Origin of the sequence: Leeuwenhoekiella sp. CH_XMU1409-2 (assembly GCF_037029365.1) — a bacterium.
Classification (GTDB): domain Bacteria; phylum Bacteroidota; class Bacteroidia; order Flavobacteriales; family Flavobacteriaceae; genus Leeuwenhoekiella; species Leeuwenhoekiella blandensis.
In genome coordinates this window covers 57,672-288,357 of sequence record NZ_JAYMEI010000002.1, presented here as the reverse complement: position 1 = coordinate 288,357, position 230,686 = coordinate 57,672, and the positions used below count along the sequence as shown (strand labels likewise).

At 39.0% G+C, this 230,686-nt stretch carries 209 protein-coding genes, 1 tRNA gene, 1 pseudogene and 2 riboswitches (2 of these 213 only partly in view); of the genes and pseudogenes, 76 read left to right on the top strand and 135 right to left on the bottom strand.

The features are described 5' to 3' along the window. A protein-coding gene (locus WA338_RS03035) for a sugar porter family MFS transporter (protein ID WP_009778973.1) crosses the window boundary here: on the top strand, positions 1-276 show its 3' portion. Its footprint begins 1,062 nt before the window's first position; the window shows 276 of its 1,338 coding nt (coding positions 1,063-1,338); the start codon falls outside the window, past its left edge; the stop codon is at positions 274-276. After that, entirely contained in the window at positions 276-1,169 is an 894-nt protein-coding gene (locus WA338_RS03030; protein ID WP_009778972.1) for a carbohydrate kinase family protein, read from the top strand. The genes WA338_RS03035 and WA338_RS03030 overlap by 1 nt, the downstream gene beginning before the upstream one ends. A gap of 51 nt (positions 1,170-1,220) precedes the next feature. Here the strand turns inward: WA338_RS03030 and WA338_RS03025 are convergent, their stop codons facing one another. Next, positions 1,221-2,645 carry a pyridoxal phosphate-dependent decarboxylase family protein gene (locus tag WA338_RS03025; RefSeq protein ID WP_009778971.1) on the bottom strand — a complete coding sequence of 475 codons (1,425 nt, stop codon included), beginning with the start codon at positions 2,643-2,645 and terminating at the stop codon, positions 1,221-1,223. A gap of 172 nt (positions 2,646-2,817) precedes the next feature. Between WA338_RS03025 and WA338_RS03020 the strand changes: the two genes are divergently transcribed. Then, complete coding sequence (locus tag WA338_RS03020) at positions 2,818-4,584, top strand: TrkH family potassium uptake protein (protein ID WP_230199234.1); 1,767 nt, start codon at positions 2,818-2,820, stop codon at positions 4,582-4,584. A 12-nt stretch (positions 4,585-4,596) separates the two neighbouring features. Then, complete coding sequence (locus tag WA338_RS03015) at positions 4,597-5,280, top strand: potassium channel family protein (protein ID WP_009778969.1); 684 nt, start codon at positions 4,597-4,599, stop codon at positions 5,278-5,280. Here WA338_RS03015 and WA338_RS03010 read toward each other — a convergent pair. The 4 genes from WA338_RS03010 to WA338_RS02995 form a co-directional block, all read right to left on the bottom strand. Further along, on the bottom strand, positions 5,277-6,056 hold the full coding sequence (locus tag WA338_RS03010) for a hypothetical protein (RefSeq protein ID WP_273016814.1): 780 nt from the start codon (positions 6,054-6,056) through the stop codon (positions 5,277-5,279). The genes WA338_RS03015 and WA338_RS03010 overlap by 4 nt on opposite strands. A gap of 19 nt (positions 6,057-6,075) precedes the next feature. Beyond that, positions 6,076-6,807: an MIP/aquaporin family protein gene (locus WA338_RS03005; RefSeq protein WP_272984510.1), complete on the bottom strand. Its 732-nt coding sequence runs from the start codon at positions 6,805-6,807 to the stop codon at positions 6,076-6,078. Between the two features lie 5 nt (positions 6,808-6,812). Then, on the bottom strand, positions 6,813-8,306 hold the full coding sequence (gene glpK, locus WA338_RS03000; RefSeq protein ID WP_072985066.1) for a glycerol kinase GlpK: 1,494 nt from the start codon (positions 8,304-8,306) through the stop codon (positions 6,813-6,815). A gap of 64 nt (positions 8,307-8,370) precedes the next feature. Continuing rightward, positions 8,371-9,963 carry a glycerol-3-phosphate dehydrogenase/oxidase gene (locus tag WA338_RS02995; protein ID WP_272984511.1) on the bottom strand — a complete coding sequence of 531 codons (1,593 nt, stop codon included), beginning with the start codon at positions 9,961-9,963 and terminating at the stop codon, positions 8,371-8,373. Positions 9,964-10,162: 199 nt separating this feature from the next. On the opposite strand from WA338_RS02995, the gene WA338_RS02990 reads away from it, so the two are divergent. After that, the gene (locus tag WA338_RS02990; protein WP_072985093.1) at positions 10,163-10,915 is read left to right on the top strand and encodes a DeoR/GlpR family DNA-binding transcription regulator; all 753 of its coding nucleotides are present in this window, start codon (positions 10,163-10,165) and stop codon (positions 10,913-10,915) included. 1 nt (position 10,916) lies between these two features. Here the strand turns inward: WA338_RS02990 and WA338_RS02985 are convergent, their stop codons facing one another. From WA338_RS02985 to WA338_RS02910, 16 genes are all read right to left on the bottom strand, one after another. After that, the gene (locus WA338_RS02985) at positions 10,917-11,972 is read right to left on the bottom strand and encodes a sialidase family protein (protein WP_273016815.1); all 1,056 of its coding nucleotides are present in this window, start codon (positions 11,970-11,972) and stop codon (positions 10,917-10,919) included. Positions 11,973-11,975: 3 nt separating this feature from the next. After that, complete coding sequence (locus tag WA338_RS02980; protein WP_273016816.1) at positions 11,976-12,611, bottom strand: copper homeostasis protein CutC; 636 nt, start codon at positions 12,609-12,611, stop codon at positions 11,976-11,978. A gap of 11 nt (positions 12,612-12,622) precedes the next feature. Further along, a complete protein-coding gene (locus tag WA338_RS02975; protein WP_273016817.1) occupies positions 12,623-14,485 on the bottom strand; it encodes a glycoside hydrolase family 35 protein in 1,863 nt (620 codons plus the stop codon). 5 nt (positions 14,486-14,490) lie between these two features. Further along, positions 14,491-15,942, bottom strand: a complete 1,452-nt coding sequence (locus WA338_RS02970; RefSeq protein ID WP_272984515.1) for an alpha-L-fucosidase — start codon at positions 15,940-15,942, stop codon at positions 14,491-14,493. Between the two features lie 9 nt (positions 15,943-15,951). Next, positions 15,952-17,403, bottom strand: a complete 1,452-nt coding sequence (locus tag WA338_RS02965; RefSeq protein ID WP_272984516.1) for an alpha-L-fucosidase — start codon at positions 17,401-17,403, stop codon at positions 15,952-15,954. Between the two features lie 7 nt (positions 17,404-17,410). After that, positions 17,411-19,768: a glycoside hydrolase family 3 N-terminal domain-containing protein gene (locus WA338_RS02960; RefSeq protein WP_273005663.1), complete on the bottom strand. Its 2,358-nt coding sequence runs from the start codon at positions 19,766-19,768 to the stop codon at positions 17,411-17,413. A 257-nt stretch (positions 19,769-20,025) separates the two neighbouring features. Continuing rightward, a complete protein-coding gene (locus WA338_RS02955; RefSeq protein ID WP_272984518.1) occupies positions 20,026-22,263 on the bottom strand; it encodes a hypothetical protein in 2,238 nt (745 codons plus the stop codon). Positions 22,264-22,388: 125 nt separating this feature from the next. Beyond that, positions 22,389-24,209: a sodium:solute symporter family protein gene (locus WA338_RS02950; protein ID WP_273016819.1), complete on the bottom strand. Its 1,821-nt coding sequence runs from the start codon at positions 24,207-24,209 to the stop codon at positions 22,389-22,391. Positions 24,210-24,243: 34 nt separating this feature from the next. Then, positions 24,244-26,175: a glucosamine-6-phosphate deaminase gene (gene nagB, locus WA338_RS02945; RefSeq protein ID WP_273016820.1), complete on the bottom strand. Its 1,932-nt coding sequence runs from the start codon at positions 26,173-26,175 to the stop codon at positions 24,244-24,246. A 232-nt stretch (positions 26,176-26,407) separates the two neighbouring features. Continuing rightward, entirely contained in the window at positions 26,408-28,639 is a 2,232-nt protein-coding gene (locus WA338_RS02940; RefSeq protein ID WP_273016821.1) for a GH92 family glycosyl hydrolase, read from the bottom strand. Positions 28,640-28,655: 16 nt separating this feature from the next. Then, a complete protein-coding gene (locus WA338_RS02935; RefSeq protein ID WP_009778954.1) occupies positions 28,656-30,977 on the bottom strand; it encodes a glycoside hydrolase family 20 protein in 2,322 nt (773 codons plus the stop codon). Between the two features lie 268 nt (positions 30,978-31,245). After that, positions 31,246-32,367 (bottom strand): hypothetical protein, encoded by a 1,122-nt coding sequence (locus WA338_RS02930; protein ID WP_009778953.1) that lies wholly within the window; start codon positions 32,365-32,367, stop codon positions 31,246-31,248. Positions 32,368-32,375: 8 nt separating this feature from the next. After that, complete coding sequence (locus tag WA338_RS02925) at positions 32,376-33,434, bottom strand: carbohydrate-binding family 9-like protein (protein ID WP_009778952.1); 1,059 nt, start codon at positions 33,432-33,434, stop codon at positions 32,376-32,378. Between the two features lies 1 nt (position 33,435). Next, positions 33,436-34,407 carry a glycoside hydrolase family 130 protein gene (locus WA338_RS02920; protein ID WP_009778951.1) on the bottom strand — a complete coding sequence of 324 codons (972 nt, stop codon included), beginning with the start codon at positions 34,405-34,407 and terminating at the stop codon, positions 33,436-33,438. A gap of 46 nt (positions 34,408-34,453) precedes the next feature. Further along, on the bottom strand, positions 34,454-36,328 hold the full coding sequence (locus WA338_RS02915; protein WP_272984523.1) for a sodium:solute symporter family protein: 1,875 nt from the start codon (positions 36,326-36,328) through the stop codon (positions 34,454-34,456). 1 nt (position 36,329) lies between these two features. Then, the gene (locus WA338_RS02910; RefSeq protein ID WP_272984524.1) at positions 36,330-38,585 is read right to left on the bottom strand and encodes a GH92 family glycosyl hydrolase; all 2,256 of its coding nucleotides are present in this window, start codon (positions 38,583-38,585) and stop codon (positions 36,330-36,332) included. A 141-nt stretch (positions 38,586-38,726) separates the two neighbouring features. On the opposite strand from WA338_RS02910, the gene WA338_RS02905 reads away from it, so the two are divergent. The 4 genes from WA338_RS02905 (at position 38,727) to WA338_RS02890 (ending at position 42,713) form a co-directional block, all read left to right on the top strand. Continuing rightward, positions 38,727-39,812: a sensor histidine kinase gene (locus WA338_RS02905; protein ID WP_009778948.1), complete on the top strand. Its 1,086-nt coding sequence runs from the start codon at positions 38,727-38,729 to the stop codon at positions 39,810-39,812. Beyond that, positions 39,809-40,516: a LytR/AlgR family response regulator transcription factor gene (locus WA338_RS02900; protein WP_009778947.1), complete on the top strand. Its 708-nt coding sequence runs from the start codon at positions 39,809-39,811 to the stop codon at positions 40,514-40,516. Before WA338_RS02905 ends, WA338_RS02900 begins: the two co-directional genes overlap by 4 nt. 110 nt (positions 40,517-40,626) lie before the next feature. Then, the gene (locus WA338_RS02895) at positions 40,627-41,808 is read left to right on the top strand and encodes a hypothetical protein (RefSeq protein WP_009778946.1); all 1,182 of its coding nucleotides are present in this window, start codon (positions 40,627-40,629) and stop codon (positions 41,806-41,808) included. 17 nt (positions 41,809-41,825) lie between these two features. Beyond that, on the top strand, positions 41,826-42,713 hold the full coding sequence (locus tag WA338_RS02890; RefSeq protein WP_009778945.1) for a dienelactone hydrolase family protein: 888 nt from the start codon (positions 41,826-41,828) through the stop codon (positions 42,711-42,713). 267 nt (positions 42,714-42,980) lie between these two features. On the opposite strand, the gene WA338_RS02885 is transcribed toward WA338_RS02890, so the two are convergent. Genes WA338_RS02885 through WA338_RS02875 form a run of 3 tightly spaced genes read right to left on the bottom strand, consistent with a single transcriptional unit; the run spans position 42,981 to position 47,306 of the window. Beyond that, a complete protein-coding gene (locus tag WA338_RS02885) occupies positions 42,981-46,013 on the bottom strand; it encodes a CHAT domain-containing protein (RefSeq protein ID WP_009778944.1) in 3,033 nt (1,010 codons plus the stop codon). 22 nt (positions 46,014-46,035) lie between these two features. Beyond that, positions 46,036-46,764, bottom strand: coding sequence for a tetratricopeptide repeat protein (locus tag WA338_RS02880; protein WP_009778943.1), 729 nt, complete (start codon positions 46,762-46,764; stop codon positions 46,036-46,038). Positions 46,765-46,766: 2 nt separating this feature from the next. Continuing rightward, on the bottom strand, positions 46,767-47,306 hold the full coding sequence (locus tag WA338_RS02875; protein ID WP_009778942.1) for an RNA polymerase sigma factor: 540 nt from the start codon (positions 47,304-47,306) through the stop codon (positions 46,767-46,769). 116 nt (positions 47,307-47,422) lie between these two features. On the opposite strand from WA338_RS02875, the gene WA338_RS02870 reads away from it, so the two are divergent. The 7 genes and pseudogenes from WA338_RS02870 to WA338_RS02840 all read left to right on the top strand — a co-directional run bounded on the left by WA338_RS02870 (position 47,423) and on the right by WA338_RS02840 (position 53,282). Next, positions 47,423-48,730, top strand: a complete 1,308-nt coding sequence (locus tag WA338_RS02870) for an OmpA family protein (RefSeq protein ID WP_009778941.1) — start codon at positions 47,423-47,425, stop codon at positions 48,728-48,730. 10 nt (positions 48,731-48,740) lie between these two features. Then, positions 48,741-50,033: a hypothetical protein gene (locus tag WA338_RS02865; RefSeq protein WP_154648894.1), complete on the top strand. Its 1,293-nt coding sequence runs from the start codon at positions 48,741-48,743 to the stop codon at positions 50,031-50,033. A gap of 10 nt (positions 50,034-50,043) precedes the next feature. Beyond that, positions 50,044-50,694 (top strand): hypothetical protein, encoded by a 651-nt coding sequence (locus WA338_RS02860; protein WP_009778939.1) that lies wholly within the window; start codon positions 50,044-50,046, stop codon positions 50,692-50,694. 56 nt (positions 50,695-50,750) lie between these two features. Beyond that, entirely contained in the window at positions 50,751-51,296 is a 546-nt protein-coding gene (locus WA338_RS02855; protein WP_009778938.1) for a hypothetical protein, read from the top strand. 18 nt (positions 51,297-51,314) lie between these two features. After that, positions 51,315-51,770 (top strand): DUF6252 family protein, encoded by a 456-nt coding sequence (locus WA338_RS02850; protein WP_009778937.1) that lies wholly within the window; start codon positions 51,315-51,317, stop codon positions 51,768-51,770. A 133-nt stretch (positions 51,771-51,903) separates the two neighbouring features. Continuing rightward, positions 51,904-52,155 (top strand): annotated as a pseudogene (locus tag WA338_RS02845) (dienelactone hydrolase family protein); the annotation flags it as partial. A gap of 104 nt (positions 52,156-52,259) precedes the next feature. Further along, complete coding sequence (locus WA338_RS02840; RefSeq protein ID WP_272984525.1) at positions 52,260-53,282, top strand: aldo/keto reductase; 1,023 nt, start codon at positions 52,260-52,262, stop codon at positions 53,280-53,282. A 60-nt stretch (positions 53,283-53,342) separates the two neighbouring features. On the opposite strand, the gene WA338_RS02835 is transcribed toward WA338_RS02840, so the two are convergent. Together WA338_RS02835 and WA338_RS02830 are read right to left on the bottom strand one after the other, a co-directional pair. Then, positions 53,343-56,375 carry a carboxypeptidase-like regulatory domain-containing protein gene (locus WA338_RS02835; protein ID WP_272984526.1) on the bottom strand — a complete coding sequence of 1,011 codons (3,033 nt, stop codon included), beginning with the start codon at positions 56,373-56,375 and terminating at the stop codon, positions 53,343-53,345. Between the two features lie 94 nt (positions 56,376-56,469). After that, positions 56,470-57,543: a Fic family protein gene (locus tag WA338_RS02830; protein WP_009778933.1), complete on the bottom strand. Its 1,074-nt coding sequence runs from the start codon at positions 57,541-57,543 to the stop codon at positions 56,470-56,472. 578 nt (positions 57,544-58,121) lie between these two features. Here WA338_RS02830 and WA338_RS02825 point away from each other — a divergent pair. Next, positions 58,122-59,336, top strand: a complete 1,215-nt coding sequence (locus WA338_RS02825; RefSeq protein ID WP_009778932.1) for a site-specific integrase — start codon at positions 58,122-58,124, stop codon at positions 59,334-59,336. Between the two features lie 35 nt (positions 59,337-59,371). Here WA338_RS02825 and WA338_RS02820 read toward each other — a convergent pair whose 3' ends face one another. From WA338_RS02820 to WA338_RS02690, 27 genes are all read right to left on the bottom strand, one after another. Continuing rightward, on the bottom strand, positions 59,372-60,157 hold the full coding sequence (locus WA338_RS02820; RefSeq protein ID WP_009778931.1) for a zinc-dependent peptidase: 786 nt from the start codon (positions 60,155-60,157) through the stop codon (positions 59,372-59,374). A 14-nt stretch (positions 60,158-60,171) separates the two neighbouring features. Next, positions 60,172-60,384, bottom strand: a complete 213-nt coding sequence (locus WA338_RS02815) for a heavy-metal-associated domain-containing protein (protein WP_009778930.1) — start codon at positions 60,382-60,384, stop codon at positions 60,172-60,174. Between the two features lie 20 nt (positions 60,385-60,404). Further along, entirely contained in the window at positions 60,405-62,663 is a 2,259-nt protein-coding gene (locus WA338_RS02810) for a heavy metal translocating P-type ATPase (RefSeq protein WP_009778929.1), read from the bottom strand. Positions 62,664-62,928: 265 nt separating this feature from the next. Beyond that, positions 62,929-63,492, bottom strand: a complete 564-nt coding sequence (locus tag WA338_RS02805; RefSeq protein ID WP_009778927.1) for a DUF305 domain-containing protein — start codon at positions 63,490-63,492, stop codon at positions 62,929-62,931. A 428-nt stretch (positions 63,493-63,920) separates the two neighbouring features. Further along, the gene (locus WA338_RS02800; RefSeq protein ID WP_273016824.1) at positions 63,921-64,802 is read right to left on the bottom strand and encodes a DUF4249 family protein; all 882 of its coding nucleotides are present in this window, start codon (positions 64,800-64,802) and stop codon (positions 63,921-63,923) included. A 2-nt stretch (positions 64,803-64,804) separates the two neighbouring features. After that, entirely contained in the window at positions 64,805-67,207 is a 2,403-nt protein-coding gene (locus WA338_RS02795; RefSeq protein ID WP_273016826.1) for a TonB-dependent receptor, read from the bottom strand. A gap of 366 nt (positions 67,208-67,573) precedes the next feature. Further along, positions 67,574-68,569 carry a glycosyltransferase family 9 protein gene (locus WA338_RS02790; RefSeq protein WP_273016827.1) on the bottom strand — a complete coding sequence of 332 codons (996 nt, stop codon included), beginning with the start codon at positions 68,567-68,569 and terminating at the stop codon, positions 67,574-67,576. A gap of 122 nt (positions 68,570-68,691) precedes the next feature. Then, positions 68,692-69,738 (bottom strand): helix-turn-helix domain-containing protein, encoded by a 1,047-nt coding sequence (locus WA338_RS02785; protein ID WP_273016828.1) that lies wholly within the window; start codon positions 69,736-69,738, stop codon positions 68,692-68,694. A 137-nt stretch (positions 69,739-69,875) separates the two neighbouring features. Then, positions 69,876-70,379, bottom strand: coding sequence for a type 1 periplasmic binding fold superfamily protein (locus WA338_RS02780; RefSeq protein WP_336091953.1), 504 nt, complete (start codon positions 70,377-70,379; stop codon positions 69,876-69,878). Positions 70,380-70,449: 70 nt separating this feature from the next. Continuing rightward, positions 70,450-72,849 carry a TonB-dependent receptor gene (locus WA338_RS02775; RefSeq protein WP_273016830.1) on the bottom strand — a complete coding sequence of 800 codons (2,400 nt, stop codon included), beginning with the start codon at positions 72,847-72,849 and terminating at the stop codon, positions 70,450-70,452. A 39-nt stretch (positions 72,850-72,888) separates the two neighbouring features. Then, a complete protein-coding gene (locus WA338_RS02770; RefSeq protein ID WP_273016831.1) occupies positions 72,889-73,218 on the bottom strand; it encodes a hypothetical protein in 330 nt (109 codons plus the stop codon). A gap of 91 nt (positions 73,219-73,309) precedes the next feature. Then, positions 73,310-73,876: a helix-turn-helix domain-containing protein gene (locus tag WA338_RS02765; RefSeq protein WP_273016832.1), complete on the bottom strand. Its 567-nt coding sequence runs from the start codon at positions 73,874-73,876 to the stop codon at positions 73,310-73,312. Between the two features lie 4 nt (positions 73,877-73,880). Then, a complete protein-coding gene (locus WA338_RS02760; protein ID WP_009778920.1) occupies positions 73,881-74,075 on the bottom strand; it encodes a hypothetical protein in 195 nt (64 codons plus the stop codon). 54 nt (positions 74,076-74,129) lie between these two features. After that, positions 74,130-75,932 carry an efflux RND transporter periplasmic adaptor subunit gene (locus WA338_RS02755; protein ID WP_009778919.1) on the bottom strand — a complete coding sequence of 601 codons (1,803 nt, stop codon included), beginning with the start codon at positions 75,930-75,932 and terminating at the stop codon, positions 74,130-74,132. 4 nt (positions 75,933-75,936) lie between these two features. Further along, entirely contained in the window at positions 75,937-76,647 is a 711-nt protein-coding gene (locus tag WA338_RS02750) for a PepSY domain-containing protein (protein ID WP_009778918.1), read from the bottom strand. A 6-nt stretch (positions 76,648-76,653) separates the two neighbouring features. After that, positions 76,654-77,136: a YybH family protein gene (locus WA338_RS02745; protein WP_273016833.1), complete on the bottom strand. Its 483-nt coding sequence runs from the start codon at positions 77,134-77,136 to the stop codon at positions 76,654-76,656. A 17-nt stretch (positions 77,137-77,153) separates the two neighbouring features. Continuing rightward, positions 77,154-77,705 (bottom strand): potassium channel family protein, encoded by a 552-nt coding sequence (locus WA338_RS02740; RefSeq protein ID WP_273016834.1) that lies wholly within the window; start codon positions 77,703-77,705, stop codon positions 77,154-77,156. A gap of 550 nt (positions 77,706-78,255) precedes the next feature. Beyond that, entirely contained in the window at positions 78,256-78,801 is a 546-nt protein-coding gene (locus WA338_RS02735) for a DUF3347 domain-containing protein (RefSeq protein ID WP_273016835.1), read from the bottom strand. A gap of 18 nt (positions 78,802-78,819) precedes the next feature. Beyond that, a complete protein-coding gene (locus tag WA338_RS02730) occupies positions 78,820-79,272 on the bottom strand; it encodes a heme-binding domain-containing protein (protein WP_009778913.1) in 453 nt (150 codons plus the stop codon). Next, positions 79,273-79,902 carry a DUF3347 domain-containing protein gene (locus WA338_RS02725; protein ID WP_009778912.1) on the bottom strand — a complete coding sequence of 210 codons (630 nt, stop codon included), beginning with the start codon at positions 79,900-79,902 and terminating at the stop codon, positions 79,273-79,275. A gap of 38 nt (positions 79,903-79,940) precedes the next feature. After that, positions 79,941-80,327 (bottom strand): DUF302 domain-containing protein, encoded by a 387-nt coding sequence (locus WA338_RS02720; protein ID WP_009778911.1) that lies wholly within the window; start codon positions 80,325-80,327, stop codon positions 79,941-79,943. 49 nt (positions 80,328-80,376) lie between these two features. Beyond that, the gene (locus WA338_RS02715; protein WP_009778910.1) at positions 80,377-81,672 is read right to left on the bottom strand and encodes an APC family permease; all 1,296 of its coding nucleotides are present in this window, start codon (positions 81,670-81,672) and stop codon (positions 80,377-80,379) included. Positions 81,673-81,674: 2 nt separating this feature from the next. Further along, positions 81,675-84,080: a multicopper oxidase domain-containing protein gene (locus WA338_RS02710; protein ID WP_273016836.1), complete on the bottom strand. Its 2,406-nt coding sequence runs from the start codon at positions 84,078-84,080 to the stop codon at positions 81,675-81,677. A gap of 83 nt (positions 84,081-84,163) precedes the next feature. After that, positions 84,164-85,381, bottom strand: a complete 1,218-nt coding sequence (locus WA338_RS02705) for a TolC family protein (protein WP_273016837.1) — start codon at positions 85,379-85,381, stop codon at positions 84,164-84,166. After that, entirely contained in the window at positions 85,378-89,118 is a 3,741-nt protein-coding gene (locus tag WA338_RS02700) for an efflux RND transporter permease subunit (protein ID WP_273016838.1), read from the bottom strand. The genes WA338_RS02705 and WA338_RS02700 overlap by 4 nt, the downstream gene beginning before the upstream one ends. A 103-nt stretch (positions 89,119-89,221) precedes the next feature. Further along, the gene (locus tag WA338_RS02695; protein ID WP_040532540.1) at positions 89,222-89,638 is read right to left on the bottom strand and encodes an HYC_CC_PP family protein; all 417 of its coding nucleotides are present in this window, start codon (positions 89,636-89,638) and stop codon (positions 89,222-89,224) included. Between the two features lie 78 nt (positions 89,639-89,716). Further along, the gene (locus tag WA338_RS02690) at positions 89,717-90,151 is read right to left on the bottom strand and encodes a hypothetical protein (protein ID WP_009778905.1); all 435 of its coding nucleotides are present in this window, start codon (positions 90,149-90,151) and stop codon (positions 89,717-89,719) included. Positions 90,152-90,349: 198 nt separating this feature from the next. On the opposite strand from WA338_RS02690, the gene WA338_RS02685 reads away from it, so the two are divergent. The 34 genes from WA338_RS02685 to WA338_RS02520 all read left to right on the top strand — a co-directional run bounded on the left by WA338_RS02685 (position 90,350) and on the right by WA338_RS02520 (position 119,234). Beyond that, complete coding sequence (locus tag WA338_RS02685; RefSeq protein ID WP_040532538.1) at positions 90,350-90,772, top strand: HYC_CC_PP family protein; 423 nt, start codon at positions 90,350-90,352, stop codon at positions 90,770-90,772. Positions 90,773-90,949: 177 nt separating this feature from the next. After that, the gene (locus tag WA338_RS02680) at positions 90,950-91,531 is read left to right on the top strand and encodes a helix-turn-helix domain-containing protein (protein ID WP_009778903.1); all 582 of its coding nucleotides are present in this window, start codon (positions 90,950-90,952) and stop codon (positions 91,529-91,531) included. A gap of 71 nt (positions 91,532-91,602) precedes the next feature. Next, positions 91,603-92,205 carry a WG repeat-containing protein gene (locus tag WA338_RS02675; protein WP_009778902.1) on the top strand — a complete coding sequence of 201 codons (603 nt, stop codon included), beginning with the start codon at positions 91,603-91,605 and terminating at the stop codon, positions 92,203-92,205. 51 nt (positions 92,206-92,256) lie between these two features. Continuing rightward, positions 92,257-92,526: a hypothetical protein gene (locus WA338_RS02670; protein ID WP_009778901.1), complete on the top strand. Its 270-nt coding sequence runs from the start codon at positions 92,257-92,259 to the stop codon at positions 92,524-92,526. A gap of 11 nt (positions 92,527-92,537) precedes the next feature. Beyond that, on the top strand, positions 92,538-92,756 hold the full coding sequence (locus WA338_RS02665; RefSeq protein WP_009778900.1) for a heavy-metal-associated domain-containing protein: 219 nt from the start codon (positions 92,538-92,540) through the stop codon (positions 92,754-92,756). A 19-nt stretch (positions 92,757-92,775) separates the two neighbouring features. Continuing rightward, complete coding sequence (locus WA338_RS02660; RefSeq protein WP_009778899.1) at positions 92,776-92,994, top strand: SHOCT domain-containing protein; 219 nt, start codon at positions 92,776-92,778, stop codon at positions 92,992-92,994. Between the two features lie 17 nt (positions 92,995-93,011). Further along, positions 93,012-93,290 (top strand): DUF5676 family membrane protein, encoded by a 279-nt coding sequence (locus tag WA338_RS02655; protein WP_009778898.1) that lies wholly within the window; start codon positions 93,012-93,014, stop codon positions 93,288-93,290. 16 nt (positions 93,291-93,306) lie between these two features. Further along, positions 93,307-94,014 carry a lycopene cyclase domain-containing protein gene (locus WA338_RS02650; protein ID WP_009778897.1) on the top strand — a complete coding sequence of 236 codons (708 nt, stop codon included), beginning with the start codon at positions 93,307-93,309 and terminating at the stop codon, positions 94,012-94,014. A gap of 16 nt (positions 94,015-94,030) precedes the next feature. Continuing rightward, positions 94,031-94,546, top strand: a complete 516-nt coding sequence (locus WA338_RS02645; RefSeq protein ID WP_009778896.1) for a hypothetical protein — start codon at positions 94,031-94,033, stop codon at positions 94,544-94,546. Between the two features lie 29 nt (positions 94,547-94,575). Continuing rightward, a complete protein-coding gene (locus WA338_RS02640) occupies positions 94,576-95,037 on the top strand; it encodes a universal stress protein (RefSeq protein WP_083645375.1) in 462 nt (153 codons plus the stop codon). Beyond that, positions 95,034-96,389 carry an NAD(P)/FAD-dependent oxidoreductase gene (locus WA338_RS02635; RefSeq protein WP_273016839.1) on the top strand — a complete coding sequence of 452 codons (1,356 nt, stop codon included), beginning with the start codon at positions 95,034-95,036 and terminating at the stop codon, positions 96,387-96,389. Before WA338_RS02640 ends, WA338_RS02635 begins: the two co-directional genes overlap by 4 nt. Before the next feature lie 7 nt (positions 96,390-96,396). Beyond that, entirely contained in the window at positions 96,397-97,752 is a 1,356-nt protein-coding gene (locus WA338_RS02630) for an APC family permease (RefSeq protein ID WP_009778893.1), read from the top strand. 19 nt (positions 97,753-97,771) lie between these two features. Continuing rightward, complete coding sequence (locus tag WA338_RS02625) at positions 97,772-98,785, top strand: type II glyceraldehyde-3-phosphate dehydrogenase (protein ID WP_009778892.1); 1,014 nt, start codon at positions 97,772-97,774, stop codon at positions 98,783-98,785. A gap of 11 nt (positions 98,786-98,796) precedes the next feature. Continuing rightward, complete coding sequence (locus WA338_RS02620; protein WP_009778891.1) at positions 98,797-99,858, top strand: class I fructose-bisphosphate aldolase; 1,062 nt, start codon at positions 98,797-98,799, stop codon at positions 99,856-99,858. Positions 99,859-99,870: 12 nt separating this feature from the next. Continuing rightward, positions 99,871-101,229 (top strand): dicarboxylate/amino acid:cation symporter, encoded by a 1,359-nt coding sequence (locus WA338_RS02615; RefSeq protein WP_009778890.1) that lies wholly within the window; start codon positions 99,871-99,873, stop codon positions 101,227-101,229. After that, on the top strand, positions 101,226-102,146 hold the full coding sequence (locus WA338_RS02610; RefSeq protein ID WP_273016840.1) for an alpha/beta fold hydrolase: 921 nt from the start codon (positions 101,226-101,228) through the stop codon (positions 102,144-102,146). Before WA338_RS02615 ends, WA338_RS02610 begins: the two co-directional genes overlap by 4 nt. After that, positions 102,133-103,107, top strand: a complete 975-nt coding sequence (locus tag WA338_RS02605) for an ATP-dependent 6-phosphofructokinase (protein ID WP_009778888.1) — start codon at positions 102,133-102,135, stop codon at positions 103,105-103,107. Before WA338_RS02610 ends, WA338_RS02605 begins: the two co-directional genes overlap by 14 nt. A gap of 3 nt (positions 103,108-103,110) precedes the next feature. Beyond that, positions 103,111-104,379 (top strand): MgtC/SapB family protein, encoded by a 1,269-nt coding sequence (locus WA338_RS02600; protein ID WP_273016841.1) that lies wholly within the window; start codon positions 103,111-103,113, stop codon positions 104,377-104,379. A gap of 10 nt (positions 104,380-104,389) precedes the next feature. Next, positions 104,390-105,379 (top strand): 2-hydroxyacid dehydrogenase, encoded by a 990-nt coding sequence (locus WA338_RS02595; RefSeq protein ID WP_273016842.1) that lies wholly within the window; start codon positions 104,390-104,392, stop codon positions 105,377-105,379. A 42-nt stretch (positions 105,380-105,421) separates the two neighbouring features. Beyond that, the gene (locus WA338_RS02590) at positions 105,422-106,195 is read left to right on the top strand and encodes an SDR family oxidoreductase (RefSeq protein ID WP_009778885.1); all 774 of its coding nucleotides are present in this window, start codon (positions 105,422-105,424) and stop codon (positions 106,193-106,195) included. Between the two features lie 22 nt (positions 106,196-106,217). After that, complete coding sequence (locus WA338_RS02585) at positions 106,218-107,054, top strand: universal stress protein (RefSeq protein WP_203295430.1); 837 nt, start codon at positions 106,218-106,220, stop codon at positions 107,052-107,054. Beyond that, positions 107,051-107,893: an ATP cone domain-containing protein gene (locus tag WA338_RS02580; protein ID WP_009778883.1), complete on the top strand. Its 843-nt coding sequence runs from the start codon at positions 107,051-107,053 to the stop codon at positions 107,891-107,893. The genes WA338_RS02585 and WA338_RS02580 overlap by 4 nt, the downstream gene beginning before the upstream one ends. 38 nt (positions 107,894-107,931) lie before the next feature. Further along, a complete protein-coding gene (locus WA338_RS02575) occupies positions 107,932-108,186 on the top strand; it encodes a hypothetical protein (RefSeq protein WP_009778882.1) in 255 nt (84 codons plus the stop codon). Between the two features lie 14 nt (positions 108,187-108,200). Continuing rightward, a complete protein-coding gene (locus WA338_RS02570) occupies positions 108,201-109,577 on the top strand; it encodes an MBL fold metallo-hydrolase RNA specificity domain-containing protein (RefSeq protein ID WP_009778881.1) in 1,377 nt (458 codons plus the stop codon). A 28-nt stretch (positions 109,578-109,605) separates the two neighbouring features. Next, a complete protein-coding gene (locus WA338_RS02565) occupies positions 109,606-111,108 on the top strand; it encodes a thymidine phosphorylase family protein (protein WP_009778880.1) in 1,503 nt (500 codons plus the stop codon). A gap of 6 nt (positions 111,109-111,114) precedes the next feature. After that, positions 111,115-112,008: a ribose-phosphate pyrophosphokinase gene (locus tag WA338_RS02560; protein ID WP_009778879.1), complete on the top strand. Its 894-nt coding sequence runs from the start codon at positions 111,115-111,117 to the stop codon at positions 112,006-112,008. A 44-nt stretch (positions 112,009-112,052) separates the two neighbouring features. Further along, positions 112,053-112,649, top strand: coding sequence for a hypothetical protein (locus tag WA338_RS02555; RefSeq protein WP_230199229.1), 597 nt, complete (start codon positions 112,053-112,055; stop codon positions 112,647-112,649). A 6-nt stretch (positions 112,650-112,655) separates the two neighbouring features. After that, a complete protein-coding gene (locus WA338_RS02550; protein ID WP_009778877.1) occupies positions 112,656-112,949 on the top strand; it encodes a hypothetical protein in 294 nt (97 codons plus the stop codon). Positions 112,950-112,967: 18 nt separating this feature from the next. After that, positions 112,968-115,070 carry a copper-translocating P-type ATPase gene (locus tag WA338_RS02545; RefSeq protein ID WP_286992762.1) on the top strand — a complete coding sequence of 701 codons (2,103 nt, stop codon included), beginning with the start codon at positions 112,968-112,970 and terminating at the stop codon, positions 115,068-115,070. Further along, positions 115,071-116,288 (top strand): MFS transporter, encoded by a 1,218-nt coding sequence (locus tag WA338_RS02540; protein ID WP_286992760.1) that lies wholly within the window; start codon positions 115,071-115,073, stop codon positions 116,286-116,288. It abuts the gene before it with no gap. Positions 116,289-116,350: 62 nt separating this feature from the next. After that, positions 116,351-117,202 (top strand): RteC domain-containing protein, encoded by an 852-nt coding sequence (locus WA338_RS02535; RefSeq protein ID WP_286911181.1) that lies wholly within the window; start codon positions 116,351-116,353, stop codon positions 117,200-117,202. A gap of 345 nt (positions 117,203-117,547) precedes the next feature. Further along, the gene (locus WA338_RS02530) at positions 117,548-117,832 is read left to right on the top strand and encodes a helix-turn-helix domain-containing protein (RefSeq protein ID WP_286911180.1); all 285 of its coding nucleotides are present in this window, start codon (positions 117,548-117,550) and stop codon (positions 117,830-117,832) included. 3 nt (positions 117,833-117,835) lie between these two features. Beyond that, on the top strand, positions 117,836-118,588 hold the full coding sequence (locus tag WA338_RS02525) for a hypothetical protein (RefSeq protein WP_286992759.1): 753 nt from the start codon (positions 117,836-117,838) through the stop codon (positions 118,586-118,588). Then, complete coding sequence (locus WA338_RS02520; protein WP_008610942.1) at positions 118,572-119,234, top strand: ATPase; 663 nt, start codon at positions 118,572-118,574, stop codon at positions 119,232-119,234. The genes WA338_RS02525 and WA338_RS02520 overlap by 17 nt, the downstream gene beginning before the upstream one ends. A 17-nt stretch (positions 119,235-119,251) precedes the next feature. On the opposite strand, the gene WA338_RS02515 is transcribed toward WA338_RS02520, so the two are convergent. The 5 genes from WA338_RS02515 to WA338_RS02495 form a co-directional block, all read right to left on the bottom strand. Continuing rightward, complete coding sequence (locus WA338_RS02515) at positions 119,252-119,461, bottom strand: GDCCVxC domain-containing (seleno)protein (protein WP_073099369.1); 210 nt, start codon at positions 119,459-119,461, stop codon at positions 119,252-119,254. 9 nt (positions 119,462-119,470) lie between these two features. Continuing rightward, on the bottom strand, positions 119,471-120,817 hold the full coding sequence (locus WA338_RS02510; RefSeq protein WP_073099370.1) for a dihydrolipoyl dehydrogenase family protein: 1,347 nt from the start codon (positions 120,815-120,817) through the stop codon (positions 119,471-119,473). Next, complete coding sequence (merTP, locus tag WA338_RS02505) at positions 120,818-121,441, bottom strand: mercuric transport protein MerTP (protein ID WP_073099371.1); 624 nt, start codon at positions 121,439-121,441, stop codon at positions 120,818-120,820. A gap of 12 nt (positions 121,442-121,453) precedes the next feature. Continuing rightward, on the bottom strand, positions 121,454-121,825 hold the full coding sequence (locus tag WA338_RS02500; protein WP_073099372.1) for an ArsR/SmtB family transcription factor: 372 nt from the start codon (positions 121,823-121,825) through the stop codon (positions 121,454-121,456). A 211-nt stretch (positions 121,826-122,036) separates the two neighbouring features. After that, positions 122,037-122,678 carry an N-acetylmuramoyl-L-alanine amidase family protein gene (locus tag WA338_RS02495; RefSeq protein ID WP_008610938.1) on the bottom strand — a complete coding sequence of 214 codons (642 nt, stop codon included), beginning with the start codon at positions 122,676-122,678 and terminating at the stop codon, positions 122,037-122,039. A 189-nt stretch (positions 122,679-122,867) separates the two neighbouring features. Between WA338_RS02495 and WA338_RS02490 the strand changes: the two genes are divergently transcribed. The 9 genes from WA338_RS02490 to WA338_RS02450 are packed head-to-tail and all read left to right on the top strand — an operon-like array spanning position 122,868 to position 130,025. Further along, positions 122,868-123,155, top strand: a complete 288-nt coding sequence (locus WA338_RS02490) for a hypothetical protein (RefSeq protein ID WP_008610937.1) — start codon at positions 122,868-122,870, stop codon at positions 123,153-123,155. Between the two features lie 2 nt (positions 123,156-123,157). Further along, on the top strand, positions 123,158-123,442 hold the full coding sequence (locus WA338_RS02485; protein WP_286991156.1) for a hypothetical protein: 285 nt from the start codon (positions 123,158-123,160) through the stop codon (positions 123,440-123,442). Beyond that, positions 123,429-125,831 (top strand): TraG family conjugative transposon ATPase, encoded by a 2,403-nt coding sequence (locus WA338_RS02480; RefSeq protein WP_336091910.1) that lies wholly within the window; start codon positions 123,429-123,431, stop codon positions 125,829-125,831. Before WA338_RS02485 ends, WA338_RS02480 begins: the two co-directional genes overlap by 14 nt. Before the next feature lie 4 nt (positions 125,832-125,835). Next, a complete protein-coding gene (locus tag WA338_RS02475; RefSeq protein ID WP_336091907.1) occupies positions 125,836-126,417 on the top strand; it encodes a conjugal transfer protein in 582 nt (193 codons plus the stop codon). 2 nt (positions 126,418-126,419) lie between these two features. Next, positions 126,420-127,262 (top strand): hypothetical protein, encoded by an 843-nt coding sequence (locus WA338_RS02470; protein ID WP_117157983.1) that lies wholly within the window; start codon positions 126,420-126,422, stop codon positions 127,260-127,262. A 20-nt stretch (positions 127,263-127,282) separates the two neighbouring features. Further along, positions 127,283-127,897, top strand: a complete 615-nt coding sequence (locus tag WA338_RS02465; RefSeq protein ID WP_286991159.1) for a conjugal transfer protein TraK — start codon at positions 127,283-127,285, stop codon at positions 127,895-127,897. Beyond that, a complete protein-coding gene (traM, locus tag WA338_RS02460) occupies positions 127,887-128,816 on the top strand; it encodes a conjugative transposon protein TraM (RefSeq protein ID WP_286991160.1) in 930 nt (309 codons plus the stop codon). Before WA338_RS02465 ends, traM begins: the two co-directional genes overlap by 11 nt. Then, the gene (locus WA338_RS02455; protein ID WP_286991161.1) at positions 128,813-129,646 is read left to right on the top strand and encodes a DUF4138 domain-containing protein; all 834 of its coding nucleotides are present in this window, start codon (positions 128,813-128,815) and stop codon (positions 129,644-129,646) included. Before traM ends, WA338_RS02455 begins: the two co-directional genes overlap by 4 nt. 7 nt (positions 129,647-129,653) lie before the next feature. Beyond that, positions 129,654-130,025: a hypothetical protein gene (locus WA338_RS02450; RefSeq protein ID WP_286991162.1), complete on the top strand. Its 372-nt coding sequence runs from the start codon at positions 129,654-129,656 to the stop codon at positions 130,023-130,025. 24 nt (positions 130,026-130,049) lie between these two features. Here WA338_RS02450 and WA338_RS02445 read toward each other — a convergent pair whose 3' ends face one another. From WA338_RS02445 to WA338_RS02245, 41 genes are all read right to left on the bottom strand, one after another. Beyond that, positions 130,050-130,319 carry a response regulator transcription factor gene (locus WA338_RS02445; protein WP_286815208.1) on the bottom strand — a complete coding sequence of 90 codons (270 nt, stop codon included), beginning with the start codon at positions 130,317-130,319 and terminating at the stop codon, positions 130,050-130,052. A 40-nt stretch (positions 130,320-130,359) separates the two neighbouring features. Beyond that, entirely contained in the window at positions 130,360-131,847 is a 1,488-nt protein-coding gene (locus tag WA338_RS02440; protein ID WP_286815209.1) for a hypothetical protein, read from the bottom strand. Between the two features lie 118 nt (positions 131,848-131,965). Further along, entirely contained in the window at positions 131,966-133,546 is a 1,581-nt protein-coding gene (locus tag WA338_RS02435) for a type IV secretory system conjugative DNA transfer family protein (protein WP_286991163.1), read from the bottom strand. Positions 133,547-133,551: 5 nt separating this feature from the next. Beyond that, entirely contained in the window at positions 133,552-134,583 is a 1,032-nt protein-coding gene (gene mobB, locus WA338_RS02430) for a MobB family relaxase (protein ID WP_336091892.1), read from the bottom strand. Positions 134,584-134,594: 11 nt separating this feature from the next. Further along, complete coding sequence (locus WA338_RS02425; protein ID WP_336091890.1) at positions 134,595-134,975, bottom strand: BfmA/BtgA family mobilization protein; 381 nt, start codon at positions 134,973-134,975, stop codon at positions 134,595-134,597. A 441-nt stretch (positions 134,976-135,416) separates the two neighbouring features. Further along, positions 135,417-135,614 carry a hypothetical protein gene (locus WA338_RS02420; protein ID WP_203295422.1) on the bottom strand — a complete coding sequence of 66 codons (198 nt, stop codon included), beginning with the start codon at positions 135,612-135,614 and terminating at the stop codon, positions 135,417-135,419. 11 nt (positions 135,615-135,625) lie between these two features. Continuing rightward, positions 135,626-136,075, bottom strand: coding sequence for a JAB domain-containing protein (locus WA338_RS02415; RefSeq protein ID WP_336091887.1), 450 nt, complete (start codon positions 136,073-136,075; stop codon positions 135,626-135,628). Positions 136,076-136,152: 77 nt separating this feature from the next. Continuing rightward, positions 136,153-136,497 carry a single-stranded DNA-binding protein gene (locus WA338_RS02410; RefSeq protein ID WP_092205827.1) on the bottom strand — a complete coding sequence of 115 codons (345 nt, stop codon included), beginning with the start codon at positions 136,495-136,497 and terminating at the stop codon, positions 136,153-136,155. Between the two features lie 740 nt (positions 136,498-137,237). Beyond that, entirely contained in the window at positions 137,238-138,431 is a 1,194-nt protein-coding gene (locus tag WA338_RS02405) for a nuclease-related domain-containing protein (RefSeq protein WP_273419834.1), read from the bottom strand. Further along, a complete protein-coding gene (locus WA338_RS02400; protein WP_273419832.1) occupies positions 138,431-139,387 on the bottom strand; it encodes a hypothetical protein in 957 nt (318 codons plus the stop codon). The genes WA338_RS02405 and WA338_RS02400 overlap by 1 nt, the downstream gene beginning before the upstream one ends. 172 nt (positions 139,388-139,559) lie before the next feature. Beyond that, positions 139,560-139,982 carry a hypothetical protein gene (locus WA338_RS02395; protein WP_273419830.1) on the bottom strand — a complete coding sequence of 141 codons (423 nt, stop codon included), beginning with the start codon at positions 139,980-139,982 and terminating at the stop codon, positions 139,560-139,562. A 49-nt stretch (positions 139,983-140,031) separates the two neighbouring features. Then, positions 140,032-141,135: a nucleotidyl transferase AbiEii/AbiGii toxin family protein gene (locus WA338_RS02390; RefSeq protein WP_286991137.1), complete on the bottom strand. Its 1,104-nt coding sequence runs from the start codon at positions 141,133-141,135 to the stop codon at positions 140,032-140,034. Next, positions 141,128-141,895 carry a DUF6577 family protein gene (locus WA338_RS02385; RefSeq protein ID WP_286991138.1) on the bottom strand — a complete coding sequence of 256 codons (768 nt, stop codon included), beginning with the start codon at positions 141,893-141,895 and terminating at the stop codon, positions 141,128-141,130. Before WA338_RS02385 ends, WA338_RS02390 begins: the two co-directional genes overlap by 8 nt. A 152-nt stretch (positions 141,896-142,047) precedes the next feature. Beyond that, complete coding sequence (locus WA338_RS02380; RefSeq protein ID WP_203295413.1) at positions 142,048-142,671, bottom strand: hypothetical protein; 624 nt, start codon at positions 142,669-142,671, stop codon at positions 142,048-142,050. A 138-nt stretch (positions 142,672-142,809) separates the two neighbouring features. Continuing rightward, positions 142,810-143,220, bottom strand: a complete 411-nt coding sequence (locus WA338_RS02375; RefSeq protein ID WP_203295412.1) for a protein NO VEIN domain-containing protein — start codon at positions 143,218-143,220, stop codon at positions 142,810-142,812. A gap of 308 nt (positions 143,221-143,528) precedes the next feature. Beyond that, entirely contained in the window at positions 143,529-146,612 is a 3,084-nt protein-coding gene (locus WA338_RS02370) for an efflux RND transporter permease subunit (protein ID WP_286991139.1), read from the bottom strand. A 12-nt stretch (positions 146,613-146,624) separates the two neighbouring features. After that, positions 146,625-148,127, bottom strand: a complete 1,503-nt coding sequence (locus WA338_RS02365; RefSeq protein ID WP_336091877.1) for an efflux RND transporter periplasmic adaptor subunit — start codon at positions 148,125-148,127, stop codon at positions 146,625-146,627. Between the two features lie 20 nt (positions 148,128-148,147). Then, positions 148,148-148,438: a hypothetical protein gene (locus tag WA338_RS02360; protein ID WP_286991141.1), complete on the bottom strand. Its 291-nt coding sequence runs from the start codon at positions 148,436-148,438 to the stop codon at positions 148,148-148,150. A gap of 18 nt (positions 148,439-148,456) precedes the next feature. Next, the gene (locus WA338_RS02355) at positions 148,457-149,641 is read right to left on the bottom strand and encodes a TolC family protein (RefSeq protein WP_286991142.1); all 1,185 of its coding nucleotides are present in this window, start codon (positions 149,639-149,641) and stop codon (positions 148,457-148,459) included. Between the two features lie 71 nt (positions 149,642-149,712). Further along, positions 149,713-150,153 carry a hypothetical protein gene (locus WA338_RS02350; protein WP_286991143.1) on the bottom strand — a complete coding sequence of 147 codons (441 nt, stop codon included), beginning with the start codon at positions 150,151-150,153 and terminating at the stop codon, positions 149,713-149,715. 77 nt (positions 150,154-150,230) lie between these two features. Next, positions 150,231-152,162, bottom strand: a complete 1,932-nt coding sequence (locus tag WA338_RS02345; RefSeq protein ID WP_336091872.1) for a heavy metal translocating P-type ATPase — start codon at positions 152,160-152,162, stop codon at positions 150,231-150,233. 12 nt (positions 152,163-152,174) lie between these two features. After that, entirely contained in the window at positions 152,175-153,173 is a 999-nt protein-coding gene (locus WA338_RS02340) for a sodium:calcium antiporter (protein ID WP_009778867.1), read from the bottom strand. A gap of 2 nt (positions 153,174-153,175) precedes the next feature. Beyond that, positions 153,176-153,892 carry a lipoprotein signal peptidase gene (locus WA338_RS02335; RefSeq protein ID WP_336091869.1) on the bottom strand — a complete coding sequence of 239 codons (717 nt, stop codon included), beginning with the start codon at positions 153,890-153,892 and terminating at the stop codon, positions 153,176-153,178. A 9-nt stretch (positions 153,893-153,901) separates the two neighbouring features. After that, positions 153,902-154,702: a cation transporter gene (locus WA338_RS02330; RefSeq protein ID WP_121665194.1), complete on the bottom strand. Its 801-nt coding sequence runs from the start codon at positions 154,700-154,702 to the stop codon at positions 153,902-153,904. 1 nt (position 154,703) lies between these two features. After that, on the bottom strand, positions 154,704-156,053 hold the full coding sequence (gene nhaA / locus WA338_RS02325) for a Na+/H+ antiporter NhaA (protein WP_336091864.1): 1,350 nt from the start codon (positions 156,051-156,053) through the stop codon (positions 154,704-154,706). 97 nt (positions 156,054-156,150) lie between these two features. Next, positions 156,151-157,554, bottom strand: coding sequence for a dihydrolipoyl dehydrogenase (lpdA, locus tag WA338_RS02320; RefSeq protein WP_121665192.1), 1,404 nt, complete (start codon positions 157,552-157,554; stop codon positions 156,151-156,153). A gap of 90 nt (positions 157,555-157,644) precedes the next feature. Next, a complete protein-coding gene (locus WA338_RS02315) occupies positions 157,645-158,073 on the bottom strand; it encodes a Fur family transcriptional regulator (protein ID WP_009778862.1) in 429 nt (142 codons plus the stop codon). Between the two features lie 38 nt (positions 158,074-158,111). Beyond that, complete coding sequence (locus WA338_RS02310) at positions 158,112-160,664, bottom strand: heavy metal translocating P-type ATPase (protein ID WP_336091859.1); 2,553 nt, start codon at positions 160,662-160,664, stop codon at positions 158,112-158,114. Position 160,665: 1 nt separating this feature from the next. Next, on the bottom strand, positions 160,666-161,097 hold the full coding sequence (locus WA338_RS02305) for an MgtC/SapB family protein (RefSeq protein ID WP_228249894.1): 432 nt from the start codon (positions 161,095-161,097) through the stop codon (positions 160,666-160,668). A gap of 15 nt (positions 161,098-161,112) precedes the next feature. Beyond that, positions 161,113-162,003 (bottom strand): bestrophin family protein, encoded by an 891-nt coding sequence (locus WA338_RS02300; RefSeq protein WP_009778860.1) that lies wholly within the window; start codon positions 162,001-162,003, stop codon positions 161,113-161,115. Positions 162,004-162,060: 57 nt separating this feature from the next. Beyond that, positions 162,061-162,315 (bottom strand): zinc ribbon domain-containing protein, encoded by a 255-nt coding sequence (locus WA338_RS02295; RefSeq protein WP_008613749.1) that lies wholly within the window; start codon positions 162,313-162,315, stop codon positions 162,061-162,063. Between the two features lie 5 nt (positions 162,316-162,320). Beyond that, positions 162,321-163,082, bottom strand: a complete 762-nt coding sequence (locus WA338_RS02290; protein ID WP_008613751.1) for an AlbA family DNA-binding domain-containing protein — start codon at positions 163,080-163,082, stop codon at positions 162,321-162,323. Between the two features lie 140 nt (positions 163,083-163,222). Then, entirely contained in the window at positions 163,223-163,582 is a 360-nt protein-coding gene (locus WA338_RS02285; RefSeq protein WP_008613752.1) for an STAS/SEC14 domain-containing protein, read from the bottom strand. A 26-nt stretch (positions 163,583-163,608) separates the two neighbouring features. Further along, complete coding sequence (locus WA338_RS02280; RefSeq protein WP_008613756.1) at positions 163,609-164,031, bottom strand: Fur family transcriptional regulator; 423 nt, start codon at positions 164,029-164,031, stop codon at positions 163,609-163,611. 15 nt (positions 164,032-164,046) lie between these two features. Then, complete coding sequence (locus WA338_RS02275) at positions 164,047-164,385, bottom strand: P-II family nitrogen regulator (RefSeq protein WP_008613762.1); 339 nt, start codon at positions 164,383-164,385, stop codon at positions 164,047-164,049. 96 nt (positions 164,386-164,481) lie between these two features. After that, positions 164,482-165,732 carry an efflux RND transporter periplasmic adaptor subunit gene (locus WA338_RS02270; protein ID WP_008613764.1) on the bottom strand — a complete coding sequence of 417 codons (1,251 nt, stop codon included), beginning with the start codon at positions 165,730-165,732 and terminating at the stop codon, positions 164,482-164,484. Positions 165,733-165,754: 22 nt separating this feature from the next. Continuing rightward, positions 165,755-170,188: a CusA/CzcA family heavy metal efflux RND transporter gene (locus WA338_RS02265; RefSeq protein ID WP_336091839.1), complete on the bottom strand. Its 4,434-nt coding sequence runs from the start codon at positions 170,186-170,188 to the stop codon at positions 165,755-165,757. Positions 170,189-170,326: 138 nt separating this feature from the next. Next, positions 170,327-170,752, bottom strand: a complete 426-nt coding sequence (locus WA338_RS02260) for a DUF6660 family protein (protein ID WP_009778853.1) — start codon at positions 170,750-170,752, stop codon at positions 170,327-170,329. Further along, positions 170,730-171,566: a DUF932 domain-containing protein gene (locus WA338_RS02255; RefSeq protein WP_114492889.1), complete on the bottom strand. Its 837-nt coding sequence runs from the start codon at positions 171,564-171,566 to the stop codon at positions 170,730-170,732. The genes WA338_RS02260 and WA338_RS02255 overlap by 23 nt, the downstream gene beginning before the upstream one ends. 261 nt (positions 171,567-171,827) lie before the next feature. After that, a complete protein-coding gene (locus WA338_RS02250; protein WP_273005164.1) occupies positions 171,828-173,615 on the bottom strand; it encodes a ParB/RepB/Spo0J family partition protein in 1,788 nt (595 codons plus the stop codon). A gap of 393 nt (positions 173,616-174,008) precedes the next feature. Next, positions 174,009-174,090, bottom strand: a tRNA-Leu gene (locus tag WA338_RS02245). 321 nt (positions 174,091-174,411) lie between these two features. Between WA338_RS02245 and WA338_RS02240 the strand changes: the two genes are divergently transcribed. Beyond that, positions 174,412-175,806, top strand: a complete 1,395-nt coding sequence (locus tag WA338_RS02240; protein ID WP_272985417.1) for a dipeptidase — start codon at positions 174,412-174,414, stop codon at positions 175,804-175,806. Positions 175,807-175,895: 89 nt separating this feature from the next. On the opposite strand, the gene WA338_RS02235 is transcribed toward WA338_RS02240, so the two are convergent. Next, on the bottom strand, positions 175,896-176,672 hold the full coding sequence (locus WA338_RS02235) for a DUF1206 domain-containing protein (protein WP_230199228.1): 777 nt from the start codon (positions 176,670-176,672) through the stop codon (positions 175,896-175,898). A gap of 86 nt (positions 176,673-176,758) precedes the next feature. Continuing rightward, complete coding sequence (locus tag WA338_RS02230) at positions 176,759-177,340, bottom strand: PhnA domain-containing protein (RefSeq protein ID WP_009778847.1); 582 nt, start codon at positions 177,338-177,340, stop codon at positions 176,759-176,761. 123 nt (positions 177,341-177,463) lie between these two features. Between WA338_RS02230 and WA338_RS02225 the strand changes: the two genes are divergently transcribed. The 4 genes from WA338_RS02225 (at position 177,464) to WA338_RS02210 (ending at position 183,020) form a co-directional block, all read left to right on the top strand. Continuing rightward, positions 177,464-178,708, top strand: a complete 1,245-nt coding sequence (locus WA338_RS02225) for a DoxX family protein (protein ID WP_009778846.1) — start codon at positions 177,464-177,466, stop codon at positions 178,706-178,708. Between the two features lie 183 nt (positions 178,709-178,891). Beyond that, the gene (locus WA338_RS02220; protein ID WP_009778845.1) at positions 178,892-179,260 is read left to right on the top strand and encodes a BlaI/MecI/CopY family transcriptional regulator; all 369 of its coding nucleotides are present in this window, start codon (positions 178,892-178,894) and stop codon (positions 179,258-179,260) included. After that, positions 179,260-181,710 (top strand): M56 family metallopeptidase, encoded by a 2,451-nt coding sequence (locus WA338_RS02215; RefSeq protein WP_009778844.1) that lies wholly within the window; start codon positions 179,260-179,262, stop codon positions 181,708-181,710. Before WA338_RS02220 ends, WA338_RS02215 begins: the two co-directional genes overlap by 1 nt. Positions 181,711-181,919: 209 nt before the next feature. Further along, complete coding sequence (locus tag WA338_RS02210; protein WP_009778843.1) at positions 181,920-183,020, top strand: DUF4407 domain-containing protein; 1,101 nt, start codon at positions 181,920-181,922, stop codon at positions 183,018-183,020. Positions 183,021-183,131: 111 nt separating this feature from the next. Here WA338_RS02210 and WA338_RS02205 read toward each other — a convergent pair whose 3' ends face one another. The 6 genes from WA338_RS02205 to WA338_RS02180 all read right to left on the bottom strand — a co-directional run bounded on the left by WA338_RS02205 (position 183,132) and on the right by WA338_RS02180 (position 192,396). Continuing rightward, the gene (locus WA338_RS02205; RefSeq protein ID WP_272985422.1) at positions 183,132-184,382 is read right to left on the bottom strand and encodes an NAD(P)/FAD-dependent oxidoreductase; all 1,251 of its coding nucleotides are present in this window, start codon (positions 184,380-184,382) and stop codon (positions 183,132-183,134) included. A gap of 2 nt (positions 184,383-184,384) precedes the next feature. Beyond that, positions 184,385-186,661, bottom strand: coding sequence for a S9 family peptidase (locus WA338_RS02200; protein WP_272985424.1), 2,277 nt, complete (start codon positions 186,659-186,661; stop codon positions 184,385-184,387). A gap of 102 nt (positions 186,662-186,763) precedes the next feature. Next, positions 186,764-187,771 carry a 4-hydroxyproline epimerase gene (locus tag WA338_RS02195; RefSeq protein WP_272985426.1) on the bottom strand — a complete coding sequence of 336 codons (1,008 nt, stop codon included), beginning with the start codon at positions 187,769-187,771 and terminating at the stop codon, positions 186,764-186,766. Between the two features lie 24 nt (positions 187,772-187,795). Beyond that, positions 187,796-189,520 carry a DUF885 domain-containing protein gene (locus WA338_RS02190; protein WP_272985428.1) on the bottom strand — a complete coding sequence of 575 codons (1,725 nt, stop codon included), beginning with the start codon at positions 189,518-189,520 and terminating at the stop codon, positions 187,796-187,798. An 83-nt stretch (positions 189,521-189,603) separates the two neighbouring features. After that, positions 189,604-191,181: an aldehyde dehydrogenase (NADP(+)) gene (locus WA338_RS02185; RefSeq protein ID WP_272985429.1), complete on the bottom strand. Its 1,578-nt coding sequence runs from the start codon at positions 191,179-191,181 to the stop codon at positions 189,604-189,606. 279 nt (positions 191,182-191,460) lie between these two features. After that, positions 191,461-192,396, bottom strand: coding sequence for a dihydrodipicolinate synthase family protein (locus WA338_RS02180; protein WP_009778837.1), 936 nt, complete (start codon positions 192,394-192,396; stop codon positions 191,461-191,463). Between the two features lie 133 nt (positions 192,397-192,529). Between WA338_RS02180 and WA338_RS02175 the strand changes: the two genes are divergently transcribed. After that, positions 192,530-193,381, top strand: coding sequence for a helix-turn-helix transcriptional regulator (locus tag WA338_RS02175; RefSeq protein ID WP_009778836.1), 852 nt, complete (start codon positions 192,530-192,532; stop codon positions 193,379-193,381). A 51-nt stretch (positions 193,382-193,432) separates the two neighbouring features. Beyond that, entirely contained in the window at positions 193,433-193,600 is a 168-nt protein-coding gene (locus WA338_RS02170) for a hypothetical protein (protein WP_009778835.1), read from the top strand. Here the strand turns inward: WA338_RS02170 and WA338_RS02165 are convergent. From WA338_RS02165 to ruvC, 11 genes are all read right to left on the bottom strand, one after another. Beyond that, positions 193,597-194,382, bottom strand: coding sequence for an SDR family oxidoreductase (locus WA338_RS02165; RefSeq protein WP_272985432.1), 786 nt, complete (start codon positions 194,380-194,382; stop codon positions 193,597-193,599). The two genes, WA338_RS02170 and WA338_RS02165, sit on opposite strands and share 4 nt — an antisense overlap. Positions 194,383-194,460: 78 nt before the next feature. Continuing rightward, positions 194,461-194,778, bottom strand: a complete 318-nt coding sequence (locus tag WA338_RS02160) for a cupin domain-containing protein (RefSeq protein ID WP_009778833.1) — start codon at positions 194,776-194,778, stop codon at positions 194,461-194,463. A gap of 39 nt (positions 194,779-194,817) precedes the next feature. Then, positions 194,818-195,819 (bottom strand): metal-dependent hydrolase, encoded by a 1,002-nt coding sequence (locus tag WA338_RS02155; protein ID WP_009778832.1) that lies wholly within the window; start codon positions 195,817-195,819, stop codon positions 194,818-194,820. Then, entirely contained in the window at positions 195,820-197,595 is a 1,776-nt protein-coding gene (locus WA338_RS02150) for a MutS-related protein (RefSeq protein WP_272985433.1), read from the bottom strand. It abuts the gene before it with no gap. Positions 197,596-197,639: 44 nt separating this feature from the next. Next, positions 197,640-198,011: an MmcQ/YjbR family DNA-binding protein gene (locus WA338_RS02145; protein ID WP_272985435.1), complete on the bottom strand. Its 372-nt coding sequence runs from the start codon at positions 198,009-198,011 to the stop codon at positions 197,640-197,642. 1 nt (position 198,012) lies between these two features. After that, the gene (locus WA338_RS02140; protein WP_272985436.1) at positions 198,013-198,633 is read right to left on the bottom strand and encodes a GNAT family N-acetyltransferase; all 621 of its coding nucleotides are present in this window, start codon (positions 198,631-198,633) and stop codon (positions 198,013-198,015) included. After that, a complete protein-coding gene (locus tag WA338_RS02135) occupies positions 198,614-199,243 on the bottom strand; it encodes a DUF4230 domain-containing protein (protein ID WP_009778827.1) in 630 nt (209 codons plus the stop codon). The genes WA338_RS02140 and WA338_RS02135 overlap by 20 nt, the downstream gene beginning before the upstream one ends. A gap of 15 nt (positions 199,244-199,258) precedes the next feature. Further along, a complete protein-coding gene (locus tag WA338_RS02130) occupies positions 199,259-199,609 on the bottom strand; it encodes a DUF4260 domain-containing protein (RefSeq protein ID WP_009778826.1) in 351 nt (116 codons plus the stop codon). Positions 199,610-199,611: 2 nt separating this feature from the next. Continuing rightward, positions 199,612-200,361, bottom strand: coding sequence for a cyclase family protein (locus WA338_RS02125; RefSeq protein ID WP_272985438.1), 750 nt, complete (start codon positions 200,359-200,361; stop codon positions 199,612-199,614). Positions 200,362-200,423: 62 nt separating this feature from the next. Continuing rightward, entirely contained in the window at positions 200,424-201,554 is a 1,131-nt protein-coding gene (hemW, locus tag WA338_RS02120) for a radical SAM family heme chaperone HemW (RefSeq protein WP_040532527.1), read from the bottom strand. A 12-nt stretch (positions 201,555-201,566) separates the two neighbouring features. Further along, positions 201,567-202,121 carry a crossover junction endodeoxyribonuclease RuvC gene (gene ruvC, locus WA338_RS02115; RefSeq protein ID WP_009778823.1) on the bottom strand — a complete coding sequence of 185 codons (555 nt, stop codon included), beginning with the start codon at positions 202,119-202,121 and terminating at the stop codon, positions 201,567-201,569. A gap of 52 nt (positions 202,122-202,173) precedes the next feature. Here ruvC and WA338_RS02110 point away from each other — a divergent pair, with 52 nt between their 5' ends. Beyond that, positions 202,174-203,277 (top strand): glycosyltransferase family 2 protein, encoded by a 1,104-nt coding sequence (locus tag WA338_RS02110; RefSeq protein ID WP_336091816.1) that lies wholly within the window; start codon positions 202,174-202,176, stop codon positions 203,275-203,277. On the opposite strand, the gene WA338_RS02105 is transcribed toward WA338_RS02110, so the two are convergent. The 3 genes from WA338_RS02105 to WA338_RS02095 all read right to left on the bottom strand — a co-directional run bounded on the left by WA338_RS02105 (position 203,278) and on the right by WA338_RS02095 (position 205,689). Next, positions 203,278-203,757 (bottom strand): hypothetical protein, encoded by a 480-nt coding sequence (locus tag WA338_RS02105; protein WP_009778821.1) that lies wholly within the window; start codon positions 203,755-203,757, stop codon positions 203,278-203,280. Positions 203,758-203,822: 65 nt separating this feature from the next. Beyond that, complete coding sequence (locus WA338_RS02100) at positions 203,823-204,929, bottom strand: acyloxyacyl hydrolase (RefSeq protein ID WP_040532525.1); 1,107 nt, start codon at positions 204,927-204,929, stop codon at positions 203,823-203,825. Positions 204,930-204,936: 7 nt separating this feature from the next. Then, complete coding sequence (locus tag WA338_RS02095) at positions 204,937-205,689, bottom strand: head GIN domain-containing protein (RefSeq protein ID WP_272985445.1); 753 nt, start codon at positions 205,687-205,689, stop codon at positions 204,937-204,939. A 138-nt stretch (positions 205,690-205,827) separates the two neighbouring features. Between WA338_RS02095 and WA338_RS02090 the strand changes: the two genes are divergently transcribed. Then, positions 205,828-207,456: an ArnT family glycosyltransferase gene (locus tag WA338_RS02090; protein ID WP_040532523.1), complete on the top strand. Its 1,629-nt coding sequence runs from the start codon at positions 205,828-205,830 to the stop codon at positions 207,454-207,456. On the opposite strand, the gene WA338_RS02085 is transcribed toward WA338_RS02090, so the two are convergent. The 4 genes from WA338_RS02085 to WA338_RS02070 form a co-directional block, all read right to left on the bottom strand. Further along, complete coding sequence (locus WA338_RS02085) at positions 207,453-208,544, bottom strand: acyloxyacyl hydrolase (protein WP_009778817.1); 1,092 nt, start codon at positions 208,542-208,544, stop codon at positions 207,453-207,455. The genes WA338_RS02090 and WA338_RS02085 overlap by 4 nt on opposite strands. A 48-nt stretch (positions 208,545-208,592) precedes the next feature. Continuing rightward, complete coding sequence (gene metF / locus WA338_RS02080; protein WP_009778816.1) at positions 208,593-209,546, bottom strand: methylenetetrahydrofolate reductase [NAD(P)H]; 954 nt, start codon at positions 209,544-209,546, stop codon at positions 208,593-208,595. Between the two features lie 67 nt (positions 209,547-209,613). Next, positions 209,614-212,346 carry a methionine synthase gene (gene metH, locus WA338_RS02075; protein ID WP_009778815.1) on the bottom strand — a complete coding sequence of 911 codons (2,733 nt, stop codon included), beginning with the start codon at positions 212,344-212,346 and terminating at the stop codon, positions 209,614-209,616. 10 nt (positions 212,347-212,356) lie between these two features. Beyond that, positions 212,357-213,379, bottom strand: coding sequence for a homocysteine S-methyltransferase family protein (locus WA338_RS02070; protein WP_050759312.1), 1,023 nt, complete (start codon positions 213,377-213,379; stop codon positions 212,357-212,359). 107 nt (positions 213,380-213,486) lie between these two features. Then, positions 213,487-213,590: riboswitch (SAM riboswitch) on the bottom strand. Positions 213,591-213,833: 243 nt separating this feature from the next. On the opposite strand from WA338_RS02070, the gene WA338_RS02065 reads away from it, so the two are divergent. From WA338_RS02065 to WA338_RS02055, 3 genes are read left to right on the top strand one after another with little or no spacing between them, the layout of a single operon-like run. Next, entirely contained in the window at positions 213,834-214,421 is a 588-nt protein-coding gene (locus WA338_RS02065) for a carboxymuconolactone decarboxylase family protein (RefSeq protein WP_009778813.1), read from the top strand. 11 nt (positions 214,422-214,432) lie between these two features. Further along, positions 214,433-215,284 (top strand): histidine kinase dimerization/phospho-acceptor domain-containing protein, encoded by an 852-nt coding sequence (locus WA338_RS02060; RefSeq protein ID WP_336091804.1) that lies wholly within the window; start codon positions 214,433-214,435, stop codon positions 215,282-215,284. Beyond that, positions 215,281-215,664 (top strand): response regulator, encoded by a 384-nt coding sequence (locus WA338_RS02055; RefSeq protein WP_336091802.1) that lies wholly within the window; start codon positions 215,281-215,283, stop codon positions 215,662-215,664. The genes WA338_RS02060 and WA338_RS02055 overlap by 4 nt, the downstream gene beginning before the upstream one ends. On the opposite strand, the gene WA338_RS02050 is transcribed toward WA338_RS02055, so the two are convergent. The 9 genes from WA338_RS02050 to thrA form a co-directional block, all read right to left on the bottom strand. Beyond that, on the bottom strand, positions 215,661-216,713 hold the full coding sequence (locus WA338_RS02050; protein ID WP_336091799.1) for an NAD(P)/FAD-dependent oxidoreductase: 1,053 nt from the start codon (positions 216,711-216,713) through the stop codon (positions 215,661-215,663). The two genes, WA338_RS02055 and WA338_RS02050, sit on opposite strands and share 4 nt — an antisense overlap. Before the next feature lie 43 nt (positions 216,714-216,756). After that, positions 216,757-217,341, bottom strand: a complete 585-nt coding sequence (locus WA338_RS02045) for a precorrin-2 dehydrogenase/sirohydrochlorin ferrochelatase family protein (protein WP_336091797.1) — start codon at positions 217,339-217,341, stop codon at positions 216,757-216,759. Position 217,342: 1 nt separating this feature from the next. Beyond that, entirely contained in the window at positions 217,343-218,104 is a 762-nt protein-coding gene (gene cobA / locus WA338_RS02040) for a uroporphyrinogen-III C-methyltransferase (protein WP_009778808.1), read from the bottom strand. Further along, on the bottom strand, positions 218,094-220,190 hold the full coding sequence (locus tag WA338_RS02035; protein ID WP_336091794.1) for a nitrite/sulfite reductase: 2,097 nt from the start codon (positions 220,188-220,190) through the stop codon (positions 218,094-218,096). Before WA338_RS02035 ends, cobA begins: the two co-directional genes overlap by 11 nt. A 68-nt stretch (positions 220,191-220,258) precedes the next feature. Beyond that, entirely contained in the window at positions 220,259-220,888 is a 630-nt protein-coding gene (locus WA338_RS02030; RefSeq protein ID WP_336091792.1) for a phosphoadenosine phosphosulfate reductase domain-containing protein, read from the bottom strand. A 135-nt stretch (positions 220,889-221,023) separates the two neighbouring features. Further along, positions 221,024-221,437 carry an RrF2 family transcriptional regulator gene (locus tag WA338_RS02025; RefSeq protein ID WP_336091790.1) on the bottom strand — a complete coding sequence of 138 codons (414 nt, stop codon included), beginning with the start codon at positions 221,435-221,437 and terminating at the stop codon, positions 221,024-221,026. A gap of 29 nt (positions 221,438-221,466) precedes the next feature. Continuing rightward, positions 221,467-222,633, bottom strand: a complete 1,167-nt coding sequence (locus WA338_RS02020) for a trans-sulfuration enzyme family protein (protein WP_336091788.1) — start codon at positions 222,631-222,633, stop codon at positions 221,467-221,469. A gap of 184 nt (positions 222,634-222,817) precedes the next feature. Then, complete coding sequence (locus WA338_RS02015; protein ID WP_009778803.1) at positions 222,818-223,240, bottom strand: OsmC family protein; 423 nt, start codon at positions 223,238-223,240, stop codon at positions 222,818-222,820. 16 nt (positions 223,241-223,256) lie between these two features. Further along, positions 223,257-226,640 carry a bifunctional aspartate kinase/homoserine dehydrogenase I gene (gene thrA, locus WA338_RS02010; RefSeq protein ID WP_336091787.1) on the bottom strand — a complete coding sequence of 1,128 codons (3,384 nt, stop codon included), beginning with the start codon at positions 226,638-226,640 and terminating at the stop codon, positions 223,257-223,259. Between the two features lie 72 nt (positions 226,641-226,712). Next, positions 226,713-226,817: riboswitch (SAM riboswitch) on the bottom strand. A 308-nt stretch (positions 226,818-227,125) separates the two neighbouring features. Here thrA and metK point away from each other — a divergent pair. Continuing rightward, positions 227,126-228,379, top strand: coding sequence for a methionine adenosyltransferase (gene metK, locus WA338_RS02005; RefSeq protein WP_009778801.1), 1,254 nt, complete (start codon positions 227,126-227,128; stop codon positions 228,377-228,379). Between the two features lie 29 nt (positions 228,380-228,408). On the opposite strand, the gene WA338_RS02000 is transcribed toward metK, so the two are convergent. After that, positions 228,409-229,044 (bottom strand): TMEM175 family protein, encoded by a 636-nt coding sequence (locus WA338_RS02000; RefSeq protein WP_083777973.1) that lies wholly within the window; start codon positions 229,042-229,044, stop codon positions 228,409-228,411. Positions 229,045-229,140: 96 nt separating this feature from the next. Between WA338_RS02000 and WA338_RS01995 the strand changes: the two genes are divergently transcribed. From WA338_RS01995 to WA338_RS01985, 3 genes are all read left to right on the top strand, one after another. Continuing rightward, entirely contained in the window at positions 229,141-230,067 is a 927-nt protein-coding gene (locus WA338_RS01995; protein WP_009778799.1) for a 2-hydroxyacid dehydrogenase, read from the top strand. Positions 230,068-230,186: 119 nt separating this feature from the next. Then, a complete protein-coding gene (locus tag WA338_RS01990) occupies positions 230,187-230,429 on the top strand; it encodes a hypothetical protein (protein WP_009778798.1) in 243 nt (80 codons plus the stop codon). 181 nt (positions 230,430-230,610) lie between these two features. Then, a protein-coding gene (locus WA338_RS01985) for a DUF3857 domain-containing protein (protein ID WP_009778797.1) crosses the window boundary here: on the top strand, positions 230,611-230,686 show its start. It continues 2,507 nt past the right edge of the window; 76 of the gene's 2,583 nt are visible here — the first part of the coding sequence; the start codon lies at positions 230,611-230,613; the stop codon falls past the right edge of the window.

The following is a 230,686-nucleotide window of genomic DNA, read 5'->3' as shown; positions in this document are numbered from 1 at the left end:
GTAATTTGGGTATTTATTTCTGAAGTTTTCCCTAATAAAGTACGTGCTTACGGGCAATCTTGGGGAACGGGAACGCATTGGGTTTTTGCCGCTTTGATCACGCTTTTAACTCCGGTTTTCCTAGATGGGGAAAACGGAATTTTCAAAGACAATCCGTGGCCAATTTTTGCCTTTTTTGCGTTTATGATGTTTTTACAATTATTGTTTACCAAATTTATGATGCCTGAAACCAAAGGAATTTCCTTGGAAGAACTAGAAGAAAAAATATTGGGATAATGAAAGAGTATTTAAACGCAATTTGTTTCGGTGAAATTTTATGGGATGTTTTTCCTGACGGAAAAGCTTTAGGCGGCGCTCCGCTCAATTTGTGCTTGCGTATGAAAAGTCTGGGCGTCACGATGCAAATGATCAGTAAATTGGGACAAGATGCTTTAGCTGAAGAAACCCGTGAAGCCATCAAAACTTTTGAACTCGATCAAAATCTCATTCAGGAAGATCATAAACTAGAAACCGGCCAAGTAGAAGTCGCTCTCGATGCTTCAGGCAGTGCTTCTTACACTATAAAAAAACCGGTTGCCTGGGATACTATTAGGCTTACCGAAAAAAATAGTAAAGCCGTTAAAAATGCCGATCTATTTATTTTTGGTTCTTTAGCAGCTCGTAGTAAAGAATCTAGCGAAACGCTTAACAGCCTGCTTCAGCTGGCTAACTATGCTATTTTTGATGTGAATTTGCGCGCGCCACACTATGAGATGGAAACGCTCATCGAGTTTATGAAGCAAGCACAAATGATCAAAATGAATGACGAGGAGCTTGAAGAAGTTGCTCAGTTTTTAGACATCTCAAATCTTAGTATTGAAGCGCAACTTTCAGCTATAAGTAAACTTACCAATACCGATATTATTTGTATTACTCTAGGCGCTGATGGTGCTCTACTTTATAAAAATGGAGCTATCGCCAAAAATAGCGGTTACAGCACCCAAGTTGTGGATACCGTGGGTGCCGGGGATTCATTTTTAGCCGGACTCATCTACCAACTTTTTAAAGTTGAAAACACACCCGAAAAATCTTTAGCATTTGCTTGTGCGCTTGGTGCTCTCGTAGCCGGAACCAAGGGTGCTAATGCTCCGGTTCCTATAGAAAAAATAGAGGCTAAAATGGAAGAATAGTCCATTTTAGCCTTTAGTATATAAAGAATTAAAACCTCGATTACCGAGTACTTATTCTGCCATGCTCTCGCACAATGCGATGGTTTCTTCTACATCTGCCAGCGTCGTACGCGGATTGATCAAACACATACGTAAAACGGTCTGCCCGTTAAGAATAGTGGTAACCAGCATCGCCTCTCGAGAATTGACAACACCTTCAGAGATTTTGGTGTTAAGCGCATCAAGCTCCTGCTCAGATAGGTTTTGATCAATAGGATTGTATCTAAAATTGATCACTGCCAGAGTAGCCGGAGAAACCACTTCCCATTTTTTACTTTTCCGTAGAATGCTCTCTACCTTTTCACACAGATCAAAGTTGTATTGCACCGCTTCTCTAAAGGCCTTTAGGCCAAAGGTTTTGATACTCATGTAAAATTTAAGCGCTCTAAATCGACGCGTCAATTGGATTCCGTGGTCGTAAAAATTGATCTCAGAACTATTACCTTCTACATCTTTAAGATACTCAGGAACTTCGGTAAACGTTCCGCTTAGCCACTTGTGATTGCGCACAAGCAAGCATCCCATTTCATAAGGCTGATAAAACCATTTGTGCGGATCTACCGTTAGCGAGTCGGCCTTCTCAACACCTTTCAACAATTGCTTTCCATTCTTAGCCAGAATTGCTGCGCCACCATACGCCCCATCAATATGAAACCATAAATCTTCGGCCTTTGCAATCGCGGCCAGTTCGGTCAATTGATCTACAGTTCCCGTATTTGTTGTACCCGCTGAAGCCAGTAAACAAAACGGTTTCCAACCGGCGAGACGGTCTTTATTAATCGCATTTTTCAGCTTATTGATCGCGAACTTAAATTCAATATCGGTTGGGATTAAGCGTATTTGTTCCTTTCTGAAACCCATCACGCGAATCGCCTTGATGTTTGAAGAATGCGCCTGATCTGAAAGGTAAATCACTGCTTTAGAAAAATCATCACCACACTTAATATTGCGTGCCGTGATCAATGCAGTAAGATTTGCCATCGAGCCACCGCTGGTGAAAATTCCGCCACCGCGTTTTTTAGGAAAACCATATAAACTCAGCAACCAGTTTATGGTGATAATCTCGAGCTCTGCTGCTGCCGGCGAAGCTGCCCAACCTCCAGAAAACACATTAAATCCTGTAGCCAAAGCATCTGCCATCGCACTCACATAATTGCTAGGCCCGGGAACAAAAGAATAAAACTTAGGATGACTCATGATGTTTGTAAAAGGCATCACTTTTTCCATTACAGTATCAAACACCTCGTCTGCCGAAGTTGGCGCTTCTGGAGCGTGCTCTCGCAATAAAGAATCCATTTCTTCTCGGCTCGCTTGTGCTACCGGTTTCTTTTTATGCTGGTTAAGATGATGCTCTACAATAGCATCTACCACTTTATAACCGTAATCACGCATTTGTTCTTCAGACAATTCTAAACGCGCTGTATCCTTTGCTTCCATCGCTATTCAATTTTTCGCAAAAATACGGCTTTAAATTCAGCTAAAAACCCTTGAAGCCTTATCCTTTTCAGCCGAAAATAAGTCGGCCCAACTTTGGGTTTATTTTAAGACCTAAAAATGAGGAGTATGTCGTAATACCGTAAATTTGCCCCGTAATTTTAATAGAAAAGCTTTGAGAGAGACATTAGCTAACGTGTTTAAGCTACAGACGCTGTTTCGCACTGTTTTTATATTAAGTCTGCTGGGTGTTTTTGCTTTCATTCTCGACTTTGGTTATGAACAATCAAAACACATTCAAACCTTTTTAAATGCCTACTACCTTTTTATTCTTTTTATAGGAATAGCTACCACACTGGTACGTTACTTCACACAATCAAAACGACTAAGCACCCAGGTCATCCTATTTGACGCCTTGAGTATTCTGGTCATTTTGTACATTATTGGCATTCATTTTTTGGGTACCGAAGCACACAACCACCTGAGTTTTTTATACAATGACAAATGGGTGAAAGCCGCGATTTTACTCACATTCATACGAGAGTTTGCAGAGCAACGTATCGATTATAAAAAAAGTCATCTCAACCCGGCACAGCTTTTTATCGCCAGTTTTATCGCGATCGTTTTATTAGGCACTTTTTTACTGATGTTGCCCAAAGCAACTTACGAGGGAATTTCATTTCTAGATGCGTTGTTCACCTCAACAAGCGCCGTCTGCGTAACGGGACTTATCGTTGTAGATACCGGAAGTTATTTCACTCCTCTAGGACAAAATATTATTGTTTTTCTCATTCAACTAGGCGGATTGGGGATCTTGACTTTTGCGAGCTATTTCAGCTATTTTTTTAAAGGAATGTCCTCTTTTGAGAATCAAGTTGTCTTGAGCGATATGAATAATTCTAATAAGATCGGCGAAGTGTTTTCTACGTTAAAGCGTATTCTAGTCATTACCTTTTCTATCGAAGCGGTAGGTGCCGTATTGATATTCATCAGTCTTAAAGCCGAAAACTTCCAAGACCTTACAGACCGCATCTTTTTCTCGGTGTTTCATGCTGTTTCTGCATTTTGTAACGCTGGTTTTTCTACCTTATCTAACGGGATCTACGACATCAACTTTAGATATAATTATTTTTTACAGCTCACGCTCATAGCACTGTTTGTATTTGGCGGATTGGGATTCCCAATAGTGATCAATGTTTTAAAATATTTAAAATATAAGATCATAAATCCGATCAAATATCGCAACCGCGGAATCATCTACAAACCCTGGGTTTTAAGTTTGAGCAGTCGCATCACCTTGATCACAACCTCTGCGTTAGCGCTCTTAGGAACTGCCGTATTTTATGCTAACGAATATCAAAATACACTGGCAGAACATAACGAATTTGGAAAATTGGTTACCGCGCTTTTTGGAGCAACAACACCCAGAACTGCCGGTTTCAACACCTTAGATATGAACCAGCTGCATTTTTCTACCCTGATGATGATTTTCTTGTTAATGTGGGTTGGTGCCTCGCCGGCTTCAACAGGAGGTGGAATCAAAACCAGTACGTTTGCCATTGCCACTTTAAACTTTTTAAGTCTCGCTAAAGGAAAAGAACGTATTGAAGTTTATCGACGAGAGATCGCAGATATTTCGGTAAGAAGAGCCTTTGCCATTATCTCGCTATCGCTAGTGGTTATTGGTTTTGCGGTGATCGCTATCGCAGCATTTGACCCTGACAAAACCTTGCTGAGCATCGCTTTTGAATGCTTTTCAGCATACAGTACAGTAGGACTTAGTTTAGGAATTACCGCTAATCTTTCTGCAGGAAGTAAAGGTGTTTTAATCGTAGTTATGTTTATAGGGAGAGTAAGTATGCTTACCATTCTGATCGCACTTTTCAGAAAAATGAAATACAAAGCTTACCGCTATCCTACCGAAGAAATTTTGATCAACTAAAAGCTTTAGATTATGAAATATATCATTGTGGGGCTAGGAAGTTTTGGAGCTTCTTTAGCCGAAAAACTTACCGGACAAGGAAACGAAGTTATTGGCATTGATATTAAAATGAATCGCGTAGATGCTTTAAAAGAAAAGATCACGCACACCATTTGCCTTGATGCGACAGATGAATCTACCGTTTCTGGTTTACCGCTTAAAGACACCGATATGGTCATTGTTGCCATTGGGGAAAACCAAGGAACCAATGTGATGGTTACCGCACTTTTTAAAAACCTGAAGGTGAAAAAACTCATCAGTCGTGCAGTAAATCCTTTGCACGAAAATGTGTTAAGCGCCATTGGTGTAGATGAGATCGTGCATCCTGAACAAGAAAGTGCAGAGCGTCTGGCAAAAAAATTATGTATGCGCGGCGTAGTAGACTCTTTTGAGTTGAATGATTATTTCAGTATTGTAGAGGTAAAATTGCCTAAGCATTATGAAAATAAAACTGTTGAAGAGGTACAGTTTAGAGAACGCTACAATCTTCTTGTTCTAACTACACTGAAGAATGCGCGTGTAGACAGCGAAATAGGAAAGACCAAAACGATTATTGATGTTCAAAGTGTCGCCACCCCCCAATTACTTTTAGAGCATGGCGACATCTTAGTACTTTATGGTGCCAATAAAGACATTAGAAAATTTATTAATTCTTAGAATAAGGTTATAGCAACTTCGATCGCACCATACTCTTGCTCGGGATTCCACATGGCGGTTGCAGCCATTGGAATCGTGAATTTCTTAAGCACAGGAACTTCTTTAGCATAAATAATCCCTAAATTGGTAACATTAGGTTTATCCCCGTAAAAATGCGCTTCATTCTCAAAAGAAAAGGCTCCTCCTACAAATGCGCTTAGTGACCAGTCTTTTTTCTGAATCAAACCGTAGCTTACCTCAACATAGTTTGAAAAGGCATTCTTCAACTCACCATTATCAGCAAGATACGTATCTCGCCCTTGCACGATGGTACTCCAGGAAAGCTTTAAAGGAATCGGCTTAAATGCATAACCTAAGGTCACATCGATAAAATGAGATGTTGTGCTTCGGTCATAATCAAAGATTCCGGCGTCAGGAAAATCACTGTAATTGTTGATATCCCAAACACTAAGTGAAAAACCATTGGTGCTGTAGGAAGCATAATAATCAAATTCGGTGTAATATCCTGTGACACCCGCACCGCCCCAAAGTCCGGCTTTAAACTTGCCGTCGCGTGAGCTATAGTTAAGATCTACATCCAGAACCGGAGCATCGGTCACGCGTAAACCCTTCCATAAGTGCATATTTTTTGCCTTCAGATTGAACGAAAAAGGCTTGTATTCGGTTGCTGTAGAATCAGTAATTTCAAGATCAGAAGAGCGTAAGTCTTCCTGTGCCTGTAGCTGCTGAAGCGCAAGAATGCACACCAGCGCTAAGGCCGTTTTCAATAATTTCATAAAATGATTTAGATATAAATTAGTTTAAGGCTAAAAAGAGTAAAGCTGCCAGCACGGCTCCGATAATTGGACCTACTATGGGAATCCAAGCGTAGCTCCAGCCGCTATCGATCTTTCCTTTTATAGGAAGAATAGCGTGCACGATACGCGGTCCTAAATCCCTAGCGGGATTGATTGCATAACCAGTGGTTCCTCCTAAAGAAAGACCAATTGCCCATACCACAAATGCCACCGGAATTGCACCTATAGAACCTAAACCTACGGCAGTACCTGAACCATCTTGAATTTCGGCACCGGCGAAATAAAATACACAGATGACTAAAACGAACGTTCCTAAGATCTCACTTATAATATTTCTAAAGTTATTGGGAATTGCCGGATCTGTGCAAAAAACAGCGCGTTTAAGTCCGCCGTCTTCGGTAGCATCAAAATGGTCTTTGTACATCACATACACCAAGGACGAACCAATCATCGCCCCAATAAATTCTGCTGCGAGATACGTAGGTACATCTGCCCACGGAAACAATCCACCGGCTGCCAGACCAATGGTCACCGCTGGGTTTAAATGCGCCCCACTATATGGGCCGGCAACAACAACACCTACAAAAACTGCAAGTCCCCAAGCGGTGGTGATGGTCATCCAACCACCACCATTTCCCTTGGTTTTGTTTAAAATATCATTAGCTACAATCCCTCCTCCTAAAAGGATCAATAAAGCCGTTCCTAAAACTTCTGCTATAAATGGTGTCATAATTCTTATAATTTAGTCCAGTGTTCTAATGCTTTTACTGCGCGGTACCAACCCTTGATTCCTGCTTCTACATCTTCTTTTGGTTTCACCGGTTCAAAGCGTTTATCTTCTTGCCACATCTCTTGAATCTCTTCTTTACTTTCCCAAAATCCTACAGCAAGACCTGCAAGATAGGCAGCTCCCAGAGCAGTAGTTTCGGTGATTTTAGGACGCACTGTTACTGAATCTAATACATCTGCTTGAAATTGCATCAAGGTTTCATTTACTGAAGCGCCACCATCAACACGCAATTCTTTAATATCAATTCCTGAATCAGCTTCCATAGATTTTAGAATATCCATCGTTTGATAAGCGATTGCTTCTATCGAAGCACGTGCGATATGCGCATCGGTGGTTCCGCGGGTTACGCCAAAAATAGTTCCCTTTGCTTTTTGATTCCAATACGGTGCACCAAGACCGGCAAATGCTGGAATAAAATAAACGCCATCTGTAGATTCTACAGATTCCGCCAGCGGTTCTACATCTTCAGATTTATTGATAATTCCTAAACCGTCACGCAACCATTGTACTACGGCACCACCAATAAAAATGCTTCCTTCAAGTGCATATTCGGTTTTACCGTTAATTCTCCAGGCAACCGTGGTCAATAAATTATTTTTAGAAAGAATAGGTTTGTCTCCAATGTTCATCAACATAAAGCAACCCGTTCCGTAGGTATTTTTAACCATTCCCTTTTTGGTACACATCTGCCCAAACAATGCTGCCATCTGATCTCCCGCGATTCCGGCAATAGGAATTTTAGATGCAAAAATGGTGGTTTTGGTATGCCCATATACTTCACTAGAATCTTTAACTTCCGGAAGCATACTTTTTGGAACATCAAAAAGCTCAAGAAGTTCCTCGTCCCATTCCATCGTATTGATGTTAAAAAGCAAGGTTCTACACGCATTAGTAACATCGGTCACGTGCAATTCACCTTTAGTGAATTTCCAGATCAACCACGTATCTATGGTTCCTAAGATCAAATCCCCGGCTTCGGCTTTTTCGCGTGCACCTTCTACATTATCGAGTATCCATTTTACTTTGGTTCCGGCGAAGTACGAGTCGATCACCAATCCGGTTTTCTCCTGAATCATTTCGGCCTTGCCATTTTCTTTCAGTTCTTCGCAATAATCTGCTGTACGCTTGTCTTGCCAAACGATCGCGTTATATACCGGTTCGCCGGTGTTTTTATCCCAAACAACAACTGTTTCCCGCTGATTGGTAATCCCGATCCCTGCTATATTTTTTCCGTTTAAACCTTTAGAAACGGTTGCCTCGGCAGCGACACCCGCTTGTGTGGACCATATTTCCTGAGGATCGTGCTCTACCCAACCCGGTTTAGGGAAGTATTGTTTAAATTCTTTCTGAGCTATCGACACAATTCCACCTTTCTTGTCGAAAACGATTGCGCGCGAACTTGTTGTTCCCTGATCCAGGGATAATATAAACTGGTCCATGTTGTATAATATAGGTTTAAAGATTAAGGCACTGCGACGTTAAAGCCGTAGTGCCCGATTTTATTTATGCGGTAACCGTATTGCCTTCAATGCAATAGTGGTTAGCCAATTTTGTAAATTCTTCTATCTGGTTAAGTTTCCAGGCTTCATCACGATTCAGCTCAGCTGCGATCAATTGCGCTACCTCAGCAGTCATTTCACGGGCAGCAGCCGCATCTAAAAACAAAGCTCTCACGCGTCTAGCCAACACATCTTCAACTGTACGCGCCATTTCATAACGCACGGCCCAGATCACTTCCGCTTTCAAAAACGGAAGACGCTCGTGTAATTTTTCACCCAATTCCGGTTGTTGTTTTATAAGGCTGGCAATCCCTTTTTGATCGCTTCCGTAAATGTACATATGATTACTACGGTCTTCAGTAGGTTGTGCTCCGTGAATTGCCAAATGCGCTGTTTCACAGGCTTTCTTCGGAAGCTTTTTAAGCGAAATCGCTTTATTTATCGTGTCTTGTGCCATTCTACGGTAGGTGGTCCACTTTCCGCCGGTAATGGTGATCAAACCGGTTTCTGAAACGATCACTTTATGACTACGCGAAATTTCTTTCGTTTTTTCTGAATCGTCTTTAGGCGCAGCAAGCGGACGCAAACCGGCAAAAATGCTTCGCACATCAGCGCGCGTCACTTTCTTATTCAAATAATTATTGAAGGTTTGCAGGATAAATTCAATTTCCTGCTCCTGTGCCTGAGGTTCCAAACTATGATCATCCAGATTGGTATCTGTAGTACCCACTAACACTTTATCATGCCAAGGCACAGCAAACAACACACGACCGTCACTGGTTTTAGGGACCATAATCGCATCGTCTCCAGGCAAAAATGATTTATCAAAAACTAAATGCACCCCCTGACTTGGCACTACCGATTTTTTAGCTTCGGCGTTTTCCATACGCAGAATCTCATCTGTAAATACTCCGGTTGCATTGATCACTACATCACTTGAAAACGTATAATGTGCATCGGTTTCGGTATCTTTCGCTTCGACACCTATAATTTTGCCGGTATCGTTTTGCAAAAGATCAGTGACTTTAAAATGGTTGAGTAAAGTAGCTCCGTTTTCAATTGCGGTTTGTGCGATATTCGTCGCCAAACGCGAATCATCAAACTGCCCATCTTTATATACGACTCCACCATAAAGTCCTTTTTGTCTTAGGGTTGAAAGACGCTCTGTGGTTTTGGTTTTGTTGATATGCTTCGATTTTCCTAAACTCAGTTTTCCGGCAAGAAAATCATAAGCTTTTAACCCGATGGTATAATAAATTCCTTCCCACCATCTGTAGTTTGGAATGATGAAGTTTTGGTTCTTCACCAAATGCGGTGCGTTTTGAGCCAATAATCCGCGCTCGTATAAGGCTTCTTTAACCAGGTCAATATCTCCTTGTGCAAGATAGCGCACGCCACCGTGCACTAATTTTGTACTTCGGCTAGAAGTTCCCTTTGCATAATCTACCTGCTCTAGCAACAAGGTTTTATAACCTCGAGTAGCACTATCTAAAGCTACTCCAAGTCCTGTTGCTCCTCCTCCAATCACAATCACGTCCCATTTTTTGGTTTGTGAAAGTTGTCCTGTCAAATGCTCACGCGCAAATATATTCGCCATCGTTTGGTTTCTTAATATTTCTTTATGTCGCCAAATATATATAAAATGACACTAAAACGATTTCATTTGAAAGTTAAAGTTTCGTTTAAATTATTAAAATAAACAGTAACGATTAAAAACGAAACCAAAAGAAAGCATTTTTAAAAACACTTTAAGACCTTATATTTGTAGTGCTTTTTAGCACTCAAACCTTATAATAATGGAACGTCATCAGGAAATTTTAGATCTTTTAAAAAAAGAGAAACATGTTAAAGTTGCGACCCTTTGTGAGCGACTCGATGTCTCAGCCGTAACCATAAGAAAAGATTTGAAACTTCTGGAAGATAAAGGCTTGCTCTTTAGAACGCACGGTGGTGCCTCTTTAGAAAATCCTTATATGAACGAGCGCGACGTAAGCGAAAAAGCTTCAATATCTGCCGAAGAAAAATCGCTCATAGCAGAAGCGGCTGCTCAACGCATTCAGGAAAACGATTCTATCATTATCGCAAGCGGAACCACCGTACAACAGCTGGCGAAAGCGATTAAACCCATTGGCAAACTCAATGTAATTACTTCCTCACTTCTCGTTGCGATTGAGTTGATGAAACATCGCGATATTGATATTATTCAATTGGGCGGAAACATTCGCCATCGTTCCGGTTCGGTTACGGGGCATTACGCAGAGCATATTTTGCAACACATCTCTTCTCATCAATTTTTTATGGGAGTTGATGGGATTGATCTCGATTTTGGCTGTACTACCACTAATATTGAAGAGGCGATCTTGAATAAAAAAATGATGGAAGCCGCGCAGAAAACAATCATTCTGGCAGATTCTTCAAAATTTGGAAAACGCAGTTTAGCTAAGATCTGCGAACTTGATGAAATTAGCGAAATCATTACGGACAAGGACCTATCTGCCGCAGATGCAGAACGTATTCGCGAGATGGGAATTAAACTAACCTTGGTCTAGATTACTCCAGCTTAAGTTGCAGGTATTTTATTTTTGACCGGTTATGCGTGTATGTAATATGCACCAAACCTTCTGAATCTTGGATGATCGCAGGATAGCTAAATTCGCCTTCAGCCTCATTTTCTAACTGCAACACATCTTCCCAATGCGAACCGTCTGTACTATACGCCAGATTGAGTTTATTGCGCCCGTCTGACCAATCAGCACCGGCTTCGGTAGGATTGTAAACCAAAAGAAAATTTCCGCTCTTAAGCGTAACCGCATCTATCCCACTATTGGGATTAAGCATTGTTCCCTTGGTAGCTTCAGACCAGGTTTTACCTTGATCTGAACTTTCACTTTCTAAAATATAATTCTGATCGCTGCGTAATAAAGCTTTCAGATTTCCATTTTTAAGCTGAATCAAGGTAGGCTGAATGACTTTAACCGTATCTGCTGAAGGAATCCCAACCCGCTCCCAAGTATAGCCGTTATCGCTTGATAATTCAATATGCGATGTCCAAACTGCACCATCTTCTGACTCTACGCTAGACGGACTTACAATACTTCCGTTTGCAAGCTGGATGGGCTTATTCTCGATAGGACCTAAAATTCCTTCGGGTAATTGCTCTGCTGCTGACCACGAAGCGCCGTTATCTTCAGAAGTTTTGAATTTTCCCCACCAGGTAGATGGCGATGGACCTTCTTTGTAATACAGCATCAATGTATTTTCGGCATTTTTGAAAAGCACGGGATTCCACGTGGGATAACTCAGCGTATCGTTTTCTACCTTACCGTCAGCTATTTTTTGCGGTGTTGACCAAACGGCATCTGTAAGTTTACTTTGATAGATACTTACATCAGGATGCCGCTCGTATTCCCCACCAAACCAAGCTGCGATAATACTTCCGTCCTGGGCCTCAACCAAGGTTGAAGCGTGACACTGCGGAAAAGGTGCTTCCTCATAAATAAACCCTTCTTGTACGATACTTAATTTAGGCGTTTCGCTCGTTTGACACGCAGTAAACACACCTAAAACTAAAACGACTACTTGTGCTTTGATCTTTTCTAATTGCATTGGTTAGGCTAATTCTCCAACGATCAATCGTCCGTGATACGCTTCTGCTTCCACGAGATGATGAAGTTCGGTTAAATTGAATTGAGTGATTTTTCCGGCAGGCATAATCTGAAGTTTATTTCCCGCCATTGTTATTAGTCGGTTTAAATTTTCCGCTCCATCAAACGCATTAGATTTCCCTCCTGAAGTGAGCACAGTATCTACACCTTCAACCTGCAAAAGCTCTTTTAAAGCTGCGTCAATATCTGGTGTTGCATCAATGGCTTTATGAATTACCACTTTTAAAGGCTTTGCTGCTTTTGTAAGCATTTTAACAGCCTCAATATTGAGTTTCTTAGACTCGTTTAAAACACCAAAAACTACACCCTCAGCGCCTTCTTTCTTACAAAATGCTATGCAGGCTTTCATATGCTCAAGCTCTTCTTCACTATAATTAAAGTCGCCATTGCGCGGCCTGATCATCACGCGTACCGGGATCTTAACCGCCTTGATCACTTCAGAAATTAGATCTGGAGCCGGCGTTAAACCGTCAAAAGCTAGGTAAGCGCAAAGCTCCAAGCGGTCTGCTCCTTTTTCTTCGGCTTTAATGGCCTGAGCTAGGCTTTCTACGCAAGCTTCTTTGATATATTTTTTTGACATAGGGGCTTTGTTTAATTTTTTAGATCCTCAAGAATCGGTGTTTTTTGTGCGGAAATAGAAGTCGCTGCAACATCATTCAGTTGCTCAAAAATGGTAATGGTATTGTCCTTTTTCTTCAACCAACACCCCGGAACATACAGCGTTTGCTGTGGACCCACTTTCCAATAACGCCCTAAATTATGTCCGTTTACAAAAACGATTCCTTTACCCATTTCGCTCATATTAAGAAAGGTATCTCCTTGCTTTTTCAAATCGAAATTTCCTGAACACACAACAGGTCTTCCTGTTTTTACTTCCGTTGAATTTATAACTTCCGGCACTTCCGCAAAAGGCGCTTTATACATCTCCCAACCACCTGTGATCTCATAATCATTGATGCTCACGGGAGCGATAATTCCTTTAAAGTTATTCACGATCTCTGCACCGTAATTAATGCGCCCCATATTCTCTACCAAGATCTCTAAACTCCCATTAAATGGAATTTTAATCGGCATTTCATACGAGTTGAAGACGCGGTTGAGTTCGCCTACTTTCTTACCATTTACATAAACGGTTGCAAAATCGCGTAACCCGGGCACTTTAAGCGTTCCGGTGATAGGTTGCGTAAAGCGTTTTTTATACAACACATAACCATAACCTTGCTCGAGTTGCTCAAACGTAAGCGGACTATCACTCGTCACCGGTTTTTGCTTTTTGATATACGTAAGCGCATCCATTGTTTTTGTCAATTGAATCTGCGGAATTTCAATAACAGGAATTTGTTCCGGCACCTCCGGGATCTCATACGGCGCATATTTTTGCATCAATGCACGAATACTGTCATATTTAGGAGTTGCCCAACCTGCTTCAGAAATAGGCGCATCATAATCGTAGCTGGTAATATCCGGTTGAATATCGTGCTCATCATTATAATTGGCTCCTGAGGTAAAACCGAAATTGGTCCCGCCGTGCGCCATATAAAAATTGAAATTCACACCGTTTTTAAGATACACTTCAGTTTGTTTTGCAATATCTGAAGCGCTAATTTTTACAAAAGGCTCTGCCCAATGATCTAACCAACCCGGATAAAACTCGGCAACCATATACGGCCCTTCGTTGTTATTGAATTTATTGACCACCTTTTTCAGGTTATCGATATTTCCTTCTCCATTAGCTGTGGGTAATACGCCTTCAAGACTTCCGCCTTCAAAAAGCCACGCGCCATCAGAAGTGAAAAATGGTGCCTGAAAACCGGCATCTTTCAGCATTTTGAAAATAGCTTCTTTGTATGCTTTATGATCTTCAAGCGAGATATCTTCCCGCTGAGCCACATACGAACCAAATTCATTCTCTACCTGCGTCATAATGATATTTCCACCATTATTAACCTGCAAAGGCGCAACTTGTTTAGCGAGTTCGTTGATGTATTCTTTACAAGCTGCTAAAAATTGTGCATTGTTCTCACGCACTTTAAGCCCCGGAATGTTTTGTAAAAACCAAGGATAGCCACCAAATTCCCACTCACCGCACGCATACGGTCCCGGGCGTAAAATGATGAACATCTCTTCTTCCTGTGCGATTTTAATGAACTCGGCTACGTTGCGGTTTCCGGTTTTAAAATCCCAAACTCCGGGAGCCGGATTGTGGTAATTCCAGAATACGTAGGTGGCAATGGTATTCAAACCCATCGCTTTCATCATCTGAATGCGATGACGCCAATATTCCTTTGGAATACGCTCGTAATGCATCTCGCCGGAGTAAATAGGCGTTGGCTTTCCATTATATACAAAAGAGCCATTTTCTATTTTGAATGGGGCATCATCCTGAGCTTGAGCAAAGCCAAAACTCAGCATAATAAGGACTAAAGCGAAAAAGTTTGTTCGTACAACTTGCATAGAATCTAGTACACTGCGATGTTAGAAATCAATGGGCAAGCTAATGCTTCGGTGATCTCGATTTTAAGTTTTGAGGTTTCCACTCCATTTAATTTCAGGATGCGCTTATGCCCGATCGTTGTTTGGTTTTGCACTTCTTTCCAAGCACCATCTTCCCAAACCGAAACTGTAAATGCAGCCACGCGCTGACCGAGTTTGATATACTCCTGAAGTGAAATATAATTCAGTGTTTGCGGCGCATCCCAACTCAGTTCGATGCTTCCGGTAGTCACACCGTCATTTGTTGCCCAATAGGTTTCTGCATCGCCATCAAGCACTTTATCTGCGGCATAAATAGGCTTATCACCACGCACCGGAGTTGCGGTAGCAGTAGCCTTCTCAGCTAAGTTTTCAGCAAAAACGCTGTCTAATATTTTTCTGAATCCACGAAGTGACGCCACATCATTCTCGTGAAATAAACCGCGACGATCTGGAGGAATATTCAATAATAAGGTTGAACCGCGACCTACAGAAGTCAGGTACAATTCAAATAAATTTTCTGGAGAGCGCACCAGTGAATCTTCTGAAGCGTGATAAAACCAACCCGGACGAATCGACGTATTCACCTCTGCCGGAATCCAGCTTTTTCCATTTTTGGTTCCGCTTTGCAAGAGCTCTTCAATTCCTGCTTTACCGGCATAAAGCGTATCTGTTGTAATGGTATTCCAATGGGTTTCTCCGCCAATTCCACGTTCATTTCCTACCCAACGCAAATCTGGCCCTGCATCACTAAAAAACAAAACCTGCGGCTGCATCGAATCGACCATTTTTAACGTTGTTGGCCAATCGTAGTAATTTTGACGATCGATCTTGCGCTCTTCATTGGCGCCGCCATAGTAGCCGTCACCTCCGTTAGCACCATCAAACCACATTTCAAAAACAGGTCCGTAACCCGTGAATAATTCTTTAAGTTGATTGCGGTAATACGTGATATATGATTCCTCACCATAATCGGCACGATTACGATCCCAGGGCGAAAGATAAACTCCAAATTGCAAACCGTGTGCTTTGGCTGCTTCTGAAACTTCTTTTACTAAATCTCCTTTTCCATCCTTATACGGACTCGAAGCTATATCGTGCTCTGTATATGCTGAAGGCCACAAGGCAAAACCGTCGTGGTGTTTTGCTGTTAGGATAGTTCCGCTGAAGCCGGTTTCTTCCAGCACAGACATCCACTGATCGGTATCCAATTCAGACGGATTAAAAAGCGCTGGAGATTCATCTCCATAACCCCATTCTTTATCGGTAAAGGTGTTTATGGTAAAATGAATGAACGCATTCATTTCCATATCATACCACGCGAGCTGCTCTTCTGAAGGCACTGCACCATAAGGCTCAGGAACACCATCATTTGAAGACTCACAGGCTACAAGACCACACAATAAAAAACTTAATAAAGGAATATAAAATCTATTCATACAAAGCGTTTATTCTGATTTATAAGAAAATGCAAGCGCTGCTTTTGCGGCATCTCTTACCGAAGCAGGAAGCTTAACGGTCACCACATTATCTTTAATCGTATAGTTTAGTTTTTTCCCGGTACTTACCAGTTTAAGGCTGCTTCCTTTTTTAGGAAGATTCCCTTCCCAGCTCACCGTATTAGGCACCGCTTCACCTTCGGTCAATAAGGTGATTGCAAAGGTATTTTTATCATTTGCAGTAAAATACGTTGCCTCACTGTGATAATGATCGATCGCGTAGGTACCGTAAATTGCCTCCCCGTTTGTATCTAACCAGTTTCCTATTTCAGTAAGAATAGGTAGCGCATCAGGAGGCAATAAACCATCTGGCTGTGGCCCAACTCCTAAAAGCATGTTTCCGCCTTTGGCAACAACTTCAACTAAACTGTGAATCACTTTTGCCGAAGTTTTAAAGTTATCATTAGGCACATAACCCCAGTTATTTCCTAAAGTCATATTGGTTTCCCAAGGATGATCTAGTTTGGTTTCCGGGATCGAACGCTCAGGAGTTTGATAGTTCTCGTAAGGCCCATGAACGGTACGGTCTGCAAAGATGATTCCCGGCTGTGCTTCCCTTGCCATTTTTGCGATACGCGGCATATCGATCTCCTGACTGAATTCTGGAATTGGAGCTCCCCAGGCACGCACTTCATCGGTCACGGTCTCACGCGGGCGTACCCAGCCACCATCTAACCATAAAATGTCTATTGACCCATAATCGTGCATCAGCTCACTGATCTGATTGAACGTGAAATCCTGAAAGCTTTTCCATTTTTCAGGATATTTTCTGATGTCATAATTCACATTACGGTCTGGTGTTGCATATTTATCCCACCAGAAATCTTGCGAATGCCAGTCCGGTTTAGAAAAATAAGCCCCGATCATAAAATCTTTCTTTCTAAATGCCTCAAATACATATTTGGCAACATTGGCTTTTGGATGGTTTTTGAAAGGTCCGTTGGTGATTTTATAATCGGTTTGCTGGGTATCAAACATATTGAAACCGTCGTGATGCTTGGTGGTAAAAACCACATATTTCATTCCGGCGTCGGCAGCAGCATCAGCCCATTGATCCGGATCAAAATTCACGGGATTGAAAACTGAACTCAAATTCCAATACCATTTTTTATAGTCGTTGTATGAGATTCCTTCAGGACGCTCCAGCCAAGGCTCAGAGCAAATTTGCCAGCTCTCGATAATACCGGGAACTGCATATACTCCCCAATGAATGAGCATACCAAACTTTTGATCGCCCCAAGTAGCAAGTTTCTCTTTAACCTGAGGATCTGTTGGTGCTTGATATATTTTTGATTGTTCGTGCAGATTGCCACCTTGTGCAAATAAGCCGTTGCTGCCGGATAGGGATCCCAGCAGCACAGCTAAAACATAAAAAAACTTAGAGTATGAAAGGCGTTGCATAAAAACTTTAGTTGTTTGTTAATCTTATGGATTCTAACAGTTCAAAACTGTCTTTAAGTCTAATATCTTGAGAAGAAGCTCCTAGTTGAACTTCAAATTCACCGGCTTCGGCTACGTGATTCATTTCGGCATCAAAAAGTGCTAATTCTACTGGCGTCAACGTGAACGTCACTGTTTTGCTTTCGCCTTTGGCCAAATGGATGCGTTCAAAACCGCGTAATTGTTTTACTGAAGTCACCACGCTGCTTACCACATCACGCACGTACAATTGAACGACTTCATCCCCATCACGATCTCCGGTATTGGTAACTTCAACCGAAACTTCAATGGTCGTGCTTGCAGCATTTCCGCTTTGCGTAATCTTTAAATCAGCATAGTCAAAAGTAGTATAACTCAAGCCGTGACCAAAAGCATACAAGGGTGCCGAAGTTTCTTCTACATAGTCACGACGCTTGGGCCACCAGTGATTATAATACACCGGTGATTGTCCTACCGATTTTGGTATCGAAACCGGTAAACGACCCGCCGGATTATAATCACCAAATAAAACATCTGCCAGCGCGTGACCTCCCTGCGAACCGGGATACCACGTGTCTATAATTGCAGGAATGTGTTTGGCAGGCCAATTGATCAACAATGGTCTGCCAGTAATCAACACTAATATTGTTGGGGTTCCTGTCGCTTCCACAGCCTGTAAAAGCTCCAATTGTTTTCCCATAAGGTCTAAGGTAGAACGGTCGTAGCCTTCACCACTTTCCATATCACTTAGCACCTCATTTTCTTTTGAAGACACGGTTGCCGCACCGGTTTCCAGATATTCGGTTTTGAAATCCCGTGCACTGGAACCTCCTAAAACCACAATAGCAACTTCGGCATTTTTTGCCGCAGCTACCGCTGCCGGAATATCGGTTTGTGTGGTATCGCGAATGGCTGTCCCTTTTACATAAGTGATCTCAGCCTTTGGCATTTTGGCACGAATTCCCTCAAGAGGCGTCACAATAAATTCTGGCTCTTGAGGCGCAGTATAATCTCCCAATTGATTGTATTGAGTATCTGCATTGGGCCCGATCACTGCAATTTTTTTAAGGTCTTTAGATAGTGGAAGCAATCCATTCTCATTTTTGAGTAAGGTTACCCCTTCTAGCGCCATTTCTTTTGCGATCGCTATATGTGCAGTACTGCGCACCTCTTTTTTGGGTGTCTTTTCTTCTACGTATGGATTTTCAAAAAGTCCCATTTTAAACTTTAAACGCAATACGTTTTTCACCGCTTCGTCCAAACGTGCTTCAGAAACCTTTCCACTTTTAAAAGCATGGAGCAATTCATCATCAAAGCCATTTCCGCCTAAATCTGCATCCACACCGGCGTTCATCGCCAAGGCTGCAGCGTCTTCAAAAGTTGCCGCTGCATGATGATCACCTTTGATTCCTTCAATACTTGCCAAGTCTGAAACTACAAAACCGTCAAAGCCCCATTGCTCCCGCAATAAACCGGTAAGCAAAGCTTTGTTTGAAGTACTCGGAATTCCATCAACCGAACTATATGCCGTCATTACAGAAAGTGCTCCCGCATCGATCGCCTTTTTGAACGGATACATATAATCTTGCATGAGTTCGCGTTGCCCAATATGCACCGCACCGCCGTTGTGACCGCCTTCAGAAACTCCGTAAGCTGCAAAATGCTTTAAAGTTGAAATTACATTTTCGGGATTATCTATTCCTTCTCCCTGGAAGCCTTCTATAACGCCCAATCCCATTTCAGAAATTAAATAAGGATCTTCACCAAAGGTCTCTTCAACCCGAGACCAACGCGGTTCACGCGCTAAATCTAATATAGGCCCGTAACCAATGTGCGCACCTTGAGCGCGTAATTCTTTTGCAACTGCCGCTCCCATTTTTTTATTCAATTGCGGATTAAAGGTACTCGCCTGAGCGATCGCCGAAGGAAACTCTGTTGTCCCAATTGCCATATGCCCGTGCATCGCTTCTTCTGCCAGAAATAAAGGAATTCCTAACCTGCTTTCTTCAACAGCTACTTTTTGAATGGCATTGGTCGCCTTTGCTGCTAGTTCTGGATTTAGACCGTTTAATAAGGTTTTTTGCGTCCAAGGATCGGCACGCATCACGCCCCAAAGGGCGCCAATTTTCTGTTCTTCGATCGCCGTTTTTAGCGCTTCGCTTGCTTCAACCGAATTACCGGTTTTGGTATACATTTTCCACCCTAAAAGGGTGGTAAGCTGACCTACTTTTTCTTCTACAGTCATGCGCTCTAGCAGATCTGTAACCCTGGCTTCTATAGGCGCTCTAGAACTTTTGTAAACAGCATTAGCAGGAACTTGCTCCTGTGCCGAAAGTTGCACTGCCATGAAAACAAGCACGAACACAGCAGTTGTCAACTTTCTCAAATAAATATAACACATATGACCTTTTAGCTTTTTTCTGAAGGTATTGTCAAAATCTCAACAATAAGATAAAAATACTTACAATACGCTCTTTAAAACTATAAGAACATCAATTCGTTTTGAAAATTAATCGCTGAATAACCGTTGCGCGTAGCTTAGCGACGCTAAATATTAAGATTTTCTTAAATGTTTTAGATGTGCGAAGTACTGAATTATGAGTTTCATTTAGCATATTTGAATTTATGGTACTCTATCAAATGTTGCCAATTTTGAGAGTCTAGAATTTTCACCAATATGCCCTCAATATGCCCATATTCTAGATAACGCTTCTTAAAAACCTCCCTAGAAAACTCATAAAATATTTCAACATCATTGTAAGATAAAATATTCTCACAATTCTCATGAATAAACTGCTTAACTGAATCCTTTAGAACTCGCTCTATTGTTTTCTTTCGGAGATTATCGATCTGATTTTGAGACAAACTCAAGTAAGATTCTATGGAAAAACATTTAAAAAATTGGTTAACTTCAATAAAGTCTCCTTCATATTCCGACCTATTCAACAATGCCTTATATATTGAATCCGCGTTACTCCTAACGGTATCACTAACTACTTCAAATTCCCGGTATTTAATCATAAAACCACAATAAACTTCTAATGGCACTTCATTATAACCAACCAATACAAGTGATTCAATTTGATTTGAAAATAGTTCTGCTATTTCTCTAATCTCGAAATAGTAAATTAATGTTTCAAAATATTTTATTAGCTCTATATTATTTTTAAATAAATGAAGCCGACTTTCATTTAAAAAAAGTTTTTTAAGCTCACTCAAATTAAAAATTTCTAACAAGTCCCTTTTGTGATGATTAAACCTTATCCAAATAATGGCACCATCATCAAAACAAGAAACAGACCCTTTAATTAACTCTAGATTATTTCTAATTTCTTTAATTAAAAAATCCCCAACGGAAGGATTAATAAATTCAATAAAACTCTCATTGTCCATCGACCTGTTTCGATTAATCGTAATAAATGTACCATCTAATATAGTAGTACACTCCTTGAACTCATTATTTTGCTTAAGGAAATTATTATGTAGTACTTCAAAATCTAAGCGTCGATTAAATGAATTTTTAAATTTCATATGCTCACAACCTCCCCCAAAAAGAAATAAATGATTTAAGTATATGCGGCTTTTATAATCTATTTGATGATTATAAGCAAAGTCCCATATTTCAGAGGGATCGTTCAAACTAGAAATTACAAACTCTTTATAATCATTCTCGTTTAATTCATAGTTAAGTCTATCTGTCACATGTTCGATTAGCCTTGGGGAAAAATTCTTATGCCCTATAATTTTTTTTCTAAATTCTTTTTCGAAAAAGCTCTTTTTAAATGAGTTTCTCTGCAAATGATTATCAAGAATCTTACCCTTCTCATAATAATTGAGTGCAGATGCATCAACTTCAAATTTAGAAATACTATGGAATGCTCTTTTAAGTTTATCAGATCGATAACTAGCCGTATTAATAATATTAGTCCTTGAAGTCATAATAAGAGCTTTATCACTCTTATTTGATATTCTCCTTAACAATTTATTAAGCCTACCTTCATTCCTCAAAGAGTCAGATAAAACGAAGGAGTTTGCACCAAGGAAGTCATCATAATAAAAAACATAAGGACACTCATCGGAATCAATTAACCTTTCTATTTCAGAGTCTAATGTTAAAATTTCAATAAACGTATAACCCTTCTCAATGAAGTAAAAGGATAATATTTTAGCTAGTGTAGTTTTACCCACTCCGGGTAGTCCTTTTATAATTAAAACATTAGATTTTTCGATTATCGATAATGCCTTACTAAAACTTTTAGTTTGTACAAAATATTTAATTTGGCTTTTAATTTCCTCAACCGTAAAATTACTTCTTGTAAGAGTAGCATTGTTGAGCAATCGTTCTAGAGTAACAGAATTAGAAAAGTAAAGTTTTACGAATTTCTTTTCAATTCTAGAATATTTAGATAATAAACGATTTAGATCCTCTCTTCCATAAATATCATTTAAAGAGATAATAAATGGACTGAAATATTCAATAAGTTTCTTTTTATTAGCTAAAGACATCGGAACAGATGTCATGAAAATGTATTTTGAAGGGTTTAGCTTCTTTACTTTTGACAATTCGTTTATCCCTTTTACCTTTCTCTTTAGACTGTAAAATAAATCAGAAAATTTCCCCCTTGAAAGTTTAACTTGTCCAACTACACTAGTTTCTCCATCTTCAAAATACAAATCAACACCTTCATCTTTGCCTCTCTTAAAATTGCTAAATGAGAGTATATGCTCATAATCTAAGCCGTGATTCGATTTAATATGAATTTTGTTTTCCTCATTCAACAATTCCCTACAAAGAATTTCAAACTCATAATCATCAAAATTTTCAAAATTGTAATCAACCATCTCATTACACTTACATTTAAAATTAAAATAATGATTGGATTTAATACTTAAAATAGTCAATTTCTTAAACAAAAAAAGGGCGCTTGCAAAAGCGCCCTTTTCACCAGAAACAATTTAAAAAAAACTCAAAAAACTCTCGTTTTTATGCGCTGCCATAACTTCACCAGGGCTATGGTTGCAATCAGCGTGAGTAACGTTAGGATGCTGGCTTGAGTGTAATACCCATAAATCCAGTATCCGGTGCTAAATAACGCACCATATATTGTAATACAGCCCACGAGTGTTGCTAAGATTCCCGCGGGAACAGACCATTTTTGATTAGACTCCATTAAAGCCTGACCTTCTGCACGTGCGCGCACAATGATCTTTTCCCAACCCGGACCTCCAGGCTGCGTTTGTTTATAAAAATTAAATAAGGTTTTATCTTTTTCAGGCTTGGTTAAATAGGTTACCGAAATCCAAACTATTGAAGTAAGCAAAACGACCACCGGATAGGTTGACCAATTAGGTAACAATCCATCTACCTCTGCAGTACCAAAAAGAACAACACCCAATGAGGTAAAATTGAATAGAATCGAAATGATCCCGGAAGAGAACATCGCAGAGATCTCACTCCATGCATTAATGCGCCACCAGAACCAGCGTAAGATAAATATCAACCCGGTACCTGCCCCAAACATCAAAATAATATTGAACAGTTGATAGGCATTCGTAAGCAGTAACGCAACTCCAGAACTGATTACCATCAATAAAACCGTAGAAATTCGTCCTACGTTCACCATTTCTTTTTGAGAAGCTCCAGGCTTAACGTAGCGTGCATAAAAGTCATTTACCACATACGAAGAACCCCAGTTTAAATGCGTTGATATCGTAGACATATATGCCGCAATTAATGAAGCCATCACAAGACCTAATAATCCGCTGGGCAACTTGGTCAACATCGCCGAATAGGCTAAATCATCTCCTAACTTACTTTCTACAATATTCGGGAACGCTTCGTGAATACTTGCGATATCTGGATACACAACTATTGAAGCCAAGGCTACTAAAATCCACGGCCAAGGACGTAATGCATAATGCAATGCGTTAAAGAAAAAAGTTGCTCCAATGGCGTGGTTCTCATCTTTAGCAGCAAGCATACGCTGCGCAATATAACCACCACCTCCGGGTTCTGCCCCGGGATACCAGGCACTCCACCATTGTACCGCAAGCGGAATGATCAATAAAGTGATCAAGATGGTAGAATCGTCAAGATCAGGAAGGATATTGATTTTATTGATCACTGCTTCGTTAGCCATTAAACCTTCCATCCCACCAACTTCTGGCAGATTCACACAGTAATATGCTGCACCAATACCGCCGGCCATTGCCGCAAAAAAGAGAATAAAATCGGTATAAACCACCCCTTTAAATCCTCCAATCGTACTGAAGATTACTGTGACCAACCCGGCGTAACCTATAGTTTCTAACGGAGTCAAACCAAGCATGATTTGACCTATTTTAATCGCAGCCAAAGTCACAGCGCTCATCGCCATGATATTGAAGATCACACCCAAATACACCGCACGAAAACCACGTAAAAATTTAGCAGGTTTTCCGCCGTAGCGTAATTCATAAAATTCAATATCGGTATTCACTTCAGACTTACGCCACAGTTTTGCATATACAAAAACAGTAAGCAAACCGGTGATCAAAAATGCCCACCAAACCCAGTTACCACTCACTCCTTGATTACGCACAATATCGGTAACCAAATTAGGCGTATCGGTAGAAAAGGTGGTCGCCACCATTGAAATCCCCAATAACCACCACGGCATGTTTCGGCCTGAGAGAAAATATTCTGAGGAGCTTTTACCTGATTTTTTTGCAACCAAAAGCCCAACAATAAGGGTTGTTGCAAAAAAGCCAATGATAATGGCATAATCAAGTGTTTCTAAAGCTACCATAAATGAATATTCGTTTAATTTTTATTGTCTCAACTTAAAAGTGATAACGCATAAAAGCTTCCATCGCAGCATATTCTGCAAGTCCTAAAGCTCTGTACTTACCAGCAGTCTCTTTATTCCGATCTTCGGCACGCACCCAAAACTCACGCAAGTCTTCTCCTTGAAACATCACACCGTCTTTTTGTGACTGGTGATAAAAGATCGCCTGACGCTTTTTAAGCACCTGATCTGGACTCATAGGCACTGCCATCTCGATCTCGTGCATTTCAAACTCGTGCCAAGCTCCGCGGTACAACCACACCCAGCAATCATTCATATACGATTCGCTCTTGAGCTGCTTAAGTGATTCAAAAATAATATTTAAACACACTTTATGCGTCCCGTGCGGATCTGCAAGATCACCAGCCGCATAAATTTGATGCGGTTTTACTGTTGCGATTAGGTCATTCACAATGTCAACATCATCCTGAGACATTGGATTCTTTTTAATCCCTCCTGTTTCATAGAATGGAAGGTCTAAAAAGTGTACTTGCTCGTCAGGAACTCCCTCAAAACGGGTCGCTCCTAAAGACTCACAACGTCTTATAATTCCTTTTAACTGACGCACTTCAACCGGATCGATCTCATTGCGTTGTTTATTCTTTATTTGTTCAGCAATCGCTGCAAATTTCTCTCTGTCACCGTTACCAATTTGCGCAGCAACCTCAGCAAACTTCAAAGCCTCGTGGTCTGAAACCGCAATATTTCCTGAAGTCTGATAGGCGATATGCACATCGTGGCCCTGCTCTACCAGACGATCAAAAGTACCTCCCATAGAGATCACATCATCATCAGGGTGTGGACTAAAAATAATCACACGTTTTTTTGCAGGCTCGGCACGTTCTGGTCTATTAGTATCATCTGCTCCCGGCTTACCTCCCGGCCATCCCGTGATGGTATGCTGAAGCTTATTAAACATTTCAATATTAAGATTATATGCAGAACCTTGAAGCGCCAGAAGGTCTGACATCCCGTTGTCGTTATAATCTTTATCGGTAAGGCTTAAAATCGTTTTATTTACTTTTTGGCATAGCCAAAACACTGCTTTCGCAGTAAGTTCTTTGGTCCAATCACAAGTACCCACTAACCACGGTGTTTTCACTCGGGTTAATTCTGAAGCAGCTGCATCATCAAGTACAAATGTGGTATTCTCGTGCTCCTGTAAATAGGTTGCCGGTACATGCGAAGAGATTTCACCTTCAATGGTTTCCTTTAAGATTTCAGCTTTATTTTGCCCCCATCCTAAAAGCACAATACGCTTAGCACCAAGCACGGTATTGATCCCCATTGTGATCGCCTTCTTAGGCACATTAGACAAACCTCTAAACGCTCCCGAAGCATCAGCACGCGTCAAGTAATCTAACGTAATCATTCGGGTACCACTGTTAAAGTGCGACCCCGGTTCGTTAAAACCAATATGACCGGTTCGCCCGATTCCCAATAACTGAAAATCTAAACCTCCGGCTGCTTTTATTTTTTCTTCGTAAGCGATACAGAACGACTTGATCTCTTCTTGAGCAATCGTCCCGTCTGGAATATTCACCTGCTCTGCAGGAATATCCACGTGATTGAATAAATGCTCGTGCATAAAGTAGTGATAACTCTGCACGTCTGATTTATCCATCGGCCAGTATTCATCAAGATTAAAGGTAATCACATTTTTAAAGCTCAAGCCTTCTTCCTGATGCATACGCACAAGTTCTGCATATACATTGATAGGCGAAGAACCGGTTGCAAGACCTAAAACGCATTTTTCACCAGCAGCTTCTTTGCTTCTGATTAAAGCTGCGATTTCCTGAGCTACGATTATTGAAGCATCTGTAGCATTTTGAAAACTGATGTTGTGTATTTTTTCAAAACGCGTTTCTTCAAACTTCCCCGCGGGTTCATATTTGATCAATGCCGAATCTTTAACCTGTAAATCCATATCTACTGAATGAGTTTTGCTGACTTTTAAAAAATGCTTAGAAAACTATTATTCTTTATTATTCTCACATCATCACGTTACAATATCTAGCTTTCTAAGGTTGAAATTCCCAATTTTCTTAACTATTTCAAAAAAGATTCGATAGACAACTGCTGTAAGAAGCTAAATAACATCTTTTCTAAAACGCAATCGGCAATCAAAGGTTAATAAAATGAGAACAATGCGCCTTCACTTATTCAAAAACTACGTTAGTTGCCTTAACCCAATCCTTATGAGCGATCACCGGCTTTCTATAGGTTTTACCATCTATGGAGTACAAACTTGACCTATTTGATGGATCTTTTGACGCATTTTGAATCGTCAATGTTTTGTTATCATAAAACTCGGGATTCAAGTGAATCGTGATCTTTTTAAACTGCGGTGCCGAAAGCGTATACGTAGCATCTCCCGGAGTCATCGGGTAAAAGCCCATCATCGCATAAATAAGCCAAGCACTCATCGTTCCTGTATCTTCATTCCCCGGAAGCCCTGCAGGTTTATTTGTAAAATACGTGTCAATTAAAGACGCTACTTTTTCTCGGGTCTTATAACTCTTCCCTGGCAAATAGTTATACAAAAACGGATAAGCAATATCTGGCTCATTAGCCATATCAAACTGATCTTCTGCAAAAAGCGCATCGAGCTTAGCTTCAAACTTTTTGGCCCCACCCATCAACTTGATCATTCCTTTAATATCGTGTGGCTGCATAAATAAATACTGCCACGCATTACCTTCTATAAAGCCAGGATTCTCGGTAAAATTAGCACCAGCAAGGGGATCAAAGGGTTCGTACCAACTCCCATCTGCCATTTTAGGTTGTAAAAAGCCTGATTCTTTATTGAATAGTTTTTTATAAGAAAGCGCGCGTTTCATAAAACGCTTAGCATCTTCCTTTTTTCCTAATTCTTCTGCAAGCAATGCAATGTTATAGTCGGCAATATTGTATTCTTGAGTTGTAGACACAGGCCCAGAAATACCAGAATCAACACTCACATACCCTTTATCAATATATTCGGCTATGCCAGGCCGCAACGGATTCTCATCACGGGCATCAGCGCTTTTTAGCATCGCGGCGTATGCTTTTTCAATATCAAAATCGGTAATTCCTCTTAAATAAGTATCTGCTAAAACTACTGCTGCAGGGTCACCAACCATAGTAAAGGTTTCGGTTGCATTAAGCTCCCACTTGGGCAGCCAATCATTTTGGTCATAGATCTCAAGCATAGAATTTACCATATCTAACTGCTCCTGCGGATACAACAAACTCATCAACTGGTGGTAATTGCGATAAGTGTCCCAAAGCGAAAATACCGTATACCGCGTACCATCTGTTTTTTTAGTCGCCCGGGTTTTCATTGCGGGATACTCACCGTTTCTGTCATTTAAAATACTGGGCGCGATCTGCGTGTGATACAATCCGGTATAGAAAATGGTTTTATCATCTTCATCGTCACCTTCTACCTCTACTACACTCAATTTATCATTCCACGCTTTTTTGGTTTGCTCATACACCTCGTCAAAAGATGCATCGCCCACTTCTTTATCAAGATTCTCACGTGCGTTTGCTATGCTCACATAAGAAACGCCGATTTTCATCACGACCTGCGTAGGCTTTTCAAAATCATACTGCACATAAGCGCCAATACTATCTCCCACCACTTCACGCATAAATTGCTCTTTGAGACGCGTCTTTCCGTTATAACCCATCCACTGCGCTTCTACACCTTCATAGGTTGCCGGTTTATCCCAAATACCAAAATTTTGTGGTGCTTCAGAAATGCGCGCAACAAAATATACCGGATAGGCACTTTCAGCATTATTATAACAAAACGAACCTACCATACGGTAGCCTTCAATCTCTGTAGGTGAATTGAACTTAAGCATCGCACCGTGTTCGTTAGTAAGACCAAGGCCTAAATTCAATAAAAGATTGGCCTTTCCGGCAGGAAAACTATACCTGCTCACACCCACGCGCGTGCTTGCGGTGAGTTCGGTTTTGACATCATATTTATCTAAGTCAACCGAATAATATCCCGGTTTTGCTTCTTCGTTTTTATAGGTCGTACCATACTCTAAATGCGCTGTTTTGAGTTCGCCTGTAGTGGGCATACTCAAAATCACGCCTAGATCAGGACAGCCCACACCACTCATATTAAGGTGACTGAAACCGGTTAAAAAGGTATTCTCGTTCACATAAGGGTTAGACAACCAGCGGCTGTCTTTTTCCAGTACATTTTGAGGCCCAGCAACGTTAAATGGCGAAACACTCGCCATCCCGCGCGGAGCGATCGCTCCCGGATGGGTAGCTCCAAAATTAGAAGTACCTATAAATGGGTTAACATATTGGGTGTAATCCTTTTGCTGCGCAGTTGCCACAAAACCGAAGCATAATGCGACGAACAAAGCAACTTTTAAATAATTCATGCTCTTATATTTTCTCTTAATTCACTAAAATCTCATCTACAAACAACCACGCGCCGCCTCCTTTTGGAGTTTTAGACAAAGGCTGAATACTTACGCGAATGTACTGTGCCTGCTGCGCTTCAAAATCCAGTTTAAAATTCTCAATCTTTGCGCCCGGATTGGGTTGATAATCTCGTGTGGTTTGCGCTACTTGCTGAAAGTTTGCCCGATCTTGAGACACTTCAACTTTCACTTCCTCTGGAAAATAAATCCCGGTTCCCTGCTCTTCTAAAGTTCCTACAACCACTTGCTGCACGTATTTCAATTCCTGTAAATCGATCGTAACCACAGCCGGATTATTGATCCATCCCTGCCAGCGACCGTCTTCAAAATATTTGCTTCCGCGCAGCACATCAACTAAAGCTGTTGCCCCAGTTGAAGCATAATTCGCATTGTAGTCAAATTTATACGTTACCGGCTTTGCAACGGCTTGATGAAAGTCAAAAAACTTATTCATCGCATCGCCCATTTGCTTTCCGTTTTCAAAAACAGCAGCTTTTACGAGCGTGGTGCTATCAATTGTAATTGGCACTTCATAAACTGAAGATCCTGAAGTTAATTCAGCATCATCTAATGCGTAATGAATTTCAGTTTCCGGAAATTCTGATTGTAAAGCCACCGTTATCTTACCGGTTTCTAAATCAATTTCAGACTCCGGTTGAATAGCAAACGCACTTTTTGCATAATTGATATCCATCACGTCAAAACGTTGCATCATTTTACGCACACGCTGCGCGTAGTTTTGCCAATCTTGTTTTTCTTCTGGACTCCAAAGTACTTCTGCAGCCGCTGTTAACCTTGGAAATAACATGTATTCTGAATGCGCTTCGGTAGGAATATATTCTGACCACAAATTGGCCTGCCCTCCTAAAACGTGTTTCTTTTGTTCTACGCTCATCGAGTCGACCACCGGACTAAACGCATACACTTTTTCTAGCGGAAGAAACGCATTAAAGGCTACCGGCTCATAGTCTGGACTGCCTTGATAATAATCAAAATACATATGGCTCACCGGTGTCATAATCACATCGTGACCGGCTTTGGTCGCTTCCCAACCTCCTTCAAAACCACGCCAACTCATCACCGTTGCTTTTTGTGGCAAACCACCTTCGAGAATCTCATCCCAACCGATCAAGGTTCTATTGTGAGCGCTTAGAAATTTCTCAATGCGCTTCATAAAATAACTTTGCAATTCGCCGGTATTCGCAAGACCTTCTTCGCGCATGCGCTTTTGGCAATGTGGGCAGGTTTCCCAGTCGGTTTTTGTTGCTTCATCTCCGCCTGCGTGAATGTATTCTCCCGGAAAAAGTTCCATTACTTCGGTTAACACATCTTCAAGAAATTCAAAAGTAGATTCTTTACCTGCGCAATAAATATCGGTTATGGGCCACACACCTCCCGAAGGCACTGCGATAGGTTCTTCTTTACACGACAACCAAGGGTACGCCGCGATCGCGCTCATCACGTGCGCGGGCATCTCGATTTCAGGAATCACTCGAATTCCTTTTTCTTTTGCGTAGGCTACGATCTCTTTAATGTCTTCCTGCGTGTAAAAACCACCAAAAGTTGCTTCGTCATCCGGATCATTTGGAGTGCGGGCATTCCAGTGTTTGTTTTCCTGGTCTACGCGGAAACCTCCAACTTCTGTAAGTTTAGGATACTTCTTAATTTCTATGCGCCAGCCCTGATCGTCTACCAAGTGAAAATGAAAGGTATTGAGCTTTAGAAAAGCCATACGATCCAGATGTTTTTTGATGTATTCTTTACCGAAAAAATGACGAGAGACATCTAAATGGCTTCCGCGATACGGGTATTGCGGTGCGTCATCAATTGAAACATTAGGAATGTATAATGCTAGATCTGAAACCTCTGAAGTACTTTCAATCTCTTTTGGAAGCAGTTGTCTGATGGTTTCTAAACCGTAAACGAAACCTAGTTTAGAGTTGGCTCCTAAAGTCACTTTTTCATTAGTAACCTTGAGCGAATAAGCCTCACTTTCTAAAGTGTCATTCCGTTTTAACTGAATGCTATTTGAAGTTTTTTCTGAAGTAACTCCTAGCGTAAAGCCTGCAGACCGCACTAATAGATCATTGAGAATACCGGTTAGAACCTCAAGACTATCTTCTGCAATAACAAATTGCGTTTCTGGAGTGATCTCAAAACTCCCGGAATGCAACTCCAAAGATTTAGGTTGAGGAATTAAAACCAGATCAGCCTCAGTAAAAGAGGGATGCTCCTTTTCGGCACAACCTATCAAGGCAATTGCTAAAAGAAAAAAGAGTGTTTTTATAGGTTTCATAAAATAGTATTTCAATATTTTGAATCTAAGACAAGCCATTCTATTACATAGCATAAGGTACAGTTGTCCCAGAAATTGTTTTCCGGGACTAGCTGTACCTAAGTAAACTTCCTCAGGGCAAGCCCATAAGGCATTGATTGGAAACGAATTTTCAATTTCGAGGCAAGCCTCGAAGTATTAAACCCTTTGGCGGTGCCAATAAAGATTCGTTCTTGGTTTTAGAATCTCTAAGCGAATCTAAACACACATATAAAGCCTTATGCCAGGCTTAGTTTGCAGCCTTAATTACCTCAAGTAATTCTGGCGTAAGCGCATTTCCGTCAAAAAAGGATGCTCCTTTTGCACCGTTATCTTTTGCAAGCTGAATGGCCGTTGCAAGATCTTCGGGACTCATTTCTGGCACATAAATACCAGTATGCAATTCTGTACCTGTTCCTTCAAGATCTTTTACACCCTGACCGGTAGCAAAGCCAATCCAGTCGATCTCTTCGTTATAAAAATTGTGGTAGATCATAGGTAAAACCACATCGATGTTCCATTTATCCCAACGCTGACGCACCATATGGTCTGCCATTTCAGGATAAGGAAAAACAGCTCCTGTTAAGAGTTTTCCGTTTTTATGCGCAATCTCATAGGCATCGTCAACAACAGCTTTGATCTGATTTAAACGGAATTGTTTCCACTCCATATCGATCGCCGTGTTGTGTGATTCTAACGGATTTTTATGATGCTCTTCTTCAAACTTTGCAATACAAGCGTCGCAATAACAGAAATCATATTCAGGCAACTCTGTGTCTTGAACGAGATCGTATTTTGGTAAAAGACCTATTGGTAAGAACACATCTGGATAACGAATGTAATCCAGATGGAAACTGCTCACACCTTCTACCTGAGTAAGCTTGTCGATCAAACCTAAAATGTGATTACGCGATCCCTCACGCGTAGGGCATAAAAACTGATAATAATCTACATACGGACGATGGTCAAACGTTGAATTTCCTTCTTTGCTTACCGCATACCACTCCGGGTGTTTAAGCGCTACCGTGTCTCCGGGGCGGTTCATCGTAAACATCCAAGCGTGCACCTCAAGACCTTCAGCGGTTGCTAAAGGAGTAAGGCGGGCTAATAAATCTGCATCTGCATTGGTATTGATCAAAACAGCATCCAGACCATTTTCAGCATACTTCTTAAATTCCTCTACATAAGAATCATCGCTACGCTTAGGATCTGCAGTCGTCCAAGTCCAGAATTTAAAATCGTCAGATGCAGCAGATGCAGCAGCAGTTGTAGGCTCTGCAGCCTCTTCTTTGCTTCCTGCAGGATGCATATTATCAATACAAGAAGTAGCTATTATCGTGAATAGCGCTACGATTACAAGTTTTAGTTTCATAGATTTCCTTAATTAATTTTTGAATATTTGCCATCTTCCTGAATGCGATAGCTCGCATCAGAATATGGACTTTCGACAGTTATAGACCAACCATAGTTATGATTATCCAAAACCGGAGTTATAGTTTTTTGATCTAGCTGAAAGCTTTCAGCCTCAATTGCTTCAAGCGAAGTTGCCCAAGCTTTATGCTCAGAAAAATAGGCTTTTTGAGCACGGTAAAATTCATACAATTTCCAGCGTATTTTTTCCTCCTGCGGAATTTCAAACGTAACTTCGTCTGAAACCGGCTTGGTAGAAAAATACACATAGCCCCAATGCTCGGGTTCGTGCATATTGATCACACCTTGCGGCGACCACACCCAATTGTATTCGGGTAAAAAGTTGCCTTCAGCATCCTTTTTACGGCTGTAGGTCTCGCCGTCTAATTGGTGATCCCAATTCACACGAGAAAAATTAATGCGCCAAAATTGATCTGTGGGCAGGTCATTGCTTCCGCTAGCTTCTTTTAAGACTTCCCAAGGCATCGCAATCTCAACACTCCAACCCGCATCTGTATCTGTAGGATCGTTCAAAGTTCCATCAATAGAAACTGCAGTTTGCAAGCCTTGAATATCCCAACTGTCGAGTACAGGAGCCGACTCGCGATAGGGTTTTACCAGAAGTAAATCCCAAACCGTATTGAGGGCATTCATCTCAAACTCGTAATAGTTATGCGTGTCGCCGTCAGGATCTATAAAAATCTCAAAATCATTATTGTAAAAGATTACCGTATCACGTTGCTTTAGTGTTGCCCACACGTGCGGCTCTTTAAGTTCGGCATAGAAATATAGGTTTTCATCATCCCAAAGCATTTTTACACGCGTATCATACTTGGGTGTTTTTACACCTTCTATATCGATGAACGATGCAGAAAATGGTGCTTTCTGCCAGACTTCTTCATCGGCCTTGCCATCAATCTCAAGAGGTGTTTCTATATGATGTGCCACATAAGAACGTGGCACTTGTTCCTGAGCACAACTCAAAAAAGACACTAATAGAAACAGTAGTGAAATTGTGTTCTTAATCATATTATAAGCTGTTATTTTTAACGAAATCTATGATCTCGCTCAGTTTTCCAAAAGCTACCGAAGTTACGGTATCTGCCGCTCCGTAATACAACGCCACCTTATCTTCTTCTACAGAATGCAATGTAGCACAAGGGAACAACACATTAGGCACATCACCTACCAATTCGTAAGGCGCTGCAGGCGCTAATAAATACGGCTGACTGCGATACAATACTTTATCCGGGCTGTCTTTATCTAAGATCGCCGCTCCTACCGAATATCTAAATCCGTTGCAGGTATTGATCACCCCGTGATAAAACAGCAACCAACCTTCATCAGTTAAAATAGGTACAGGACCTGCACCAATTTTTGTACACTGCCAAGCGCTGTCTGTAAACGGCGCGACTTTCATCACACAACGGTGCTCGCCCCAATATTTCATATCTGGGCTGTAGCTGATGTAAATATCTCCAAAAGGCGTGTGACCGTTATCACTCGGGCGGCTTAACATCGCGTATTTCCCGTCTATTTTCTGCGGAAGCAATACACCATTTCTATTAAAGGGGAGAAAGGCATTTTCGCACTGAAAGAATTCTTTAAAATCAAAGGTATACCCAATACCAATGGTAGGACCGTGATAACCGTTACACCATGTGATCCAATAGCGATCCTCGATAAAACAAACACGCGGATCGTACTTGTAATCAGACTCGATCATCTCTGTATTTCCGGCACCAAACTCGATCGGATCGTGATTGATCTCCCAGTCGATTCCATCTTTACTAAAGCCTGCAAAAATATTCATTTGCACCGCTTTGTTATCACATCTAAAAACCCCGGCATACCCATCTTCAAACGGCACTACCGCAGAGTTAAAAATGCTGTTAGAACTAGGAATTGCATACCTGTCTATAATAGGATTTGCATCATAACGCCACATTACATCTGTGCTGTTTGCCGGTCTGTCTTGCCAAGGGATTTGCGTTGTACTCATAAAATATACTTCTATTATTCACCTGTTACGGTGTCTTTTTTCTTGTTTAGTTTTTTAATTTTTTAACCTTGTCTAACCACGTAAACTTTAGAATAAGCGAGGTTACCCCAAATACTAAAAAGCTTACTGCAGTTTTCTCATAATCTCTAACCACCAAATAAATAGGCAGTAAAATCATACTTGATTGCCATACTATACCCACGATACAGTTGAACATATCTAAGCCAAAATCTTTATTTTTTCCTACTTGCTCTTCTTCGGTTAATTGCTCGCGCACCGGTTTCCACCAGCCCCAAGGATGTACCGAAGTGTAAAAACGCTTTAAGGTTTTTGTCGCCGTTGGTGGAGTCAGATAGGTTCCCAGAAAAGATCCTAAAAGGGAAAAGCCGAGAATTACCGGAAATAAATAAATTGCCGGAATATGTGCATACCAGTACAAGAAGCTTCCTTCTGCATACGTTGATGCACCTTGATCTATCATAAACTGAAGCGTCGCAACTATCAAACCGCTCAACATCCCCCAAAAATACCCCCAGCCGTTAAAACGCCACCAGATCCATTTTAAGAAATTGGCAGCTACATAACCACCGTACAACGAACTCGTAATCCAAAGGGTGATCGAGTTGATCGAATCTGCAAAGAATCCCATAATGACCCCTAGAGTTACCACTGCAAAAGAAGCCACGTGACTTGCTTTTACATAATGCCTATCTGAAGCTTCAGGTTTAAAATATTTCTTATAAATATCATTTACGATATAAGCAGGACCTGCATTTACAAAAGCCGAAAACGTAGACATAAAAGCCGCCAACAATCCTGCAAGCAACAGCCCTTTGATTCCTACCGGAACGTGATTATTGATCACCTGCGGAAGAATCACCTCAAGATCATTACTGGTTACACCTCCTGAGTTTGCCAACTCTGGTGCGATGTAAACCAGACCCAAAAGTACAATTGCAGCGATCATCAAATACCGCGGAATGAACAAAACCAAGTTGGTAAATCCGCTCATATAGGCTGTATCTTTGGCGGTGCGTGTAGATAAAATACGTTGCATATCATAACTAGGCGTTGGCCCGGCAATACTTGCAAAGAATCCTTTAAACAGACTCATCCCCACAAAAGCGCCAAACATCTTATAACCCTGCGTATCAATGAGCGTGTTGAATTCTTCAAAATCACCTGCCCAGAATCCGGTGAGCTGGCTACCAAAAGTTACTGTAGTCCATTCTTCAGGAATCAAGGCTGTAATTTCAGCATCGGTAAAGGAGAAAAAGGTGTATCCGGCTACCAAAATTCCCGCAAGAACCATAATCCCAAACTGCAATACTTCGGTAGAAACTACAGAGAACATTCCGCCCTTGATCGTGTAGATCGTTGTAAGTAAAATAAGAATTAGCGCATAGACTTGTTCCGCATTTAAAAGTGTGACATCGCCCAGAACCAAACTTACATCCCAAGGTAAGATCACCGTCATAAATTTACCGGCTCCTTCAAAAAAGTAGGCAATAAATCCTACCGAAGCTACCACCGCAAAGATCGCTACGATCAAATGCGAAGCACGGCCGGCTTTGTCATCGCCAAAACGCGAGAGAATCCATTCTGAACCGGTCATCACGTTAGATCTACGTATCCAAACGGCCAAGAACATCATCACAAAAACCTGATTAAAAATGGGCCACATCCACATAAACATGAAGCTCTTAACCCCATATAAAAAGAGGATTCCTACCATCCAAGCCGTTCCAGAAACGTCAAACATTCCCGAGCCGTTACTCAAGCCTAAATAGTACCACTTGATACTTTTACCTCCTAGAAAATAAGAGTCAAGTCCTTTTGAGGCCTTCTTTGCTACGTAAACTCCAATCCCAATAGTAAGCAGCAGGTAAACTGCAATTATAATTACATCAATACTATCCATATTACTCTGCCTGTGCTGCTACACCCCAATTTTTATTAGGTGTTGCTCCCATTACTAATTTCAACTCACCACCAGCTGTGATTTGCTCGTGCGTGATGCTGGTTTGGTTAAACGCCTCTCCGTTAAGTGTAGCCGACTGTATGTAGAAATTGTCTTCTGAAACACCTGCTGCACTTATGGTAAAGGTTTTTCCTGACGGAAGATTGATCGTTGATTTCTCATAAACCGGACTTCCTATTTCATACGTCGCACTTGCAGGATTAAAAGGATACAGTCCCATCGAGCTCCAAACATACCAGGCAGACATTTGACCGGCATCTTCATTACCACTCAATCCATTAGGCGTAGTGTTGTACTGCGTTTTAAGAATTTGATTTATCCAATATTGTGTTCTCCAAGGCTTACCCGCACGGTTGAATAAATAGGCTATGTGGTGACTTGGCTCATTACCGTGTGCATATTGACCTATCAAACCTGAAATATCATTAGAGATATGCTCTCCAGTAATTTCTGAACTCTCTGTAAACAACTGCTCGAGCATCTCGGTAAAGGGTTCGGCACCGCCGTGAAGCGCTATAAAATTATCGGTGTCGTGAAGTACAAACCAACTGTGTTGCCACGCGTTCCCTTCGGTGTAATCTGTATTCTCGCGGTGTCTTGAAAATTTAGGATCAAAAGGCTCGTGCCACTCTCCTGTTGAAGACTTCCCACGCATAAAGCCGGTTTCGGCATCGTATAATTTTTCATAAGACTTGGAGCGTTCCTTGAAATATTGATAATCTTCTTCGTGGCCTAAAGCTTTTGCCATTTGCGCCACACACCAGTCGTTGTATGCGTACTCCAGATTAAAAGTGACGCTCTCATCTATTTTATCCCAAGGAATATACCCATACTCTTTAAGGAATTTGAGTCCGCGTGCGTCACGCATCTGCGTGTTTTTCATCGCCTCAAAAGCCTTTTCTGCATCAAAACCTTTAATCCCTTTAAAATAAGCTTCTGCAATCACAGGAATCGCGTGATTACCCGTCATAGTGTTGGTTTCATTTCCGTAGAGTGTCCACACCGGCAGACTCTTGTTCACCTCATAATACGTAAGCATCGAGTTTACCATATCACTTACTTTTTCTGGTTCCAAAAGCGTAAGTAATGGGTTTTCTGCACGGAAGGTATCCCACAAAGAAAGCGTAGAATATGCCGTAAAATCGGCCTTAGCAATGCTGTCATTTTCTAATCGAAACTCCCCATTTACATCTCCAAAAGTTACCGGAGCAATCTGGGTGTGATACAATGCTGAATAAAAAATCGTTTTTAAAGAATCGGTAGGCGTTTCAACTACGATATGTTCGAGTTGCTTTTCCCAGGTCTTTTTAGCTTCAGCCTTAGCAGTCTCAAAATCGGTATCGGCCGCTTCAGCAAAATTCGCTTTAGCGTTAGCCACACTTACCGAAGAAACCGAAACTTTTACGCTCACATCACGGCTCCCGTCAATATTGAAGAAAAACTGGGCGGCTGTGATTTTTCCGGCAACGCTATCTGTTTCGATCACTTTTTTATCCTGAACCAAAATATGTCTGGCAATCGGTTTTGAAAATTCGGCTACAAAAAACACTTTCTGATTTTTTGCCCACCCTGTGCTGTGGCGATATCCACTTATTGTAGTTTCATTTTCAATGTTTATCGCAGTTTCGGTTGGCGCATCCCAGTTGATCGCAAAGCCCAGATCAAGTACAACTGAAGCTTCTCCCGCTCCTTCATAATTGTATTTCTGAAAGCCAGTGCGTTGTGTTGCGGTAAGCCCCACTTTTATTTGCGAATCTTCAAGATACACCGAGTAGTAGCCTGGCTCGGCACTCTCGCGTTTGTGTGAATATTTTGAAGCATAAGGTCGGTCTGCAGGCTTCTCATAGCTTCCGGTAAGATCTACCTCCTTGTTGGTAGGCATAAAAAGAATATCGGCAAGGTCGCCAATTCCGGTTCCGCTTAAGTGCAAGTTGCTAAACCCTGAAACGATAGAATCAGAATAATGATAACCGGAACACCAGTCCCAGCCGTTTGTACCGTTATCCGGACTCACCTGCACCATCCCAAAAGGCACGGTAGCACCGGGATAGGTATGCCCATGACCTCCTGTACCGATAAACGGATCTACACTGGAGGTAAGGTTTAAATCTGTTTTTGCTTCAGCTTGAGGTTCTGCATCATTTTTACACGCTGCAACTCCAAAAATTAGAAGAATATAGAAAGTTTTTTTTAACATTTGTATGCCTGTTTGCGCCTCAATGGGCGTATTCTGCTAAGAATTTTAATAAATATGTAATATCTTATCCCGGATTCTAGCTTTTATTAGACCAACAACAGTTTTCAAAAGCTAAACAGCTTAAAAACCGACTTTTGACCTATGCCCCTTCGCCATTCTTTTAGAAATAACTTTTTGCTCAATGCAAATACGGGTTATAAAATTAATCTTACGCACCATCTGATTTTTTGGATTGTCTATTTTTTATTCAATTTTTTGCGTTGGGGAAGTTATTACAATGACTACCTATACTCCTTTAAAGCCAACATATTAGGGTTTCCTATTCACATCTCACTCACCTATTTTACGGTGTATGTATTGATCCCGATGTTTATCTATAAGCGCAAATACATCCTTTTTAGCCTGAGTCTTATTGGTGCGATTTTTATTATGGTAATCATTAAATATGAACTTACCTATTTCTTGATCAGTAACAATGTTTGGCCAGAAGGGCCCGAAGAAACCACAAGTCTTGGAGTGAATTATGTCGTGGTCATGATGCTGGGCGAATTGTATGTAATCTCGTTTGGAGCTGCTATCAAAATTACGATAGATTGGCTGCGCGAAAGACAAATCGCTGCAAATCTGGCTAAGTCAAATCTGGAAACCGAATTGCGTTTTTTACGTTCACAGATCTCTCCTCATTTCTTCTTCAACACCTTGAATAACATTTATTCCTTAAGTCTTGAGAAATCTGAAAATACGCCGGAAACCATTTTAAAACTTTCTGACTTGATGCGGTATTTGTTGTATGAAACCAAAGAAAAAAGGCAACCGCTGGCCAAAGAAATCAAGTTTATTCAAAATTATCTTGATCTTGAGCACATCAGGTACAACAAAAAACTGGATTTAAAGTTTGAAGTTACAGGCAACCCCAAAGGCAAAAATATCGCCCCTATGTTGCTCATTCATTTTATTGAGAATGGCTTTAAGCACGGTGCCAGCAAGAATATAGGCAAAGTAAAAATCAACATTCATCTCGATATCAAAGATTCGTTTTTATATTTTAAAATGAGCAACACCCTGCCTCAAAAAGAGTTACGCAATAAAATACCTGATGCCGGCGGTATTGGGATTGAAAATGTTGAAAAACGCCTTAAATTGGGCTACGGAGCTCAGGATTATGAGTTGAAAATTTATGAAGAGGACAATGAATATAAAGTATATTTAAAATTGAGATTATTATGAGTTTAAAATGTGTGATCATAGACGATGAACCCCTAGCCATCAATGTGATTAAAAATCATATTGCACAACTCAAAGGCTTGGAAATCATAAAAACATTTGACAACGCTATAGAAAGCTTAGACTTTTTACGCAGCAACGAGGTAGACCTTCTTTTTCTAGATATCAATATGCCGGTGCTTGACGGCCTTAGCTTTTTAAAAAGCCTAGACACCAAGCCTATGGTCATTTTAACCACAGCGCACGAAGAATATGCTGTTGAAGGTTTTGAACTCGAAGTTCTGGATTACCTCGTTAAACCCATCTCGCTCCCACGCTTTTTAAAAGCCACCAATAAAGCCCTTGCAAAAAAGCAAGAAAGCCCAAAAACTACAACAGAAAACGAGTCGATCTTTGTTAAGGTAGATAAGAAGAAAATGAAAAAAGTATATCTCGACGATATTCTTCTCGTAGAAAGCCTCAAAGATTATATCAAAATCATCACTATTAACGGCAATTATGTCGTGCATCAAACACTGGGCAGCTTTACCGATGAATTACCCAGCAATCAGTTTGTGCGTATTCATCGCTCGTACACGGCAAATATCAATAAAGTAGAAGCTGTTGAAGGCAATAGTGTCGAGATTGCAAACAAGCGTTATACCATAGGCCGCAACTATCTCGAAGATGCTAAAAACGCTATACTTCACAAGCAATCAGGAAATTAAAATGTTAAAGCCCTCGTGTAACTCCTAGATTATGAACTAGTTTAGGCCTTGAAATGTTAACAGTTTACCAAAGGTTAATTCGCTATTTTTGGTTTTAAACTATTAACTGTATGAATTACATGAATCGAATTTTCCTGATGATTTTTGGTGTATTTGCCATTACAGGCAGCTACGGTCAAGATCAGGTTTCGGAACAAATTATAAAAGAGCGTGACTCCTTACTGCTCAACCTCAACAAACAATTAGAAGATAATGCGATCAAACTAAAATCGCTTCAGGGCGAGTTTTCAGACTTAAACCCTAATCGCACCAGTCAGCGTTTGGGAAGCCTGGATAGCATCATTTCTAAACAGGAAAACCGCATCACCCTTCTTGAAAATTCAAGAAAAATTCAGCTTAAACTGAATGGTCAACTCGCTTTTACCGAGTTGATGAGCATTCATCGCGATATTAAACCCAGCAACTTGCTACTTTCTTCTCAGGAATTCTTCAGCAAAGTAGCTGCGATAAATAATCCTATGAATTATCCTGCGTATGAAGCCTGGTTTAAGGAATATCAAGAATGGTACGAGCGTAAAAAAGGCAAGGACAATTGGCTTGATCTCATCAATAAAAGCATCACGGTTTTAAATGAGCCTGCGAGCAACGTGCCGCTTTATGGTTCGCTTTTTCAAACTTTTTCTACAGGAATCACTTCAGCAATGGAAATCGTAGGAGGAACCGGTCGCGATCTGCGTGATCAAACTCCGGCAATGCTCAACGTGCTCAATACTGCGAGTCAGTTCAGCCAGCAACAGAGCATTATTGACAACGAGTGGACCAGCATCAATGAAGAGCTTAATAAGCTTGAAGACGAATACAAGCGCTTGCTAGAAGAACAAGCAAAATATTACGGGCTAGATATGAGCGCGGTTAAGCAATATCAAAATGCAACCTTAGACAGTGAACGTGAAACCTTAAAAAACAACTTTAGAAAGGCGATAAACGACCGTATTTCAAAATGGGAAAAAGAAGGAAATAAAGACTGGCTTACCGAAGTAGAACGCTTTATGGTAAAAACACAATCGCTACGCCAGCGTTTTGGTCAACTTACCTTACGTATGAAAAGTAACATAGGCAAGTACCAAGAACTTATTACGCAGTTTTCTAAAAATGACGCCTTTGCTGATGAATTCAGAACCAAACTACTCGAGTTGCAAAGCAGCATCGATCAAGTAGATTCTAACTTTAATGCCGTTTTTAACCCTTCAAAATATATCGAAGATTCTGCCGTGATGTATATAACGCAATAACCTAAAATAATCTGAATATGAAAACGCTCAAAAAAGAAGACATTCAACAAGAAGTTTTTGATCTGTATGACGCTTATGCGCATAATAAACTAGAACGTCGAGAATTTGTAGAGCGTTTATCGCTTTTTGCAGCTAGCAGCATCACTGTGCCTGCGCTTTTAAGTTTTTTGATGCCAGATTATGAAACCACGAGGCAAATCGCACCTAACGATCCCAATCTGGATTCAACGTTCATCACTTACAATTCTCCTAAGGGCGGCGGAAGCATAAAAGCTTTACTTTCAAAACCTAAAGACGCCAGAACAAAATTAGGCGGTATTGTAGTAGTACACGAGAATCGCGGACTCAACCCCTACATCGAAGACACAGCCCGTATCGCAGCACTTGAAGGTTTTATCACCATTGCACCCGATGCGTTGAGTCCGTTAGGTGGTTATCCCGGTAATGATGATGACGGTCGTGCGATGCAGCGCAAACGTGACAGCAAAGAGATGCTTGAAGATTTTATCGCTGCTTATGAGTATCTTCTAAATCACGAGGACTGTAACGGAAATGTAGGCGTTGTAGGCTTTTGCTTTGGGGGATCAATCTCCAATATGATGGCGGTAAAAGTGCCTACTTTAAAAGCTTCCGTTCCCTTTTATGGCGGGCAACCTACGGAAGATATTGATCAAATTCAAGCGCCGCTTTTATTGCAATATGCCGGTCTCGACGAGCGTATAAATGCCGGATGGCCGGCTTATGAAGCCAAGTTGAAAGCGCACAATAAAGAATACGGGATGTTTTTATATCCTGATGTGAATCACGGCTTTCACAACAATACCACACCCCGTTACGACAAAGAAGCCGCTGAACTCGCCTGGGAACGTACCATTGCCTTTTTTAAAGAACACCTCAACAATTAACTTTCACAAAGTTCCAGATAATCCTGAGCTATTTTATTTGTACTGCTGCGGAAGCTTTGGGCAATTATTCAATTGCGTTGTGCGCAGCGCTTTGCGGCAACTAGAATATCTTTTCAAAGATAGTAGAGCTTTGCGCTATTTATTTTTTCGGAAGCAAGAATGTTTTCTTGTACTTCATTTGATATTAAGAAATCAACGTATCAATTTCTCCATCACCCCTCTTGATGTTTTTATATGTGTACAATCTACTAAAAAAATCGCCTTTTTTTAAACGCCTTTTCGACGTTTCCGTATAAAATAAAAGCAAACAAGCCCCAACAAAATTCCCACTATAGTATAAATAATTACGTGAGAAATAGTGTTTTCGGCGGGCTGACCTACCAGAATAAAAGCGCTCCAATAATACGGGTGTGCATAGGTATCATCCTGTTGATCCACAAAATTTAATTTTGCCTTGTGGAGTGCATCTGCATAACGATTATCTTCCAGATTTTCATAAAAACCCGTCATCAAGGCACTAGAGGAAGCATCGGGAATTTTCCAAAGGGTCATCATAATATTTGGGATTTGAGCCAACTGAAATCCGCGAGCAAGACTCAAAACACCTTCTCCTTTTTGATATTGCCCTAAACCGGTTTCGCAAGCTGATAAGCAGACTAGATCAGCATCCAGATTTAATGTAGGAAGTTCATAATTGTACAAATACCCGTCGTTTAAAGAGTCCTTAGCAAAAATCAATTTGGAGCTCATAGGGTTTTCACCATCAACCACAGCGTGTGTGGCCAAGTGTAATATAGCAAAGGCTTTTGTTTGTTCTTTGACTGCAGTTTCGGTAGCATCGAAGGCTTTGAATATTTTAGCCTCTTTTAAATTATAAATAGCCTCGGCTTCATCATTTGTAAAATCAAGCGCTCCCAAACCATGGGTGCTAGCCAAACTTCTCATGGTTCCTGATTGATCTGATACAAATGCAAAAGGAGCAAAAACCATCACCGATTGGGAGACCTGCTCGCGATTTTGATAGGTGGCTTCTAAGAGAGAATTGAGGTATGAAAATCGATGCTCTTTAATCAAATATGCATAATCACTCCAGGCTCCAACATTTTGCGGCTTCTTAGAAATGAGACTTTCAAAAGGGAGGAAAGACAGCGTCCCATCTGGAATTATGAAATAATCCCGGGCTGACAGAAAACCTGTACCTAAAGGTGCTAATAACCGACTGTAAATGGCCAGTCCTTCATTTGCAAATTCTATTTCTCCGGGACTGGAAATCGCAAGTAAAAACTGATCTATATTCTTATTGAATGCCTCGCTTCGATCAAGCTTTAGAAATTTAAAGTCTGCTCCTTTCCTTGCAATAACAAACCACGACGTTTCACTCTCAAAAAACTGAATAGTCAACGCATCTGACGAAGATTCCATCCAAGAATCAATTTCATTTTGAATAGATGCAATCCAGTCTGTGTTTTTATACTGCAATTCATAGTATTCCGGGTATTCCTTCTTGATTCGCAGAAGCCATTGATGCATAGCCTCTTTTTTGGCCAAGACACTTGCCTTAAGCGCAGCATGTTCTTTAACCAATGCAGGCACAAGAGAATCATAGGGTTGCTGCAGTTGCTCTTCGAGAATATTAATTTCTGCCTGCAGCTCCAATTCTTCAGATCTCACCTTCAAAGGAATTAAATTATCAAGGTATTGCCTGCTGTCATTAATAAGAGAACGCAGGGTGGCATTTTTATGTAGTTCCATAATCACTAACGCTCTTCTGAGGTGCTCTTTTTGTTGCGTTTTTGCATAGAGCTCATGGGTTATACGAATGGCATTATCAAAATAGTTCCCTTTTAGTTCATAAAATCGTGATTTGCTTTTGAGATTAAATAAAGCCTCTTTACTCTGATTAACAGCTTTTAGGCAATCAAGCATTGCCTGTGAAGCTCGATCAAGCAAAGCTAGGTCTTCATTTTCTTTATAAAGGTTTTCTAATATTTTAGATTGTAAAAAAAAACGGGAAGCCAGCTCAGGGTGTGCAGGGATTTTAGAAAAATCTATATTTTGCAAAATAGAATTGAGCTTAACACCCACGCTTAGCGAATTTAAAGCAGCCAGTGTAAGGTCTATCGCTTTCTGTCTTTCACCTTGTTGTGCGTAAAACAAAGCCACTTCAAGTGCCACCTCTGAGAAACGATATTTATTCTCTTCGTCTTTACTCTTTGGAAAAAAGGAAAGAGATTTTTCAAAATAGATCCGCGCAGAATCTATTTCATGTAAACGATTGTAGATACGTCCCTGCTGTACGTAGGATAAAGAAAGGTCTGGGTTTGATATGCCAAAATTGTGTATTAAAACTTCAATACCCTTTTTATTTTCTTCTAATGCCTTTTTATAATCTTCTAAAACAAACAGGTTCTCAGAATAAAGGATGTTTAAATAATATGCATTGTAGTTTAAAGGATTTATAGAATCGAAAATAGCCAGTGCCTCTCTAATTTCTTCTATTGATGCTTTTGAAGCCTGCAACGTGCCTGGGCCATTTAACACATAGGAATTGTACAATAAATAGTTAACCCTTCGAGAAGGTATGGTATGATAATTCAATGAATCATAAATCTTATTTGCGCGTTGCATTGCCTCTCTGGATTCTTGATAGGCCCCTGTAGCCCTTAAACTCATGGCCTTATTAAACTGAATAAAAGCTCCCAAATTAGTATTATCTGCAAGACCAGATTCTTTAGTGTGTTGATATGCGCTGTCGTTATAGATTAAGCTCAGCTCCCTGTTAGAAGATTTAGTATACATAGCAGCGAGGTTTAAATATGTTCTGCCCACCTCCTCTTGATAGTGTTTTTTATTAAAAGCCAGTAGTTCTTTAGTTATTGCGATCCCCTGAAGATTTTTTCCGGCCTCGTATAAAGCACCTGCATATCGGTTTAATAGTTTATTGACTAGCCAGGTGTCCTTAAGGGAAGATTTTCTAAAGGCCTCAAGAGCCAACTCGTATTTTGGAAGTGCCTCTTTTATGGTCCTCTCACGCTCATAATATAATGCGGTCTCCATCAGGGTGGTAATATAAGGTTTACCTTGCGGAACCTGAGAAAAATAGGATTTTAGATCATTGAGCTTTTCAAGAGTTGCTCGCTGGTAACCACGATCTGCAGCCTCTTGTTTTTTCCAGGTTTTTAATGCTGCTACTTGCCTTTTATAGTCCAACGAACTGGTATCTATTTGTTGTGCAGAAACAAAAGAAATGCTACAAAAGCAAACGAGTAAAAATCGGGTAAATGCTAGTTTTAAAACCATATATACTATTTATAAAAGCAAGTCATTCTAATTTACTTAATAGGGTTTCTGCAGCTCTATAATTAAACGCCTTTTGACTTACTTGTTCTTTAAGCAATGTAAGAGCCATTTCGGGCTTATTGTGTTTTAGATAGGCCAGAGCCAAATACCACCTGGATTTATAGTAAAAATTATCTTGGGTTTCCTGATGCGACTCAAAAACAGTAATAGCTTCTTCTACACGATCCAAAGCCAAAAGAGCATTACCCCGGTAAAAAAGTAAATACCGGTCCCCGCTTGCTTCATAAAGGGTTTCAAATGCTTCTTCGGCCTGCTCAAAGTTGCCCCGCTCATAGGCCGCAAAGCTTTTTTCGAGTAGACTCTCAGCATTTCCACCACGTACCACGGGTGCAATGATATTGCGGTAGGGTTCAAAATTTTCTGTATACAATTCTTCTGGAGTGGCATTGTTACCCATATATAGCGCCCCAAAAATACTTAGACCAATCACTATAGCAGCTGCCGCCACATACCGCAACCAATTGGAACCTTGGGACGACTGATCTTTAAGGTACTTATCAGCCTCTAAATGAGACAGCCTCGACTTTAAATCGTTTTTGCCTTTGGATACCAAGACTGCCTGTAGCTCTTTTTCCAACTCAAAGGCTTCTGAAAAAGCAGCATCCTTTTGTAGCTCCTTCTGGAGTCGGCGTGCCTCATCTTCACTTAGAATTCCTGAAAAATAACGTTCAACAAGTTCTTCTTTATTCATGATTAGGGGATCATTTTTTCTTTTAATTGTTTCATACACCTAGACTTTGCCGCCTTTACCGTATTGACGTTTTCATACTGTTCTGCTTGCTTGATCTCCTCCAGACTCATGCCTTTGAGATAAAAGCAGTTCAACAGTGTTTTGCAGCGTACACCTAAGGTTTCAAAATGTTTACGTAACGCGATCTGGCGTTCTGTAAGCTGATGTTCTTCAAAATAAGATTGCTCAAAAGTTTCAGTCTTAAAATCTGATTCTTCCCTACTGACTCGCTTCTTACGGTATCGCAACTGTTCATAAATCTTAAACTTCCCAATACTAAACAAATAGGTTTTTAGGCTACTGGTGAGCTTGTTAAGCTTTCTGCTCATCACATTTTCATAGAGTTTTACTACACTATCCTGATAAATCTCCAAGACATCTTCCTCTGAAAGCTCATACTTTCTGGCATAGCCAAGAAAGCTATCTCGATAAGCTTCATAAATTTTAGTATAGGCCTCAGAATCTCCTGTTCGTAATTGTTCTAGAGTTGGTTCTTCAATCATTAATGAAGCATATGGAAAAATGTTAACACGTAAACTTAAAAATACAATTTTTTAAAAATGATGTTAACCTTTTCCTAATGAATACATAAAAGAGTGAATCTTAAAAACTAAATATTATGAAACACCTTACATTTTTATTGGTACTGATGGCCTTTTGCTACACTGGTACTATTGAGGCCCAGTTCTTAAAAAAGCTTACCAAGAAGCTAGAGCAAAAACTTGATAAAACCACAAAAAGTCTGGAAGACAAGGCCGACAAACAGGTTGATAAAATATTAGGACTCGAAGATGAGGATGAAGATGAAGAGTTTCCTATGACTGATGATATGGAGATGGATGAAATGGAGTATCCTCAGGATACTGCAGAAAGCTATGAGGAAAAGGGCTTTGAAGCTTACAGCAAATACGACTTTGTACCAGGCACAAACCTTGTGGCTTTTGAAGATTTCTCTGAAGATCTCTTGGGTGATTTACCTCAAAAATGGAATACCAACTCGAGTGCAGAGGTAGTTACACTTTCTACACTACCGGGTAAATGGTTGCGCATAGGTAATGGTTTGGGAACTTATGTTTTTGAAGGAATTCCTCAGGATTTACCAAAAGACTTTACGCTAGAATTTGATATGCTGTATGACTTTAATGCAGAAAACTATGCCTTTAAACGCTATGTAAATGTGGTACTATCTGAACTTGAGAACCCCAACATGTATATGGATAAGTTTAGTTACGGAAAACAAGTGACCACCATAAGCCTGAGCAATTCGTCATCAACTCGCGCGGTAGTGCTAAATAAGAAAACCGTTCAAAAAGGCATGAATGTTTCAGGCAGCAACAACCATCCTGCATTTTCAAAAAACGGGAAAAGTGGTGTCCCCTATCACATTGCCATTCTTAAAAAAGGCAGTCGCATCAAAGTCTATGTTGATCAGGATAAAGTGCTCGACATTCCACGTGGGGCAGAGAGCGAGATAAACTACCGCACGCTGCGTTTTGAAAGTAACGTGAGTCCTAAAAATGAATACTTCTATCTGGGCAATGTCAAGTTTGCCACAGGTGTCGAGAGCGGTGAGCGCCTTTTTAAAAATGGAACCCATACTGCTTATGGAATCACTTTTGACAGTGGTAGCGCCAGCATTCAGCCTGCTTCATATGCCAGTATTAAGCAAATCGCACAAGCCATCCAGAGCGATGCTACCGGCAATTATCTTATTACAGGACATACTGATTCTGACGGAGATGTTGCTTTAAATATGCCTTTGTCTGAAAGCAGAGCCGAAGCGGTAAAAGCGGCATTAGTTAGTGAATTTGGTATAGATAGCTCAAGACTTCAAACTGCCGGCAAAGGATCTTCTGAGCCCGTTTCAACAGAAAACACTGTTACAGCCAAAGCCTTGAACCGTCGTGTGACCATTTCTAAACTTTAATCCTAAACATATGAAACGTATACTATTACTTCTGTTTATGACAGCTCTGTCATTGAGCCAGACACATGCTAAAGACACCAATACAGCTACAGATTGGACTGGCACTTACAATACTAATTTTGGCCAGATCATCCTACATCAAAAAGCCAACTATGTAGTGGGTACTTACCGTGATTTGGGCGGAATTCGATCAATGTACGTTAGTAATAATCAACTCATTGGGGTGTTTTACAATAATGGAAAAGAAGGCCATTTCAAGTTTACCAAAACCGCCAAAGGCTTTACCGGAAAATGGGGATGGACATACAAACTCGAAGGTGGTTCTTGGGACGGTAACCTTGTGGCTGATGTGAAGCAACACTATCTCAAAGGGCAATGGAACACTGATTATGAAGACCTCTTCTTAATCCACAGCCCTACGGGAATTGTTGCTGGACATTATGGAGATAAAGGTGGAATGATCTGGGGAAAATATGCTGGCACAAAAATTTTTACCGGCAATTATACCAACGCACTAGGCCGTGAACCCCGTACTTGCAGCTTTATTTTCACAGACAACAACACGTTTAAAGGAAAATTTGACGCTAACGAATACGGCAGCTGGAACGGTACCCGTGTCAGGGAAAATACCACAACCTCATCCACAACAGACAGAAGTACTGCACCCCAACCTAAATTTAAGCTCAAAATCACTTTAAACAGTTTTAAGTGTAATGGGGCTGATAACTTATTTAACCGAGAGCAGGGTTTTGTATATGTTGTCCCTTCACTTCAAACAATGGGAGTTGATGTAAAACCGGGCAATTTTAATATACAGACAGGAGATCAAAAAGTATCAGAACACCGGTCAAGCTTATATACCCCAGATGCCAGATTTAAAGAAAATTATCCGGTAGGTACTGCCATACAAATAAACAACAGCGCTGTTTATCCCATTATCTATCCTATCAATTTATTTCAGCCAGGCCGGTACGCTGCAAAAATGCAATTTGTTTTTCGCGAGTTTCCGGTTATTTCTAAAGGAGGTGCTTTAGTTTTTGCCGAAAACGAAAGAATAAACGCCAAGAGAAATATTGAACTCAAAGAAGTTTTAAAGTTTTTAAGCGGCCAGACCCGTGCTGAAGATTATCCTCTGGTAAACGGGACAAATGGCAGAAGACGCCTACCCAATAGTAATGACACTTTTTGGCTGGAGAGCATTGGCGGTAAGCGCTATGTACGTGGCTATGGCGATATTATCGAACCTAAAAAAGGTAAAATACGCTTCGGGTATCACTACACAATGGAGTTGCTTCCTCTTTAAAAAAGAAATTATGAGAACTCTTATCAATCTACTTTTTGTTGTTCACTGTTTCGCTTTCGCAGAAGCACAACAGGTATGGGACGATTTTACAACCGGCCCTCTGAAGCAAATTACAACGCTAAAAGCCGAAAAAATAAAAATTGAACAACCCGGAAAAAACATTCTGGGAGGCACACGCTACATCACGTATAATGTGACCGAAAATCCTTATCAACAGCTTTTTCAACTCACTATTCAAAAAGGTACTCTCATTAGCAGTACCGGCTTTGGTACTGCAAGTTCAATGAACATTACCTATGGTGGCAACCGGGAGCGAGCGCTTAATATGGATTTATCCCGTTACAAAACCATCAAAATCAGCTTGAAAGGCAAAACCAATTTTGCCCGGGTCTATCTCAATATGTGGTCTAATGGTGCAAACCGGGCATTCTGGAGAGGTAACAGAGAAAATCACCTTCCCTTTCAAGGTTCTATAAATGCTATGGGGGTAAACAGCAAAAAAGTAATCAGTATTCCGCTTGAACAGCTAACAGCCAAGAAAGCTACGACCGATAGCCCATCTGCTTTTGACATTGCCGATGTAGATAGTGTCCTGATCCAATTTTATGGTTTTCCGGCCACCGGAGTGAATTATGCAATAGACAAAATATGGGTCGAATAATTAACTCCAAAAACACCTAATCACTTTTAAAACTTTTATTAATTCCATTTTTAATCATGAAAAAAATAACTCTTCTTTTCGCAATCGTTTTTAGCGTCGCTTTCGCCCAAGCGCAAATCTCAAAAACCAGTTTAAACCGAAGCATCTCGCCTAGCCAAAAAGCTCAGGTTGCAGGTCAACTGCTCGTTAACGGAAAATCTTCGGTCGAGCTACGCCTCAATCAAGGCAACGTTGTAGATCTATTTAAGAATTTTAAAACAAATAAACATCAGATTCAATTTGTATTTAAAGGAGCAGGCTTGCCTAAAGATCAACAAGGCCGTGGCGTGGCACTCTTCTCCTTTGTGACCGAGATCTACAAAGACGGAAAACTGATGCGCAGTGTAAAACGCGAACCGCTTACCTTTTTTCCCGGTGAAATGCTCGAACCTGTAGAGGCCTTTGACGTTATCCCACTACTCACTTTTGCGCAAGGTAATCCACTTGAAAAAGGCGTTTATCCTGGTAATCTCACCAAGGGCAAATATTTGGTTAAAATTAAAGCCATACCCATGGGTAGCAGCGGTAAAATTGAAGAGGCCAACCTTATCGTCTGGATTTAAATCATTAAAACTAAATCTATGACAACAAAGAAATCATTTGCGGCAATCGCGCTTTTGCTGCTGATAATCGTATCTGCCTGTCAAAATTCAAAAGCAGGTAAAAACTTGTCCAAAAATAGTTTTACGGCGGTCGTTAACGGCAAAGACTTTACTGCAAAATTTGCAGAAGGACACATTACAGAAATCACCAATACATTGTTATTAAGCGGCAGTATGGGTAACGGTGAGGATATTCAACTTTTTTTACCACAGGATACTGGTGCCGGCACATACAGTTACGATATGGGTATTCAGGGTAAATACCAAAAAACAGACGAAGATTTCTCATTTGCAAATGCCGGCCAGCTGATAATCGAGTCCCACGATACTAAAAACAAATACATCAAGGGAAGTTTTAATTTCACGAGCAAACCTATGAACTCTGAAGCAGCCAGTTACACCATAGAAAACGGAAGTTTCTCCGTTCATTATTGAGACAGGAAGTACAAGAATTTTAAGTTTTGTGAAACGCCTTTTTTAAAGCTCCTCATTTGAGGGGCTTTTTTTTACACACCTGCCTTAGCTAAAACTTCTTATAGTTGTTCTTAAGATATTAATACATGCCATGCAACCTACGGAAGATATTGATCAAATTCAAGCGCCGCTTTTATTGCAATATGCCGGTCTCGACGAGCGTATAAATTCCGGATGGCCGGCTTATGAAGCTAAGCTGAAAGCGCACAATAAAGAATACGGGATGTTTTTATATCCTGATGTAAATCATGGCTTTCACAACAAGACCACACCCCGTTACGACAAAGAAGCCGCTGAACTCGCCTGGGAACGTACCATTGCCTTTTTTAAAGAACACCTGTCCTGATTAATCCGTTTTGATTGAAGGTTTAAATACGTGCTCTCAAACTTTAACCTCAATTTAAAACAGAAGAACCCCGCGCTGCATAACTTTAAAGTAAAATTTAAAACATGAAATTCAATTATGTAGGCGATACCGGTCTCATGGTATCTGAACTTTGTTTTGGGACGATGACCTTTGGCGGAGTAGATGCAGGAACGTGGAGCCAGATCGCATCGGTACCTCAGAAAGAAGTGAACCAGATGCTCAAAGCGGTTTTTGACGCCGGAATCAATTTTATTGATACGGCTAATGTGTACTCCTTTGGGCAATCAGAGCAATTACTAGGACAAGGACTGAAAGATCTAGGAATCAATCGCGATGAAGTTGTGGTCGCAACTAAAGTTTTGGGCCCAATGAGCGAAAACCCTAATGATGTAGGTCTTTCTCGCTATCATATTTTCAATTCGGTTGATGCGAGTTTAAAGCGTTTACAGCTGGATCACATTGATATTTTATATGTACACGGTGTAGATGCTAAAGTACCTGTAGAACAAATTTTACAATCGCTCAATGATATCGTTGCTACCGGAAAAGTGCGTTATATCGCCATTTGCAACTGGCCGGCGTGGATGGTTGCTAAAGCACAAGCCATCGCTGAGCACAAAGGCTGGCAAAAATTCATTGGTTTGCAATATTATTATTCGGCTGTTTCCAGAGATATTGAGACCGAATTGGTACCGATGGCTCAAGATCATAATCTGGCGATTTTTCCTTGGAGTCCGTTAGCGGGTGGTTTCCTTACCGGTAAATATTCTCGAGAAGGCAGCAGTGAAAAAGGATCCCGAAGAGCCGATTTTGACTTTCCGCCTATTGATAAAGACAAAGCGTTTAGCTTGGTTGATGTGATGCAAGAACTCGCAGCTACACATCAGGTTTCGGTAGCAGAAATTGCATTGGCTTGGGTGCGCCATCAAAAAAGCGTTACCAGCACAATCATTGGTGCAAAAACTATAGACCAACTTCAATCAAACATCAAGTCTACCGAAATCAATTTAAGCAAAGAAGATCTAGAAAAAATAGATGCGGTGAGTCCAAAACCGAAACTTTATCCCGGCTGGATGGTGCAACGCCAATCTAGGTATAGACAGTAATTTTAAAAAAACAAAAAACCTCTGATTTTCATCAGAGGTTTTTTGTTGAAATCTCGAAGGCTATTTATAGTCAATACGATCTAAAGTCACCTTAGAATTCAGTGTATTTAGCTGAATAACTTTAGTCAATTTGGTCTCGTTTTTGGATCCGTAGTTTTTATAAATCGTATATTTTAAAAAGTTGGGATTATTCGAATCCTCTTGATCAAAGGCTTCCAGATTGATGATCCATTCTCCAGGCTCCTCGTCGTCTATAAGATAAGCTTCTGCAGCATACTCTTTATTCACTTCGTTGAGAAGTCGGTCTCGATTATCAAACAGCGTATGCGACCATTTAAAATACTTTTTCTGAGGATTTACGAATTGTAATTCAAAATCTGTGTTGGGATCGTTCCATTCAAAAACTAAACGAATATCTTGTTTAAATCCTGCTTTGAGTAGGTCTGCAGGTAAGCTTTTAAAATCAACTTTACTGCGGTGTAACGCGAGCAAATGCTTCAACTCATCAATTATCACTTCACGTAATCCTGAGAAATCGGCTTCAGGTATGGCATTTGCAAGCATTCGCTTATATAAATCAAAAGCTTTCTCATATTTGTGGGTTTCCTGATAATTCATTGCCAAATCCCGATACGTTTGAGCATCACTAGGACGTAATTCTAAAATACGCTCAAGGACCATCTGTGCTTTATCAAAATTCCCTCGTTCTTCAAGTTTAAAAACCAAAGTTTTTAATGCTTTTAGATTGTCACTTGCTAGTGCTGCAATATTGGTCAAGACAACATAGGAGTAATCAGCGTCCCATTTTTTAAAGTAATCTGAAACATTTAAAATATAAGGAATAGTCATCTGCGTCACAGATTTCTGCTTTTCATAAATACGTTGAGCTTCCTTAAAAGTTGAAGCCATTTCTAACTCTTTTGTGTAACTCGACGTATTGTTGACCTCTTCCCAGAGAGATACCTCTTGCTCACGATAGTCGTTACCTTTAATAAGTGCACGGTTTTTGTTTGCCTGATGCTTATCTTGAGTATTTACTACGCCGTCCTGTGTTATAATTTCTATCGCACCAAAAGCTGCAATACTACCATACCGATTAGTTCCTGCAAGAGATTTTATTGCTCTGATGCTTTTTATATTCTGCACGTTAATTGGAGGCAAATTGCTTAAACCGTTTCCCTGAGAATATGGAGTGCCATCAATCACAATAGCAGGATTAGGATCTACAAACATCCCTGTAGTACTTGTAACATTATTGAGAAAACTATAGCGTTTATTTGTTCCAACCCCCGAGATCAAAACTCCCGGAATTCTGCCAATGATATCATCGAGGCGCGTATCAGTTGGTAAAATTTGATTCTTTGTAAGTTCATCTACCGTATACCCAATGGCATCAACTTTTTTCTCTCCATACGGAGTGAGTCTAGTTTCTGACTCTTGCTTGATTTTTGTGTAAATATTGACTTCGTCTAAAACTGTAGTGTTAGGCTTTAACGCCACCTGCAGGTTTGTATCGGCTTCAATCACTAGTTGTTTTTCATACATACCTAAGGCATCAATGATAAGAACATCACCTTTATCAGCAGATATACTGAAATTACCCAGATTATCACTTAGTGTTTCTTTCAATGTATTTTTAACTCGAATGGCCGCTTGCGGAATAGCAATAGTATCTTCGGTATAGATCCCTCCTGTGATGGTATTTTTGTGATTATCTTCAAATGATTCATTGTCTGCCTGAAACGTAAGCATCCGCTCAAGCGCTTCGTTAACAGATAAGCTTTCTAAATTGATGTAATGTCCTTCGCCGTAAAAACTAGCTTTTTGTAAGCTTTCATGATTTGCCTCAGGGCTAGAGCTTATGCTATAGGTTGGCAGATATACCTCTTGATTCAACGCTGAAAAAATCGTGTTTCCGTTTGAAAATAATAATGCGGCATCGGCTTCAGTTGTATTGTCTTTTAAAATAGTTGCAAAATCTACCTCACCATCATAGGTAACACTTTCTAAGAACTTGATAATATTTTTTGAATCTCCATCTTTCACTGAAAATGCCCTCTCTTCCATCTTAAGCGCACTAAAAACGATCACATTTACAGAAGCATAGTTCAGATGATCTAAATATTTTCGCAACAGCTTTAATTCCTCATCAACATCACGACTGTCTGAACTCATTTTTATTGAAGCATCCCAATACACCGTAAGGTTTTTAGGTGTAATTCGAGTTCGTGGGATCACTTTGCCATTCTCGCTAGGATAAGACACTCTCAGACTAAACATCAAACCTTGGTTCACGCGTTCCCAATCATCTTGGTTATAAAGTCTGGTAAATGAAAATGTTTTATAGTCTGAACCTCCAACTTCAAAATCTATATATCTACCGTAAACCTCAATCAATTCTAAAGAAACCACGACATCTTGATCAACTAAAATATCATAAGGCTCAAGGTTTATGGTCTGCACGCCATCTCCTCTGATTTCATAAATGATATTTTGAGTTAAGATATTCTCTGCCGGGTAACCTTCTTTATAGTTATAGACATTAACCCGCACTTTAATACCACCCGAATTATTCTTTGTGATGTTGAATTTGAGATCGTGAAGCTTGGTCTTTTTATTTTCAACCTTAAACCTTGTGGCAATCTCACCTCCTAAGGCTTCGGGATTAAGCCAATAACCTGTCACGCCTTGCTTGATCCTTAACGAACCAATATTCTTTTCTTTTCGTAACTCGTTAGTTAGGACAACTTCTGCTAAACTGAAAGGCTCTGGCTCTAGATAAAATTTTGAATCTCCCGCTGCTTGCGAGAAAAATTCAGCAGCAGAAAGCGTTAGTGTTTTATAACCGATATAAGAAATTTGCAAGCTAGAATTTTGCCCAATAGTGGTTGCATCAACAGCTAAATGAAACTCTCCGTTTTCATCAGAAACAGTACCTATACTTTCCTTTAAAAAGCCAATATTCACATAAGGAAGTGCCTTTTTGGTCTCTGCATCATAAATGCTTCCGCTTATTACGGTACGGTTTTGAGCTTCAACAAGAATAGGCTGAAGCAAAATCAACAAGAGCGCAATAAGTAGTTTAGCTTTCATATTTTGAACACACCTTCTAAAGTACACATTTACTGAGGTATAAGTTCAAAAAAAAAAAAAACGTTTTAGGCAAATATTCAATCAATATTCCCTCTTATAGCTTTAAAAGCTCAAACAATTTTACATTTAAATACAGGTTTTCAACTCCGACTTTTTGTGATTTTAGGATTCCAATTGCTTCAAGCGCATTAAGGTACTCCGCTGCAGTTTGACGTTTAGCAATTCCATTATCCACCAGGTATTTAACTTTACAATAGGGTTGTTCAAATAACAGTTCTATCAACTCTTTAGAATACACTCGAGCAGGAAGTTGCTCTTTTGCGAAAACAATGGTTTCATGCATCAAACTATTAATGGAGTTAATCTTTTCTAAAGTGTATAATGCCGTTTCTTCTATTCCCTTTAAAATAAAGAGAATCCAGGCTTCCCACGCTGAATTTTCGGTTACACCTCTAAGGTTTGTATAATAGGCATTCTTATGTTCGATGATGTATTTACTTAGATAAAGTATAGGAGTGTCTAAAAGCCCGTTCTCAACCATAAAGAGCATGTTGATTACTCTACCAGTTCTCCCATTTCCATCGAAGAAGGGATGTATCGCTTCAAACTGGTAATGCATTATTGCCAATTTTATAAGAAGATCAACATCATCATCTGCATGAATATAATCTTCCAGATTTTTGAGAAGACTTCTAATTACAGTCTCACCTTCAGGTGGCGTATAAATAGTCTTACCATTACTCGTAATTTTTGTTCCGGGTGCATTACGTATGCCTGAATTGTTCTCTTTAATAGTCTGTACGATTTGAATAAAGGAATTTGTAGAGAGTGGTCTTTTACTTAAATCAGTATATCCTTCCCATAATGCCTGACGATATCTTAAAACCTCTTTTGTCTGAGCATCTGTAGTAGAAATATTAGACGAAAAAGCTTTATACAAAGTGTCCTGTGTCGTCACTATATTTTCAATTTCAGAACTATCCTTTGCTTCCTGCAAGGTAATGGCGTTTACCAGCATAGATTGATTTGGTATTTCATCTGCTCTACCCTTCAACTCCGCTAATATTTTATTAGATACAATGGCTTGCTTTAATATTTTCTTAGTTTCAACCTCAACAACTGGAGGTAATAAAGGAAGGTCGTTATAGGCTTCTTCAGGATTGTACATGATATCGACATTTAAAAACAATTATGTCGAATACATCGACATACTGTAAATATATGTCGAAATATCTACAATATATCGACATATCGCAAAGAAGACACATTGCTTTTGCTACAGTAAGTTAAGAGGTAGCTGTTTGATAATAGTTTCACCCCATAGAAATACAGAAACATATTCTTTTGCTTCCTGTCAAAACCTATAAAATAAACAGACTAACACAATTGAGAAAGAAATGTATTTAGAATAGAAAACAAAAAAACCTCTGATTTTCATCAGAGGTTTTTTTTGTACAGGCGGAGAGACTCGAACTCTCACACCTTGCGGCACTAGATCCTAAGTCTAGCGTATATTGCACCAAAGAAACACAAAAACGCTCATTTTCAATGAGTTAGTCATTTTTTCATTTTCTTTAAAGTCATTTAATATCAGTTGATTTCAGCATTTGTTGTACCTATGTTGTACCTAAAAAGCCCAATAAATTCGTATCTTTATAGAAATTGTACAGCAAAAATTGAGCAAAAAACACAATGTTGTACCTATGTTGTACCTGATTTGACTTTCGTACTCAAAACAGGTCAATTATGTCATCAAATGCAAAAATAGTTCTACGCAAAAAACCGAACACCAAGGGGCAATATCCGTTGGCTATTCGAATTACAAAAAACCGTCGTTCCACCTATCAATATGTAGGTCATTATATTGATATTGAGGAATGGGACGAGAAAAACCTTCGGGTAAAAAAATCAAACCCAAATGCTGATAGCCTAAACAAGTTGCTATCACAACAACTTTCTGATGCCAATAAGGCACTTATTGATTTACAGTCCGAATATAAAGATGCTTCAGCAAACCAGATTAAAAAAGAAATTTATGCCTCAGGGAATTCCTCAACTTTCTTTGAACTGGCACAAGAACATCTGGACGAACTGGAAGTTGCAGAAAAGTTAAACCGTCTATCTACGGACAGCGCATTGATTAGTTACATTGTAAAATTTCACAAATCTAAACAGCTTTCATTTCAAGAAATTGACGAGCGTTTTCTTAAAAAATTAATGATATACCTCAAAGTTAAACACAACCTTGCAGAGACTTCAATAATGAATATTCTTGTCCTAATCCGCTTATTATTCAACAGAGCTATAAAGCTAAAAATAGTCAGTAGGGAACTATATCCTTTCGGTGGTGACAAAATTAAAATCAAGTTTCCTGAGACTACAAAAATAGGGTTGAATATTATTGAGGTAAGAGCTATTGAAGCTTTAGATAATCTAACCTGTAATGAAATCCATACAAGGAATGTTTGGCTTTTCAGTTTCTATTTTGCAGGAATGCGGGTTACAGATGTACTCTGGACAAAGTGGTCAGACATATACGACAATAGGCTTCATTATAGAATGAATAAAAACTCAAAACTACTGTCCTTAAAAATTCCAGATAAGGTTCTAAGTATTTTAGATTTCTACAGAGATGATAAAAAACACGCTACCGATTTTGTTTTTCCTGAATTGAAAAAGGCCAATCTGGATGATGCAAAAGACATTTATAATAAAAGAAAAACGGCAACCAAAAAATTTAACGATAACTTAAAATCCATTGCCAAAAAAGCAAAAATAGACAAGAAGATTACAATGCACATTGCCAGACATACTTTTGGCAATATTGCCGGTGATTCTATTCATCCTTTAATGTTACAAAAACTATATAGGCATAGTGACTTGAAAACTACACTGAATTATCAGGCAAATTTTATCCATAAAGAAGCAGATGATGCTTTAGATAGCGTTGTTAACTTTTGAATTGTCCTACAGCAAACTTTACCTCTTAAGGTGTACTATACTTCAATTGAACCTATAAGTTTCTGATTAAAACATTTAACCAACATCTTGTATAATTCGGGATGTTTCTTTTTGAGTAAGTCTGGACGCTCGAAGAAATATTCTGAAGCTACTGCAAAAAATTCAGCTTGATTTGTACCTCCATATTTTCGGATATCAGAATGATTGTCGTTTATGGCTTCCATTTCCTTATGAATTAAATTCAACCAAGGTAATGCATATTGATGTTCTAATAATCGCTCTGGAACTCCATCTGTACTATCATCCAGCTTATCAATAAGATGCACAAATTCGTGTATGCCAGTATTACTTTTATCGGTTGTGTTTTTAAAGCCGTGGTACAATGCTTTTTTAGATAAAATCATTTGCTTCTCAAAACGTCCATTCCCAACTATTCCACCAATATTTCTTGAGTTATCCTTACTACTAAATTGCATATCCTCATTAAAATAATCTGGATATAAAAGGATACCGCTTAAGTTGGTGTAATGCCATTCTTTAAAACCAAAAACAGGGATTACTGCGCTTGCCGCAATTAAAATCTTATCCAATTCTTCCAATTCAAACTGCACAGCATCGATATAGACCTCACTTAAAAATTGCATCATTTTTTGCTGAAAAATAAGCTGCCTATCTTTTGAAAGGTTTCTGTAAAACAGCACATTATCCATCAGTAATTTGTGCCAATCCTCTGGAAATGGCTTTACACTATGGCGTTTCGCTTTTCTATAAAAATGAACAGCAAAGAGAACAATCACAACTAAAATTAAAATGTAAGCCATATTAAAAAAACGTATTAATCTACAGGTTCCGCCTTAAATCCTACTTTTTGCAAAGTTGATTTTACGTCTTCTTCGGTTGCACCATCGCTTTCAATGGTTAGGATTTTATCAGGATTAGAGGTATCTACTTCCCAACTTTCTACACCTTCTTGTTTGTTTAAAAAAGGGGTTACTTTCGATACACACCCACCACAATTGATATTTGTTTTAAATTTTAAAGTTTTCATAGTATTGAATTTATTTATTATTAAAGTTTTACTCGTTTAAGTCTTAAGCTATTTGCAACAACGGATACACTACTGAATGCCATTGCTGCACCTGCAATCATCGGGTCTAATAAAAATCCATTTACGGGATAAAGAACCCCTGCTGCGATTGGAATACCAATGATGTTGTAAATGAATGCCCAAAATAAGTTCTGACGTATGCCCAAAACAGTTCTTTTTGATAATTCCAATGCTTTTGGGATGGATTGTAAATCCGATGTTATCAAGGTCATTTTCGCTACATCCATTGCTATATCCGAACCTTTACCCATTGCAATACTCACATTGGCTTGCGCCAAAGCGTGCGAATCGTTGATACCATCGCCTACCATTGCGACTATCTTTCCATCTGTCTGTAATTTTTCAACAAAAGCGGCTTTGTCCGAAGGCATTACTTCGCCCTGGTAATTTGAAATCCCCACCTGATTTGCCACGGCGGAAGCCGTTTTATTGTTATCTCCCGTGAGCATATAGACCTCGATGCCCCTTTCTTGAAGCGTAGCGATGGCTTTTTTTGAAGTTTCTTTAATCCTGTCCGCAATTGCCAGTATCGCAAGCACTTGATTTTCGTTACCCAAGAATATGACTGTTTTTGCCTTCTCTTCCAGACTTTCTGCTGTTTGTATCAAAGAAGCGTCGATTTGAATATTCTTTTCGACCATAAGTTTATGGTTGCCCACATAATATTTTGAACCATTCTCTGATTTGGCCTTTACACCTTTTCCCGTGATACTTTCGAAGGAAGTAATTTCTGCTTGTACAATATTTTCCTCTTTTAAATGATTGACTACCGCTTCTGCCAAAGGATGTTCTGATTGTGATTCGATAGCCAAAAGAATTTCCTTGTATTCATTTTTATTTTCAAGCTTATGCTTCCAAAAAATGTCGGTTACCAATGGTTTTCCTTCCGTAATCGTACCCGTTTTATCAAGGATTACTGCATTCACTTTATGTCCAAGCTCTAGACTTTCGGCATCTTTTATCAAAATATTATTTTCCGCTCCCTTGCCGATACCCACCATTATGGCAGTCGGCGTTGCCAAGCCCAGGGCACAGGGACAAGCGATAACCAATACGGCTACCGAGGTCAATAAGGCTTGTGAGAAGGCATTATCGCCTCCTACTGACATCCAGACAATGAAGGTAACAATGGAAATCCCCAATACGATAGGAACAAATATTCCAGCAATTTTATCGACCAATTTTTGTACAGGTGCCTTGCTGCCCTGTGCTTCCTGTACCATTTTTATGATTTGGGAAAGCAGGGTTTCACCTCCCACTTTTTCTGCCTTGAATTGAAAACTTCCTTTTTGATTGACGGTACCGGCAAACACCTTCTCTTCTTTGGATTTTTGTACTGGAACAGGTTCTCCCGTAATCATACTCTCATCTACATAAGAGCTCCCTTTTGAAACTTCACCATCAACAGGAATCTTCTCTCCAGGGCGTACCAAGATGGTCTGACCAACTTGGACTTCGGAAATCGGAATCTCCTTTTCTAAGCCGTTCTCAATAATCTTCAACGTTTTGGGCTGTAATCCCATCAGTTTCTTTATTGCGGATGAAGTGTTCGATTTTGCCCTTTCCTCCAATAATTTTCCAAGGGAAATAAAGGTAATGATGACCGTGGCCGCTTCGTAATAAACGTGTGGCTCAATAGCACGATTTAACCAAAATTCCGGAAATAAGGTATTGAACACACTAAACAAAAATGCAATGCCCGTACTTAAAGCCACCAAGGTATCCATATTCGCCTTGCCACGTTTGGCCTGTTTGAAAGCATTGATAAAAAAACTACGCCCAAACCAGAAGAGAATGGGAATAGCCAATACCAAAGAAATCCACTTACCAGGTTCCCATTGCATAAAAAACATTCCAAGTACGAAGATGGGCAGCGTCAGAATAGCTGACCAAATGGTTCGGTTTTTAATGTCTTGGTAATGCTTTTGCTGAAGCTCTTGTTGTGCTTCCACTGGGTCGTCTGCATCGATAATGATATCATAGCCCACTTCACGCAGTGCGTTCTGAAGTTTTTCTTCAGAAATGGTTTCATCGTAATCGACTAAAACCGAATTGCTGGCAAAATTTACGATGGCCTTGTTTACGCCATCAGTATGGGAAAGAATCGACTCAACACTACTGGCACAGGCCGCACAGGTCATACCCGTAACTGGAAAGGATTTTTTTATGCCTGTTTTTTGTTCTTTGGGTTTGGTTTTGAATATGTTGGTTGCTTCCATTTATTACTCCGTTTTGTATTTCACAAATTTCGGAATAGAACACGGGAAAGCTGTTACGTTATTCGCTGAAAGAGTTGTTAAATTTGCTGAAAAATTGACTTGTGGTTCCTGTAAAGAGCTTTTTGCAGGCTGGCAGTTAATTTTTTTTTGAATCCATCGACCTCTAAAAGAAAAAAGATTTTCAACCTCTAAAGCCATTCCCTAATTGGAAAGATTATTTAAGGTAAATCCTTTTTCTCTTAATCGATGATGTATACTTATGTTTTTAATCGTTTAGATTTTTTGTTTCCTCATCTAGTTTACCTTCAAATTTTGGCACAGGTCTATTTTGCCTTTCACTTTCTGTTTCCACTATTCCATTTTCCTTGATGTCATTGATTAACCATTGCATTTCCATTATTTCCCTACGTTGCGCCTTGATGATTTCATCGGCAAGTTTCCTTACCCTGACATCTTTTATTTTAGAACGTTCGCTAGTTAAAATTGCTATAGAGTGATGGGGTATCATTCCTTCCATATAGTCAACACCTGTAACTGTTATTTGACTTCGAACTAGCCAAATCCCCCCTGCAATCAATAAAACCCCTAGACTCAAAATCATAATATTCTTGTTTCTCTCTTTGTACATATTTAACATATACAGAAGCATAATAATGACCATCGACCCACCCATAATCAGGGTCATAAAAAAACGGGTCTCACTGTACCAGAAATGGTCAATAATCTGATATGAATGTGTGTACATCAAAAAGAACATCGCAACCATTGAGGTGCCAATCATTGCGAAAAACTTTAAATAATTATTTGGCTTTTTTTCGTTGTTTTCCATAGTTTATATTTTTGGTTATTTTAATTAGTTTAATTTATTAAAATTTGGTTATTTTAATTAGTTTAATTTATTAAAATTTGGTTATTTTAATTAGTTTAATTTATTAAAATTTGGTTATTTTAATTAGTTTAATTTATTAAAATTAAGATTTATAGAAAACAAGTATGAACTACAATGGATAATATTTTAACTCATTTGAAATGTTAGAAAATATTAAATTATAATAGTTTAAAACACCAGAAGTATTACTAAACAATAATGATTTGAGCAATCTGATTTAGAACAAATTTGTGCTCACAATATACTATCATTTATAAAATAATCATTTATGACTTATCCTTTATGTAGACAGGACCTATAACAAGATGCTCTAAAAAAAATCTTAGAAACGTCGGTTCTCCCATAACTTCTAATTTTCTGTAATACTATTAGTTTTCCTGTTCGACAAAAGTATAAACTTGATTTACGACCTCAGTGACTCTAAAAAATCCGAAGGCATAATTATCTGGGTTCTGAAGATTTATGAAGTTTCCTCTTAGTCTTGTTGGTATGGTTGCAAAAGGGTCACCAACGTTATCACTTTGTTCTATAAGTATATGCAAAAAGTCATAATAGAGCTCAGAAATACCATACAAGTTGATATCCACCATATCTCCAGGTAATATTTCGTCTTCTGCATCGGCCTCATTTTCTTCATAAAAAATAGATACTTCATTGCCATTGGTAAATTCATCTGATACAACCACCCTTAGAGGGAATAAATCATCGCCTTCTAAAAAGGTAGCATAGTAAAAATTTGTTTCATTCTCGGGATCGTCAAAATAAATAGTAAGATCTAACTCCTCTTCATCTGAGCCACCTATACGTGATTGTTCTATCCTGTTTATTTCAGGAACTGGCATTAATGTTTCTTGTGCGATATAGGTTTCATCGTTATAGATTATCTCCAAATTATAGACATTATTAACAATAGGCTCAAAATCTGAAATAGTATACCTTCCATCTTGCTGATCCTCGAACACATAAACTTCTCCATTTGTGACATTTTCAACGCTTACAGATGCACCGACTACCGGATCTAGGGCTGTATCAAAAAACGGTGTGGTAAGACTAAGTTTAATTGTTTGATCATTTCCTGAAGTGCCTTTTTCCCAATCCAGAGACGCCTCTATAACAAGACGAGAGGCTTCAGTTGGCACAGCCACATCTACTACATCTGTACAGGAAAAAACAACTGAACTTAGAAGTATAATCGTTACCGCTGCTTTAGATCTTAATTTGTTGATTATTTTTTTTATTCTTGAATTCATGACTAAAATTTAAAGTTATACGTTATTGATGGGATAATACCAAAAATCGAAGTTCTTAAGGCTTCATTTACACCAGTATTATAATTTTGATTGAAAGTAATCGACGCCGCATTCATTCTGTTATATAAGTTATAAATGCTAAAAATCCATTCTCCTTTCCACCGTTTATCTGGTTTGCGATTGGGTTTGTAGGTTGCTGCAATATCTAACCTATGGTAGGCAGGCAGGCGATTAGCGTTCCTCTCGTCGTAGATGACAATAGAAGATCCTTCGTATTCAAATTGACCGGAAGGATAGGTAACCGGGCGACCCGTTTGATAGACCAAGTTTGAACTAAATGTCCATTTATCGGATAATTTATAGACTCCTGATAGAGATATATCGTGTGTGCGATCATAAGGTGTATTGTACCAATTGCCGTTGTTAATACCAGGACCTCCGGCATTGCCCCCAAATGAGCGTTGTTCAGATTTAGCTAGTGTATATGCCAGCCAACCGGTAAAACGGCCTTTGTTTTTTCTTAAAAGAAACTCTAAACCATAGGCTCTTGCCTCCCCATTTAAAATTTCCGTTTCTATGGTATTATTTCCTAATAGGTTGGCTCCGTCAATATAATCAATACGATTATCTGTTGTTTTATAGTAGGCTTCTACTTCAAATGAATATTTGTTATCGTTGGAATTGCGGTAGTACCCCAGGGCGTATTGGTTTGATAGCTGTGGTTTTATGTAGGGTCCGCTGGGTGTCCAAACATCTAAAGGGGTTACAGATATTGTGTTTGACAGTAAATGTAGATATTGAGCCGTACGCGTATAGCTTCCCTTTACTGATGATTTATCGGTTAATTTATATGATAATCCCAATCGTGGTTCTAAATTCCCAAATTTCCTGATTGTTTGCCCCCTTGAATACGGTGTGCTACCAACCGCTGTACCGCTTTGATAAATCCCTAATTCTTGATTGTAAACTACGGGCTGGTTATTGGCATAATTAGTGATAGTCTGCTGGCCTAGTCTGTTGAACGTACTATATCTCAATCCGTACCTTGCGGTAAGCTTATCTGTAATTGTATGCTCTGCACTTACATAAGCGCCAGCCTCAAAAGCATTTTTCTGGTCTAATATCAAAGGGTTAACTGAAGAACTTGGGGTAGACGGCACGATCTCTCCTGGATTTAAATTATAGGAAATACCATTTAGGCCAAAATCTATTTTTAATTTATCGGTTGCATAATAGTTAAGGTCGTACTTTACATTGAAATTCTCTATATCTGAAATCCAATCCAATTGATCAAAATCTAGTATTATTTGATAATCATACTTACTGTAAATAAGCGATAAATTAGAGAAAAGTTTGTCATTAAAAATATGATTCCAACGCAGGTTGGCAGAGGCATTGCCATAATTACTGTCTAAAAGACCAGAAATATTAAATACATCCCTACCAAAATACCCCGACAAATAGACTTTATTGTTTTCGTTAATTTCATAGTTGGTTTTGAGATTTAAGTCGTAAAAACTAATATTACTATTTCCCAAATCGTCCAACAAACCAGAAAAAAGCTGAGCATAAGTGGTTCTTCCAGCCAAAAGAAAGGAGCCCTTTTTATTAAACATTGGGCTTTCTACTGCAAGCCTACTTGAAATTAATCCAATACCACCATTGAGTTCCAGGTCTTTATTATTACCTTCTTTCTGTCTTACATCCAATACCGAAGACGTCCTGCCTCCAAATCTTGCAGGAATGTCGCCCTTATAAAGCTTCACATTTTTTATGGCATCATTATTAAAGACAGAAAATAATCCGAAAAAGTGAGATGTGTTATAAATGATGGCTTCGTCTAAAAGTACCAAATTCTGGTCTACTGCGCCACCTCTTACGTTAAAGCCTGCTGAACCTTCTCCATTGTTTGATACTCCCGGCAGAAGCTGGATGGTTTTTATAAGATCTACTTCACCCAATACAGCAGGTGCTAATTCAATTGTTTCCGCTTTTAAGGCAACAACTCCCATCTGCGGTTTTCTTACATTAAGTTTCTCTATGCCTTCATCTGCTGTAATAATTACCTCTTCTAAAGTGTTTGAAGCCTCTTCAAGCTCAAAATTTAACTTTATATCCTCGGTAAGTGATATTTCTTTCTTAATCTCTTTGTAACCTAAATAGGAAACGATTAGTGTATATGTTCCTTTTGGTGCTGTAATAGAATAAAAACCATACTCGTTTGTGGTTGCTCCTATAGTGGTTCCTTTTAAGTAAACCGATGCTCCCAATACTGTTTCGCCATTAATTACATCACTGATACTTCCCCGTATGGTATATTTCTCTTGGGCAAATAACGTGGTGTTAATTAAGATAAAAAGTAATGATAAAAATGGTTTCCTGAATAATTGAGTGGGATGTTTCATTTACAGTTTAATTGTTTTAAATTAGAATTATTTTACTCTGACACTAATCTCAATAAGGATTACTCTCGACTTAAATGACTAGCTTTACAGACTGTAAAAGAACGAATTGTAAATGCACAAGATTATTTGACTGTTGTGCAGAATGCTTATTCTGTACCAATTACTTTTTTTCAGAAATGGAATTCTTAAATAAAGAAAGAGATATTGCTTTGATTTTTTTGGATTTAGCACAAAAACAGAACTTGGAACTAGAATTAACCTTCGTAGTCATCCCAAAAAAGGTATAATGAGTATATTGGTCTTTTGCTGGAGCTTTTTTTACAGAAGTTTATTTTTTTGTCTTTAGTATGAAAATTGCTATTAACTTCATATATCCTGGTTGTAAAATATTGACTCCTTAATTTTTGTGATAATTTCACTAATTTTAAGAGAGTTAGTTTTTACAGATTCATTTTTATCCCCATATGGCTCATAGGTTTTTGAGTTAGTAACATTAAACAAACCAAATGTAGTTGTATTTGTAGACGATGATAAATGCATTATACCACTATCAGCCCCAATGAAAACAACAGAATTTTCAATTACAGAGGCAATTTCCCTAAGATTATTACTATAAAAATGCACACTTTTAAAATTTATTTGAGATACATTTTCATTGGGTAATATTTCTAAAATGTTATAATCGGTAAACTCAGTTTTTAGTTCTTTATAAAATTTTAACCACCATTTTTTTGAGAGACATTTATTTCCTGTGGCAAAAGTGAAAATGCAAATAGTCTTCTTTTCGCCATTAAACAAGGCTTTAATTAGTTGATCCCCTTTTTCTATTTCTTGCCTAGATAGTTTTATGGATAGCTTCGGATACCTATGGGTACTACCTTCTGATGGATTCATAAATTTTCTTAGATTATATACAGGGATTTTTGCAATATGTTCAGGTTTATTCAGTTTATTGGTGCCTGAGTTGTAAATTTTTAATTTAGCTCTTGAAAGCTTAACAAAAATTTTGCTTGAATTTGAATCTTCACATCCCACAATGGCAATGTCATATTTATTTAAGATTAGGCTTAAAGACTTTTTCAAATAGCCTATAATATTGTTAAATGGCTTTTTAGGAAGGTTAAAAATTGTCTCTACACATTGGTAATTGGAGAGCAATATGTAAGAAAGGTTACCATTAACTATTAAATGTATTTTACAGTTAGGAAATTGTTTATTAATCTCTTGTATTAAAGGGGTTAATAAGAGTTGATTACCTAGCCTATGATTTGGTCTTGTAATTAAAACTTTAATTTCTGAATCTCTAGGAAGGCTTTCTATTAGATTGATTCTTTCGGAGTTTCTAAAAGAACCAGTCATCATACTAAATAATCTATTCTTTAGTGGATTTAACTTTTTAATCAACAATTCTAGAAGGATTTAAATTCCTTAAAAAAACGAAATGAAATTGTACTAGATTATTTGCTTGTTGTCCAGAATACTTATTATGTACCAGATGAATTTTTTTTAGCAATGGAATGCTTAAATTGTGAAGGTGTCATCCCCTTGATTTTCTTAAAAGTGGCATTAAAGGAGGACTTAGAGCTAAAACCAACTTCTGAGGCAATTCCGAAAAGGGTATAATGAGCATACTGGTTGTTTTGCAGGTTAACGACAAAGGCTTCAATCCTATATCCATTGACAAAATCCTGAAAACTGATATTCATATGTATGTTCAGAACTTCAGAAATATATTGCCTTGGAATATTTAATTTATTTGAAACCCTATGGATTGATAACCTAGAATCCATATACAGCTTTTCCTTTTCCATTATTTGGATCAAGGCTTTTTTATAGTTTTCAATAGTCTCAGGTTTTAAGCTTGAAGATTTGTATTTGGTAATTTTGGCGTTAGGTATAAGCTCCTTTGGCCTCAAAATTAAATAAAACGTTATGAAATAAAATAGGAACGCAACGATAAGAATCAGATAGGTATTAAAATCATCATCATCAGAAAACAAAATGGGCTCCATCTCAAACAAATCGAGAACACCGTTTATGTATGAAATGCTCATTGTTAAAATAATAGGAACAACTAAATACAAAATCCTATTAGCCCTTTTAGTTTTAAGCAGATTGTATAAGATATGGATTAAGTAACCCAAAAACACAAACTCGATCAATGTCTCAGCAATCTCTAAAAATTCGTTTTCCCGTTCTGAAAAAATCTCCAATGTTTCACTTAAAAATAAAAATATACTAGGCAAGAAAAACAAATAATCCCTCTTTAAAAAAGCCACTTTGTCCGAATTAAAATACTTGAAGTATAAAAAAAGAAATGTAAGAAACAATGAACTGTCGAAGAAGAACCAATCTGCATCTTCCACGAAAAGGTTATTATCATCATCGCCAACTATGTATAATATCACCGATATGATACTTCCACAAAAAAGTCTAAAGGTTATTTTTCTATAATTTCTTTTGCTTTTCCAAAAAACAAGGAGGAGGAACAGGCCTTGTACCAAGGCAACTATTTGTATAACTTTAAGCATATATTATAATTTGATTATATTACATTCGAACATTTTCCAGCAGAGGCTTTTTAACGAAATTTGGAACAAGATGCCCTTCACAAATAATTATGAATGGCATCTATTTTGAGAAATAAAAATGTACTCTGAATTTCAATCTATTCTATGGTTATGTTAAAAGGTGCTGCAATGTCTGTATTGCCCCCTGCATCATCAAGACCAGTATTTGGTTTCGTAGGTAAATGACGTAATGTGAACGTTAAGGTTCCAGAACTTGCCGCACCTGCAGTTAAGGTAAATTCCGTTCCAAGTGGATTGCCATTACTATCAAAATTGCCGTACTCCGTTGTCACATCGAGACCGCCAGCCGCGGTATAGAAAAATTGATGGTCCACATCTTCAGCTTCTACTTCTTCCGTTACTATTTCTGGAGGACTCACAGTTTCGTTAAGAATTACAATGGTACCATTGTAGGTAACCCCAGAAATTAGATTACCCGAAACAGTAACGACTGGTGGCTCTGGGCCATCGTCATCTAAATCACGGGTCTGTAAGGTAATGGTTGTTCCACCACCCTCAGGTTCAAGTGTAACCGTTAAGGTAGTTAGCGGTTCTTCTTCATTTATTGGCTCTGGTGTATCATCGTCATTGGAACAGGACACGAATAAGAATAGTGCGAAAATTGTAGTGGTTAAAAATTTCAGATTTTTCATAATTTTTGTTTTTAAATAATTAATAATTGATTTTAAGGTTTACTATAAAATTTCTGCCCAAATCATCTGCATAGTAGCGCAAACGGTTCAGGTAGTTTCTAAATGAATTGTTCAATAGGTTTGTAATCCCTAAGCCTACCGTTAACTTCGATTTCTTGTTGATATTAAAGTCTAAGCTCGCATTGAAATTGAGCAAATGGTATGCGTCAGGGGGTGTACTTACATCAACTGTTTGCATTGTTTCGGTCTCTGGTATGAAGACCACAAAATTGTTGTTAGGAAATTCATTTTGTTGAAAGTTATACTCGCTCTGTAATGACAGGCGAATGTTATTTAATTCCGGGTTTTGATAAACGATTTCGTTCTTGGTATTTACCGGTGGCATACTAATCAATGGCTCGTCTCTAGAACGGTCATAGCCCTTTACTAGGGAAAACTGACTGTTAACACGAATGTTTTTGGCAAAGGCGTAGGATGCATCCATATCTATACCGAGTAATTGTGCGTTGGTTTGACGATATTCCCATACTTGAAAGTTACCTCTTATAGTTTGCCGAATCTCAGTAGGTTCAATAACGATAAAGTCTGAAATTGTGTTGATATATGGGCTTATCGAAAACCTAAAGAGGTCATTGTCTCGCTGAAATGTCAATGATACTTTGTGTCCTATTTCAGAATTGAAACGTAAATCGCCAAGTTCTATGCGAGAAGCGGAATGATGTAAGCCTTCACTGAACAATTCCGAAGGATTAGGTGCCCGTGAGGCAATGGAATAATTAAAATACAGCTTGTAATCCGTATCAAAAGTGTAAGTTGCTCCCAATGTTCCAGAAGTATTATAAAAATTCAACTGTGGATTGGTCAGAATCTGATTTTCGAGTTCCTCAAGCACAATTTCTGGGAATAGTTGGTCATAATTACGTGATTCCCAAAAGGAAGTTCTGTAGAATTTAAAAACGTCCATATAGACATAATCAAAACGTCCCCCTGCTTCAAGAAGCCACTGGTTATTCAATCTATAATCTGCTATAGCATATAGTCCCAAATCATATTTGTCATAGTCGGGTATTAATCGTCGCACGCCAGTATCTGGGTCTGCAAAATTATTTTGAAATCTTCCCATTACGCCCACCTTTAGATTCAATGCATCAGTTAAAGGTGAATTTAAGTCTAGCAACAGAGTGTGGGTATCGAGTTGCAAATCCAAAGAGGCCTTTTCCCTGTCCTCACCACGTCTGATATCAAATTCCAAACGATTGTTTCTTTGAAAATCATACTGCAGGCTCAATTTTCCCAATCCGTCAATCCTTTTAAAGCCCTTAATTCTTGCCAAATTATGGGTAACATCTTGTCTGGGCTGATTGATTTGATAGGTAAAATCATTGATGATTAACGGCCTGTCGCTGTTTATAGCTCGAATTTGGTCTCTAGCACCACCCAAAACTGAAGCCCTTAAAATGCCGATTTCATTTCTAAATAGTGAATAATAAGCCTCTATGCCATAGTTAAAACGGTTAAGACCCACTTGTAAAGAAGCGTTGCGTTCAAAAATACCTGTGTTACTCAAGACATAATCAGGTGCTTCAAAATCTCCGAAGCGTTTTAACGTTCCCTGACCCGAAGCATACCAACCATTTTGATAACTTTTGGTTAATTGGGATGTGATAGACGACCCGCGTCCATTACTTACTGCGGTAAGAAGCGTTTTGCCATAAAGGCTATCTTTTACAGGAACTTTTAAAGCCTCAGCCACAATTACACCACCTACGGCATCGCCACTATATTGTAATGCACCAGCTCCTTTTATCAAGGTTAGGTTACCTACCGAATTGATATCAACATTTGGGGCGTGCTCCGCTCCCCATTCTTGGTCTTCCATTCGCACGCCATTATTAATGATAACAATACGACTGCTGTGAAGACCGTTAATCAGTGGTTTTACAATGGTGTTTCCTGTATTTAGGGAAGAGACACCGCTTAAACTGTTAAGAGCGTCGCCGAGGGAACCACTGCTAAAGCGTTCCAATTCATCTTTGGCGATAGTATTTTCAAAAGTTGTTTTGGATTTATCTCTGTAGGCTTTCCCTTTGACAATAACTTGGTTGAGTTCTTCTAAATGATGCTCTAACTTAAATGATTTGGTCGTGCTACCAGAAACTTTAACTGTAAAACCTTTAGTCAAACAATAAGGATGAGACACTTGTATGGAATAGGTCCCGTCGCATAGATTTGAAAAAGTAAATTTTCCATCAAAATCTGTTTGCACAGCCTGTTCAGTACCTGCAATAATAAGGGTTGCGCCGATAAGTAAAGAGCCGTCGTGAAGGTCAGTTACTGTACCAGTAAGTGTATTGTCACAATTTTGTGATAAAGATGTAATACTGCTTAATAGCAATATCAATAGTGCATATTTGCGCATATGATTTCTTAATTAAAATGAAATGTATCAGTTTGTCCATTAAGAAAACAATGGGGGTGCGCGTAGTTGTTTGTTATTAATTTTGAAGGAATGGAAGTGTAATGGCGTGAAGGTTTCATCAACCTTTACATAAATTCTAGGTAATAATAAATCAGGGTACTCGACTATATCATAATTGATAGGTGTAAAATGGAAACTACATATCTCGCATTTTGTAATGGATTGATGAATATGCGTAACCTCTTGTGTACAACTGGTATATTCGTGACCTTCAAGCATATGAAAAAACTGAATGACAGAAGGTGTCATCAATGCCACAAAGAGCAATAATGCCCCTATATTTTTACCAATCAGTTTTTTATTCTTCATTGTTCTTTCTATCTGTTAAGACATAAAAGCTTTTACTTTAATATCAAAGAAGCTAACAGTATTTCCTTTTATTCTATAAAACAGTTTTGTGTTAGACATCATCCAAAAATTTTCTGTTATGAATGGTACTCTTCTTAAATTGCGTTGGCGTCATTCCCGTTACTTTCTTGAATTGGTTACTCAAATAAGCAACGCTGCTATAATTTAATTGAAAAGCTATTTCACTTAATGTTAATTCATCATAGGCTATAAGTTCTTTTATACGCTCAATTTTTTGGTTGATGATGTACTGCTCGAAAGTGATGCTCTCGACCGAAGAGAATAGCGAACTTAAATATTTGTAATCTAGATGCAATATTTCACTTATAAAGTCCGGCCATTTAACATTCAATCCTTCTGACGAGTGATAGATTTTACCTACCACCAAATTCTTCATTTTCTCAATAAGTTGGCCCTTCCGATTGTTTATTAAACCAAACCCTTTCTTTTTAAGTGTGTTAGATAAAATTTCCCTTTTTTCTTTATTAAGCTGCGATACTAATTCTACCTCACCCAACCTTATACTACTGTATGGAATATTCAACCCTATTAAAATACCGGAAACCGCCTCTATACATCTTGGACAGACCATATTCTTTATGTGAATTATAGAGCTCATTTTTTTAAAATAACTTTAATCCAGCTTTTGAAAGCGAATAATAATATGCAGCAATGGCGGCAATAAGGAATACGATAATAATGGCCAATACACCAATAATTTTATCTTTTCTAGAAATATTATTTTTGTATATGCGCTTATTCCTTTCTGCTTTTCTTCTATTTCTTCTACTTTCACTCATCATCATTCTTCTTACCATTGCGTTTATTTTTTTATGGTATTAGGTAAATATTGATTCAACCTATGAGATTATCTATTCTATAGTCTCCCTTACTTCACCGCATTTTAGCATTGCTTCTCCGTAATACGGATTGCGAATTTCTTCTTCGAGACTTAACCAAAATGCACCTTTATTGTTATCTGCCATAGGGCAAAAATCACGGTATACTTTTTGGTTAACTCCAAAAAGCTTTATACCACTTGTTATATGAGCAGAAAGATGCTTAAAATGACCTCTTTGTGTGGCTATATCTGAATTATTTTCAATGGCATTTGCAGAGTTTTTCAGTTCTTTTTGAATCGTCATCCAATGGTTATGTGCTTCCTCATTAGTCAATAATTTCATATCTACCTTTGCTAGATTCTGACCTATTTTTTTTGCTGCAGTCTGTGCTTCTGTGGCATTGTCATTAACAAGGGCATCCTTTAGAAGAATATAGTCTTCAAAAACCCTTTTTAATTGATTTTGAAATTTGCTGGCAACTTCTATTCTTTTGTTCATCTCTGAATGACTTGTGTTGTTCATTTTATCTCCCGAACCATCATTTTGCATCCCCAAGTGCCCTTCGTGTCCTGTCATTGTTTTGCCCCCTTCAGCATTCATCATAGATTTCTTTCCTTGCAATTGAGCTGCAGCGTCTACAGTAAATGTTCCATTTGTTACGATTTCATCACCATTTTGCAACCCTTCGATAATGGTATAGGTGTCTCCACTAGCATTACCAAGTAATACGTCACGCATTTCAAAAACTGGCTCATTAGGGTTAGTCTTAACGTAAACCACAGAACGTTCTCCTGTCCACATTACTGCACTTGCTGGTACATTGATGGCTTCGTTCATCTGCATTTCAGTCCCTTCAACCTTTCCTTCTACAAACATTCCTGGTTTAAATTTGTCTTTTCTATTATTTAATACAGCACGTACAACTATGGTTCTTGTAGCTGAATTAAGAAGTGGGTCTATAAATGAAATTTTAGCATTAAACTCTTGATTTGGATAGGCATTAGTAACAATTTTAATACTTTGGCCTTCTTTTAATGAAGCTATTTGGTTTTCATACGCATCGAACTCTGCCCAAACAGTATTTAAATTTGCTATTTTGTAAAGCGGTTGACCCAGTTTTACATAATCACCTTCTTCCACCATTTTATGAGTAACGGTTCCTGAAACAGTGGCATATACAGGAAAGTATTCCTGCACTTTTCCTGCCTGCTCAATAGAATTAATTTGCTTTTCTGAAAGTTTCCATAATTTAAGTTTGTTTCGGACAGCTGAATATAATTCTGGTTGAGATTCCTTTAGGGAAGCAGCTGTTAAGAGTTCTTGTTGAGCGGACACCAATTCCGGCGAATAAATAGTTGCCAAACGCTGCCCTTTACCAACTCTTTCACCCGTAGAGTTCACGTAAAGCCTTTCGATTCTTCCTGCAAAATAAGTTACCTGAACAGCATTGGACTCTTCATTTTCCCTTATTTTTCCCGATAGTTTAAGTGTACCCGCTTCAATGGCTCCTGACCCTACTACGGTTGTTTGAATATTAGCCAATGCCATTGCGTTTTCAGTCATTTTAAACTGGTCTGCCAATAACCCATCGGCACCTGTTTCTGCAGGTATTAAATCCATACCACATATCGGGCAATCACCCGGTTCAGGTTGCATTATCTGTGGGTGCATCGAACAAGTCCACATTTGACCTGATGCAATTTCCTCTGAATGATTGTGGTCGTCTTTTACCTTGTTTGTTGCAGTATCAGCAGAACCTCCACCAAAGATTAGATAGCCCCCTAGCAGGCCAACAATTAATGCAACACCTATGTATATGATGTTTTTATTCATAATATTATTTATTTTTCTTTTTTATTATCTTTCTGATTGTAGGTGATGATGTATACCATAGTAAAAACCCACTCAATACTGTTATTAATCCCAATAATGAGAATGCCCTTAAAACGGTGGTGTTAAAATTATCTCGACCTTCATAATCCATTGTATGTGTCATCCATAGAAAATCGAACCAACGCCAACGGCGATGCCTAACAGTTTGGAATTTCCCATCATTTACTGACACATAGGCTTTTAAAGCTTCATTATCTGCATAGGATATCACATAAGCCGGCAATAGCCTTTCTCGATACTCGTGCTGTTTGCCTACTTCTGTGATACGCTCCACATTAATAATTTCTAATTCTTTCTTCATATACTGTTTTGCTACATAAACTGCCTCGTCTTTGCTTATTTCTGATTTTAGTTCTCCATTTAAGGCATTGAAAAGCTGTTGTTCATTTATCCAGTAATAGGGTATTTTATTTATATCTCTTAGTTCTATTGTGCGTATGCCTTTTGGCACGTCTAATTGAGCAGGACTTAAAAGGTTTTGAAATGCCTTTGGCTGATACTGTAAATTCTTAAACTGGTCACCGTGTATATCATCTATATCGGTCCAACTAAAATATAAACCACTGATAGTCCACATTAGGAATTGGATGCCAATGAAAAGACCTAAGTATCTATGAGTCTTTCTAATTTTTAGTGCCGTTTTTCTACCTATCATTAGCCGCTATTTTTTATTTCTTGATGATGAATGTGTTTTAATAATTTTCCATTTTCCTTCCACCTTCTTTAAAATTGATGTTGCAACTCCTTTTTTCTTTATGGTACGGGAATTACCCTTATCGTCAGGGATTAAAACAATGGTATAGATGTAGGTTTCTGTAGTAAAGGCATATGGCGCATCTACTTGCACATCAATTTCGTAATCTGAGAATACAAAACTTTTAAAGTGCCCTAATTCTGGTCCCAAATGATGTTCTATATAGTGAGTATAGCTCCCTTCTACACCTCCAGATTCATATACCTCAGAATCTTTAGCAAACAACTCGAATGTGCCTTCAGTTGTAAGATTCTGTAATGCATCTTTGTATGATTTCATTACCTTAAGGACAGCTTCTTTATCTGTTTGATTTTTTTCCTCTTGTCCATTCATTGCATTTACAGTTGCAAAACATAGTATTATAGTGGCTATTAATTTTAGTGTTTTCATAATCATCGTTTATAAGGTTATTTATTGACGTGTATTCTATTAATGTTGGCAATACCAAAAACAAGTACCAAAAAACTCAAGAAAACTTCCATAATTACCAAGAGTTTACCAGAAATGGTTAAAGGCACTATATCACCAAAGCCAACGGATGAAAAAGTGATCAGACTGAAATATGTAAATTCAAAAAATTCTAGAAGGAATGAACCATTAATTGATGTTGCTGACTTAAAATTTTCTGAATTCAATCCGTACAATGCTAAATAATCTGCTGAAAATGATAGGGTTATCAAAATTATTAACACAGCAAATAATGTTAGAACGTGCGTAAGCTGATGGCTTTCTCCTATTATTTTACTTAACTGTAGAAAAGTGAGCCTAACAATAAAAATCGTTTTGACAAAGGCCAACCCAACTACCAATATTGGTAGAAACAAGCTGTCGGGGTTTTCATTAACCCATAACACATAACTTAATGACAAAACGGCAACTACGCTTGTGGTGAACAATACTTTTTTAAAGAGCTGTTCGTAAAAGCCTGTGCTTTTAGATGTTTTTGTTATGCCTTCCATAATCTTTTTGTTATTCCTCTATTCAAATAGTTGAACTACTAACGCGCCACCAATTATTGTAATGAGTATTATATATATTATGTAATTGAACCATTTTTTAACAACAGATTTTTTTGCTTTGCGATGGCATCCGTCTTTACAACAATCTTTCATCTCCTTAATTAGGTCAAATTTTTATTCCATATTTAATTTGCACTTGAAAATGAGAGTCAAACTCTATCCATCAATCAAAAAATAGGTCATCCTCTCATAGTCAAGCACTTTTCTATGAACTTCTCTTCTTCACTTTTTTTTATTTTGCCTGACATAGGAAGAGAGATACTAGTAATCTAGGGGGATTTATTCCCTCTCCCTTATGCAGGCTGCTATTAACCAAATCAACCTTTCTTTTTCAATTATCTTGTGCCTGACACGGGAAGGAACTAACACTAACCATCATCTATTTTTCCTTCCCACGACAGGACTTAAAGACCAATCAAGTTATCCTCTACATCTTGTGTGCTTCTGTTAACTAATAAACCAGAAAAAAAGATGCTTGGCGAGGGATTATCTAATGAATAGTCTTTTGAACTTTTCCACATTTTAGCATTCGGCTTCCATAGTATGGGTTTCTAACTTCTTCATTTGCACTCAACCAAGCACTGCCTTTATCATACATTGGGCAAAACTGCTGGTAAAGCATATTCTTTGAACCTGTGATAGCCACCATATCCGTTATATCCTTACTTAATGTTTTAAAATGCTCTCTTTGATGACCAATATCGCTTGTTGCAATATGCTCTGCGTGCTCCATAGCATCGTCAATAATATCAGTCAATTCTTTTTGCTCCTCTTCGGTATAATTTGACGTATCAAATGCTTTTAGTGAAGCCGCCAATTTAGTACCTGTCGCAGCTGCTTTCTTTGAATCATCCGCTACCAATGCGTCTTTTAGATTGAAATAATCACTTAAAATCGCTTCGGACTTTAAATCACTCTTCATATTCATCATTTTATCGTGATGATGTTTGTGACCCATTTTTTCTTTTTCCTGTGCGTTGGTAAAAGAAACTGCTAACAATAGCATCACTGCTATATTCATTTTTAAATTTTTCATCTTATCTGTTTTTTTTATTTATAAACTATCTTTTAAATTTTCCATATACTTAACAACCTGCTTAGTTTCTTCTTCTGAAAAAATGGCATCCTTGTGAATTAAGGTGTAAGAAGCTAAAGGCATCTCACCACTTTCAATTTGTTTAATGATGGACCTTAGCTTACTGGCTTTTCTACGGTTTGATAGAGCATCCCACTCGTTAAAATTTAGCTCTGATTTTCCTTCTTTTATATGTCCTTCAAGAAACCAAGCCACAGGTTGCACCTTGTTGTACCAAGGGTATTGTGTATTGTTACTATGGCAATCATAACAAGAGACCCGCAACTTGTCCTTGATATCACTTGGGACATCATTCACCAACATAAAGTCGGTTTTTGGGACACTGTCGCTTTGATTGCGGTCTACAGGAATAAACTGTATGACCACAAAGGCAACCAACAATACTATTGCTATGATTTTTACAGCCTTCATTTAATTGATTTCTTTTTGAACTTTTCCGCAGGTTAACATTTTGCTTCCGTAGTATGGATTTTTGATATCCTCACTCATACTCAACCAAGCGCTACCCCCATCGTACATTGGACAGAATTGTTGATATAGAGTATTCTTTGTTCCTGTGATTGCTACCATATCAGTCATATCCTTGCTCAATATTTTGAAATGCTCTCGCTGGTGTGCGATATCACTTTCTGATATATGCTCTGCGTGTTCTACCGCATCCTCAACAATGTCCTTTAAATCTGATTTCTGGGCACCCGTATATTTTGAAATATCAAGCTTGCCTAAGGATGTTGCAAGGATTGCTCCCAGCTCTTTGGCTTTGGCATTATCATCTGCTACCAAGGCATCTTTTAAGTTGAAGTAGTCATTTAAGACTGCTTGTGGATTGCCATCTCCACTCATTGCCATTTCCTTTTTCTCTCCATCGTGGTGACCATCACTATTGTCGTGATTCATTTTTGAATGGTCTCCATCCGCATTCATCTCTGAATGATGCTCTGTTGAATTATTCTTGTCTGTTTTAGCGTCCTTACAAGACACTACTGTTAGGGTTACAAATGCTATTGTAACTATCCCTAATACTAATTTTAATTTGCTCATTTTGTTTTTGATTTATGTTTGTATTTATTTTTAGTGTTCTATAGCTTTTCAATGACGTTTTCCAACATTGCCGAAATCTCGTCCGCAATTTTCTCTAAATCTTCATTCTCTACAGCCTGCATAGATGCCATAGGATTTACTGCAGCAACTTCAAAAACTCCTGCTTCAATTTCCTGAACTATAACATTACAGGGTAGCATCGTTCCAATCTTATCCTCAGCTTGTAACGCTTTATGGGCATAGGGTGGATTGCACGCTCCCAAAATCTTATACTTCTTAAAGTCCACGTCTAATTTATTCTTCAGGGTTTCTGATACGTCAATTTCTGTGAGTATTCCAAAACCTTCTTCTTTTAATTTTTGTGTAACTTTATCAATAATCCCTTCAAAGGTTCCATTGATTGTCTTATTAAAGTAGTAGCTCATATTTCTATTTATTTTTGAATTAATTATTACTTCATTTTTTTTGCTATCATTAGGTAGTATTAGTTTTTAAAAACAATTTCTCGCCGAAATAGATTAACACCATCAATATTGCTGCAACAACCACAACTAAAATGTCACTACTCGCTTTTATCCATAAAAAAGCTCCGAGAACGACTACATCGAGAAAAATTGCAGTTATCAATATTGCCGGTTTAGCATCTACATCTTGCCTTAAGTTTCTTAGTACGCCCCAATGAATTCCGATATCCATTATTAAGTAAAATATTGCTCCCAATGAGGCAATTCTTGTTAGGTCAAATAAAATGGTAAGTGCTAATGCTAAGACAACCGTATACACCAGCATATGCTTTTGTAACCGACCTGGCATCCCGAAATGCTTATGAGGTATCAGTTCTTTTTCGGTCAACATTGCCGTCATTCTCGAAACAGCAAAAATACTGGCAATAACCCCTGAAATTGTTGACACGATAGCGATACCGACTGTAAACCAGAGTCCATACTTTCCAAAAGCAGGTCTAGATGCTTCCGCCAAGGAATAGTCTTTAGCTTTTATTATTTCATCAATAGAAAGGTTAGATGAGACTGCAAAGGCCACCAACATATATACGACCGTACAAATAAGCAATGAAATAATGATAGCTCGACCTACATTTTTATTAGGATTGATAATTTCACCACCACTATTGGTAATTGTCGTAAAACCTTTATAAGCTAAAATTGATAATGCCAGAGCACCTAAGTAGTTGGTTAACGGATATTCAGTTAGGTTTTCTGAAGGAACAATTTCTGAAAACGAGAATCCTGCTGCCCAAAGTCCACCAATGGCAAATATGGCTATACCACCAATTTTAAGGATTGCCATTACCAAAGAAGACTTTCCTATGATATTATTACCAGAGATATTAATTAGAAAAGCAATTACCAATAGTATTACCCCTAAAATGGGCACCCATACACTATTTTCCCCTACATCAAATAACTGCAATGTGTACGAACCAAAGGTTCGGGCTACCAAACTTTCATTGATTATCATTGAAAGAGCCATTAATAAAGCTCCTGAGGCAGTCAATGCACTTTTACCATATATCTTTTTTAAATACATAGCAATTCCTCCCGCTGAAGGGTAGGCATTGGACATCTTAACATACGTGTAGGCACTGAATCCTGAAATAATGGCTCCTATCAAAAATGCATATGGGAACCATTGCCCAGATAATTCGGCTACCTGACCCAATAATGCAAATATTCCGGCACCTATCATCACACCTGTACCTAACGATACCGCACCTGTTAAACTGAGACTATTTTTTTTATACTCTGCCATTTTTAAAATCGTGCTAATAGACCGCCACCCCAGCCGTATCGATTGTTATAGTTTCCTTGTATTGAAAAATTTCTAGAGAAGATGTACGAAAGACCTACCAACCATTGTGTTTCGCTCTCATAAGAGCTATCTCCTAAATCATTGACCCATCCAAAGTCTGCTCTGTATTCGTATTCGCCTTCCAGAAAAATCCTAGGAAAAATCAATAGCTCCCTATCCAGGCGTACCCTTGGGCGTAGTTGATGGTCCATACTCACATCTACATTGAACCTGTAGGGCGTAAAGTATTTTACCCCAATAAGACCAACAGTATTTAACTCATCAAAGGAATCAGGTATTTCCGTTTCGGTGTTTACACCTACATAGAGACGTACCCAGTCATTTAGGTACCTATTGTAATTTACTTCCGCCTCAAGGTTTTTGTCATAATCGAATTCTGCTCTCAATCCAAATTCATTGCGGATGTTGCTGGATGTTAAAAAGAGTTCGTTAAAGTTTGAGCCTGCACGAACCAATCCCCAAGAATAATAATGGTCTGTTTCATCGATGAGTTTTTGAACGGGAAAATCTTCCATTCTTTTATCCCTTGGGGTATCATAACTAAACACCCTTGCCATACCACCCATCATATGATATAGGACGTGACAATGAAAGAACCAATCACCGTACTCTTCATTGTAGAACTCTATAACCACTTTCTGCATTGGCGGTACATTGACGGTATGCTTTAATGGTGAACGTTCCCCATTTTCATTGATTACCCTGAAATAATGACCGTGAAGGTGCATCGGGTGGTGCATCATTGTTAGGTTGTTGAGCGTAATACGGGTTACCTCGCCACCCTTGATTTTAATCTTATCGGTTTCGGAAAGTGGCACACCGTTCATACTCCAGATGTAGCGTTGCATATTTCCGGTCAGGTTTAATAGAATGTCGTTTACGGGCAAATCAGCCTTGTAGGTGGTATTTTCTTTCGCTTTTAAGAAATCATAGTTGAAATAGGTTTTACGCGTGCTGTAATCAAAGGATGCGGTATCCTTCTGCATCATAGACATATCGTGACCCATATGGCCAACCATCTTATGCGAAGGATCGGTAGATTTCATTGGCATTGAATCTTTTTTCATTCCTGCCATACCGTCCATCTTTTTATCCATCTTCATTTGCTTATGGTCATCCATCTTCATATTATCGCCCATTTCGCCTTTATTCATTGACATTTTGTCTTGCATTCCCATATTCATCTGGCCATCTTTCATATCCATTTTCATCCCGTAATTTTCTTTCAGATATTCGGGTGTTTTTTTCTTTTTGTTACCCACCATTGCAGGTGCACCCATCTTCATATCCATTTTGGCCATTTGCTTCATCATCTCCACTTTATCAGGTCTGCCAATTCTTTCGGCTGGGTACAAGGTTCCATTACCCAAGCGCAACGAGGTGCTACCGGAACCGTCCTGAGCGGTGGCGGTAACTTCCAAAGTACCTTCGGGAATAGTTACGATAACATCATACGTCTCGGCAATACCGAAGAGGAAACGGCTTTTTGCTACAGGTTCCACATCAATACCGTCGCCCGCAACGACCATCGGGTTGCCACCGCCAAAGTCCAACCAATAATAAGTGGAAGCGGATGCATTGATAAAGCGAAGCCGTACTTTTTCGCCTGGTTTGAATTCGGGATATTCCGCTAACGACTTTCCATTGGTCAGAAATGCAGGATAATAGATATCTGCTATATCGGCTCCTTCCATACGGTCCCTCCAAAACTTGAGCTGAGCGCCGAATGCGCCTTCCTTGATAACCCTGCTCAATGAAACAGCCGTACCCTTTTTTACTTGATACCACTCGTTATTTCTTTTAAGGTTTCGTAATACATTCATTGGTTTTTCATCGGTCCAATCTGACAAAACCACCACCAAATCTTTATCATAATCCAACGTTTTTTCTTTTGGGTGAATAATAATAGACCCATAAACACCCTTTTGCTCTTGTAACATTGTATGGGAATGGTACCAATACGTACCCGATTGGTTGATGGGTATTCTGTATTGGAAAGTTGTTCCGGGTTTAATAGGTGGCGTGGTTAAATAGGGTACACCATCGTAAAAATTGGGAAGTATCAAACCGTGCCAATGCACTGAGGTTTCTTCATCCATTTTATTGGTTACGTTGATTATAGCAAGGTCTCCTTCGTTGAATTCCAAAACTGGACCGGGAATTCCGCCATTGATGGTCATTCCTTTAGCGGTTACACCAGCGAGCGTCATTTCATTTTCTTCAATAGTAAGGTTGTACTCCTTAACCGGTCTTCCTTCTTCTTTTCTATCTTGTCCGTTGGTGCCTACTTGGGCATTACCCATATATGTTATGAGCAGCGCAAATAGTATTGTTATTTTTCTAATCATAATTTGTAGTTTTAACTATTTTTAAATTTTTTTTCTAAACTAATTCGTTTTAGCTGTATACATTGCCTGTTAAAAATTTAATATTATCTTATTAGATAATTTATGTTGGCATACTCTGTATAGTATCCTTTGATAGATTCGATTAAATTGATTTGAAACTTCAACTGTAGTTCCTGTACATCCAGTACATCGTTAAAATCGATGGTTCCCGTTTCATAATTCTTAATCAGGATTTCTTCGGCATCATTCGCCTGTTTTAAATTGTCCGTCTGCACATTAAATTTGATTCTCATTGTGTTCCTGTTATAAACTGCTTGTGCGAGGCGTGTTTCGAGGCTGTTGAGCCGCTCTTCTTTCCGGGACTTTATCTCCAACTGTTTCAGTTCATTCTGTTTGGTTACAGATTTGTACCTATTGTTGAATATAGGTATGGACAGGGATACCATAGGCATCACGATATCCTTACCGTTATCGCTAAAGTTCATATCCGGGCGTTCTGAAACTGGTACATAATCCAGCCCAAAACCAATATTGGGTGCGCTTTCCTTTTGGTTCAATAACTCGGCCTGCTCAACAGATTCATACAGCTTATCGTATTTTATGAGTTCTGGGTTCAGTTGAAGGTTCTCATTTAGGACCTGAGGGTCAACATCTGGAATCATCATATCCTCTATAATGTCTACGGTCATCGTTTCATCTCTATTTAAAAGATTGTTGAACAGCGTCTGTTCGGCCTGATAATCCTCTTCCAATACTTCTCTTTGTTGAACGAGTTCGTTTTGTCTTATCTGAAGCCGAAGAACATCTACGGCTGATGCTTTACCCACTTCCAACGAGGTTAACGCCAAACGCTCATAGGTTTCCAATAGTTCGATATTCTCATCGAGCACGAGTTGCTTCGCCCTTATGGCATAGAGCTTGTAATAGGATTGAGATACCGATAGTGCGAGTTTCCGTTTGGCAATGGCAATTTCAACAAACTCGGTTTCGGCCATTGAACTGGCATAGTTTTCCCTTGCCGTTATGGTACCGAACCAGGGCAACATCTGCGAAATAGAGAATCGTGCCCGTTGCGCTCCTGTACGGGTTTCGGGTTCACTTATAAAATAGCCAGCACTAATTTGTGTATCTGGCAAGGTATTAGCTTCATTAACTTTTTCTTCTGCTATGTTGTAGCGTAATTCAAAAGCTTGAATCTCGGGATTGTTATCTTGAGCTTCCTGAATGTAAGAGGCTAATTGTTGTGCATTAATCTTCGCGAAAGCGAAAAAGACAATTCCCAATAGAATTATATTTCTCATTTTGTAGCTTTTTTTAATTGAAGTTCGTGTTTCAAACTAAATAATACCGGTACAACAAATAAGGTTATTAGTGCAATTAACATACCTCCGAAACTTGGAATAGCCATTGGTATCATTATATCACTTCCTCTACCTGTTGAAGTGAGTACTGGTAACAAGGCAAGAATGGTTGTTGCCGTCGTCATCAAACAAGGACGGATACGCTTTTCTCCAGCCTCAATTACTGACGCTCTTATTCCTTTTCTGTCTTTAGGCTTGTTTTTATCAAAGGTCTGTGTGAGGTAGGTTGCCATTACCACTCCGTCGTCTGTAGCAATACCAAACAATGCAATAAACCCAACCCAAACGGCAACACTCAAGTTTATAGTGTGCATTTGGAACAGGTCTCGTAGGTTTTCACCAAAGAAGCTAAAGTTCAAAAACCAATCCTGTCCATAAAACCAAATCATTAGAAAGCCTCCTGCAAAAGCCACGGCAATACCTGTAAAAACCATAAGGGATGTTGCAACAGAACGGAACTGGAAATAAAGAATGAGAAATATAATTAGCAATGCGAGTGGCACAACTACACCAAGTGTTTTTTCGGCCCTTAATTGGTTCTCATAGGTTCCTGTAAATTGATAGTTAATTCCTTTTGGCACAACAAGCTGTCCATTATCAATCTTCTCTTGTATGAGTGCTTGGGCGTTTTCTACCACATCTACCTCGGCATAACCATCCAACTTATCAAAGAGCACGTAACCTACTAAAAAAGTATCCTCACTTTTTATGATTTGTGGTCCTTGCTCATAACGAATGGTAACCAATTCACTTATGGGTACTGGGTTGCCCTTTTCTACCGGAACATAAATATCTTTTAAATCATTTGGATTTGCACGTAGCTCTCTTGGATAACGTACGCGTATTCCATATCGCTCCCTGCCTTCAACAGTTTGTGTAAGCACCATACCACCTATAGACACTTGTATCACTTGCTGTACCTGCTGTATGGAAATACCATAACGAGCAAGCTTGTCTCTATCGATATCCAATAAAAGGTAAGGTTTACCAACTATTCGGTCTGCAAAAACGGCTTCATCCTTAACACCGTCGGCTTGTTTTAATATATCCTCCAATTGCACTCCAAAGGCTTCTATCTCATTTAAATCTTGCCCTTTCACTTTGATACCCATTGGTGCTCGCATACCCGTTTGAAGCATTACCAATCGGGTTTCAATAGGTTGTAATTTAGGTGCTGAAGTAACTCCGGGAAGTTTAGTTACCTTTACAATCTCTTTCCAAATATCATCGGGCGATTCAATTTCTGGTCGCCAGTTTCTATAATACTCACCATCGTCGTCTGGTATAAGTTGTCTATCAGTAATGTTAAAAGGGTCTTTTAATAAGGTGGCATCATACTTGCCTTCGTCTACTTCCAATTCAACATTTGGATTTGTAACCAAGCTACCATCCTTTAACATAAAGAGACCATCTTCATTAACTTTAAATCGTTGTCTTTCTCTTTTATCATTTAAAATGTATTCAGACTTGTACTGAATTACATTTTCATACATTGACAACGGTGCTGGGTCTAAAGCCGATTCTGTGCGCCCTGATTTACCAACCACCGTTTCAATCTCTGGGATGCTAGCAACGGCCATATCTAGTTGTTGCAATACGCGCTTATTCTCTTCAACTCCAGCGTGGGGCATTGATGTGGGCATTAAAAGAAAAGACCCTTCATTAAGTGATGGCATAAATTCCTTACCCGTATTCCGCATTATCATAACACCGAAGACAACAATAGCAGTAGGTATCGATAGAAACAAGAGTTTATTGCGTAACGCCCAATTTAATATGCGCACGTAATAGCTCCTAAAAAGCGTAAATATACCCAACAGGCCAAAGCATATTAGGCCTACAAATATTAAGTTCCAGAAAATGCTTCTATCTACACCTAATGGTCTCCAATATTCCGCCAACAAGAATACAATGGCAAAGGCTGAAATAAATATGTTGATTATATTGGCTCTATCTGCCGATATTTTTTCTTTAATAGACAGTAAACCAACAATACCAAATGCAATCAGTATAAGCCCAAGGGTAAAGCCAAAAACTACTGCTAACAGACCCATTATTACTAAAGCAATATTGAGAATATATCTAAAAGAAATTTTCACATTACGCTTTCTGAAAAAATAGGCTGCAAAAGGTGGTATAAGAAATAATGCCACTATAAGAGATGCTGTGAGTGCCGCTGTTTTTGTGAAAGCCAAAGGTCTAAATAACTTACCTTCAGCTCCTATCATAGTGAATACAGGAATAAAGCTTATTATTGTAGTCATAACAGCAGTTAGAATAGCACCAGAAACCTCGGCTGTGGCGTTATATACTACTGTATTCATTGGTAGGTTCTGGTCATTTTCATCTATGTGACGCAATACATTTTCAGATAGAATAACTCCCACATCTACCATTGTACCAATGGCGATGGCGATACCAGATAAGGCGACAATATTGGCATCTACATTAAATAACTTCATTGATATAAAAACCATCAATACCGCCACAGGTAATAGTCCTGAAATCAATACAGATGCTCTAAGGTTGAATACCATAATGATAATTACGAAAATGGTTATCAAAATTTCTAGAGTCAATGCTTCATCAAGTGTTCCTAATGTTTCCTGTATGAGTTCGGTTCTATCATAAAAAGGAACAATGGTCAACTGCGATGTCCTTCCATCGTTCAGTGTTTTAGAAGGTAAGCCCGAACTTAGTTCATTTATTTTCTCCTTAACATTATTAATAACCGCCATAGGGTTAGCGCCATAACGGGCTACTACAACACCACCAACAACTTCAGCACCTTCCTTATCTAAAAGCCCTCTTCTTGTCGCAGGGCCGTGAGAGACGTTGGCAATATCCTTTAAGCGTATAGAGGTAAAATCTTCTGAAGTAACTACTGCATTCTCCAGGTCTGAAATAGACTTAACATACCCTAAACCACGGATTAGATATTCAGCCTGATTGATTTCTAAGGTCTGGGCGCCTACATCTTGATTACTTTGTTTAACTGCTTTAACAACCTCATTTAAGCCAATTTTATACTGTTTCATCAACTCTGGGTTGACATCTACTTGGTATTCTAAAACGTAACCACCAATAGAGGCTACTTCTGAAACACCACTCGCCGAGGACAATGCATATTTCACGTAAAAATCTTGAATACTACGAAGTTCCTGTAAATCCCAACCACCAGTCACATTTCCATTTTCATCGCGGCCTTCCAAAGTATACCAGTAAATCTGCCCGAGACCTGTAGCATCCGGACCTAGTGCGGGATTTACTCCGTCGGGCAATAATCCAGCAGGTAACGAATTTAATTTTTCGAGAATACGGCTTCGACTCCAATAGAATTCTATGTCCTCTTCAAAAATGATGTAAATGCTGGAAAAACCGAACATTGAAGAACTCCGTATGGTCTTTACCCCAGGAATACCAAGAAGTGAAGTGGTAAGCGGATAGGTTATTTGGTCTTCAATATCTTGTGGCGAACGCCCATCCCATTTAGTAAATACAATTTGTTGGTTTTCCCCAATATCAGGAATGGCATCCACCGCTACAGGATTGCGTGGTAAGGAACCGGTATTCCATTCAAAAGGTGCGTTTACAACTCCCCAAGCCACGAATAAGGCTAGTAACAGAACCGCTACTAGTTTATTTTCTATTAAGAATTTGATGCTTTTATTTAGCATATAAATGATTTTTAAGTAATTATAATTTTGTTGTCTAAAACAAAAACCAAGCAGTTTAGTCCAATCAATTTAATGTTGGACTACAGTACTAATTACTTAAAAATCAAATAAGGAAAGTTTGGTCTAAAACTTGAACATCCCTGACCAAGGGAGGCGGAGAATAATCCGTGAAAGTAGGTTTTTCTGTTTGTTGTTCTGCAAACAGATTTACATAGGTGTAAATAAATGTAGCAACTAATTTCTGTTGCTCTTTATTTAATTTATCAAAAGAAAGTTTTAAGTTATCTTGACCATCAACAACTAATTGCTCGTTACTGCAACAGTCTTTTTTAGCCAAACTGCATTCCGAAGAATCAGTTTTTTGTTGGGTTTCCATACCACAGGTATCTACAGCATCTAACATTGAAGTATCCACTAAAACATCCCCACAATAATGACTTTCAATTGTGAAAGACAATGTAGATAGGAACACTAAAAGTGCCATACAAAAGGATACTATTTTATAAAAAACCTTCTTCATTGGTTCTGCAAAGCTACAAAAATTTCAACATTTTAATTTTGTTTAACATAAATTTAGATTATTTTTTTGAGTAAAATATCAATCCTTTTTACCTGATTGACTTAATGAAATAATATAATTTACAAGGTTTTTAATCTCCAATGGCGGGTTGCCGTGGTCAAAGTTAGTAGACGTGAATTCATTCTCGTTTTTAATCACTTTCAATTTTGCAATGGCAGCACCATCAATTTCCCTTCTCTTAGATGGAGCCTTAAATAAGGAAAGACTTTCAAGCTCTACTTTTTTAACCAATCCAACTAATTTTTCCCATTGCTTTTCATCTATTTCAACAGTAACATCTTTACTTTTATTTCTGTTCTCCTGAAAAAAAAGTATACCTTTTTCAACTTTAATTCTTTGATAGAACCCTCTAGAAGACGCTTCATATTCAAAAGAAAGTTCAGATATTCTCTCTTGAGAAAATATTGACTGTACAATTGTAATTGCCAGTATCGCAATCAGTATCTTCTTCATAACTAAGTATTTAATTCTACAAACATATCAATCTGTATTTTACTGAAATATGACAAAAGTCATTATTCTGTTTAATCTTTAGATTTATATTTGTATGAATGGAAATTTGTTTAACATTCATAAAATATTAATAATGAGCGTATTGAAAGCAAAACTTATTTTACTTAAATGTTAAACAAAATTTCTTAACTTTACCTAGTGAAAACATTTTTTACAAAAATATTGTCTTTCTTTTTGGCAGCATTTATTTGGCTATCAACCTCTTTCTTTACAGTAAATATGCATTTTTGCTGTAATAAGTTAGTGGATATGGCATTCTTCAGCAGAGCTGAAGCTTGCAAGGACAAGGTTCAAAAGGAAAATAATCCTTTTAAAAAATGTACATCATTACAAGAAAAGGATTGTTGCGACAATCAGACTATACTTAAAGAAGCTAATGACAGCTTCAAAAAATCAACTACGGTTTTAGAAGCTGACCAATTAGTATTCTTAAAAACATTTATTTACTCCTACATTAACCTTTTTGAAGGGCTAGATAAAAATATAGTTCCTTTCGAGGCCTACAGGCCGCCCTTGTTGTCTAAGGACATCCATACTCTATACGAGATTTACTTAATTTGATTTTCTACATAGCAGTAAAAGCCCTTTTACTGCACAATTGGTTATAGCCAGCGCTTAGTCTTTGGCTGTAAACTGTTGTACCCTATTCCCTACAGTTTTATTTGCAAATTACCCTGTAAACATACAATTACAGGATTGGCTATTGAGCAAAAGCCCAATAACAATACCCTATTAGATATGACACAACCAAAAGAATTTTGGGTTAAAAATATGGTGTGTAGTCGTTGCTTAAAAGTAATTAAGCAAGAACTACAAGAACTAGGAATAACGGTCCTTTCCCTAGAGCTAGGAAAGCTTTTAGTAGAAGCACCAGACCTAAGCAAGGCACAAATTAACCAAGAGGTTACCCAAGTGCTGCACGCAAATGGTTTTGAGATAGTAAAAAGTGAAGAAGATATGCTTGTTGAAAGAATAAAAATTATTCTAATCGAACAACTTGATGAGCTACCGCTAACGCTAAAAGTTAAGACCTCAGAACATTTATCATCAACCCTTCACCGAGATTACAAGGCATTGAGCAAACTGTTCTCATCTAAGGAAAAGACCACCATTGAAAAGTACTTTATAAAATTAAAAATTGAAAAAGTCAAGGAACTCATACAGCTAAAACAGCATTCCTTCTCTGATATAGGGTACTTATTGGATTACAGCAGTGTAAATCACTTATCCAGACAATTTAAGGATGTGGTTGGAATGAGTATGACAGATTACAAAAACACAGAAAATTGGAAGCGAAATTATTACGATGAAATTATGTAGATAAGAACGAAAGTTATGCAGATAAAGGCTAATGTCATTCGCTATTTTCATCAAACTAAAATGTATAAAAAATGAAAACAATCTTCCTCACATTATTAATTATCCCAATACTGGGAATTGGACAAACCATAGAAAACATTGACTTTGTATCCCCTTTTCACGATGGTCTTTCAGCAGTAAAAAAAGGAAATAACTGGGCATTTATTGACCAAAACGGCTCTATAATCATTGATTTTAGACAAGACTTGGTAAAGACCAAAACCGACAAAGGCTACTATCCTCTGTTCAGTAATGGAAAATGTATTATAGCGCAGAAAAAAGATGATATACTCCTTTATGGGTTTATTGACAAAAAAGGAAACATAAGTATCGAACCACAGTTTCTAAATGTCTTAAACTTTCAAGGTAACAAGACCTTGGCATTAATAGTACATAAAGAGACCATAGGCTTTAATGATATTTTTAAAAAAGATGTTGTTAACTACCATTATTTTGAGGTGGTCATCGATGAGAACGGAAATTCTCTAGACCACCTTACCCAATTGGCTTTACATATTTCCCCAAAATACTCTAAAAGCAAAGAACCACCTGTTATCACATCTAAATTTATTTCTGATAATCTGATAGCAGTAAAAAGCGATGAAAATAAATGGAACTTAAGAAAAATCAAGTAGTAAGATGTATTCACTTAAAGAAAAAATAAAAAAGTAATAAAACTAAAGATTATGAAAAACAATCACTGGATATGGATGATTATAGGCTGTGGTTTACCGCTTCTGTTCATCTTTTTAGCACCTTCTTTTGGTATAGGAGGAGGCTCTTCCCTTTTCATCTTCATATTATTTATGTTCGCCATTCACCTGTTTATGCCTCACGGGTCTCACGGCCACGGAGGACACAGACACAACAATGGAAACCATAATAATCACGAACATAATGAAAAGCAGTCTGATGATGGTTCAACAGAGAAAAGAAAAGGACATCAACATCATTAATAGCAAATGTTATGAAACAAAAATTTCAAATAAGCGGAATCAGTTGTGGCGGATGCGTTGCAAGGGTCAAGAAAACCTTGGAGAATCATCCTAATATCGAAAAAGCAGAGATTTTTTTGGCACCAAAAGGTGCTACAATTATCACTATGAACGAAACGCTCTCGGTTGAAGACATACAAAAGCAACTTGATGAACTCAACGGATATACAATTTCAAAAATAAATCAATAACAATTTAAAACTAAAAATTATGCATTTATACGACGGACACTTTGGGGGTATGCACCTAATATGGTGGATTATATGGATTATTTTATTGGCTTGGATATTTTTCATTCCAACAGATATACCATATCAAAAAACAAAAAAAGAAGATCCTTTAGACATTCTTAAGAAAAGATTTGCTGAAGGCTTCATTACAAAGGAGGAATATGAAGAATCAAAAAAGATTCTAAAATCAGATAATTAATTCAAAACTATAAAATTATGTACCGATTAAACGTAAAAAAACTCGGGTTTGCTTTTGGTCTAACCGGAGCATTAATCTATTTGGGCTGTATGATAGTGATGTCAACTGCAGGTAGGGAAGCCACAATCGACTTTTTCAACAGCCTTTTGCACGGATTGGACACTACAAGTATAATCAGAATGGATGTTCCACTGTGGGAAGCTGGTTTAGGAATCATACAGACCTTCATACTGGGTTGGCTGGTTGGTGCCTGTATTGCGGCATTTTACAACGCACAACTTAAAATAAAAAAATAAAAGCTTGTAACATTTTATGCAATACGTCTGGTTTATATGGTCATTAATTATCCTGGCGCTTTGGGCAGTAATATATCTCTTCAAGAAAGATTCTAGAAAAGAAATGCTCAAGATGAGCCTGATTACATTGCCTTTTGGCTTAACAGAACCATTGTTTGTGCCAGAATATTGGATGCCACCTTCGCTTTTTGATTTGGCTGAAAAAACAAGGTTTGATATCGAAAGTCTCATTTTTTCTTTTGCAATCGGTGGTATAGGTGTGGTACTTTATAATCTTATTTTTAAACAAACCTTTCAAGAAATAACACATACAGAGCGAAATCACAGAAGACATCGCTTGCATATATACATCTTATTTGTACCAGCAATCGTGTTTTTAATATTAGCACTATTTACATCATTAAACCATATTTATTGTGGTACTATAGCGATGTTCCTAGGTGGTTTAGCAACATTATACTGTCGCCCAGATTTAAAAAGAAAGATATGGGTTGGGGGCATCTTGTTTACGGTATTATACTTCATATACTTTGGAAGTATCCTTCCATTTTATCCGCAATATGTTGAGCTGTACTGGAACCTTGACAGCCTAACCCATATTCTGGTTCTGGGAATCCCCTTTGAAGAATTATTGTTCGCCTTCACCTTTGGAATGTACTGGTCTGGATTGTACGAACACATCTATTGGCGAAAACTTATACACTTAAATAAAGCACGTAATTAATTTAAAACTATATAAAATGAAACAAATCCCTTTAAATAAAAAAAACAGTAAGATGCAAGTCATAGTCCGTAAAAACCCAGTGGAAAAGATTTATCGATTGTCCATAGGTCTTGTAATGCTTTTATTGCTCTCAATGTTGCTTCTATCTTGTGCCGACAAGAACAAAGAAGTTACTGAAAGTGCACTACAGTTAAATACCGAAGTCTCTAAAAAGATAAAAGAAAACAATTCTGCTGCCCAAAACTATGAAATTGTCCCAAACGACAAAGTGTGTATGGTAAACGACAGGTTTATGGGCGTAACGCAAATACCTATTGAAGCCAACGGAACTACTTATTACGGTTGTTGTGAAAATTGTGTTGAAAAATTACAGAAAAATCTGGGTGATGTCCGTTTTGGCGTAAACCCTCTTAATGATTCAAAAGTAGATAAAGCTTCGGCAATTATTGTTCAGGATAAAAACAGCGGAAGTGTTTTTTACTTCATATCGAAAGAAGATGCCCAAACATTTATAAACAAGAATAAGGCATAGGACATCTCAATTAATAACACCTTCAAATTATGAAAATTGTATTGGCCATAGATGGTTCAGATTTTAGTAAAGTAGCCATTAACGAGCTTAAGAAAATGACTTTATCCTCAAATAGTGAAATTCATATTATAAATGTTTATGAAGTTCCTAAAACAACCAGTCTGGGATTGCATACTATGGGCGGCAAGATAGGAAATTACATAGAAGAAATTAAAAGTAACGCTCAAAAATTGGGAAACAAAATCGTTTCAGAGGCTTCCGATAAAATCAAGGCCGAAAACAAAGCACTTACCATAACCACAAGCGTTGTTAGCGGACTACCCAAAAGTATTATTAATGAAAAAGCAGAAGATTGGGGTGCAGATTTAATTGTAGTAGGCTCTCAGGGTCTCGGTGCTTTTTCTCGCTTAGTATTGGGCTCTGTATCCCAATATTTGACCACAAATGCCAAATGTTCAGTACTGATTGCAAGAGATAGAAATAAAAAATGAAAGAAAAGCAAACACATAGCATTAAATTAGAATCCACTTGTAAGATAACAGATGAGATATGTCTCCCCGATACTAAATTACCTCGTGTGGTTATCGTTGGTGGTGGGTTTGCAGGTTTGGCATTGGTTGAGAAACTGAAACACAAAGAAGTTCAAGTGGTTTTACTCGATAAAAATAACTTCCATCAGTTTCAGCCTTTATTGTATCAAGTGGCAACGAGTGCCCTGGAGCCTGACAGTATTGTATTTCCATTCAGAAAACAAATCAATGGCTATAAAAATGTTTTCTTTCGTTTGGCTGAAGTTGAGGAAATTCAACCTGATTCAAATACTATATTGACCAATAAGGGAAGTATTTCTTATGACTATTTAGTGTTGGCTACTGGCACGACCACCAATTTCTTTGGGATGGATTCTGTGGCCGAAAATAGTTTGGGGATGAAGGATATTCGCGATTCCCTCAACATCCGTCATATGATGTTGCAAAATTTGGAACAGGCAGCTATTACTTGTGATGATGAAGAACGCGACGCGTTGACAAATTTTGTAATAGTAGGTGGTGGTCCAGCAGGCGTAGAAATGGCAGGAGCTTTGGCAGAGTTTTGCAAATACATCCTTCCCAAAGATTACCCAGAGTACCCTTCTTCCATTATGAATATTTATCTAATAGAAGCCATTGATGAGTTGTTAGGCACAATGTCAGACAAGGCATCATCGAAAACCCTCAAATATTTAGAGGATTTGAATGTAAAGGTATTATTAAATGAAGCTGTAAGCAATTATGATGGAAAGGAAGTCACTACCAAAAGTGATAAGACCATATTGGCTAAAAACCTTATCTGGACGGCTGGCGTAAAAGGACAATTCCCAAATGGTATTGATGGAAAACACGTAGTCAGAGGCAACCGTATTAAAACCAATGCCAATTTAAAAGTAGAAGGCTACGAAAATATTTTTGCCATAGGTGATATCGCAGCACTCATTTCCAAAGAAACCCCAAAAGGACATCCACAAGTAGCACAGACCGCTATTCAACAAGGTAAATACCTGGGCGATTCGATATTAAATATCATAAATAACAAATCCATAAAACCTTTCAAATATAAAGATAAAGGTTCCTTAGCAACCGTAGGTAAACGCAAGGCAGTTGCCGATTTGGGCAAATTTAAATTTGCAGGCTATTTCGCCTGGTTGCTGTGGTCCGTTGTTCACTTGATGTCCATAAGTGGATTTAGAAATAGATTGATGGTTGGTTTTAATTGGGCGGTAAGTTATTTCACTTATGAAAAGAGCAACCGCCTGATTATTAGAAACTTTAAACCGAAATCTTCGATTAAAAACAGGGAAAAATAATTTTGAAATGAAAAACACCACAGATAAAAATAATAAGCTTTCCTTATTAGGTTCCATATCTCTTGGTACAGGCGTAATGATTGGTGCTGGCATATTTGTCCTTATGGGGCAAATAGCAGAGTTGGTGGGTGATCTATTTCCCATTGCATTTATTGCAGGTGCTGTTGTGGTGGGTTTTAGCTCATATTCCTATGTCAAGTTTTCAAATGCTTTTCCATCGTCTGGAGGTGTGGTTAAATTCCTTAACAAATCCTATGGACCTGGAACAACAACAGGGTTTTATTCTTTGCTGATGTACGTATCAATGGTAGTTTCCGAAAGTCTGGTGGCGGGCACTTTTGGAGCATATACGTTGAGACTATTTCCCGAGTCCTATGCAGGTTATGCCTCTACCCTGGGTGTTGGGCTAATTGTTGTTGCTTATATAGTGAACATCCTGGGCAATAAGGTTATTGGTGCCACCGCGACATTTACCGCTATTATAAAGGTAGTGGGAATAGCAATTTTAGCTATTGCCGGCCTTGCAATTTCAGGTTTTGCCGATATTACGGGAAACTATATTCCCAAAAATACTGAGACATTACCACAAGGCTTCGGATTTGTGGCCGCTTTGGCGTTATCTATCCTTGCTTATAAAGGCTTTACCACTATCACGAACCAAGGGGCCGATATTAAAAACCCGCATAAAAATCTTGGTAGGTCTATCGTGTTTTCCATACTTATCTGCACACTGATATATGTAGCCTTGGCATTAGCTGTTGCGGGAGGTTTAAGCATTCCTGAAATAATCGAAGCTAAAGATTATGCCCTTGCAGCCGCCGCAAAACCTGTTTTTGGGGAATGGGGTTCCTGGATTACCATTGGCATTGCCATTATTGCCACGGTTTCTGGGGTCATTGCCAGTATCTTTTCCTCTTCACGCTTGTTGGCAATGCTCAGCAATATGAAACAGGTGCCTTCTTTAACCAAACTTGGTAGCTTAAAAAATCCAGCACTAGTATTCACGTCTTCCCTCGCCATTTTACTGACCGTGCTTTTCGATTTGACAAGGATAGCATCCATTGGGGCTATTTTTTACCTTATTATGGATATCGCTATCCATTGGGGGCTGTTCCGTCACCTTAAAAACAAAGTGGTTTTTCAGCCTATCATCCCATTAATAGCCATCGTATTGGACATTGCGGTATTGGCAGCTTTTCTTTATATAAAATATCTGAACGATCCTTTGGTGCTTATCGTAGCAGCGATTGGGATTGTTCTAATACTTGTTGCAGAACGCCTTTTTATGATTTCACACACAGACGATGAAGGTAATATGCCAATGGGAATGAAGAATACAAGTGACAAAAACAAAAAAACATAATTAATTAAAAACAATTTATATGAAAAATGTAGCAGTTATAGGTTACGGAGTCATTGGAAAAAGGGTGGCAGATGCCATCAACTTACAAAACGATATGAAGCTTTCGGGAGTATGTGATATCATTAGCGACTGGCGAATTCAAAATGCCGTAAGAAAGAATTACAACATATACGCAGCAACTCAAGATGCAGCTGATAATATGAAATCTGAAGGGATTTCTGTTAAAGGCAATATGCAGGAACTTTTAAAGAAATCAGACCTTGTAGTGGACTGTACGCCTAAAAAGATTGCTGCTCAAAATGTAGCGATTTATAAAGAACAGAATATAAAATTTATTCTACACGGTGGCGAAAAACACGAAACCACAGGGCATTCCTTTAGTGCAGAAAATAATTACAAATCAGCTCTAAACTTGAATGCGACAAGAGTAGTTTCCTGTAATACTACGTCTATTTTAAGAACCTTGACCGCTTTAAAAAGAGCCGATTTATTGGATTATGCCAGAGGTACACTTTTAAGAAGAGCTACAGACCCTTGGGAAAGTCATTTGGGCGGAATTATGAACACAATGCTTCCAGAAAGAGATATTCCAAGCCATCAAGGTCCTGACGCTAAAAGCGTAGATCCTGATTTGGACGTCATCACTTCCGCAGTAAAAGTTCCAGAAACATTAAGCCATATGCACTATTGGAACGTGAAGTTAAAAAAGCAAGTCTCGAAAGAAGAAGTCTTAAATGCTTTTAAAACGTCTAGTCGTATCAAACTAATTCAATATGACCAAGGCCTGGTTTCAAACAACACCATTAAAGAAATGTTCTTGGATATGGGAAGACCTTGGGGCGATATGTACGAAGTAGCCCTTTGGGAAGATATGCTGAAGGTAGTGGGAGATGAGCTTTTTTATGCCTACGTGGTCGATAACCAAGCCATTGTAATCCCAGAAACGATTGATGCCATCAGAGCACTTACAGGAATTGAAACAGATGGTGCCAAATCTATCGCTAAAACAAATGAAAGTTTAGGAATTCATTAATCATTAATACAATGAAAATAGACATAAATATTACACAACTGTTAGGGGAAAAAGCAGACTTCTATTTGAATCACGTTTGTGAAAAAATAACCAAGGATGAATTGCAAACCCCAAGTAGAACGAGCCTAGATAAGGTATTTACCCAAAGCAACAGAAATCCGCAGGTACTGCGAAGCCTTTCGCAATTGTATAACTACGGAAATCTTGGTGGCACAGGCTACTTGAGTATTCTGCCTGTTGACCAAGGTATCGAGCATAGTGCGGCCTTTTCATTCTATAAAAACCCTGATTATTTTGACCCAGAGAATATTATAAAACTCGCCATTGAGGCCGGTTGTAATGGTGTGGCTTCCACGTTTGGTGCTTTGGGATTGAACGCTAGGAAATATGCCCATAAAATCCCTTTTATCGTAAAGATTAATCACAATGAACTGCTCACATTTCCTAATAAATATAACCAAACCTTATTTGGTAAAGTAAAAGCTGCGTGGGATATGGGAGCAGTTGCTGTCGGTGCTACTATATATTTTGGTTCCGAAGAAAGCAATAGACAGCTTAAAGAAATAGCTGAAGCTTTTGAAGAAGCCCACAATTTAGGTATGGCTACCATTTTATGGTGCTATACCCGTAACGAAGCTTTCAAAACTGGAAAAGAAGATTATCACGCTGCTGCCGATGTAACAGGGCAAGCAAATCATATTGGGGTAACCATTCAGGCAGATATCATTAAGCAAAAATTACCTACAAATAACTTTGGTTTCAAAGAAATCGGTTTTGGAAAATATGATGATGAAATGTATGAGACGCTGACAACAGAACATCCCATCGACCTGTGCAGGTTGCAGGTGGCTAATTGCTTTATGGGAAAAATCGGATTGATTAATTCCGGTGGTGGCTCTAAAGGTAAGTCTGATTTGGTGGAGGCAATAACAACTGCCGTTATCAATAAAAGAGCTGGTGGCTCTGGATTGATAATGGGAAGAAAAGCGTTTCAAAAGCCCTTCGGCGAAGGCGTGGAAGTATTACAATCCGTTCAGAAAGTTTATTTGGATACTAAAATTAGCATTGCATAACAATAAAAAAGAATGTTCGACACAGAAGTAAAATCACTTAAATCATTCAATCACTACCTCTCAAAATTGGTAGAAAGTCGTCTATGGCTAAAGGTTATCATTGCCTTATTTTTGGGTGTTGGTTTTGGATTGCTGTTAAGTCCTCAAAACGGGTGGATTACTAAAGAAACAGCAGACATCGCAGGGAATTGGCTGGCATTGCCTGGCGTACTTTTTCTAAAACTGGTTCAAATGATTATGATTCCTTTGATTGTGGCTTCTATCATCACAGGAATCGCAAGTAATGAAAAGGACAGTCTAAAAAAATTAGGTGGTGGCGTTTTATTATATTTTCTAGGCACTACCATAGTTTCGGTAAGTTTGGGTGTAATACTATCTCAAATTTTTAGACCTGGTCGCTTTTTACATCAACAAGCTCTAGCTGAACATAATGAAATTACTGCTGTTCCAACGGAAAATCCCGAGCTTTCCTTCGGCCTTGAAACTATTCCAGATGCCATATCAAACTTACTTCCAGAGAACCCTTTAGCATCTATGGTTAGTGGTGAAATGTTAAGTATTGTGATTTTCACAATCATTATTGGTGTAGCTGTGCTATCACTTGAAAATGCCTTACTGCGCCCAGTAAAGCTTCTTTTAAGTGCCATTCAGGAAGTCTGTATGACAGTAGTAAAATGGTCAATGCTTCTAGTACCTATTGCTGTTTTCGGACTAATGGCGCAGCTTACCTCTAGTGTTGGTTTAAGTTCTTTATCAGGTTTAACGTACTATGTTGGGGTAGTACTTCTCGGTCTTCTTTTATTGGTAATTTTCTATTTGGGACTCATCGTACTTCTCGGAAAGAAAAACCCATTGCATTTCCTAAAAAAAATAAGGGATGTTCAATTATTGGCTTTTTCAACCACAAGTTCTGCCGCTGTGATGCCCTTATCTCTAAAAACCGCCGAAGAAGAACTAAAAGTGGACAAGACTATTAGCAATTTTATCATACCTATAGGGGCGACCGTCAATATGGATGGTACTGCACTATATCAAACTATTACAACTCTTTTTATTGCCCAAGCTTACGGACTGGAAATGAGTTTACTCAATATTATAGTGGTCATTGTAACTATCGTCGCTGCATCCATTGGTACACCTGCCATTCCAGGAGGTGGTGTGGTTATACTCGCTTCTGTTTTGGGAAGTGTCGGCATACCTGCTGAAGGCATCATCATTATCATTGGTGTAGAAAGACTCTTGGGAATGTTTAGGACTGCTGTAAATGTAACTGGTGATTTAACTGCCTGTATGGTCTTCAATAGATTCTATGGTAAAACCCCAATCTTGGTTAGTGAGAAAACGAATAATAAATCAATTTCAAAACAATGACATTACTACTCATATCCATAGTGTTCATTCTTCCTGTTGTGGCTATTGCCAGCTATCAGCATTATAAGATTGGTAAGCAACCAGCTTATGATGCCAAAGAAACACTGTTGAATTATGAAATAATAGGCTCTGGAGAAAACAAACTTGTTTTGTTACACGGTTTAACAGGCTCATTGCATTATTGGAAACGCAATTTAGAAAGTATTACAACTACGCATAAGCTACTTTTAGTCGACCTGCTAGGTTTTGGTGATTCGCCAAAACCACAAAGTGATTATTCCCTTTCAATACAATTGCAAGCCCTTGAATTGATTCTTAACAAAGAAGGATTCAATGATGGAAATATCATTATTGCAGGACATTCTATGGGAGCTATGATTTCATTAGCAATATTGGAAAAGCAACCAACTTGGTTCAAGGCAGGAATTTTTATAAGCATACCTGTTTACAAGAACGCTGATGAGTTTAAAGAAATTATGTCTTCTCATTCCTTTGTAGATAGGATTTCAACAAGCAAATTCTCAAAATACATTTGTATGATTCATCCCATATTTATGTCACGTGCATTCAAGCCTGTTAACCTCACGGATGATGTCTATGAAGATGCAAAAAAGCATCATTGGATGAGTTATTATTATTCTCTTACAAAGGTCATCCTAAAAACAGATTTATATGCAATTGTAAAGAAAATTAAGGATAAAGATGTGCTTTTTATTCACGGAGAAAAAGACACTACTGCACCTTTAGAAAATGCCTTAAAATTATCGAGGGAATTTAAAAACGCACAAATAATTACTTCATCTGAAGGAGACCATCAGTTCTTTCTGAAAGAAGCAGAATTTGTTTGGAACACTATTAAAGATTTTACTATTTCTGAAAAAAAGTTAAAAAAAACCATACCCAATGAGCACGAATAAAATTAAACATATAGGCGTATTCACATCTGGAGGCGATAGCCCTGGGATGAATGCTGCACTATACGCCATTGCCAAATCCGCTGAAGCAAAAGGCATAAAAATAAGTGGTTTTCGAAAAGGGTATGAAGGGTTGATAGATGGTGATTTGATACCATTAAAATCTCACGAACTAAAAAAAATAACCCAAATAGGTGGCACTATTCTAAAAACAGCACGAAGCAAACGATTTCTGGAATTAGAGGGTCGTAAAAAAGCATTGCAAACTTTAAAAGCAAATAACATAGATGCTTTAATTGCTATTGGTGGTGATGGTACTTTTAAAGGGCTATTAGCTTTTTCAGAAATATGCGACATTCCGTTTATAGGCATTCCTGGCACTATAGACAACGATATTTTTGGTACTGATTACACCCTTGGTTTTGATTCGGCTGTAAACACTGCCATTGAAAATATTGATAAAATAAAAGATACTGCCGAATCTCACAACCGTGTATTTATTGTTGAAGTAATGGGAAGGGATTCAGGCTACATTGCTATTCATTCCGGGTTAATGGTAGGTGCCGATTCCATCCTTATTCCCGAGAGTGGAAAGGACTTTATTTATCTATTGGACAAGGTTAAGAATTACGATAGCGAAGATGCTTTCCTTGTCGTGGTTTCAGAAGGCGATGAATTAGGTGCCGAGCTTGTTTCATCAAAAATAAAGGAAGTCAATCCCAATGTCGATTTACGGATTACGAAGCTTGGGCACGTCCAGCGAGGTGGAAATCCGTCAGCTTTAGATAGAATGTTAGGCATTAGACTTGGAGTGGCGGCTGTGAAAACACTTTTACAAGGTAAAAAAAATGTAATGGTAGGAGTCTTAAATAATCAATTGCATCTAACCCCTTTTGAAGTGGTGGTCAAGCAACATCAAGTAGATAATGAATTGTATGAACTTTTAGAATTATTTGGAAAGTAAGAAATGATAGAAGCCTTTAAAAATATCAACCCTTTCATCCTTGGATTGCTCATCAGTCTGGGCATTGGTCTTATTCTGGGACTAGAACGTGAGTACGACAAGTTGAAGGAAGAACAAGGCTTTGCAGGCATAAGAACCTTCCCAATTGTTGCCATTATTGGTTTTATATTGGGAAATCTTTCCACAACCTATACACCTTGGTTGGTCATTATCATTGCGGCAGCATTTCTTTTGTTTCTGTCTTTGAGTCATCTTTCCATAGTACAAAAGCATATTATGACTGGTATTACCACCAATATGGCCTTGTTCGCTACGCTAATTTTGGGTGTTATGGTTGCCAATCATTTGCATAAGGAAGCAGTTGCGACCGCAGTAGTCGTGGTTACGCTGTTATCATTGAAAACGACCTTTAATACATTCATTAAGAATATTACTTCTGAAGAGCTCTTTGCTTTTATTAAGTTTTCAATTATTGCGCTTCTTATTTTGCCTTTCTTACCAAATCAAGATTATGGTCCAGAGGGATTACTTAACCCTTTTGAGATTGGAGCGATAATAGTGATAGTGTCATTTCTGAATTTCATTGGCTACTTTCTTGTAAAATATGTAGGTTCTAAACGTGGTATTTTGCTCACCGCGATTTTAGGCGGATTGATTTCAAGTACCGCTGTTTCTTGGATATATGCTTCCCGAAGTAAGGAATCGCCAGAACTTTCAAAACAATATGCTTCAGGTATCATTATAGCTTCTGCCATTATGTTTCCCAGACTCGCTATTCTGGCCTATATTTTCAATAGTGCCATACTTTCCTATTTAATCATTCCATTTACCATTCTTACCCTTATCTGCTTGATAAGCGCATTGGTATTTATTAAAAAGAATACAGATGTCCCAAAAACAGCTATCAACCTTGGCAATCCACTCAATATTTGGAACGCCCTTGGGTTTGGTGGTATTTATGTGGTCATCCTGTTTGCAGTTTTTTATGGAAATCAATTTTTTGGCGAAAGCGGTTTATACTATTCAGCCCTAATTGCAGGATTGGCAGATACGGATGCAATAACTATTAGTATGGCAAAATTTGGGTCATTGGAAGAAAAACTCACGCTGGCCACCAATGTCATTATAACAGCAACCATAAGCAATATGATTGTAAAACTTGGTATTACCTATTTCAAAGGTTCTAAAAAGACCGGGAAACTCGTGATGCTAATTTTTGGAACCGTTGTCATCGTAGGGTTAGTATATATTTTAATACAGTTAGGAAATTAAAAAAAGTGAAATGAAAACAACAGTATTCAGCACGCATAAGTTTGAAGAGCCGTATCTCGTAAAAGCGAATGATGGCAAGCATCAATTAAAGCTGCTTGAGAGTCGTTTAACTCAAGAAACTGCTATTCTCGCAACGGGTTCTAAAGCAGTAAGTCTATTTACGGGCGATGATGCCTCGGCACACATTCTTGAAAAATTCAATGCTTTTGGCATAAAATATATTGCTCTGCGTTCAGCAGGATTCAATCACGTGGATTTAGCAAAAGCAGCTGAACTGGATATGAAGGTGGCACGTGTTCCAGCCTATTCCCCTTATGCCATTGCAGAGCATACAATGGCTTTAATACTCGCACTTAACCGAAAATTGATTAAAGCACACAACAGGGTTCGTGACCAGAATTTCTCATTGAACGGTCTTACCGGTTTCGACCTCAATGGAAAAACCGTCGGCGTTATCGGGACTGGAAAAATTGGGTCTGTATTGGTAAAAATACTACACGGTTTTGGTTGTAAAATACTTGTTCAGGATGTCATTGAGGATGAAAATTTAATCAAGTTTTACAATGTAATCTATACCAATTGTGAAACTATTTGTAAGCAGTCCGATATCATAAGTCTTCAGGTTCCACTTACAGCTTCAACTAAACATTTGATTGATGCAAAACATATTTCATTAATGAAGCAAGGCGTAATGCTTATCAATACAAGTCGTGGTGGATTGGTCGATACCAAAGCTGTTATCGAAGGATTGAAAACTAAAAAAATTGGGTATTTCGGAATAGATGTGTATGAGGAAGAAGAAGGATTGTTCTTTGAAGACCATTCCGATGACATTTTGCAAGACGATGTCATTGCACGCTTAATGACTTTTAATAATGTTTTAATTACCAGTCATCAGGCCTTTTTAACCGAAACTGCATTGACAAATATTGCTGAAACCACAATATATAATCTGGATTGTTTTGAAAAAGGCAAAGTTTCAGGAAACGAAGTTTCTTGATTAAGAAGCAAAAAATAGTAGTAACACTTAAATCTTAAAATTATGAAACGAGTAAAAAATAAAGTAGCCATTGTCACAGGAGGAGCATCTGGTTTGGGAAAATCAAGTGCTAAACTATTGGCACGAGAAGGAGCAAAAATAGTCGTGTCAGATATAGACGAAGAAGGTGGTAAAAAAGTAGTTCAACAAATAAAAGAAGACGGTGGTGAGGCCATATTCATTAAACAAGATGTTGCCAAAGAAGATGAATGGAAAAACGTTATTGAAACTACCCTTGAAACTTATGGGAAATTACACATTTTAGCAAATTCTGCTGGAATAGGGCTCGGAGGAACAGTTGAAGATGTAACCCTTGAAGATTGGAAAAACCTTATAGATATAAACCTAAATGGCACTTTTTTAGGCACCAAATATGGTATAAAAGGTATGAGGAAAACAGATGAAGGTGGTTCCATCATTAACTTCTCTTCCATTGAAGGACTTATCGGTGACCCCAATTTACCTGCGTATAACGCAAGTAAAGGCGGTGTTACCATTTTCACTAAATCTGCCGCCCTACATTGTGCTAAACAAGGCTATGGCATCCGTATCAATTCTATACATCCTGCTTATATCTGGACCCCAATGGTAGAGAATTTTCTCAAGGCTCAAGGTGACGTAGAAGAAGGCAAAAAACAACTGGAAAGTTTACATCCAATTGGTCATTTGGGAGAACCTGACGATATAGGGTACGGAGTTGTATATCTGGCCTCTGATGAATCCAAATTTATGACCGGTTCCGAACTGGTTATCGATGGTGGCTATACCGCCCAATAAGAAAAACAATAAAACTAAAATTATGAAAAACATACTCGTACCTACCGATTTCTCGAAAAACTGCACTAAAGCAGCAAATCTTGGTATCGAAATAGCCAAACTATACGATGCAGAGATACACTTTTTACATCAAATGACTACCCCTGTTGATTGGGTAAAACTGGATAAACAAAAAGAAAAAAGGTATCCCGAAACTTTAAAGGAAATTGGAGTCGTTAAATCAAAATTGCGGGAACTGGAAAAAAAGGCTGAGCACGAAGGTCTTAAATGTCGAACTTTTCTTCAATTTGATTCGGGACAGAAAGATATTTTAGAACATTCTGGTCATTTCCATCACGATTTCATCGTTACCGGCAGCAGTGGAACCAAAGGTGTCATTAGAGAAATTACGGGTAGTAATGTTGAAAAAATAGTTCGAAAAGCCAATGCGCCCATTATCGTTGTCAAAGAAGAGGATGTCACATTTCCCTTCAAGGACATTCTATTTGTTTCTTCTTTTGAAGAGGATGTCACGCATCCATTTCAAGAAGTATTGTCAATAGCCAAAAAATGCGATGCTAAAATCCATTTGTTACGAGTAAACACAGAAACTGACTTTAATAGCATAGAGCTTGGTTTAAATCCTGTAAAGGAATTTCTTGAAAAATTCCCCAATCTAAAAAACTTCTCAATGAGCGTCCATAATGAGTCTTCCGTAGAAGCAGGCATCAATACATTTTTAAAACATCAGCCCGCAGATTTAATTGCAATGAGCACTCACGGAAAAACGGGATTTTTGAGCCTATTTTCAAAAAGTATTGCCGAAGGCGTTACAAATCATTCCGTGCTTCCAGTAATGACCATACATATTAAAAAATGAAAAATCCAATCAACATAGTGAAGTATTCTGGTGATGTGGTAGCCTTTGATGTAGATAAGCTTATCAATTCCTTAAGGCGTTCACAAGCGAGCGAAGAATTAATTCAGCAAATAGTTGAACAAGTCGAAGGCCAACTCTATGATGGAATTACCACAAAAAAAATCTATCAGATGGCATTTAAAATGCTTAAGCGTAAATCTCGCGTAAGTGCCTCAAAATACAAGCTAAAAAAAGCGATAATGGAATTAGGGCCATCAGGATTTCCTTTTGAAAAATTTGTCGGTAAGATTTTAGAGATGGAAGGCTTTAGCACAAAGGTGGGAGTTATTGTTCAAGGTAATTGTGTACAGCACGAAGTTGATGTTATCGCCCAAAAAGAAAACAAACACTATATGATTGAATGCAAATACCATAGCGACCAAGGCAGGTTTTGTAATGTAAAAATCCCATTATATATCCATTCACGGTTTTTGGACGTAGAAAAGCAATGGGAACACCAAAAAGGTCACGAGGCTAAACTTCATAAAGGAGCTGTGTACACCAATACGCGTTTCACAACCGATGCCATTCAGTACGGGAAATGTGTTGGAATGCTTTTAAGCAGTTGGGATTATCCAAGAGGAAATGGTCTCAAGGACAGAATAGATAAATCTGGGCTACATCCCTTAACCGCTTTAACAACGCTTACTAAAGCTGAAAAAACAAAATTATTAGATGAAGGCATCGTACTCTGTAAAGAGCTTCACGAAAGTCCGAAGCTCTTGGAAAAAATAGGAATTGATAAAAAAAGACACAAAAAGGTTCTCGAAGATTCAAGAGAATTATGTGGAATTCATTAGAGCACTACTTAAATTTTTAATCTAAATAAATAGGACAAATGAAAACAGAAGAACTGAAAGAACAGAACCGTATAGATTTAGAGCCATTTTACCAAGCATTGGAAGATGATTCTAAACTACTTGAAGAAGCCCTCGAAATATTATTGGGTATGGTACACTTCGAGCCTAAATCCGTAAAGAAGTTGGCACTCGTAATAAAAGAGGATTCCCGCAATCTATATAACGAAATAGCGGAATTGAGCAAATCGAACCAAGACAAAGGAAATACGCCTTCCTGTTGTGGTGGACATTAATAAATACTATAACGATGAAAAACAAAAAAATAAACATCCACTTTTTGGGAGCGGCAGGCACCGTGACTGGCTCAAAATATTTGGTGGATACAGGAGATAGAAAGATACTTATAGACTGTGGCCTCTTCCAAGGGTTAAAGGAATTACGCCTTAAAAACTGGGAGTACCCACCTGTTAATGTAGGTGATATTGATGCTGTTTTGCTTACCCACGGTCATATGGACCATACAGGTTATCTGCCCAGATTGGTAAAACAAGGCTTCAATGGTCCCATTTATGGTACGAATCCTACTTTGGACATTGCAAAAATCATTTTGAATGATAGTGCAAAAATACAGGAGCAAGAAGCCGAACGTGCCAATAAGGAAGGCTATTCCAAACATAGTCCCGCAGAACCATTATACGATTTAAAGGATGTAGAAAAAACTATCCCACACTTTAAAGGAATTCCACAATCACAATGGATTCTGTTATTTGATGGTATTAGGGCTCGCTTCCAATACAACGGACATATTCTGGGTGCAACCTATATTGAGTTGGATGTGCACGGAAAACGTTTTGTCTTTTCAGGAGACATTGGTAGAACCAATGATTTATTGCTCTATCCACCCCTTAAACCAAAAAAAGCGGATGTGCTTTTCATTGAATCCACTTATGGTGGAAGGTTTCATCCCGATGAAATAGAAGCACTTCCACATATTGAAAAATTAGTAAATGATACCATCAACAGAGATGGTAGCTTATTTGTCCCAAGCTTTTCGGTAGAACGTGCCCAGCTAATGATGCTCATCTTTTGGAAATTATTGAAAGAAAAGAAAATCCCCAGAGTACAAATGATTATGGACAGCCCGATGGGTGCCAATGTATTGGAACTGTTTCATAGAACTCGCGATTGGCACAGATTGGAGGACAACGAATGTGACGAAATGTGTTCTCACTTTACGGTCGTAAGCAGTTATCGTGAAACAATGGAAATAAGAACAGATAACAAACCAAAAATCGTGATTGCAGGAAGCGGAATGCTCACAGGGGGAAGAATGCTAAACTATCTTGAAACACAGGCACAAAATCCAAATAACACCTTACTTTTTGTAGGCTATCAAGCTGAAGGCACTCGTGGCAGAAAATTATTGGAAGGTGAAAAAGAACTAAAAGTATATGGAAAATGGGTGCCGTTTAAAATGCAAGTAGCAGAAATTGAAGGGCTTTCGGCACACGCAGACCACGCAGAGCTTATGGACTGGATGGACAGTATAAAAAACAAACCCGAACGCATTTTTATTATACACGGTGAAAAAGAGAGTGCAGAAGCATTGCAAAAAGGCATCAAGGAAACTTATGGGTGGGATGCAGAAATTCCGCAATTATACACTATCGAAGAAATAGAATAAATCGAAAAATCACAACAACCAATAATATATGGACACACACTCAAACATATTAAAATACAAACATCTCGGCATCTATACCCAAAACGAGAATGTAGTGTATATGCGCGAAGATTGCCACGTCTGTATTTCAGAAGGGTTTGAGGCACTTACCCGAATAAGAATATCGAACGCAAGTACATCAATCGTTGCAAGTCTTAATGTTCTGAATTCTGATATCCTTTTGCCCAATGAAATCGGACTATCAGATGCTGCTGCGAAAAAACTGAATGTTTCCCCAAATGATACATTATATGTTTCCCATTTAGAGCCTATTGAATCCTTAAGCCACGTTAGGGCAAAAATCTACAATCAAAAGCTGGATTACAAGGCATATAACAACATCATAACCGATATCGTTGAAGGCGATTATTCCAACATCCACCTTTCGGCATTTATTACTGCCTGTGCTGGCGACCGAATGGATATTGATGAAATATCCGACCTAACGAAAGCAATGATTGCTTCCGGAAAGCAACTGAACTGGAACAAGGATATCGTGGTGGACAAACATTGTATTGGCGGATTGCCTGGCAATAGGACAACACCATTGGTAGTTGCCATTGTTGCCGCGTATGGGCTTACTATGCCAAAAACATCCTCACGGGCAATCACTTCACCAGCAGGCACAGCAGATACAATGGAAGTACTGACCAATGTTACGCTCTCTTCCGAGGAAATAAAGACCGTAGTAGAAAAAGAAGGCGGATGTTTTGTTTGGGGCGGTACAGCGCAGTTAAGTCCTGCCGATGATGTGCTCATTAAAATTGAAAAAGCCTTGGATATTGATAGCGAAGGGCAGCTCATTGCTTCAGTACTCTCTAAAAAGGCAGCAGCTGGTTCTACTCACGTGGTCATTGATATTCCCGTGGGAGAAACCGCCAAGGTTCGCAGTACCGAAATGGCAGAAAAACTAAAAAATCATATGGAAACTGTTGGAACTGCTGTAGGGTTGAATGTAAAAGTTGTAGTTACGGATGGTACGCAGCCGGTTGGAAGGGGTATCGGTCCAACATTAGAAGCCATAGATATATTAAAAGTTTTGAAAAATGAGGAAGATGCACCTAAAGACTTAACAGAAAGAGCGTTGCTTTTAGCTACTGAACTATTAGAACTTTCTGGAAAAGTAGAAAAAGGGAAGGGACTGGAAACCGCACATAAAATTCTCAAATCTGGAAAAGCATATGAAAAATTCATAGCCATTTGTAAGGCGCAAGGTCAATTTTCAAAACCAGTTTTAGCACCTTATAAAATGGAAATTAAAGCTGAAAAGTCAGGCGTTTTGCAACGAATTGATAACCGAAAAATCGCAAAACTTGCCAAGCTTTCTGGAGCACCACAATCTAAATCGGCAGGGATTCTTTTGAATGTCCATTTAAATGAAAAAATCGAAATAGACCAATTGTTATATACCATATATGCTGAATCCAAAGGCGAACTCAACTATGCTCTGGAATATAAAAACAACCATAACGACATCATAACTATAATTTAAAAAACTATGAAAACAATATTATTCTGTCTTCCCGGAAATGAAGAACTCACAGAACTAATGGCTACAAAAATGGATGCTGAAGTGGGCAAAGCCATTTTGCGTAAATTCCCTGACGGGGAATCGTACACACGCATCTTATCTGATGTTAAAGATAAATGTGTGGTACTGGTATGCACCTTGCACGAACCAGACGAAAAACTATTGCCCCTTTATTTTTTAAGTCATACTGCCAAATCATTAGGGGCAATGTGCACCTGTTTGGTAGCGCCCTATTTGGCATATATGAGGCAGGACAAAGTATTTAATGAAGGCGAAGGGGTAACTTCTGGTTTCTTCGGAAAATTGATTTCAGGTTTTGCCGATAGCATTACCACGGTTGACCCTCACTTACACAGAATTAGTTCATTAGGAGAAGTGTATCAAATTCCAAATAAAGTAATTCACGCTGCCGATGCTATTTCAGATTGGATAAAGGAAAACATCGAAAACCCAGTACTTATCGGTCCCGATTCTGAAAGTGAACAATGGGTTTCAGAAGTCGCCAAAAATGCAGGAGCACCATTTACAGTATTACAAAAGGTGCGTCACGGTGACCGTGATGTAGAAGTCTCTGTCCCCGATGTGGATAAATATAAAGATGCTACACCTATTTTGGTAGATGATATTATTTCTACGGCGCGAACGATGATTGAAACCGTGGTGCATTTGAAAAAAGCAGGGATGAGACCACCTATATGTGTTGGTATTCACGCCGTTTTTTCAGGTAATGCCTATCAAGATTTGTTGGATTCCGGAGTAGAAAAGATAGTGACCTGCAATACCATTCCGCATCCGTCCAATGGCATAGATTTAAGCGATATACTGGCAAAAGAGGTAAAGAAATTAATGCGCCATATATGAGAAGTCGAATCTTCATAGTACTGATTATTTTATTCAGCATCACAATGACTGGACAAACTGAAATGCTTATTGGGCAGATTTCAGGCAGATTGGTCATTCGTGAGAATTTTGATGAAAAAGGTGCTTTTCTCAATAAACAAACTTTTGAAGCTGGTAAAACAATAGAGAAAAATGGATACTATGAAATTAAGGTGGTTACGGAATTGTTTGATAAAGACAAAAAATCGACCGATAAATACACCACAACCTATCGCTGTAAGCCTGATGAGGCAAGTGTAATGGTAATGGCTTTTCCGTTTTCAAACCCAAAATCAAAGGAGACCGAAATTAATACCACCTCTAAAAAATTTAAAGAGCTCTACGATTTGGACAACCTTGAAGATATAGAATTGGAAATGAGTTTTGATTCGGGCTTGTTGAATTTTTTTGGCTCAAAAAGTACCATAAAAATTTACGACCGAAAATTTAATAATAGCGAAAATAATATTAATTCAAAAATTAACATTAAGGCCTATGCCTTGGGAATTCGCATTAAGCAACTCAATTATACTGTTAACGAGAAATTAAATGCACAAGGTCTATTGACCTTTCAAAAATTTACCGAAGAAGACAACAGTTATTTTACAATGACTTATAAATAAAAATAAATGAAAAATTATAACACCCTTTCAGAAGCTATTAACGATTTGCAGACAAACGAATACCCTTATGATTTCAACTTAAAACCTGAATGTCTGGAATGTGCTTCCCTGAAAATTGAGATTCGACCAGAAGATTTTAAAGTGGATAAAATATATCGCTTTGAAGGAATGAGCAGTACCGATGATAATAGCATTTTATATGCAATATCTTCCAAAAAAGAGCTTAAAGGTCTTTTAGTAGATGCTTATGGCGTCTATGCCGAAAACATATCGGAAGCAATGAGAAAAAAATTACGATAACACTTAAACAATACTATAATGGAAAATCACGAGCAGCACAAAAACAACGAAATGGACCATTCGAAAATGGACCATTCGAAGATGAAACACAAAAAAGAAGACCATTCTAAAATGAACCACAAAGGTGGGGACCATTCGGGTCACAATCCGGGTCACGGTCAAATGGGTCACGACCATCATAAAATGATGATTGCAGACTTTAGAAAACGGTTTTGGGTAACACTCGTGCTTACCATCCCTATATTGTTCTTCTCACCAATGATTCAGGAATTTTTTGGTTATGAATTTTTACTTCCAGGAAATCCATACATCCTTTTTGCACTTTCCACTGTTGTATATTTTTATGGTGGTTGGCCATTTTTAAAAGGGTTTTGGTCTGAAGTCAAAAAAGGTGCACCAGGAATGATGACCTTGATTTCTATGGCAATTTCCGTAGCTTATTTTTATAGTACAGCTACTGTATTTGGCTTAAGAGGTGAAGACTTTTTCTGGGAACTATCAACACTTATAGCCATAATGTTGCTTGGTCATTGGATAGAAATGAAAAGTGTGTTAGGTGCATCAAAAGCCTTGCAGTTACTGGTAAGTATGATGCCTGCGGAAGCGCACAGGGTAAAAGGTGACACCATAGAAGACATTCCTTTGGAAGATTTACTAAAAGATGATGTGATTTTGGTAAAACCAGGTGAAAAAGTTCCCGCTGATGGGATTATAGTAGACGGTTCAAGTTACCTAAATGAATCTATGCTTACAGGCGAATCCAAACCTGTAAAAAAAGATGAAAACGATAAGGTTATTGGTGGTTCTGTAAATGGCAATAGCACCTTAAAAGTAAAAGTTGAACATACTGGAAAAGACAGCTATCTAAACAAGGTCATTAAGATGGTCGAGGAAGCGCAAAAAACCAAATCGAAGATGCAAAACCTATCAGATAGGGCTGCAAAATGGCTAACCTATATCGCTTTGGCTATTGGTTTTGGAACATTAGCAGTATGGCTGATTTTAGGCTTTCCATTTGTCTATGCTTTAGAAAGAATGGTTACTGTTATGGTAATTGCTTGTCCACACGCATTAGGGCTTGCCATTCCCCTGGTGGTTGCAATTTCTACGGCAGTATCTGCTCAAAATGGATTGCTTATCCGAAATAGAACTGCGTTTGAAGAGTCCAGAAAAATTTCAGCTTTGCTTTTTGATAAAACAGGAACACTAACCAAGGGTGATTTTGGTGTCACTCGAATTGAGTCTGTTAACGAGACTTATTCAACAGAGGAAATTTTAAGACTTTCAAGTGCATTGGAACAAAGCTCAGAACACCCTATTGCAGTTGGTATTATCAAAAAAGTAAAAGAAGATAATATTACTATCCCTAGCCCAGAAAACTTCAATGCTATTACTGGTAAAGGTGTAGAGGCAAATGTGGAAGGCAAACAAGTTAAGGTAGTAAGTCCAGGCTATCTAAGAGATGAGAAAATTACTATTCCTGAAGATGCTTACAGCGATGCAGCGGAAACTGTAGTATTTGTTTTAATTGATGGAAAATTGGCCGGTTACATCGCCCTTGCTGATGAAATAAGACCAGAATCTGCCGAGGCAATCAAAATATTTAAAAAGAATAACATTAAAGTTCTAATGGCAACTGGTGATAATGAAAAAACCGCTAAAGCTGTGAGTGAAAAACTTGGATTGGATGGTTACTACGCCGAGGTATTGCCACATCAAAAAGTTGAAATTGTAGAAGAGTTACAGAGCAAAGGTGATTTTGTAGCTATGACGGGTGATGGTGTAAATGATGCGCCCGCGCTCGCAAAAGCCGATGTAGGAATTGCAGTAGGCTCAGGTACAGATGTAGCAGCTGAAACTGCCGATATTATTCTGGTCAACAGTAACCCACAGGATATTGCCAACCTAATTTTATTTGGAAAAGCGACCTACAATAAAATGATTCAGAATTTGATTTGGGCTACGGGATACAATGTCGTGGCTATTCCTTTAGCAGCCGGTGTATTATATTCTTCAGGCTTTGTTTTAGGTCCTGCGGTTGGTGCGGTATTTATGAGTTTGAGTACAATTATAGTGGCTATTAATGCGCAGTTATTGAAGCGAAAAATCGGTAAAAAATAAATGGATAGAAAAGAAAAACTCAACAGGATATCTTTAATCCTGTTGAGTTTATTTGTAGTGATGTTGGGTTATGGTATTTTATTGCCAACCCTTCCCTACTATACCGAAAGATTAGCTTTAAAAGACAATCTCGACACCGATTTAATCAACTTCCATATTGGGTTGCTTACCAGCATTTATCCACTATTTCAATTAATTTTTGTTGTCGTTTGGGGAAAGTTATCTGACAGATATGGTCGTAAACCCGTCATTATTACTGGTTTGATTGGCTTTGTAATAATGCAATTGCTAACTGGGCTTGCAACATCACTAACGATGCTATATATCGCTCGGATTTTTGGCGGCATATTTACTTCATCAGTTATTCCTGTCAGCAACGCATATTTAAGTGATATTACTTCAGAAAAACGTAGAACGAAGATAATGGCCTGGTCTGGTGTAGCCATTAGTTCAGGGGTTATTTTTGGACCCGTTATCGGTGGCTTTCTTTCGCAATCAGACCTTCATTTTGAGTATGCAATTGGTCAACTACATTTAGGTAGATTTTCCACGCCGTTTCTATTTGCTGCATTATTAGGTTTTATTGTGTTAGTCATTGTTGTAAAATGGTTAAAAAATTCCGTTCGCATCCATAAATTTACAACTCAAAAATTCAGTTTTCACTTCTCGTTCAGCCAATATTTCCTTATTCTATTGGCCTTGTCATTTGTTATCCAATTTGTAGTGACCTTGTTTGAAACTGTTTTTTCAATCTACGGTAAAGACGAATTAGGGTTTAACAGCAATCAGGTTGGTATTGGTTTTATGCTGTGTGGTTCAATAATGGCTGTTTTGCAGCCTGTATTTGCCAGTTATGGGGAAAAGATTCTATCTACTAAAAAGCAAATCGGCTTTGGGTTATTCATTTCAGGAATTTCATTAATTGTCTTTCCTTTTTTCAAAAATGAATTTGTTGTGTACGGTTTAATTGTGGTGTTTGCTGCTGGTGGTGCTATGGTTACACCTAATTTGCTGTCTGCGGTATCCTTGTTATCCAAAACAAATACAGGTCGAAATATTTCAATACAAAGTTCAACAAACAGTATCGGTCAGATTTTAGGTCCCATTTTAGGAACTTGGTTGGTTACCGGTGGTTTTTATTATCCATTTCTAATTGCAGGAAGCATTATTTTAGTTGCTATTGGTTTTCTCATTTTTCTAAAAAAACCACCTATTTAAAGAATACTGAATTATTACAAATTCTTAAAAAAATAATCTAACCAATAAGCCCCAAATCTATTGTGCATAAACTTATTCAAACAATTTTAGAAAATTATAAAGAAGAAATAAAAGTAGTTGAAGAATCTAATTTAGATGATTTCAATAATGTAGAAAAAGGAATTTCCATTTCCAGGCAATACTTACAACAACTACGGATATGTGTTCGGGAAAATGAATTCGTTGATAAACAGAACGAAATTATTTTCTTTAAAAAACATAAACCCTATGTCTACAGTAGATTAAAGTTTTATGCAAAACTCTATAATTTCTTAATAAACAGACCTGCTGGAACCATAAAATCTCAACAGGATTTTATCGATTCTGAAATAAACAGACTACAAGAAAGTAATAGACGTAATATAGATTTCATCAAATACTACAGAGAGGGTTCTGAGCTTTTGGATGAATTTTATTTTCTAAGAGGTAAGGACAAAATCAGTTTGGTCTCAAACACCTCTCATTTTTACACGGATGCTGAATTTTCCACAAGCCACGATAATGCGATTGCTAAAATTATGGCATATGACCTATTAATTAGTCATTACTCTGAGGAATTGAATAATTTGAGAGGATTATCCTATGGCATTCCAAATAAACTAAATACTCTTTCCAATGGCGAAAGATTAGGCTGGACAGCGTCGAAAACAGACCTTATCGAATTGATTTATGCCTTACAAGCATCTGGGGCAATAAAAAGTGGTACAGCAGGTATTAAAGAAATGGCTTGTGCCTGTGAAGACATTTTTGAACTTAAACTTGGTAATGTATATAGAACTTTTCTGGAAATAAGGGAACGCAAAATCGACCAAACAAAATTTATTGATAGACTAAAAGCAACACTTTTAAGGCGAATGGAAGAAACGGACGGTTAACATTCTGAATTTAAACAGTGTTAAAATTTTTCCCAAGTTGGGTCTTACTTGGGAAAAAATAAAATTAATTTTATCTATTATCATTTGGCATAGATGATTTAAAGTGACACCTCTAAATCAAACCAATTTAAACCATTGAAAATGAGCAAATAAAAACACCCTACTTGGGTACAACTTGGGATTAAAATCCAATAAACCATCCCAAATTTGTAGAACGAAAGTCAAATCGAAGATTCACGAACTCTTATTTATTAAAATATTAAAGTTTGTGAGCTAAATCAGGTCAGGGACTATCAAATTAGTTGAAATCGATACGATAGTCCCTTTCTTTAAAACCGTTCTATTATGCCAGCAAATATTATTACCACCGACGACCTTCGGGAATTCAAAATGGAATTGCTCGATGACATCAAACAATTATTGACCAGACAATCCAGCGGAAAACTCAAAAAATACCTCAAATCTTCTGAGGTTATGGACTTACTTCAAGTAAGTCCTGGCACCTTACAAAACCTTCGTATCAATGGCACATTGCCATACACTAAAGTTGGTGGTATCATTTATTATGACACAGAGGAAATTCAAAAAGTGATGGATGCCAACCGCGTGCAACACGGTTTAAATTCTTAAGCGATGAACTATATAAAGCTACTTAATGCGGCTTTTGAAAAGTTCTATTTTGATGACCGCCTAAACCCTACCCATATCAGTTTGTATATGGCACTGTTCCAGGAATGGAACAGCTGTCGCTTTATGGATGAGTTTTACGTGAACCGACGAGATTTAATGCGTTGTGCCAAAATAGGTTCTAAGTCCACATATCACAGATGCATCGTTGAGTTAGATTCTTGGCAATATCTCTCTTATTTCCCTTCCAACAATCCCTACAAAGGCAGCAAAATTAAGATGGCCATTATCGGGACAAGTGATGAACCACTTGTGGGACAGTACAATCCCATATTAGAACAGCTTGCGGAACAGTACCTTCCTAGAGGTGTACCGCTTGAGGGACACCACCATCCCAAAAATGGACAGGTTGTGAACCAACACCGTCCCATAGATGGACAAGCATTGGTATCTAATACAAACAATATCAAACAAGAAAACTATATAAAACAACCAAAGGGCTGGCAGGCCGTTTTTATTTTTTTTGAAGAAAAAGGTTTTGATGCTGATGAAGCTAAAAAATTCTATGAGCACTATGCAGAACGTGAGTGGCAAACAAGCGATGGCAAACCTATTCGTGATTGGCGAGCTGTGGCCATCAACTGGATGGACAGAACCGAAATATTCGACGAGGAAAACAAACCAAACAAAAAGCAACCGTCCCAAATCAAGGACAACTTGCGAACCACTAAAAACAAAGATTATGGACAACCCCTCTAAAATAACCGAAGGTGGCGTGGAATATTCGCTCGGAAAATTTGATGGTAAAAGTGTGATCTATGATTTTCCAAAAATCTTGATTTACCTAAATGCCAAAGGCAAACTTTTGTTTGGCGAAAAGTTTAGGATATATGATGAAGACAAGGATATTTTGCTGAAGCTCTGTTCCTACTTCATCAAGGATAAAGACAACTGTGAGACTTATGGCATTGACATTGACAAAGGCATTCTACTTTCCGGACCAGTTGGCTGTGGCAAAACCAGCTTAATGAAATTATTGCGCCATTTGGTTCCGTTGCAACGTCCTTATGAAATGATTCCCTGCCGAAATGTTACCTTCAGTTTTAACCATTTGGGTTTTAAAACCGTTGAAGAATATGGTAACACTAAATTTTACTGTTTTGATGATTTGGGCGTGGAACCTTCTGGCAGATTCTACGGAAAGGATTTGAACGTAATGGGCGAAGTACTTTTATCTCGATACGAGCTGTACTTACAAACCAAACACAAAATCAAGACCCACGCCACCACCAATCTCAACGCAGAAGAACTGGAAGAACGTTATGGTAATCGTGTCCGTAGTCGAATGCGGGAACTTTTTAATTTGATTGCTTTTGATACTAAAGCTGGGGATAAGAGGAAGTGAATTTATAGTATGGCTTTTTAACAACAATTTTTATTTTCTTGAATCGGCGGACAAGCCACAGTACCATAAGAACAGAATACACAACAATCCCCTTCTTTTGGTTTTAGTGTTTGTTTGCAATTATCACATTCATAAAAGAATTGACAGGCCGTGGTTGGCATTTCTTCTTCTGTTTTGTGGCCGCATTCAGGGCAGGTGATCGTAGATTTTAATATTGTAGTTTCCATAAATAATAGTTAGAGCATATAGGTTAGGTCAGATGCCATTGTAGGATATGAAAATACCATTGTCCGCAAATCGCTTATGGTCATCTTGGTCTTTATCGCCATTGCGAAAAGATTGATGGTTTCCTCACAATGAGGTCCGATCAGATGCGCGCCCAAAATGGTATTATTATTTTTATCGATGATTGTTTTATAAGCATATTCATCCACATTCAGGCGTCTCGCATTGAACCAATTATCCACTTTTTCAAAATTGACATTGATATCATATCCCTTTTCTTTGGCATCATCTTCCAATAGGCCAACGGTTGCCATAGTGGGCAAAGTGAAAACTACTGAAGGCATTGGGGGATAACTGACTTTTTTCTTATTTCCTTTAATGATATTTGAAGCTACGACGTGTCCTTCCAAAACAGCTACGGGTGTTAGGGGCAATCCTCTTGAGTCCGCTGCATCGCCAGCTGAATATATGTTCGCGTTCGATTTGCTCTGAAGGTATTCGTTGACCTCTATCCCCTTTTTTGAGAAGGATATACCTGCTTTTTTCAATTCTAAATCAAAAATGGCTGGGGGACGACCAGCGGAATTAAATACTTCTGCCGATTTGAAGTTAGTTTCCTTTCCGTTTGAAATTCCTGTAGTAATGTAGTTGTCATCTTTATGTTCAATTTTAGAAACTTCAGTTTCAAGAACGAGCTTAACACCTAAATTACCTGTGGCATCGACCAAATGTTTTACAATATCCTTGTCAAAGTTTTCCAACGGACGTTTGCCTCGATGTACTATTGTTACCTCGGCACCAGAACGTGCGGCAATATGCGCGAATTCAAAGGCGATATATCCACCTCCGATGAAAAGCAGGGATTGGGGTAATTCCTTAAGGTTTAGAAAATCCGTACTCGTTTTCGCAAGCTGTCCGCCTTCAAAATCTAAAACTTTTGGTTTTGAACCTGACGCAATTACAACTTTATCAGCTTGAATGGTCTCGTTACCTACACTTAAGGTATTCTCATTTATAAACGTAGCGGAATTGTGAAAGGTGTCGATTCCGTTCTTCTTATACCCCTTTTCTATTTTCCTCGGCATTTCATCAACAAAGGTCTGTTTGAACGCCATTATATCCCTCCAGTTGATATTCGGAATGGTATCAATGCCTTTCCCTTTAAGTCTTTTAGCGAAGTCGCGTACTTCCGTGGCACCGATAATCACTTTTTTTGGGTCACAGCCTCGTAGGGCACAGGTGCCACCATAAGGCAGTTCATCAGTAATGCCCACCGAAAGACCTTTTGAAGCGCATTTATTGGCGATTGTCATACCTGACATACCCGAACCAATAATGAAAACATCATATTTTTTCATCTACTTATTTTCTTTAGTGGTTTTCTCGACAACTTTATAGCCGGTGCTTTCTATAGCTTTTCGGATTGCAGGCAAATCGGTTTTGGTCTTGTCAAATTCCACTATGGTATTGGCATATTCGTAGCTGGCTTTGACCGAAATAATTCCATCCAGCTTATTGACTTCGTTTTCTACGTGTGCCTCACAGCCTGCACAGGTCATTCCAGCGACTTCAAAAGTCTGCTTTTTGATATTCGATTGAGAGACATAGACAATATCCTTGGTGGGCTGTGCATAAAATAGATTGGAATAGTACGGGAAGGCCAGCATCAATGCGGCGAATAGTGTTACTATCAATAAGAACCGTTTGGATTGCCAAAACGATGGTTTCGCATCATCTTCACAGGCGCAATCTATTTCTTCCTGTGTTTTCGGCCGCAGTTTCTGATACCAGGCAAACACCAAGACAATAATGGTCAAGCCGATAAGATAGGGTCTAAATGGCTCGACCCAAGAAAAGGTAGATGCAATTCCGCTTGTTCCAGCAATTAATGCCAAGACAGGGGTTATACAACATATTGATGCTGCAACTGCGGTAAAAATGCCGGTATAGGTCGCGGTATTTGAAGTTTTATTCGGTGCCATAATGTAAACTTTCTAAGCTGTTTTCTTTCTTGTCGAAATTGAATTGAAAATTCCATTCAAAACATTGTCCTCACTCTTTACCAGCGAATAATACAATGTTTGCCCTTCACGTCTCGATGTAATAATTCCCGCATCCTTCATTTTTCGGATATGCTGGGATACGGCAGGAACACTCATTTCAAGAATGTCAGCAATATCGCAAGGACACAGTTCATTCTCTATGTTCAATAGAAATAGAATTTTCAGTCGTACCTCGCTTCCCGCAAGAGACAAAATTTTGCTTATTGCTTCTAAGCTACCTGAAGAATTCTCTATGGTTTCCTTACATCTCGATATTTGCTTCTTGTCTGCTTCGTTCCGTGTACAGGTTATTTCCAAGCTCATCTTTTTTGATTTAAAGTGGCCACAAATATATCATTATTATATTATTTAAGCAAATACTTAAATACACTATTGAATAAATTGTTTTTTATAATGTGTAGATAATAAACTTAGGTAATCTAACTTCTAAAGGATTTGTACAGTAAAATAACTTCTGAAACACATTGTAAAACAATGTCCTTCAAGCTCTTCGTTAACTCTAAAAAAATATCTTTCATAATTCTATTGATTTTTGAATGGATAATAATATCGATAGTGCGATACGCTCAATATTGTGGTTGTCTGAGATATAGCTTTCTTCATCCCAATTGGATAAAAAGCCCAATTCTATTAATATGGCAGTACAATAATCTGCTGTTTCCCTTAGCACCTGAAAGTTCGCAAACTTCACACCTCTGCTATCATAGCCTATTGCTTCACAAAGTGCACTTTCAATTTGATAGCCCATAAAAACCGATGCTTTTGAGAATTTTTCTTGTTTTCTTGAAGCGTAAACTTCAATACCTCTTGCATCCGGATTATCGGAATGATTGCAATGCAAAGACACAAACAAATCAGCATTTAAGGCTTTGGTCAGTTTAGTCCTGTCCGATAATGATATTAAAGTGTCTTTATACCTGGTCAAATAAATATCGAGTGGTTTTTCCAAGTCGTCATTTAACTTTAAAATCTCATTTGCAATCGATAAAACCACATCTTTTTCTTGAATGTCATTTATACCAATTGCACCAGCATCTTTTCCGCCGTGTCCAACGTCAATTATTATTCGTTTTTGAGCAGTCGATTCTTGTCCAAAAATGAAGCACATTTTTAGAACCAAAATCACAAAACTGACGTTTTTGAGCAGATTTTTCATTTTCAATTTTTGGGTTATCAACAACTTCCCTTCAAAAATTCATAGAATTTGATGCCAAATAATAGCAACGGAATTCAATTGATATCAAATAATATTTTATTCACAAATATTTGGTTTTCAGTTATTTATGTTCAAATATATGTAAATTTCCAATAACGAAAATGAACTAAAAATTTAAACTTTTCCGTTATGAAAAAATCACACTATTTAGCATCCATTCTTTCGCTCTTATCCACTTCGCTTTTTGCTCAAATTGGTGGTATTGAAGATTCTGTTAACGATGTAGGCGATACCATCAGAACCATATTTCCAATTTTATTAGGTGTCATCTTCTTGGTTGGCTTCCTTTTTAATGCAGGACACTTTTTTGGCGAAAATGCTGACCTAAAAAAGGGTATTACGCGCGTACTTGTCTTTGTACTCATAGCAGGTGCAGTTGTAGGCATATTTACTTACCTCATAGGAATTGTTGTATAACGATGAAGAAGTTTGAGGTCTATAAAAACATCAGAAAAAGGGCGGTCATTTTTGGGCTGCCCATTTCCCTGTTTGCCTTAATGATGGTTTCTATTTTGGCTTCGTTGCTCATCATCATCTTCTCTTTCAGCTTTGGGATAATAATAGGTGTGTTGGTGTTCAATGCATTCCTTTATGTGGCGCTGACAAGGATAACCCACAATCCGCAGCTATTCCAAATGGCAAAAGCCTTTCCACAAATCATTAGTAACAAAAGAAATTCTGGCTTCGATTATGAACAAGATTAACCTTTCGGCATATCAACCCATAGTAGATATTCAGGACAATATCGTATTTGCCAACAATGGCAACGTTGTCCTATGCTATAAAGGTAATCTACCGGAAATCTATTCGCTTTCTGAAAAGGATTTTGAGGATATGCACGGTGCTTGGTTTCAGGCATTAAAGTCATTGCCGGTTGGTACTGTGGTCCATAAACAGGATGTCTACCTCAAGAAATCATATACTTCAGAACAACTTCCGAATTCTACCTTTCTGGAAAAGGCTACCCACGAGCATTTTAAAGGTCGTGGGCATATTGAGCACAACTGTTATTTGTTCTTCATTTTGACCAAGAACAAGGCCCTCAACAATCCGAAATACGTTAATCCTTTCCGAAAAGTTTCAAAAGGAATCGTACAGGAATTGGATGATAATATCAAGAGTTTCGCCAACTCGGTTAGTGATTCGGTTTCCTTTATCAACAATAGCCGGATGATGGATTTTGTTTCGCTTAAAGCGGAAGAGATACAGCAACTAACAAGTGCCTATTTCAATGGCTTTAATGAAGGTTATGATACTGACATTTTACTGGACAAAAAAAGCGTCAATATTGGCGAAAACCATTTTGATGCCCTGGCCATCAATAGCGAACTGTGCTTTGGCGAAAGTGTACAGAGTAGCAAGACCAATGAGAAATTCACTTCTGACGATTTTGTGTTTCATCAAGGGTTTATTGATGGCTTAGGGCTTACGCTTAACGAGAACCATATCGTTAACCAAATCCTTTATCTCGATGACAAACAAAAGTGGCGCAAGCTGCTCGATAAAAAAATCGAGGAACTTAACAAAAGTTCAAATTTCGGTTCGCAGAACAAAGTGGTGCTTGGTAAAATCCAACACATCCTTGACCAAATCAATGCCGATGATAATGCCCGTATCATTCGTGGACATCTCAATATTGTCTATTGGGCAAAGGAAGCCAAAGAGCTCGATAAGATAACCTCAAAGATAAAGACTGAATTTAAGGAATTGGACATCATCCCATATTATCCAAGAGGCGAAGAACGTAAGAATTACATCCTAAATAGTTACTGTTGCTTTTCTTCTAATTTCTCAAATAATGATTTGTATGTGACAGATTTGAAGCACGCACTTTGCCTGTTCATCAATAACACCAATTACAAAAGCGATAACACCGGAATCATCTTTAATGACCGAGAGTATAACATTCCTGTACTGAAGGATGTTTGGGATGAAAAAAAGAAACGTATCAAGGCAAGGAACTTTGCCATTTTTGCGCCAACGGGTGAAGGTAAATCCTTTTTGGCCAATAACATCTTGCGTCAATATTTTGAAATTGGTGTTCGTCTCGTCATTATAGACTTGGGTGGTTCATACACCAAGTTCGCCAAACTCTATCCCGAAAAATACACGGTGCTTCGCTACGAAAGCGGAAAGAACTTAGGCATCAACCCATTTTACATAAGTGATACCAATGACCTCACACCAGAACGTTTGGAAGACTTGTCGGTTTTCCTGTTTGAACTTTTTGCTTCGGATTTAAAAGTCACGAAAGCCCAATCAGTATCGGTCAAAAAGATATTGCGCCATTATTACGATAGTACTTCAGAAAATCACTCTTTAGATGGTTTTTACAGCTTTATAGAAAGGAATCAGAAAGACCTTCTGAGCACCCTAAAAATCCATCCCGACTATTTCAATGTCACGAGCTTTTTGCACGTAATGTCCGAATATGTCGGCGATGGTCTATATAGCTTCCTTTTTGAAGTAAGCGAAGACCAGACCTATAAAATCGAGGATAAACGATTGATTGTTTTTGAGCTGGATGAAGTCAAGGACAATAAGGAAATCCTGTCTGTGATGCTCAAGCTAATCAAGTCTGCCATCCAAAGAACGATTTGGAAAAACAGAGCTGAAAAGGGTATCATCCTATTTGATGAGTTTGCCAAACAACTGAAGTTTGACAACGTACTGGAAAGCGTAGAATTTTACTATCAAGCCATCCGTAAACAGAATGGTGCAATTGGGATTATTCTGCAATCCATAAATCAGCTTCCGAACAACTCAACTTCAGCGAGTATTCTTGAAAATACCCAAGTCATTTACAGCCTGAATAACGAAAAGGGCTATGACGAATTGGTCAAAAGGCTCAACCTATCCAGCCACGATTTAAACCAATTAAAATCCATCAAAAACAATCTTTCCGGTCCACGCAAATACACTGAGATGTTTATCAAGATAGGTAGGGAAAGTAACATCTTCCGGCTTGAAGTTCCGAAGGAAGTCTATGCAGCTTACTTGACCGATGGACAGGAAAATGAGGAAATAATGAAGCTCTACAATGAGCATCACGATATGCAAAAAGCAATAATTCAATTCACATCTAAAACATAATATTATGAAGACAAAAATCAAAATTTTAGTAATGACAGTAAGCCTTACCTTATTTATGTCGGGCAATGCTACTGCACAGGGAATGCCCACTTATGACAATACCAATTTTATCAGTTTGGTAAAACAACTGATAGAATCAGGTAAACAGACAGCTCAAATGATTAAGTCCGTAAAATTCCTAAAAGATGCAAAAGAGGCAATAGAGAAAGTATCAAGCGTTGTTGAGCAACTGAGAGCAGTTGAGGAAATTGGACAGAATAATCAGCGTCTTATCAACGTAATGCAAAATGATTTACAGGATATTTTGAATTCGCCCTACATCAAACCAGATGAAGTTTCAAAGGTTATGGAATCGTTCGATGCCATAGTTCAAAATTCTTTGGACACGGTAGATTTTATCGATGAAGTCCTATCCAGCGATTACCTAAAAATGAGCGATGCCGAACGTGCTGAAATTCTAAAGACGAAAGAACTGGAATCCAAACAAATGGTTTCCAGCATCACGATGAAAACAAAACGCTATCGTGACATTATTTCTTTTAGAAAAATGCAGGATAAAGTCAATAATCGAGAAACCGAATACTAAAAATGACCGCGACCATTCTCTTAGGAATCGGGCTGGAATATATCGATACCGTCTTCCAGACCATACAGGCCAGCAACTTTTCGCAATACACCATTGCGGGAATGAAAACGCTCGCTGTCCTGTTCTTTTTGGTCAACATCCTTAAAAAATACAATGAAGGCATTGCAGATAAGGACGGTTACACTTGGGGATTGAGTCCTGGTGAACTGGTCAAAAATTTTGCTATCGTCATCTTGGTCATTTTCTCAACACAGGTCTTAGGCTTTTTCGATGGCATCTTAGTCGCTATTGAAGGGCAATATCGTGGCACAGCCCCAGCATTATTGCCTTTGCAAATGCAGGATATTCCTTTAGAGGAAGATGTAAGTCTCTTTGATGCCGCAAGTTCCGCAATGACACTATTATATGAAGCCTTGGTTACACCATTGTACGGTTTTAAGATATTGGCTTTCATACTGAGCACCATACTTTGGATATTAGATCTGTTCATCTATCCGCTATTCTTGGCAGAACGATTCTTCCTTTTAGGCATAATGCAAGCCTTTTTTCCTCTGGTCATTAGCCTTGCCGTTTTTGAAAAGTTCCGTTCGCTCGCTTATACGTTCTTCAAATTATATGCAGCCGTGTATATGCTCGTGCCAGCATTCTTTTTAGTTAATGTATTTATCAATGCCATTTATACGGAAATCAACACCAATTTTTGGGTCAACCTTTTTGGAACAGATACAGGTCAAGGCTTTTTTGCGCCTGTTGTTCAGTTAGGTTCGGTTGGATTTATCGTTTTCTTGAAATTCAAACTGTATAAACGTGCCACGTCATTCACTCTCAGACTATTTACTGCCTAAGGCAGATTAAAAGCAAAAATATGAAAACACCATACAAGAATATTTACAATGTCCTAAAACTGAATCGATTTATCGTTTTGGCAGTTGTTGTGTGTGCGTTGCTGTCCAGCACATTTTCGGTTTGGATGGTATTCAACACCAATCAAAAAGCGCTCAATAGCGCCTTTGCAATCAATACCGATGGCAGTATCATTCCGCTGAAGCTCGTGACCCAAAAGGAAAATTTTCGGGTTGAAGCTTTGGCACATTTGGATCTGTTCCATAACTACTTCTATAACATCGATGCCAGCAATTACGAACGCAACTTGGAAAAGGCGTTGTGGTTGGGTAATAGTTCTGTTGACAATCTCTACCGTCAGAAAAAAGCCGATGGTGTTTACAACAGATTGCTTCAGTATTCCTTGGTTCAAAAAGTACTGAGCATCGATTCAAGAATATCTGAAAACGATGGTTCGTATGGTTTTACGACGACCACCATTTTTGAAATCAATAGAGGCTCAATCATCGACACTTACGAATTGGTTTCCACCGGAAACTTGATTATGGTTGACCGAAACTTTCCCAACAATCCACACGGACTTTTGATTACCAACTATTTCGAAAACACTCTAAAAAAACTTAACAATGAAAGTTGAAAAGAATAAAATAGTCTTTGCGGCTGTATTGGCCGTGATTTTCATATTCCTAATTTCCTATTCTGTGATGGTAATGGGCGATGATGAAAGTGAAACTGAAAACCTTAAGCAGACCTTAGTGCCAGATTTGGAAGAGGGCCAAAAAGAGTACGATTCCAAACTGGATGCAATTAACGACTTGAAAAAAGTTAGGGAAAATAATGCGCCAAGCATCTACGATGAAAAACTAATTGATTCCTTGGGATTTTATGACCCAGATTTACCAGAACGGGAAAAAGAACGTATCGTAGATAGTATCTATGAAGCTGGTAAGATTCAATATTCAGAAAAGCGGTACCAAAATTTGGGACAGAAAAGAACTGCTCGCAAAGTGGTATCAACAATAGATTCTGCTGAAGTAAAGCGGGAACAAAAAATCCAAGCTAAAGAACTGGGTTTGGAACATCAATTGTTTTTTGCTGCTTCCCCCAAACCCAATGAAGTTTCAATCATCGGCAATACAGATGAAACTATTTACGTGGTGGTAGATGGCGACCAAGTTGTAAAAGCGAATACCAGATTGCGAATGCGCCTGACCAAAACTGCTACCATCAATGGTAAAGAAATGCCAAAGAACACTCCTGTATTCGGATTTATCAGTTTTCAGCCCAATCGTGCGCTCATTGAAATTGAAAACATACAACATCATCCTACCAAGCTCAAAGCTTTTGATTTATCTGATGGAAGCGAAGGTATCTACGTACAGAATAATTTTCGGGCAGAAGCCACCACCGAAGTCTTGGACGATATTATTGGCGACATCAACATACCTACCGTTCCACAGGTGGGTGGCGTAACAAAAGTGCTCAGACGTAGCAACCGCAATGTAAAAGTTACGGTATTGAACAATTACAGATTAATTCTAAAACCTAAATTATGAGAACATTTATTCTAATATTGATAGCATTAGTTTCCGCTTTCGCGAAAGCACAAAAGCAACCCATACCACTCGACACCATTTATGCAAACGACACCAAGAACGTTGCGCTATTCTTCCCAGAACCCATACGACAAGGCATAACCGGTTCGGATAATTTTGTTTTTACCTATAACCGTGAAAAAGAACAGTATTTTGGGCTTCTTCAAGCAACCCCTGGGAAGGAAAGTAATTTGCTGGTAGTCAACAGAAATGGTTCAATTTTTTCGTATATTGTAAGGTATAAAAAACAGCTTTCTAAGCTCAATTATTTCATTCCGCTATCAAGTAGTATCGGTAATGAAAAGCCGATTGTAAAGGATTCGGTTCTTGTTGAATCTTCTGAAGAGCTTGTAGATAACAGCACCTATTATTACCAAAAATTCTGCTCATATCTTCTCAATAGAAAACAGCGCATAGCGCGCATCAAGAAACGAAACGAAGGTATTATCTTGACTGTAGAGAATATTGTTTTTGATAAGGATGAGCTCTATTTCGTTATCGAGATTGAAAATAATTCTACGTTGGATTACGATTTGAATTTCTTGAACCTTTCGATTGAAACTCGGCAAAAAGGGAAAAGGAAATCGTTGCAACGACTCTATAAAGAACCGATATATAAAGATAATCTGCCGTCTAAGATTAAGGAAAATGAAATGGCTCGATTCGTTTATGTGTTGCCCAAATTTTCATTATCCGATGACCGTAGGGCAATTTTGGAATTGAATGAAAAGGATGGCGAACGGAACATAGAAATGAAACTATCGCATAGATATATTAATAACCCAAATTAATACTGTTATGAAAAAATTTGTTGTTTTCTCTCTCATAATGCTGTTCCTTTCTTGTGCTGATTCCGAAACTAAAATCTCGGGACCAAGTGCTACAGCCCAAATTGTTATTGAAAGTTTTTATGAAAAAGATGAAGAGACTTTAAAAGCTAACTCAACACCACAGGCATATTCTAACTATATGAATACTATAAATATGTTCAATGCGACCAAAAAGAAAGACTCTGAGTTCAAGGTGTTACAAGACACGATAATGGGCGACGTGGCTTGGGTAAAATATACCACAGCTTACGATAAAACGCCTGGTGTTTTTAAACTGGTCAAACAGAATGGTAAATGGCTGGCCACGGCAAGAGGTTCAAAGGATAAAGCACCGTTTTAAAAAAGACTTTCATTTTAAGCTTTATCAGTTCTTATCGAGATTGATTTCCCAATAACCTCTTGTATCGCCTTGACGCGTTAAAAATCCTTTATTTTTGATAGCTGTAATATGCTTACCAACAGCAGATTCATTAATACCCAAAGCTTCAGCTATTTCGTTATAAGTTATGGAAGGATTAGCAGCAATAAGTTTAAGAACTTCTTTTTGTCTTTTAGTTAGAGCTTCAGTCGTATCAATTACACCACCTATTGCACCACCTATTTGACCACCTATTAGATTATAAATTCCAAACAAAGACTGTTCTTAAGGATGTGAGGACATTTATGCTATAAAACTAATCTTCCTTGTTTACAAATTTTACTTTATCCCTGGATGTGATCACTTTTGGAAAATTGGGAATTAAATCTTGGTTTTTAGAAAGTCGCATCTCAATATCATCCCTATTCCACCAAGAGACCCATAAGCCTTTGGACTTTAGTGATTCAAGTTTTTCGGTTAATGGTGCAGAGATTTGTGTATTAACCGCTAAGAAAAATCCCTGTGAATCGTGAGTCTCAACCGTATCTCTAATATCTAAAACCTTACCTTTTCCAATTGTGGATGTTCCAGATTTGCATTGCCCTACAACTTTAATCAATATTCTTGGCGGTGCGGTATCGGACATATATTCATTTATTACATTCCATTCAATAATTAAATCCCTACCCTTATCACCTTGATTTATGGGTGCCGGCCTTCTTACACTTTTTACATTTGGTTCACGTTCCAATAGGGCTTTAACTAAAAATTCAAATTGATCCGGACAGACCTTTTCTTTCCATTTGAACTGGGGAATCGGAAACAGAAGTTCTGACTCTCTATTGTGGCGCTGTCTAATGAGTTCTCTCTCTTTTTTATATTCTTCAAATCCACATATTCTGCCTAAGGCAATGATGTAATCATCCATAACGGTTACAATCATATTTTCCATTGGAATAACTGGATATCCTTTTAATTTACCGTTCGTATTTACTCTTTCAAAGTACTCATCCATTTCAGATTTGGTATCATCGTGAACAAAGTTTTTAATATTGTCGCTTAGAACGAATGTCCCATTCAGCCCTTTCAACTGTTCAGTTTTATCTGTACGCAACTGCAATGTTGCGTTGAGAAATTTTGCGAGGCTACTTGATTTTATCATAGTAACTTCCTCTTCTATGTCATAAAAATATACCCATTCAGGTCGTTCACGGTCCCCATAATTATTACGGCTGGATATGCTATGCAAATCCGAGAACAAATCTTCGATATCCTCAAGTGAATACTTGTAATTTGAATTATTAAGGTTTTCAGCTTTCATACATTTATCACAAGGGCAGCCAGTAAAATACCATAAGCTTTCTCGCCAAAATGCAACCATTTCTATAATTTCCGTGACAACTTCAATAAGTTGTTTAGCAGTTGAAATTCCGTGTAAAATTGGAACTTGGATAGGTACCAAATACCTTCCCCATATTTCATCTGGAACTACCGGATGGGCTATATCAAATTGCTCACAAGAAATTCCCGACTTGTAGAATCTTAAGAAGGAAGTGAACATTAAACTTAGAATAACGTGTGCATCAGACCTATCGCCAGTATAAAACACATCGTACGTTCTCTGAAGAAAATAAAATGATAAATTCTGGTTCTCATCTAACTGAAGAAAAAGTGTAATACCAGAGGATTGGTCCGTAAATATCTTAAAATAATTATCCTCGGCGATTTGTATGATTAAATGATGTTTTTCACATAATTTTTCAACAATTGCTTTTAGTTCTTGTATTTCTTCAGCGTTTTTCAAATTTCAATTAAAGCATTGATGTGTAGTATTGTTTAAAACTCATTTTACCAATTATAAATATAACATTATCCTATCAAGATAGTGAAATCATAATATTTATTAATGAAACCAGAATTGGTTAATTAAATATAGTTTTTACATCTCTATATATCTTCGTAAAATTAGCTGCTAAATCTACCTGAGAAAATTGCTTGGATTCTTCAGGAAGTTGTCTTTGAATTCTGGCTAATTTAAACTGCACTCTCTTATCATTCCCATCAGCATACGTTATAAACTCGCCTTGCTTTAATCGAAAGAAAACGTCTGCTCTGATCTTTGGGATTTCCTTTTCGCCCGTCGTAATACGAGTATCAAAATCGAGATTATGACCACGACTGATGCTTTTAGTGGGGTCTTTAATGATTTCAAAAAAGCGCTCGTAATATTTGGCAGTATCTGGGTCGTTGACCTTACCGAAAAATTGATAAGAAAGATTGCTCAATATGGCTTTGCTTGCCTTATCGCCATACATCATATCGTTCTGTATTTTATCCTGCATCACATAAATAGTAGCGATGTCATAACTTCTAAGCGTTGCCGGAATTCGGTGCATATTCAATAAGCGAATAGTCGGCGCTTCTTCCATCAAAAGAAAAGACGGTCTTTGACCGCGCACGCTCATTTGCTTGGTAATCGTATGTATTATGGTTGCAATAACGGGCGAATAGGATGTTTCATATTTAGGGTTGTTCACTACAGATATGATTGCGGGATTTTCCTCGCTATTTATATTTAAAGGCACTTCGTCTGCGGACAATGCCATAAAAATGCGCTGTGTACTAATTCGTTTCAGGGCATTTGCCAAAGTGCTTTTTACACCAGCTGTCTGCCTATCCGAATCCTTACCACTAATAAAAGCATCTGCCATCGCTCTCGATGTGGTGTTAGTTTCCAGAAATTGGATAAGGCTATCGGTATCGAGTATTTGATAAATGGCAATCAAATGTGGAAGCGTACAGTAGTTGGGATAGTCGGTTTTCAGTTTCCAAATTAATCCACCAATCAAACCTTCCGCCGCGTCGTTAAAGAATTTAGTTGTTCCCGTAGTTCCTGATTCCCGTTGTTCCAAAAGATTTTCAATGAGCACCCTTGATACCTCATTTACGCTTTCCTCGTTCTCTAAGTAGCGTGGCGCAATAGGATTTACCCTATGGATGATTTTATCAAAGGAAATGACCTTAAACGGAATATCGCTATCCTTGAAAAGCGGATACGCCATTTCGGTCAGTTCAAAATCCTTGTAGTCGTGAATGATTCCACAGAAGCGCTCTTTTCGGAAATGTTTTAAAAAGCCATACACTACACTTTCGGTCTTTCCACTTCCTGCAGATCCGATGATGGATGCACCCCTTTTGATATTATCTAATTTGAAATTTCCCTTTGTGGTTGCAAATTTGACTTGGTACTTGCTATCGCCATTCTGTACGGTTTCAGTTTTATGCAGAAAGACATACAACCCTATGTTAATTAGCATTAGAGGGCATACCAGATACAGCAATATAGATACTAATTCATTCCCTTGAGTTAAATAGAAAACCAAGAACGAAAGCATTATGAAATTCAAGAAAAGCGCATACTTGCTCACTCGAAACATCGCATAAAAAACCATACTGGCCACAGCAATAATTGAAAGTATAGTTATGAGGTTGTCCATTTCCATATCAATTAGATTCCGATGGAACTTGATTTGATGGCCACTTCTGCGCCACGTCTTAACCGTTTGAAAATCCGAAGTGCGATTTGTGTTTGACTGACTGGAATACTTGGCACTATCGGTAATCCTGTTTTGGTTATCATTTTAAACGCCAATGCCTTTTCGTTTGCTGGCAATTTCATCAAGGCAGCGAAATATAGATTGGGGTTCTTTACAAAATCCTTTCGTGCTTTATAGGTTTCGGCAAAATTGCGTTTGTAGCCAAAAGTCTTGTCAAACGTCTTTTCAGCTTTCTCAAAAAATTTGTCTCGGTCAAAACCCCGTTTTACTGTTTTCCCATTCAATTTCACATCGGAAGCTTTGTATTTGCTTCCGGGTGACAAACTAAATCTGTTTGATGCATCCTTTCGGCTCACGATGATATGGATGTGACTTTGGTTTCCATCTTTCGCCATTCCCTGGACAATCCGTTTTCCATTTTGTTGATGCGGTGCTTGGCTTTCCAGTTTGGTAATTTCCTTTTTCATTCTTTTAATGTTCCCTTCAGCTCGCCCTTCTTGCACATTTCGGATATCCGTTTTTAGCTGAAGTATTTTTGTGGCAAAGGGTTGGTTTTCCTTTACCTGAAAATCCGTTCCTTTAAATGTGCGTTGATGTTCAATTTTTGCATAATATTTTATGTCGTCGATACTTACAGGGCGCCCTTTAATTTCTCTATTAAATGAAGCCACATAATCCTTCATCAGCTCGCGAGTATATCTTTTTAAATCTTCGCTACTGTTCTGAAGTTTTCGCAATTCATATTTTGAAGGGCTCACGGTAATTGAATAGAATCTTGGTTCGTGTTTTTCCAATTTTGCGGTATTTCCATCTATTTCTTTGACTACTTCTTCAGCGGAAATCTCATCGCCATATTGATTGAAAAAATGTTCCATTTCGTGTTGTTCTAATCCTTGGTTTTCTTTCTCTAAATAGCCCACAAAATCTGCTGAACTTTTGGAAAAGTTACCACCCATTTTTTGAGGTGTTATGGTGATGTACATAAGCTAAATTTTTAAAGTTCATTGTTGGTGTTTCGCTTTTCGCAAAAGCGGACTTCTTTCTTTTCCTCAGCATATTTTTTTTCCAAAATGAGCGGTTTCTTTTTAGGTTCTTCCATTACAAAAAGGGATTGCAACATTGCGACCGTAGGTTTGGTTTGTGTCTTTTCCACATCTCGCATTATGGCGATAACTGCATTGATTCGTTTTAATAATTTTGCTTCTATGGTACGTCCGGTTGGACCCAATTTTTCCTTTGGTGATATCTCGTTATAGAGGAAAAAATCAAGGATGTTTTCCATCGCTTCGGTGTGCGTATTGAAGTGTTTTTTGGAAAATTCCTGAAACCTTTTGGCAGTTTTCCGTTTGAACCTGATAGTGATGAATGAGTCCATTTCCTTTCGCTTTTTAAAGATTTGACGTAAATCCATCCCTGTTTACTAGTGTTTCAAGACCATTTGACGTAAATCGATGGATTTTTTATATCTACTTTATTTTTAAGTGCTTAAAAATCAATAGATTAAAACGAAAATAGAATATGTAACGCGGCGCAGCCCGTTACCCTCTTGCTATTCCTTTTCGTCACGCGCAAGCGTGACAAAAATCCATACAATCCGGCTAAAAAGCCGATTGCCATTTTCAGGGAAAATGATTTTCCGATATGTTATTTTTCGATGTGTACGGTTATCGGCGAAAGTCGAAAAGTGGATAACCCTACTTAACTTTGAATGCTGAATTTCAGCGAAATAAAGATACGTTTTTTTATTGATTATATATTAATTGCATAGAAAAACACCTCTAAATTTTAGAGGTGCTTACTTTTAATTTCTTAAAATTTATATGTTGAAAATGTATTTATACGAATACAAATTCCGAAGTGCTTCTTCATCAAGCATCTTATCCAAATTGGTATTATGCTTGGTTGCATAATCCATAATATCCTTACCATACTTTTCCTTTACATCTTCCTTAGAATTGGCAAGTAATCGCTCTTGTGTTTCCTCGCTCAAATCGGTAAAATTCAAATAAATCATAGCTTTCTAATTTATAAAAGTCCATTATCAGAAAAGCTATAATAATTCCCATCAGGTGCAAATATCAAATGGTCCAGAATGGTAATATCGAATAATTGTGCTGCCTTTTTTATTTTGCTTGTAAGGTTTTTATCTGCCTCACTTGGCATCAATTTTCCGCTTGGGTGATTATGCGTTAAAATTATAGCTACCGATAAGGATTTTAGAATGACGGCAAATAAAATCCGAAGGTCTATTAGTGTACCTGTAATTCCGCCTTGTGACAATTGATAGACACCTTTCACTTTGTTACTGTTATTCAACAATACAACTTTGAAAGTTTCCTGTATGGCGATTGTATCTTTATCCCAATCCTCAAAGAGCAGTTCAGCCGCATCTTGTGAACTACTTATTTTTTGCCACTCAGAGGATTTTAACCCTCCTTTGTAGCTTATTTTTATTTCGTTAACTTGTGCTTTCATTGTTATCTAATTTTAATTAATGGATAATGAAAAAGAGGGCGCAACTTTCCAGAGGAACGCCCTCTTTAATTTTGAGATTACTTGTCGTTTTTGCTTCCAAGTAATAGGATTTCATCGGCTACAACTTCCGTTACATAGCGTTGGTTGCCATCATCGGTCGTGTAGGTTCGGGTCTTTAGTTTCCCTGTAATTCCTACTTCTTTGCCTTTTTCGACAAACTTTTCAACGATTTCGGCAGTCTTGCCCCAAGCTACTACGGTATGCCAGTTGGTGTCCGTTTGCTTTTCTCCTTTGCTGTCTTTGTAATACTCGTTCGTAGCGAGTGAGAAGCGGGCTACTTTCTTACCGCTTTCAAGGTTCGTAATGGTTGGCTCTTGACCAACGTTTCCAATCAATTGTACGTGATTTCTAATAGTACTCATAATAAAATATTTAAGTGATTTATATTTCCCCTATTGATTTAAAACAGATTAAATTTTAAGGGGTGTTTGTTCTTTTCTTTCGTGCACCGCACAATGGATAGAGTGGGTTTTGTCAGGACTTTTCGGGTAAAATCAGGTGTGTTTGCGACGTAGTAAAATCCTTGGATTTTCAAGGAAGTAGAAACCTTATTTTTCACTAAAACTCGTACAGTCTTGACAAGTTCCATAAGGGCATTAGCAATTCTTTTAAACGCAGTTGCGTTTGAGCGTACCGACAGTTAAGCGAAATAAGTAGCTGTGGTTAAGTTAGAATTGGTTATGTCGTGCCTGTTTTTCGATGACCCGAAAAACAACAAAGGCTTTATCCATTATAAACCCCTTAAAATGTGTAAGACAGCGGTTTGGTTTTTAGGGATTTTCGAGTGAGGGCTCAAGAAGACCGCGCCGAAAATCCTGTCAAGAAAATCAAGCCGATGGCTTTCCGATGTAAAAGCGGACTTAATTCACGATTTCGGCTCTGGAATGAAGTGTTCCTTCCCAGCATAGCGGGAAGGGTTAGCGGAATGGAAAGCTGAATTTGGGGATTGTGTCCAAGACCTTTGTAGTGAAGCTCTTTTCTCGAAATGAAGTGGTTGCCTGCTTTTTCAGCAGGCGAGCGTGAAATGCAGGGGAATGTGCTGAGTGGGTTATGAGAAAAGGAATTTGATTGAAAAATAATAGTTAATTAAATTTTAGAATTACTAATATTTGATTCCAAAACCATCAAAATCCTTTATTGAATATTCTGAATTGCTCGATTGCTTCGGGTTTGAGAAATACCCAAGTTCTTGTTGAATTTCTTTTGCGTGTTTAACAAAATCATCAGTTAGTTCAGGAATATGATGATAGCAAATATCATAAACGCTATCATCTGTTCCGTTAGACCCAATGGCAATTCCTATTACTGTATTTATTGTAGGATTGAGGTATCGAGCAACAATGCACCTCAATTCTAATTCACTCTCCTTTAATTCCCAATTTTTTTGAGTTAGAGGCATAAAAACGTACATATGTTCTGCATCTTTTTGTGGCAGTAACATTCTGCCTTTTGATTTCCTTTTTATTGCGTTATCAAGAGCTAAACCTAATTCGGTTCGGTGTATTCTGTCCTCTTGGTTTATTATACGTATTGCATTTTCTAAATCTTGAATTTGTTGGCTATTAGTTTCGTCTTTAATATGATAGGTGTGCAACTGCGTTATCATATAATCCCAAATAAAACTTGGTACAATACGTTTTTGCCAATCTTTGTAATCTTCTGAGTTAATGTAACTTTCCCAGAGTCCACCCGAACCAGCAATTGCATCAACTGGATAGTCAAATTCAAGACCAGTTTGAATGTAGAGTGCAAAAAAATCGGTTTCTTCTGGAAGCAACATATGGTTTGATGCAAGAAAATCCTCTTTCGCTGATAAATATCTTGTGAAATCAGTTATAGTATCGAGTTCGCTAATCATTGTCGCAGTTGACTTTTCGTCAAATACGTGTACAAAACCACTTTTGTTCATTCCCATCTGCAATGGGAAGTCATAATCACTCCCAAATGCAATTGCTATTCTATAAATAGTTCGCTTTTTCTTATCTGGTAGAGCGACTTTTGTAAAACGATTTTTCAGTTTTACTTCATCAACATTTTTTAAAAATCTTTCTGCTCCATAAAGTTGTTTAATCGAGTCATCTACAGCCTTATTAACCCATCTTTTGTATTGAACAGTTCTGTCTTTGTGATTTGTGACTTTGATATCCTTAACAGAAATTAAAATAATTGTATGACCACAAACAACGAGTACATCACATAATTCTTTTCCTTTTTTGCCCAAAGGATTGGGAAAGCTCCAAAACGGTAAAAATGATTTTTTACATAAATTATCTACGTATCTTTCAGATGGTGTCATTATATCTTGATTAGTCCTTTTCCAGAGGTTTTTTGTTTTGTTATGTATGAATATGTTTTAGGAAGGTTTACAATGTAACCTGAGTAACCAGAGAGCTTCAAGAGAAGTATTGAACATAACTTATAAATTAAAAAACTAAGATGAAATAATTCTTTAAATTCCTTTTCAAAATCTACATCTGGTATGAAAAAATCATCTCCGTGAATGAACTTGTTTCTATAGATGTATAAAGCATTTTCTTCATCTTTAGATAGATTGTAACCAAATTTCTCAAATGGTTCAGCAAGTTTTTGGTTATTACTTCCTTTGTTGATTTGGTGTAATTTAGTAATCAACCTTTCATAGTTTTTCTTCCTTTCTTTTATTTCAGTAGCTGAGAGATATTTTGGTCTATTTTCAAGCTCAAGCGCTTTAATTTTTTTAGCAGCATCTTCACTTATTTCTTTAATTTGCTTTTTTATTCCTTTTTCTTCAAATATTTCTGTGCTTTTATTTCTACTTTTTTTCACAACAACCTTTGTGATATTTTCGAGTGCGACAAACAAAGAAGGTATTTTAAGTTCCAATGGGGAACTACTACTATCGATAATTAAAACAAAACTTCGTAAAATACTACCTCGGGTAAGTATTAATGTACATAATTTAGAGTAGTTTTCCGTCGGAAATTCTACCATATAATTGCGTGCAGTATTCTGTCCTAATCTTTCAGTTTTTCCTTTTTCATCTTTTTTGAATTTAGGACTTTTAAAATTTATATATCTGTAAGGATTTGTAGAATGAATTTCATATCCCTTTGTTTTAGTGTCTGAGGATTCAAATACTCTTACACCTATAGGTCTTTGTAAATCAGCGTCATTATATGAAAAAATATGAGCTGACCCACCGTAGTATATCCCTTTTAAAAAAGCATACGTCATAAAAATTGAATTGACTACTTGGGTAAAGCGTTCGAGCATTATTTTATTCAAAGAATCTATAACTATATAGTGCTGGTCTTCAATTACTGTTGAGAAGAAGTGATAATTTTCTTGCTCAATTTCTATACTAATTGACAGAGATTTGTGGACAGCCGTATCAACTTGAACATACTCGTATGGATAAAAGTTTCCTTGTAGCTGTAAATCTATCTCAACAGGCAGTAAAAAACGATAGTACCTTTTTTTTTCGGTAATGTTTTTTGCTTTGATTTGACAAATTATGAAGGTTTGCTTCGATTTGTTTTTTTAAACTATTAGCGTCTACTTCAGGGTCATTAAAATTTGGAAAATTAATATTAGTTGGAAGTATGTCCGAACCCGAGACATAGTAATCCATTGAGGCACAACTCAATTTTATCTCTACACTCTTTCTAAACTTAATATCTTTATGATTGTTTAAGTCCTTAGATAAAAATGAATCTGGTTTTAGTTTGATATTCTTTTCAAACTCTATAGTTGCCTGAAGACCATTAAAAGAATGACTTTTAGAATTGCCTGTTGTTAATGTACCAGCGTTGTTTGTTCTAAATTTTTTTAGAAGTTTGAGATTAGCACCAATATATTTATGTATCATAAACTAATATGTGAGCTTAAATTTATACTAACCTTTTTGATTACTGTATTTACAACAACTCAACAGCCTTGTACCAATAATAAAATATAGATTTATCGGGTTGGCGTTTTAATCTGTTCAAAAAGGCCCAATCCGGATTTTTAATAACCAATTCCTTTGTATCCTGATTCTCATAATATTCTATTTCAACATCCTCTTTTTGTAGAATAATAGCATTCAAATAAGCTACTTTGGCCGAAGCTGCCAATGCTTCTTCAATCCTAAAGTTCCCTGTCATTAAAAATGCGCTACCAAAGCTTCGTATGCCAGAGCTTAAATCTGCAAATTTCTTTTTCTTTTCAGCGGTTGGGTTACGTTCTCGTCTTGCCATAATAGCACAGGTATTTATGGAATCCCATAGCACATCCTTTTCATTGAGTTTCCTTTTACTAAAATCCTTGTCCGTACTTCGATAGGATAGTTCTGCTTTCGCGAAAGCTGAAAAACTTTTCTTTACCATTGCTACATCAGTAATATTTTCAAAAAGTTTTCCCAAGTCGAACAATTGCTTGCAGATTTCCATTGCAAATAACTGGTCGCCTTTGTAGTATGGTATGCCTATGGTATCTGGTGCAAAAGCTGTTAGCTTATCGCCACAAATAGCGTTTACCGAAGGCGTAGTAATTGTTGTAGCAGTTCCATCAATGGAAAGCCAAGGTGTTTCAATGGGCGATTCTATAAGTTCTGGATAGTGCGGACTGTCAAAAAGGATATCCAATAGAATGGTTCCAGGAACGTTTGGATTATATACCGACTCGAACTCAAAGGTGTAATGTGCCTTTGGAACACCTTCCTTATAACTTCTATGCTCATTAAGCACGTGCTTTTTGAAATGTGAATTGGCTACAACTGCATCCAAAATTTCTTCTAATTTATCACGCTCAACGCTGGAAATAATATCGATATCAATAGAAAATCGGTTCCCTTCTTTTAGCAAAAGCACAAGTGATGTTCCACCTTTGAAAACAAAATCAAGTCCTGAAACTTTTAAATGTTCGAGTAATGATAGTGCGTGAACCATTTTCTCCAATATAGTTACATCGATACCCTTATGTTCCTTTTTTGCACGGAAGCCATTCAGCCATTCCTTTTCAAAACTTTTGTTGTTAATCATATTGAATATCTTCTAAAAAATTTGGAATGTTGTTGCTTATAAACTGCTTTATTTCCTGTTCTTTTTTTCGTCGCTTGGCATAGCTGAACAACTTTGTAAAATTGATGCTATATCTATCAATTATTTTCTCGTAGATGTTTACCATTTCAGAACCTTGGTAAAAATGTAGCAGATTTTCATCTGCAAACAGGTCCACCATAATCTTTTCAAGTGTTGCAATGGGCACTACCGCTTTTTTATTTTTTATTTTTTGTATGGGTGCCCTTGTCACCAAACGTTTAATGATAACTGGCACGTTACTTTCTGAAATATAGAATTGAATTTCCTTTTCATCTGGATTTAGGAAAAAATCCATTCTTAGATTATCATTTAGGTAGTAATAGAGTGAGTCTACAAACTCTTTTTCTACTTCGACGACAATCATTTGATTTGACGTCTGGTGCTGAGAAAACTCATTGAGCCATTGGGTTTCCCAAATGGCATATTTTATATCTTCAAAACGCTCATTGGTTTTACGGGCTATTTTGAACACACTATCAGATAGAAGAGGTTTATATTTAGGTTTATAGGAAATAACATAAAGTCCACGACCAATGGTTTTAATTATGTCCTTTTTCTTCAGGTCATAAATTCGCCAACTAAATGTACTTTCTTTTAGGTCTGGTTCGAAATCCAGATAGAAGTTATATAGCGCATCCCTATCAAAAGAACTACGGTCTTTGAAAGCTTGTATCAGTTTATTTTCAATAATCTTTGGCATAGTTAAAAATCAAAACTTTGCCAAAAATACAAAAAAGTGGCGAATATTTGAAAACAAATTTTCGCCACTATATAGATTAAGTGGTAATAATTGGAAATTAAATCTATCTAAATTCAGACAAACTTAGAATATGATAATAGCAAATACATATGTTACTGTTTTGGGTTCAATATGGAAAGGAATTGCAACGATTTCAATTTTATCTCTTCAATCACAGCATTATTCTTTTCAGTCTCAAGTAATGCCCAATATTTGGATTCGTTCCAAACAAATTCTCTTGTTAGACCAGAACCGCGTTGATTTATAAACCCCCAAAACCAAAGGTCATCCCAAACTTCCATTTCTTCAGAAGAATAATTATGCAGTAGCAGTTTATTTATTTTATGGAAATTCCATTTAGTTGTTGGGTCAATACGATGGAAAATTGCTTCAATCACAGCATCAACTGGCAAGAAAAATTTCTCGTTCACGTCTATGAGTTTGGGTGCATCGTCCCATATTGAATTTTGAAATTCATACTTAACATTATGTAAGTGATAAATGGTTTTGGTAAATAAGGCAGATGTTTTGTTGCCCCAACCTTTTTGTCTCAACATACCATTGTAAAGGGATTCATAATTATAGGCACCATTTTTTTTATCTGTTAGAAAATCGATGAATGTCTTAAAACTATGAAGCTGCGATTTATTCGAATATACTTTCTGAAAAAAAGGTGCGAGTAAATCAATTTTAGGTTGGCTTTGTGTATTCGCTACGTGATGAAGAACTGAATACAATTTATCTTCGAGTGAATCGAACGGCGCTAAAAACCGGTAATAAGAATTTGATTGGACCCTTTTATTATGATATCTGTTCTCATTCAAGAAATGAAATAAAGAAAATAATTTGGAATTCATTGTTGTATTCAAAATCAATTATTTTTCAAGGGTTACCGTTCCATTAGCATTAACCCAATAATGTTGTATACCTATCTTATTGAGCTCTGGAATAATACTGGCTATTGCTTTTCTTATTTGTTCATCCTCAGGATGTGCAATGGCAATTTTTGCATTTGGGAACGCAACTTTGGTTTCTAAGCATTTAATAATTGCTTTACCCAAATGAGTTTTAATCTGTCCAGAGTTGAAATAATCTCGTCGCTTCGTAGGCAAATCCTTATGTGCTTTTGCACCTTTTACCTCAATTAATAATTTTTGGCCATTCTTTACAGCTACAATATCATATCCTCTCGTTTGGCCCAAGCAATAACTCTCTATCTCATAGCCTTGTTGAACCAAATGAGGCATCAGTAATTCAATGGTTTTATTTTCCGTTAGTTTTTCCATTTAAGCTAAATTTTCACACAATATAACTGAATTAAAAAACAAATAGACTTTGTGAAAAATAAGACGGGTTTCAAGCGAAATTAATTCACGATTTTGGTACGGAAATGTAGTGTTCCTTCCCAGTCCCGAAGTTTCGGGACGGGAAGGGTTAACGGAATGGAAAACTGACATTGGGGATTGTGTCCAAGACCTTTGTAATGAAGCTCTTTTCACGGAATGTAGGGGAATGTGCTGAGTGGGATTATAAAATTAATGCATAAAAAAACCTTCCTACCATAGTAAGAAGGTTTTTAATTGTAATTCGTTTGCTATTTTTCCCTTTTCAGAACCAACTGATATACACAAGGAATTACCACCAAGTTCAAAATAGTAGCCGATAACAATCCTCCTAAAATAACAACTGCCATAGGACTTTGTATCTCACTACCAGGTTCGCCACCTTTTAAGGCCAATGGTATCAATGCCAGACCTGTGGTAAAGGCAGTCATTAATATGGGATTCAATCTATCCAATGCACCTTTTTTTATCAATTGAAATCCTTGGATTCCTTCTTTTCGCAAATCTTCATAACGAGAAACCAATAAAATACCGTTACGTGTTGCTATCCCAAAAAGACTAATAAATCCAATGGTCGCAGCTATGCTGATGATGCCTGATGTGAAATAGACAATTAAGATGCCGCCAATTAATGCCAGAGGTAAATTAATCAACACTACGAACGCCAGTTTTACGTCCTTGAATTCATAATACAACAACAGGAAAATGATAGCTACGGCGATGATGGCTGTTATTAAAAGCAATTGTGATGCTTTTGATTCACTTTCGAACTGTCCACCATATTGCACACGGTAGCCTTCCGGCATATTCACGTTGCTGCCCACAACTTCCTTTATTTCGTTAACAGCACCACGCAAATCCCTACCTTGGACATTGGCAGCGACGACAATCTTTCGTTGTACATCTTCCCGATTGATGGTGTTTGGACTGCTTACCGATTGAACGGTTGCCAATTCACCCAGCGTGGTTTGTCCGCCATTCGGTAAACTAATCAAGGTTTTATTGATGTTCTCAATATTGTCCCGAAATGGTTTTTCGTAGCGAACTATCAAATCGAAATATTGCTGACCTTCGTAAATCTCGCCTACTTCTTCTCCTGCAAAAGCGATATCTACCTGTTCCATTAAATTACCGACCGTCATTCCATAGGCCGAGAGAATCTGGCGTTTGGGTTTAATTCTTATTTGTGGCACTTCAATTTGCTGGTCAACCGCAACATCTGCCAGTCCATCGATATCCTTGATGTTCTGCTCTACACTTTTGCCTACTTCAAACAGTCGTTGTAAATCTGAACCAAATATCTTGATGGCAATATTGGCACGTGTTCCGGAAAGCATATGGTCTATACGGTGTGCAATGGGTTGTCCCAGCGTAATATTAACGCCTGGTGCAACGCTCAATTTGTTGCGGACTTCTTCAAAGAACTCTTCTTTGGTTTTGTCCTCAAGCACAAAGGGCACATCAATTTCCGAAGCATTGACACCTTGCGCGTGTTCGTCCAGTTCGGCACGGCCTTGTCTTCGGGTAACAACCTCCACTTCGGGCATATCCAATAGTATAGTCTCGATTAATTTACCTGTCTTATTACTCTCTTCTAAAGACATTCCCGGCGGACCGACAACACTTATTACTAAAGAACCTTCGTTGAATTCAGGAAGAAAACTCCGCCCTAATTGAGTGACAACCAACAGACTTAACAGAAAGGCAATCACGGTTACGCCTATAATGGTTTTGGGTATTCTGGTTACACGTTCCAAAAGGTTGCCATAATGTTTCTGTAGCCATCGCTCCACGCGTGTACCTTCAGCCTGCTTGTTCAAAAGCTTTTCATTGTCCAATAAATAGGAACACAGAATAGGCGTGACCGTCACGGCAACTACCAATGAGGTCAATACCGATGTTACAAAGGCTATACCCAGCGGTTGCAACAATCGACCTTCCATTCCGCTTAAAAAGAACAAGGGCACAAATGATACAATAATAATTAAGGTAGCGATGATAATGGAACTTCGTATCTCTACCGAAGCATCACGTACTACTTTTATGGTCGATTCCCGCTCTGTTTTCGGTTCTCTGATATTTTCGCGCAAGCGTTTATACACATTTTCCACATCGATGATGGCATCATCTACCAGCGCACCTATAGCAATGGCCATACCACCCAAACTCATTGTATTTATGGTGTAACCCAACCATTTTAATATGATGATGGAAACCAATAATGAAATAGGGATAGCCAGCAAGGAAATAACGGTAGTCCTCCAGTTCATCAGAAAGATGAAAAGGATAATCATTACAAAAAATGCACCTTCTAAAAGGGTCATATTTAGATTACTAATAGAAGCATCAATAAAATCGGATTGTCTAAAGATTTGACTTTTGATGTTGACCCCTTTTGGCAATGAGGATTCTAAATCAGCAATCGCTTCATCCAAGCGGTCTGTCAGCTCCAAGGTATTCACATCGGGCTGTTTTGAAATGGTCAGAATCACAGCGGGTTTGGCGTTTAATGAACCATCACCAATTTTATCGGCAGCACCAACTTGTACCGTGGCCACATCTTTTATTTTTATGGTCTGACCGTTCACTTCCTTTAGAACCGCTTCCTGCAGGTCTTCCAGCGCATAGGCTCTACCGCTTCCTTTTATGATGTATTGGTTGCCGTATTGGTTTATGATACCGCCAGGCGCATTTTGATTTGCTTCCTTAACGTGTTCAACCAATTCTGATAGGCTCACATCGTAATACTTCATTTTTTCGGGATTGGCAAATACTTGGTATTGCTTGTAATCGCCACCAATGACCACCACGTTTGCAATACCGCCAATGGCCTTTATACGCGGCCTGATGGTCCAGTCGGACAAGGTTCGCAGTTCCATTGGTGAAAGGCTATCCGAAGTCACTCCCAAGAGCATTATTTCGCCCATAATTGATGAAATGGGTGCCATCGTTGGTGCTCCTATGCCTTCGGGTAGGTTCTCTCGAACCATCGGGATACGTTCGCTCACGATTTGTCGAGCACGGTAAATGTCGGTGCCCCATTCAAATTCTACCCAAACAATGGAAACACCTGCCGCCGATGAGGAACGGATTCGCCTTACATTAGGCGAACCGTTTAAGGCAGTTTCCAGTTGATAGGTCACTAATTTTTCTACTTCTTCAGATTCCATTCCGTGAGCTTCGGTAAGAATGGTTACGGTTGGTGCCGTGAGGTCGGGGAACACGTCCACGTTCATAGTACGTGCATAATAGATTCCCAAAACGCTCAATGCTAATGCGCCCAATAGAATGAGCAATCTGTTTTGAAGTGAAATTGATAATATTTTGTTTAACATTTCTCTTCGTTTTTAATGTTCGTGGCCGTGTGCAGGTGTAGAACCGGACATTGAAGCCATTTTAACTTGATACGCTCCCGTTGTCACGACCACTTCGCCCACTTGCAGACCTTCCAGTATCTCTACATTTTCGCCATTGCGTTTTCCAATCTTTACAGGTCGTCTTTCAAAACTTTCGCCCGAAAGCTGAACGATAACGGAATAGCTGCCATAGTCCTCCAAAAGAGCATTCACGGGAATCATTGTGTTTTGGGTAGCATTTCCCATCGCAATCTGTACGGGCGTTAAGCTACCTTCTGGCATTTCGACCTCTGCGTTTACTTGTGCGAAAACAGAAATCAATGGGTTTTCACGTTCTACGTCTTTACCAATAGAAAGGATTTTGCCCTCTGCATCGGTTACGTCCTTCCATTGGCCGTCATTATCCTGATACCAAATGCCCTGTGCATTGTCCATCGTAAGTCCGTAGTCGGGTGCCAATTGGGTTTTTAAAACCTTGGATTGATGTGTTCCAACACTTACCAGCGCAACGCCTTGTGCTACATAATCGCCATTTGAAACGGTTATGGATTTGATAAACCCATCAAAAGGGGCGCGGATTTGTTTGCTTCCGCCCGAAACACCGGATACCAAGGATTGATAGTTAGCTCTGGCTATCTCAAAACTGCTTTCCACTTTCTCAAATTCAGATTTTGGGACAATTTTAGACTCGTATAGCTCTTTCTTCCGTTCATATTCCGATTTGGCTTGTTGGAATTTCGCTTTCGCGGAAGCGATATCCGTACTCAAATTGTTCGAAGCTAAACCTTGACTGTTCAAGCTCATTAACAGCTGGCCTTGTTTTACCGCTGTACCTTCTGTAAGGTTATCCATTTTAAAATCCACCACACCATTGGATTTTGCCGCCAAGGACTTTGTTGAACCTGGCGATGGCATCCAAACACCTGATGTGTTGATGACATCGTAGATTTTACCAGAAACAACAGGTGCGGTCTGAAAATCGATTTTCCAAGCCTGCTCCTTTAAGAACGAAATACTTCCATCGTCTTCTTCCTTACCCAAAGCTTTTATGGCCTCATCCGTAGTGGCATATACCATTACATCATCAATGGAAATTTTATCTGAATACTCTGGTGTCGTCAATTCAAAAACCAATTGATAGTTCCCAGCTTCTTTTGGTTGTATAGCAGGCGAAAAAATACCTGGTGATGACGGTGCATCTGCCTTATTTCTGATTCCTTTACCATCTTTTATCAAACTTACCGTTACAGAACCTTCCCGAACGGGTTGGTGTTTATCCAAAACCGTAAAGTGGGCTGCGAATTTGCTGCCGTTGCCCACTATAAGCGCAGGAAACTCAACAAAGAGTTCTGTTTTATCTGTCCAGATAGTATGGTTCAATCGTGGAATTTCTTCGCCCACGTGACTTCCATCTGCATTATGTGCGTGTGCATCTTCTGCCTTGTTATTACAGGACATTGCCAAAAAGGCAAGCACAATTATTATATATTTCATCTTTTGAATGTATTTGAGTTTTAATGGTCGTGGTGTTCAGAACCATCATCGTGTTTGTGGGTATCAGAACCGTCATCTGAATGGTTACCGTCTGCATCGTGGTCGTGCCCGTGGTCATTTGTCTTCGTTTCCATAGAATCTTTTCCTACTTCAAATTCTTCTTGTTCTATGTCTTCCTCGTGCATATGGCTTCCGTCTTCATTGTGTTCGTGACCGTGGTCATCTGTACTCTCTTTTTTTGTTTCCCTGCAAGAGCTTACCAAAAATGTTGATGCGATTGCTATTGCAAATATTATTTTTGAAATTTTCATAATCTTTGTTTTAAAGGTTTATAATGTATGTTTTAATAATTGTGCCTGAAGTAATTGTATTTCCTTTTCCATCTGCAACATTCTGTCAGATGCATTGCGGTAAAACTGAAGCTCTACATAGTAATCCATAAACGAGTATTCGCCCAACATATAGGCCTTAAAGAGCAGTTGTTCGCTGTTTAAGTTGCTCATTGTAGTTTGATACTCATTGTATTTTTCGAGCATCAATTCGTATCGATTGTATGTTTCTTGAAATTGGGAATAGAGCGAAGCGGTAATCACTTGCGTATTCGATTGCTGATACTCATAATCGGCTTCTGCCGCTTTAACCTTGTTCTTGCTGTTCCACAACGGAATGGAAAGGCCACCATAAAAACCTGAAAAATTACTGCCACGAACACCCTGATAATTGTAACCAAGTGCCACATTGGGCAAGACCTTGTTTTTTTCCAGTTTTACTCTTTGAAGCGAAGTCGTTTCAGCAGCCTTTAAACCTTGTAAAGAAGGGTCGTTTGCCAATTTTTCTTGCCAAAGCGTTTCGACCGCAGCAACCTCGATAGGCAAATCGATACCTGCGGTAAAACCATCAATGGCATTCCCGCCATTCAAGGTTTTGAGTTTGGACCGTACAATTTGGATTTCGCTTTCAATCTGTTGAACAACGAATTGTTCTTGAATCCAAGCGATTTTCGCCTTGTTCAAATCCAAAATTCCGACTTGCTCCTTATCATAAAGCTCTTGAACCTGGTCAAAAACCTGTTTGCTTTGGGTTCGTCTTTCGGATTCAATAGCTTTCTGATTTTGAAGGAAAGTGAGTTCAATCAATATTGATTTTGCTTCCAACAAAACTTCCTGCCGCTTTTTGGCATAGGACGTTTGTAGTTGTATCGCCTTTAAGTCGTTCCATTTACTGCGTGAACCGTATACCGTCGGAAATTCGAAGGATTGCGATATTTCATATTCGGTATAATTTCCCGTTGCGTTATCGCCAAAGGGCAAATAATACCCTGAAAGCTGTGGGTCGGGTAAATTATTGGTGCTGCTGTTTTCGAGTTGTTGGCTTTCAATGAAAGATTGATAGCCTTTTAACTCAGTATTGTTCTGTTCTATTACGTTTAGCAGTTCCCCAATGTTTTTATCCTGTGAGAAACCATTAACGAAGAACAGGCATCCGCAAATCGCGGATACGATGTATTTATTCATTGTTTGAAGTTTTAGGTTTAATCTTAAAGTATAAGAGGATTCCTGCCGTAGCGGTAGGTATTCCTAAACGATTAACCTAAAGATGGTGGGCCCCGTAAATCGAGGGATGAGAGGTAAGGATTAAAATGCCTATTGGGCGGATGATAAATTGGCGGTTTATCGTTTTGCCTATTATCAACGACATAAAATTCTTGAAAATCAGAAGTAAGTTTTACGACATTGTCATCTACGATAGTTTGCCGCTCAACAGTATTCCTTTTAAGTACAACAACGTCGCTGGACACCGTGGAATGGACGTGCATATCCATAAAAAATCCAAAGAAACCGTATGGTGATTCTTTCTTTTCGTGAGAACTGTCATCGTGATGATGATGTTCGCCAGTATGGGCAATATCTGAATGGGAATGCGTTTCCTCGTGCTGATGATGCAAATGTGGAAAAGCCTGATGCAACATCAATAGGCTAAACAAGCCTAAAAAGAAAAATGCCGCTATTTTATTTGGTTTTTGCATCAAATACAAAACTAATGAAATTTGAGTATATTTTTAGAGTTTTAAGACTTGAAATCAAAATATAACTTGGACAATAATTAGTTCCACTTCATTTTCTGCAATCGAACAGCATTGAGAATAGCCAATAAAGCAACACCAACATCAGCAAAAACGGCTTCCCACATTGTCGCTAATCCACCTGCACCGAGAATTAGTACAATGACCTTAACCCCAAAGGCAAGCCCAATATTTTGCCAGACAATCCTACGGGTTGAACGACCAATTTTAATAGCTCTTGCAATCTTGCTCGGTTGGTCGGTCTGGATGATGACATCTGCCGTTTCAATGGCGACATCGCTTCCTAAACCGCCCATCGCAATACCCACACCACTCGCTGCCAATACGGGTGCATCGTTAATGCCATCGCCGATAAATGCGACTTTCGTTTCAGGTTGCTTTTTAAGCTTTTCAACCTCATTCAGTTTATCTTCAGGTAACAACCCACCTTTTGCCCAATCGATATTTAATTCTTTTGAAACTTGTTGAGTTATTGAATCCTTATCACCTGATAGCATTATGATTTTTGAAATTCCTGAATCTCGAATTTTTTTAATGGCTTGGTGCGCATCATCCTTTAGTTCATCTGCAATGGTTACATAACCTGCAAATTTCCCATCAATGGACACCATAACTATTGATTCTACAATGCCATCCGTTTCCGAAGGGACTTCTATGCTGTTTGAGGTCATCAAAGCTTTGTTACCTACCAACACCGTTTTTCCGTTGACTGTTCCTTTTAAACCTTTTCCTGCAATTTCTGAAACATCGGTTGCCTCATAATCCGCCCCGTCCGCTTTATATTCCAGTATTGCCTTTGCAATGGGATGGGTAGATTGTTCTTCCATCGCCATCAAATACTTCATAAATTTGACTTCCTCAAATGTGATGGAATTGATTTCCTTGATTTTAAAAACCCCTTTGGTAACAGTTCCTGTTTTGTCCATTACGACTGTGTTCACTTGAGTCATTGCATCCAAAAAGGATGCACCCTTAAAAAGAATACCGTTTCGCGATGCCGCACCCAAACCGCCGAAATAGCCGAGAGGAATCGAAATGACCAGCGCACAAGGACACGAAATCACGAGGAATATCAATGCTCGGTATAGCCAATCCCTAAACACATAATCATCTACAAAAAAGTAAGGTAGAAATGTAAGTCCGATGGCAAGGAATACAACGATAGGCGTATAAATCCGGGCAAATTTTCTGATGAACAATTCGGTCTTTGATTTTCTGGCGGTTGCATTCTGTACCATATCCAGAATTCGTGCAATGGAACTGTCTTTAAATTCTTTTGTGGTTTCAATCTCGATTACGCCATCAAGGTTAATGCTTCCTGCAAAAACACTATCGCCTTTAGCAATAGTATTAGGCTTGCTTTCGCCTGTCAAGGCAGCCGTATTAAAAGAACCCTTTTCAGACAGCAGAATACCATCAAGTGGAACTTTTTCGCCTACACGTACCTGTATTTTTTCACCAATCTCAACAGTCTCGGGATTGACTGAAACAAAATCGCCGTCACGATAAACCAAAGCTTCATTTGGCCTTACGTCGAGTAAAGCTTTTATATTTCCTTTAGCACGGTTAACGGCCGCATTTTGGAACAGTTCACCCACGGCATAAAATAGCATTACGGCTACACCTTCAGGGTATTCGCCTATGGCAAATGCACCTAAAGTGGCTATGGACATTAAGAAGAATTCGGTAAAGAAATCACCGTCCCTGATACTTTTCCATCCCTCTTTTATAACAGGAAAACCAACGGGGATGTAGGCTACCGCATACCAAGCGATTCGTACCCAACCTTTAAAAAACGGAAAGGCATCAAAGTAATCAATAGCAATTCCCGCTATCAACATCACAAAACTGAATATGGAAGGGATGTATTCCTTAATGCTCAGTTGTGATGAAACCTTATTTTCAATTGAAGGATCCTTGAGGTCTCTTAGATTTAGTTTTTTCTTTTTCATATATGTTTTATTTTAAAATAGTTTTAGAACAAAAAATACCATTGTCAATAGATAGACGATATAGGCTGCATCGAACGCGAATATCTGCCATCTGCTAAAACCGTGAAGTTCCTTGCTTTGATGGACAAAAAGGGAGTACAAAAGCGGCATCAGTCCAACGAAGGCAAGATTCACCCAAAACAACTGGAAATCTTCGATAGGGGTAGTAACCAGCGCCAACGGGAAAAAGGCGACCGTCATCGTAACAGCATTATCTGCGATAACACTAGTGGTGCCTGCCGTTACTTCGCCTCCTTTCACCACGCTCCAGGTCTTAAATATTTCAGGCGCGGTGGTCATTATACCCGTGATGAACAATCCCCCAACGATTTCAGAAATATTCAGGGCCGAAACAATATTTTCTGTTGCCTTAACAATAAAAAAAGCACCCACAGCTATGGCCAGGGCCCCGGCCACGGATAACCAGACTTTCTTTTTGTCCCATTCTACTTTTTCGCCCTTTTCCCTGCCTTTTATAATGGCATGCGTTAAAAAAGCAGCATAGGCAGCCAGCATAATATAGCCATCGATGGGTTGTAATCCACGCCAGGCTTTGGGAAGGGTTAGTATAGCTACCAAAGCAATGATTGCCAGGTAGGGGATGGACAATACCGAAACAGAACGTTTGTTCAGAGCCAGTAGGTTGGCATCCAGATGTTTTTGGTGTTCCTTATTATTTTTAAATTGCTTTCTGGAAGCGAAATAGGCTATGCTAACCATCAACGGAATGGAAATTATATTGGAACCCAAAAGGTTGCCCAGACCAATTTCCGATACTCCCCGGGCTGCACTGGTAACGTTTACAGCTACCTCGGGGCTGGCGGTCACAATGGCAAGGAGAGCTGCTCCTGCAGAAGCTGTAAGCCCCCATTGCTTACGGAGCATCTTTAAAGGCGTCAAGAGTTGGTCCGCACCCCAATGGGCAGCCCAAGCTGCCAATCCCAATACTACTACCCAAAGCCAAACGTTCATAACTAATCGTTGTTTATAATTTTTCTGTTACCCTCAGTATATTTCAACTTTTTATTTTCCGATATTTTCTGGTCTTTTTTTTGTTGGCTTTGAAAGATCAGGAGTAAAATCACTCCCGTGCTAATCCAGACATCTGCGGTATTAAATACAGGGTCAAAAAAAGTAAATTGATTACCTCCCCAAAATGGCATCCATTCCGGAAGCCTTGTATCAATAATGGGAAGGAACCACATATCCACGACATTGCCATTTAAAAATCCAGCATATCCACCCCCTGACGGGAATATTTCTGCAACGTTTTGTACTGCCGGATCACTTTTTTCAAAGATCAGTCCGTAAAATGCACCGTCAATCAAATTGCCCAATGCACCTGCGTATATAAATGCGGCACAGATTATAAAGACTTTTGCATATCCTTTACGTATCATTTTTTTGATATAAAAGGTCCCCCAAATAACGGCTACGAAGCGAAATAGTATTAAAACAAATTTGGCCAGATATCCCTCGCCAAATTTAAAGCCCCAGGCCATGCCGGGATTCTCCAAAAAATGTAAGCGAAACCAATCCAGGCCAAACACAAAATATTCCTCGCCATAATAAAAATGGGTCTTCACATAAATCTTTATGGCCTGGTCTATTACCAACAACAGTAAAATCAATAATGCTACACTACTTTTATTCATAATTTCCTTATTGTTGCCCAACGTCTTGTGCAACATATATTTGCATTATTTAGATAATTTTAAAATTCTTATGGCACCCCGCATTACAAACGTGAAAACGATGCCGCCAATTACCAAATCAGGCCATTTGCTATCCAGAAAATAGACCAGCACCCCGGCCAGTATCACCCCGCCGTTTACGATGATATCATTGGAGGTAAAAATAGCACTGGCCTGCATATGCGCCTCCTTACTTTTGGCCTTATTTATCAACCAAAGCGAAATAAGGTTACCCAGAAGGGCGAAAATGGAAACAATGATCATCAATTGGAAAATTGGTGTTTCACTACTGGTAAAAAACCTTCTTAATACCTCTGCAAAACCAAGTGTTGCCAAGGCCATCTGAAAATACCCGCTGAATTTTGCCACCTTCTTTTTTCTGGAAATGGCACCACCTACTGCAAATAAACTTAGCGCATATACTATCGAATCTGCCAGCATATCCAACGAATCTGCAATAAGGCCCATAGAAGAAGAGATCCACCCCATGGTCATTTCGATAATGAAAAAGCCGAAATTTATCCCAAAGACCCACCAAAGGATTGTTTTCTGTTTGGATTGGTCTTCTATTACGGGAGGATCGGCTTCTTCGGTCCCTTGGAAGGAATCCCCAAGGTTTAAACTGGCTATTGATGTTTGTATATCTTCGATTCCATTCACATGATATACTTCCAATTTCCTGTTGGGAATATCAAAATCCAAATATTTCACTTGTGTATAAGCCTCCAACTTCATCCGGATCATCTGTTCTTCTGAAGGACAGTCCATTTGACTTACTATAAAAGTACTTTTGTTCATTTCTCCCATATCACTTAACTATATTTTTCTTTCCTTTATTGGAAGTTAATAAGAGAATTACCGCACCGCCAATAGCTGCAAGTAATGAAGCTATCAAAATGCTTATTTTCGAAATTTTAATCAATTCCTGATCATTAAATGCGAGATTGGTAATAAAAAGGGACATGGTAAAGCCAATTCCCGCAATCATACCAATTCCAATTATATGTTTCCAGTTTAGTGTAGTATGTAATTCGGAAACTCCAAGTTTTTGCCCAATCAATGTAAAAATACCAATCCCTGTTACTTTGCCAATTGCTAATCCCAAAAGGATCCCCAGCCCTAAAGAACCGGAAACAACCTCAATTAAATTTACATCGAGCTTTACTCCCGCATTCGCGACTGCAAAAATTGGAATGATAAAGAAAGCATTGAAATCAACAAGGGAATTTTCCAGTTTGAGCAAAGGAGGCCTTGAATTCTCAGTATCTGTTTTAATGGCTTTTAAAATTATTTGTTGTTTTTTATCCTGAAGAGGATTTAATTTTTCCAGCTCTGTTTTCTCAAGATTAGTAACGTTTGTGGCGGTCCTTTCTTTTAATATTTTACTGTCTAATTTGGGCACTATTGGAATGGTAATGGCAAAAAGTACTCCCGCAATAGTTGGATGGATCCCCGAATTAAGGAAGCAATACCATAAGATGATCCCAATAATAATATACCAAATCAAATTTTTGACCCCAGTCCAATTCATTAATAATAATAACCCAAATGCCCCCATGCCCGATCCAAGGTATATCCAGCTCAACTCGTTGCTATAAAACAATGCTATCACCAATATGGCACCTATATCGTCAGCAATAGCGAGGGCTATTAAAAATATTTTTAACTGCCTGGGGACATTTTTCCCCAGTAGGCCAATAATCCCTAGTGAATATGCGATATCGGTAGCCATAGGGATGCCCCAACCCTTTATATTTTCAGTGCCTAAATTTAGGCTAATAAAAAAGAGGGCCGGAACTGCCATACCACCTAAAGCTGCCAACAAGGGGGCTGAGGCTTTTTTAATTGAAGATAATTCCCCCACCATAACCTCCCTCTTCAATTCAAGGCCGGCAACCAAAAAGAAAATTGCCATTAGGCCATCATTGATCCATTCTTCAATTGTTAGCCCAAAACTAAGATGCTCGGAAAATTCAAAAAGCAATTCATCGCCAAGAAAATGATGATAGGCACTTGCCCACTGTGAATTAGCTAAAAGAAGGGCAACTATAGTAGCAATTATTAAAAAAATCCCCCCAGCTGTTTCCCTGTCGAGGAACTTTGTTGCCGTTTCCCTGATATACCCAATAGTGGATTGATTTCGAACTGATTGCCCCATTTTATCTTATCTGTTTTTTGAGTTAATTACTTAAACCTTAATATTTCAAAAAGCTCAGTAGCGTCTTAATTTTTAAGAACTTACTGTTAGGTCAACTTTAAATATGCAACGCCCTGTCTTCGGTGGCTGCCAAACAGGCTTCTTTAAAGGTTTCTGAAAAGGTGGGGTGCCCGTGTGACATTCTTGCTATGTCTTCGGCAGCTGCCCTAAATTCCATCGCTACCACCGCTTCGGTGTAGCTGTCTGCTATGCGAGGGCCTATCATATGCACGCCCAGTATCTCATCGGTTTCCTTATCTGCAATTACTTTTATAAAACCGTCGGTGTCCATACTTATCTTTGCCCGTGCATTTGCCTTAAAAGGGAAAGAGCCTGTTTTTATACTTTTATTGGCCTTTTTCAGTTCTTCTTCCGTCAAGCCTACACCGGCGACCTCAGGCTGGGTGTACACGATATTTGGGATAAGCGAATAATTGATATGGGGCTTTTGGCCAACAATCCGTTCGGCTACAAAAACGCCTTCTTCACTGGCTTTATGGGCAAGCATTGCCCCCCGGATTACATCCCCAATGGCATACACACCCTTGACGTTGGTTTCAAGGTTTTTATCTACCGTTATCTGTCCTTTCTCATTGGTTTCCACTCCTATATTTTCAAGCCCTAAACTGGCGGTGTATGGTTTTCGGCCAATGGCCATAAGACAGTAATCGCCATCTAAACTCATTTCTTCTTTATCGGAAAGATTTTCCGCTTTCAATTCTACTTTATCCTCAGTTGCCGTTGCGTTTGTCACCTTATGTTCCAAATAAAAATCAATTCCCTGTTTTCTAAGGGAACGGTGCAATTGATGTCCCAGTGCGCCGTCCATAGTGGCGATAAGGCTATCAAAATATTCTACTATGGAAACCTTTGAACCCAGGCGGGCGAATACGGAACCTATCTCAACACCGATAACGCCACCCCCAACGACCATTAAGTGCTTGGGGATTTCCTGTAGGGCAAGGGCTTCGGTAGAAGAGATGATACGCTTTTTGTCTATTTTAATATTGGGCAATGAAGCGGGTTTGGACCCTGTGGCAATGATGATTTTATCGGTTGCTATGGTTTCCGTTTTATCTTCTCCCTTAATTTCAATCGTGTTTTTGTCCTTGATGGTGCCATGACCTTCATAAACGGTAACCTTGTTCTTTTTCATCAGATAATCAACGCCATTGATGATTTCCTGTACCACATCCTGAACCCTTTGGCTCATTTTCAGGATATCGACATTGGCCTCTTTAACATCAATCCCAAATTTTTCGAATTGATGCTTGAGTTTGTAATAATGCTCAGAGGCTTCCAACCAGGCTTTTGACGGGATACAGCCCACGTTTAGACAGGTGCCGCCCAGGGTGCTGTATCTTTCTACAATGGCTATTTTTAATCCTAATTGGGCGCAACGGATCGCACTTACATACCCGCCCGGGCCAGATCCTATTATAGTTACATCAAATTTTTCCATATTCATATTTTTTTTAAGTTCGTTACGGTGGAAAAAACCTTAAGCTTGACCATTGGGGGCTGGGATTCAGGCTTAAGGCACTCCCACCTATTATTTTTTACTACAATTTTTACATATCCCTTTTAATACCAGGTTCACATCGTTCACCTCATACTGGTCTGGCAAACTCTCTTCCGATATTTTATTTGGTAAACAGATTGTTTTCTTACAATCGGTACAATGAAAGTGCATATGTAAACCTGTACTGAGTTTAACATTGGTGTTTTCATCAGAAAGCGCATATTTTGCAAAAGCAGTTCCATCGTCAATTTGGTGCACCATGCTTTTTTTCTCAAAGAGCTTTATCGTCCTATAGAAAGTGGTCTTATTGGCTGTTTTGATATTTTTATGGATAAAGACTTTTTGCATTTCATTTAAACTTACCGCATAAGTTTTCCTTTTGAGGTATTTGTAAATTTTCAACCTCATTTCAGTGGAACGTATCCCTTTGGACGATAATTTTTTTTCCGTTTTTGTCATTTTATATTCTTTCGAAAAACAGTCTAAGTCCGGATTTTCTATTCTTTTTTATAAGCCAAAAGCCTTAACGCATTAAAAACCACCAGTAGTGTGGAACCTTCATGGATTACAACCGCCATTCCAATATTTGCCAAGCCGAATATGGTTGAAGGTATAAGTAGGGCAACAATACCAAGGCTTACCCAAAGGTTCTGTCTGATAATCGCCTTTGCCTTCCTGCTTAAGCCTATGGCAAAGGGCAGGGTTTCCAACTTGTCGGCCATTAGCGCAATATCCGCCGTTTCTAGGGCCACATCACTTCCAGCAGCACCCATAGCTATTCCTACAGTGCTGTTTGCCATGGCAGGGGCATCATTAACGCCATCGCCCACCATTGCCACCTTGGATTCCTTTTCTTTTAATTCTTTTATAGCATCCACTTTTTCTTCCGGCAATAGGCTCCCCCAGGCATCGGTCAATCCTATTTCTTCTGCTACAGCGTCTGCTACCTTCTGGTTATCTCCGGTAAGCATGATCATTCGTTTAATGCCGATTTCTTTTAATTTTTTGAGGGTTCCCTTGGCGGCTTCACGAGGGGTATCCATTAATGCAATGATGCCTATATATTCTTCATTTTTTCGTATAAGCATTGTTGTATTTCCACCACCTTCAAGACCACGCACTTTCGTAGCTATTTTTTCGGAAGGTGTACTCTCATCAAGCCCTTCGTACAGGTCGAGGTTACCTATATAGATTTTATCATTGCCAAACGATGCTTTAATCCCTTTACCCAGAACTGCCTCCAAATTAGAGGCATTTGGGATTTCCTCGCCTTCCAGACGCTCTTTTCCATCACGAACTACAGCTTTGGCCAGGGGGTGATCACTCAAACTTTCCACAGCTACTGCTATTTTGAGAAGTTCGTTTTCAGATATATTTCCAAGTGGCACCACTTGGGTAAGTTTTGGCTTTCCTTCCGTTAGAGTTCCGGTTTTATCAAAGGCTAGGGCGGTAATAACCCCCAGGTCCTCCAGAGGGCGCCCTCCTTTAATTAATACCCCGCCACGGGCAGCTCTGGCCACTCCACTTAATACAGCACTTGGGGTCGAGATTGCCAACGCACAGGGACTTGCAGCTACTAATACGGCCATCGCCCTGTAAAAGCTGGCGCTAAAGGGTTCGTCAATAACTAAAAAAGCAAACAAAAGAATCCCGACCAAAATAAGGACGGACGGCACAAAATATTTTTCAAATTTATCGGTGAGCAACTGGGTAGGCGATTTTTGAGTCTGAGCTTCGTTAACCAGTTTCACCAATCGGGAAAGCGTTGAATCTTTGGCTGCTTTGATAACTTTAATCTCCAAAGTATTGTTCCCATTGATCGTTCCGGCAAAAACGCGGTTTTCATCTTTAATATCATCTACCTCTGAGTAATCCTTCTCAACATCTTCTACGGGAACTTTATCTACCGGTACACTCTCCCCGGTTATTGGAGCCTGGTTAACACTACTCTGCCCATCTACCACTACGCCATCTGCAGATATTTTACTATTTGGTTTCACCACAATGATATCCCCAATATTGAGTTTTTCGATACCAACTTCTTCCGTTTTACCATTTTTCTTAACCAAAGCTGTTTTTGGCGCCAGTTCTGCCAGTGCAGCTATAGATTTTCGTGCTTTGTTCATTGCATAATGCTCCAAGGCATGCCCCAGGCTAAAGAGAAATAATAACAAAGCTCCTTCAGCCCATTCCCCAAGAATAGCTGCTCCTATAGCTGCGACCAACATGAGAAAATCAATTTCAAATCCACCTTTGGCTACGGTCTGTATGGCTTCTTTTGCTGTAAAGTAACCTCCAAAAAAGTAGGCACCTATGTATAGGGATAAGCTGACCCATTCCGGTATTGATGTTACGTAGGACAAACCAAAACCAATACCCAAAAGAGCACCACAAATAATAGCAAAAATAAGTTCGGTGTTTTTCCCAAAAATACCTCCGTGGGCGTGGGAATTTTCTTCCCCGGCCCCGTGGCTATCCGCTTCTCTATGATTCTGGAGATCAGTATCTTTATGCTTTTGTTCTTCTATATCCCTTACCTTTTCTTTATTTAAATTTTGAGGATTCTTTTCGGCAGATTTAAAGCCCTTATTCTCAGCAGAGGAGCTTTTTTTAACTTGTAGGTTTTCTTTTTCGAGCTTTGTAGTTATCTCATCAAAACTTGTTTCCCGTTTATCATATTCTAAACGGATCATTCCTCCGGCATTGGCGGAAGCTTCCAAAACGCCTTTGATATTCAGCAGACTCTTTTCTAAAGTCCTTGCATGCCGGGTATGTCTAATCCCCTCAACCTCTATAAGCAAATGTCCATATTTCGCGGTAATTTCAGCCCCGGTTCTTTCTGCCAATGATTGAATGCGGTCAATAGAAATTATATCCGGATCGTAATGAAAGCACAATTGTGGCACCGTATCTTCCTGATCGTCTTTTATATGCACTTTATCAAGACCTTCTTTGGCTTCTAATTCTTCAATGAGCCTTTGCACACAAGTGTCTTTTTCATTTGGCACCTGAGGTAACAGTACCGGAATTTTCAGTTGTAATTTTTTCATTTTAGGTGTTGTTTATTTTATGTTTTTTCAAAAAAGGGAAATGATGTGAAACCAATAATAGAATAAGAAAAGCGGATGTAACACTTCCAATGAGGTACATACCAAACCCAATTGATATACCAACCGCGGCAGTGGCCCAAATTGTAGCTGCGGTAGTCAAACCGGAAATTAAATTTTTCGCGCTATCCCTAAAAATAATTCCTGCACCAAGGAACCCAATACCGGAAACAATATTGGCGACAATGCGGGTTTGGTCAGTTACTTCAATATGAGTATTGATTATTGTAATTAATGCGGCCCCAAGGCAAACGGCTGCATACGTTCTAATTCCTGCCGCATTTCCGTCAATTTCCCTATCGAGTCCTATCAGGACACCTAGTAAAAGAGCGACAAATAATCTCGGTATCAGTGTTATTTCAGTTTGAAAATCCATTGTATTCATCTTGTATTATAAAATATAATAATCTGTTGGCTCTTTCTTTACAGGAACATCTGTTTCACCTATCATTTGTTTAATGTTTATTTCTATCGTTTCGGCCAAATCAGTCATGGGTGTATCCAAAGGGTCGTTTTCAAAGGGATCCTGCATGAGTATGGATGTTTTTTCAATGGCAATGAAAATGACTGGTATAATAAATGTTATAGCGATTTCAACTGCTATATTTTTATCGTCCAATCCAAAAGGCAACATTGTAGCAAAAACGTAGATGATCAAATGAATCAATAAGCTGTGTGCTTTGGGGAAGACAGTATTTTTTATACGTTCGCATTTGCCCATTGAATCACATAACCTGGCTATAGTACTGTCTATCTGTACCTGCTGAAAATCATTGACCATACCAATTTCTTTTGCCTTTAACAAAGTTTCAGAGTGTTGTGACAATAAAGCATTAGGAATATTAAATGCTTTAATCCCATAGGATTCTGAGTATACCTTAACCCGAGTGGAAAAGGGTAGTTTCCTCAACGATTCCCCTAGGGCATAGCACCAGATTACCTGACGATCGGTCATCTCTTTCACCATCTTTTGATAGCCTCCTTGATCCCTTGCAAAAAAAGACACACACTGCCTGACCAGTGTTCTGGAATCATTGACAATAGCCCCCCAAATAATACGGGCTTCCCACCACCGTTCATAGGCTTGATTGGTTCGAAAACCCAAAAGTAGAGCCACCGCAGTACCAAAAACGCCGGTTATTGCAATTGGAATAGAGATTTTTGACAAAAAACCATATTGGTCTATATAGCCAACCAGAATTGAATAACTACCGATAAATATCAGGTCAAATTTTATGGTTTTCAAGAAGTCAAAAATTGATATCCGCTTATTTAAGAGCATATTTAAAAATTATTTAAGTCCGTTCAATAAGTTGTTTGCTTATTCTCATAATGTAAACTATACTTCATTGCCACATTTAGAACAAAATTTTGCATCCATAGGTATTGGTTCTTGACAACTTATGCATTTTACTTTACCTAAAGGCTCGCCATAATGTTGACAAAAAGAAGCATTTTCAGGATTGTCTTTGCCGCATTTTGTACATCTCACAACAACCTTGGGTTCATTAAATCTTGGGTCATTATTTTTACGTTGATGCTTGTTGGAATGATGACCATAATTTCCTCTTAATAAATGTTTTAAAAATCCCATATTGTTTAGTTTAAGTATGTTTCCATATATTCCAACGCCTCGGGCATATCCAACTCGCGGGTTCCGTTCCCTGTTCTGATAAAGAAATGCGAACGATCGCCCAAATTCAAATACACAGGTTTTTGTGATTTGTGAACCCTTACATAACAGATATCCTTTTCTTCAAATTGGTGAAAAGACACTTTAACCAAAGTGCAAAAATGGGTACCCAACTTGAGGGACACCAATTGCATTATATATTGCTCAAACCCGTCCTTGCCAGGTTTTTTTAAAGTACCATAATCCTGTTCCAGCCCCAGAATACTACCTTCATCATCAATTCCGATAATTAAATGCCCTCCTTGGGTGTTCATAAACCCGGCAATTGTTTTTGCTATTACGTCTTCCAAAGCCTTATTCGGTTTAAACTGCCTCAAATCCCATCTCAAGGTAGATTTAAATTCTACTTGCTGGTTTTCTCCTGCCGCAATCAGCTCTCTGATCTCCTCCAGCTTATCTTTTCTTCCGGTCAATTGAAATATTCTTTGCCTGACCATAAACATAAGCGACAAGGCAATGCCCAGCAGTCCAAATAGCAATTTGATTATGGCTTGATCCAAATCCCATGAACTAAATTCCTGCTGATATGAAGCAAGCAGAGATTTCCACCATTCGCCATTACCTCCCTGCATGTCATACATGTGGAGTGAAATAACCAGGGGCTGTATTATAAATAAGCCAAGGGCTAATCCAATGAATATAAAAACAAATACTTTGCGTTTTTTCATTTTTACCTTCTTTTATAAGCCATAGGTGCCATCGCTTTCGATGCCTGTGCCTTATAACTACTTCTTCTTATCCTGAAGGACTTTCTTCTTTTGTTCAAATTCCTCATCGCTTATCTTCTGTTTAAATTTATTTAACTTTTTTAATGATTTTCTTTCTCCATCCATTCCTTGGCCAAATCTTTTTCTTCAGGGCTAAAGAATTTAATATGTGTCCTTGTAAAGGGAATCAAAACTTCCGTAAACTGTTCCTTCCATTTTGTATTTCCCACCAATGCAACCTTTTTAACGCGTTCTTCATTCGGAAGTTTCAGTTCAATGCCCTTCCAATACGCACTTGCGGTCCACCCCTCAAAATTTTCCATTTCAATATACCAGTACACTTTATGGTTTGCCTGTATATGGTTTTTTAATTGAGATATCAAATTGTCATAATCGGTAGCATCCAATCTATTTTGAGCTACCATATATACCTTGCTTTCTTTCTTATAAATTTTCATCATTGTTCCAATTTTTTAAATCAAAAAACTTAATCCAAGTCATTGCTACATTTCTCACAGACTCCCTTGGCCACCAGATTGATATCCTCTGCCACATAGCCTTCGGGCAGGTTTATCTGAGGGATTTTGTGCTCTGTAAGGCACACGGTTTCCCCGCAACTATTGCAATGAAAATGTAAGTGAAGGTCGTTGCCAACCTCGCATTCACAATTGTCTTCGCACAGGGCATATTTAATGATGCCGGTGCCATCCTCAATTTGATGCACGATTCCTTTTTCTTCAAATGTCTTCATAGTACGGAAAAGCGTACTCCTTTCCGAGCTTTCGAAATCCTTTCCAAGGTCGCCTAAGCTAACGGCCACATTCAGTTGTGCCAGCCGTCTATAGGTCATCAGGCGCATTGCCGTAGGGCGGATGCCTTTGCTTTCCAACTTTTTTACTATTTTTTCCATTTGCTATAAAAGTATTTAGGGATCGTAACGCTTTATGGATTCCCCGGTTTTTATCTGGAAGGCATCTTCAATATCGGAAAGATAAATTATTCCGTCACCGGGTTCAGTTGTTTTTGCATTCTCAAGGATAATATCTATTGCTGATTGTGCTTCTTCGTTTTGACATACCAGTTCTAACTTTACAACCGGACTGTCTGTTACACGGAAATCTAAAGAAGGTGATGCGCCTTTTGCTTTAAAAGCCCCGGTACCTTCCCCCTGGGAAAGCGTCATACTTTTGAATCCACTTTCACTAAGGGATTCTATCACTTTTTGAACTCGTTTCGGTTTTATAAATGCTTTTATTTCTTTCATTGCTGTAATATTAATTTTAGTATTAAGGATGAACCCTCTGGAATTTTAATTAAGACAAACATTTAACAGAGAGTCCATCCATCTAATTTTTTTAATTTAATGACCATGGGAAGTCTGGCTTTTCTGCATTTCAGAAACCAGATAATAGGCATTATTATAGGCAACCAACGTACCTTCAGGCAGAGGCTCCAGCAGTTTAATTTCAACCCAACCATCTTCATTTATTCCCGTTCTAACCTGCACTGGTTTCAATTCCCATTCGGTTTCACCATCTTCCTGGTGTTTTTGGGCCGTAAAGATGTAGGGATTTCCTTCTTCTTCAATTATTGCTTCTTCCGGTAAGGCAGGAACAGCTTCTTCACCGGTCCTGATTTTTCCGTTTATATACATCCCCGGAATTAGAAAATCTTCTTTATTATCGATTTCTGCATGCACATGTACCGCTTTGGGGTTTTGTTCAAATTGTTTCCCCACTGAATAAATTTCCCCGGTTAAATTACTGCCTGGAACCGATTCCAGTGTAAACGCAATCTTTTGGCCTTCTTTCACCTTATAAATATCTTTTTCAAAAACCATTAGATCGGCATGAACATGTTCAGTATCAACTACCATAAACATACTGGTCTGAGGGTCTACATATTGTCCTACCTGTACCAGTACTTTTTCAATATAACCTCCAATTGGGCTTACTACCGGAATATATTCATATAATTCACCGTCTCTAACCTGGGAAGCATTTAGGTTTAACTGGCGCAATTGCGATTCGTACCCCCGCACTTCACCTTGTACAGACTGGTAATCTGATTGGGTTTGTTGAAAAGATTTTCCAGATCCTACCTCTGCTTCATATAAACGTTTCTGTCTTTCAAATTCCTTTTCCAAAAATTGCATCCTACTATATGCATTAATATAATCAGACTGCATTCTGGTTAAATTTGGGTGAGAAAGATAAGCCAACACCTGACCTTTATTTACCTTATCCCCCTCAATAACCTTTATAGAAGTTATATTACCGCCTAAAATTGCCGTAACGGTAGCTTCATATTGTGGCGGCACTTCTAACTGGCCATTGGCTTCCACAATACCCGACAAAGCTTTTTTAGGCAAGGTATCTACTTTAATCCCCAGACTATTGAATTTCATTTCTGAAAGATGTACCGAACGCATCCCACCTTCTTCTTCACCGTGTTCTTCATCTCCTTCCTCACCGTGATTTTCACCTTCTTCGGTATTAGTAGTTGCAGTTTCACTGGAAGCATCTTCCCCTGCCGCAGGATTTTCTTTACATCCAAAGAATATGCTGAGCGTTAAGGCAAGCATTAGAATATTTATTGATCTTGTATTCATATCGATTTTCTTATTTTAATTTTTAATTTGAATTCTTAAGGTAATATTCCAGTTGGTAACGGCTGTCGAGATAATCGTTAAAAGCACTCCAGGCATTTACCTCGATTCTAATGGCATCTCTTATATTTTGGAGAAATGTCACATAATCGATAGCGCCTTCCTTAAAGGCCAGCACTGATCCATCTTGTTGCTCTTTGGCCAGCGGAAGTGCTTCATCCCTATAATAATTCCATGAGTTTCTCCATTTGATGTAGTCTTCACGCATATTTTTATAGGCGGTTTCCAGTTCGATTTTATCCTGATAAAAGTTTTGCTCTGCAATCTGTCTATTTACTTGTGCTTCCTGTGTACGGCCTAATTCCGGCCCAAAAAACAGCGGAATTTGAATTCCTATTTGATATTGGAAGAAACCCGATTGCCCGGCTATTTCCTGCCTACCGTACTGACCCTGAAATTTGGGCAAAAATTCAGATTTTCGTTCTCTGGTAACCGCTTTGGCAACATCTATCCTTTGTTCCGAAACCTGTAGCAACGGATGATTTTCAAGCGACTCTACCAGAAAGTTTAAAGGTTCGTCTAAAGTTTCAACAGGCAAATCTGGTACATCATAGATTGTGTCACTAACGAACCATAGGTTTAAACGCTGTATTGATTTCAGGTAATCTCGGTACGATTGTTCCAGCTGTATTTTAACCTCGTTCGCCTGGTTGGAGGTAGCAAGATATTCCAATTTGGAGGTGGCCTCTGTTTCATACCTGATTCTTGCAGCCCTTTCAATATCTTCAAAAATTGAATCCATTTTTCTATAAACCTGGAATGTCCTTTTAGTTGTATAAACCGAGGCCCAGGCCCTGCTTACTTCACGTTCAATTTCAATAGTAGATAACTCTAAGGCACTTTCAGCAAGGGCAACCCTTTCTTTCTGCAATTTTAACCGGGGGGCAATTCCAAAAATATCAATGCCTTGCTGTTGGACGCCAATTTGAGTATAGACCCCATCAGAGCCATTTCCTACTTCTTCTTTTCCTGTAAAGATTTGGGTATTTCCAAAATCATAGGCGGTTTTACGCAATACTTCCTCACTTTCAATTTCAAGTTGAGCAGCTTTTAATTGCGGAAAGTTTTGGATTGCCATTTCTTTAGCCTCTTCCAAACTAATAGTTTGTAAAGAATCCTGTATTGGATTTTCCGATGACATTTCATCAGATTGTGCATTTACGGAAAAGGTTCCGCCTAACATCAAGCCAATTATCAAAATTGTGGCTAAAGATCGTGAATTGGAAGAACCAAGCTTGTTCTGTTCCTTTTTCTCTCGTCTCTTCTCTACAAATGTATAAAGGACAGGAAGAACAACCAGAGTAAGTAAGGTAGCCGTAAGCATACCACCTATAACAACTGTAGCAAGTGGTTGTTGAACTTCTGCACCGGCAGATGTGGAAAATGCCATTGGTAAAAAACCGAAAATATCTGTTGTTGCTGTTAACATAATAGGTCGTATTCGTTCTTTGGTTCCTGTAAAAATTCTATCTTTTATACTGGTTACCCCTTCTTCTTTTAAGGAATTAAACCTGTTAATAAGCACCAGCCCGTTTAAAACGGCAACCCCAAACAATACAATGAAGCCTACACCAGCTGAAATACTAAACGGCATATCTCTTAACCAAAGAGCAAATATTCCTCCAATAGCCGCCAGTGGAATGGCTATATAGATCATAATTGATTGGGAAAAAGATTGGAGTGCAAAGTACAGAAGCACGAATATCAGAAATAGAGCGATGGGCACTACTATTTGTAAACGCCCTTTTGCTCTTTGAAGGTTTTCAAACTCCCCACCATAAGTAATGTAATATCCTGGAGGTAAATCTAACTCTTCATCCAATTTTTGCTGGATGTCATTTACCACAGATTCCACATCCCTCCCGCGGGCATTAACTCCCACATAGGTTCTTCTAAAGGTGTTATCCCTGGAAATTTGCATAGGACCCGGTACATAACTAATATCAGCTACTTCCTTAATCGGAACCTGGGTTCCATCCGGCAGATCTATATAGAGGGTACGTAAATCATCAATGCTTTGGCGGTGCGCCTCATCAAAACGTATAACCATATCAAACCGCTTTTCCCCTTCAAAGATCACTCCGGCCGTTCCTCCGGCAAAAGCTGCACTTATATAATCGTTAATCTTTTCAATGTCCAATCCATATTGCGCAATTTTTTTACGATTAAACCGCACCGTCATTTGTGGAAGACCAGATGTTCGTTCAGGGTTCACATCTCCTACGCCCGGTATAGTCTGTATTATTTCAGCCATTTTATCAGCTTTTTCAGCAAGAAGGTCTAAATCTTCGCCATATAATTTTACCGCAACATCTTCCCTGACCCCGGTAAGCAGTTCATTAAAACGAAGCTCTACAGGCTGGCTAAAAACCAGGTTGACTCCCGTAAGTTCTTCATTAAGTTTCTCTTTGATCTTTTCTATCAATTCCTCTTTAGAACTTGCCGAAGTCCAATTATCCATATCCTTCTCTAATACAATAAACATATCGGCAATATCCATAGGCATTGGATCAGTAGGGATATCGGCAACCCCAATCCTCGCTACGGCGGTTTCTACTTCCGGGAAATTCTCAAGAAGGATATCTTCTATTTTTGTGGAAACATCGATTGTTTCACTCAACCCACTTCCAGGCCTGATTAACGCCTGCATGGCGATATCCCCTTCATCAAGTTGAGGGACAAATTCCCCTCCCATTCTGGAAAAGATAAAACCGGCTACTATAAGTGAGACAACCGCAGACCCCAATACTATGAACTTCAATCTTAAAGCTCCTTTTAATAAAGGCATGTATCCTTTTTGAATCCCTCCAATAATTTTATCACTAACTTTTTCCAGCCAGCGTTCAAACTTTCCAAACCAGTTCTTTTTATTCTGAATTGGTTTCATAAATAAAGCAGACATCATAGGGACATAGGTAAGGCATAAGAAAATAGCACCTATCATGGCAAAACCAAAAGTAAATGCCATTGGCCGAAACATTTTCCCTTCTACCCCCGTAAGAAAAAGAATGGGCGCAAATACGATAAGAATGATAATTTGTCCAAAAAAGGCGGAACCCATCATCGTACTTCCGGCATCATAGGCTACTTCATCCATTTTAGCCTTATTAAATTTTATTTTGCCGGAACGCATCCGTTTTTGTATTTCATATACCGTACCCTCAATGATGATCACAGCACCGTCTATAATAATTCCAAAGTCAATAGCTCCCAAACTCATTAGATTGGCCCAGACATTAAATTGCTTCATTAATATAAAAGCAAAAAGAAGTGATAAAGGAATGGTAGTCGCTGTTATAAGTCCACCTCTTAAGCTACCTAATAGTATCACCAGGGCAAAAATCACGATTAAAGCACCTTCCAGAAGATTCTGGGTCACGGTACTCGTAGTTCTTTCAATTAAAACACTTCTGTCAAGGAAGGGTTCTATTGATAAACCTTCAGGCAAAGATTGTTCTACCGTCTCCATACGATCCTGAACATTTGCAATTACTTTATTAGGATTTGCACCTTTCAACATGAGCACCATACCGCCAACAGCTTCACGGCCGTCCTGGGTAAAAGCACCATAGCGTACCTGGCTACCAAACTGGACCTCTTCAGCTGCATCTCCAATTGTTACAGGTACTCCATTTTCATTCTTGATAACAATAGATTTTATATCATCTAGTGACCTGATTAAACCCTCACCACGGATAAAATTGGCCATATTATTTTTTTCTATATATGCACCGCCTGTATTAACATTATTTTTTTGCAGGGCATCGAAGACTTGGGAAATAGAAACGTTTAACGCATTCAGTTTTTCGGGATTAATGGCAATTTCATATTGTTTTATAGAGCCCCCAAATGAATTTACCTCTACTACACCTTCGACGAGGGTCATTTGACGCTTTACGATCCAATCCTGGATGGTACGCAATTCCGTAGGGGAATAAACAGTGTCATACTCTTTTTGGGGCTTTATCGTATATTGATAAATCTCACCCAAACCTGTAGTAATGGGCCCCATAGCGGGACTTCCAAATTTTTCAGGTATTTGGTCCCTGACTTCGTTCAGTTTTTCCTGAACCAGTTGACGGGGTTTGTAAATGCCCATATCGTCCTCAAAAACAATTGTAACCACGGAAAGGCCAAACCGGGAAACAGATCGTATTTCCGTAACCCCGGGCAGGTTCCCCATTGAGAGTTCTACAGGATAGGTTACAAATTGTTCAATATCTTCTGTTGCAAGATTAGGTGATTGGGTGATCACCTGAACCTGGTTGTTAGTAATATCTGGCACCGATCCCAGGTTGACGGTCATCATGGACCAAATACCCGTCCCTATCAGCGCTAAGGTAAGTAGTCCAATAATAAATTTATTATTAATGGAAAATGCGATTATCTTATTAATCATATAAATAAAAATTTAATTCAGTTAAAATTCTTGATAATAATTTTGTGCCTAACAAAATCTATCAATAGGACCAAGGATCTAGTATGAGAACCAGGATTTGGTCAAAAAAGGATATAATTATCCTTTAAAAAAACTGAATTATGCCTGTGGTGGCTGAAAAAGGGAATGGGGAATATCTTTGCCAAGGTCATCAAAATGGACAAAGAATTCTTGAGGAATAGCAGGCTGTAGCGGCTCAAAAGCAGCAAGTCCAAAATTTATGGTATGAACGTGGCAGCAATGACATTGACAGAAAGGCGAGCATAACTCACAGTCTTGGTCGTGGTCGCCATCAATATCTATTACCGTAACAACTTGGGTATCATCGGCACTATTTGCTGCATCGCTACAAGGCACTACATTGAGTGCCAAGAAATAAAACGATAAAATGATTGCTACAACTTTCACAATGCAAAGATAAAAATATTTTGGTGCAACTGTGTTGCAAAATGGTAAGGCAGAAAAAATCCAGTTTGAGGTACTGGACAAACCTATATTAACTTTATGCCATAGCATAGACTTCATCAAACAGCTTTTTATCTAACCGTTCTTGTTGGCCGAAGCTTTTCTTCAAAACGTTATGAAGTACTGAATTGAATGCATTGTAACCTAACCACAGATTTGGTTCTTCATTCAGTAGCAAGGCTTCGTAGTTCAAGATTTCTATGACCTCACGAGACTTTTTTGAAGGGTCGCTATTCTTGTCGCTACACTCGTATCTGAACAATTTCGTTCTGTCGAGAATCGCCTTTACAAATTCCTGTGTATCGATGATTTTAAATTCCTTCATCTTATCGAATTTCTTGGTAATGGTATAGAATTCATTGTCCAGAAATTTATCGAATAGATTGTTCAACCTTGGCATAATGAGGTGTGTATTATTCTTGCTATGCTTGATAGAAAACTCGATTTCAGCCTGTGAAACGTGCAGACCATTTGAGCACACTTCTCTATAAAACCCAAAGTGACCAGAGGTCTTTTCACTTCCGTCATACGAGTTTTTGAACCGAAGCATCGGAAGTATCAAATCTTTATCGTTCTTGACAGTAAACTGGCTTTTGTCATCGATAATAAAGTCAGTAATGAACGACCTATCATTCTTGTTTATGGTGCGTTTGTGGAAATTCAGTTGTGCATCGGTTAACATCTCCTCGGCTTTCTTGAAGAACAGTTGGTTTGGAATATGGCCATAGCTGTTCGATACCACGTTAACGATTTTGCCATTTGAGATAATGGCATTTTCAAGCCCTCGTCGGGATTCCATCTGTGTCAGACTTTTTAAGGATTTCATTTCTGATGGAACAAAGATTTCATCCTGTTGCAAATTTTGTAAATACATAGCTTTTGAATTTAGATTAAACAATATTTGAGCAGTACCCAAACGGAAGATAAAATCTCAGCTCAAAAGGAAACGGAATAAATAAGCGTAGGATGTCGCGTGGGCTTTATGCCGTAGTCTTTTGATGGGTGTATTTTACGAGTTTACCTTTGCGCTAACTATTGATTGATAACCCCCTTTTTCTAAGCATCACTTTTATGAATCATCATAAAAAAGAAGAAGGGCCAGCACGAATGCCGACCCTTCTTCAAACAACAAAAGCTAATCGTTGAATTCCTGAATTTTCTTTTCAAGAACCGTGATGCGCTCTTTCAAATGTGCTTCACGCTTGCTTCTTTTTTCAGTATATTCTTTTTCAATACCAGCAATCTTGGACTTGTAATATTCCTGCATTGCATTGTAGAATGAAATGTTCGTCAGATTGTTGACGTGATTGTTTTCGCCAAAATGCACTTGCTTTGTGAGCATATAGCGTATCAATTTGTGGAAGATTTCCTTTTTGAACTTCTTTTTGAAATTCTCGACCATTTCAACTTTGGTCATCTTAGAAGTGTCGCCCAAGAACTTTGAGAAATACTTTTGTTGGCTCATATAGTCCACATTGTTCTCAAATAGCGATATCGAGAATGCCACCATTTCATCTATTGAAAGTGTCTTCTTCGTATCAATGTATTTCGTCTCACGAATCATCTGCACAACATCCTCAAACTGCTTGTTGTTCTCTATTTGCTTCTTGCGAGTTTCCCTTTCATTGATTTTAATGATTTGTTCTTCAGGCGTACAATCTGCCATTTTTCTGTTGGCTAATGGTGCCGAATATTCCGTAGAATCGTTCTTTGATTTTTCAATAATCTTTACAAAAATTTCCTTGTGCTGGAATGAATCGGGATGGAACACAATACCGTTTTTAAATCCTTCTTCTTTTGCTGAACTTAATTTTTCCAATGCTTCTTTATAATTTTGCATTGCTTCATCCAATTCTGCCTTTAATTCATCTTCAGAATAATCGTAATGTTGATATTCTTTCTGAATAGCTTCGATTGTTGGCTCAATCGGATTCTCTATAATTTCAACATCGTCCAGTAAATAAACTTTCAATCCGTTCTTTACCAATTGGGATATAATGAGCTTATTGTTTTCGTCATCTGCCCAATACTGTCGTATTTCAGGAATTAGAAGGATATTCTCTTTCTTGGATTTTTCAATCAGGTTCAAGAGCGATTTGCTTTTCTTCGTTTCAAAACAGGCTGCTTTCGTACAGACCATCTTTCCTTCGCCGAACAGATTGCCTTGATTTGCGGCATTGAAAGGACATTCAACACAAGACCCAGCTTTTGGGACCAATTTTTTATCGGCTACATCAAAAGATGCTTTTTCCAAATAGTATGTCTGGTCTTTAATCATCCTGTTTATCTGATGTGCATTAAAATCCTCGCCCATCGTTTCCAACATCATCTGTTGCTCTTCCGGTTCAAAAAGTGCCACGCCTACGCCCAAGGAAATGGTCATTTCGCCATTGCGTACAAAATGCTTGAAACCATCAATTAATCCGGCCAGTTTCAAACGCTGTCTGATGAAGTTATCCGTTCTACCCAATCGCTTCGCAATTTCGGTAGGTGAATACTTCTCACTTAGGTAAGCAATCGCATCGGCTTCTTCGGTCGGTTCAACATCCTGTCTTTGCAGGTTTTCGATGATTTGAACTTCCAGAACATCATTGTTCTCATAAGTTCTTACGATACAGGGTACGGTCTTTTTTCCTGCAAGCTTGCTCGCACGATATCGGCGTTCGCCCATCACGATGATATAATGGCCATTTAGTTGCCTTACCGTGATTGGCTGCAACACACCGTGCTTTTCGATACTCTCAGAAAGCTGCTGCAAGGCATCATCATTAAAAGTTTTTCTGGGCTGTTCAAGGTCAGGCTTGATTTTACCCAATGGTAAGTTCTGAATTTGAAGTACTTCGGATTTCTTTCCGTTTACTTCTTTCTTGGCAGTAGATTTCGCTCTACTGCGCTTCATTTTGGTACTCGCTTTTGTTGTCATAATACTCAAATTTTTGATTAAACAATATTTGAGCAGAAACCAAACGGAAGATAAAATCTTGGCTCAAAAGGAAACGGAATAAATGAGTAGGGGAAGAAGCGTTGGCTTTATGCCGTAGTCTTTTGATGGAAGTATTTTACGAGTTTACCTTGCGTGTATATTGTATGATAATAAACCCCTCAAACGAAGAACAGAGGTTGAGATAACCTAAAATTTATTAATCCTCAATACAGAAAATAGGATTTGTTATCAAATGAATGGATATAGTACTAAAGCCAATTCAGTTCTGAAAAAAGGTAAAATGTTGTACCTATGTTGTACCCAAGGTCAAAAATCGTGAAGAAAATCCCATTTTTTAAAATGAAAAAGCCGAAGATTTCTCTTCGGCTTTTGTGCGGATGACAGGAATCGAACCTGCACACCTCGCGGCATCAGATCCTAAGTCTGACGTGTCTACCAGTTCCACCACATCCGCATTTTAAATATTTTAACACTTTTTCTTAGGTTAAATCCTAAGTCTAGCGTGTCTACCAATTCCACCACGCCTGCATACTATTTTTAACGTACTTAGGACTCCCGTTAAAAACTTGCATCCTTATCTCTAAAAATGCGAGTGCAAATATAGGAAAGATTTTGAATATGAAAATCATTTTTGAAATAAATTTTAATGCTTTACTCATATAATTTTTAGCAGTCTCTTATTCAGCAACCTTCGAGACCTTATAAAGCTTTGTAGATTTGTTAGGAAATCATTCCTTAGCCATTCTGTATTTTTGCAAACAAGCACATAAAACATATGAAAGACATAAAAACTTACGTAGATAAACATCAAAAACGTTTTCTCGACGAACTTATAACACTTCTCAAAATCCCTTCTATTAGCGCAGATAAAGCCTATAAAAAGGAGGTGTTCAACACTGCAGACGCAGTAGCAGAACGCCTTAAAGAAGCGGGTTGTGAGCTTGTAGAAATTTGTAAAACTCCCGGTTATCCCATTGTTTATGGGGAGCTTATTAAAGATAAAAACCTACCTACCGTTTTGGTTTACGGGCATTATGACGTGCAACCGCCAGATCCATTAGACTTGTGGGACAGCGCTCCTTTTGAACCCGTAATCAAAAAAACAGAGCTGCATCCCGACGGAGCTATTTTTGCGCGTGGCGCCTGTGATGATAAAGGCCAGATGTATATGCACGTCAAAGCTTTAGAATATATGACGCAAAACGACGACCTGCCGTGTAACGTCAAGTTTATGATCGAAGGCGAAGAAGAAGTAGGTAGCGAAAACTTGGGTTGGTTTATTGCCCGCAATCAGGAAAAACTAGCCAACGATGTAATTCTAATTTCAGACACCGGAATGATCGCTAAAGATACACCAAGTATCACCACCGGTCTACGCGGACTCAGCTATGTGGAGGTTGAAGTTACCGGGCCTAACCGCGATTTACATAGCGGACTTTACGGCGGTGCGGTGGCAAATCCTATAAATATTTTGACCAAAATGATCGCGTCGCTTCACGACGAGAACAACCACATTACCATTCCCGGATTTTACGACAAGGTTGAAGAACTAAGTACCGAAGAGCGTGCAAAAATGGCTGAAGCTCCTTTTTCGCTAGAAAACTATCAGAAAGCGCTCGATATTGATTCGGTTTATGGGGAAGCCGGCTACTCCACCAATGAACGTAACAGCATCAGACCTACCCTCGATGTAAATGGTATTTGGGGCGGTTATATTGGCGAAGGTGCAAAAACTGTAATCGCCAGTAAAGCGTATGCAAAAATAAGCATGCGTCTGGTTCCCGATCAGGACTGGAAAGAGATCACCCAACTTTTCAAAACCCATTTTGAGAGCATTGCGCCAAAAGGGGTGCGTGTAAAGGTTAAACCGCATCACGGCGGCCAGGCTTATGTAACCCCAATAGACAGCATAGGCTATCAGGCTGCTGAAAAGGCGTATGAAAAAACTTTTGGCAAAACGCCTATTCCGCAACGCAGCGGCGGGAGTATTCCTATCGTTTCGTTATTTGAGCGCGAACTCAATAGCAAAACCATTTTGATGGGCTTTGGTCTGGATAGCGATGCAATTCACTCGCCTAATGAGCATTTTGGCGTATGGAATTTCTTTAAAGGCATTGAAACGATTCCGCATTTTTACCACGAGTTTACCAAGCTTAAAACTGCAGAGTAATAAGATTCAATACAACCCACAAAAAACCCGTTCAACTTGAAGCTGAACGGGTTTTTTAATTTTAAAAGTTCACTTTTGAACCTGGAATTCTAAATTCTGATCTGCGCATACTTAGCCTGAATAAACATAAACACGGCGTAAGCGACAAGACCAAGTGCTACAATACCCATTACGGCTGCACCAAAATTATCTTGTAAAAATTCAAAAGCAGCAACTTTTCCGCCGGCATCTGCACCATTACCTAAAGCTACTTTGAAAAATAGAAATGCCAAGATTCCGGAAACGATTCCGCGAGAGGTAAATCCAATTTTCCCTGCACGTATAAGTGCTTCACGCTCCTTTTGATCAAGGCTACTTTCTTTAACGTCTTCTCTAAATTTTCCGGAATACGCTTTATAGACTTGAAATACGGCTTTTCCTAAAAGGCAAACCGCTACAAAGCCTACCAAGTATGCTCCGTAAGGTTTAGACATCAAGGTAGAAACCGCCGAATTACCACCAGAACCTGAACTGCCGGAAACAACCATTTTTGCTGCTGTAAACCCTAAAGCTCCGTAGAAAATTCCGCTTACGATAAAACCGGCACGTTTCACAAAACCTTTAGCTTCACTCCAAGACTCCCCCGGCCCATTGATCGCCTCATAAAAACGGTAAAAGGCATAGCCAAATAAACCTATGGCTAAAGCACCTAATAAAACCTGACCAAAGGGTTGACCTGCAAGAAACTGCAATGCATTATCTTTTCCACTTTTGGTACCGCCTAAATTAAAAGCGGCCATTGCGGTTAATGTTCCTATTATGGCATAAACCGCACCTTTTGCCACCATACCCGCGCGGGCTAATTTTTCTTTTTTATTACTCATCATTTTGGAATTTAGTTAGTTGACCTCAATCTATTGATAATCAAAAACATTCGTTCCCAATCTGATGTTATAATAAACTAAAGGAAGTGCTAAATCTTCTTCACATAGTCGGTTACCAGAACGATTTGCTGCCCGTCTACTTTACCTTCAATATATTTTTCATTCTCGTGATCTAGAGAAATTCGGCGTACCGCTGTACCTTGTTTAGCCACCATACTGCTGCCTTTCACCTTAAGATCTTTAATCAACACCACAGAATCGCCTGCTTCTAAAACAACACCGTTACTGTCGCGATGCACCAAACCTTTAGTTTCTGTTTCTTCAGAAATCCCGGCTTTTGCCCAGGCTTTAACCTCTTCTTCCATATACATCATATCTAGCAAATCTTGCGGCCAGCCTTCTGCTTTGAGGTGATGCAGCATACGATAGGCTACAACTTGAACCGCAGGCACCGTGCTCCACATACTATCGTTTAAACAGCGCCAATGATTAGGATCTGCGGTTGCCTTATCTTCTAATTGCTTGCGACAGGTTTCTGAAATAAAAATATGGGTTTCTGCCTCGGGTAAATCTGGCGAGTTAGGAACTGCATATATATCGAGATCTTCGGTGCTTCCACTCAATTCACATACGTTACCGCTGCGGTCTCTTAAGTCTTGCTCTAAGCTCATGGTTTTTTGTTTAGCCTGTAAAGATAGTCTTATTAGAAAATCTGCCTTTTTGCAACAGGCGAAAAAAAGTACTGTATTTAGGAAAGTACTAACTTAAGCCAACATCGATCAAATCTTCTGTTTATGAACTTCTCCAGAGCATATCATCCACATTGGACTGCTGCAGAAAAAATCGTTTTCCGTTTTCTGTTTCTGTATTTCGCACTCTATATTCTGTTGCAATTTTTGTCTCAGCCTGCAGAACCGCTGGTGCGTTTAGCAGGACATCTCATCCTTGGTATTGAAAAAGAATTACATTTTTTTGCCACCGGTAGCGGCGACTCGACCTATGCGTATGTGCTGTTGTTTGTGAATTTTGTTCTCACGCTATTGGGTGTAATAATATGGACGGTAGTTGACCGAAAACGAACATCTTACAACACGCTGTTTTATTGGTTTCTGGTGGTTTTGCGTTTATTCTTGGCTATGATGCTATTGAGCTATGGTTTTGCCAAAGTATATAAAACTCAGTTTCCCGAACCTTCACTCATCCGTTTATTACAGCCCTTAGGAAGCTTTTCACCTATGGGATTGGCCTGGACCTATATGGGTTTTAGCGAAGCGTATAATATGTACACAGGAATGCTCGAAGTCTTGGGCGGATTGCTATTGATATGGCGTAGAACCACAACCTTAGGAGCTTTGCTTGTTGCCGGAGTGATGAGCCACGTCGTCGTGATGAACTTTACTTATGACATCCCGGTAAAACTACTTTCTATGCATCTCTTGGCGATGGCTTTGGTACTGGCTGCTACTGATTGGAAAAGACTTTACAGATTATTCTTTAGCAATCAATCTACAGCCCGTATAGTAGAATACAATCCTGTAAAAAACAGGATTTACGAAAAGATTAAAAGAGGTCTAAAGCTTACAGCCCTGTTTCTGTTTATTGGTATCTCAGTCTGGCAAGGCTACTCTGGTGAGCGCGAATATGGGGACAAACGAGCAAAACCACCACTATACGGAATCTGGGAGGTAGAAACCATGCATATAAACGACAGTCTCGTTGCACCTTTGCTTACTAACGAGCAACGCTGGCGTTATCTGGTTATTGATTATAAGGATCGATGCAGTGTAATGTATATGGATGATGAGGTCAAATGGCTCAATCTGGAAATCGACACCAGTCAATCAAAACTATCAATCTACGAGTATGATTATGAACAGTACAATAACTTCTCCTTTTCTAAAGAAGCAGATCGCTTAACTATAGAAGGAACATTAGGTCGCGACACACTGAAGATTAAAATGAAAGCTAAAGATCTTAACGAAATGCGCTTACCTAATCGTGGCTTTCACTGGATTAATGAATATCCTTTTAATCGTTAAATCTTCAGCGTTAGGGATTGAAATGAAAAGCCTTCCGCTTCCAATTAGACCGCCCGCCACTTCTTAATTTTCTGTAAATCACAGAAGCAAATGTTCTAGTATTCAATAAAATATTTAACTCTACACTTGTAGAATTGAAATTTATTTCTACATTTGTAGAATACATTCTAAAAACATAGAACTATGAGCCTTTCTAATGCCGAAGAACAATTGATGCAAATTTTGTGGAAACTAGAAAAAGCATTTATGAAAGACCTCATCGATGCGTATCCCGAACCCAAACCAGCCACAACTACAATTGCAACCTTACTCAAACGTATGCAGGATAAAGGTTTTGTAGACTATGTGCAGTACGGGAGATCACGAGAATACTTTCCGTTAGTAAAGAAGAACAGTTATTTCTCAAAACAAGTGAACGGAATGATCAAAAACTTCTTTAATGATTCGGCTGCGCAGTTTGCTTCGTTCTTTACGCAAGAAACCGACCTGAGTCAGAAAGAATTGGAGGAGCTCAAAAAATTGATTGATGAACGCCTAAAATCTCAAAAGTAATGACTGCCTACCTCATCAAATCCATTTTGTGCTTGTTGGTTCTTTGGGGCTTTTACAAAATCGCTCTAGAGCAAACTGCAGCTCATCAATTTAAACGCTTCTATTTACTGGGAAGCCTGGCAATCGCACTTGCATTACCCTTGATTACGTTTTCTTATACGGTTGAAGTTGCTCCACAGCCCGTGAACACAGAGAACTTTATGGCACCAGCCGAATTTAAAGATGCTCCGGTTGCTAAGCCAGTAGCTGAATCTACAAATTGGCTACTCATTAGTTCAGGCATAATTTACGGTGCTGGCGTTCTACTATTTGGTTTCCGGTTTTTACGCAATCTGTTACACTTACGCGAAAAAGTGCGCCATAACGAACACGTAAAAGCGACTTCACACATCAATGTGTTGCTGGTAGAACACGTGATTCCGCACTCGTTTCTCAAGTATATTTTTCTACCCAAGACCGACTTTAAAAATAACGCCCTTCCTGCCGAAGTTTTGCAGCACGAACAAGCGCACGTAATTCAAAAACACAGTTGGGATATCCTTTTTATCGAATTCTTACAGGTGGTTTTTTGGTTCAACCCACTTTTGATCTTACTTAAGAAAAGTGTAGCGCTCAATCACGAATTCTTGGCAGATCAAGCCGCATTACAACAAGAAAACAACATTACTAACTATACCAATCTTTTATTTAACTATTCGGGAGGTGCTCATCACACTGCGTTAAGTAGCCCGATCAATTATTCATTAACTAAAAAACGAATTCTTATGTTATCAAAAACCCGCTCGGTCAAAAAGCTGGCCACCCGTCTTGCACTCTTTGTGCCCGTACTCGCTTGTTGTATTTATTTCTTTAATCAGGAAATTGTGGCAAAGCCTATAGGAGTTCAAAATGAAGTAAAAACCGTATTTGAAAACATAGAAGTTTTTCTTGATCAAGAAAGAAACTTATACGTCAATGGCTCACCAACAAGCTTTGAAAACTTAGATTCAGAATTAGCGCTCCACAATATGAGTTTTTCTAAAAATGAACGTAAAAAGAATATTATCTCTTCAATTTTCATCCCACCAATCACAAAGACAAAAACAGTTAGCCTTATCACCGACGCACTAGAAGCTTATGGTGTCAAAAAAATAGATATTATTGCTGAACCTTTTCCAATTCCACACAACGCTTCTAAAAAAGAGATTAAAAATTACAATCAAACCTTAGAAGAATACAATGATTCTTACAGAATGGCTCAAGCCAGTGTAAATGGAAAAGAGAGCGGAATCGTTCACGTTATTGATGTAGCCATCGATAAAAACCAAAATATCTATTTCAACAATGCTCAAGTAGCTGTAGAAGATTTAGATGCAAAGATTGAAACTATATTAAAAACAATTCTTAAAAACACGCAACCGGAAGATATCACACTTCGATTAAAAGTTGATGAAAATCTTCCGATGGGTATTATGACCGATGTAAAAGAGCTATTTCGTCAACGAGGAATTTTAAAGGTGATTACGACGACGGCTCAGGAGCAAAAAAAGAACAACCCGATAATTGCAATTGGCCAAACCGCTTCAATTAAACAGCGCATTAGCGATAGCGCGCAAGAAGAAAAAGTACTAAAACTTACGGTTGCAGGATCACGAGTATGGCTTAACGACGAGGAAACTTCTGTTGAAAATTTTGCTAAAGACCTTGATGCTTTGAGTAAAAACTGGACGCTAAACGAAAAGAAAAACTTCAACATCCATGTGAGAAGTTCGAACCCCGACAAAGGTGTTTGGAAAGGATTACAAGAAGCTTTTGAAACCACAGCGCTTTATTTTGAAACCAAAGCGCTTTATAAAGCCAATCCAAAAAGATTGATACCACCGCCACCTCCACCGGCTCCGGCACCACCAAAAGCAAGTTCAATCCCTGCACCGCCTCCGGCGCCAACTCCTCCAACAGCACAGACGCTGCCACCACCGCCACCACCACCGGCTCCAGTAAAACCTGAATCATTTACTGAAAACAACTACAACCTATTGAATATTAAGCTGTCTAACACCAAAGCTATTGAGGTAGAAGGAAAAGCAACCACAATTACAGCGCTTAAAACATTCATTGAAAAGAATTTTCAAGACTGGGTTCAAAACACCACAGAAAAAAGACGCGGCGTTATTTTTAATTTACCCAAAGGCGTGGCTGAAAGTCAAGCACATAAAGCCTACAAAGAAATTCAGGATTTTCATATCAATGGCTTTCAGTTGAAAAAGGAAGGCGCTGATTCAGAATTACTGCCACCTCCACCACCACCTGCTCCTGAAGAAATGGTACGTTTAGCTAAAGACAATATTTACTACAACAACAAAAAGATTTCGGCTGAAAAAGCCCGAGAACTTATGAAGAAGAAAGAGCAGTACGATATCTTACTTAATTCTAGCAAGGGCAGTTATGTATTGATCATCAAGGATAAATAAAAAACCACCTCGAAGTAAGTCCAGAATTAGAGCTGGATTATCGAGTAAAGCTTTTGCAAGACCTCAAATTTTATCAAAAAACGCATCATTCTTTATGATGCGTTTTTTTATCGCAATACTTTTCACTATTTCAGCGTTTTAGCACTTAACGATTTCTTTTGTGCGTAATCTTTTAATCGCGACATTTGATATTCATCAATCATCATATTATGCTTAAAAAATTTTTTATTCTTTGCTCAGGAGCAGACCATGTGCTTCTAGATTCTTGTGCTCCCGGCGAGCAAAATAAGTATGCCGGGATTGGCGCTACCGTATTTTTTACTGCGTTAATGGCCTTTATCGCTTCGGGCTATGCGTTATATACCGTTTTTGACTCGATCCCAATGGCGATAGGTTTCGGCTTTGTCTGGGGATTACTCATTTTCAATTTGGACCGCTTTATTGTTTCCACCATTAAAAAACGGGATAATTTCTTAGACGAATTTCTCCAAGCCTTGCCGCGTTTGATTCTTGCTGTGATTATCGCAGTAGTAATTTCAAAACCGCTTGAACTTAAAATTTTTGAAAAGGAAATTGATCGCGTGTTGTTAGAACAGAAAAACGATCTAACGCTCGCCAATCAAAATCAGATCGCCGATCAATTTACTCCGGCCGTTGCTGCATTAGATACCGAAATTGAAAACTTGAAATCTGAAGTCGTTACCAAAGAAACAGAAGTGAATGCGCTTTATGACATTTATATTACAGAGGCCGAAGGTACCTCTGGCACCGGAAAACTAGGCAAAGGACCTGTTTATAAAGAGAAACGAGAAAAACACGATGCTGCTCTGGCAGAACTGCAACAGCTGAAACAAACCAATTCTGAAAAGATCGCTGCACTCGAACTGGAGAAAGCTTCTTTAGCTTCAGACTACGAAACACGTGTTTCTGAAACCCAACCTATTATTGATAATTTTGATGGTTTAATGGCGCGTATTGACGCTTTAGAAACCTTGCCTTGGCTCCCTTCATTTTTTATCTTTTTACTGTTTCTAGCCATTGAAACCACCCCGATTTTCGCCAAGCTCATTTCTCCAAAAGGAGAATACGATCTTAAGCTAGCAGATGCTGAGGGCGAACTCAAGTCGTGGACGACACAAAAAGCGAATCAACGTAAAAATCTAATTGATGCAGACAACGTCATTAATGATAAAGTCTACGGCGATCTTACTGAAGAAGACGAACTCTACAATTACAAAAAGAAAATGGCTCGGGATCTGATGCAGAAACAACAAGATGCTTTTTACAAGCGGCAGAGTAAGTTGTTGTAGCTTTTTTGAAATCATAACTATTGAAATGCTGAAACAAATTCAGCATTTCAATAATTGTTGTCAGTTCGAGTATTTCTACAATGCCCTAGCATTGTGGAAATGTATCGAGAACTAGAATCTGCGATCAGGGTTATAAACGCCTAGATCTAAAGAAGGTTTTTTGCCATCAATGATTTCTGAAACCAAGAGTCCGGTTCCCGGGCCTAAGCTCCATCCCATCATTGCGTGACCTGCGGCAATGGTTAAGTTTTTCCATTTTGAAGGTCTGCCTATGTACGGCAATCCATCTGGAGTTACCGGTCTCAAGCCGCATTGGGCTTCGTCTTTTTCCTGCTCAGAGATCACCACATTATTAAAATAGCGCGGCACCGCCTCGGCGATCGCTTCAACACGGGCTTTATTAATATTATGATTGATTCCGGCGATTTCCATGGTTCCTGCAAAACGCGTAAAACCATTCATAGGCGTTACCGCAACTTTTGCTTCGCACAAGATCGAAGGTAAAGTGATTCCGGTTTCAGTTTCAGAATTGATGCGATAACCTTTACCCGCCTGCATCAAAATTTTTAACCCTAATTTTTTATTCAACTCGCCGGCCCAAGCTCCGGTTGCCAAGATCACTTCATCAGCAACAAAAGTCTTTCCTGATGCAGTTTTTACATTAGAAAGGGTACCGCTTGACGTATCAAAATCGGTTACTTTTTCGTTCTTAACAAACTGCACTCCTTTGGCCTGCAACAGTGTTTTCAGCTCTTCCATAAATTCGCCCGGAGTGGTATGATGATCGCATTCATAAAACGCCGCACCTTTGATATCTAAATCGGCATTAGGCATTTTTTGCTGAACTTCTTCCGCAGAAAGCATACGCGCCGGCAAGCCTTCTTTATTGGCTAAAGCCAAAACATGCGCCTCTTCTTCAAGCATATGTTCGGTTTTACACATCATAAGCAAACCGTCTTTCTTAAGCTGAAAATTGAAATTTTCTTCCGCTCTAATATCTGAATACAAGTCCCGCGACAACAAATTGATATCTCGAATCGCCGGAATGGCTTTAGATACATTTTTTTCTGAACACGAATTGTTAAACGCCATCGTCCACTTAAGAAAATCGGCGTTTAAGCGCGGTTTAATATACAACGGACTCTTACTGCTGAACATCCACTTGATGCCTTGCTGCATCACACCGGGAGCCGCTAACGGAATAATATGACTTGGCGTGAGGTAACCTGCATTCACGTAGGATGCACCAGAATCCATACTTCCTTGATCGATCACCGTTACTTCGTGCCCTGCCTTTTGAAGGTAGTAAGCCGAAGATAAGCCAATGATTCCACCTCCAATAATTACACATTTTTTGCTCATAATTAGTCCAGATTAAAGTCCCAAAGGGTTTGTTTGTCTAGTAAATTCTCGATGAAATAATTCCATCTTTTTTTCTGAAAATAAGTATTGTATTTACCGGTATAGCCGTGACGCTGACTCGGGATGATCAACATATCAAATTGCTTATTGGCTTTGATCAAGGCTTCAGCCAATTTAAATGTCGCCGAAGGATTTACGTTATCATCGATCCCACCATGAACCAGTAATAGTTTTCCTTTTAAATTAGGCGCCATCGTGATGTTTGACACTTCCTCGTAGCGCTCATCAACAGGATAACCCATATACATCTCCGGCCACCAGGCTTTTTCCATTCTAAAATCGTGATCCCCGCTGCTCGCCACTGCCACTTTATAAAAATCAGGAAAAGCCAACACCGCATGCGCCGCATCAAAACCACCTGCCGAATGCCCAAAAATTCCCACACGCTCAGCGTCTACATAGGCGTATTTTTTGCCCAAATAGTTAATAGCGTTCACGTGATCACGCAGGTTATCTCCCATATTCATATAAGAAACATCCCGAAAAGCTTTAGATCTCCCTGCAGTTCCCAGACCATCAATAGCCACTACGATAAAGCCTAAATTAGCCATCGCCTGATTGCTCAACGCCTGACTGAATGTTCTGGGGAAACGCTGCGTATGCGGGCCGGTATAGGTCGCATCAATAACAGGATATTTTTTTGAACTGTCAAAGTTTACCGGCTTCCAAAAGGCGCCGTAAATTGGGGTTTTATCATCTTTACCTGTTAGTGTAAATACTTCAGGCATTTGCCAGCCTTCCGCTTCAATTTGTGCTGTATTGGCTGTGGTTAGGGTCGCTGTGATCTTTCCATTCTTCTTGCTGCGCAATACGGTTTTTGTAGGTTGGTCTACCTTTGAGATCGCATCTACAAAATAATCAGCATCCTCAAAAAATGTGATCTCGTGATTGGCATTTTCTGGGGTTAGTTCCTTTATTTTTCCCTTTAAAGAAACCCGATACAATTTCTGATGGTACGGATTCATCGCTGCATCAACGCCCGAAGCGGTGTAATAAATCACTTTGTCCTTTTCATCGATGTGCACAATATCGTTTACTACAAACTCACCGTTAGTCAACGATGTGATTTTACCACTGTTTTTATTGACTAAATACAATTGCTTCCAACCCTCACGTTCAGAAAGGACCACCAGATCATCCCAACCTTCGATCTCACGATAGTTGAAATTATCAATACTGGTTTGTGTAGCTTCTTCATAAAGCGGCTGCACAGTTTCTTCATCAAGATCAACCATTTTTAAAAACTGCTCTTTGTAACCGCGTGAACGATAGGAAGCGATCATTTTATGCGGCTCCTTATCTTGAAATTTCAACCAGATCCCATTGACGTGCACTTTTTTAGGAAGATCGATTGCCAGTTGCTTTTGGCTTTCGACATCAAAAAACACCGGTTTATACGTCACCATCGTCGTGTCTCCCGGAGAACCGCGGTAGTAACTTAATAATTTGGGTTTGTATAAACTGTCTATGCTGTAATCCAGCAGATACATTTTTTCTGCATTGCGCGTATCTACGACTTGCGTCACAAGATATTTAGAGTCTGGCGACCATTGCACACCAAAATGCTTAGGACGCTCAGTTCCTTCGCCTTCGATGATGTCAAACCAGCCAATACTACTCGCATAATCATAACCTTTTTGACCATCGGTCGTTAACTGAATTTCCTCATCTGTTTCTGCATCACGAATAAATAAATTATGATCTCGGGTAAAAGCGATCCACTTTTTGTCTGGTGAAGTAGACTCCATTTGATTGCGCCAATCACGAGAATTCCTTGGTGTTTTTTCTTTATTCTTCTCTAAAGATGTTCCATCCCAAGTAAAGCGTGTATTCTCAAATTCAAAGCTTAAGCCATCATTCGTTTTTTCAATTTTTGAGACCGAAAGCTGATCTGCAGCCTGATCCGTATTCAAGATTTCACTTAAAGCTTCTGCCAATTTTGACTGATCAAAAAGCGGTTTTACTTCTGAATCTTTAAAAGAAACCGTTTTATATTCCTTACCTGCTTCGGTATAATTCACAAACCAAATCCCTGAATGATCTTCAAATTCGTGTACCGCGGTTGATACATTAAAAACTTTTTTATTCCATAGATTACTATAGGCATAATCTGCAGCCTGCTGATAATCGGCTAAGGTCATTTGCTCTTGTGCCAGAGCAAAAAAGCTGCTGAACAATAGCCCGACAACAAGCAATAATCTTGACTTGAAAAACTTCATAAACTGAATATTTATTGGCGCCTCCAAAAGAAATACTATCCTTGAGACTTGATTAAAAACAGATTTTTAAAGCAGCCTCGTAGGCTTACCTCCGACCTCGTTTTATAAAACCTGAAAACCAAATGCGTAAGGGTCTTCAGTATCAATAGTCATCGTATTGTGACCATACACTCTAGCCCAACCTTTTATGCTTGGGATCACCGCTTCAAAATCCCCTACTCGAGTCACTTCTTCTACCCGGCCTATAAATTTTGAGCCTATAAAACTCTCGTGAATAAAATCGGTATGCGGCTGAATGATCCCTTTGGCATGCAGTTGTGCGATTCGCGCCGATGTACCGGTCCCGCAGGGAGAACGATCGATCGCTTTATCTCCATAAAAAACGGCATTACGCCCTGATGAAGAAGGATCTAGCGGGTTGCCGGTCCACAACATGTGGCTTACGTCCCGTATGGTTTCATTTTCAGGATGCACAAAATGATCTTTGTATTTTGCATTGATCTTTTCCCGTAAAATCTTGCTCAGGCTGATGATCTTAGAAGCATTAAAATCGTGCACACCGCTAAAATTCTCCTGCGGATCAACGATCGCATAATAGTTTCCACCGTAAGAAACATCAAATTTTAAAGTTCCTAACTCATCGCAATCAATTGTCAAATCACGAGCAGCCAGATAGCTTCTCACATTGGTCAATTTTACCCAATCTACCTTTTTACCGGTTTGTTGATATTCAATCTCTACCAATCCGGCGGGAGCTTCCATTCTAATTTTACCGGGAGTTTTAGGAGTGATAAGACCTTCTTCAATGGCGATGGTAATGGTTCCTATGGTCCCGTGCCCGCACATAGGTAGACAACCACTGGTTTCAATAAAAAGAATTGCAAAGTCATTTGCCGGGTCGTGCGGCGGAAACAAAATGCTGCCGCTCATCATATCGTGACCGCGCGGCTCAAACATTAATCCGGTACGAATCCAGTCATATTCTTTCAGAAAATGCTGGCGTTTCTCGCTCATGGTTTTGCCCTCTAACGCAGGACCACCCGTTTTTACCACACGCACAGGGTTACCACAAGTGTGCGCATCTATACATTCAAAAGTGTGGACAGCCATTTTTTAATTCACGTGTTATGTTTTCTATTTTTTTAGTGCTTCCTTTTGTTCGGTTATGAAAGCGTTAACCTGTTCTTCTAAAATGGGCAGGGTCACCGTGCCTTCACCTAAAATCACTTCGTGAAAAGCACGTATATCAAAGTCTTCGCCCAATTCGTTCTTTGCTTTTTTGCGCAACTCGCGTATTTTGAGTTCGCCTATTTTATAGCTCAACGCCTGTCCCGGCCAACCGATATAACGATCGGTCTCCGTATTGATCTCGTGGATCGAAAGCGCAGTATTTTGCGACATATAATCTACCACCTCCTGGCGCGACCAACCCATAGCGTGAATGCCGGTGTCTACCACCAGGCGACAAGCCCGCCACATCTCATAGGTAAGCTGGCCAAATTTCTCGTAAGGCGTGCGATAAATCCCCATTTCATCAGCAAGGTATTCAGCATATAAGCCCCAACCTTCACCATAAGCAGATAAGTATAAATTGCGTCTAAACTGCGGAATACTATCACTCAACTCCTGGTTGAGCGCTCCTTGAATATGATGTCCCGGTGCTGCCTCGTGCGCTGTCAACGCCGGAAGCGTGTACAACGTACGACTGTCTAACTTGTAGGTATTCACCAAATAATGCCCCGCCTGTGTCCCGTTTATACTACTGCCAGAATATCTTCCGCCGGTGTATTTTGGAGCGATGGCGTCAGGAACTTTGATCACTCCGTAAGGCTGTCTGGGCAACTTGGAGAAAAATGCCGGTAACTCATTATCTACCCGCTTGGCAATATCTCTGGCGTGCATCAACAACGCATCTTCGGTAGTTACAAAAAACTGATCATCGGTACGTAAAAACGCTAAGAAGTCTGCAAACGAACCTTCAAAATCTACTTCTTTGATGATCTTTTCCATCTCAGCTTTGATGCGCGCAACTTCTTTCAGTCCTAATTCGTGAATAGATTGTGCGGTGTAGTCCTTTGAGGTTGTATAAAAATCAATTCGGTTTTGATAAAATTCCTTTCCTCCGGGACGCGAAGAAACACCAATTTCGTCTCGGGTTTGCGGTAAATATTCGGTTTCAAAAAAGGTCTTGATCTTTTTAAAACTCGGTATCACACTATCTGTAATCACTTGCTGCGCTGCATTTAAAAGCGAATCTTTTCGCGCTGCGGAAATACTTTCCGGCAAGTCAAGAAATGGTGAGTAAAAATAGCTTTCGGTAGGATCATCAACAATATGTGTATTGTAGGTAGACTCGTAGCCATTGAAAATAATTTTAGGCTGATTGATGCCTTCTTTTAAGCCTTTTCGCATCAGCGCAAATTGACTTTCAGTAAAATAAGGAATGGCTTTTAACCGGTTTAAATAACCCACAGCCTGCTGATAGCTGTTGATAGGTCGCACCTGATAATTGAGATTCAAATGAAATCCCTGATCGGCCTGCAGAGGATTGAGATACATCTTGTACTTGTAGTGATCTACGCGATCCTGCAAGACAAAATTGAGCAGTTTATAGGAAATAAGCTCACTCTCATTCAAAGTAGAGGTCTCTACACCTTCCAGCTTTTTTAATAAATCTTGAGCAGCTTCTGCACGTGCCTTGGGCAGCTCTTCATCATAGCGTCCCAAAGGATAATCGCGCCAGTTATAATCGCGCTGATTTTGATATTCAGCAATGATGCTATCTAGGGAAACAGCATCCTGAGCTGAAACTGAAAGAGTTAAACTTGAAATAATAAAAAGAAGTAAATAGTGTTTCATACGTTTAATTATTTGATTTTAAAGTGCAGTATTAAGTGTCAAAATACTGCACCTATTTTTAACTCCTAACAGTCTAAAGTCATTTAGTCCTGTGTAAACTTCCCGTCTACTTTACGCAGAATTCCTAACGGATTCTCTTCTTTTAAAGCATCTGGAAGTAATTCTTGCGGCCAGTCCTGATAAGAAACCGGACGCACCCAACGGTAAATCGCGTCGTTACCTACCGAAGTAAATTTGGCATCAGACGATGATGGAAATGGCCCACCGTGGTGCATTGCAGGACAAACCTCAACACCGGTAGGAACACCATTAAATAAAATTCTACCCACACGCGAACGCAAAGCGTCAATCACATCTGTATAAGTAGCAACTTCTGAAGTTTCTGCGATAAGCGAACCGGTAAGTTGGCCTTCTAATGCATTTAAAACCTCAAGCAGTTGTGCCTTTGAAGTACAGCTTACCAACATTGAAAACGGTCCAAAAACTTCTGCGTGCAGTTTGGTATTCGCAAGAAAATTATCTCCTGTAACTTTTACCAATGCCGGTTTACCATCATTTGCTCCTTCTGCTTCTAAGGTGACTGCAAGCACTTCGGTTCCTGCCGCATCGAGCATTGTTTGTTTTCCGCTTTCGTAAGCCGACTGAATATTAGGATGCAACATGCAATGCGCAGGTTGCTCGCCTAAATGCGCAGCCAGATTCTTACCAAAAGTTTCTAATTCTTCTCCTTCAATTCCTAAGATCAACCCGGGATTGGTACAAAATTGTCCCGCGCCAAGATTGATACTTCCCGCATATTTTTGCGCCCAGCTTTCACCATTGACTTTTAAGGCCTCCGGAAGGATCACAACAGGGTTTATACTTCCCATTTCGGCATAAACCGGGATGGGTTCTTCTCTGTTGGCTCCTAGAGCGACTAAGGCTTTCCCCGCTTTTATGCTTCCGGTAAAACCAACACCTTTGATCGCAGGATGCTTAACCAACTGCTCTCCTACTGCAATTCCTTTACTGTTCAAGTTAGAAAAAACGCCGTCAGGCATTCCTGTTTTCTGCGCCGCTTTGATGATTGCTGAAGAAACCAATTCGCCAGTCGCTGCGTGCATTGGGTGACTTTTTACAACAACCGGACAACCGGCTGCAAGTGCACTAGCGGTATCTCCTCCGGCGGTTGAGAACGCAAACGGAAAGTTACTAGCTCCAAAAACAGCAACAGGTCCGGTCGCGATTTGCATTTTACGCAAATCTGGTTTTGGTGCAGGAGTACGCTCGGGATTACCGTGATCTATGGTAGCTTGCACCCAATCTCCTTGCTCTAACAGGGAAGCAAACGCATTGAGTTGACCAATTGTTCTGCCGCGCTCTCCCATTGCACGACCTTCAGGAAGGCCAGATTCGGTGGTGTAGGTATCGATCAATTGCTGACCTAAAGCTTCGATCTCTTCTCCAATTGCTCTTAAAAATGCTGCGCGTTCTTTATCTGATTTGTGTTTGTACACTTCAAAAGCTTCAGCTGCCAACTGTGCAGCAGCATTAACTTCAGCTTCAGTAGCTTCGGTAAATTGCCACTCATTCTCAATATTGAGCTTTGGGTTGATCGTTGTGTATGTTGTTTTTCCTTCTGCAGAAATTTTACTTCCTATATAATTCTTTCCTGTAATCATTTGTATCAATTTCTTTTTTAATCACTTAAGCCACTTGAGGCAGTAGCTAAGCTTGTTTACGCCAAAAGCACCACAGTTGCGGTGCTTTTAATTAAACTTGTTTTCTTTGGTATTCAGACTTCTTTTGAAGTCTAAAAAAATGAGCCGTCAGCATTTTTGTTAAGCCTTGAAAATTGCCAAACCGTAAACAGCTAAACTTTAAATCTAATATTAAACGAACTCCGCCTCCGACTCATTTCATCCACCAATTATGCTTTGAACTTACTACGAAAGACAGGCTTAAGCCAATTCCTTCTGCGTATTCAATCCTTTATATTCAGGTAAAGTAGGTCTGCTTGCCAAACCTTCTTCAATAATTTTTATTACTTCTTCGCGACGCGCTCCTGCCAATGGTAAGCGTGGTGCTCTCACGTGTTCTGAACCAATTTTGGTATACACTTCTGCAAGCTTGATATTTTGTACAAGTTGTGCGTCGATATCTAATTCTAAAAGGGGTAAGAACCAGCGATAGATCGCTAAGGCCTCATCAATGCGACCCGCTTTTTGTAGTTCGTAGATCGCAACAGTTTCAGCAGGGAATGCACAAACCAAACCTGCTACCCAACCGTCTGCACCCATCAATAAGCTTTCTAAGGCTAAAGTATCTACACCGGTCATAATTTTTAAACGATCACCAAAACGGTTTTTAATACGGGTTACATTAGAAATGTCTCGTGTAGACTCTTTTACCGCTTGGATATTAGGCTCTTCAAGTAACTCTTCAAACATGTCAAGGGTTACTTCAATTTTATAATCAACCGGGTTGTTATAAACCATAATAGGTAGTGAAGTGCTTTGTGCAACCGCCTTGAAATAAGCTACAACCTCACGATCACTCGCTTTGTATCGCATAGGAGGTAACATCATCAATCCCGCGGCTCCATCTTCTTCTGCTTGCTTTGCTGCTGCAATTGCACCTTTTGTAGTTTGCTCTGCAATGTTCATCATTACCGGTACTGAACCCGCAACAATTTCTACAGTTTTACGAGTCAAAGTACTTTTCTCTTCATCGGTTAAAGTACTCGCCTCTCCCAAAGTTCCACCTAAGACGATCCCGTGAACTCCGGCATCAAGCTGAGCTTTGATATTTACCTCAAATAAATCAAGGTCCAGTTTATCTTCTGCGGTAAACTTTGTGGTTACTGCGGGCATAACGCCTTCCCAATTGATCTGCATAATTTTATGTTTAGTATTGAGATACAAATGTAGTAGGCTCAAAACCACGGCGTTTTGTAGTATTTAACCAAAACTTTGCATATTTTAGCACAATCCAATATTTTTATTGAAAAACCACGTCAAATTCTAACCATTGAAGGTACTTCCATTTAAAATACCAAAGTCTAGTAATCATGCCTTGATTTTTCAAGAAGACCTAGAACCTATATTTTATGATAAGTTACATCAGCATGCAGAAATACAAATGAGCTATATTCTGTCGGGTTCTGGTACTTTACTCGTGGGTGATACTGTAAGCCGATTTAAACCCGGAGATGTTTTGGTCTTTGGAGAAAATCTTCCGCACGTTTTTAGGAGTGATGCTAATCATCAAGGTTTGTGTCACATGCTTACCCTATTTTTTAACCGGGAAGGTTTTGGCCATGACTTTTTTGAAACCGAAGAATTAAAAGAATTGGACCTCTTTTTTAAACAAGCATCATCCGGATTTAGGATTGCAGATGTTGATGCGCGCTTTAAGCGTGAATTCATTCGCTTACGCAGTTTGGCCAATCTGGAGCGTTTTATGAGTTTTATCAAACTACTCTACGAAATTCATAATACGAGTAAAGAGTTGCTTTCTAATTTTACAAACAAAACCAATTACACCGATACCGAAGGTCAACGCATGAGTAATGTATTTGACTATTGCCTGAGTCACTTTAAAGAGCGCATCACGCTCGATGAGATCGCCGAGATCGCTGTGATGAGTCCTACGGCATTTTGCCGTTTCTTTAAAGAACGTACTAACAAAACGTTTAATCAGTTTTTATTAGAACTGCGCATTGAGCACGCTTGCCAGTTGTTGCGCACTCCAGACAACCAGGAAGCCATCTCGAGTATTGCATATACCTGCGGTTTTAACTCGGTTTCTAATTTTAATAGATATTTCAAAAAGCAAAAAGGGGTAAGTCCGCGAACTTACAAAACCACAGAAACGCAATAAGTTTGTAACACATCTGCGGGAGCTGCTACTTATTAAAAAATCTAGAGTTATATGAACAAAGGTGTTATCGCGTTAATTACAGGTTGTATGCTACTCGCAAGTAATCAGATCGTAAATCATTTTTATCCTATACCCGATTTTCTATACGGACTATTAATAGGCTTAAGCATTGGTCTTATTTTATTTGGAATCACGCGATTTACAAAGAAGGCCAATTAAAGACTGCTCAAACTACCACCATCAATTGGTATTTGTGTGCCGGTAATATAGGCCGCATTGTCTGAAGCTAAAAAGGCAACCAAATAGCCATATTCGGCAGGATCACCTATACGTTTTACAGGAACCGAAGCTTCCATTTGTTTTAAAATTTCTTCTTCAGAAACACCTTGCTCTTTTGCTTTTTTAGCATTTAGTGAAGTGATACGTTCGGTATTGAAGTAGCCGGTTAAAATACTATTTACAGTAATGCCGAAAGCACCAGCCTCTGTAGCCAGACTTTTTGCCCAAGTCACGACTGCTGCCCGTATGGAATTTGATAGCACCAAATAAGAAAGCGGCTCTTTCACCGATACTGAAGCTACGTTGATCACGCGACCCCATTCCTTTTCTTTCATTGCAGCCAAAGCCAATTCTGTTGTAAGCACTACCGTTTTAAACAACAGGTCAAAAGCCTGCTGATAGTCTTCAACCTCCTTTTGAAGCGCTGTACCCGGTGGCGGGCCTTGCGTGTTATTCACAAGAATATCTACTGAATTCTTTTCAAAATAGCTTGTAATGATCGATTTGAACGCAGCATAATCTGTAAAATCTACCTGAAGCAGTTGATGTTGCTGACTGTTTTCAGTCGAAAGGCTTTGCTTAACGCTTTCTAATTTTTCTAACGAGCGCGACATCAACGTAACCGTCGCACCACTCGCCGCCAACTGCTTAGCGATCGCTTTACCTATCCCTGAAGTGCTCGCACCAACAAGTGCTTTTTTTCCGCTTAAATCAATATTCATAGTATTACAATTAGTTGTGTTACTTTACAGCTGTCGATATAACTGGTCTCGACTGTGCTCGACCTGACAGGTCAAATTCTACTTATACTCTTCTCGCGTCGGACTAAACACATCAAGTAATTTACAAGGCGTCAAGGCTTTTCCGCTATGCGAAAGATGCGGAGCGATCACCACAATATCTCCAGGATGATACACTTTGGTAGTTCCGTCAAGGGTAAACTCGAATTCTCCCTCAATCACGTGCATGATTTGTTCGTTCATATGGCTATGCTCAGGTACTTGAGCGCCCTCTTCAACTTCCCAAAACGCGAGTGATGTATTTTGAGTATGCACCAGTTTGCCGTAATATCCCGGCATAATTTCTTTAGGTTCTATTTCTGAAAGTTTATACTGCATAATATGTTGGTGTTATATTTCTCTCTATTAAAAGTCCAATTAATTTCCCCAAATCCTGTCCCACAAGCTCTTTAAAACCTGCTTCATCGCTTCGGGATCTCTTTTAGCTTCTTCTATTTCTAAAGTTTCACCATCAGGAATCAATTGATAACTGAAAACAAAGCGTAAATCTTTTGCATCCAAATCGTAAACTCCAAACCGAAGATCATTGTAATACAAATCGCTATCGCGCTTTTCAACCGCATACCATCCGTTTGAAATTTTATTGAGTCGCTTTATCGTTTCAGAATCTCGATAATCGCCCAGCAGTTGACGATCCTTCGGTACATATTTGAAACGAATAGGCTTACTATCAAAAAACGAATAATCCCCTAGCAAATACGCGTCGCCTACATCAATATTAGCGTACCACAAAATCGTATTAAATGCTGCCGGCCGCGTATCGATTTGTGTATATTCAATCTTTTCGTTTGCTAAGGCTTCGGTGAATTTCTGATAACTGATTCCTTTTAAAACTAAAGTCAGTACCATATACGCTGAACTTACTATAAGTCCGAGATTATTCCACTTTCGGCGTTTTTTGGAAGCTTTTGGTAAACGCATCGCTAGGATCAAAAAGACTAAAAACGGCAAGGTATAAAGCGGATCGATGACAAAAATATTTTGGTACGCCAACCTGAGATCTAATGGCCAGAACAGCTGCGTTCCCCATGTCGTGTGCGCGTCCAAAAGCGGATGCGTCACCAAACCCCAGAAAAAGAGCCAAGACCAATCCTTCCAACTGGCTTGTGCCTTTTTATGAAGTTGCGCCACGAGCCAACCCAAAATGGGCGCCATCACAATACTAAAAACGATAGAATGACTTATTCCTCTGTGAATTTCGATAGCGGTAAGTGGATCAAGAAATTTACCTACAATGGTATCTAGATCAGGAATTGTACCGGCGATTGCACCGTACAACATCGCTTTGTTGCCCACTTTTTTCCCTAAAACGGCTTCTCCCACCGCAGCGCCCAGAACGATTTGCGTTAACGAATCCATCTAGGCATCTATAATTTGCATCTTTCTGAGTAAGAAAGAGGCGTTCATATTCTGGCAAATCCCTTTTTTAAAGGTGTAGTCAAAAAACAACTCGTCGTTGATGATCTGCGCATCAAAATAATAGTTCTTGACCTCTTCAAGTTCGTCTGCCGCTTCACACAAACTCAAGTCGTGCGTAGCGATGATTCCAGTGGAATTTGAAGCCACCAATTTCTCGATGAATTTTCGGGAGCCAATGGCCTTGTCGGTACTGTTGGTTCCTTTTAAAATCTCGTCTAGAATGATAAAATAAGTATCCGTTTTTATGGCGTTTACGATAAACTGCAAGCGTTTCAATTCTGAAAAGAAATACGATTCATCATCGGTAAGCGAATCGCTGGTGCGCATACTGGTGATCAATTTTATAGGATCATAAACCGCTTTTTCGGCACAAATAGGAAGCCCTGCATTGCTCATCACAATACTCAAAGACACCGTGCGTAAAAAGGTACTTTTACCCGCCATGTTGGCGCCGGTGATGATAAAAAACTGTTCGCTATCAATATCAAAATCGTTAGCAACCGCCTTCTTAGGATCGAGTAACGGATGCGCCAAGGCTTTTGCAGTAAGCGTATGTTTTCCTTTTTTGATTTCCGCAAAAGCGTAATCGGGATGATTAAAACTGAAATTAGCCAGACTGTTTTGCGCATCAAAAAATGCGAGCACTTCAAACCAGTTGGCCACCTCATCTGCATTCAATGCAATCCAGCGTTCTATGCGATAGGCTTGCCTTAAATCTGAAAGAAAAAAGGAATTGATAAATACACCTACTAACATATTAGAGCGCTGATCGAGAATGCCCAGCATTTTTGAAAACTGCTCAATTACCGCCGAAGCTTTAGCCTTTTGAGACTTGATCTTATCCTGTTCCTTTTTTAGATAAACCGACGTAAACTCTTGCTCTTCTAACAACAGCATCAATTTGAAATACTGCTCAAAAGTGGTTTGCGTTTTACCGGCTTTGTCCCAAAGGTCATTTACTTTCTTTACGAAAAATCCATTGAGGATAAGTCCGGCAAAAAACCAATACAGTACCACACTCCCGGGAACGAGATCAAGATACGACAGCACAAAAAGAACCAAAGAAATACCGGTAAACACATTGGGTAGCCATTGCATGATTTTGGGCACAAAATTGGTATAGCCTTTAAGCCAATTTAAAATATGCCGTGTGTCATAATTGGCTTTTACTAAGCGCGCCGTGGCTCTAAATTCTTGCCGCCAGTCTGATTGTGCCGCAAGTTCCTTTACCGCTTCCTGTTTCTGTGAAATATCTTCAATACTATTGGCAGTAAGTAAATCTGCCAATTTTTGTGCTCCACTGGCTAAACCGGTTCTGTTTAAATATTGAAAGAAAGAACCACGGCCAAATAGATCAATATCCTGACTGAACTCGTGCATCGGATTTTTAAACGTATCACCATCTGGCAAATCATAAAATTCACGATCGAGTACTTGGAGTTCGGTTTTATTGATAGCGATCATTTCCTGTAGAAAATCTCGCTTGTATTTAAGCCGGGAATGTCTTGAGACCAAGAACAGAAACAAAGCGATCTCAACAACTACTATTGTAAGGATAACACGCGTGTTTCCCCATAAGAAGTAAACAGCTACAACACCTATTAAAAATACCACAAGCCGTATCATGCTGCTCGAAAGCAATAAGGCTTGCATCTTTTTTAACTGCTCTTGATAGGTGGTGATTTTTGAGGTATAATGGGCTCTGGGATCCTGCATGCGTTTGATTGAAAAATGATTTTTGTAAAGCTATATATTCAGAATCAATCCAGCCTTTTTAATTCTTCTTTTAGCTTTTTGGTAAGACTGTTTACGATAAGCGTATAACTGTCGTCTATAAATTGCTGCACTTGTTTAGGCGTCAGTTCACCATTCAGCACTACCGTATTCCATAATTGCTTATTCATATGGTATCCCGGCAATACACTTTCGGGGTATTTTTCTCGCAGAAGTATGGCTTCTTCAGGATCACATTTAAGATTGATGCGCGGCTCACCATTTTCCCAACTCATCAAACTGCTAAGCGCATACATCTTTCCCATCACTTTAAAAACCAGCGTATCTTCATTAAACGGAAAATGCTCTGTAGTCCCGGGTTTCTGTAAACAGTATTCTCTATAGCTTTCGATGTTCATCTTAAAATGGATAATACATTATATGATCTTCCATCAGATAACCGTTGCCGATGTCAAAATCTTCAGAATACCTATTTTCAAAACCGTAGTATTCATAGAATGAAGTAGCCTTATTATCGCGATTTACGTTGAGCGTTACACCAAGGTCTCCGGCTTTTTTAGCTTCCGCGAAAGCGAAATCCATCAAAAATCTTCCTGCTCCGGTTCCTTGTGTTTTGGGTAACACATAGATCTTATCTACTTTAGTGACCGTACCTGCAGTAGTAAGTTTTTCATTGGTATACTGCGGAATGATCGCCAGATAGCCGCAAGGCACATCGTTATTGGCACCGCCAAAAGGTTTAATGCTCCGAGGCTTGCCTCCGAATTGAAAATCCGTTTCCAAGCAACGCCTATTGGGCTTGCCCTGAGGCAGTTTACTGTAGAGGATATAAAATATGCTGCCGGTTTCGGTTTGTTTTTTTAATGAAGCCTCGCTGTACATCATCTCCATCATATAAGTGATTTGCGCTTCAGAAAGAATATCTTTAAAGGTTGCCGGCCAAACCTCATCAACCAATTGCTTCAAAAGCGGCCAATCTTTTTCTTGAACCTCTTTTACGCTAAACTGCTTTGGACTCATTCTTATCTTTTAATTGAGGTTGCGCTGCCGTTTCAAGGGCTTTATAATCTAGTTTCCAACCGATGGTTTGCACCAGATTTTCCATCAAAGCGACCGTACTTAGTGCTTGATTTGAAGCTTCACCAAACAAGCCGCTTTGCGGAACTTTATCTACAATATGCTGTTTGGCCTCACGGTTGATTTCGGTAAGATCTGTGGACGTAAAGGGGTTTGCCCAACCTTCTTTCTTGTCGTAATATTTAAAATCTGTTTCAATGCTGAGCAATTCCGGCTGGGGAAAATCGGTAAGAATGATGGTCCTGTTTTTGATATCGGGCTGCATTTTGATTTTGGTCAGATCAAAACCTACGTAGGCTTTCGCATCGATAAGTACTAAAGCTTTTTTGCTTCCTAAAAAGAGATTGAGCCATTTATCTTTTACATTCTGGTAATGATAGATCTCAGAGAAATCACCTTCCACCGTAATGAATTTACAGACGCTGCGTATTTTTTCCATCAAAACCACTGACTGCTCCTGAGCATTTTGCTGCTTTTTTGTTTTGTTGAATCGCGTGAAAATAAAATAGGCTACAACACTTCCTATTGCTAAACCAATGAATAAATACTCCATAAAACAAAGATAAGGCTAGTTGCCAATCTCACCCAAATGCGTAAACTTAAAACCACGCTCATACTTAAGACCATAGCCTACAATGCGATCAAAAGCGGCATGTGCAAAAAGAACAATCCCAACCAGTTCCAGATACTGAAGTTCTAAAAACAGACCTGCTAAAAATAAAACAACACCTAAACTTTTGAGATGAAACAGGTTGTAAGACCAGGCTCCCACTTTAGGATTTACCAAATATCCTAACATCCCGATATCTGGTAAAAAAAATAATCCGATAAACCACCACCAGCTAAGACCTAAAGTAGAAAAAAGGTAAACACCCAAAAGCAGTGCGCCTAGTTCTTCGAGTTTAAGAAGTGTTTTCATCGTTAATTTTCTAAGGTATAAAGTATGGGTTTACTAGGTGCTGCATCGTTCTCAAAAGAGGCGATCTGTAGATTAAGCAGGTATAGACCGTCTTTCACCGTATGAGGCACAAAGATCATTTCGGTAATTGTGGCGTCAAAGCGAATTTTTCCTTCGGTATTCCACCAAGCTTTATGACTTGCCAAGACTCCTTCATCGCGTTCTCTATCTACACTCGGCAGATCTATAAGCAAGTGTTTTACTCCGCATTCTCTAAGGTACGCCGTCGCATCTGCCATTAGATAGGGCCAATTGGTATTAGACCACTTTCTGCTTTTTTTACTGCTTGTGTTGGGTAATGTGCGTATGACTACCGCTTCGGGGCGAGCTGCTCCCAATGCTTTTTCTACTTGCTTTTTAGTAAATGCTAAATCATCTGCGTAAGATTCTGGCACTAGCGTGATTACTTGAGCTTTGAACATGAAGTTTTTTAAATGCTCATTGATGCTGTAAACTTTTTCAGTAATATGACCTACGCACTCCGTGTGTGTGCCGTGCGCATGCGGATTGAGATACACATTATTAAAATTAACCACAGATCCCTGAGCTACAGCTGCCACCCACTTACCCTCTTTAACCGGTTCGATCTTGGGTGCATCCAAGTACCAAGCCACAGGGTTTTGCTCACTGCTCACCACGGGAATACTAAGGTCTATGGGCTTTGTAAAATCTACGGAATATTCAATTTGGTCAATAGTAATTTTCGCTTGCATAGGCTTCTCTGGCTGGTTCACCTTAATAAGTTAACAATTTTGCGAATTGTTACAGTAAAATCTTAGGAAAGATTCAGAAGAAATAAATCACTCGCCAGTCCATCGCTTAAAAACTTGCCCTTTTTGGTAACTACAATACGGTGATCATCTAGAAATAAAAGGTGCTCCTCAATATGCTTTTGCGCCTGTTGCAGCGCGTATTCCTTAAATTTTAGACCAAAATCCTGTTCGATCTTTTCTAGCGAAATCCCCCAAATCGTGCGCAAACCGGTCATTACATACTCATTATACTTATCTGTGGTGGACAAGTTTTCCCGCTCTATCGGAAGCACATTTGCCTCGATTGCCTTAATGTATTTTGGGTTATTATTGATATTCCAGCTGCGCGTATTACCATCGAAGCTGTGCGCAGAAGGACCAATTCCTAAATAGGGTTTTCCCGTCCAATACGCTGTGTTGTTCTGAGAGAAATAGCCGGGCTTACCAAAATTGGAAAACTCATAATTCTCAAAACCGGCTTTCTCCATATGTGCCAGTAAAATCTCAAAGTGCTTTTGAGCAACAGCATCGTCCATAGGTTTTACCACCCCTTTCTCTATAAACTTTTGGAGCGCCGTATTGGGCTCTACCGTCAATGCATAACTCGATATATGCGGAATATCAAGCGCAATAGCTTGATCGAGATTCTCTTGCCAACGTGCATCGCTCATATCGGGCATTCCGTAGATGAGATCTATTGAAATATTATCGAAATACTGCTTTGCAAGCAGAAGACACGCTAATGCCTCGCCAGCATCGTGCGCACGATTCATCAACTTGAGATCTTCTTCAAAAAAAGACTGTACACCTATACTAAGGCGGTTGATTCGCGACTCTGCAAGCATTTTAAGTTTAGCTTCGGTCAGGTCATCCGGGTTAGCTTCTAAGGTAATCTCTGGAGCTTCAGTTACTTCAAAATGACTATCTATGGTTTTAAAAATTTGCTGAAGATCTTCAGCATCTAGTAAACTTGGCGTACCCCCACCAAAATAAATAGTTTGCAATGGCCCGGGGATTTCATCCTTCCGCAGGATCATTTCTTTGCATAACGCATTGACGAGTGCGCTCTTCTTTTTCAAGGAAGTCGAAAAATGAAAATCACAATAGTGACACGCCTGTTTGCAAAAAGGAATATGAATGTAAAGCCCCGCCATAACTGTCAATTACTACTTTTTTACGCGCTTTTCATTCTGCTTTACAAAAGCCTCCCAGCCGGTATAACTCTTACCCACAACCGTTTTACCCGAGTTAAAATGATGACAAACCGCAGCGGCCAGACCATCAGTACTATCCAGATTTTTAGGAAGTGTTTTTAAGCCTAAAAGGCTTTGAAGCATTTTGGCCACCTGTTCTTTGCTGGCATTTCCGTTGCCGGTAATGGCCATTTTTATTTTTTTTGGGAGATATTCGGTCACCGGGATTTCACGCGACAACCCTGCTGCCATCGCCACACCTTGCGCGCGGCCTAACTTCAACATAGATTGTACGTTTTTTCCAAAAAAGGGCGCTTCGATGGCCATCTCATCAGGATGATAGGTATCAATAAGCTCAACCGTACGCTCAAAAATAAGTTTCAGCTTCACATAAGGATCGTCATACTTTTTAAGCATCAACTCGTTAAGCTGCATAAACTGCATCTTTTTATCAACCACCTTGATGAGGCCAAAACCCATAATGGTCGTACCGGGATCGATTCCTAAAATGATTTTTTCTGATTTCAAGCGCTAATTTTTTTACATCTTTGAAGCTTTCGCAAAGCTAAACATTAAAAGTGTGACCCTCATCGCTGTTTTTATAGTCCTGTATGTGCTGCTCATTCTAGCTCATATTTACGGGTTTTTAATACTGAAAGGAGCATCTACGCGCTCTGAAAACTCAGCACACACCCATTTTTCTGTTTTGATTCCCTTTAGAAATGAAGCAGAAAATCTACCGCGATTGCTTCATTCGATTGAGCAGTTGTACTATCCTAAAACGCATTTTGAAGTACTTCTCATAGATGACGAATCAAGTGATGCTTCGGTTCAAATCATTGAGGCATTTCGACAGCACACACAGCTTCAACTGCGCATTATTGAAAATAGACGGGAATCTGCTTCCCCTAAAAAAGATGCTTTAAATGCAGGTATTAAAACCGCAAGCTATGAATGGATCGTCACCACCGATGCCGACTGTGCTGTTCCTGAAAATTGGCTGCATTGTTTTGATCAGAAAATACATAAGGAGCAACCGCTCTTTATCGCAGGACCCGTGAGTTTTTTTTCGCAACAAGGCTTGTTACACCGATTTCAGCAACTGGACTTTTTAAGTTTACAAGGAGCAACTCTGGGTAGTTTTGGTCTTAAACAAGCTTTTATGTGTAACGGCGCCAACCTCGCTTTTGCTAAAACTGAGTTTTTAGAACTAAAGGGATATGCTCAAAACGATCATTTGGCAAGTGGTGATGATGTTTTTTTATTACAGAAATTTCTCAAAGCATATCCCGATCGTGTCGGTTATTTAAAACAAAAAGAGGCGTTGATTTTTACACAGGCGCAACCCAGCTGGAAAAATTTATTCAATCAACGCAAACGCTGGGCAGCAAAAGCATCTGCGTACACCTCCTATTTTGCACTCATCACTGCATTTTTGGTGTTTTTTGGGAATCTCAGTACGATCCTCAGTGGTTTTTATTTGGCTGAATTAGGCTGGCTCATTGTATTAAAACTAGCAGTTGACTTTGTACTGATCTATCTTACGGCGCGTCTTTTTAACCAGACCGGCACGCTGAAAAATTATGTTTGGGTCGCACTGCTCTATCCTTTTATCACGGTATATATAGCACTCACCAGCCAATTAAAATCTTTTGAGTGGAAAGGAAGAAGCTTTAAAAAATGATCAATCAACTTTCACGATCACCGGCATTTTAAAGGCCGTTTTTACAGGAATACCGCGCTTGTTAGCCGCAGAAATTTGAGGTAAAGAATCAAGACTATCTTTTAACCAACGTTCTAATTCGGGTAGCTGAACAGCAATGGTGTCGGGAATTTCGGTTCTGTCGATGCTGAGATCTCCCAGCTCGGTAATACTCAAATACAACCAGATCGTATCATTCAATTCAGATTCTACGATAATGGTTTTGTTTGAAAGTTGCCTTTGAAAATTGAGCGCCAATTCGGTTTTAAAACATTGATAGCGCGCCTCTTGAGCTTCAATACTATCGCAGGTAGCAAACGAAGGATACTCATCAACTTCGTTCATATTGATCGCTTTGAGCTCTTCTTCTGCCAAAACCTCTGAAGACACTTTTTTGGTCTCAAGGTCTTTACAGCCTGTTAAGCAAAGGGCAAACGCCAAAAGAACTGAAAATCTGAACATTTAGTAACTCAAAATCTTTAACAAAGATGTAAAATCGCACCGAATAAAACTACACATTAGTCAATTTAAAAGCGATAACCCAAGCTAAATTCTACGCCTTCAGCTTTTGCTCCGTGGGCTTTTACGGTTACAGCCGCAAAAATATCCTCGGTAAAATAACGCTTTAAACCCAGTCGGTTATACAATCGGTTTTCAAATTCATAGGGATAATAAATATAATACCCCAAATGCGAGACAAAAGCGATCTTATTAAAGCGCAACTCGTGCCCAATAAATAGCCCGACACGCTTCCAATCTTCATCGCCACGTACACCCAACTCCGGGAAAGAAGCTGCCTGAAGTTTGATCAATTCTTTAAAGAAATAAGCGAAAAACACATCTGTACCGGCGACCAGCGTACTCTTATGATTGATGCGTTTATCTGCAAATGCTGAAACCACGAAAAACGGAAACTGTCCTTGCCCTACGATATCACTTTCATTAGCACCGCCGCGTAAAACTAGATTATAATGAATCGGCTCGGTGAATTTAGTACGTTCACCCTCGGGAATATAATCAGGAAAATTCTCATAATCCAAGTTGTAGTTTACTCCAACATTAAAAGCAAACGTATTGGTACTGTTGTTAGGCGCGCGCAAGTTTGCATTACTGTAGTGAATGATCGTAAACCCTGTATTTAAACCAAAACCCTTGTATAAATTCTGTTTATTATATTGAAGTGCTATGTAGGTCGAACTTAACAACTTGGTCCCATATGCGTTGTTGATGTAGTTGGTTTCGGGATCATACGGACTACCGGCAATTGCTACACCCTGACCAATTCTGAAATATGCGTTTCGGTTTAAAAAGTAGAAATTAAAGTGGCCGTAGAAGCTTATATTCTCGCCTAAATATTCATTGTGCATATCTTGATAGGCCATAGAGAATCCCCAGTCGGGATAATTATAGCGACGCTCCCACTCATTGAATCCGTAGGTCTTTCGGTTATAACTTAAGATAAAACCTGTTGGATGCCCAGTAATAAGGTGATTGATATCAGGGTTGTGCTCGAGTATGCTTCCGTAGAAAAAAGAAGCGTCAAGTGAGACTGGTTTTTGTTCTTTAGCAAATTCTATCTCTTGCGCATTTAAGCTGAAGGTAAACGTCAATAAGGCAAGAAAAAGAAATCTCATAAGCGGTTTAATCTTCAAAAATTAATCTACCCGTATAGCGTTCTTCAACATCTACAACCGGTGGACGATTTACTGCAATCACATCACCGGTTCCCGTGATGACTCCGGTTAAACTTTGCTGCGGATTAATGATCATTTTGTTAGGTGCTCGATGGTAAATATCAATATTCTGAACCACAAAATCCCGACCCTCAAAACGTGGGTTCTCATTTTGAAAACCTAAATCCATATTCTCGGCTTCGCCGGTAATATAAAAAACACTTTTACCATTGGCATCTACACGAAGGTTTTCGGTGTCAAGATCCAAGTGAAATTCACCATTTTTACGCAAAATCACATCGATACCAATAGAAGTATTGCTCACCAAATACAGTTCAGGAAATACCAAGGTCCCGTCGCTGTAAATTTCTCTTGAAGAGTTATGACGGATTTCTGTAAGGTTGGGCACCGTTACAAAAACCTCAAAATTCCCGTACTCACGCACGAGATTACAGCGGTTGTCGTTACGCAACACAAGCACGCCATTTTGAACTTCGATCAAGGCCTCATTGACCAGGTTTTTCCCGGTGCGCAGGACAACTTTATGCTCTTCTCCTTGTTTAATGTGAACGATAACTTCTGCTTCTGCTCTAAGCCTAGTGAAATTTGGCACCTCGTATTCGACCTCTACGATCTCTCCAGAAGTCTGAAAGCAATCCTCTGCATTTTCTGAATTACAAGAGACAAGCACTAGAAAAAGTGCAATAACTATTCTTTGCATGTATACAACAACTTTTGATAGCAAATTACGGCAAAAAGAAGCAGAACCCGCAATTATATTGTCGCGCTAAAAATAAATTCACAATTCAAGATTCCTTTTTAGCAGATTTATTGAAATTTGGCGGTGTAAATTTTTTAAATGCTAACAAAAAAATTCTACTTCGTCTTAGGTTTGATTTTTATCTTGATGCTGTGCGGCATCAGTCAAGGCGGACTTACAGAAAGCAGTGAAGCCCGCTATGCAGAAATTGGTCGGGAAATGGCGCTGAGCAACGATTTTCTTCACCCGCGTATGCTGGGCATCGGGCATTACCACAAACCCCCGGTCACTTATGCGATTACTGCTTTAGGCTATAAACTCTTTGGTTATAACGAATTTGGAGCCCGCTTTTTTCTGGCTGTAGCTTTAATTATTCAGCTACTGCTGGTCTATAAAATGGGTAAATTATGGTTTGACGATCGCAAAACCGGCATCTATGCTGCGCTCATTTATTTCACCTTCCCAATCGCACTAGCCAGTGTGCTAAACCTCACTACAGACGCCTTTCTCAACACCTTTATTCTATCAAGTATTTATTGCTTTTTATACGCAAAACTTAAAAAGAATACCTCTTTCTTATACTTGGGTTATGTATTGCTAGGAATTGCTTTTTTGGTCAAAGGTCCTGTTGCTTTTTTACCAGTAGCCTTATTTATGATTTGCTATAAAATCATCAATAAAGAGCCTGTCAAACCTTCAAAGCATACCGTCTTAGGCATTGTTTTATTGCTGTTGATTTCAGCGTCGTGGTTTATCGCTATTGTTTTAGAAAAACCCAATCTACTTGATCATTTTATTGAAGATCAAATCATAAAACGCAGTGTTGACGCTTCTCAATTTAAACGCAGCAAACCACTGTGGTACTATCTTGTTTTTGCGCCATTGCTTTGCCTTCCGTGGACCGTGCCCTTTGTTTATGTGCTTATTGCTAAACGAAACCATTTAAAATTCACACTACAACTAAAAGTTTTGGGCTTTACGTGTTTGGCCATTTTGGTGGTATTCTCTCTGTTCTCGTCAAAACTCATTTTTTACATTTTGCCATTATATCCCTTGCTCGCATTGTTCTTTGCAGGCATTTACAGGCAACTGTTAGAAAAGGAAAAAGGCTATTTTATACTCACCTATAAAGTAGGCTTTGGAATTTTAACCGGGATGGCAATCGCTTTGCTTTGCATTCCCGCATTTGAATACAAAATTTGGTTAAGCATACTTGCGCTAGCCGTAATAGGAAGTTATTTCTACTGGTGGAATTTTAAAGCCAATGCTTCAAAAAGCACACGCCTTTTTGGGTTAAGCACAGGAGCAACGTGTATTTTGTTACTCTTGTATTTCAGCTTTGCTCCTCAGAATGAATTGCTGATGCGCAGCTTTAAGCCTCAATTTTCTTTTATAAAAGAACAACGTAAAGATCTGAAAGAGTATAAGGTGATCGTTTATGATTACCGATTACCTTCTGCTGAATTTTACTTGGGAGACCGCATCATTACAGTAAGCAATACCAATTACGAATCTTTACGCGACACACGTTTTGAAAAAGATTCAAGCTGGACCAGATCGTATATTGATCTGAGAAATCCTAAAAATTACCCGAAATTCGAAGCTCTTTTAAAAGATCCTAACAATATTATCATAACTAAAGATCGAAGACCCATCCCAGATAGTTTAGATCATCTAACCAAGAAATTTAAGGTTGAAGAATTTGGTGATTGGCGTGTACACTATTAAAGTCTTACACCTATACCAAATTCAACAGCTTCAGCTTTTGCTCCGTGGGATTTCAAGGTAATGGCTCCAAAAATATTCTTGGTAAAACGGCGTTTTAAACCACCTCTAAAATAAACGCGTCCTTCAAAATCATAGTCGTAATATGCATAATACCCAAACTGGGTCACAAAGGAGTTTTTATTGAAGTGTAACTCATGCCCTACAAACAGCCCGGCACGCTTCCAATCTTCATCTCCTGTGGTACCGTATTGATTTGCAAAAGCAATAGACTCATACTCGATCTGATCTTTTAAAAACGGACTCAAAAAGAAATCGGCTCCTACTTGTAAACTGCTTTTATGCGTAATGCGCTTATCTAAAAATGAAGAAAGCACCAAGAAAGCTCTGCGCCCCAATCCTATATAATCGCTCTCATTAGCACCAGACCGCACTACAAAATTCCACTTGATAGGTTCGGTATAACGGCTTTTCACTTTTGGAATATACTCTGGAAACTCCTCATCATCCAGCTGATAGTTCAACCCTAAATTGAAGGTAAACGAATTGGTACTTGCATTAGGAGCCCGCACATTCGCGTTAGAATAATGCACCAACGTAATACCTGTTTGCAAGCCAATACGATCAATAATATTAGGCTGCGTGTAATTGACCATTACATAGGTCGAACTCAACAATGTTGAGCCATAAGCATTATTCCTAAAGTTATCGTCAATATCAAAAGGCTTAGTCGTGAAGGCAACACCTTGCGCAATACGCACCATCAAATGCCGATTTAACGCATAGAAATTAAAATGCCCGTAAAGTCCGTAATTTTCTCCCAGATACGGGTTCTTTTGATCTTGAGACACAAATGAAAATCCGTAATCAGGATAATTGTAACGCGCTTCCCAATCGTTGAATCCGTAGGTTCTTCGGTTGTAGGATAAAATAAAACCCGTGGGATGCCCAGTAATCAAATGCGAGATATCTTTATTATGCTCGAGAATGGTTCCGTACGTATAATTAAGATCAAAACTGTAGGGTTTTACTTCTTCCTGGCCATATACCGAAACAAAACACAAAAAGGCAACAAAAAACGTATACTTCATTCTCTAAAAGATATCCCGCAAATGTATCAAATATTATGAGTAATGTACTTAAAACAATTCTGAAGCGATCGCTTTAACATTATCGCTTTTCCCCATAGAATAATAATGCAGTACCGGCGCGCCGCCTTCCATCAACTCTTTTGATTGCTGAATTGCCCATTCTACCCCCACCTGACGAACATCTGCATTGGTTTTACACGCTTCTACCGAATCGATCAAATCCTGCGGTAGGTCTATTTTAAACACCTGCGGAAGCAATTGTAAATGACGTTTTACCGCAATAGGCTTAATCCCTGGAATAATTGGAATATCGATTCCTTCTGCACGTACAAGGTCTACAAATTCAAAATACTTTTTATTGTCAAAAAACATTTGAGTCACCACATAATCTGCGCCGGCTTCAACCTTTTGTTTCAGGCGTTTCAGATCGGTTTTTAAAGAAGGAGCTTCCAAATGCTTTTCAGGATAACCGGCAACTCCGATACAAAAATCAGAACAATCTGAAGTTTCAACCATCCCGTTCAAGTAACGCCCTTTATTCATTTCTGCAACTTGCTCCACCAAACCCAAAGCATACTCGTGACCGCCAGGTGTAGGCTTAAAATATTGCTCTTCGCGCATCGCATCGCCACGTAACGCCATCAGGTTGTGAATGCCCAAATAATGACAATCAACCAGCATATATTCGGTTTCCTCTTTCGTAAAACCACCACATAGCACGTGAGGCACGGTATCTACATTGTATTTATGCTTTATAGAGGCGCAAATACCAATAGTTCCCGGGCGCATACGCGTTACCTTCTTATCAAGAAGACCGTCTTTCTCGATATACACAAACTCCTCGCGCGAAGTAGTAACATCAATAAACGGAGGTTTAAACTCCATCAACGGATCTATATTATTATAAAGCTCTTGAATACTTTTTCCTTTTTTAGGCGGGATCAATTCAAAAGAAAATAAGGTCTTTCCGTTTGCGTTTTTTATGTGATCTGTAATTTTCATAATCTGATACCATGAAGGTTCTATCTAGAGAACCATTTAGGTTTTTATTTTGATTGGTTGTTTTCTTTTATTGGTCAGAAATGTTGGGATTGAGCCATTTTTCTGCAAGTCGCGTTTCTATATTTTTACGCTTTGCAAAATCGGTAACTTGATCCATTTTAATTTTTCCTAATCCGAAATAACGCGCCTGCGGATTCGCAAAATAATATCCACTTACCGAAGCTGCAGGCCACATCGCGAGACTTTCGGTAAGTTCTACCCCGATGTTTTCTTTTACCTTAAGAACATCCCAAATAGTCAATTTCTCTAGGTGGTCTGGACACGCGGGATAACCCGGCGCAGGGCGAATTCCTTTGTATTCTTCTTTGATCAACGCATCATTACTCAAGCTTTCCTCACTGGCATAACCCCAGTGTTCTTTACGCACGCGTTCGTGCAGATATTCAGCAAAGGCTTCAGCAAAACGATCGGCCAGTGCTTTTACCATAATGCTGTTATAATCATCGTGATCTGCTTCATACTTTTCAGCCAATTCTTGTGTTCCAAAACCGGCAGTAACACAAAAACAGCCCATATAATCCTGCTTTCCGCTTTCTTTAGGCGCGATGAAATCTGAAAGTGCAATATTGGGTTTTCCGGATGCCTTTTTACTTTGTTGTCTCAAGGTTCTGAAGATGAATTTTTCTTCGTTCTCACCTCCGCCCGAAGTGACAATCTCGATATCGTCGTCGTTAACCGTATTGGCAGGGAACAGTCCAAAGATCGCTTTAGCTTTCAGCAATTTTTCGTCTAAAATCTTTTTCAAGATAACTTTAGCATCTGCAAACAATTCCTTTGCTTGAGCCCCCACTACTTCATCCTCAAGTATATCAGGATATTTTCCGTGCAAATCCCAACTGCGGAAAAACGGCGACCAATCTATATAATCAACAAGTTTTTCAAGATCAAATTCTTCAATTACCTGAACTCCTAATTCGTTGGGTTTAACTGCTTCAAAAGTATCCCAATCTAACTTCCACTTATTTTCTCGTGCTTGCTCAATGGAAAGAAACTCGCGCTTTTTCCCACGGGTCAAGAAGCGCTCTCTAAACAAGGCATATTCTTCTTTAATCCCGGCTTTGTATTGTACCGAAGAATCCGGATTGAGCAAATCACCCACCACCGTTACTGCTCGCGAAGCATCATTTACATGAACTACAGACTCCGGATATTCCGGATCGATCTTAACAGCGGTATGCGCTTTACTTGTGGTCGCACCACCAATGAGTAAGGGCACTTTAAAATCTTGACGTTTCATCTCTTTTGCGAGGAAAACCATCTCATCAAGCGAAGGAGTGATCAAGCCACTTAAGCCTATGATATCGACATTTTTCTCTTTTGCAGTAGCTATGATCTTTTCCGGCGGAACCATAACTCCAAGGTCTATGATCTCATAGTTGTTACACGCCAAAACCACGCTTACTATGTTTTTACCTATATCGTGCACATCGCCCTTAACAGTCGCCATCAACACAAGATTAGACTTCTCTTTTTCTGAAGCCGGTGGCGGATTTTTCAACTTCTCTTCTTCGATATACGGAAGCAAATACGCCACCGCTTTTTTCATCACACGCGCCGATTTTACCACCTGCGGAAGGAACATTTTTCCATCTCCAAAAAGATCACCCACGACGTTCATACCGGTCATTAAGTGTCCCTCGATCACATGTAATGGTTTTTCTGAAGCCAAACGCGCCTCTTCTACATCTTCAAGAATATACGCGTCAATCCCTTTTACCAGAGCCCGCGTGATACGATCTTGCAAAGGCTCTTCACGCCAAGAGAGGTCAACCGTTTTTTCTTTGGCCGTTCCCTTTACGCTTTCGGCAAAATCAAGAAGACGCTCTGTTGCATCGTCACGACGGTCGAGGATCACGTCTTCAACGTGCTCTAAAAGATCTTTTGGGATATCGTCATAAACCTCAAGCATTGTTGGGTTCACAATACCAATATTCATCCCGGCTTTAATCGCGTGATACAAAAACACCGAGTGCATCGCCTCGCGCACCACATTATTCCCTCTAAAACTGAAAGATACATTACTCACACCACCGCTTACATGGGCGTACGGAAGATTTTCTTTCACCCATTTTGTAGCTCTAATAAAGTCTAAAGCATTAAGGCGGTGCTCTTCCATACCGGTGGCGACCGGGAAAATATTCAAGTCAAAAATGATATCTTCAGGCGGAAAACCTACCTGATCTACGAGAATATCATAACTGCGTTTTACAATCTCAATACGGCGCTCGTAATTATCGGCCTGACCAACTTCGTCAAAAGCCATAACGATCACGGCAGCTCCGTAGCGTTTAATCTTTTTAGCGTGGTCTATAAATTCGGCTTCCCCTTCTTTTAAACTGATCGAATTCACAACACACTTGCCTTGCACGACTTGCAGCCCCGCTTCGATAATCTCCCATTTTGAACTATCGATCATAATAGGCACTCGGGAAATATCTGGCTCTGCAGCGATAAGATTTAGGAACGTGACCATCGCCTTCTTTCCGTCAATAAGTCCGTCGTCCATATTGATATCAATGATCTGCGCGCCACCTTCAACCTGATCGCGAGCGATGTCGAGTGCTTCATCAAATTTTTCTTCATTGATGAGTCTCAAAAATTTACGAGATCCTGCAACGTTGGTTCGTTCACCAACATTTACAAAATTACTTTCAGGCGTGATCACCAGTGGTTCGAGTCCACTAAGTTTCAAAGGCCTGAAGTCTGTAATAGAAGAGGTTTCTTTTAAACCGGTTTCCATAATCAAAAATCTATAAAGCTGCTTCGGTTTTCTTTAATTCTGGCAAAGGTCGGGGAGCATAGCCCTCAACCAACTTGGCAATAGCGTGTATATGCTCTGGAGTGGTCCCACAGCAACCGCCTACAATATTTATCAATTGCTTATCGAGATACGTTTTAATCTGAGCTGCCATCTCATCTGCAGTCTCATCATATTCCCCAAAAGCATTAGGTAAGCCCGCATTAGGATAAGCCGACACTGCAAAATTTGATTTACCAGAAACCACTTCTAAATACGGCGTTAATTGCTTTGCACCAAGCGCACAATTGAAGCCTACAGAAAGTAAAGGCATATGCTCTACCGAGATGAGGAAAGCTTCAGCCGTTTGTCCTGAGAGTGTACGCCCGGAAGCATCGGTAATTGTGCCGCTCACCATCACCGGAATTTCAATATTGCGCTCTTCTTTGATCTCTTCGATCGCAAATAATGCAGCTTTAGCATTCAAGGTATCAAAAATAGTTTCTACCAAAAGTAAATCTACACCACCGTCAAGCAGCGCTTTAGCCTGTTGCTTGTATGCTGTGCGCAGCTCATCAAAAGAAATCGCTCTAAAACCGGGATCGTTTACATCTGGCGACATACTTGCCGTCTTATTGGTAGGCCCCATCGCTCCGGCAACAAATCGTGGTTTCTCGGGTTCTTTTTCGGTGAATTCTTGAGCGACTTTTTTGGCGATTTTTGCAGACTCATAATTAAGCTCGTAGACATAATCCTCCATCCCATAATCGGCCATGGCGATTGTGGTTCCACTAAAGGTATTGGTCTCAACAATATCGGCTCCAGCTTCAAAATAATTGGCATGCACTTCTGCAATAGCCTCAGGCTGAGTGATACTCAACATATCATTATTACCTTGAACCGGAGAGGACCAGTCTTTAAACTTTTCCCCTCTAAAGTCTTCCTCTGTAAATTTATACCGCTGAAGCATAGTGCCCATGGCTCCGTCCAGGACCAAAATACGTTTTCTAAGTTCGTCGTGTATCGTCGTTTTCATAATCAAACTTCTCAAATATTCAACATCACAAATGTCACCCAAATAATCAGGGCAATTGGCAAAATTAAGCTATTAAGAAAGTAAAAGAGAAGTCTCTGTGACTTGTTTTGTTATCTATCTCATTTAATTAGAGTAGAACGTAGCACCTTCTCCAGGCGGAGGGTTGCTAAGGCTTCACAGGGTCTAATCCCTCTGCCTTTCTTGATAACTGCATTAAAAAATGAACTGCGTTGCAAATATTGTAAAACAAGAGGAGAAAATACAACTTTTGGAGCACGAATATTTTCCCTGAGAAAAACAGGAGCAGGTAAAACGATTTTTTTGATTACGTGCTTTTTTTACACTTTTACAAAGGAAAAATACAAGTAGCTGTTTTTCAAACATATATTAACGAAACTTTAAGTCACACATCTTAACAGAAAATTGTTAATTTGTACCTTCCTAAATTGAACACATGAATAACACCTCTACTTCAAAAGCTAAACGCTTTAAAATTGTAAATTACGAAGACGCAACTCCTGAAGTGCAAGCGATTTACGACGACACAAAACGCACCTTACAAATCCCGTTTGTTTTGAATTGGATTAAATGCCAAGGTTCAAATGCAACACTACTTAGCGGAAATTGGAATAAACTCAAATCGACTTTGATGATGGGTAATGTTCCTAACGTTTTAAAACAACTCATCATTTACAATGTTTCAAAAGAGCGAAACTGCGAATATTGCGCGCAAGCTCACGGGATCTTTGCAGATAGCATGAGCGCTATGATTAGTGACAATCCTAACTTTAGAGTTACCGAAAATCTCGATAGCCCAATTATCCCAGAAAGTTACAGAACCGCAATTAGTGTGGTGTCTAAAGCTGCTTTAAACTCAAGTCAAATTACCGAAGAAGATTTTGATCTTCTTGAAAAGGCAGGTTTTGATGAAGAGGAAATACAAGAGCTTATGGCACAAGCAGATTTAGTTAATATGCTTAATACGCTGGCTGACATATCGGGTATCAAGTTAGATAACGAACTTATGGAGGCTCAGGCCTAAGCAAAAAGGCTGTGAATCTTTCTAGTGCTAAGTATAGAATAACCTACGAGGCTTTCTCTAAATTTTCTGGCAGTTTAGGCAAGGCAGAAACTCTGGAAGATCTAGGAAAAACCATCAACCGACATCTGAAGTACTTATTTAATTTTAAGGCTTTCAGGATAATGCTGGTACACGATGGTGAGCTTAACGGGTACACTTTCACTAAGGGTAAATACACTCAGCACACTCTTGCAAAAGATCTTGCACCGCACGAGCTCAAATTATTAGCAAATCAAATTCCGTTTGTAGAAGATTTAAAAACCAAAGACCTGCCGGAATACCTTGCTCATTTATCTCTAAATCAGGGTAAACTTTGGGGCTGGTTTTCCAACTACGGCAAGTATCAGGTTTGCACCTCAATAATCTCTGATGATGATGAAGTTTTTGATCATAGTGATGCTGAAATTTTACATCTTCTTATAGATAGTGTTGGTTCAAAATACAGACAGATTTACTTAAGCCAAAAACTGATAGAAAACAACAATGATCTTGAACGATTGGTTGCAGAAATAGAATTGAAGAACAAAGAAATCGAAGGAATAAACAGCAATCAACAAAACCTCATAGAATTGCGCACTCGAGAGTTACATTCAAAAAACAAAAAACTTTTTGAACTATCTCACTTAAATGCGCACGACTTAAGAGAACCGCTTAGCAGAGTATTAGGCCTTGTAGAAATTACTTCAGACCTGTCTGACACCGATATACGGGAGGCCATTCTACCTCAAATCAAAGAATCTGCAGAGCAGCTTGATGAAGTTATTAAAAGAGTCGTAAGACAAAGCGAAGCAGAAATCAATTCAAACATCGATTTAAAAGCATGAACCTTAAGCCAATCAAAGTAATGCTTGTAGATGACCAGAAGATGGCTAACTTCATCACTAGAAAGCTGATTGAAGTAACAGGTTTTTCTACTGAAGTAGTTGATTATACAATTCCTCAAAAAGCGCTTTTAGATTTAAGCAACACCAACCCAGATTTGATCTTTTTAGACCTAAACATGCCAGAAGTTAATGGATGGCAATTTCTTGAAGTTTTGACTGAAAAGCAAAATCAAACTCAAGTGGTTATCGTCACCTCAAGTACGAGCATACACGACAAAGAAAAGGCTCAGAAGTATGCTCAGGTAATCGACTTTCTTGAAAAGCCATTGACCAAGAACACCATTCTGAGCCTTAAATCTAAACTAGACCTCGCGGGCTAGTCTATAGCTTGTATAACTGCTTTTTCAGCTTCTTTTCTCGAACCATCAAAACCGTCAATACCACTTACGGTGGTATACTTCATTACATAACGTTTACCAGGATTGATGATTTTATAGGCTGATTGACACATCATTGTTGCTTCGTGAAAACCGCATAGAATCAATTTCAATTTGCCCGGATAGGTATTAACATCTCCTATTGCAAAAACTCCCGGAATATTGGTTTGATAATCTAATGTGTTATCTACTTTGATCGCATTTTTCTCAATTTCCAATCCCCAATTTGCAATAGGACCAAGTTTAGGAGAAAGACCGAATAATGGAATAAATGCATCTGCTTCTACCGAAAACTGCTCTTCATTCTTCTCGATCACAACCTCTTTAAGCTCATCAACACCTCCAAGACCCACAACTTCTGCTGGAGTGATCAAATTAATTTTACCCAGCATTTTTAATTCACGAACTTTTTCAACGGAATCAAGTGCGCCTCTAAATTCATTTCTACGATGTACAAGAGTTACTTCTTTTGCAATATTGGCCAAGTAAATACTCCAATCTAATGCAGAATCTCCTCCACCCGCGATCACTACTTTTTTGTTGCGATACACTTCAGGATCTTTGATCATATAGGCTACACCTTTATCTTCAAACTCGTGAATATTAGGTATAACAGGCTTACGGGGTTCAAAACTTCCTAGACCTCCTGCAATTGCAACTACCGGCGCCTGGTGCTGTGTACCTTTATTGGTAGTTACAATAAAACTTCCGTCTTCTTGTTTCTCTATAGTTTCAGCACGTTCCCCTAAGGTAAATCCTGGCTGAAATTGTTTTCCTTGTTCTAAAAGATTATCTACTAATTCGCCAGCGCCCACTTCAGGAAAACCAGGAATATCATAAATAGGTTTTTTAGGATAGATTTCTGCTAACTGACCTCCAGGCTGCGCCAACGCATCAATAATGTGGCATTTCAGCTTTAATAAACCAGCTTCAAAAACTGTGAATAAACCGGTAGGTCCTGCTCCAATAATGAGTATGTCTGTCTTTATCATCTTCTTTATTCTTTGAGCCGAAGCTCATCATTCAACTTTAGCTTTATTTTTTGGAAATCAATCCTTTTGTAAATTCGTTTAGGGTTTCAACCTTTTCTTCAAAATCCCCTTTTATTGTTTTTCTGTACTCATTCAAATTCTGAACAAGATCATCTATATTTTCTGGTATTACCTCTTCAAAAAACTGTCGTAAGCGCTTTGCCGTAGTAGGCGACTTTCCGTTAGTCGAGATCGCGATCTTCACATTACCTTTAGTCACAATTCCACCCATATAAAAGTCACAAAGTTCAGGTACATCTGCTATATTGCACAACAAATATCGCTTGCGCGCAGCTCTATACACGCGCTGATTTACAGCAGGACTATCTGTAGTGGCAATCACGATGTGTCGCTTTTTAAGCATTGAACGGGTAAAGCGCTTCTTGGTGATTTTCACGTTAAACTTACGTGCCATTTCTAAAGTCTCTTCTCTAAAGAACGGCGCTACCATTTCTACAACTGCGTCAGGACTTGATTTTGTAAGAAAGGTAAGTTTCTCCAAAGCCACATTCCCTCCGCCTACAATAAGAACTTGTAGGTTACGCACTTTTAAAAATACAGGGTAAAGTGTGTTTGTTTCGGCTGCCATTTTAAGCGTTTTGTGCGATTTCTAACTGCAAATTAAGCAATTGCTCACGATGTTTTACCACTTCTCCTATCACAATAATTGATGGGTTAGTAAGTTTTAACTCTTGAACTACAGTTTCAATCGTATCTACAGTACCTACACCAATACGCTCTTTTGAAGTGGTGCCATCTTGTATGATGGCTACAGGAGTATCTTTTTTTCCGCTTTCGCGAAAAAGTGCTGTAATCTCCGCAAGCTTACTCATTCCCATAAGGATCACCACTGTTGCTGAAGACTGCGCCGCCAGCTTGATGTCATTCGAAATCTTATGCGCTTTTGTAGTACCTGTGATCACCCAAAAACTCTCTGAACTTCCACGCTTTGTAAGCGGAATATTTTGATATGCAGGAACTGCCAAAGAAGAAGAAATTCCCGGTACCACTGCCACTTCAAGACCAGCAGCTGCTGCGACTTGCATCTCTTCGGCACCACGACCAAAAATAAATGGATCTCCTCCTTTTAAACGCACTACGTGACCGTGACTTTTAGCGCGGGCAATAATCAAATCGTTGATTTGCTCTTGCTGATAGGCATAGCAGCCTTTGCGCTTTCCAACGAAGATCAATTCTGCATTGGTCGCGTATTCTAATAATTCCGGATTTACTAAAGCGTCATACAAGACCACATCTGCGCTTTCTAAAGCACGAATGCCTTTTAAGGTAAACAGCTCTACATCTCCGGGTCCCGCTCCTACTACTGTTAATTTTGGATTATTAATTGGCATCTGCTAATTGTTTTTTTCTGAAGGCATCTACACGCGTAAAAAAGGCATTCGCATCTGCTAAATACGCTTCTGCAAATTCTTGTGTAGGTTCATTGTTTTGAATTTGATACACTAAGTCGGCAAATGAAGTTTCCGTTTTAAGGGCTGCATCTTCACCAAAAGTTTTATCAAACTCTGCTATAATGTTGGCTTGTGTATTGGTCTTCACATTTTCTGAAAGCAAAATCGCTTTTGCGCCATTTACAAAACCTGCATAGGTATGATAAATACTATCTGCCCATTTCTGTTCTTCAAAAGCTTCGATAGCGCTACCAACTTTATCCTTTGCTTCAAGAAGTAAGGTTTGCACCAAATCAATCACGACTCCGGCACACTCACCAACGCCTACTTCCTGAATGTATTTCTCGTCATTCCCCCAGTCTACAAAGTCAGATTCTACTAGGTTATTAGTTTCAGAAAGTGGCTTTAGGAAATCATAAAAATAACGCTGTCCTTTTTCATCATAATAGCTTAGAAAGTCTAAATCTCCGGCATTTGCCTTGTAATCATCCAGAATTGCACGTAAGGCTTGTGGACCCCGTTTACTAGGTATTTTGATTACTTTATCGGCAAAACGCCCGTCGCCATTACCTAAAACACCACCGCCTAAAAGCACCTGAAGTGCGGGAGCTACTAATTTTTCTGGCGTACGAACCGACATCCCTTGAAAACCAATATGAGCCATATTATGCTGTCCACAGGCATTCATACACCCACTGATCTTTATGGTCACTTCTTTATTATTCAGGTATTCTGGATATTCTTCAACCAGAACATCTTCTAATTTATCTGCGATACCGGTACTACTTGCAATCCCTAAGTTACAGGTATCAGTACCGGGACACGCAGTAATATCTGTTGTTGTTTCATATCCCGGGCGGGCAAAACCTAGGTTGGCTAGTTGTGAGTAGAAAAATGGAATTGCCCCTTCCGGTATATGTCTTAGTAGAATATTTTGACGCAGCGTTAGACGCAATTCGTCTCCTCCGTATTTCTTGATCAAGCCTGCTAAAGCACGTGCTTTTTCCGTAGAAAAATCTCCTAAACGCACTTTAATTCCAATAGCATACAAGCCTTCTTGTTTTTGCTGAAATACGTTAGTTGACTTCCAAGCTTCAAAAGCTTTAGCATCTTCGATTTCAACTTGTGGCGCTTCGGTTACAGGCGCAGTAATTGGCTTTTCATATTCTGAAGTATCAATCTCATAGGTTTTATAAGAAAGTGCTTTTTTCTCTTCGTCCACCAAAGCCATAAATCCGTCAAGACCTAAATCTTTGATGAGGAATTTCATACGTGCCTTCAATCTACGATTACGTTCCCCGTGGCGATCAAACACACGCAAGACTCCTTCTATAGTTGGGATAAGCTCGTTCACCGGAAGAAAATCGGTCAACACATCGGCGTGACGCGGTTGCGAACCTAGACCACCACCCAGCATAACTTTGAAACCTTTTTCGCCATCTTTAATTTTTGGGATGAATCCTAAATCGTGAATGAAAGCCAATGCTGAATCATCATCTGTTGACGAAAAAGACATTTTAAACTTTCTACCCATTTCCTGACAAATAGGATTACGCAAGAAAAACTGAAATGTGGCGTGCGCATAAGGTGTCGCATCAAAAGCTTCATCTGGATGAATCCCGGCGTCTGGGCTCGCTGTAACGTTACGCACGGTATTTCCACAGGCTTCACGAAGGGTTACATCGCTTTTCTCTAACTCGGCCCATAACTCTGGAGTACGATCGAGACTCACATAGTGAATTTGAATATCCTGACGCGTGGTAATGTGCAATTTGCCTCGAGAATACTCATCTGAAACGTCTGCTATGCGCAGAAGCTGATCGCTGGTTACTTTACCATAAGGCAACTTGATACGTATCATTTGAACACCTTCCTGACGCTGACCGTAAACTCCACGTGCCAAACGTAGACTTCTAAAACGTTCCTCATCAACCTTCCCATCCTTAAAGAGTTTGATTTTTTTCTCAAGCTCGATAATGTCGCGTTCTACAACCGGATTCTCTATTTCTGTTCTGAAGCTTTGCATAGCTTTTATTTTTTAAAATTCTAATTCATTTTAATCCTATCGGAAAAATAGGATTTATAGATAAAAAATTATTTAAACTGTATACCACATTCCAAGTTTGACTTTGGTTTCGTTGGATCAAAGTAGATAAACTCATTGGGTAAATTAAATTGACTTAAATAACCTCTCAATTCTGTATCAGTCCAATAATAAAATGGACTAACTTTTAAAATCCCATCACTGGTAAGACTCAATATATCTAACGTATCCCGATAAGCGGTTTGACCTCTTCTAATGTTTGTAAACCAAACATCTGGATTGTGCTCGATCAACGCTCGTTTAAAAGGCTCTAGTTTCACATCATTTACAAAATTTTGAAAAGCCTCTCCAGATTCTGAGGGTAACTCATTTTCGCTATACCTTTTGCGTGGCTGATACCTTTTAAGATTAATGGGCAATGATTGTTCTATACGTTTAGCAAAATTTAAAGTTTGCTGTGTATTAAAACCTGTATCACACCAAATAAGAGGTATCCCATTCCTTTGTTTTGATACAGCGTGAATCAAACTTGCGGAGTATGGACCAAAATTACTTGTCAAAATAGGTCTTTTTGAACTACTCAAAATGAACCTAATAATATGTTCAGGACCTTTATCTCTTAGCATCTCATTATATTCATCTAAATGAGCTTTGATATATAAAAGTTGATCGTCAGTCATAATTTATTATTTAAATCCTATCGGAATACTAGGATTATAAAGCAAAAATATACTTACCATACTTCCTGACCAAATGTTTTCTTGGTTTTTTGAAATTTTTAAGTGATTTTCAGCATTTAAGCCAAATCTTCGGAATTACTTAGCAATAAGGTCGGCTAGCGTGTTTTTATTTAAAACCGCCAGATTACTGTCTCTTAATTGCACCATAAGACTGTGTACCGAACACGTCATTTCATCAGGGCAGTCATCACATTTTTCGTAGAAATTAAGGCTTACACAAGGCACCATAGAAACCGGCCCTTCAAGTATACGCATGACCTCAACCATCTTGATTTCTTCAGGTTGTCTGCGCAGATAGTAACCGCCACCTTTACCTTTTTTGCTACCTAAAAAACCGGCTTTTCGCAAGGTGAGCATAATACTCTCGAGAAATTTCTGAGAGATATTTTCGCTTTTGGCAATGGCTCCTATCTGCACAGGATCTTCCCCTTTTTGCTTTGCAACATAGGCAAGCGCCTTAAGACCGTATTTTGTTTTCTTAGATAACACGGGCTAAATGTATGCAAAAAGTTATAATTCTAAGCGTTCAATGCTTGGTCAAGGTCTGCAATCACATCTTCTACGTGTTCTAGACCAACCGAACAACGCACCAAACCATCTGTAATTCCAACTTCAAGCCTGTCTTCTTCTGCTAATTTACTGTGTGTTGTAGAGGCAGGATGTGTCACAATTGTACGTGTATCGCCTAAGTTTGCTGAAAGCGAACACATTTTTATCGCATTCAAAAACTTACGCCCGGCATCGATTCCACCTTTGACTTCAAAAGCAACGATGTTTCCTCCGTGACGCATTTGTTTTTTAGCAACTTCATATTGAGGATGTGATTTTAAAAATGGATATTTCACCAAATTCACTTTATCATGACCTTCTAAAAATTCAGCTACTTTTAATGCATTCTCACAGTGGCGATCTGCTCTCACGTGTAGTGTTTCCAAACTTTTTGAAAGTACCCAAGCGTTAAATGGAGACATCGCCGGTCCTGTATTACGTGCAAACAAATAAATTTCTCTGATCAAGTCGGCACGACCTACACTCACACCTCCAAGTACACGCCCTTGCCCATCGATCATTTTTGTAGCTGAATGGATCACAATATCTGCTCCAAATTTGATTGGTTGTTGCAAATACGGTGTCGCAAAACAGTTATCCACCACAAAAATAAGGGTGTGCTTCTTGGCAAGATTTCCTAAATGCTCAAGATCTAAAACATCACAACCAGGGTTTGTAGGCGATTCAACGTAAAGGATTTTGGTTTCCGGTTTAATTAAGCTTTCCACTTTATCTACCTCATCCACTTTAAAATACGAGGTCTCAATATTCCATTTTGGGAGAAATTTAGTGAATAACGCATGTGTAGACCCAAAAACCGAACGTGCTGAAACCACGTGATCTCCACTATTTAAAAGTGCCGCAAAGGTTGAAAAAACCGCTGCCATACCAGTCGCAAATGCATAACCGCTTTCAGCTCCTTCCATCTTGCAAATTTTGTCTACAAATTCGCTGGTGTTAGGATTGGTAAAACGGCTGTAAATATTACGCTCCTTTTCTTCTGTGAAGGAAGCACGCATATCTTCAGCATCTTCAAATACAAAACTTGAAGTCAAATAAAGTGGCACAGAATGCTCCAAAAATTCGCTTCGGTTCAATTGCGTACGTATCGCTTCGGTTTCAAAATGTTTACTCATTGCATTTAGATGTTAGACTTTAGACGATAGATTTGAGATGTACTTTTATGCTCAAATGCGTTGTTTAAAATCTGGAATTATTTTCTTAATTATTGAGAGGTTCAAAGCTGTATCGCTATCATACACTTCTTTCCTCTCTATTCTTATTTCTTTATTCTAAAATCTCAAGTCTTAGATCTCAGATCTATTCCACTTCTTCCCCGTTTAAAAACACTTTGTAAGTCACTTCAACACCTGCCTGGAGTGTGATAGAAACAGAACAGTATTTTTCAAAACTAAGTTGAGCTGCGCGTAAAGCTTTTGCCGGCGGAATATCCCCCTCAAGATACACATGTACTCGCATCGCACTAAACGGCTTTGCCTGACCTACCTCTTTTCGGTCTCCTTCAACCTCCACTTTATACGAGTCGATCTCGAGTTTTTGCTTTTTCAAAATCGAAATAATATCGATCGCACTGCAGCCGCCAACACCCATCAACAAAAGCTCCATAGGGCTGCTGCCTTTTACTTCATCTACAGTTTTGTTATCGATCATTACCGAGTTACCCGAAGCACCTTTAGCTTCAAACAAATAATCGTTGTTTTTACGTTCGAGTGTTACTTTCATCTTTTTATAATTTTTACTAACTATTTCGTTCTGCGAGTTTTAAAATATCTCCAAAAACCCCTCGTGCTGTAACTGCCGCACCGGCTCCGGCTCCTTGAATCACTAGCGGATTTTCGCCATAAGATTCAGTGTAAATCTCAAAAATACTGTCGCTGCCTTTTACCTGGCCTAAAGCGGAGTTTTTTGAAACGGTCACCAATTTTACTTCGAGCGCACCGCCGTCTTCCTGAGATAAATCACCGTAAAGGTCGCCAACATAACGCAGAACTTCGCCTTCTTTTAAGGCTTTTTTACGTGCTTCAAAAACCGGATCTAACTCTTTTAATCTTCCAAGGAAATCTGAAGCGGCACCTTCACGCAACGGCTCTGGAATTAAATTTTCGATCTGCACATCGCTAAATTCTTTATGCAAGTCCAGTTCCCGAGCTAAGATCAATAATTTACGCCCTACATCATTTCCGCCCAAATCTTCACGCGGATCAGGCTCTGTAAAGCCTTTGTCAATCGCTTCCTGAAGCACCTCTGAAAAAGATTTATCTTCCACAGAAAAGGTATTGAATAAATAACTTAACGAACCACTAAACACACCTTTAATACGCGTAATATTATCTCCGGAAAGATGCAACAACCTAATCGTGTCGATCAAAGGAAGTCCGGCACCTACGTTGGTTTCATACAAATAGCGCTTGTTATTTTCATCCAAAACCCGACGTAGTTTTTGGTAAAAATCAAACTCTACCGTATTGGCGATCTTGTTTGAAGAAACTAGATCAAAACCATTTTTGGCCAGATCAATATAATTTTTGATAAAAGTTGCACTCGCCGTATTATCGATCGCGATCAAGTTGGCCAGATGATTCGCTTTCGCGAAAGCGATAACTTCGTGAATACCGCCTTCTGAAGCTTGAGCATCAAAATCGGTTTTCCAGGATTCTGAAACGCCATCTTTATCAAACAAAATTTTCTTTGAATTGGCTACCGCAAAAATATTCAGCGCGATGCCTTTTCGGTCTTGAATCGCTGCTGCCGAAGCAACGATCTGGTCTATCAAAGTTCCGCCCACCAAGCCGTGACCGAAGATCGCAATATTGATCTTTTTAGCAATTCCAAAAATCTCACCGTGCACAACATTTAAAGCCTTAGTCAATTGCGGTTTGCGCACCACCACACTCACGTTTTTACCGGTCACCGTATTATTGAATAGCAACGGCACAATTCCGTTTTTGATGAGTTCGCTATACGGTTTGTGGAAACTGCTCAAATCCTGCCCAACGATCGAGATCACCGCAACTTCGTCTATGATTTCAATTCGGTTCACATCCTGATTCTGAAAATCGGCTTCAAACTCAAAACGCAAAGCGGAAATTGCCAATTGCGCTTGTTTTGCTTCAACCACAAGACCAATGCCTCGCTCAGAAGACCCTTGTGCGATAATGCTCACACTCACACCGCTGTTTCCAAGAGCTCTAAAAATACGCGCATCGACACCCACTTTTCCAAGGAGTCCGCGTCCTTCCAGGTTGATCAATGCCATTTCGCTTAAAACAGAAAGCGATTTAATTCCTTCTTTTTCTTCTTGAGCGGTGATCAAAGTTCCGCTGTCATCAGCATTGAACGTATTTAAAATACGTAGCGGAATATTCTTTTCAATTAGCGGAATAATCGTCTTCGCATGCAATACCGAAGTACCAAAATTTGCGAGTTCGTTTGCCTCACTATACGTCAATCGTTCGATCTTCTGCGCTCCCGGAACCAAGTCTGGATTTGCTGTGAAAATCCCATCAACGTGCGTGTAATTTTGAAGTTCGCCGGCATCTAAATAATTAGCAAGCAAAGAAGCGGTATAATTGCTTCCGTTACGGCCCAACGTGGTGGTTTGATTATTATCATCACTAGCGATAAAACCGGTTACAATATTTACCGTATCGCCGTTATATTTAGTGAAGTGTTTTACCACTTGCTCTTTAGAAAGCTTGTCGTTAGGCTGCGCATTACCAAAAACGCCGTTGGTTTTTATAAGCTTACGCGAATCTGTAAACTGCGCTTTTATACCAGCTTTTTGCAATAAATGCGTCACTGTTTTTACCGAGATCAACTCCCCAAAAGACAGCACCTCATCTTTCACTTTTTTACTGTAATCGCCTAAAAGTGCGACGCCATCAAAAAGACGTTGCAGTTCTGAAAATTCTTCAGAAAGGTCAACATCAAAATCACTTTGTTGATACGACTTGAATGCTTCGATCTGATGTTTATACGCTTGTCCTGAAGCTGCTGCTTCGAGAATTGCTTCTAATTCATCGGTAGCGCCACCACGCGCAGAAAGCACAGCAGCGATATGTTCGCCGTTGGCTACTTTCGATTTAATAATATTTAAAACCGTGTCTAGACCTTTTCCGTTTGCGAGAGATTTTCCACCGAATTTCAAGATCTTCAGCTTTGCCGTATCTTCTCTAAACACCGGATACAACAGCTGCTCGAGTTGCTCAAATTCGATCAAAAAAGCATCGTGACCGTGCACCGAATGAATCTCGCCATAGGTCACATTGTTTTTATGTTGCGCCAGTTGCTTGTAGGTTTCTCTGTTTTCCGCAGGCGTAAAAAACAAATCAGAATCCACACCAATGATGTGAATATTAGCCTCAACTGTACTCAGAATTTCATTGAAGCCTTCACGACCACGCGTCACATCAATCGTCTTTAAAAGCTGATTCATCAACTTATAAGCAGAAACTTGAAAGCGATCTTTCAGTTTATGGCCGTGATGATCCAACCAACTCTCAACATTAAAAATATTGAGATCTTCATTGGTGCTGCGCTGAAATTTATTCTTAAACGATTCCGGCGTGCGGTAACATAGCATCGCGTGCATACGCGCATCGTGAACTGGCTGTGAGGAATTATTCAATATTTGTTCTTGAATCTGGCAGTTTGCAATAAGCCAATCTGTAGATTTCCAATCGGAAGCCACAGGAATAAAATGCGCGGTGATTGCCGGCTGAAGCGTAAGCATTTCCCAACCAATTCCGCCTCCCAGGGAACCGCCAATAATTGCAAAAAGTGATTCGACCTCAAGAAGCTCTAATCCTTTCAAGAAAGCGCGTGCAACATCTTGCGCAACAAATTCTTTATAGTTTTCGATCAAAAAACCATCATAACCATTGCCGGGAATGTTGAAGGAAAGTATGCTGTATTTACGCGTGTCAATACACTTATCATCGCCTATGATCTCATTCCACCAGCCGTCTGGACCGCTTACGTGAGAATTACCCGTTAGCGCATGATTCACTAGAATTACGGGAGCTTCACCCAATTGCTGACCAAAGGTCTCATAGCTCAATGATAAATCCAATTGATAGCCCGATTGGGTTGTAAAATTTTCTATTTTCAGTTTTTGTAACATAATAATCTATTGTGGCTTTAGCCGCAAAACTGAAAAATGAAAGCAAGAAAGTAGTGAGGAAGAATTCCTTTTGCGTTATCTATTCTGCAAAAACAGATAGAATGTAGCACCTTCTTTCGGGAGAAAGGGTTGCTAAGGCTTCATAGGGTCTATTCCCTCCGCCTTTCTTGATAACATTTCAGTACGTGTTTGAACTTTGTGAGCGCAAAGATTGCAAAACGTTTTACAGATATGCAAGTAAAACCTATCAATTTTTAACAGATCATAAAAAATCATAAGATTTCAAAACCCGTTTTGTAATAGCTGCTAAATTTATACATTTGCCATCTCAAAAGAGGAAAGATTTGACTGATTGCAACCTCTTATGCTGAAACATCGGCGTAAAAAAATGCTAAAGGCAGTACTTACTACCATTTATCAGGCATTCGTCAAATCCCTTTTGTTTTTAAGTTTCATCCCACTGGCGGGAATAAAAAAATGCTGAAATGGCTTACTTATTTACATCAGAAAGTGTGTCTGAAGGGCACCCTGATAAAATCGCAGATCAAATAAGCGATACCTTACTCGATAACTTTTTAGCTTTTGACCCTGAATCAAAAGTTGCTTGCGAAACCCTTGTTACAACTGGGCAAGTGGTGCTTGCGGGAGAAGTAAAAAGCGACACGTATATCGATGTGCAAAACATTGCGCGTGGCGTGATCAACGATATTGGCTACACTAAAGGCGCGTATCAATTTAGTGGTGATAGCTGTGGTGTTATCTCATTAATTCACGAGCAATCACAAGATATCAATCAAGGGGTTGACCGTGCTTCTAAAGAAGAGCAAGGTGCCGGCGATCAAGGGATGATGTTTGGTTATGCGACCAAGGAAACGGAAAATTATATGCCGTTGGCGCTTGACATTTCGCATCGCATTATGATCGAATTGGCTAAGCTGCGCAGAGAAAATAAAGACATCACTTATCTACGACCTGATGCAAAAGCACAGGTAACGATAGAATATTCTGATGATAACGTGCCTCAAAAAATCGTTGCTATTGTAGTTTCTACGCAACACGATGAGTTTGATGAGGATGAAAAAATGCTGGCTAAGATCAAAGAAGATATTATTTCGATTTTGATTCCGCGTGTGAAAAATGATCTACACCCGGAGCTTGCCAAGCTTTTTAATGACGATATTATTTACCACATTAACCCAACCGGAAAGTTTGTAATTGGTGGTCCTCACGGAGATGCCGGACTTACCGGACGTAAGATCATTGTTGACACGTATGGCGGAAAAGGTGCTCACGGCGGTGGTGCATTTTCAGGAAAAGATCCTAGTAAAGTAGACCGTTCTGCGGCATACGCATCAAGACATATTGCTAAGAATCTTGTCGCTGCCGGTGTTGCTGACGAAGTTTTAGTTCAGGTTTCTTATGCAATTGGAGTGGTAGAGCCTACTTCAATATTCGTTGACACCTACGGAACTTCTAAAGTTGAATTGAGCAATGGGCAAATTGCAGCTAAAGTGCGCGAACTATTTGATATGCGTCCTGCAGCGATTGAAGACCGCTTGAAATTGCGCAATCCTATTTATAGAGAAACGGCAGCCTACGGTCACATGGGTAAAGATCCTCAAGTAATTACCAAGATTTTTGAAAGTCCGTATAGCGGGCGCATTGAGAAAGAGGTTGAACTCTTTACTTGGGAAAAACTAGATTATGTAGATCAGGTTAAGGAAGCCTTCGGTTTATAGAAATTTTTAAATTCATAAAAAGCACCGCATCACGTGGTGCTTTTTTTATGCAGTTTCTTCAGCAGTCCCTTGTTCTTAAAATAACGATCTCCCCAAAACTGAAATACAAAAATCAGCACAAACAATAATCGAGAGATTAAATCAGGCAAAACGGTTGCTAAAGCCAGCGATAACACCCAAATCAAATTCACATTGAGCGACCTAAACTTGAGCCATCTGCTTACTAATTTAGGCATTTTGGTATTCAACTTTGCAACGTGACGAATCATTAAAAAATTGAATATTCCTAAAAAAATCAAGTTGATACAATAAACTTGAAAAGCACTATCCTCATTAAAACTGTTTACATAAAAAGCAGTAGAAAACGGTAACAGTACGATAAATAGGAGAAGTAAAAGATTCAACCAAAGCAGCCGGTTATCGTAAAGTTTAATGTATTTAGAAAACTTTAAATGTGAAATCCAATACAGGGAAATAACCAAAAAACTCACAAAAAAGCCTATAAAGTTGGGTATAAGATTACCCAACACCTGCCAAATTCCATCTGTTCTTATCGCTGCGGTGTCTGGTATTTCAATATCGAGCACAAGTAAAGTGATCGCGATGGAAAAGATCGCATCATTAAAAGCCAGTATTCTTTTTTTGGGAAATGTAAGCAACATCATAATTGAGGTTTTGATGGTATTAAAAATACGTTAGAAAGCGCAAGCGGTTCCCATATTATAACCGAAATAGCTAATTTGGTCGCTCAATTGTATTTTATGGCACTTTTACTAATCAGAAATAATAAAGAGTATCAACCCTGGATAGACGCTTTACAAAAAGCAGATCCCACTATTGAAGTAGTCACCCCGGAAACTATTAAGGACCCGGAAGATGCGACGATGGCGATTACCTGGAAAGCACCAAAAGGCAGTTATGCCAAGTATCCCAACTTAAAAGTAATCGGTTCTATGGGCGCCGGTGTTGATCATCTTTTTGAAGACGAGTCGCTACCTGAAGATGTCATTCTTACCCGTGTGGTAGACGAGAAACTGGCGAGCGATATGCAAGAGTTTGTCGCTGCGTTATGCCTCAATCACATCAGGAATTTAAAAACCTACGCCCGGTTACAGCAAGAGAATACTTGGAAACCTACCGATTACAAGCGCGCGAAAGATGTTACCGCAGGAATTTTAGGCTTCGGCACTTTAGGGCAAGCCGTAGGAACTATGCTAAAAGCAATCGGCTTTAATGTAATCGGCTGGTCTTCTTCAGAGAAAAACGTTGAAGGGATAAAAAGCTATACTGAAGATGAACTCAACACTTTCCTTTCAAAATCTGAAATTCTGGTGTGTTTGCTTCCATTAACAGAAAACACCAAAGGAATCTTGAATGAAGAATTATTTAATAAACTACCACAAGGTGCTTACCTCATCAATGTTGCACGCGGCGGTCATCTTGTAGATGATGACTTGATCGAAGCTTTAAACAGCGAGCACTTAAGCGGTGCTGCGCTAGATGTTTTTCATACCGAACCTTTGCCTGAAGAACATCCTTTTTGGCAAACCGAAAATATTATTATCACCCCGCATATTGCAAGTATGAGCAATGCGGCTTCAGTATCTGGTCAAGTGGCAGAAAACTATCAGCGTATGCAAAATGGGGAGCAATTATTGAATCAAGTTCAGGCTAAAAAGGGGTACTAATAAACTCTTAAATCAAGGATTTTTCCGTTAAAAGCTGCAAAATTCCATTAAAATCGGGTTAAAAACCTCGTTTTCAGACCTACTTGCCGGTACCTTGTATTCACTAAAAATCAAAAATTATGGATCAAGCAAAGTATGATCAAATGGAAACGATGCTTCATAAATTGGAAGATATTAAGAACAGCCAAGAAAGCATCATCGATAAAATTAACCACGTAATCACAGATCTTTTCCAAAATCCGGATAAGGATTTAGAAAAAGCGATGGAAGATGCACATCAAAAAGCATCAGACAATGTGGACAAAATCGCAGAAGCGACTGAAGAATATGAAATGAAAATGAATAAACTCGAACAAGCGTAAACATTCGAAGAAATTGAATAATTAAAAAACCCGAAGCCTTACAGCTTCGGGTTTTTGTTTTAAATGCTAAAAGCAATTATAGAATATAACTTTCAATATTACCAAACAGTAATTATAATTCAAAAACGTTGTTAATTAATTCTTAAAAGCGTTTATTTAAGGATTAATTCAATATTAGATTATGCTTAAACAATTACTTGTTAGGTTCTTATTTTTTCTTTCCTTTTTCCAAATTACTGCACAAAATTTTTATCAAA

What these genes read in the sequence shown, in the direction of transcription:
- WA338_RS03030 (WP_009778972.1), top strand. Translation starts at nt 276, where the DNA reads ATGAAAGAGTATTTAAACGCAATTTGTTTCGGTGAAATTTTATGGGAT.
- WA338_RS03025 (WP_009778971.1), bottom strand. Translation starts at nt 2,645, where the DNA reads ATGGAAGCAAAGGATACAGCGCGTTTAGAATTGTCTGAAGAACAAATG.
- WA338_RS03015 (WP_009778969.1), top strand. Translation starts at nt 4,597, where the DNA reads ATGAAATATATCATTGTGGGGCTAGGAAGTTTTGGAGCTTCTTTAGCC.
- WA338_RS03010 (WP_273016814.1), bottom strand. Translation starts at nt 6,056, where the DNA reads ATGAAATTATTGAAAACGGCCTTAGCGCTGGTGTGCATTCTTGCGCTT.
- WA338_RS03005 (WP_272984510.1), bottom strand. Translation starts at nt 6,807, where the DNA reads ATGACACCATTTATAGCAGAAGTTTTAGGAACGGCTTTATTGATCCTT.
- glpK (WP_072985066.1), bottom strand. Translation starts at nt 8,306, where the DNA reads ATGGACCAGTTTATATTATCCCTGGATCAGGGAACAACAAGTTCGCGC.
- WA338_RS02995 (WP_272984511.1), bottom strand. Translation starts at nt 9,963, where the DNA reads ATGGCGAATATATTTGCGCGTGAGCATTTGACAGGACAACTTTCACAA.
- WA338_RS02990 (WP_072985093.1), top strand. Translation starts at nt 10,163, where the DNA reads ATGGAACGTCATCAGGAAATTTTAGATCTTTTAAAAAAAGAGAAACAT.
- WA338_RS02985 (WP_273016815.1), bottom strand. Translation starts at nt 11,972, where the DNA reads ATGCAATTAGAAAAGATCAAAGCACAAGTAGTCGTTTTAGTTTTAGGT.
- WA338_RS02980 (WP_273016816.1), bottom strand. Translation starts at nt 12,611, where the DNA reads ATGTCAAAAAAATATATCAAAGAAGCTTGCGTAGAAAGCCTAGCTCAG.
- WA338_RS02975 (WP_273016817.1), bottom strand. Translation starts at nt 14,485, where the DNA reads ATGCAAGTTGTACGAACAAACTTTTTCGCTTTAGTCCTTATTATGCTG.
- WA338_RS02970 (WP_272984515.1), bottom strand. Translation starts at nt 15,942, where the DNA reads ATGAATAGATTTTATATTCCTTTATTAAGTTTTTTATTGTGTGGTCTT.
- WA338_RS02965 (WP_272984516.1), bottom strand. Translation starts at nt 17,403, where the DNA reads ATGCAACGCCTTTCATACTCTAAGTTTTTTTATGTTTTAGCTGTGCTG.
- WA338_RS02960 (WP_273005663.1), bottom strand. Translation starts at nt 19,768, where the DNA reads ATGGCAGTGCAACTTTCGGCACAGGAGCAAGTTCCTGCTAATGCTGTT.
- WA338_RS02955 (WP_272984518.1), bottom strand. Translation starts at nt 22,263, where the DNA reads ATGGTTGATTACAATTTTGAAAATTTTGATGATTATGAGTTTGAAATT.
- WA338_RS02950 (WP_273016819.1), bottom strand. Translation starts at nt 24,209, where the DNA reads ATGGTAGCTTTAGAAACACTTGATTATGCCATTATCATTGGCTTTTTT.
- nagB (WP_273016820.1), bottom strand. Translation starts at nt 26,175, where the DNA reads ATGGATTTACAGGTTAAAGATTCGGCATTGATCAAATATGAACCCGCG.
- WA338_RS02940 (WP_273016821.1), bottom strand. Translation starts at nt 28,639, where the DNA reads ATGAATTATTTAAAAGTTGCTTTGTTCGTCGCATTATGCTTCGGTTTT.
- WA338_RS02935 (WP_009778954.1), bottom strand. Translation starts at nt 30,977, where the DNA reads ATGAAACCTATAAAAACACTCTTTTTTCTTTTAGCAATTGCCTTGATA.
- WA338_RS02930 (WP_009778953.1), bottom strand. Translation starts at nt 32,367, where the DNA reads ATGAAACTAAAACTTGTAATCGTAGCGCTATTCACGATAATAGCTACT.
- WA338_RS02925 (WP_009778952.1), bottom strand. Translation starts at nt 33,434, where the DNA reads ATGATTAAGAACACAATTTCACTACTGTTTCTATTAGTGTCTTTTTTG.
- WA338_RS02920 (WP_009778951.1), bottom strand. Translation starts at nt 34,407, where the DNA reads ATGAGTACAACGCAAATCCCTTGGCAAGACAGACCGGCAAACAGCACA.
- WA338_RS02915 (WP_272984523.1), bottom strand. Translation starts at nt 36,328, where the DNA reads ATGGATAGTATTGATGTAATTATAATTGCAGTTTACCTGCTGCTTACT.
- WA338_RS02910 (WP_272984524.1), bottom strand. Translation starts at nt 38,585, where the DNA reads ATGTTAAAAAAAACTTTCTATATTCTTCTAATTTTTGGAGTTGCAGCG.
- WA338_RS02905 (WP_009778948.1), top strand. Translation starts at nt 38,727, where the DNA reads ATGCCCCTTCGCCATTCTTTTAGAAATAACTTTTTGCTCAATGCAAAT.
- WA338_RS02900 (WP_009778947.1), top strand. Translation starts at nt 39,809, where the DNA reads ATGAGTTTAAAATGTGTGATCATAGACGATGAACCCCTAGCCATCAAT.
- WA338_RS02895 (WP_009778946.1), top strand. Translation starts at nt 40,627, where the DNA reads ATGAATTACATGAATCGAATTTTCCTGATGATTTTTGGTGTATTTGCC.
- WA338_RS02890 (WP_009778945.1), top strand. Translation starts at nt 41,826, where the DNA reads ATGAAAACGCTCAAAAAAGAAGACATTCAACAAGAAGTTTTTGATCTG.
- WA338_RS02885 (WP_009778944.1), bottom strand. Translation starts at nt 46,013, where the DNA reads ATGGTTTTAAAACTAGCATTTACCCGATTTTTACTCGTTTGCTTTTGT.
- WA338_RS02880 (WP_009778943.1), bottom strand. Translation starts at nt 46,764, where the DNA reads ATGAATAAAGAAGAACTTGTTGAACGTTATTTTTCAGGAATTCTAAGT.
- WA338_RS02875 (WP_009778942.1), bottom strand. Translation starts at nt 47,306, where the DNA reads ATGATTGAAGAACCAACTCTAGAACAATTACGAACAGGAGATTCTGAG.
- WA338_RS02870 (WP_009778941.1), top strand. Translation starts at nt 47,423, where the DNA reads ATGAAACACCTTACATTTTTATTGGTACTGATGGCCTTTTGCTACACT.
- WA338_RS02865 (WP_154648894.1), top strand. Translation starts at nt 48,741, where the DNA reads ATGAAACGTATACTATTACTTCTGTTTATGACAGCTCTGTCATTGAGC.
- WA338_RS02860 (WP_009778939.1), top strand. Translation starts at nt 50,044, where the DNA reads ATGAGAACTCTTATCAATCTACTTTTTGTTGTTCACTGTTTCGCTTTC.
- WA338_RS02855 (WP_009778938.1), top strand. Translation starts at nt 50,751, where the DNA reads ATGAAAAAAATAACTCTTCTTTTCGCAATCGTTTTTAGCGTCGCTTTC.
- WA338_RS02850 (WP_009778937.1), top strand. Translation starts at nt 51,315, where the DNA reads ATGACAACAAAGAAATCATTTGCGGCAATCGCGCTTTTGCTGCTGATA.
- WA338_RS02840 (WP_272984525.1), top strand. Translation starts at nt 52,260, where the DNA reads ATGAAATTCAATTATGTAGGCGATACCGGTCTCATGGTATCTGAACTT.
- WA338_RS02835 (WP_272984526.1), bottom strand. Translation starts at nt 56,375, where the DNA reads ATGAAAGCTAAACTACTTATTGCGCTCTTGTTGATTTTGCTTCAGCCT.
- WA338_RS02830 (WP_009778933.1), bottom strand. Translation starts at nt 57,543, where the DNA reads ATGTACAATCCTGAAGAAGCCTATAACGACCTTCCTTTATTACCTCCA.
- WA338_RS02825 (WP_009778932.1), top strand. Translation starts at nt 58,122, where the DNA reads ATGTCATCAAATGCAAAAATAGTTCTACGCAAAAAACCGAACACCAAG.
- WA338_RS02820 (WP_009778931.1), bottom strand. Translation starts at nt 60,157, where the DNA reads ATGGCTTACATTTTAATTTTAGTTGTGATTGTTCTCTTTGCTGTTCAT.
- WA338_RS02815 (WP_009778930.1), bottom strand. Translation starts at nt 60,384, where the DNA reads ATGAAAACTTTAAAATTTAAAACAAATATCAATTGTGGTGGGTGTGTA.
- WA338_RS02810 (WP_009778929.1), bottom strand. Translation starts at nt 62,663, where the DNA reads ATGGAAGCAACCAACATATTCAAAACCAAACCCAAAGAACAAAAAACA.
- WA338_RS02805 (WP_009778927.1), bottom strand. Translation starts at nt 63,492, where the DNA reads ATGGAAAACAACGAAAAAAAGCCAAATAATTATTTAAAGTTTTTCGCA.
- WA338_RS02800 (WP_273016824.1), bottom strand. Translation starts at nt 64,802, where the DNA reads ATGAATTCAAGAATAAAAAAAATAATCAACAAATTAAGATCTAAAGCA.
- WA338_RS02795 (WP_273016826.1), bottom strand. Translation starts at nt 67,207, where the DNA reads ATGAAACATCCCACTCAATTATTCAGGAAACCATTTTTATCATTACTT.
- WA338_RS02790 (WP_273016827.1), bottom strand. Translation starts at nt 68,569, where the DNA reads ATGATGACTGGTTCTTTTAGAAACTCCGAAAGAATCAATCTAATAGAA.
- WA338_RS02785 (WP_273016828.1), bottom strand. Translation starts at nt 69,738, where the DNA reads ATGCTTAAAGTTATACAAATAGTTGCCTTGGTACAAGGCCTGTTCCTC.
- WA338_RS02775 (WP_273016830.1), bottom strand. Translation starts at nt 72,849, where the DNA reads ATGCGCAAATATGCACTATTGATATTGCTATTAAGCAGTATTACATCT.
- WA338_RS02770 (WP_273016831.1), bottom strand. Translation starts at nt 73,218, where the DNA reads ATGAAGAATAAAAAACTGATTGGTAAAAATATAGGGGCATTATTGCTC.
- WA338_RS02765 (WP_273016832.1), bottom strand. Translation starts at nt 73,876, where the DNA reads ATGAGCTCTATAATTCACATAAAGAATATGGTCTGTCCAAGATGTATA.
- WA338_RS02760 (WP_009778920.1), bottom strand. Translation starts at nt 74,075, where the DNA reads ATGGTAAGAAGAATGATGATGAGTGAAAGTAGAAGAAATAGAAGAAAA.
- WA338_RS02755 (WP_009778919.1), bottom strand. Translation starts at nt 75,932, where the DNA reads ATGAATAAAAACATCATATACATAGGTGTTGCATTAATTGTTGGCCTG.
- WA338_RS02750 (WP_009778918.1), bottom strand. Translation starts at nt 76,647, where the DNA reads ATGATAGGTAGAAAAACGGCACTAAAAATTAGAAAGACTCATAGATAC.
- WA338_RS02745 (WP_273016833.1), bottom strand. Translation starts at nt 77,136, where the DNA reads ATGAAAACACTAAAATTAATAGCCACTATAATACTATGTTTTGCAACT.
- WA338_RS02740 (WP_273016834.1), bottom strand. Translation starts at nt 77,705, where the DNA reads ATGGAAGGCATAACAAAAACATCTAAAAGCACAGGCTTTTACGAACAG.
- WA338_RS02735 (WP_273016835.1), bottom strand. Translation starts at nt 78,801, where the DNA reads ATGAAAAATTTAAAAATGAATATAGCAGTGATGCTATTGTTAGCAGTT.
- WA338_RS02730 (WP_009778913.1), bottom strand. Translation starts at nt 79,272, where the DNA reads ATGAAGGCTGTAAAAATCATAGCAATAGTATTGTTGGTTGCCTTTGTG.
- WA338_RS02725 (WP_009778912.1), bottom strand. Translation starts at nt 79,902, where the DNA reads ATGAGCAAATTAAAATTAGTATTAGGGATAGTTACAATAGCATTTGTA.
- WA338_RS02720 (WP_009778911.1), bottom strand. Translation starts at nt 80,327, where the DNA reads ATGAGCTACTACTTTAATAAGACAATCAATGGAACCTTTGAAGGGATT.
- WA338_RS02715 (WP_009778910.1), bottom strand. Translation starts at nt 81,672, where the DNA reads ATGGCAGAGTATAAAAAAAATAGTCTCAGTTTAACAGGTGCGGTATCG.
- WA338_RS02710 (WP_273016836.1), bottom strand. Translation starts at nt 84,080, where the DNA reads ATGATTAGAAAAATAACAATACTATTTGCGCTGCTCATAACATATATG.
- WA338_RS02705 (WP_273016837.1), bottom strand. Translation starts at nt 85,381, where the DNA reads ATGAGAAATATAATTCTATTGGGAATTGTCTTTTTCGCTTTCGCGAAG.
- WA338_RS02700 (WP_273016838.1), bottom strand. Translation starts at nt 89,118, where the DNA reads ATGCTAAATAAAAGCATCAAATTCTTAATAGAAAATAAACTAGTAGCG.
- WA338_RS02695 (WP_040532540.1), bottom strand. Translation starts at nt 89,638, where the DNA reads ATGAAGAAGGTTTTTTATAAAATAGTATCCTTTTGTATGGCACTTTTA.
- WA338_RS02690 (WP_009778905.1), bottom strand. Translation starts at nt 90,151, where the DNA reads ATGAAGAAGATACTGATTGCGATACTGGCAATTACAATTGTACAGTCA.
- WA338_RS02680 (WP_009778903.1), top strand. Translation starts at nt 90,950, where the DNA reads ATGACACAACCAAAAGAATTTTGGGTTAAAAATATGGTGTGTAGTCGT.
- WA338_RS02675 (WP_009778902.1), top strand. Translation starts at nt 91,603, where the DNA reads ATGAAAACAATCTTCCTCACATTATTAATTATCCCAATACTGGGAATT.
- WA338_RS02670 (WP_009778901.1), top strand. Translation starts at nt 92,257, where the DNA reads ATGAAAAACAATCACTGGATATGGATGATTATAGGCTGTGGTTTACCG.
- WA338_RS02665 (WP_009778900.1), top strand. Translation starts at nt 92,538, where the DNA reads ATGAAACAAAAATTTCAAATAAGCGGAATCAGTTGTGGCGGATGCGTT.
- WA338_RS02660 (WP_009778899.1), top strand. Translation starts at nt 92,776, where the DNA reads ATGCATTTATACGACGGACACTTTGGGGGTATGCACCTAATATGGTGG.
- WA338_RS02655 (WP_009778898.1), top strand. Translation starts at nt 93,012, where the DNA reads ATGTACCGATTAAACGTAAAAAAACTCGGGTTTGCTTTTGGTCTAACC.
- WA338_RS02650 (WP_009778897.1), top strand. Translation starts at nt 93,307, where the DNA reads ATGCAATACGTCTGGTTTATATGGTCATTAATTATCCTGGCGCTTTGG.
- WA338_RS02645 (WP_009778896.1), top strand. Translation starts at nt 94,031, where the DNA reads ATGAAACAAATCCCTTTAAATAAAAAAAACAGTAAGATGCAAGTCATA.
- WA338_RS02640 (WP_083645375.1), top strand. Translation starts at nt 94,576, where the DNA reads ATGAAAATTGTATTGGCCATAGATGGTTCAGATTTTAGTAAAGTAGCC.
- WA338_RS02635 (WP_273016839.1), top strand. Translation starts at nt 95,034, where the DNA reads ATGAAAGAAAAGCAAACACATAGCATTAAATTAGAATCCACTTGTAAG.
- WA338_RS02630 (WP_009778893.1), top strand. Translation starts at nt 96,397, where the DNA reads ATGAAAAACACCACAGATAAAAATAATAAGCTTTCCTTATTAGGTTCC.
- WA338_RS02625 (WP_009778892.1), top strand. Translation starts at nt 97,772, where the DNA reads ATGAAAAATGTAGCAGTTATAGGTTACGGAGTCATTGGAAAAAGGGTG.
- WA338_RS02620 (WP_009778891.1), top strand. Translation starts at nt 98,797, where the DNA reads ATGAAAATAGACATAAATATTACACAACTGTTAGGGGAAAAAGCAGAC.
- WA338_RS02615 (WP_009778890.1), top strand. Translation starts at nt 99,871, where the DNA reads ATGTTCGACACAGAAGTAAAATCACTTAAATCATTCAATCACTACCTC.
- WA338_RS02610 (WP_273016840.1), top strand. Translation starts at nt 101,226, where the DNA reads ATGACATTACTACTCATATCCATAGTGTTCATTCTTCCTGTTGTGGCT.
- WA338_RS02605 (WP_009778888.1), top strand. Translation starts at nt 102,133, where the DNA reads ATGAGCACGAATAAAATTAAACATATAGGCGTATTCACATCTGGAGGC.
- WA338_RS02600 (WP_273016841.1), top strand. Translation starts at nt 103,111, where the DNA reads ATGATAGAAGCCTTTAAAAATATCAACCCTTTCATCCTTGGATTGCTC.
- WA338_RS02595 (WP_273016842.1), top strand. Translation starts at nt 104,390, where the DNA reads ATGAAAACAACAGTATTCAGCACGCATAAGTTTGAAGAGCCGTATCTC.
- WA338_RS02590 (WP_009778885.1), top strand. Translation starts at nt 105,422, where the DNA reads ATGAAACGAGTAAAAAATAAAGTAGCCATTGTCACAGGAGGAGCATCT.
- WA338_RS02585 (WP_203295430.1), top strand. Translation starts at nt 106,218, where the DNA reads ATGAAAAACATACTCGTACCTACCGATTTCTCGAAAAACTGCACTAAA.
- WA338_RS02580 (WP_009778883.1), top strand. Translation starts at nt 107,051, where the DNA reads ATGAAAAATCCAATCAACATAGTGAAGTATTCTGGTGATGTGGTAGCC.
- WA338_RS02575 (WP_009778882.1), top strand. Translation starts at nt 107,932, where the DNA reads ATGAAAACAGAAGAACTGAAAGAACAGAACCGTATAGATTTAGAGCCA.
- WA338_RS02570 (WP_009778881.1), top strand. Translation starts at nt 108,201, where the DNA reads ATGAAAAACAAAAAAATAAACATCCACTTTTTGGGAGCGGCAGGCACC.
- WA338_RS02565 (WP_009778880.1), top strand. Translation starts at nt 109,606, where the DNA reads ATGGACACACACTCAAACATATTAAAATACAAACATCTCGGCATCTAT.
- WA338_RS02560 (WP_009778879.1), top strand. Translation starts at nt 111,115, where the DNA reads ATGAAAACAATATTATTCTGTCTTCCCGGAAATGAAGAACTCACAGAA.
- WA338_RS02555 (WP_230199229.1), top strand. Translation starts at nt 112,053, where the DNA reads ATGACTGGACAAACTGAAATGCTTATTGGGCAGATTTCAGGCAGATTG.
- WA338_RS02550 (WP_009778877.1), top strand. Translation starts at nt 112,656, where the DNA reads ATGAAAAATTATAACACCCTTTCAGAAGCTATTAACGATTTGCAGACA.
- WA338_RS02545 (WP_286992762.1), top strand. Translation starts at nt 112,968, where the DNA reads ATGGAAAATCACGAGCAGCACAAAAACAACGAAATGGACCATTCGAAA.
- WA338_RS02540 (WP_286992760.1), top strand. Translation starts at nt 115,071, where the DNA reads ATGGATAGAAAAGAAAAACTCAACAGGATATCTTTAATCCTGTTGAGT.
- WA338_RS02530 (WP_286911180.1), top strand. Translation starts at nt 117,548, where the DNA reads ATGCCAGCAAATATTATTACCACCGACGACCTTCGGGAATTCAAAATG.
- WA338_RS02525 (WP_286992759.1), top strand. Translation starts at nt 117,836, where the DNA reads ATGAACTATATAAAGCTACTTAATGCGGCTTTTGAAAAGTTCTATTTT.
- WA338_RS02520 (WP_008610942.1), top strand. Translation starts at nt 118,572, where the DNA reads ATGGACAACCCCTCTAAAATAACCGAAGGTGGCGTGGAATATTCGCTC.
- WA338_RS02515 (WP_073099369.1), bottom strand. Translation starts at nt 119,461, where the DNA reads ATGGAAACTACAATATTAAAATCTACGATCACCTGCCCTGAATGCGGC.
- WA338_RS02510 (WP_073099370.1), bottom strand. Translation starts at nt 120,817, where the DNA reads ATGAAAAAATATGATGTTTTCATTATTGGTTCGGGTATGTCAGGTATG.
- merTP (WP_073099371.1), bottom strand. Translation starts at nt 121,441, where the DNA reads ATGGCACCGAATAAAACTTCAAATACCGCGACCTATACCGGCATTTTT.
- WA338_RS02500 (WP_073099372.1), bottom strand. Translation starts at nt 121,825, where the DNA reads ATGAGCTTGGAAATAACCTGTACACGGAACGAAGCAGACAAGAAGCAA.
- WA338_RS02495 (WP_008610938.1), bottom strand. Translation starts at nt 122,678, where the DNA reads ATGAAAAATCTGCTCAAAAACGTCAGTTTTGTGATTTTGGTTCTAAAA.
- WA338_RS02490 (WP_008610937.1), top strand. Translation starts at nt 122,868, where the DNA reads ATGAAAAAATCACACTATTTAGCATCCATTCTTTCGCTCTTATCCACT.
- WA338_RS02485 (WP_286991156.1), top strand. Translation starts at nt 123,158, where the DNA reads ATGAAGAAGTTTGAGGTCTATAAAAACATCAGAAAAAGGGCGGTCATT.
- WA338_RS02480 (WP_336091910.1), top strand. Translation starts at nt 123,429, where the DNA reads ATGAACAAGATTAACCTTTCGGCATATCAACCCATAGTAGATATTCAG.
- WA338_RS02475 (WP_336091907.1), top strand. Translation starts at nt 125,836, where the DNA reads ATGAAGACAAAAATCAAAATTTTAGTAATGACAGTAAGCCTTACCTTA.
- WA338_RS02470 (WP_117157983.1), top strand. Translation starts at nt 126,420, where the DNA reads ATGACCGCGACCATTCTCTTAGGAATCGGGCTGGAATATATCGATACC.
- WA338_RS02465 (WP_286991159.1), top strand. Translation starts at nt 127,283, where the DNA reads ATGAAAACACCATACAAGAATATTTACAATGTCCTAAAACTGAATCGA.
- traM (WP_286991160.1), top strand. Translation starts at nt 127,887, where the DNA reads ATGAAAGTTGAAAAGAATAAAATAGTCTTTGCGGCTGTATTGGCCGTG.
- WA338_RS02455 (WP_286991161.1), top strand. Translation starts at nt 128,813, where the DNA reads ATGAGAACATTTATTCTAATATTGATAGCATTAGTTTCCGCTTTCGCG.
- WA338_RS02450 (WP_286991162.1), top strand. Translation starts at nt 129,654, where the DNA reads ATGAAAAAATTTGTTGTTTTCTCTCTCATAATGCTGTTCCTTTCTTGT.
- WA338_RS02435 (WP_286991163.1), bottom strand. Translation starts at nt 133,546, where the DNA reads ATGGAAATGGACAACCTCATAACTATACTTTCAATTATTGCTGTGGCC.
- mobB (WP_336091892.1), bottom strand. Translation starts at nt 134,583, where the DNA reads ATGTACATCACCATAACACCTCAAAAAATGGGTGGTAACTTTTCCAAA.
- WA338_RS02425 (WP_336091890.1), bottom strand. Translation starts at nt 134,975, where the DNA reads ATGGACTCATTCATCACTATCAGGTTCAAACGGAAAACTGCCAAAAGG.
- WA338_RS02420 (WP_203295422.1), bottom strand. Translation starts at nt 135,614, where the DNA reads ATGATTTATTTGAATTTTACCGATTTGAGCGAGGAAACACAAGAGCGA.
- WA338_RS02415 (WP_336091887.1), bottom strand. Translation starts at nt 136,075, where the DNA reads ATGAAAGCACAAGTTAACGAAATAAAAATAAGCTACAAAGGAGGGTTA.
- WA338_RS02410 (WP_092205827.1), bottom strand. Translation starts at nt 136,497, where the DNA reads ATGAGTACTATTAGAAATCACGTACAATTGATTGGAAACGTTGGTCAA.
- WA338_RS02405 (WP_273419834.1), bottom strand. Translation starts at nt 138,431, where the DNA reads ATGACACCATCTGAAAGATACGTAGATAATTTATGTAAAAAATCATTT.
- WA338_RS02400 (WP_273419832.1), bottom strand. Translation starts at nt 139,387, where the DNA reads ATGCTCGAACGCTTTACCCAAGTAGTCAATTCAATTTTTATGACGTAT.
- WA338_RS02395 (WP_273419830.1), bottom strand. Translation starts at nt 139,982, where the DNA reads ATGATACATAAATATATTGGTGCTAATCTCAAACTTCTAAAAAAATTT.
- WA338_RS02390 (WP_286991137.1), bottom strand. Translation starts at nt 141,135, where the DNA reads ATGATTAACAACAAAAGTTTTGAAAAGGAATGGCTGAATGGCTTCCGT.
- WA338_RS02385 (WP_286991138.1), bottom strand. Translation starts at nt 141,895, where the DNA reads ATGCCAAAGATTATTGAAAATAAACTGATACAAGCTTTCAAAGACCGT.
- WA338_RS02375 (WP_203295412.1), bottom strand. Translation starts at nt 143,220, where the DNA reads ATGGAAAAACTAACGGAAAATAAAACCATTGAATTACTGATGCCTCAT.
- WA338_RS02370 (WP_286991139.1), bottom strand. Translation starts at nt 146,612, where the DNA reads ATGTTAAACAAAATATTATCAATTTCACTTCAAAACAGATTGCTCATT.
- WA338_RS02365 (WP_336091877.1), bottom strand. Translation starts at nt 148,127, where the DNA reads ATGAAATATATAATAATTGTGCTTGCCTTTTTGGCAATGTCCTGTAAT.
- WA338_RS02360 (WP_286991141.1), bottom strand. Translation starts at nt 148,438, where the DNA reads ATGAAAATTTCAAAAATAATATTTGCAATAGCAATCGCATCAACATTT.
- WA338_RS02355 (WP_286991142.1), bottom strand. Translation starts at nt 149,641, where the DNA reads ATGAATAAATACATCGTATCCGCGATTTGCGGATGCCTGTTCTTCGTT.
- WA338_RS02350 (WP_286991143.1), bottom strand. Translation starts at nt 150,153, where the DNA reads ATGCAAAAACCAAATAAAATAGCGGCATTTTTCTTTTTAGGCTTGTTT.
- WA338_RS02345 (WP_336091872.1), bottom strand. Translation starts at nt 152,162, where the DNA reads ATGAAAAAGAAAAAACTAAATCTAAGAGACCTCAAGGATCCTTCAATT.
- WA338_RS02340 (WP_009778867.1), bottom strand. Translation starts at nt 153,173, where the DNA reads ATGAACGTTTGGCTTTGGGTAGTAGTATTGGGATTGGCAGCTTGGGCT.
- WA338_RS02335 (WP_336091869.1), bottom strand. Translation starts at nt 153,892, where the DNA reads ATGTTGCACAAGACGTTGGGCAACAATAAGGAAATTATGAATAAAAGT.
- WA338_RS02330 (WP_121665194.1), bottom strand. Translation starts at nt 154,702, where the DNA reads ATGGGAGAAATGAACAAAAGTACTTTTATAGTAAGTCAAATGGACTGT.
- nhaA (WP_336091864.1), bottom strand. Translation starts at nt 156,053, where the DNA reads ATGGGGCAATCAGTTCGAAATCAATCCACTATTGGGTATATCAGGGAA.
- lpdA (WP_121665192.1), bottom strand. Translation starts at nt 157,554, where the DNA reads ATGGAAAAATTTGATGTAACTATAATAGGATCTGGCCCGGGCGGGTAT.
- WA338_RS02315 (WP_009778862.1), bottom strand. Translation starts at nt 158,073, where the DNA reads ATGACAAAAACGGAAAAAAAATTATCGTCCAAAGGGATACGTTCCACT.
- WA338_RS02310 (WP_336091859.1), bottom strand. Translation starts at nt 160,664, where the DNA reads ATGAAAAAATTACAACTGAAAATTCCGGTACTGTTACCTCAGGTGCCA.
- WA338_RS02305 (WP_228249894.1), bottom strand. Translation starts at nt 161,097, where the DNA reads ATGGATTTTCAAACTGAAATAACACTGATACCGAGATTATTTGTCGCT.
- WA338_RS02300 (WP_009778860.1), bottom strand. Translation starts at nt 162,003, where the DNA reads ATGCTCTTAAATAAGCGGATATCAATTTTTGACTTCTTGAAAACCATA.
- WA338_RS02295 (WP_008613749.1), bottom strand. Translation starts at nt 162,315, where the DNA reads ATGGGATTTTTAAAACATTTATTAAGAGGAAATTATGGTCATCATTCC.
- WA338_RS02290 (WP_008613751.1), bottom strand. Translation starts at nt 163,082, where the DNA reads ATGAAAAAACGCAAAGTATTTGTTTTTATATTCATTGGATTAGCCCTT.
- WA338_RS02285 (WP_008613752.1), bottom strand. Translation starts at nt 163,582, where the DNA reads ATGATGAAAATTTATAAGAAAGAAAGCAAGGTATATATGGTAGCTCAA.
- WA338_RS02280 (WP_008613756.1), bottom strand. Translation starts at nt 164,031, where the DNA reads ATGGAAAAAATAGTAAAAAAGTTGGAAAGCAAAGGCATCCGCCCTACG.
- WA338_RS02275 (WP_008613762.1), bottom strand. Translation starts at nt 164,385, where the DNA reads ATGAAAGAAATAAAAGCATTTATAAAACCGAAACGAGTTCAAAAAGTG.
- WA338_RS02270 (WP_008613764.1), bottom strand. Translation starts at nt 165,732, where the DNA reads ATGAATACAAGATCAATAAATATTCTAATGCTTGCCTTAACGCTCAGC.
- WA338_RS02265 (WP_336091839.1), bottom strand. Translation starts at nt 170,188, where the DNA reads ATGATTAATAAGATAATCGCATTTTCCATTAATAATAAATTTATTATT.
- WA338_RS02260 (WP_009778853.1), bottom strand. Translation starts at nt 170,752, where the DNA reads ATGAAGTCTATGCTATGGCATAAAGTTAATATAGGTTTGTCCAGTACC.
- WA338_RS02255 (WP_114492889.1), bottom strand. Translation starts at nt 171,566, where the DNA reads ATGTATTTACAAAATTTGCAACAGGATGAAATCTTTGTTCCATCAGAA.
- WA338_RS02250 (WP_273005164.1), bottom strand. Translation starts at nt 173,615, where the DNA reads ATGACAACAAAAGCGAGTACCAAAATGAAGCGCAGTAGAGCGAAATCT.
- WA338_RS02240 (WP_272985417.1), top strand. Translation starts at nt 174,412, where the DNA reads ATGAAAGACATAAAAACTTACGTAGATAAACATCAAAAACGTTTTCTC.
- WA338_RS02235 (WP_230199228.1), bottom strand. Translation starts at nt 176,672, where the DNA reads ATGATGAGTAATAAAAAAGAAAAATTAGCCCGCGCGGGTATGGTGGCA.
- WA338_RS02230 (WP_009778847.1), bottom strand. Translation starts at nt 177,340, where the DNA reads ATGAGCTTAGAGCAAGACTTAAGAGACCGCAGCGGTAACGTATGTGAA.
- WA338_RS02225 (WP_009778846.1), top strand. Translation starts at nt 177,464, where the DNA reads ATGAACTTCTCCAGAGCATATCATCCACATTGGACTGCTGCAGAAAAA.
- WA338_RS02220 (WP_009778845.1), top strand. Translation starts at nt 178,892, where the DNA reads ATGAGCCTTTCTAATGCCGAAGAACAATTGATGCAAATTTTGTGGAAA.
- WA338_RS02215 (WP_009778844.1), top strand. Translation starts at nt 179,260, where the DNA reads ATGACTGCCTACCTCATCAAATCCATTTTGTGCTTGTTGGTTCTTTGG.
- WA338_RS02210 (WP_009778843.1), top strand. Translation starts at nt 181,920, where the DNA reads ATGCTTAAAAAATTTTTTATTCTTTGCTCAGGAGCAGACCATGTGCTT.
- WA338_RS02205 (WP_272985422.1), bottom strand. Translation starts at nt 184,382, where the DNA reads ATGAGCAAAAAATGTGTAATTATTGGAGGTGGAATCATTGGCTTATCT.
- WA338_RS02200 (WP_272985424.1), bottom strand. Translation starts at nt 186,661, where the DNA reads ATGAAGTTTTTCAAGTCAAGATTATTGCTTGTTGTCGGGCTATTGTTC.
- WA338_RS02195 (WP_272985426.1), bottom strand. Translation starts at nt 187,771, where the DNA reads ATGGCTGTCCACACTTTTGAATGTATAGATGCGCACACTTGTGGTAAC.
- WA338_RS02190 (WP_272985428.1), bottom strand. Translation starts at nt 189,520, where the DNA reads ATGAAACACTATTTACTTCTTTTTATTATTTCAAGTTTAACTCTTTCA.
- WA338_RS02185 (WP_272985429.1), bottom strand. Translation starts at nt 191,181, where the DNA reads ATGATTACAGGAAAGAATTATATAGGAAGTAAAATTTCTGCAGAAGGA.
- WA338_RS02180 (WP_009778837.1), bottom strand. Translation starts at nt 192,396, where the DNA reads ATGCAGATCAATTGGGAAGGCGTTATGCCCGCAGTAACCACAAAGTTT.
- WA338_RS02170 (WP_009778835.1), top strand. Translation starts at nt 193,433, where the DNA reads ATGAACAAAGGTGTTATCGCGTTAATTACAGGTTGTATGCTACTCGCA.
- WA338_RS02165 (WP_272985432.1), bottom strand. Translation starts at nt 194,382, where the DNA reads ATGAATATTGATTTAAGCGGAAAAAAAGCACTTGTTGGTGCGAGCACT.
- WA338_RS02160 (WP_009778833.1), bottom strand. Translation starts at nt 194,778, where the DNA reads ATGCAGTATAAACTTTCAGAAATAGAACCTAAAGAAATTATGCCGGGA.
- WA338_RS02155 (WP_009778832.1), bottom strand. Translation starts at nt 195,819, where the DNA reads ATGGATTCGTTAACGCAAATCGTTCTGGGCGCTGCGGTGGGAGAAGCC.
- WA338_RS02150 (WP_272985433.1), bottom strand. Translation starts at nt 197,595, where the DNA reads ATGCAGGATCCCAGAGCCCATTATACCTCAAAAATCACCACCTATCAA.
- WA338_RS02145 (WP_272985435.1), bottom strand. Translation starts at nt 198,011, where the DNA reads ATGAACATCGAAAGCTATAGAGAATACTGTTTACAGAAACCCGGGACT.
- WA338_RS02140 (WP_272985436.1), bottom strand. Translation starts at nt 198,633, where the DNA reads ATGAGTCCAAAGCAGTTTAGCGTAAAAGAGGTTCAAGAAAAAGATTGG.
- WA338_RS02135 (WP_009778827.1), bottom strand. Translation starts at nt 199,243, where the DNA reads ATGGAGTATTTATTCATTGGTTTAGCAATAGGAAGTGTTGTAGCCTAT.
- WA338_RS02130 (WP_009778826.1), bottom strand. Translation starts at nt 199,609, where the DNA reads ATGAAAACACTTCTTAAACTCGAAGAACTAGGCGCACTGCTTTTGGGT.
- WA338_RS02125 (WP_272985438.1), bottom strand. Translation starts at nt 200,361, where the DNA reads ATGCAAGCGAAAATTACTATTGACCAAATTGAATATTCCGTAGATTTT.
- hemW (WP_040532527.1), bottom strand. Translation starts at nt 201,554, where the DNA reads ATGGCGGGGCTTTACATTCATATTCCTTTTTGCAAACAGGCGTGTCAC.
- WA338_RS02105 (WP_009778821.1), bottom strand. Translation starts at nt 203,757, where the DNA reads ATGTTCAGATTTTCAGTTCTTTTGGCGTTTGCCCTTTGCTTAACAGGC.
- WA338_RS02100 (WP_040532525.1), bottom strand. Translation starts at nt 204,929, where the DNA reads ATGAGATTTCTTTTTCTTGCCTTATTGACGTTTACCTTCAGCTTAAAT.
- WA338_RS02095 (WP_272985445.1), bottom strand. Translation starts at nt 205,689, where the DNA reads ATGCAAAGAATAGTTATTGCACTTTTTCTAGTGCTTGTCTCTTGTAAT.
- WA338_RS02090 (WP_040532523.1), top strand. Translation starts at nt 205,828, where the DNA reads ATGCTAACAAAAAAATTCTACTTCGTCTTAGGTTTGATTTTTATCTTG.
- WA338_RS02085 (WP_009778817.1), bottom strand. Translation starts at nt 208,544, where the DNA reads ATGAAGTATACGTTTTTTGTTGCCTTTTTGTGTTTTGTTTCGGTATAT.
- metF (WP_009778816.1), bottom strand. Translation starts at nt 209,546, where the DNA reads ATGAAAATTACAGATCACATAAAAAACGCAAACGGAAAGACCTTATTT.
- metH (WP_009778815.1), bottom strand. Translation starts at nt 212,346, where the DNA reads ATGGAAACCGGTTTAAAAGAAACCTCTTCTATTACAGACTTCAGGCCT.
- WA338_RS02070 (WP_050759312.1), bottom strand. Translation starts at nt 213,379, where the DNA reads ATGAAAACGACGATACACGACGAACTTAGAAAACGTATTTTGGTCCTG.
- WA338_RS02065 (WP_009778813.1), top strand. Translation starts at nt 213,834, where the DNA reads ATGAATAACACCTCTACTTCAAAAGCTAAACGCTTTAAAATTGTAAAT.
- WA338_RS02055 (WP_336091802.1), top strand. Translation starts at nt 215,281, where the DNA reads ATGAACCTTAAGCCAATCAAAGTAATGCTTGTAGATGACCAGAAGATG.
- WA338_RS02050 (WP_336091799.1), bottom strand. Translation starts at nt 216,713, where the DNA reads ATGATAAAGACAGACATACTCATTATTGGAGCAGGACCTACCGGTTTA.
- WA338_RS02045 (WP_336091797.1), bottom strand. Translation starts at nt 217,341, where the DNA reads ATGGCAGCCGAAACAAACACACTTTACCCTGTATTTTTAAAAGTGCGT.
- cobA (WP_009778808.1), bottom strand. Translation starts at nt 218,104, where the DNA reads ATGCCAATTAATAATCCAAAATTAACAGTAGTAGGAGCGGGACCCGGA.
- WA338_RS02035 (WP_336091794.1), bottom strand. Translation starts at nt 220,190, where the DNA reads ATGCAAAGCTTCAGAACAGAAATAGAGAATCCGGTTGTAGAACGCGAC.
- WA338_RS02030 (WP_336091792.1), bottom strand. Translation starts at nt 220,888, where the DNA reads ATGACTGACGATCAACTTTTATATATCAAAGCTCATTTAGATGAATAT.
- WA338_RS02020 (WP_336091788.1), bottom strand. Translation starts at nt 222,633, where the DNA reads ATGAGTAAACATTTTGAAACCGAAGCGATACGTACGCAATTGAACCGA.
- WA338_RS02015 (WP_009778803.1), bottom strand. Translation starts at nt 223,240, where the DNA reads ATGAAAGTAACACTCGAACGTAAAAACAACGATTATTTGTTTGAAGCT.
- thrA (WP_336091787.1), bottom strand. Translation starts at nt 226,640, where the DNA reads ATGTTACAAAAACTGAAAATAGAAAATTTTACAACCCAATCGGGCTAT.
- metK (WP_009778801.1), top strand. Translation starts at nt 227,126, where the DNA reads ATGGCTTACTTATTTACATCAGAAAGTGTGTCTGAAGGGCACCCTGAT.
- WA338_RS02000 (WP_083777973.1), bottom strand. Translation starts at nt 229,044, where the DNA reads ATGATGTTGCTTACATTTCCCAAAAAAAGAATACTGGCTTTTAATGAT.
- WA338_RS01995 (WP_009778799.1), top strand. Translation starts at nt 229,141, where the DNA reads ATGGCACTTTTACTAATCAGAAATAATAAAGAGTATCAACCCTGGATA.
- WA338_RS01990 (WP_009778798.1), top strand. Translation starts at nt 230,187, where the DNA reads ATGGATCAAGCAAAGTATGATCAAATGGAAACGATGCTTCATAAATTG.